Annotated in this window: 223 protein-coding genes, 3 tRNA genes and 2 pseudogenes (2 of these 228 cut by a window edge); 73 read left to right on the forward strand and 155 right to left on the reverse strand. The window is 68.7% G+C overall.

Annotated features, from left to right (window positions below):
* From QFZ21_RS06335 to QFZ21_RS06350, 4 genes are all read right to left on the reverse strand, one after another.
* Window positions 1-420, reverse strand: partial view of a ketose-bisphosphate aldolase gene (locus tag QFZ21_RS06335; RefSeq protein ID WP_307375596.1) — the 5' portion only. The gene continues 444 nt to the left of window position 1, outside the view; only the first 420 of its 864 coding nucleotides appear in the window; it begins with the start codon at window positions 418-420; its stop codon lies beyond the left edge, outside the window.
* Between the two features lie 46 nt (window positions 421-466).
* A complete protein-coding gene (locus tag QFZ21_RS06340) occupies window positions 467-1312 on the reverse strand; it encodes a carbohydrate ABC transporter permease (protein ID WP_307375599.1) in 846 nt (281 codons plus the stop codon).
* A 2-nt stretch (window positions 1313-1314) separates the two neighbouring features.
* A complete protein-coding gene (locus tag QFZ21_RS06345; protein WP_307375601.1) occupies window positions 1315-2238 on the reverse strand; it encodes a carbohydrate ABC transporter permease in 924 nt (307 codons plus the stop codon).
* Window positions 2239-2318: 80 nt separating this feature from the next.
* A complete protein-coding gene (locus tag QFZ21_RS06350; protein ID WP_307375603.1) occupies window positions 2319-3614 on the reverse strand; it encodes a sugar ABC transporter substrate-binding protein in 1296 nt (431 codons plus the stop codon).
* A gap of 230 nt (window positions 3615-3844) precedes the next feature.
* Between QFZ21_RS06350 and QFZ21_RS06355 the strand changes: the two genes are divergently transcribed.
* Complete coding sequence (locus tag QFZ21_RS06355) at window positions 3845-4648, forward strand: DeoR/GlpR family DNA-binding transcription regulator (protein WP_307375605.1); 804 nt, start codon at window positions 3845-3847, stop codon at window positions 4646-4648.
* A gap of 82 nt (window positions 4649-4730) precedes the next feature.
* On the opposite strand, the gene QFZ21_RS06360 is transcribed toward QFZ21_RS06355, so the two are convergent.
* The 14 genes from QFZ21_RS06360 to QFZ21_RS06425 all read right to left on the reverse strand — a co-directional run bounded on the left by QFZ21_RS06360 (window position 4731) and on the right by QFZ21_RS06425 (window position 21019).
* Complete coding sequence (locus QFZ21_RS06360; RefSeq protein ID WP_307375607.1) at window positions 4731-9356, reverse strand: ExeM/NucH family extracellular endonuclease; 4626 nt, start codon at window positions 9354-9356, stop codon at window positions 4731-4733.
* A gap of 240 nt (window positions 9357-9596) precedes the next feature.
* A complete protein-coding gene (locus QFZ21_RS06365; RefSeq protein ID WP_307381242.1) occupies window positions 9597-10355 on the reverse strand; it encodes an SURF1 family protein in 759 nt (252 codons plus the stop codon).
* Window positions 10356-10413: 58 nt separating this feature from the next.
* On the reverse strand, window positions 10414-11529 hold the full coding sequence (locus tag QFZ21_RS06370) for a GuaB3 family IMP dehydrogenase-related protein (RefSeq protein ID WP_307381246.1): 1116 nt from the start codon (window positions 11527-11529) through the stop codon (window positions 10414-10416).
* Window positions 11530-11596: 67 nt separating this feature from the next.
* On the reverse strand, window positions 11597-13285 hold the full coding sequence (locus tag QFZ21_RS06375) for an ABC-F family ATP-binding cassette domain-containing protein (RefSeq protein WP_307375608.1): 1689 nt from the start codon (window positions 13283-13285) through the stop codon (window positions 11597-11599).
* Between the two features lie 74 nt (window positions 13286-13359).
* Window positions 13360-13725 (reverse strand): type II toxin-antitoxin system VapC family toxin, encoded by a 366-nt coding sequence (locus QFZ21_RS06380; RefSeq protein ID WP_307375610.1) that lies wholly within the window; start codon window positions 13723-13725, stop codon window positions 13360-13362.
* Window positions 13722-13970 (reverse strand): AbrB/MazE/SpoVT family DNA-binding domain-containing protein, encoded by a 249-nt coding sequence (locus QFZ21_RS06385; protein WP_307375611.1) that lies wholly within the window; start codon window positions 13968-13970, stop codon window positions 13722-13724. The genes QFZ21_RS06380 and QFZ21_RS06385 overlap by 4 nt, the downstream gene beginning before the upstream one ends.
* A 64-nt stretch (window positions 13971-14034) precedes the next feature.
* Window positions 14035-15825 (reverse strand): ATP-binding protein, encoded by a 1791-nt coding sequence (locus QFZ21_RS06390; protein WP_307375613.1) that lies wholly within the window; start codon window positions 15823-15825, stop codon window positions 14035-14037.
* On the reverse strand, window positions 15822-16169 hold the full coding sequence (locus QFZ21_RS06395) for a response regulator (protein WP_307375615.1): 348 nt from the start codon (window positions 16167-16169) through the stop codon (window positions 15822-15824). The genes QFZ21_RS06390 and QFZ21_RS06395 overlap by 4 nt, the downstream gene beginning before the upstream one ends.
* Entirely contained in the window at window positions 16166-16309 is a 144-nt protein-coding gene (locus QFZ21_RS06400; RefSeq protein WP_307375617.1) for a hypothetical protein, read from the reverse strand. The genes QFZ21_RS06395 and QFZ21_RS06400 overlap by 4 nt, the downstream gene beginning before the upstream one ends.
* On the reverse strand, window positions 16306-17793 hold the full coding sequence (locus QFZ21_RS06405; protein WP_307375619.1) for a glycosyltransferase: 1488 nt from the start codon (window positions 17791-17793) through the stop codon (window positions 16306-16308). Before QFZ21_RS06405 ends, QFZ21_RS06400 begins: the two co-directional genes overlap by 4 nt.
* On the reverse strand, window positions 17793-18506 hold the full coding sequence (locus QFZ21_RS06410; protein WP_307375621.1) for a PHP domain-containing protein: 714 nt from the start codon (window positions 18504-18506) through the stop codon (window positions 17793-17795). The genes QFZ21_RS06405 and QFZ21_RS06410 overlap by 1 nt, the downstream gene beginning before the upstream one ends.
* Window positions 18503-19492 (reverse strand): ATP-grasp domain-containing protein, encoded by a 990-nt coding sequence (locus tag QFZ21_RS06415; RefSeq protein ID WP_307375622.1) that lies wholly within the window; start codon window positions 19490-19492, stop codon window positions 18503-18505. Before QFZ21_RS06415 ends, QFZ21_RS06410 begins: the two co-directional genes overlap by 4 nt.
* Window positions 19492-20535: a response regulator gene (locus QFZ21_RS06420; RefSeq protein WP_307375624.1), complete on the reverse strand. Its 1044-nt coding sequence runs from the start codon at window positions 20533-20535 to the stop codon at window positions 19492-19494. The genes QFZ21_RS06415 and QFZ21_RS06420 overlap by 1 nt, the downstream gene beginning before the upstream one ends.
* Before the next feature lie 169 nt (window positions 20536-20704).
* The gene (locus QFZ21_RS06425) at window positions 20705-21019 is read right to left on the reverse strand and encodes a DUF2277 domain-containing protein (RefSeq protein WP_307375626.1); all 315 of its coding nucleotides are present in this window, start codon (window positions 21017-21019) and stop codon (window positions 20705-20707) included.
* 142 nt (window positions 21020-21161) lie between these two features.
* Between QFZ21_RS06425 and QFZ21_RS06430 the strand changes: the two genes are divergently transcribed.
* Window positions 21162-21578, forward strand: coding sequence for a DUF4190 domain-containing protein (locus tag QFZ21_RS06430; protein WP_307375629.1), 417 nt, complete (start codon window positions 21162-21164; stop codon window positions 21576-21578).
* Window positions 21579-21647: 69 nt separating this feature from the next.
* On the opposite strand, the gene guaB is transcribed toward QFZ21_RS06430, so the two are convergent.
* The gene (gene guaB / locus QFZ21_RS06435) at window positions 21648-23150 is read right to left on the reverse strand and encodes an IMP dehydrogenase (protein WP_307375632.1); all 1503 of its coding nucleotides are present in this window, start codon (window positions 23148-23150) and stop codon (window positions 21648-21650) included.
* Between the two features lie 314 nt (window positions 23151-23464).
* Here guaB and QFZ21_RS06440 point away from each other — a divergent pair, with 314 nt between their 5' ends.
* The 4 genes from QFZ21_RS06440 to QFZ21_RS06455 are packed head-to-tail and all read left to right on the forward strand — an operon-like array spanning window position 23465 to window position 27478.
* Entirely contained in the window at window positions 23465-24751 is a 1287-nt protein-coding gene (locus tag QFZ21_RS06440; RefSeq protein WP_307381247.1) for a branched-chain amino acid ABC transporter permease, read from the forward strand.
* A 3-nt stretch (window positions 24752-24754) separates the two neighbouring features.
* Entirely contained in the window at window positions 24755-25732 is a 978-nt protein-coding gene (locus QFZ21_RS06445) for a branched-chain amino acid ABC transporter permease (protein WP_307375635.1), read from the forward strand.
* On the forward strand, window positions 25722-26714 hold the full coding sequence (locus tag QFZ21_RS06450; RefSeq protein ID WP_307375638.1) for an ABC transporter ATP-binding protein: 993 nt from the start codon (window positions 25722-25724) through the stop codon (window positions 26712-26714). The genes QFZ21_RS06445 and QFZ21_RS06450 overlap by 11 nt, the downstream gene beginning before the upstream one ends.
* A complete protein-coding gene (locus QFZ21_RS06455) occupies window positions 26711-27478 on the forward strand; it encodes an ABC transporter ATP-binding protein (RefSeq protein WP_307375640.1) in 768 nt (255 codons plus the stop codon). Before QFZ21_RS06450 ends, QFZ21_RS06455 begins: the two co-directional genes overlap by 4 nt.
* A 129-nt stretch (window positions 27479-27607) precedes the next feature.
* On the opposite strand, the gene QFZ21_RS06460 is transcribed toward QFZ21_RS06455, so the two are convergent.
* The 3 genes from QFZ21_RS06460 to groES all read right to left on the reverse strand — a co-directional run bounded on the left by QFZ21_RS06460 (window position 27608) and on the right by groES (window position 30425).
* The gene (locus tag QFZ21_RS06460; RefSeq protein WP_307375643.1) at window positions 27608-28864 is read right to left on the reverse strand and encodes an ABC transporter substrate-binding protein; all 1257 of its coding nucleotides are present in this window, start codon (window positions 28862-28864) and stop codon (window positions 27608-27610) included.
* 144 nt (window positions 28865-29008) lie between these two features.
* The gene (gene rarD / locus QFZ21_RS06465) at window positions 29009-29944 is read right to left on the reverse strand and encodes an EamA family transporter RarD (protein ID WP_307375646.1); all 936 of its coding nucleotides are present in this window, start codon (window positions 29942-29944) and stop codon (window positions 29009-29011) included.
* 184 nt (window positions 29945-30128) lie between these two features.
* Window positions 30129-30425: a co-chaperone GroES gene (gene groES / locus QFZ21_RS06470; RefSeq protein ID WP_046012430.1), complete on the reverse strand. Its 297-nt coding sequence runs from the start codon at window positions 30423-30425 to the stop codon at window positions 30129-30131.
* A 165-nt stretch (window positions 30426-30590) separates the two neighbouring features.
* Here groES and QFZ21_RS06475 point away from each other — a divergent pair, with 165 nt between their 5' ends.
* Entirely contained in the window at window positions 30591-31793 is a 1203-nt protein-coding gene (locus QFZ21_RS06475; RefSeq protein WP_373426041.1) for an SAM-dependent methyltransferase, read from the forward strand.
* 25 nt (window positions 31794-31818) lie between these two features.
* Here the strand turns inward: QFZ21_RS06475 and QFZ21_RS06480 are convergent, their stop codons facing one another.
* The 14 genes from QFZ21_RS06480 to coaA all read right to left on the reverse strand — a co-directional run bounded on the left by QFZ21_RS06480 (window position 31819) and on the right by coaA (window position 45612).
* The gene (locus QFZ21_RS06480; RefSeq protein ID WP_307375653.1) at window positions 31819-33030 is read right to left on the reverse strand and encodes a hypothetical protein; all 1212 of its coding nucleotides are present in this window, start codon (window positions 33028-33030) and stop codon (window positions 31819-31821) included.
* Entirely contained in the window at window positions 32996-34135 is a 1140-nt protein-coding gene (locus QFZ21_RS06485; RefSeq protein ID WP_307375656.1) for a hypothetical protein, read from the reverse strand. The genes QFZ21_RS06480 and QFZ21_RS06485 overlap by 35 nt, the downstream gene beginning before the upstream one ends.
* A gap of 4 nt (window positions 34136-34139) precedes the next feature.
* Window positions 34140-34628, reverse strand: a complete 489-nt coding sequence (locus tag QFZ21_RS06490; protein ID WP_307375659.1) for a hypothetical protein — start codon at window positions 34626-34628, stop codon at window positions 34140-34142.
* Entirely contained in the window at window positions 34625-35704 is a 1080-nt protein-coding gene (gene tsaD, locus QFZ21_RS06495; RefSeq protein WP_307375662.1) for a tRNA (adenosine(37)-N6)-threonylcarbamoyltransferase complex transferase subunit TsaD, read from the reverse strand. The genes QFZ21_RS06490 and tsaD overlap by 4 nt, the downstream gene beginning before the upstream one ends.
* Window positions 35701-36189 carry a ribosomal protein S18-alanine N-acetyltransferase gene (rimI, locus tag QFZ21_RS06500; RefSeq protein WP_307375665.1) on the reverse strand — a complete coding sequence of 163 codons (489 nt, stop codon included), beginning with the start codon at window positions 36187-36189 and terminating at the stop codon, window positions 35701-35703. The genes tsaD and rimI overlap by 4 nt, the downstream gene beginning before the upstream one ends.
* Window positions 36186-36803, reverse strand: a complete 618-nt coding sequence (gene tsaB, locus QFZ21_RS06505) for a tRNA (adenosine(37)-N6)-threonylcarbamoyltransferase complex dimerization subunit type 1 TsaB (RefSeq protein ID WP_307375668.1) — start codon at window positions 36801-36803, stop codon at window positions 36186-36188. The genes rimI and tsaB overlap by 4 nt, the downstream gene beginning before the upstream one ends.
* Window positions 36800-37999, reverse strand: coding sequence for a hypothetical protein (locus QFZ21_RS06510; protein WP_307375671.1), 1200 nt, complete (start codon window positions 37997-37999; stop codon window positions 36800-36802). The genes tsaB and QFZ21_RS06510 overlap by 4 nt, the downstream gene beginning before the upstream one ends.
* Complete coding sequence (locus QFZ21_RS06515) at window positions 37996-39588, reverse strand: cell wall metabolism sensor histidine kinase WalK (protein WP_307375674.1); 1593 nt, start codon at window positions 39586-39588, stop codon at window positions 37996-37998. Before QFZ21_RS06515 ends, QFZ21_RS06510 begins: the two co-directional genes overlap by 4 nt.
* A 209-nt stretch (window positions 39589-39797) precedes the next feature.
* Complete coding sequence (locus QFZ21_RS06520; RefSeq protein WP_307375676.1) at window positions 39798-40598, reverse strand: response regulator transcription factor; 801 nt, start codon at window positions 40596-40598, stop codon at window positions 39798-39800.
* On the reverse strand, window positions 40595-41077 hold the full coding sequence (tsaE, locus tag QFZ21_RS06525; RefSeq protein ID WP_307375680.1) for a tRNA (adenosine(37)-N6)-threonylcarbamoyltransferase complex ATPase subunit type 1 TsaE: 483 nt from the start codon (window positions 41075-41077) through the stop codon (window positions 40595-40597). The genes QFZ21_RS06520 and tsaE overlap by 4 nt, the downstream gene beginning before the upstream one ends.
* Window positions 41074-42180 carry an alanine racemase gene (gene alr / locus QFZ21_RS06530; protein ID WP_307375683.1) on the reverse strand — a complete coding sequence of 369 codons (1107 nt, stop codon included), beginning with the start codon at window positions 42178-42180 and terminating at the stop codon, window positions 41074-41076. Before alr ends, tsaE begins: the two co-directional genes overlap by 4 nt.
* A complete protein-coding gene (locus tag QFZ21_RS06535) occupies window positions 42177-42536 on the reverse strand; it encodes a holo-ACP synthase (RefSeq protein ID WP_307375686.1) in 360 nt (119 codons plus the stop codon). The genes alr and QFZ21_RS06535 overlap by 4 nt, the downstream gene beginning before the upstream one ends.
* 105 nt (window positions 42537-42641) lie before the next feature.
* The gene (gene glmS, locus QFZ21_RS06540; RefSeq protein WP_307375689.1) at window positions 42642-44489 is read right to left on the reverse strand and encodes a glutamine--fructose-6-phosphate transaminase (isomerizing); all 1848 of its coding nucleotides are present in this window, start codon (window positions 44487-44489) and stop codon (window positions 42642-42644) included.
* 178 nt (window positions 44490-44667) lie between these two features.
* Window positions 44668-45612, reverse strand: coding sequence for a type I pantothenate kinase (coaA, locus tag QFZ21_RS06545; protein WP_307375693.1), 945 nt, complete (start codon window positions 45610-45612; stop codon window positions 44668-44670).
* Between the two features lie 36 nt (window positions 45613-45648).
* Between coaA and QFZ21_RS06550 the strand changes: the two genes are divergently transcribed.
* The 4 genes from QFZ21_RS06550 to QFZ21_RS06565 all read left to right on the forward strand — a co-directional run bounded on the left by QFZ21_RS06550 (window position 45649) and on the right by QFZ21_RS06565 (window position 49426).
* Window positions 45649-46593 carry a Ppx/GppA phosphatase family protein gene (locus QFZ21_RS06550; protein WP_307375695.1) on the forward strand — a complete coding sequence of 315 codons (945 nt, stop codon included), beginning with the start codon at window positions 45649-45651 and terminating at the stop codon, window positions 46591-46593.
* A gap of 35 nt (window positions 46594-46628) precedes the next feature.
* A complete protein-coding gene (locus QFZ21_RS06555) occupies window positions 46629-47120 on the forward strand; it encodes a VanZ family protein (RefSeq protein ID WP_307375697.1) in 492 nt (163 codons plus the stop codon).
* A complete protein-coding gene (locus QFZ21_RS06560) occupies window positions 47101-47874 on the forward strand; it encodes a low molecular weight phosphatase family protein (protein ID WP_307375700.1) in 774 nt (257 codons plus the stop codon). The genes QFZ21_RS06555 and QFZ21_RS06560 overlap by 20 nt, the downstream gene beginning before the upstream one ends.
* A 94-nt stretch (window positions 47875-47968) precedes the next feature.
* Entirely contained in the window at window positions 47969-49426 is a 1458-nt protein-coding gene (locus tag QFZ21_RS06565; RefSeq protein ID WP_307375703.1) for a polysaccharide biosynthesis tyrosine autokinase, read from the forward strand.
* On the opposite strand, the gene QFZ21_RS06570 is transcribed toward QFZ21_RS06565, so the two are convergent.
* Window positions 49417-50502: a PqqD family peptide modification chaperone gene (locus QFZ21_RS06570; RefSeq protein WP_307375706.1), complete on the reverse strand. Its 1086-nt coding sequence runs from the start codon at window positions 50500-50502 to the stop codon at window positions 49417-49419. The genes QFZ21_RS06565 and QFZ21_RS06570 overlap by 10 nt on opposite strands.
* Before the next feature lie 204 nt (window positions 50503-50706).
* Here QFZ21_RS06570 and QFZ21_RS06575 point away from each other — a divergent pair, with 204 nt between their 5' ends.
* The 3 genes from QFZ21_RS06575 to QFZ21_RS06585 all read left to right on the forward strand — a co-directional run bounded on the left by QFZ21_RS06575 (window position 50707) and on the right by QFZ21_RS06585 (window position 53391).
* Window positions 50707-51609, forward strand: coding sequence for a helix-turn-helix domain-containing protein (locus QFZ21_RS06575; protein WP_307375709.1), 903 nt, complete (start codon window positions 50707-50709; stop codon window positions 51607-51609).
* Between the two features lie 190 nt (window positions 51610-51799).
* A complete protein-coding gene (locus tag QFZ21_RS06580) occupies window positions 51800-52309 on the forward strand; it encodes a hypothetical protein (protein WP_307375711.1) in 510 nt (169 codons plus the stop codon).
* Between the two features lie 89 nt (window positions 52310-52398).
* A complete protein-coding gene (locus tag QFZ21_RS06585) occupies window positions 52399-53391 on the forward strand; it encodes a MauE/DoxX family redox-associated membrane protein (RefSeq protein ID WP_307375712.1) in 993 nt (330 codons plus the stop codon).
* 1 nt (window position 53392) lies between these two features.
* On the opposite strand, the gene QFZ21_RS06590 is transcribed toward QFZ21_RS06585, so the two are convergent.
* Window positions 53393-54463 (reverse strand): acyltransferase family protein, encoded by a 1071-nt coding sequence (locus tag QFZ21_RS06590; RefSeq protein ID WP_307375714.1) that lies wholly within the window; start codon window positions 54461-54463, stop codon window positions 53393-53395.
* Window positions 54464-54512: 49 nt separating this feature from the next.
* Here QFZ21_RS06590 and lepB point away from each other — a divergent pair, with 49 nt between their 5' ends.
* Window positions 54513-55190: a signal peptidase I gene (lepB, locus tag QFZ21_RS06595; RefSeq protein WP_307375717.1), complete on the forward strand. Its 678-nt coding sequence runs from the start codon at window positions 54513-54515 to the stop codon at window positions 55188-55190.
* A gap of 34 nt (window positions 55191-55224) precedes the next feature.
* Here the strand turns inward: lepB and QFZ21_RS06600 are convergent, their stop codons facing one another.
* The 15 genes from QFZ21_RS06600 to QFZ21_RS06670 all read right to left on the reverse strand — a co-directional run bounded on the left by QFZ21_RS06600 (window position 55225) and on the right by QFZ21_RS06670 (window position 74181).
* The gene (locus QFZ21_RS06600; RefSeq protein WP_307375719.1) at window positions 55225-57081 is read right to left on the reverse strand and encodes a DUF4012 domain-containing protein; all 1857 of its coding nucleotides are present in this window, start codon (window positions 57079-57081) and stop codon (window positions 55225-55227) included.
* A gap of 350 nt (window positions 57082-57431) precedes the next feature.
* Window positions 57432-58370, reverse strand: coding sequence for an O-antigen ligase (locus tag QFZ21_RS06605; protein ID WP_307375721.1), 939 nt, complete (start codon window positions 58368-58370; stop codon window positions 57432-57434).
* Between the two features lie 163 nt (window positions 58371-58533).
* The gene (locus QFZ21_RS06610; RefSeq protein WP_307375723.1) at window positions 58534-60543 is read right to left on the reverse strand and encodes an acyltransferase family protein; all 2010 of its coding nucleotides are present in this window, start codon (window positions 60541-60543) and stop codon (window positions 58534-58536) included.
* A 17-nt stretch (window positions 60544-60560) separates the two neighbouring features.
* Window positions 60561-61841, reverse strand: coding sequence for a lipopolysaccharide biosynthesis protein (locus tag QFZ21_RS06615; protein ID WP_307375725.1), 1281 nt, complete (start codon window positions 61839-61841; stop codon window positions 60561-60563).
* Between the two features lie 4 nt (window positions 61842-61845).
* Window positions 61846-62988, reverse strand: coding sequence for a hypothetical protein (locus QFZ21_RS06620; RefSeq protein ID WP_307375728.1), 1143 nt, complete (start codon window positions 62986-62988; stop codon window positions 61846-61848).
* Window positions 62985-64181, reverse strand: a complete 1197-nt coding sequence (locus QFZ21_RS06625) for a glycosyltransferase (RefSeq protein ID WP_307375730.1) — start codon at window positions 64179-64181, stop codon at window positions 62985-62987. The genes QFZ21_RS06620 and QFZ21_RS06625 overlap by 4 nt, the downstream gene beginning before the upstream one ends.
* Window positions 64174-65280, reverse strand: a complete 1107-nt coding sequence (gene wecB / locus QFZ21_RS06630) for a non-hydrolyzing UDP-N-acetylglucosamine 2-epimerase (protein WP_307375733.1) — start codon at window positions 65278-65280, stop codon at window positions 64174-64176. Before wecB ends, QFZ21_RS06625 begins: the two co-directional genes overlap by 8 nt.
* A 22-nt stretch (window positions 65281-65302) precedes the next feature.
* Complete coding sequence (locus QFZ21_RS06635) at window positions 65303-66397, reverse strand: NAD-dependent epimerase/dehydratase family protein (protein WP_307375736.1); 1095 nt, start codon at window positions 66395-66397, stop codon at window positions 65303-65305.
* Window positions 66394-67446: a polysaccharide biosynthesis protein gene (locus QFZ21_RS06640; RefSeq protein ID WP_307375739.1), complete on the reverse strand. Its 1053-nt coding sequence runs from the start codon at window positions 67444-67446 to the stop codon at window positions 66394-66396. The genes QFZ21_RS06635 and QFZ21_RS06640 overlap by 4 nt, the downstream gene beginning before the upstream one ends.
* On the reverse strand, window positions 67443-68666 hold the full coding sequence (locus QFZ21_RS06645) for a glycosyltransferase family 4 protein (protein WP_307375740.1): 1224 nt from the start codon (window positions 68664-68666) through the stop codon (window positions 67443-67445). The genes QFZ21_RS06640 and QFZ21_RS06645 overlap by 4 nt, the downstream gene beginning before the upstream one ends.
* Entirely contained in the window at window positions 68663-69322 is a 660-nt protein-coding gene (locus QFZ21_RS06650) for a NeuD/PglB/VioB family sugar acetyltransferase (RefSeq protein ID WP_307375742.1), read from the reverse strand. The genes QFZ21_RS06645 and QFZ21_RS06650 overlap by 4 nt, the downstream gene beginning before the upstream one ends.
* Window positions 69315-69935: a sugar transferase gene (locus QFZ21_RS06655; protein ID WP_307375744.1), complete on the reverse strand. Its 621-nt coding sequence runs from the start codon at window positions 69933-69935 to the stop codon at window positions 69315-69317. Before QFZ21_RS06655 ends, QFZ21_RS06650 begins: the two co-directional genes overlap by 8 nt.
* Window positions 69932-71062 carry a DegT/DnrJ/EryC1/StrS aminotransferase family protein gene (locus QFZ21_RS06660; RefSeq protein WP_307375746.1) on the reverse strand — a complete coding sequence of 377 codons (1131 nt, stop codon included), beginning with the start codon at window positions 71060-71062 and terminating at the stop codon, window positions 69932-69934. Before QFZ21_RS06660 ends, QFZ21_RS06655 begins: the two co-directional genes overlap by 4 nt.
* A complete protein-coding gene (locus QFZ21_RS06665; RefSeq protein WP_307375749.1) occupies window positions 71059-72882 on the reverse strand; it encodes a nucleoside-diphosphate sugar epimerase/dehydratase in 1824 nt (607 codons plus the stop codon). Before QFZ21_RS06665 ends, QFZ21_RS06660 begins: the two co-directional genes overlap by 4 nt.
* A gap of 123 nt (window positions 72883-73005) precedes the next feature.
* Window positions 73006-74181: a hypothetical protein gene (locus QFZ21_RS06670; protein WP_307375752.1), complete on the reverse strand. Its 1176-nt coding sequence runs from the start codon at window positions 74179-74181 to the stop codon at window positions 73006-73008.
* A 72-nt stretch (window positions 74182-74253) separates the two neighbouring features.
* Here QFZ21_RS06670 and QFZ21_RS06675 point away from each other — a divergent pair, with 72 nt between their 5' ends.
* The 3 genes from QFZ21_RS06675 (at window position 74254) to QFZ21_RS06685 (ending at window position 78315) form a co-directional block, all read left to right on the forward strand.
* Window positions 74254-75618: a polysaccharide biosynthesis tyrosine autokinase gene (locus QFZ21_RS06675; protein WP_307375754.1), complete on the forward strand. Its 1365-nt coding sequence runs from the start codon at window positions 74254-74256 to the stop codon at window positions 75616-75618.
* 109 nt (window positions 75619-75727) lie between these two features.
* Window positions 75728-77146: a polysaccharide biosynthesis tyrosine autokinase gene (locus QFZ21_RS06680; protein WP_307375756.1), complete on the forward strand. Its 1419-nt coding sequence runs from the start codon at window positions 75728-75730 to the stop codon at window positions 77144-77146.
* 173 nt (window positions 77147-77319) lie between these two features.
* Window positions 77320-78315 carry a hypothetical protein gene (locus tag QFZ21_RS06685; protein WP_307375757.1) on the forward strand — a complete coding sequence of 332 codons (996 nt, stop codon included), beginning with the start codon at window positions 77320-77322 and terminating at the stop codon, window positions 78313-78315.
* A gap of 66 nt (window positions 78316-78381) precedes the next feature.
* On the opposite strand, the gene QFZ21_RS06690 is transcribed toward QFZ21_RS06685, so the two are convergent.
* Window positions 78382-78840, reverse strand: coding sequence for a GtrA family protein (locus QFZ21_RS06690; RefSeq protein ID WP_307375760.1), 459 nt, complete (start codon window positions 78838-78840; stop codon window positions 78382-78384).
* 55 nt (window positions 78841-78895) lie between these two features.
* On the opposite strand from QFZ21_RS06690, the gene QFZ21_RS06695 reads away from it, so the two are divergent.
* The gene (locus QFZ21_RS06695; RefSeq protein WP_307375762.1) at window positions 78896-79681 is read left to right on the forward strand and encodes a glycosyltransferase family 2 protein; all 786 of its coding nucleotides are present in this window, start codon (window positions 78896-78898) and stop codon (window positions 79679-79681) included.
* Window positions 79612-81129, forward strand: a complete 1518-nt coding sequence (locus QFZ21_RS06700; protein WP_307375765.1) for a hypothetical protein — start codon at window positions 79612-79614, stop codon at window positions 81127-81129. Before QFZ21_RS06695 ends, QFZ21_RS06700 begins: the two co-directional genes overlap by 70 nt.
* A 117-nt stretch (window positions 81130-81246) precedes the next feature.
* Here QFZ21_RS06700 and glmM read toward each other — a convergent pair whose 3' ends face one another.
* The 10 genes from glmM to QFZ21_RS06750 all read right to left on the reverse strand — a co-directional run bounded on the left by glmM (window position 81247) and on the right by QFZ21_RS06750 (window position 90386).
* The gene (glmM, locus tag QFZ21_RS06705; protein ID WP_307375768.1) at window positions 81247-82605 is read right to left on the reverse strand and encodes a phosphoglucosamine mutase; all 1359 of its coding nucleotides are present in this window, start codon (window positions 82603-82605) and stop codon (window positions 81247-81249) included.
* A 14-nt stretch (window positions 82606-82619) separates the two neighbouring features.
* Window positions 82620-83105 carry a 30S ribosomal protein S9 gene (rpsI, locus tag QFZ21_RS06710; protein ID WP_307375770.1) on the reverse strand — a complete coding sequence of 162 codons (486 nt, stop codon included), beginning with the start codon at window positions 83103-83105 and terminating at the stop codon, window positions 82620-82622.
* Between the two features lie 27 nt (window positions 83106-83132).
* Window positions 83133-83579, reverse strand: a complete 447-nt coding sequence (gene rplM / locus QFZ21_RS06715) for a 50S ribosomal protein L13 (RefSeq protein ID WP_307375774.1) — start codon at window positions 83577-83579, stop codon at window positions 83133-83135.
* Window positions 83580-83760: 181 nt separating this feature from the next.
* A complete protein-coding gene (locus QFZ21_RS06720; protein ID WP_307375777.1) occupies window positions 83761-84513 on the reverse strand; it encodes an MBL fold metallo-hydrolase in 753 nt (250 codons plus the stop codon).
* A 9-nt stretch (window positions 84514-84522) separates the two neighbouring features.
* A complete protein-coding gene (locus QFZ21_RS06725; RefSeq protein ID WP_307375780.1) occupies window positions 84523-85191 on the reverse strand; it encodes an endonuclease/exonuclease/phosphatase family protein in 669 nt (222 codons plus the stop codon).
* 42 nt (window positions 85192-85233) lie between these two features.
* Window positions 85234-86124, reverse strand: coding sequence for a hypothetical protein (locus tag QFZ21_RS06730; RefSeq protein WP_307375783.1), 891 nt, complete (start codon window positions 86122-86124; stop codon window positions 85234-85236).
* Window positions 86125-86193: 69 nt separating this feature from the next.
* A complete protein-coding gene (locus QFZ21_RS06735) occupies window positions 86194-87498 on the reverse strand; it encodes a hypothetical protein (protein ID WP_307375785.1) in 1305 nt (434 codons plus the stop codon).
* A gap of 2 nt (window positions 87499-87500) precedes the next feature.
* Window positions 87501-88349, reverse strand: coding sequence for a tRNA pseudouridine(38-40) synthase TruA (gene truA / locus QFZ21_RS06740; RefSeq protein WP_307375787.1), 849 nt, complete (start codon window positions 88347-88349; stop codon window positions 87501-87503).
* A gap of 30 nt (window positions 88350-88379) precedes the next feature.
* Entirely contained in the window at window positions 88380-89921 is a 1542-nt protein-coding gene (locus QFZ21_RS06745) for an APC family permease (RefSeq protein ID WP_307375789.1), read from the reverse strand.
* Between the two features lie 99 nt (window positions 89922-90020).
* Window positions 90021-90386, reverse strand: a complete 366-nt coding sequence (locus tag QFZ21_RS06750) for a helix-turn-helix domain-containing protein (protein ID WP_307375791.1) — start codon at window positions 90384-90386, stop codon at window positions 90021-90023.
* Window positions 90387-90479: 93 nt separating this feature from the next.
* On the opposite strand from QFZ21_RS06750, the pseudogene QFZ21_RS06755 reads away from it, so the two are divergent.
* Window positions 90480-91326, forward strand: a pseudogene (locus tag QFZ21_RS06755) (SDR family oxidoreductase).
* Between the two features lie 68 nt (window positions 91327-91394).
* Here QFZ21_RS06755 and QFZ21_RS06760 read toward each other — a convergent pair.
* The 10 genes from QFZ21_RS06760 to QFZ21_RS06805 form a co-directional block, all read right to left on the reverse strand.
* Entirely contained in the window at window positions 91395-91742 is a 348-nt protein-coding gene (locus tag QFZ21_RS06760; RefSeq protein WP_307375794.1) for a hypothetical protein, read from the reverse strand.
* Window positions 91739-92359, reverse strand: coding sequence for a hypothetical protein (locus QFZ21_RS06765; protein ID WP_307375799.1), 621 nt, complete (start codon window positions 92357-92359; stop codon window positions 91739-91741). The genes QFZ21_RS06760 and QFZ21_RS06765 overlap by 4 nt, the downstream gene beginning before the upstream one ends.
* Entirely contained in the window at window positions 92356-92922 is a 567-nt protein-coding gene (locus QFZ21_RS06770; RefSeq protein WP_307375802.1) for an RNA polymerase sigma factor, read from the reverse strand. The genes QFZ21_RS06765 and QFZ21_RS06770 overlap by 4 nt, the downstream gene beginning before the upstream one ends.
* 240 nt (window positions 92923-93162) lie before the next feature.
* Window positions 93163-93336 (reverse strand): CsbD family protein, encoded by a 174-nt coding sequence (locus QFZ21_RS06775; RefSeq protein WP_307375805.1) that lies wholly within the window; start codon window positions 93334-93336, stop codon window positions 93163-93165.
* A gap of 110 nt (window positions 93337-93446) precedes the next feature.
* Window positions 93447-94064: a hypothetical protein gene (locus QFZ21_RS06780; protein ID WP_307375808.1), complete on the reverse strand. Its 618-nt coding sequence runs from the start codon at window positions 94062-94064 to the stop codon at window positions 93447-93449.
* On the reverse strand, window positions 94061-94627 hold the full coding sequence (locus QFZ21_RS06785) for a DUF6286 domain-containing protein (protein WP_307375810.1): 567 nt from the start codon (window positions 94625-94627) through the stop codon (window positions 94061-94063). The genes QFZ21_RS06780 and QFZ21_RS06785 overlap by 4 nt, the downstream gene beginning before the upstream one ends.
* Window positions 94624-94971: a hypothetical protein gene (locus QFZ21_RS06790; RefSeq protein ID WP_307375813.1), complete on the reverse strand. Its 348-nt coding sequence runs from the start codon at window positions 94969-94971 to the stop codon at window positions 94624-94626. Before QFZ21_RS06790 ends, QFZ21_RS06785 begins: the two co-directional genes overlap by 4 nt.
* A complete protein-coding gene (locus QFZ21_RS06795) occupies window positions 94968-95159 on the reverse strand; it encodes a DUF2273 domain-containing protein (protein ID WP_307375818.1) in 192 nt (63 codons plus the stop codon). Before QFZ21_RS06795 ends, QFZ21_RS06790 begins: the two co-directional genes overlap by 4 nt.
* Window positions 95156-95611 carry an Asp23/Gls24 family envelope stress response protein gene (locus QFZ21_RS06800; RefSeq protein WP_307375820.1) on the reverse strand — a complete coding sequence of 152 codons (456 nt, stop codon included), beginning with the start codon at window positions 95609-95611 and terminating at the stop codon, window positions 95156-95158. The genes QFZ21_RS06795 and QFZ21_RS06800 overlap by 4 nt, the downstream gene beginning before the upstream one ends.
* 186 nt (window positions 95612-95797) lie before the next feature.
* Window positions 95798-95959 (reverse strand): hypothetical protein, encoded by a 162-nt coding sequence (locus QFZ21_RS06805; RefSeq protein WP_307375823.1) that lies wholly within the window; start codon window positions 95957-95959, stop codon window positions 95798-95800.
* Between the two features lie 161 nt (window positions 95960-96120).
* Between QFZ21_RS06805 and QFZ21_RS06810 the strand changes: the two genes are divergently transcribed.
* A complete protein-coding gene (locus QFZ21_RS06810) occupies window positions 96121-96417 on the forward strand; it encodes a hypothetical protein (protein ID WP_307375825.1) in 297 nt (98 codons plus the stop codon).
* Window positions 96418-96442: 25 nt separating this feature from the next.
* On the opposite strand, the gene QFZ21_RS06815 is transcribed toward QFZ21_RS06810, so the two are convergent.
* Together QFZ21_RS06815 and QFZ21_RS06820 are read right to left on the reverse strand one after the other, a co-directional pair.
* The gene (locus QFZ21_RS06815) at window positions 96443-96715 is read right to left on the reverse strand and encodes a hypothetical protein (RefSeq protein ID WP_307375828.1); all 273 of its coding nucleotides are present in this window, start codon (window positions 96713-96715) and stop codon (window positions 96443-96445) included.
* Between the two features lie 99 nt (window positions 96716-96814).
* Window positions 96815-97852, reverse strand: coding sequence for a zinc-binding alcohol dehydrogenase family protein (locus QFZ21_RS06820; protein ID WP_307375831.1), 1038 nt, complete (start codon window positions 97850-97852; stop codon window positions 96815-96817).
* A 71-nt stretch (window positions 97853-97923) separates the two neighbouring features.
* On the opposite strand from QFZ21_RS06820, the gene QFZ21_RS06825 reads away from it, so the two are divergent.
* The 4 genes from QFZ21_RS06825 to QFZ21_RS06840 all read left to right on the forward strand — a co-directional run bounded on the left by QFZ21_RS06825 (window position 97924) and on the right by QFZ21_RS06840 (window position 99412).
* Window positions 97924-98289 carry a helix-turn-helix domain-containing protein gene (locus QFZ21_RS06825; protein WP_307375833.1) on the forward strand — a complete coding sequence of 122 codons (366 nt, stop codon included), beginning with the start codon at window positions 97924-97926 and terminating at the stop codon, window positions 98287-98289.
* Entirely contained in the window at window positions 98289-98714 is a 426-nt protein-coding gene (locus tag QFZ21_RS06830) for a GNAT family acetyltransferase (RefSeq protein ID WP_307375837.1), read from the forward strand. The genes QFZ21_RS06825 and QFZ21_RS06830 overlap by 1 nt, the downstream gene beginning before the upstream one ends.
* A 141-nt stretch (window positions 98715-98855) precedes the next feature.
* Window positions 98856-99089, forward strand: a complete 234-nt coding sequence (locus QFZ21_RS06835; protein WP_307375840.1) for a hypothetical protein — start codon at window positions 98856-98858, stop codon at window positions 99087-99089.
* Between the two features lie 23 nt (window positions 99090-99112).
* Window positions 99113-99412 (forward strand): hypothetical protein, encoded by a 300-nt coding sequence (locus QFZ21_RS06840; protein WP_307375841.1) that lies wholly within the window; start codon window positions 99113-99115, stop codon window positions 99410-99412.
* Window positions 99413-99464: 52 nt separating this feature from the next.
* On the opposite strand, the gene QFZ21_RS06845 is transcribed toward QFZ21_RS06840, so the two are convergent.
* Window positions 99465-99695: a hypothetical protein gene (locus QFZ21_RS06845; RefSeq protein ID WP_307375845.1), complete on the reverse strand. Its 231-nt coding sequence runs from the start codon at window positions 99693-99695 to the stop codon at window positions 99465-99467.
* A gap of 91 nt (window positions 99696-99786) precedes the next feature.
* On the opposite strand from QFZ21_RS06845, the gene QFZ21_RS06850 reads away from it, so the two are divergent.
* Window positions 99787-100323 (forward strand): hypothetical protein, encoded by a 537-nt coding sequence (locus QFZ21_RS06850; RefSeq protein WP_307375848.1) that lies wholly within the window; start codon window positions 99787-99789, stop codon window positions 100321-100323.
* A gap of 215 nt (window positions 100324-100538) precedes the next feature.
* Here the strand turns inward: QFZ21_RS06850 and QFZ21_RS06855 are convergent.
* The 8 genes from QFZ21_RS06855 to QFZ21_RS06890 all read right to left on the reverse strand — a co-directional run bounded on the left by QFZ21_RS06855 (window position 100539) and on the right by QFZ21_RS06890 (window position 106417).
* Window positions 100539-100612: transfer RNA gene (locus tag QFZ21_RS06855), tRNA-Met, on the reverse strand.
* A 36-nt stretch (window positions 100613-100648) separates the two neighbouring features.
* Window positions 100649-100720, reverse strand: a tRNA-Thr gene (locus tag QFZ21_RS06860).
* 69 nt (window positions 100721-100789) lie between these two features.
* Window positions 100790-101998 (reverse strand): M23 family metallopeptidase, encoded by a 1209-nt coding sequence (locus QFZ21_RS06865; protein WP_307375851.1) that lies wholly within the window; start codon window positions 101996-101998, stop codon window positions 100790-100792.
* 226 nt (window positions 101999-102224) lie between these two features.
* A complete protein-coding gene (locus QFZ21_RS06870) occupies window positions 102225-103019 on the reverse strand; it encodes an inositol monophosphatase family protein (RefSeq protein WP_307375854.1) in 795 nt (264 codons plus the stop codon).
* Window positions 103016-104053, reverse strand: coding sequence for a hypothetical protein (locus QFZ21_RS06875; RefSeq protein ID WP_307375856.1), 1038 nt, complete (start codon window positions 104051-104053; stop codon window positions 103016-103018). Before QFZ21_RS06875 ends, QFZ21_RS06870 begins: the two co-directional genes overlap by 4 nt.
* A 116-nt stretch (window positions 104054-104169) precedes the next feature.
* Complete coding sequence (locus QFZ21_RS06880) at window positions 104170-104973, reverse strand: enoyl-CoA hydratase/isomerase family protein (protein ID WP_307375859.1); 804 nt, start codon at window positions 104971-104973, stop codon at window positions 104170-104172.
* A 46-nt stretch (window positions 104974-105019) separates the two neighbouring features.
* A complete protein-coding gene (locus QFZ21_RS06885; protein WP_307375861.1) occupies window positions 105020-105511 on the reverse strand; it encodes an FBP domain-containing protein in 492 nt (163 codons plus the stop codon).
* A 9-nt stretch (window positions 105512-105520) separates the two neighbouring features.
* Window positions 105521-106417: a bile acid:sodium symporter family protein gene (locus QFZ21_RS06890; protein ID WP_307375863.1), complete on the reverse strand. Its 897-nt coding sequence runs from the start codon at window positions 106415-106417 to the stop codon at window positions 105521-105523.
* An 88-nt stretch (window positions 106418-106505) separates the two neighbouring features.
* Here QFZ21_RS06890 and QFZ21_RS06895 point away from each other — a divergent pair, with 88 nt between their 5' ends.
* A complete protein-coding gene (locus tag QFZ21_RS06895) occupies window positions 106506-106730 on the forward strand; it encodes a hypothetical protein (RefSeq protein WP_307375865.1) in 225 nt (74 codons plus the stop codon).
* A 93-nt stretch (window positions 106731-106823) separates the two neighbouring features.
* On the opposite strand, the gene QFZ21_RS06900 is transcribed toward QFZ21_RS06895, so the two are convergent.
* Together QFZ21_RS06900 and QFZ21_RS06905 are read right to left on the reverse strand one after the other, a co-directional pair.
* A tRNA-Tyr gene (locus QFZ21_RS06900) sits at window positions 106824-106908 on the reverse strand.
* A gap of 86 nt (window positions 106909-106994) precedes the next feature.
* Window positions 106995-107936 (reverse strand): PfkB family carbohydrate kinase, encoded by a 942-nt coding sequence (locus QFZ21_RS06905; protein ID WP_307375869.1) that lies wholly within the window; start codon window positions 107934-107936, stop codon window positions 106995-106997.
* 84 nt (window positions 107937-108020) lie between these two features.
* Between QFZ21_RS06905 and QFZ21_RS06910 the strand changes: the two genes are divergently transcribed.
* Window positions 108021-108623, forward strand: coding sequence for a hypothetical protein (locus QFZ21_RS06910; protein WP_307375871.1), 603 nt, complete (start codon window positions 108021-108023; stop codon window positions 108621-108623).
* 175 nt (window positions 108624-108798) lie between these two features.
* Here QFZ21_RS06910 and rpoC read toward each other — a convergent pair whose 3' ends face one another.
* The 6 genes from rpoC to QFZ21_RS06940 all read right to left on the reverse strand — a co-directional run bounded on the left by rpoC (window position 108799) and on the right by QFZ21_RS06940 (window position 121977).
* Window positions 108799-112674: a DNA-directed RNA polymerase subunit beta' gene (gene rpoC / locus QFZ21_RS06915; protein WP_307375873.1), complete on the reverse strand. Its 3876-nt coding sequence runs from the start codon at window positions 112672-112674 to the stop codon at window positions 108799-108801.
* An 86-nt stretch (window positions 112675-112760) separates the two neighbouring features.
* Window positions 112761-116264, reverse strand: coding sequence for a DNA-directed RNA polymerase subunit beta (locus QFZ21_RS06920; RefSeq protein WP_307375875.1), 3504 nt, complete (start codon window positions 116262-116264; stop codon window positions 112761-112763).
* A 233-nt stretch (window positions 116265-116497) separates the two neighbouring features.
* Complete coding sequence (locus tag QFZ21_RS06925; RefSeq protein ID WP_307375878.1) at window positions 116498-118216, reverse strand: ABC transporter ATP-binding protein; 1719 nt, start codon at window positions 118214-118216, stop codon at window positions 116498-116500.
* Window positions 118213-119178, reverse strand: coding sequence for an ABC transporter permease (locus QFZ21_RS06930; protein ID WP_307375881.1), 966 nt, complete (start codon window positions 119176-119178; stop codon window positions 118213-118215). The genes QFZ21_RS06925 and QFZ21_RS06930 overlap by 4 nt, the downstream gene beginning before the upstream one ends.
* 34 nt (window positions 119179-119212) lie before the next feature.
* A complete protein-coding gene (locus QFZ21_RS06935; protein ID WP_307375884.1) occupies window positions 119213-120217 on the reverse strand; it encodes an ABC transporter permease in 1005 nt (334 codons plus the stop codon).
* A gap of 86 nt (window positions 120218-120303) precedes the next feature.
* Complete coding sequence (locus QFZ21_RS06940; protein WP_307375886.1) at window positions 120304-121977, reverse strand: ABC transporter substrate-binding protein; 1674 nt, start codon at window positions 121975-121977, stop codon at window positions 120304-120306.
* Window positions 121978-122202: 225 nt separating this feature from the next.
* On the opposite strand from QFZ21_RS06940, the gene QFZ21_RS06945 reads away from it, so the two are divergent.
* The 4 genes from QFZ21_RS06945 to QFZ21_RS06960 all read left to right on the forward strand — a co-directional run bounded on the left by QFZ21_RS06945 (window position 122203) and on the right by QFZ21_RS06960 (window position 125607).
* Window positions 122203-123450 carry an LCP family protein gene (locus tag QFZ21_RS06945; RefSeq protein WP_307375888.1) on the forward strand — a complete coding sequence of 416 codons (1248 nt, stop codon included), beginning with the start codon at window positions 122203-122205 and terminating at the stop codon, window positions 123448-123450.
* A gap of 32 nt (window positions 123451-123482) precedes the next feature.
* A complete protein-coding gene (locus QFZ21_RS06950; protein WP_307375891.1) occupies window positions 123483-124343 on the forward strand; it encodes a spermidine synthase in 861 nt (286 codons plus the stop codon).
* A 202-nt stretch (window positions 124344-124545) separates the two neighbouring features.
* A complete protein-coding gene (locus tag QFZ21_RS06955) occupies window positions 124546-125073 on the forward strand; it encodes a hypothetical protein (protein WP_307375894.1) in 528 nt (175 codons plus the stop codon).
* 45 nt (window positions 125074-125118) lie between these two features.
* Window positions 125119-125607: a SprT-like domain-containing protein gene (locus QFZ21_RS06960; protein ID WP_307375897.1), complete on the forward strand. Its 489-nt coding sequence runs from the start codon at window positions 125119-125121 to the stop codon at window positions 125605-125607.
* 7 nt (window positions 125608-125614) lie between these two features.
* Here the strand turns inward: QFZ21_RS06960 and QFZ21_RS06965 are convergent, their stop codons facing one another.
* The 12 genes from QFZ21_RS06965 to QFZ21_RS07020 form a co-directional block, all read right to left on the reverse strand.
* On the reverse strand, window positions 125615-126043 hold the full coding sequence (locus tag QFZ21_RS06965; protein ID WP_307375899.1) for a DUF3054 domain-containing protein: 429 nt from the start codon (window positions 126041-126043) through the stop codon (window positions 125615-125617).
* Window positions 126044-126174: 131 nt separating this feature from the next.
* Window positions 126175-126837 carry a 2-phosphosulfolactate phosphatase gene (locus tag QFZ21_RS06970; protein WP_307375902.1) on the reverse strand — a complete coding sequence of 221 codons (663 nt, stop codon included), beginning with the start codon at window positions 126835-126837 and terminating at the stop codon, window positions 126175-126177.
* Between the two features lie 14 nt (window positions 126838-126851).
* Window positions 126852-128312: an FtsX-like permease family protein gene (locus tag QFZ21_RS06975; RefSeq protein ID WP_307375905.1), complete on the reverse strand. Its 1461-nt coding sequence runs from the start codon at window positions 128310-128312 to the stop codon at window positions 126852-126854.
* Window positions 128309-129070 (reverse strand): ABC transporter ATP-binding protein, encoded by a 762-nt coding sequence (locus tag QFZ21_RS06980; RefSeq protein ID WP_307375907.1) that lies wholly within the window; start codon window positions 129068-129070, stop codon window positions 128309-128311. The genes QFZ21_RS06975 and QFZ21_RS06980 overlap by 4 nt, the downstream gene beginning before the upstream one ends.
* Before the next feature lie 172 nt (window positions 129071-129242).
* Window positions 129243-129878, reverse strand: a complete 636-nt coding sequence (locus tag QFZ21_RS06985) for a response regulator transcription factor (RefSeq protein WP_307375909.1) — start codon at window positions 129876-129878, stop codon at window positions 129243-129245.
* A 28-nt stretch (window positions 129879-129906) separates the two neighbouring features.
* Complete coding sequence (locus tag QFZ21_RS06990; RefSeq protein WP_307375913.1) at window positions 129907-131103, reverse strand: sensor histidine kinase; 1197 nt, start codon at window positions 131101-131103, stop codon at window positions 129907-129909.
* 58 nt (window positions 131104-131161) lie between these two features.
* Window positions 131162-131953, reverse strand: coding sequence for a class I SAM-dependent methyltransferase (locus tag QFZ21_RS06995; RefSeq protein ID WP_307375916.1), 792 nt, complete (start codon window positions 131951-131953; stop codon window positions 131162-131164).
* Window positions 131954-131958: 5 nt separating this feature from the next.
* On the reverse strand, window positions 131959-133041 hold the full coding sequence (locus tag QFZ21_RS07000; RefSeq protein ID WP_307375919.1) for a hypothetical protein: 1083 nt from the start codon (window positions 133039-133041) through the stop codon (window positions 131959-131961).
* A gap of 37 nt (window positions 133042-133078) precedes the next feature.
* Window positions 133079-134239: an AMP-binding protein gene (locus tag QFZ21_RS07005; RefSeq protein ID WP_307375923.1), complete on the reverse strand. Its 1161-nt coding sequence runs from the start codon at window positions 134237-134239 to the stop codon at window positions 133079-133081.
* Window positions 134240-134257: 18 nt separating this feature from the next.
* Window positions 134258-135169 (reverse strand): 1,4-dihydroxy-2-naphthoyl-CoA synthase, encoded by a 912-nt coding sequence (locus tag QFZ21_RS07010; protein WP_307375924.1) that lies wholly within the window; start codon window positions 135167-135169, stop codon window positions 134258-134260.
* An 84-nt stretch (window positions 135170-135253) separates the two neighbouring features.
* The gene (locus QFZ21_RS07015) at window positions 135254-136246 is read right to left on the reverse strand and encodes a permease prefix domain 1-containing protein (protein WP_307375929.1); all 993 of its coding nucleotides are present in this window, start codon (window positions 136244-136246) and stop codon (window positions 135254-135256) included.
* A gap of 1 nt (window position 136247) precedes the next feature.
* Window positions 136248-136580, reverse strand: a complete 333-nt coding sequence (locus tag QFZ21_RS07020; RefSeq protein ID WP_282214350.1) for a PadR family transcriptional regulator — start codon at window positions 136578-136580, stop codon at window positions 136248-136250.
* A gap of 146 nt (window positions 136581-136726) precedes the next feature.
* Between QFZ21_RS07020 and QFZ21_RS07025 the strand changes: the two genes are divergently transcribed.
* The gene (locus QFZ21_RS07025; RefSeq protein ID WP_307375933.1) at window positions 136727-137746 is read left to right on the forward strand and encodes a GNAT family N-acetyltransferase; all 1020 of its coding nucleotides are present in this window, start codon (window positions 136727-136729) and stop codon (window positions 137744-137746) included.
* A gap of 35 nt (window positions 137747-137781) precedes the next feature.
* Here the strand turns inward: QFZ21_RS07025 and QFZ21_RS07030 are convergent, their stop codons facing one another.
* Complete coding sequence (locus QFZ21_RS07030) at window positions 137782-137997, reverse strand: hypothetical protein (protein ID WP_307375936.1); 216 nt, start codon at window positions 137995-137997, stop codon at window positions 137782-137784.
* Between the two features lie 176 nt (window positions 137998-138173).
* Here QFZ21_RS07030 and QFZ21_RS07035 point away from each other — a divergent pair, with 176 nt between their 5' ends.
* The gene (locus tag QFZ21_RS07035) at window positions 138174-139151 is read left to right on the forward strand and encodes an o-succinylbenzoate synthase (RefSeq protein WP_307375940.1); all 978 of its coding nucleotides are present in this window, start codon (window positions 138174-138176) and stop codon (window positions 139149-139151) included.
* Window positions 139152-139174: 23 nt separating this feature from the next.
* On the opposite strand, the gene QFZ21_RS07040 is transcribed toward QFZ21_RS07035, so the two are convergent.
* On the reverse strand, window positions 139175-139798 hold the full coding sequence (locus QFZ21_RS07040; RefSeq protein WP_307375941.1) for a TetR/AcrR family transcriptional regulator: 624 nt from the start codon (window positions 139796-139798) through the stop codon (window positions 139175-139177).
* A 136-nt stretch (window positions 139799-139934) separates the two neighbouring features.
* On the opposite strand from QFZ21_RS07040, the gene QFZ21_RS07045 reads away from it, so the two are divergent.
* The 4 genes from QFZ21_RS07045 to QFZ21_RS07060 all read left to right on the forward strand — a co-directional run bounded on the left by QFZ21_RS07045 (window position 139935) and on the right by QFZ21_RS07060 (window position 146378).
* A complete protein-coding gene (locus QFZ21_RS07045) occupies window positions 139935-142757 on the forward strand; it encodes an efflux RND transporter permease subunit (RefSeq protein WP_307375944.1) in 2823 nt (940 codons plus the stop codon).
* Window positions 142754-144736, forward strand: a complete 1983-nt coding sequence (locus QFZ21_RS07050; RefSeq protein ID WP_307375947.1) for a YhgE/Pip domain-containing protein — start codon at window positions 142754-142756, stop codon at window positions 144734-144736. The genes QFZ21_RS07045 and QFZ21_RS07050 overlap by 4 nt, the downstream gene beginning before the upstream one ends.
* A gap of 118 nt (window positions 144737-144854) precedes the next feature.
* Window positions 144855-145445, forward strand: coding sequence for a 2'-5' RNA ligase family protein (locus QFZ21_RS07055; protein WP_307375950.1), 591 nt, complete (start codon window positions 144855-144857; stop codon window positions 145443-145445).
* 66 nt (window positions 145446-145511) lie between these two features.
* A complete protein-coding gene (locus QFZ21_RS07060; RefSeq protein WP_307375953.1) occupies window positions 145512-146378 on the forward strand; it encodes an alpha/beta fold hydrolase in 867 nt (288 codons plus the stop codon).
* Window positions 146379-146394: 16 nt separating this feature from the next.
* On the opposite strand, the gene ccsB is transcribed toward QFZ21_RS07060, so the two are convergent.
* The 6 genes from ccsB to QFZ21_RS07090 all read right to left on the reverse strand — a co-directional run bounded on the left by ccsB (window position 146395) and on the right by QFZ21_RS07090 (window position 151819).
* Entirely contained in the window at window positions 146395-147372 is a 978-nt protein-coding gene (gene ccsB / locus QFZ21_RS07065; RefSeq protein WP_307375957.1) for a c-type cytochrome biogenesis protein CcsB, read from the reverse strand.
* A 5-nt stretch (window positions 147373-147377) separates the two neighbouring features.
* Complete coding sequence (locus QFZ21_RS07070; RefSeq protein ID WP_307375959.1) at window positions 147378-149192, reverse strand: cytochrome c biogenesis protein ResB; 1815 nt, start codon at window positions 149190-149192, stop codon at window positions 147378-147380.
* A 16-nt stretch (window positions 149193-149208) separates the two neighbouring features.
* Window positions 149209-150012, reverse strand: a complete 804-nt coding sequence (locus QFZ21_RS07075) for a cytochrome c biogenesis CcdA family protein (protein WP_307375961.1) — start codon at window positions 150010-150012, stop codon at window positions 149209-149211.
* A gap of 16 nt (window positions 150013-150028) precedes the next feature.
* On the reverse strand, window positions 150029-150694 hold the full coding sequence (locus tag QFZ21_RS07080) for a TlpA family protein disulfide reductase (protein ID WP_373426003.1): 666 nt from the start codon (window positions 150692-150694) through the stop codon (window positions 150029-150031).
* Between the two features lie 119 nt (window positions 150695-150813).
* On the reverse strand, window positions 150814-151443 hold the full coding sequence (locus QFZ21_RS07085; protein ID WP_307375963.1) for a histidine phosphatase family protein: 630 nt from the start codon (window positions 151441-151443) through the stop codon (window positions 150814-150816).
* A gap of 1 nt (window position 151444) precedes the next feature.
* A complete protein-coding gene (locus QFZ21_RS07090; protein WP_307375965.1) occupies window positions 151445-151819 on the reverse strand; it encodes a DUF5684 domain-containing protein in 375 nt (124 codons plus the stop codon).
* A 131-nt stretch (window positions 151820-151950) separates the two neighbouring features.
* Between QFZ21_RS07090 and aspS the strand changes: the two genes are divergently transcribed.
* The gene (aspS, locus tag QFZ21_RS07095; protein WP_307375969.1) at window positions 151951-153732 is read left to right on the forward strand and encodes an aspartate--tRNA ligase; all 1782 of its coding nucleotides are present in this window, start codon (window positions 151951-151953) and stop codon (window positions 153730-153732) included.
* A 151-nt stretch (window positions 153733-153883) separates the two neighbouring features.
* Here the strand turns inward: aspS and QFZ21_RS07100 are convergent, their stop codons facing one another.
* On the reverse strand, window positions 153884-154711 hold the full coding sequence (locus QFZ21_RS07100) for a TSUP family transporter (RefSeq protein ID WP_307375974.1): 828 nt from the start codon (window positions 154709-154711) through the stop codon (window positions 153884-153886).
* Between the two features lie 25 nt (window positions 154712-154736).
* On the opposite strand from QFZ21_RS07100, the gene QFZ21_RS07105 reads away from it, so the two are divergent.
* From QFZ21_RS07105 to QFZ21_RS07130, 6 genes are all read left to right on the forward strand, one after another.
* A complete protein-coding gene (locus QFZ21_RS07105; RefSeq protein WP_307375975.1) occupies window positions 154737-155252 on the forward strand; it encodes a GNAT family N-acetyltransferase in 516 nt (171 codons plus the stop codon).
* A gap of 124 nt (window positions 155253-155376) precedes the next feature.
* Window positions 155377-156525, forward strand: a complete 1149-nt coding sequence (locus QFZ21_RS07110; protein ID WP_307375977.1) for an ABC transporter substrate-binding protein — start codon at window positions 155377-155379, stop codon at window positions 156523-156525.
* Window positions 156522-157472 carry an ABC transporter permease subunit gene (locus QFZ21_RS07115; protein WP_307375979.1) on the forward strand — a complete coding sequence of 317 codons (951 nt, stop codon included), beginning with the start codon at window positions 156522-156524 and terminating at the stop codon, window positions 157470-157472. Before QFZ21_RS07110 ends, QFZ21_RS07115 begins: the two co-directional genes overlap by 4 nt.
* The gene (locus tag QFZ21_RS07120) at window positions 157469-158263 is read left to right on the forward strand and encodes an ABC transporter permease (protein ID WP_307375981.1); all 795 of its coding nucleotides are present in this window, start codon (window positions 157469-157471) and stop codon (window positions 158261-158263) included. Before QFZ21_RS07115 ends, QFZ21_RS07120 begins: the two co-directional genes overlap by 4 nt.
* Window positions 158260-159351 carry an ABC transporter ATP-binding protein gene (locus tag QFZ21_RS07125; protein ID WP_307375984.1) on the forward strand — a complete coding sequence of 364 codons (1092 nt, stop codon included), beginning with the start codon at window positions 158260-158262 and terminating at the stop codon, window positions 159349-159351. Before QFZ21_RS07120 ends, QFZ21_RS07125 begins: the two co-directional genes overlap by 4 nt.
* A gap of 159 nt (window positions 159352-159510) precedes the next feature.
* Window positions 159511-159687, forward strand: a complete 177-nt coding sequence (locus tag QFZ21_RS07130) for a DUF1508 domain-containing protein (RefSeq protein ID WP_307375987.1) — start codon at window positions 159511-159513, stop codon at window positions 159685-159687.
* 76 nt (window positions 159688-159763) lie between these two features.
* Here QFZ21_RS07130 and QFZ21_RS07135 read toward each other — a convergent pair whose 3' ends face one another.
* Genes QFZ21_RS07135 through QFZ21_RS07145 form a run of 3 tightly spaced genes read right to left on the reverse strand, consistent with a single transcriptional unit; the run spans window position 159764 to window position 162166 of the window.
* Entirely contained in the window at window positions 159764-160519 is a 756-nt protein-coding gene (locus QFZ21_RS07135; RefSeq protein WP_307375989.1) for an amino acid ABC transporter ATP-binding protein, read from the reverse strand.
* Complete coding sequence (locus QFZ21_RS07140) at window positions 160516-161313, reverse strand: amino acid ABC transporter permease (RefSeq protein ID WP_307375992.1); 798 nt, start codon at window positions 161311-161313, stop codon at window positions 160516-160518. The genes QFZ21_RS07135 and QFZ21_RS07140 overlap by 4 nt, the downstream gene beginning before the upstream one ends.
* A gap of 34 nt (window positions 161314-161347) precedes the next feature.
* Window positions 161348-162166 (reverse strand): basic amino acid ABC transporter substrate-binding protein, encoded by an 819-nt coding sequence (locus tag QFZ21_RS07145; RefSeq protein ID WP_307375994.1) that lies wholly within the window; start codon window positions 162164-162166, stop codon window positions 161348-161350.
* Window positions 162167-162414: 248 nt separating this feature from the next.
* On the opposite strand from QFZ21_RS07145, the gene QFZ21_RS07150 reads away from it, so the two are divergent.
* The 3 genes from QFZ21_RS07150 to QFZ21_RS07160 are packed head-to-tail and all read left to right on the forward strand — an operon-like array spanning window position 162415 to window position 168324.
* The gene (locus QFZ21_RS07150) at window positions 162415-163083 is read left to right on the forward strand and encodes a hypothetical protein (RefSeq protein ID WP_307375998.1); all 669 of its coding nucleotides are present in this window, start codon (window positions 162415-162417) and stop codon (window positions 163081-163083) included.
* Window positions 163073-167008: a Pls/PosA family non-ribosomal peptide synthetase gene (locus QFZ21_RS07155; RefSeq protein WP_307376001.1), complete on the forward strand. Its 3936-nt coding sequence runs from the start codon at window positions 163073-163075 to the stop codon at window positions 167006-167008. Before QFZ21_RS07150 ends, QFZ21_RS07155 begins: the two co-directional genes overlap by 11 nt.
* On the forward strand, window positions 167005-168324 hold the full coding sequence (locus QFZ21_RS07160) for a M1 family metallopeptidase (RefSeq protein ID WP_307376004.1): 1320 nt from the start codon (window positions 167005-167007) through the stop codon (window positions 168322-168324). The genes QFZ21_RS07155 and QFZ21_RS07160 overlap by 4 nt, the downstream gene beginning before the upstream one ends.
* Here QFZ21_RS07160 and QFZ21_RS07165 read toward each other — a convergent pair.
* From QFZ21_RS07165 to QFZ21_RS07200, 8 genes are all read right to left on the reverse strand, one after another.
* Complete coding sequence (locus QFZ21_RS07165) at window positions 168305-168928, reverse strand: 4'-phosphopantetheinyl transferase superfamily protein (RefSeq protein ID WP_307376007.1); 624 nt, start codon at window positions 168926-168928, stop codon at window positions 168305-168307. The two genes, QFZ21_RS07160 and QFZ21_RS07165, sit on opposite strands and share 20 nt — an antisense overlap.
* Before the next feature lie 33 nt (window positions 168929-168961).
* Window positions 168962-169261 carry a Dabb family protein gene (locus QFZ21_RS07170; protein ID WP_307376010.1) on the reverse strand — a complete coding sequence of 100 codons (300 nt, stop codon included), beginning with the start codon at window positions 169259-169261 and terminating at the stop codon, window positions 168962-168964.
* Window positions 169258-169521 (reverse strand): glutaredoxin family protein, encoded by a 264-nt coding sequence (locus QFZ21_RS07175; RefSeq protein WP_307376014.1) that lies wholly within the window; start codon window positions 169519-169521, stop codon window positions 169258-169260. Before QFZ21_RS07175 ends, QFZ21_RS07170 begins: the two co-directional genes overlap by 4 nt.
* Window positions 169518-169820: a rhodanese-like domain-containing protein gene (locus QFZ21_RS07180; RefSeq protein WP_307376016.1), complete on the reverse strand. Its 303-nt coding sequence runs from the start codon at window positions 169818-169820 to the stop codon at window positions 169518-169520. Before QFZ21_RS07180 ends, QFZ21_RS07175 begins: the two co-directional genes overlap by 4 nt.
* Window positions 169821-169900: 80 nt before the next feature.
* On the reverse strand, window positions 169901-169999 hold the full coding sequence (locus QFZ21_RS07185; RefSeq protein ID WP_003792170.1) for a 30S ribosomal protein bS22: 99 nt from the start codon (window positions 169997-169999) through the stop codon (window positions 169901-169903).
* Window positions 170000-170115: 116 nt separating this feature from the next.
* Window positions 170116-170601 (reverse strand): hypothetical protein, encoded by a 486-nt coding sequence (locus tag QFZ21_RS07190; protein WP_307376019.1) that lies wholly within the window; start codon window positions 170599-170601, stop codon window positions 170116-170118.
* A 16-nt stretch (window positions 170602-170617) separates the two neighbouring features.
* Window positions 170618-170809 carry a helix-turn-helix domain-containing protein gene (locus tag QFZ21_RS07195; RefSeq protein ID WP_046013605.1) on the reverse strand — a complete coding sequence of 64 codons (192 nt, stop codon included), beginning with the start codon at window positions 170807-170809 and terminating at the stop codon, window positions 170618-170620.
* Between the two features lie 128 nt (window positions 170810-170937).
* The gene (locus QFZ21_RS07200) at window positions 170938-171870 is read right to left on the reverse strand and encodes a TetR/AcrR family transcriptional regulator (RefSeq protein WP_307376022.1); all 933 of its coding nucleotides are present in this window, start codon (window positions 171868-171870) and stop codon (window positions 170938-170940) included.
* A 101-nt stretch (window positions 171871-171971) separates the two neighbouring features.
* Here QFZ21_RS07200 and QFZ21_RS07205 point away from each other — a divergent pair, with 101 nt between their 5' ends.
* Together QFZ21_RS07205 and QFZ21_RS07210 are read left to right on the forward strand one after the other, a co-directional pair.
* Window positions 171972-172871, forward strand: coding sequence for an ATP-binding cassette domain-containing protein (locus QFZ21_RS07205; protein WP_307376025.1), 900 nt, complete (start codon window positions 171972-171974; stop codon window positions 172869-172871).
* Complete coding sequence (locus QFZ21_RS07210; protein WP_307376027.1) at window positions 172868-173695, forward strand: ABC transporter permease; 828 nt, start codon at window positions 172868-172870, stop codon at window positions 173693-173695. The genes QFZ21_RS07205 and QFZ21_RS07210 overlap by 4 nt, the downstream gene beginning before the upstream one ends.
* Before the next feature lie 164 nt (window positions 173696-173859).
* Here QFZ21_RS07210 and QFZ21_RS07215 read toward each other — a convergent pair whose 3' ends face one another.
* Window positions 173860-174627 carry a DUF2071 domain-containing protein gene (locus QFZ21_RS07215; RefSeq protein WP_307376030.1) on the reverse strand — a complete coding sequence of 256 codons (768 nt, stop codon included), beginning with the start codon at window positions 174625-174627 and terminating at the stop codon, window positions 173860-173862.
* A 64-nt stretch (window positions 174628-174691) separates the two neighbouring features.
* The gene (locus tag QFZ21_RS07220; protein WP_307376033.1) at window positions 174692-175108 is read right to left on the reverse strand and encodes a helix-turn-helix transcriptional regulator; all 417 of its coding nucleotides are present in this window, start codon (window positions 175106-175108) and stop codon (window positions 174692-174694) included.
* A 104-nt stretch (window positions 175109-175212) separates the two neighbouring features.
* Between QFZ21_RS07220 and QFZ21_RS07225 the strand changes: the two genes are divergently transcribed.
* Both QFZ21_RS07225 and QFZ21_RS07230 read left to right on the forward strand, forming a co-directional pair.
* Window positions 175213-176643 (forward strand): TrkH family potassium uptake protein, encoded by a 1431-nt coding sequence (locus QFZ21_RS07225; protein WP_307376036.1) that lies wholly within the window; start codon window positions 175213-175215, stop codon window positions 176641-176643.
* The gene (locus QFZ21_RS07230) at window positions 176636-177307 is read left to right on the forward strand and encodes a TrkA family potassium uptake protein (protein WP_046013607.1); all 672 of its coding nucleotides are present in this window, start codon (window positions 176636-176638) and stop codon (window positions 177305-177307) included. The genes QFZ21_RS07225 and QFZ21_RS07230 overlap by 8 nt, the downstream gene beginning before the upstream one ends.
* 25 nt (window positions 177308-177332) lie before the next feature.
* On the opposite strand, the gene QFZ21_RS07235 is transcribed toward QFZ21_RS07230, so the two are convergent.
* Together QFZ21_RS07235 and proC are read right to left on the reverse strand one after the other, a co-directional pair.
* Window positions 177333-177620, reverse strand: a complete 288-nt coding sequence (locus QFZ21_RS07235; RefSeq protein ID WP_307376040.1) for a DUF1905 domain-containing protein — start codon at window positions 177618-177620, stop codon at window positions 177333-177335.
* A gap of 3 nt (window positions 177621-177623) precedes the next feature.
* Window positions 177624-178463 (reverse strand): pyrroline-5-carboxylate reductase, encoded by an 840-nt coding sequence (gene proC / locus QFZ21_RS07240; RefSeq protein WP_307376043.1) that lies wholly within the window; start codon window positions 178461-178463, stop codon window positions 177624-177626.
* Between the two features lie 59 nt (window positions 178464-178522).
* Here proC and QFZ21_RS07245 point away from each other — a divergent pair, with 59 nt between their 5' ends.
* Window positions 178523-179494 carry a cation diffusion facilitator family transporter gene (locus QFZ21_RS07245; protein ID WP_307376045.1) on the forward strand — a complete coding sequence of 324 codons (972 nt, stop codon included), beginning with the start codon at window positions 178523-178525 and terminating at the stop codon, window positions 179492-179494.
* A 12-nt stretch (window positions 179495-179506) separates the two neighbouring features.
* Here QFZ21_RS07245 and tadA read toward each other — a convergent pair whose 3' ends face one another.
* Window positions 179507-179962 carry a tRNA adenosine(34) deaminase TadA gene (gene tadA / locus QFZ21_RS07250; RefSeq protein WP_307376048.1) on the reverse strand — a complete coding sequence of 152 codons (456 nt, stop codon included), beginning with the start codon at window positions 179960-179962 and terminating at the stop codon, window positions 179507-179509.
* 81 nt (window positions 179963-180043) lie between these two features.
* On the opposite strand from tadA, the gene upp reads away from it, so the two are divergent.
* Window positions 180044-180676 (forward strand): uracil phosphoribosyltransferase, encoded by a 633-nt coding sequence (upp, locus tag QFZ21_RS07255; RefSeq protein WP_307376051.1) that lies wholly within the window; start codon window positions 180044-180046, stop codon window positions 180674-180676.
* A gap of 44 nt (window positions 180677-180720) precedes the next feature.
* Here the strand turns inward: upp and QFZ21_RS07260 are convergent, their stop codons facing one another.
* The 3 genes from QFZ21_RS07260 to nadE form a co-directional block, all read right to left on the reverse strand.
* Complete coding sequence (locus QFZ21_RS07260) at window positions 180721-181497, reverse strand: hypothetical protein (protein ID WP_307376054.1); 777 nt, start codon at window positions 181495-181497, stop codon at window positions 180721-180723.
* Complete coding sequence (locus QFZ21_RS07265) at window positions 181494-184964, reverse strand: bifunctional RecB family nuclease/DEAD/DEAH box helicase (protein ID WP_307376058.1); 3471 nt, start codon at window positions 184962-184964, stop codon at window positions 181494-181496. The genes QFZ21_RS07260 and QFZ21_RS07265 overlap by 4 nt, the downstream gene beginning before the upstream one ends.
* 77 nt (window positions 184965-185041) lie before the next feature.
* Window positions 185042-185860: an ammonia-dependent NAD(+) synthetase gene (gene nadE / locus QFZ21_RS07270; protein ID WP_307376060.1), complete on the reverse strand. Its 819-nt coding sequence runs from the start codon at window positions 185858-185860 to the stop codon at window positions 185042-185044.
* 111 nt (window positions 185861-185971) lie between these two features.
* Between nadE and QFZ21_RS07275 the strand changes: the two genes are divergently transcribed.
* Window positions 185972-186529: a nucleoside phosphorylase gene (locus QFZ21_RS07275; protein WP_307376062.1), complete on the forward strand. Its 558-nt coding sequence runs from the start codon at window positions 185972-185974 to the stop codon at window positions 186527-186529.
* 3 nt (window positions 186530-186532) lie between these two features.
* Here QFZ21_RS07275 and QFZ21_RS07280 read toward each other — a convergent pair whose 3' ends face one another.
* From QFZ21_RS07280 to QFZ21_RS07295, 4 genes are all read right to left on the reverse strand, one after another.
* Entirely contained in the window at window positions 186533-189556 is a 3024-nt protein-coding gene (locus tag QFZ21_RS07280) for an SMC family ATPase (protein WP_307376064.1), read from the reverse strand.
* Window positions 189557-190726, reverse strand: a complete 1170-nt coding sequence (locus QFZ21_RS07285; protein WP_307376067.1) for an exonuclease SbcCD subunit D — start codon at window positions 190724-190726, stop codon at window positions 189557-189559.
* 258 nt (window positions 190727-190984) lie between these two features.
* Window positions 190985-191452: a DIP1984 family protein gene (locus tag QFZ21_RS07290; RefSeq protein ID WP_307376070.1), complete on the reverse strand. Its 468-nt coding sequence runs from the start codon at window positions 191450-191452 to the stop codon at window positions 190985-190987.
* A 51-nt stretch (window positions 191453-191503) separates the two neighbouring features.
* Window positions 191504-191812: a GNAT family N-acetyltransferase gene (locus QFZ21_RS07295; RefSeq protein WP_307376072.1), complete on the reverse strand. Its 309-nt coding sequence runs from the start codon at window positions 191810-191812 to the stop codon at window positions 191504-191506.
* Between the two features lie 329 nt (window positions 191813-192141).
* On the opposite strand from QFZ21_RS07295, the gene QFZ21_RS07300 reads away from it, so the two are divergent.
* The 6 genes from QFZ21_RS07300 to QFZ21_RS07325 all read left to right on the forward strand — a co-directional run bounded on the left by QFZ21_RS07300 (window position 192142) and on the right by QFZ21_RS07325 (window position 196571).
* On the forward strand, window positions 192142-192858 hold the full coding sequence (locus QFZ21_RS07300; RefSeq protein ID WP_307376074.1) for a winged helix-turn-helix domain-containing protein: 717 nt from the start codon (window positions 192142-192144) through the stop codon (window positions 192856-192858).
* Window positions 192859-193016: 158 nt separating this feature from the next.
* On the forward strand, window positions 193017-193973 hold the full coding sequence (locus tag QFZ21_RS07305; protein WP_307376076.1) for a DNA-3-methyladenine glycosylase: 957 nt from the start codon (window positions 193017-193019) through the stop codon (window positions 193971-193973).
* Window positions 193974-193995: 22 nt separating this feature from the next.
* Complete coding sequence (locus QFZ21_RS07310; RefSeq protein WP_307376078.1) at window positions 193996-194193, forward strand: hypothetical protein; 198 nt, start codon at window positions 193996-193998, stop codon at window positions 194191-194193.
* A gap of 58 nt (window positions 194194-194251) precedes the next feature.
* On the forward strand, window positions 194252-194656 hold the full coding sequence (locus QFZ21_RS07315; RefSeq protein WP_307376080.1) for a VOC family protein: 405 nt from the start codon (window positions 194252-194254) through the stop codon (window positions 194654-194656).
* 269 nt (window positions 194657-194925) lie between these two features.
* The gene (locus QFZ21_RS07320; protein ID WP_307376083.1) at window positions 194926-196095 is read left to right on the forward strand and encodes an RtcB family protein; all 1170 of its coding nucleotides are present in this window, start codon (window positions 194926-194928) and stop codon (window positions 196093-196095) included.
* Between the two features lie 77 nt (window positions 196096-196172).
* Entirely contained in the window at window positions 196173-196571 is a 399-nt protein-coding gene (locus tag QFZ21_RS07325) for an MmcQ/YjbR family DNA-binding protein (RefSeq protein WP_307376085.1), read from the forward strand.
* A gap of 2 nt (window positions 196572-196573) precedes the next feature.
* On the opposite strand, the gene QFZ21_RS07330 is transcribed toward QFZ21_RS07325, so the two are convergent.
* Genes QFZ21_RS07330 through sigJ form a run of 3 tightly spaced genes read right to left on the reverse strand, consistent with a single transcriptional unit; the run spans window position 196574 to window position 200353 of the window.
* A complete protein-coding gene (locus QFZ21_RS07330) occupies window positions 196574-198049 on the reverse strand; it encodes an MFS transporter (protein ID WP_307376087.1) in 1476 nt (491 codons plus the stop codon).
* On the reverse strand, window positions 198046-199455 hold the full coding sequence (locus tag QFZ21_RS07335; RefSeq protein ID WP_373426004.1) for a M20/M25/M40 family metallo-hydrolase: 1410 nt from the start codon (window positions 199453-199455) through the stop codon (window positions 198046-198048). Before QFZ21_RS07335 ends, QFZ21_RS07330 begins: the two co-directional genes overlap by 4 nt.
* Window positions 199456-199471: 16 nt before the next feature.
* The gene (gene sigJ, locus QFZ21_RS07340) at window positions 199472-200353 is read right to left on the reverse strand and encodes an RNA polymerase sigma factor SigJ (protein ID WP_307376092.1); all 882 of its coding nucleotides are present in this window, start codon (window positions 200351-200353) and stop codon (window positions 199472-199474) included.
* A 137-nt stretch (window positions 200354-200490) separates the two neighbouring features.
* Here sigJ and QFZ21_RS07345 point away from each other — a divergent pair, with 137 nt between their 5' ends.
* The 4 genes from QFZ21_RS07345 to QFZ21_RS07360 all read left to right on the forward strand — a co-directional run bounded on the left by QFZ21_RS07345 (window position 200491) and on the right by QFZ21_RS07360 (window position 203184).
* A complete protein-coding gene (locus QFZ21_RS07345) occupies window positions 200491-201231 on the forward strand; it encodes an SDR family oxidoreductase (RefSeq protein WP_307376094.1) in 741 nt (246 codons plus the stop codon).
* Window positions 201232-201242: 11 nt separating this feature from the next.
* Complete coding sequence (locus QFZ21_RS07350; RefSeq protein WP_373426005.1) at window positions 201243-202265, forward strand: FUSC family protein; 1023 nt, start codon at window positions 201243-201245, stop codon at window positions 202263-202265.
* Between the two features lie 148 nt (window positions 202266-202413).
* Window positions 202414-202680: a thioredoxin family protein gene (locus tag QFZ21_RS07355; RefSeq protein ID WP_307376098.1), complete on the forward strand. Its 267-nt coding sequence runs from the start codon at window positions 202414-202416 to the stop codon at window positions 202678-202680.
* Between the two features lie 93 nt (window positions 202681-202773).
* Window positions 202774-203184, forward strand: a complete 411-nt coding sequence (locus QFZ21_RS07360; protein ID WP_307376102.1) for a VOC family protein — start codon at window positions 202774-202776, stop codon at window positions 203182-203184.
* Window positions 203185-203216: 32 nt separating this feature from the next.
* Here QFZ21_RS07360 and thrC read toward each other — a convergent pair whose 3' ends face one another.
* The 8 genes and pseudogenes from thrC to QFZ21_RS07395 all read right to left on the reverse strand — a co-directional run bounded on the left by thrC (window position 203217) and on the right by QFZ21_RS07395 (window position 209911).
* Complete coding sequence (gene thrC, locus QFZ21_RS07365; RefSeq protein WP_307376104.1) at window positions 203217-204620, reverse strand: threonine synthase; 1404 nt, start codon at window positions 204618-204620, stop codon at window positions 203217-203219.
* 90 nt (window positions 204621-204710) lie between these two features.
* A complete protein-coding gene (locus tag QFZ21_RS21040; protein WP_373426042.1) occupies window positions 204711-204998 on the reverse strand; it encodes a methylated-DNA--[protein]-cysteine S-methyltransferase in 288 nt (95 codons plus the stop codon).
* A gap of 15 nt (window positions 204999-205013) precedes the next feature.
* Window positions 205014-205193: pseudogene (locus tag QFZ21_RS21045) on the reverse strand (methylated-DNA--[protein]-cysteine S-methyltransferase); the annotation flags it as partial.
* A gap of 50 nt (window positions 205194-205243) precedes the next feature.
* Window positions 205244-206356 carry a hypothetical protein gene (locus QFZ21_RS07375; protein ID WP_307376110.1) on the reverse strand — a complete coding sequence of 371 codons (1113 nt, stop codon included), beginning with the start codon at window positions 206354-206356 and terminating at the stop codon, window positions 205244-205246.
* Window positions 206331-206933 (reverse strand): RNA polymerase sigma factor, encoded by a 603-nt coding sequence (locus QFZ21_RS07380; protein WP_307376113.1) that lies wholly within the window; start codon window positions 206931-206933, stop codon window positions 206331-206333. Before QFZ21_RS07380 ends, QFZ21_RS07375 begins: the two co-directional genes overlap by 26 nt.
* Before the next feature lie 174 nt (window positions 206934-207107).
* The gene (gene erm / locus QFZ21_RS07385; RefSeq protein ID WP_307376115.1) at window positions 207108-207866 is read right to left on the reverse strand and encodes a 23S ribosomal RNA methyltransferase Erm; all 759 of its coding nucleotides are present in this window, start codon (window positions 207864-207866) and stop codon (window positions 207108-207110) included.
* A 243-nt stretch (window positions 207867-208109) separates the two neighbouring features.
* Window positions 208110-208712 (reverse strand): response regulator transcription factor, encoded by a 603-nt coding sequence (locus QFZ21_RS07390; protein ID WP_307376118.1) that lies wholly within the window; start codon window positions 208710-208712, stop codon window positions 208110-208112.
* Entirely contained in the window at window positions 208709-209911 is a 1203-nt protein-coding gene (locus QFZ21_RS07395; protein WP_307376121.1) for a sensor histidine kinase, read from the reverse strand. The genes QFZ21_RS07390 and QFZ21_RS07395 overlap by 4 nt, the downstream gene beginning before the upstream one ends.
* Before the next feature lie 112 nt (window positions 209912-210023).
* Here QFZ21_RS07395 and QFZ21_RS07400 point away from each other — a divergent pair, with 112 nt between their 5' ends.
* The 5 genes from QFZ21_RS07400 to QFZ21_RS07420 all read left to right on the forward strand — a co-directional run bounded on the left by QFZ21_RS07400 (window position 210024) and on the right by QFZ21_RS07420 (window position 214549).
* Window positions 210024-210572: a small multidrug efflux protein gene (locus tag QFZ21_RS07400; RefSeq protein ID WP_307376123.1), complete on the forward strand. Its 549-nt coding sequence runs from the start codon at window positions 210024-210026 to the stop codon at window positions 210570-210572.
* Window positions 210573-210903: 331 nt separating this feature from the next.
* On the forward strand, window positions 210904-212565 hold the full coding sequence (locus QFZ21_RS07405) for a sigma-70 family RNA polymerase sigma factor (RefSeq protein ID WP_307376126.1): 1662 nt from the start codon (window positions 210904-210906) through the stop codon (window positions 212563-212565).
* Between the two features lie 47 nt (window positions 212566-212612).
* Window positions 212613-212948 (forward strand): helix-turn-helix transcriptional regulator, encoded by a 336-nt coding sequence (locus QFZ21_RS07410; protein ID WP_307376128.1) that lies wholly within the window; start codon window positions 212613-212615, stop codon window positions 212946-212948.
* The gene (locus tag QFZ21_RS07415) at window positions 212918-213616 is read left to right on the forward strand and encodes a cation diffusion facilitator family transporter (RefSeq protein WP_373426006.1); all 699 of its coding nucleotides are present in this window, start codon (window positions 212918-212920) and stop codon (window positions 213614-213616) included. Before QFZ21_RS07410 ends, QFZ21_RS07415 begins: the two co-directional genes overlap by 31 nt.
* A gap of 27 nt (window positions 213617-213643) precedes the next feature.
* Complete coding sequence (locus tag QFZ21_RS07420) at window positions 213644-214549, forward strand: SDR family NAD(P)-dependent oxidoreductase (protein WP_307376130.1); 906 nt, start codon at window positions 213644-213646, stop codon at window positions 214547-214549.
* Between the two features lie 113 nt (window positions 214550-214662).
* Here QFZ21_RS07420 and QFZ21_RS07425 read toward each other — a convergent pair whose 3' ends face one another.
* The 4 genes from QFZ21_RS07425 to QFZ21_RS07440 all read right to left on the reverse strand — a co-directional run bounded on the left by QFZ21_RS07425 (window position 214663) and on the right by QFZ21_RS07440 (window position 219906).
* Window positions 214663-215682: a TerC family protein gene (locus QFZ21_RS07425; protein WP_307376133.1), complete on the reverse strand. Its 1020-nt coding sequence runs from the start codon at window positions 215680-215682 to the stop codon at window positions 214663-214665.
* 235 nt (window positions 215683-215917) lie between these two features.
* Entirely contained in the window at window positions 215918-217963 is a 2046-nt protein-coding gene (locus QFZ21_RS07430; RefSeq protein ID WP_307376136.1) for an alkaline phosphatase family protein, read from the reverse strand.
* A gap of 176 nt (window positions 217964-218139) precedes the next feature.
* Entirely contained in the window at window positions 218140-218547 is a 408-nt protein-coding gene (locus tag QFZ21_RS07435) for an arsenate reductase ArsC (protein WP_307376139.1), read from the reverse strand.
* A 57-nt stretch (window positions 218548-218604) separates the two neighbouring features.
* Window positions 218605-219906: an FAD-dependent oxidoreductase gene (locus tag QFZ21_RS07440; protein ID WP_307376142.1), complete on the reverse strand. Its 1302-nt coding sequence runs from the start codon at window positions 219904-219906 to the stop codon at window positions 218605-218607.
* 83 nt (window positions 219907-219989) lie between these two features.
* Between QFZ21_RS07440 and QFZ21_RS07445 the strand changes: the two genes are divergently transcribed.
* The gene (locus QFZ21_RS07445) at window positions 219990-220331 is read left to right on the forward strand and encodes a helix-turn-helix transcriptional regulator (protein ID WP_307376146.1); all 342 of its coding nucleotides are present in this window, start codon (window positions 219990-219992) and stop codon (window positions 220329-220331) included.
* Between the two features lie 72 nt (window positions 220332-220403).
* Here the strand turns inward: QFZ21_RS07445 and QFZ21_RS07450 are convergent, their stop codons facing one another.
* Window positions 220404-221072: a methyltransferase domain-containing protein gene (locus tag QFZ21_RS07450; protein ID WP_307376150.1), complete on the reverse strand. Its 669-nt coding sequence runs from the start codon at window positions 221070-221072 to the stop codon at window positions 220404-220406.
* A gap of 37 nt (window positions 221073-221109) precedes the next feature.
* Here QFZ21_RS07450 and QFZ21_RS07455 point away from each other — a divergent pair, with 37 nt between their 5' ends.
* A complete protein-coding gene (locus tag QFZ21_RS07455; RefSeq protein WP_307376153.1) occupies window positions 221110-222597 on the forward strand; it encodes an NAD(P)/FAD-dependent oxidoreductase in 1488 nt (495 codons plus the stop codon).
* A gap of 19 nt (window positions 222598-222616) precedes the next feature.
* Here the strand turns inward: QFZ21_RS07455 and QFZ21_RS07460 are convergent, their stop codons facing one another.
* Window positions 222617-223258 carry a CDP-alcohol phosphatidyltransferase family protein gene (locus QFZ21_RS07460; protein WP_307376156.1) on the reverse strand — a complete coding sequence of 214 codons (642 nt, stop codon included), beginning with the start codon at window positions 223256-223258 and terminating at the stop codon, window positions 222617-222619.
* Window positions 223251-223302: the end of a TVP38/TMEM64 family protein gene (locus QFZ21_RS07465; protein ID WP_307376159.1), read on the reverse strand. The gene runs 668 nt beyond the window's last position; only the last 52 of its 720 coding nucleotides appear in the window; the start codon falls outside the window, past its right edge; its stop codon occupies window positions 223251-223253. Before QFZ21_RS07465 ends, QFZ21_RS07460 begins: the two co-directional genes overlap by 8 nt.

The following is a 223302-nucleotide window of genomic DNA, read 5'->3' on the forward strand; positions in this document are numbered from 1 at the left end:
GTCGTTGGCGCCGATGGTGCCGAGCTCGCCCTCGACCTGGATGCCCACCGCGTGCGCCGCCTCGACGACCTTGCGGGTCAGCGCGACGTTCTCGTCGAACGGCAGCAGCGACGCGTCGATCATCACCGACGTGAAACCGGCCTGGAACGCGGTGATCATCTGTTCGTACGTGCCGCCGTGGTCCCAGTGGATCGCGACGGGCACACTGGCGCGGTGTGCACGGGAGTGCATCGCAGGGATCAGATCGGTCGTGATGTGCGAGACCTCGTCGGGGTGGATCGCGATGATGACCGGAGCGTTCAGTTCCTCGCTGATGTCGATGATGCCGGTGAACATCGCCCAATCGCTGATGTTGAACGCCGGGATCGCGAAGTTGTTCTCGTTTGCGACGTCGAGGATGGATTTGCCGGTGTAGAGCACGTGTTTCTCCTGTTTCGTGATGGTCGAGGGTCCGGTCGGACGATGGTCAGCTCTTCACGGAGCCGGCGGTGAGCCCGCTGATGAAGTAGCGCTGGAAGATGAGGAAGAGGATCAGCACCGGGATCGACCCGAGCACGCTCATCGCCATGATCTGGTTCCACTCGTACGAGTGCTGGCCCATGAGGAGCTGGATGCCGATCGGCACGGTGCGCATGTCGATGGTGCGGGTCAGGGTCAGCGCGAACAGGTACTCGTTCCACGCGATCATGAACGTGTAGATGCCGACCGAGACGATGCCGGGCACGGAGATCGGCACGAGGATGCGCCACAGCGCGGTCATGGAGCCGGCGCCGTCGACCCGCACGGCCTCGTCGAGCTCCTTCGGCAGAGTGTTGAAATACCCGGTCATCATGATGATCGCGTAGGGCAGCGTGAACACCATGTAGGTGAGGATGAGCCCGGCGTAGGAGTTGTACAGCCCGAGGGCGACCATGAGCCCGAAGTACGGGATCAGCAGCGTGATGGGCGGGACGGCCTGCACGCTCACGATCACCACGTTGAGCACGCGCTTGCCGCGGAACTCGAACCGGCTGAACGCGTACGCCGCCTGGATCGCCACGATCAGCGTCAGCACGGTCACCGCGCCGGCCACGATGTAGCTGTTCAAGAAGAACCGCATCGTCTCGGGGTTGGTGAAGATCGCGATGTAGGCGTCGAACGAGAACGTGTCCGTGACCAGCCGCGGCGGCAGCTCGAAGATCTGCGTGTTGGACTTGAAGGAGCTGGACAGCATCCACAGCACCGGCCCCGCGGCGAAGACCGCGCCGATGAGGAGGCCGATGGTCAGGCCGGTCGTCGCGACCCGGCGCTTGCCCTTGACGGTGAGAGCCATGGTCAGTCCCTCGCTTTCTGGTGACGGACGTAGAACACGGCCAGGATCATCGACATCAGCAGCACGAGCACCGCAGAGGTCGCGGCGAGCGAGAAGTCGTACTTGGCGAAAGCCAGCTTGTAGGTGAAGGTGCTGAGCACCTCGGTGACGTCGATGGGTCCGCCGCCGGTGGTCATCCAGATGAGGGCGAACTGCTGCGAGGTCCAGATGAGGTCGAGCAGCACGAGGCTCACGATGATCGGACGCAGCTGCGGGATGGTGACGTTCCAGAAGCGCTGCAGGGCGCTCGCACCGTCGACGGTCGCCGCCTCGTTCAGCTCGTGGGGAATGCCCTGGAGTCCGGCGAGCAGGCTGACCATGAAGAACGGGTATCCGGCCCAGATGTTGATGAACGTGATCGTGCCGAGCGCGAGCTGCGGCGAGGCCAGCCACTCGATGTCGGTGTTGAGCAGGAAGTTGATGACTCCGTTCGGGGCGAGCAGCATGCGCCAGAGGACGGCGATCACGGCCACGGTGAACAGCCACGGAAGAACGTAGAGGGCGCGGAAGACCGCGCGGGCGGCGCCGTGGAGCAGTGTGCTGTTGAGCATCATGGCGAACCCGAGCCCCAGGATCAGGTGCGCGATCACACTGCCGATCGTGAAGACGAGGGTGTTGCCGGTGGCCTTCCAGAACCCCGGATCACCCAGGATCTCGACGAAGTTCGCGATGCCGACGAACTCGGGCGACTTGTTCAGGATGACATTGTCCTGGAACGAGTAGCCGATCACCATGACGATCGGCACGATCATCAGCACGAGCAGCAGGATGAGCGTCGGCGAGAGGAAGGCGTAGGACTCCGTGGTCTTGCGCAGCTGGCGGCGCCTGCGCGACAGCGGCGCTCCGGTGACGATCACCTCGGTGTCGTCGATCGTTCTGAGGCTCATGGGAACCGGTGCTCCTTGGTTGGTCGGGTGCCGCATCGCATCCGCGATGCGGCACCCCGTTCAGGTGGGAGGGCGGAGGGTCAGAACTCCGCCACCCAGGCCTCCTGCGCCTTCTTGAGCGCGTCGTCGATCGACTGCTGCCCGTCGAAGGCGGATTGCAGCTGCTCGCCGAGCTGGCGCATGAGCTCCTCCGCGACCGGCAGTCCGGTGAACTCGTTCGCCGGGTAGCCCGCCTGGTAGATCTCGAACGCCTTCTTGAACAGCTCGTCGTCGGCCACGAAGTCCGGCACCGACTTCGAGTTGCCGGGGAAGGCCTTGGCCATGGTCGACAGCTCGGAGTTGGTCTGCTCGCTCATCAGGAAGGAGACCAGCTTGAAGGCCGCTTCCTTGTGCTCGGAGTTCTCGGCCACGCCGATCCCCCACGAGGCGTAGGGAATGCCTCGTTCGCCCTCGTACCCGTCCTCGGCCGGGATCGCCGAGATCGAGAACTTCAAGTCGGGGTTGGTCTCGCGGATCAGGTTGATGTGCGCGAGCGAGTCGATCATCATGCCGGCGCGGCCGTTGGTGAACTCCTCGACCTTGTCCTGCTCCTTCATCGTGAAGGAACCGGAGGCGATGACGCCGTCGTCCCACAGGTCGCCGATGTAGTCGACGGCCGAGGTGACGTCGTCGTTCGTGAGGTCGGGCTTGCCGTCATCGAGCATTGTGCCGCCGGACGCCCAGGCCCATGACATGACGTCGTTCTGCACGCCGTTCGGCGTCTCGAGCGACAGCGGCAGGACCCAGCCGGACACGTCTCCGCCGAGGGCGGTGACCTTCGCCGCGGCATCCGCGAACTCCGAGCGGGTGGAGGGAGGGGCGTCGATGCCCGCCTGCGACAGGAGGTCGTCGTTCGTGAACATCGGGTAGACGAAGTTCACGACGGGGATCATGTAGGTGCTGCCGTCGACCTGGATCTGGCTGGCCAGCTCGCTGTCGTCGTAGTCGTTCTCCTTCATCAGCGCGGTCAGGTCCGCGATGACGCCCTGCGATGCGAAGTCGTTGACCCACGCGCCGTCGAGACCGACGACGTCGGGCATGGTGCCGGATGCGGCGCCGGCGAAGAGCTGCTCCTTGGTCGACGCGTACGGCCCGCTCACCAGCTTCACAGTGATGCCGGGGTTGTCGTCCTCGAACTGGTCGATGAGCGCGCGGAACTCGCCATCCGGCAGCTCCGGCTCCCACCACTGGGCGAACTCGATCGTCGCATCTCCGCCGTCGCCGCCGTCGCCGCCCGTGGCGGGTGCGCAGCCTGCCACGGCGAGGATGCTCACCGCCGCGGTCGCGGCACCGATGATGTTCCGGGTGCGCCTGCGCCCTCGTCCCACTGTGCTCATCACTTCTCCTCTTCGAGATCGTGCCGCATGACGCGCTTCAATGCTTGTTCATGCGGTTTTGAGCCATGTTATGCCGACATCTGCGGTTTCGTCAAGCAGTATTTCGGCCCACATCTGCTCTACTCCTCTATCAGGCCTGCCGGAAAAGCCGAAACGGCGGGCCTCGGCGATCTGCTGTTTTCTGCGGGACTATGCCGTGTTTGTGCAGCGAATGTGCTAAAGATAAGGTCATGGATGCTTCCGGAACGGCACGGCGCCGCCTCCCTGCGGGCAGGAAAGCCGATCTCGCCAGCTACGTCGAGCAGACGGGACAAGTCACCGTCAGCGACCTCGCCGAACATTTCGGAGTGTCCATCGACACGATCCGCCGCGACCTCGACCAACTCGATCGCGAGGGCGTGCTCGTACGCACGCACGGCGGCGCGGTGAGTTCCGCCAGTGGCCCGCTGAAGGATCGCGCGCTCGACGTGCGCATGCGCGTGCAGACCGAGGAGAAGGAGCGCATCGCCCGGATCGCCGCCGGACTGGTGGAGGACGGCTCCGTCATCATGCTCAACGCCGGCACCACGACCCTCGCGGTCGCGCGAGCGCTGCGGAACCATCACGACCTGACCATCGCCACGAACAACCTGCGGATACCCGGCGAACTCTCGCCGTCGGTCTTCCGCGACCTCTACGTGTTCGGCGGTGCGGTGCGCTCGATCACGCAGGCGACCACGGGACCGGTCACCTTCACGATGACGCCGGGAGGACCGGAGGTCGACATCCGCTGCGATCTGGCGCTCATCGCCGTCGGAGCGATCGACGAGGCCGGGTACTCGACATCGAACCTCGGAGATGCCGCGATGATGTCCGAGATGATCCAGCGCGCCGAGCGCACCGCGATCCTCGCGGACTCCACCAAGATCGGTCGGCGCTTCTTCGCGCAGATCGGCCGGCTCGACCGCGCGGACTACCTGATCACGGATGCTCCCCCGCCCCCGCTGATCGCCGCCGCCCTCGCGCAGGCCGACGTGCAGGTGCTCATTCCCTGATCCGGCGGCCACCTGCGTCCGCACGACGAAGGCCGCCGGGATCTCTCCCGACGGCCTTCGTCATGTCATCCGGCGAGTGGGATCACCACCACCCGTTCAGGAGGTCCCAGAGCCAGTCCAGGATGTCGCCGATGATGCCGCCGATGCCGCCGGCGCGGTTGACGGTCACCGTGGCCGTGGCCTCGTCACCGTCGGCCTGCGACACCGCGACCGTGTATTTGCCCGGCTGCGTCTTCTTCGGCACCGTGACTTTGGTGCTGAAGGAGCCGTCGTCGCCGACCTGGACCGTTCCGACCTCGACCGGCTGGCCCTTCTTCGGCCGCAGCTCCACCGTCACCGTCTCACCGGGCTGGTAGCCCTCACCGGTGATGGCGAGCTTCTTGCCCGCCGTCACCTTCGAGGAGCCGAGGTCGATCGTGCCGGCGAACTCTCCCTCACCGGCGATCGTGAAGGGCACCTGAACCGTCGTCCCCGTCCCGGCGACGGCGACGGTGAGCGACTGCTCCCCGAAGACGCCGGAGGGCACCGTGAACGTGAGGCTCGCGCGTCCGACCTCGTCCGTCGTGTCGACGACGGACGGATCGATCGCACCGGCGGCGAGCTGCGTGTCGCCCAGCGAGAGAGACACCTCACCCGGAGCCGGCTCGCCCGCGCTGAACGCGAGGGACGAGAGCGACACCGTCACCTGGTCGCCGGCGCTGTAGCCGTCGGCATCGGCCGGGCTGACCGCGACACCGACCGCGCGCTGCGCGTAGTCAGGGTTCGCGGTCTTGTTCTCGTCGAACCAGTCGACCATGGACTGCAGGTCGATCTTGCCGGTGTCGCGCTTGCCCGCCCCCTCCTTGAAGGTGAAGAAGTTGTCTCCACCCGCCGCGAGGAACGAGTTCGCCGCGACGTTGTAGTTCGCCGCAGGATCGATGGCCGTGCCGTTGAGGGTGATCGAGGTGATGCGCGAACCCTGTGCCGCCGTGGGGTCGTAGGTGTAGACCAGCCCCTCGGAGACGCCGAGCTTCAGGAACGGCCGCGCGGATCCCGCCGGCTGCCACTGCTCCTCGAGCACGCCCTTCAGCTGCGCACCCGTCAGGGTCAGCGTCACCAGCGTGTTGGCGAACGGCTGGACCGTCGCCGCCTCGCGATAGGTGACGTTGCCGTCGGGGTCGGATGCTCCACTCGAGGCGTAGGTGAGGTTCGCCCGCAGCCCGCCCGGGTTCATCAGCGCGATGTCGGCGCCCGTCGACCACTTCTGCACGTCGGCGACGAAGTTGCCGATGGTGGACTCGCCACCGCGGTTCTCCGTCTTGCCGTCGCTCTGACGCGCGCGGTTGAAGTCGGCCGCGATGTCGCCCACCTTCACGGCGCCCAGCACGTCGGCCTCGGCCTTCGCCTTGGCCACGATGTCGGCCACTGCGGGGACGGCCGGGTAGAGCGGCTTGCCCGCAGCGGTGAGGGGCTTGATCTCGTTGGTGATCGAGATCAGGTCCTTCGACTTCGCGTCGACCTGGATGTTCATCAGGCCGAGGTTCTCGCCGTACTGTCCGGCGGAGATCACCGGGCGCCCGTCGATGACGTGGTTGTACGCGAGGTGCGTGTGTGCCGAGACGATCGCGTTCACGTCGTCGTCCACGCCGTAGACGATCTCGCCGAGCGGGGACTCCGGAGTGATGCTGGCCACATCGACGCTCTCCGCGCCCTCGTGCACGAGGAGGATGACGACATCCGCCTCGCCGTTGGCCGCGTCGCCGTCGCGCAGGTCGTCGGCCACCGCGTTCACGGAGTCGACGATGCTGCGGACCTCGAGGTCCTTGATGCCCTCGGGCGAGACGAGCGAGTCGAGGTCTTCGGTGACGGCACCGACGAATCCGACCTTGACGCCGTCGAGCTCCTTCACCCAGGCCGGTGCGAGCGCGGGCTCTCCGGTCTCGGTGACGAACACGTTCGACGAGATGTACTCCCAGTCAGCGCGCTCCTGCACCCGGTCGCGCAGGTCTTCCCAGCCCTGATCGAACTCGTGGTTGCCCGCGGCGCTGACGTCGAGACCGGCGGCGTTCAGCGCGTCGATCGTCGGGTTGTCGTCGTTGATGAACGAGGTGAACGTCGAGGCGCCGATCAGGTCGCCGACGCCGGCGAAGATCGTGTTCGGGTTCTCCTCACGGAACTGCTGCACCGCGCCGGCGACGACCGCGGCACCCGCCGCAGCCCCATCTGCCTCGATGCGGCCGTGGAAGTCGTTCATCGTGACGACGTCGATGCTCACCGGCGGGATCTCCGAGGAGACGCCGACGATGATCGGGTCGTGGTCGCTGGAGCGGTAGGGGGTTCCCTCCTCGGTGGCGCCGTACGCGTAGCCGCGGTCGCTCCACTCCGGCGAGTTGATGCCCCACACGCCCGCGCCCGTGATGGACGCGGCCAGCGACGGCGACGCGATCACGTGGTCGAGCGAGCCCAGTTCGCCATCGAACGTGTAGGTGTACTGACCCGCCGCCTTGTCGGCGACCAGGTCGCTCCACCCCTTCGAGGTGAACACGTCGATCGGGTCTTCCTTGCCGTAGGCGTTGAAGTCGCCGATCAGCAGCATGTCGCCACTGCCGGCGGTCTCCTCGAGCTCGGCGGTGAAGGCCAGCAGGGAGTTCGCCTGCTTCACGCGGTCGGCGTTGAAGAAGCCCTGACCGTCGGCCGGCTCCGCGCCAGCGCCGTCCGGCGGCGACTTCGACTTGAAGTGGTTCGCGACCACGGTGACCACGCGTCCGTCGATGTCGAACGCCTGGGCGATCGGCTCACGGGCGTTGCCCCAGACGGTCTCATCCGTGACGGTCGCGCTGTCGCCCACCGGGGAGACGGCATCCTTCTTGTAGATGATCGCGTTGGTGATGTAGTCGGTCGTGGCGGCACTGTTCAGCGCCGCGGGCGTGGGCACGTAGTCCCACACCTCGCTGCCGGCATCCGCATTCAGCCCGGCGACGAGGTCCTTGAGAGCCGAGTCGACGGGCTTGCCCAGCTTGACCGAGTTCTCGATCTCCATGAGCGAGACGATCTCGGCATCCAGCCCATTGATCGCCGCGACGATCTTGGACTTCTGGATGGCGAACTGCGCGGCGTTCGCCGCACCGCGCGCATCCGAGTTCTCGGACTTCAGCGTCGTGAAGTAGTTGTAGACGTTGAACGACGCGACCTGGGCGTCGCCGCCGACCTCGGGGGCCGATTCGGTGCGCGGGTTGGTCGCCTCGAAGCCGACCTTGAGGTCTGCCGACGAGGAGTCGTCGATCGGAACGGTCGGCTGCAGCCGCCAGTCGTCGAAGCCCCACTGCAGCACATATCCGTTGTCGCCGAAGTCGACGGTGTCGCCGTTGCGAACGACCGCGTCCTCCGTGAAGTACGGCTGGTCGCCGGGGTGACCGCTGTTGGTGACCTGGATGGACCAGCCGTCGTCGAGCAGCACCCGGTTCGCCCGGTTCGCCGCAGCGATCGCCGCGGCGGCTTCTCCCGGACGCGTGGTCTCGGTGCTCTTGACGTTGAGCTCTGCCCCGGCGTTCAGCCACAGCGTGCCGAAGTTGAAGAGCTGGTGGCTGGAGGCGAGACGGTAGGTGCCTTCGGGCGCGACGTACATGTTCTCGTACTGCTCGCGGGCGGCGCCGACGACCGTGTCTGCGAGCGGCGTGACCGCGGGAACACCCGCTCCTGCCGCGAGCACCTCGACGTCGGCCACGGTGCCCGGGTTGATCTGCGTCTGACCGAAGTACTCGCTGACCGTGCCGGTCACCGAGACGAGGTCGCCGATCTGGAGCGACGGTGCGAGCGCGTTCAGGAAGACGAACACGCCGTCGGATGCTCCGGGCGTGGCATCCGCTGCCCCGCCCGAGCCCTGCGCCTGGACGACGATGCCCTTGTAGCCGCCGGTGCGGTAGTCGGCGGTGACGACACCCTCGACCTGCACGGTCTCGCCGTTGAGCGGCGACACGTCGGTCGTGCCCTGCACCTCGGCGATCGTCGCGGGCGTGGGGTCCGTGACAGGACCCGGGTCGGTCCCACCCGAGTTCTGCGGGGTGATGGTCGCCGACAGCGTGAAGTCCGCGCGGTTGTCGTCGGTGTCGATGCCGTCGGTGCGGTTCAGCGACTTGACGTCGGTGTTGCCGGTCGGCGGAGTCGCCGCAGACGTCTCGAAGGTGTTCGAGGTGCCGTAGCCCAGCAGGTCGATCACGCCGTCGACGCCCGCGACCGAGCCGGGCGTGAGGGTGACCGCGGCGGTGCCGTCGACGAGAGCGAGCGTGCCGTTGGTGCCGCTCGGCGTCAGGGTGCTGACGGCATCGGCGGCGGGCAGCTCGGCGCCGTTCGCGCCGTTGCTGTTGCCCTGCACGAGGTAGTGGCCGCCGGCGGGGATGACACCGGTGAGCGGTGCCACGCCGTTCGCGGCGCCGGTGCCGGTCGCCGAGCGGTACTGGAGCGACATGCCGTCGAGGGTGATGGGAGCCGAGGTCGGGTTGTACAGCTCGACGAACTTGTTCTTGAAGGCCGCTCCGGCGCTTCCTCCGGAGAGGTACGCCTCGTTGATCACCACCCCGTCTCCTGCGGGATCGGCGAACGCGGGCACGGCGGTCAGCGAGCCGAAGCCCAGGGCTGCCACACAGGTCACGGCGAGAGCGCCGACGCGCCCCCTGTTTCTACGGTGCGAGACGGGAGCCATGCGGTTCCCGTCGTCTGGAGCGGACATCATCGGTGCTGTCTCCTCGGTCGGTCGTGCGACATCTCTCATGAATCTGTCACGGCGCGCACCGGGGTCTCCCAGCCCGCACACATGTTGCGAGCATACGAAGCGGTTCGGACATCCTCAATGGAGTTTCCCGATTGGACACCGATCGCTCACCGGATGGCCGCAGCGACCCCCGACGAAGGTCCATATACCGGCATCTCGGCGCGCAGGTGCGCACCCGGTTCCGCGCAGATGCGCGTGTGATCAGGCCGTTTCCGCGGCGCGTGCGTCTTCGAACTCCTCGACCTCGCGCTCCCAGGCATCCTTCGCGAGGCGGTACCAGAGATAGAAAGCGAAGCCGGCGAAGATCGCCCACTCGACCGCGTAGAAGATGTTCAGCCAGTTGACCGGCGACTGCTCGTCGGGGGCAGGAGACGAGATGTCGGCCAGCCCGGCGGTGGCGGCGATGGACGCCAGGTACGGGCGGTAGACATCGAGCTTCTCGGTGTCGTGCCAGCGGCTGAGGAGCGCCGCGGTCGACATGCGGTCCAGCCGCTCGGGCTCGCTGCGCGGCGGGACGCCCGGCCCCTCGTCGGAGATGATGCGACCGCTGATCACGACCTCGGCGCCGTCGGCCTGCGCGTCGAGCTCTGCGACGGCTGCATCCGCCGTCTCGCGGTCGGGGGCCCAGCCGATCGCGACCGCGATGGAGGTGCGATCCGCCACACGCAGTTGCCCGGTGACCCAGTACCCTTCGACGTCGTCGTTGAATCTGCTGGAGACGACCACGAAGTCCCCGGCGACCCAGGTTCCGGACGTCTCGACACGCTGACCGACCAGCGGCTCCGGGAGGTACTCCCCCGGCGCCACGACGTCGGTCAGCGGCTGCACCTGCTCGGTCGCGCCCGGCTCCGGCGGATCGGTCTCGATCGCCCGCTCCAGCTGCCACTGCCCCAGCCACGCGAAGACCCCGGCGACGACGAGGCACAGCAGCAGCATCCCGATCCACCGTCCCCGGAGCATGACCTCACGGAGGGTCGGCGGGAACTGCGCGGGAATCGACACGGTGCGGCGCGGAGCCTCAGGCCTCGTACGGTGCGAGCACGACCTCGACCCGCTGGAACTCCTTGAGGTCGGAGTAGCCGGTGGTCGCCATCGACTTGCGCAGCGCGCCGATGAGGTTGGCAGTGCCGTCGGCGACGGGTGCGGGACCGTACAGGATCTCCTCGAGCGTGCCGATGCCGCCCACCTCGACACGGTGGCCGCGCGGCAGCTTCGGGTGGACCGCCTCGGGTCCCCAGTGGAAGCCGCGACCCGGGGCGTCGGTGGCGCGGGCGAGCGCGACCCCGAGCATGACGGCGTCCGCCCCCATCGCGAGCGCCTTGACGATGTCACCGGACGTGCCGACGCCGCCATCGGCGATCACGTGCACGTAGCGGCCGCCGGACTCGTCGAGGTAGTCGCGACGCGCAGCCGCGACGTCGGAGACCGCGGTCGCCATGGGCGCGTGGATGCCGAGCGTCGCACGGGTCGTCGACGCCGCTCCCCCGCCGAACCCGACGAGGACTCCAGCAGCGCCGGTGCGCATGAGGTGCAGCGCGGCAGTGTAGGTGGCCGCACCGCCCACGATGACGGGGACGTCGAGGTCGTAGATGAACTTCTTGAGGTTCAGGGGCTCCGCCACGCTGGAGACGTGCTCGGCCGACACCGTGGTGCCGCGAATCACGAACAGGTCGACGCCGGCAGCGGCGACGGTGTCGTAGTGCTCCTGCGTGCGCTGCGGGGTGAGGGATCCGGCCACCGTCACGCCGGCGTCACGGATCTCGGCGAGGCGGCGGGTGATCAGCTCGGGCTTGATCGGCTCGGCATAGAGCTGCTGCATGCGGACCGTCGCCTCGGCGTCGTCGAGTCCCGCGATCTCCGCCAGCAGCGGCTCCGGGTCTTCATAGCGCGTCCACACGCCTTCGAGGTCGAGCACGCCGAGACCGCCCAGCTGTCCGAGCATGATCGCCGTCTGCGGGCTCACGACCGAGTCCATCGGCGCCCCCAGCACGGGGATGTCGAAGCCGAAGGCGTCGATCGTCCATGCGGTCGAGACATCCTCGGGGTTGCGCGTGCGCCGTGACGGCACCACCGCGATGTCGTCGAACGTGTACGCGCGGCGTGCGCGCTTTCCTCGGCCGAGCTCGATCTCCATGGTCACCCGACCAGCCTACCCGGCGCTCGGTGAAGACCGTTGCGGAGCCGTCCGGGCTTCCGGCGACTCAGCGAGCACGCGCCACCCGCCGCTCGTCCCATACCGGCTCGTCGGACTCGTAGACCTCGCCGTCGGAGCCGAAAACGAGGAACCGGTCGAACGATCGGGCGAACCAGCGGTCGTGGGTGACCGCGAGGACCGTCCCCTCGAAACGGGCGAGGGCCTCCTCGAGGGCCTCCGCCGACTCGATGTCGAGGTTGTCGGTCGGCTCGTCGAGCAGCAGCAGCGTCGCCCCGGAGAGTTCGAGCAGCAACACCTGGAATCGCGCCTGCTGCCCACCCGACAGCGACTCGAACGTCTGCTGCGCCTGACGCACGAGGCCGTAGCGATCGAGCGCTGAACTCGCGGCATCCCGCGGCATCCCGGCGCGCCGATCGTCACCCCGGTGCAGGATCTCGAGCAGAGTGCGCCCGACGAACTCCGGATGCGCGTGCGTCTGCGCGAAGAGCCCGGGCACGACGCGCGCACCCAGCGTGGCCGTTCCCGCGTGCGCCACCTCGGCGAGCTGTTCGCCGGTCGAGGTGACGTGCCCCCGCGTCGCGTCGGGGTCGCTGCCGCCGCGCGCCAGCAGCCTCAGGAAGTGCGACTTGCCGGAGCCGTTGGACCCCAGCACCGCGACACGGTCGCCGTACCAGACCTCCGCGTCGAAGGGCTTCATGAGCCCCGTGAGCTCGAGGCGCTGCGCGACGACAGCCCGTTTGCCCGTGCGGGAGCCCCGCAGACGCATGTCGAAGTCCTGTGCGGGCGGACGCTCTTCCGGCGGCCCGGCCTCCTCGAACTTGCGCAGGCGCGTCTGCGCCGCCTGGTAGCGCGAGGCGAAGCCGTCGTTCGCGGACGCCTTGACCTTGAGGGTCGCGACCAAGGTGCGCAGCTTCTCGTGCTGCTCGTCCCACCGCCGGCGCAACTCGTCGAGCCGGTCCATCCGGTCGGTGCGGGCCTGGTGGTAGGTCGCGAAGCCGCCGCCGTGCACCCAGGTCGTGGCTCCGGCGGCACCGGGTTCGACCGTGATCAGCCGGTCGACGGCGCGTGCGAGCAGCTCCCGATCGTGCGACACGAGGAGCACGGTCTTGGGCGTCTGCCGTAACTGCTCTTCGAGCCAGCGCTTGGTCGGAACGTCGAGGTAGTTGTCCGGCTCGTCGAGCAGCAGCACCTCGTCCGGTCCCCGGAGCAGCGCCTCGAGTGCCAGGCGCTTCTGCTCGCCGCCCGAGAGTGTCGTGAGTTCGCGGTACCGCGCCCGCTCGAACGGCACGCCGAGCGCCGCCACCGTGCACTGGTCCCACACGGTCTCGTGCTCGTAGCCGCCGGCATCCGCATATTCCGCGAGCGCGGACGCGTAGGCCATCTGCGTATCGTGCGCGTCGTCGGCGATGAGGGCGTTCTCCGCGGCCTCGAGCGCTTCCGCCGCGATCCGGATGCGCAGTGGGGCGACGCGGACCAGCAGCTCGTGCACGGTCTGCCCCGGTTCGCCGTGACCGACGAACTGGTCCATGACGCCGAGGCCGCCGTCGATGGTCACCACGCCGTCGTCGGCGGGCTGATCACCCCGGATGATCCGCAGCAGCGTCGTCTTGCCGGCGCCGTTCGGCCCGATCAGCGCACTGGTCGATCCTGCGCCGACCCGGAACGTCGCCTCGTCGAGAAGCGGTCTGCCGTCGGGGAGCGTCAGCGAGACTCCCGAGACATCGATGTAGCCCATGGTGCGTGGCCGTCCTTCCGCCCGCACAGCGAGCCGACCAGGCTATCAGGCCCGGCGCTGCGCAACCGAATCGGTCACGGACGCAGCTGCACGATGTGCTCGGACTCGCCCCACGCCCGATCAGCCGTGAGCACCGTCGCCTCGATGCGCTGTGCCAAGGCCAGGCACAGCCGATCGCCGAGCGAGAGACCGCTGCCCCGACGCCACATCGCTGCCGCCGTCTCGGCGTCTTCCCGCGACAACGGTTCGATCGACAGGTCGTAGCTGAGGAGCAGACCCGATGCGACGCCCCAGTCGGCGCCGGCCGCCTGGACCTTCTGCGCGACCTCCGACCAGTTCGCCGTTCCGACGATGGCTCCGTCCAACTCCTCCTCGACTCGGTCGGCGCCGGCCTCACCCTGCAGGAAGGCGAGCAGCGCGGAGGCATCGAGGACGATCACGCGGCGGTGTCCTCGGCCTCCGCCGCGGCGCGACGTTCGGCGAGGAGCGCCGCGAGCGCATCGCTTCCGTCAAGTTGCGCCCGGACCAGAGCCTTGGCCTGCTCGCGCGTGACCAGTATGACTCCGCCGTCGGTCTCGATCATGAGCAGCCGAACCCCTTGGTCCCAGTGCTGCCGCGATCGGAGTTCAGCGGGAACGACGAGACGACCCCGATCCCCCATCGGCGCTACGAAAGTGGTATCCATGAATCAACGGTACCACTGAGGGTAAACGAGTGGGCATCCGCGGATCGTGAGAGCCCCCTGGATCTCACTCGGCGCGACTCAGCGTCTGCAGCACCTCGGTCCGCGGAGCAGACGGCAGGACGAACCGGAACTCGGTGCCCACTCCCTCCTCGCTGCTCACGTCCATCGTGCCGCCGTGGGCGAGGACGATCGCGCGGGTGATGGTCAGCCCCAGACCGACGCCGGGCACGGCGTTTCGGGTCGCCGTCGATGCGCGGAAGAACCGGGTGAACAGCATCTTCTGCTCGTCTTCCGGGATGCCGACGCCCGTGTCGCGCACCGACAGCTCCACGCCGCCGTCGACCGTCCGGAGCCGTGCGGTGACGTTCCCTCCGCGCGGTGTGAACTTGATCGCGTTGGAGAGGAGGTTGTCGAGTGCTTGACCCATCCGCCCGGCGTCGACGAGCAGGCCCAGCGGGGCTTCCGGAACCTCCGCGGTGAGGGTGATTCCCTCGCGCTGCGCGTGCGGTCCCGCCGATGCCACGGCGGAGCGCACCAGCTCGGCGAGGTCGGTGTCCGAGCGGTCCAGCGGGAACCGTCCCGACTCGACCTGGGCCGTGAAGAGCAGGTCGCCGACGAGGTTGAGCAGTCGCTGGGCGTTGCGCTCGATGATGCCGACGAACTCCTGCTGGTCCGCGGTGAGCGGCTGCCCCGGATCGTGCTGGAGCAGATCGAGGAACCCGATGATCGCGCTCAGCGGGGTCCGCAGCTCGTGCGAGATCATCCCGACGAACTCGTCCTTCATGCGTGCGACCTCGACGGCCTTGCTCTCGTCGGTGACCACCAGCAAGTACCCCTGCTGTCGTCCTGCGCCGTCCCGATACGGGCTGACGGTCACTCTGGCCGGCACCGAACTGCCGCCGGCCGTCACGACATCGACGTCGCGCTCGATGCTCTGATCGCCGTCGGCGCCGTCGAACAGGGCCCGAAGCCCCGGAGGGAGTTCGGACGGGTGATCGGCGCGCTGCTCGATCGTGCAGTCGCTCGCGAGCACGGTGAGGGAGGTCTCCGAGAAGATCCGGTCGACACGCACGTCCTGCGTCGCCTCGGCCGCCGTAAGTCCGAGCAGTCTTTCCGCTCCCGGATTCCAGGCCGTGACCACGCCCCGCAGGTCCGTCGCGATGACGGCCTGAGCGGTGATCGACGACCACAGGCCCTCGTACGACTCGACGAGTGAGCGGAACTGGTGCTCCTTCTCCCGCAGCTGCACGATCATCTTGACATTGTCGGCGAGCGTGGCCGTCCGCTCTGTCACCAGCTCCTCGGCCTGTTCGGCGCGCACGCGCTGCTGCCGCGAGAGCTCGTTGACGACGGCCGCCACGGCGGCGAACACGAGCGGCCCGACCACGCCGCGCAGCCAGTCGACGGAGCTGCTGGGCGGATCGGCGAAGTACGGCATGAGCAGCGCGAGCGAGGTCAGACCGCCGACCACGAAGACATAGCGGATGCCGGGGGCGGCGGCGATCCACACGGTCGGCAGCAGCACCAGAGAGGAGAAGAGCGAACCGGCCCCGCCGGTTCCGGCGCGGAAGAGGCCGAGACCGACGATGTCGATCATCGGGATGAGCAGCACGATCCAGCCGTCGTGCACCCGCCGAGCGCTCAGTACCCCGGCCTGCACGGTCGCCGCCAGGACGATCGCGATACCCAGGATCGCCGCGCCGAAGTGGGTGAACGGCAGATCGGCGTTGAGCCAGGTCAGCAGCCCGGCGACGACGGCCGCGATGAACGTCGGCGCCTGCTTGACCAGCGGGCTCGGGTTGTCGAAGACCTGGTACCAGCGGTTCTCGGCCCGATCCAGCGGCGTGGCCCTCATCGCGGCATCCTGTCGAGGATCGCGCGCAGGTCCGCGCCGGTGATCGGCTTCGGCAATGCGGCGTCGGCGGGCGGGTAGTCGGCGGCATCGAGGACAGAGCTGATGACGAGGAAGCATCCGGGAAAGCGCTCCTGGACGAGCCGCGCGCACTCCTGCCCGGAGATCCCGGGGAGCAGCAGGTCGATCACCGCGAGCACCGGTTCGATCTCGGCGAAGGCGGAGATCGCGGATTCCGCATCGGCCACGGCGAACACGTCGAAGCCGGCACGGTCGAGGTGGCGGCGGAGCAGCGCGACCTGATCGTCAGCGTCTTCGACGACGAGGGCCAGCGGCCTCCCGCTCATCGGAGGAGCAGCTCTCGCACGACCACGATCACGATCACGACGCCCAGGGCGAGGAGCGCCTGCGGCACGAGACGGCGTTCACGACGGGCATCCGCAGCGACCTCCTCCACCTCGGCTTCTTGCGAGGGTGCTTCGGTCATGAGTCGACCCGTCCGATCTTCTCGGTCTTGATCCACGAGGCGTCGGCGCGACGCCACTCCTTGAAGTACGAGTCCACGGTGATGGCGCAGAGCAGCGATCCGTAACCGCAGACGTAGAGCAGGAGCCCCGCGAAGAAGCGCCCGCCGGGGAGGGGCTCCACGGCGCGGGCGAGCCAGATGCCCAGCATCGAGATCGGCCCCCAGAGGTAGAAGACCACCGCCCAGAAGAATCTCGTCTCGTCCGTCAGCGGGAGCCCGAGCTGCGTCAGAGCGCCCTCGAACAGCCAGGGGAACAGCGCGAAGGCCATCAGGATCAGGGCCCCGAGTCCGGGGAACATGATCGCCTCCCGCCACGACTGCCGACCGATCCGCGGGTCGAGCTGAACCGCGTAGAGCATCGAGAACAGGTAGATGCAGGCGGCCGAGATCCACATGAAGCGGAACACGAACTCCGCGATGTCGCTGTGCAGCACCAGCAGCACGAGCATCGCCGCCGCCGCCAGGAGCATGAACGCGGGCAGCAGCAGGATCGTGAACCACGCGAGACCGAACGGGATGCTGCCGAGGTTGTGGTCGCGGCTCGGCCGGAACCACAGCTTGCGGTAGATCGCGGTGAGCTGCACGTTGCCGCGGGCCCAGCGCAGCCGCTGCTTCCAGAGACTGTCGACGGTGCGCGGCTCCTCGGCGAGCACCACCGCGTGCGGCTCGAAGACCATGCGCCGCCCCTTGAGCTGCCCCTCGAACGTCGTCATGGTGTCTTCCGCGAGGGTGCCGGTGGGGATCCGCCCGCCGATCGCCTCGAGGTTCGCGCGAGAGTGCAGCTGCGCCCCGCCGGCGAGACACGCGATGGCACCGCCGACGTTCTGGGTGCGCCGGGCGGAGAGCTGCCCGATCACGTACTCGATGGCGATGAAGCGCGTGAGGTAGTTGCGGTCCCGGCTGCCCTCGGCGATGTAGGCCGTGACGGCGCCGACCTTCTCGTCGGCGAGATGCCGGCTGAGCTTGCGCAGGGAGTCCCTGGCGAAGATCACGTCGGCATCCATGATGAGCACCGCCTCGGCCCACTCGTCCGCGAGGATCACGTCGAGGCCGTGGTTCAGAGTGTGCGCCTTGCCCTCGCCGCCCTTGTCGCGGCGGAGGTGCACGACGCGACCCGGATACGCGGCTGCCTTGGCCGTCACGATGTCGGGGGTGTCGTCGGTCGAGGCGTCGTCGACGACGAAGATCCGCAGCCGCTCGGCCGGGTACTCGAGCTGCAGCAGCCGCTCGATGGCCGGTCCGATCACGAGCCCCTCGTTCCACGCCGGGATCACGACGGCGATGTTCGGGTGGTACGGCGCCGCCTTCGGGTAGTGGTTGCGGAACGCGTGCACTGGGAGCATCAGGAACTGCAGACCGGTGTTGATCACCGGCAGCGTGCCGATGAAGACGCACAGCAGCAGGAAGATGACCAGTGCCGTCTCGAGCCAGGTGAGATCGGCCATCACGACGCCTCCCCCTCCTGAAGCAGCGCCGTCACCCGCGTGTACCGTCCGACGTCCGAGGCCAGGTGGCTGTCGGTCGATGCGACGATCCCCGCGCCCGCTCGGCGCAGCGCGGCAAGGGAGCGGATGCCGGGGCAGCCCCACTTCTCGTTCACCTCGACGAGCGTGTCGGTCGCCGCCGCCGCGCGCGCCCAGGTGTCGATGCGCTCGTCGCCGAGGTCGTCCTCGGACAGGCCGATCTTCGGGAGGATCGAGAAGCAGTGCGCGAGCTGGTTCCCGGGGTAGCGCTGCATCGACGCGATCAGCGCTTCGACCAGCTGGTCGAGGACGTCATCGTGCGCCCAGCCCTCGGCGATCCGCTCGCGCACCGCCGTCGGTCCGAGCGGGCCGTCGACCCCCGGAAACTGGTGATCGGCGATCAGGATCCGGTCGATGCCGGTGGGAAGAACGGGGATGTCCAGCGTGCCCGAGGAATCGAGGATCTTCGCCTCGACTCCGCTCAGCACGGTCAATCCATCCGGCACGACAAGCGCACGGACGGCGGCGAGGTACTCCGGAACCCAGGCGGTGCTGGTCCGCACATGATCGACGAGGCGCACGGTCGAGAGCCCGGCGGCCGCGGCTGCGGCGACGTTCTCCTCGAGGGTCGACACGGCATCGTCCGAGAACGTGGAGTGCACGTGGTGATCCCCGCGCAGAGCCGGATGGCTCACAGTTCCTCCTGATGCCCCGCGTGATCGGAGACGAGCAGATCCTCGACCTCCACGATCACGTCCTCCAGGAACCGCACCGAGGCGACCTCCCGGAACGGGACCGACGCGGGCAGCTCGCGACCCAGGAAGAGGTCGGCGACGAGCGAGGGGATGTCGACGCCCGCCGCGATCGTGAGCGGGAGCGCACCGGGGAATCGCGGATTGACCTCGAGCAGCACGGCGCGACCGGTGCGATCGCGGCGGAGCTGCACGTTCGCGACACCGACGAGCCCGATAGCCCGGGCGATCGCCGCCGCCGTGTCCTCGAGCTCGGGATCGCGGACGGTCTGCCCGGCGATGGCCACACCCGAGTCGACTCTGGCGCGCGTGCGCGGCACGGCAGCCACGACGTGGCCCGCGGCATCCGCGATGACGTCGACGGAGTACTCCTCGCCGGGCAGGAAATCCTGCACGATGAGTCCTTCGTCGGTCGGCAGCGCCTCGAGCGCCGCCCGATCGGGGACCATGCGGATGCCGCGACTGCCGGCGCCCTGCCGGGGCTTGGCGAAGACGGGGAACTCCCAGTCGACGGCTTCGGCGTCGGGTCCGGCGAGGACGGTGCGCGGGGTGCGGCCGGTGGCCGCGCAGCGCTCGGCGAGCGCCATCTTGTCGAGCGCGGTGTTCAGCGTGTCCGCAGAGGGCGCGGCCAGCACCGCGGGAGCCAGTTCTTCCCGGCGATCCGCGAGGGCGATGAGCTCGACGTCGACCGTCGAGATCACGAGATCCAGCGCGTCCTCTTCGACCATCCGGGCGATGGCGGGCACGAAGTCCTCGTCCCTGCCGGGCGGCACGAGGCGTCGCTGCGCCGGCGGGACCAGGTAGATGCCGCTCGCCCAGCCGTCCATGTCGGCGGCGAACACGGTCAGGTCGTCGCGGCCGAGCAGCGACCGGATCACGGCGACTCCGGCGGGGCCACCCGCACCGGTCACCAGCACTCGCTTCGTCATCAGCTCTCTCTTCTCGTGAGTTCGTGGGCGCCGACGAACTCCGCCGTCTCGCGCACCACCTCCAGCGGCTCCACGGCCATGCCGCCGCCGAAGCGGGACCAGTACCGTGCGGTGGCGGTGACGAAGCCGGGCTCGAGGTAGTCCCGGCTCGCCGTCTGCGAGCGGAAGCGCTCGAGGAGCTGAAGCTTCTGCTCGAGATATTGGTCGATGCGGACGAAGCGCGTGGGGCGGAAGTCGATCGTCGCCGAGGGGCTCTGGTAGCACGCGACGGTGCCGACTCGGCGCGTGGCCACGATCGTCGCCTCGCTCACGGCCCGGTGGTCCTGGTGCCGATCGTGACTCGAGTGGGTGTAGACGATGGTCGGCTCGATCTCGCGCACGACCTCCTCGATCAGACGAACGGTCGCACCGCCGCCGGAGATCTCGGTGTCCACGAGATCCTTGACGAACAGTCGTGCGCCGAGCATGTCGGCTGCCGCGAGCGATTCGCCCTGCCGGCTGTCGGCATCGCCGCCACGAGCTCCGCGAGACAGGGTGAGGATCGTGATCTCATCGCCGCCCTGCGCATGGGCCGCGAGCAGTCCCCCGACGCCGATCTCGACGTCGTCCGGATGTGCACCGATCGCCAGCACCCTTTCCTTCGGACGGCCCTCTTCACGACGGCGCCGGCCTTCTTCGACGAGCCGGGTGACGGCCTCGACCAGCTTCGCGTTGTCGAGCGGCTTGGTGAGGAACTCGTCGGCCTGCGCGCGCAACGCGGAGACGGCGTACTCGACCGAGACGTGCGCGGTCATCACGATCACCGGGACGCTCGGAACGGTGCGGCGCAACTCCGCGAGCAGCTCCAGCCCGCTGAGTCCGGGCATCTCGATGTCGGTGACGACGACGTCGGGTCGCATCGCGGCCACCCGCTCGATCGCGGCCTGGCCGTCCGAGGCGACTTCGACGATGCAGCCGGCTCGGCGCTCCAGCACCGTCTTCACGAGCAGCGCGACATCGGGATCGTCGTCGACGACCAGAACGCGAGGGGTCTCCTCAGCCATCAAGAGGCTCTCCTTGGGGATGTTCCCGGCCGATGGGGAGATCGGCGGCGCGGTCTCGGTGCCTTCATTCACCGAGGCCGCAGGGAAAGTCGAGCGGGGTATGTCGAGTCTGGCATAAGCGGGGGCGTGAGCCGCCACACCCAGGTGCGGCGATCCGCGCGCCGCGGTCCTACGACGAGGCGCGGGTCGCGCGCTTCTCCTGCTGGTAGACCCGGATCGCCTCGTAGCGCTCGGCCGAACGGGCCTGCCACTTGGCCGCCTCCGCCTGGCGGTTCTTCGGCGGAGCCGTCGTGACGAGGTCATCGAGCAGCTGGCGCGTCGACCGCGCGATCTCCGCGATCGCGCGGTCGAAGACGGCCTGATTCGCTCGGGAAGGCGCGTTGGTCCCCGAGATCTTGCGCACGAACTGCAGCGCGGCGTCGTGGCATTCCTCGTCGGTGGCGGCGGGCTCGAGGTTGTTCAGCGGGACGATGTTTCGACACATGACCGGCACGCTACGCCGGGCCGCCGCCGGACGGAAGAGGGCCGATGGGTGAACGGGATGGTGCGACCTCTCGGCGGCTCGCTACGCTCGGGCTACCAGCAGCCCCCGGCAGCATCCGCTGTCGCTGTGAACAGGAGACACGATGACCGATCCCCAGCCCCCCGATTCCCCGTACGCGCCTCCGCCCTCCACCGACGCCCCCTCGGGCGGCCCTGCGGCAAACCATCCCGCGCCATACACCTCCGCCGGACCTGCGTACCCGTCGGCGCCGCCCGCCCCTCCCGGACGCACACTGGCGATCGTCGGGCTCGTGCTCGCGTTCCTGGTGTCGCCCGTCGGCCTGATCCTCAGCATCGTCGCGGCCGTCAAGCTCGGCAAGGCCGGCGCGCCGAAGGGCATCGCCATCGCCGGCATCATCGTCGGAGCGATCGTCACCATCATCTGGACCATCGTGATCATCCTGCTCGTGACCGTCTTCGCGGGCCTCTTCGCGATGTGCGCGGAGCTCGGCGCCGGCGTCTGGGAGGTCGACGGCGTCACCTACCGCTGCGGTTCCTGACCGCGCTCCCGCAGAACGAAGAAGGGACCGGATGCCGCGGCATCCGGTCCCTTCTCTGCGAATCGCGAGCTACTTCTTGTAGTTCGGCGCCTCGACGACGATCTGCACGTCGTGCGGGTGCGACTCCTTCAGCCCCGCCGAGGTGATGCGCACGAACTTGCCGCGGGTCTTGAGCTCCTCAATCGTGCGCGCGCCGACGTAGAACATCGACTGCCGCAGACCGCCGACCAGCTGGTAGGCCACGGCGGAGAGCGGACCGCGGTACGGCACCTGGCCCTCGATGCCCTCGGGGATCAGCTTGTCGTCGCTGGGCACGTCGGCCTGGAAGTAGCGGTCCTTCGAGTACGACGTCTGCTTGCCCCGGGTCTGCATGGCGCCGAGCGACCCCATGCCCCGGTACTGCTTGAACTGCTTGCCGGACTGGAAGACGATCTCGCCCGGCGACTCGTCGGTACCGGCGAGGAGCGACCCGAGCATCACGGCATCAGCGCCGGCGACCAGCGCCTTGGCGATGTCTCCCGAGTACTGCAGACCGCCGTCGGCGATGACCGGCACGCCGGCGGGACGCGCGGCGAGCGAGGCCTCGTACACGGCCGTGACCTGCGGCACGCCGACACCCGCCACGACGCGCGTGGTGCAGATCGACCCGGGACCGACACCGACCTTGACGGCGTCCACACCCGCGTCGATCAGCGCTTGGGCGCCCTCACGGGTCGCGACGTTGCCGCCGATGATGTCGATGTGCTCGAACGACTCCTCAGCCTTGAGCCGGCGCACCAGGTCGATGACGCCCTGCGACTGACCGTTGGCGGTGTCGACGACCAGCACGTCGACTCCGGCGTCGCGCAGCGCCTCGGCACGCTCCCAGGCGTCGCCGAAGAAGCCGATGGCCGCGCCGACGCGCAAACGCCCCTGGTCGTCCTTGGTGGCGAGCGGGTACTTCTCGCTCTTGTCGAAGTCCTTGATGGTGATGAGCCCGGCGAGCTTGCCGTCGTCGTCGATGAGCGGCAGCTTCTCGACACGGTGCTTGGCGAAGAGGGCGATGACCTCACCGGCGGCGACGCCGACCGGCGCGGTGACCAGGTTCTCGACCGTCATCACGTCCTTCACGAACGTGGTCTGCCGCTCGAAGCCCGAGACGAAGCGCATGTCGCGGTTGGTGATGATGCCGACGAGCTTGCCCTCGTCGTCGACCACGGGAAGACCCGAGATGCGGTACTTCGCGCACAGCGCGTCGACCTCTTCGACGGTGGCGTCGGCCGTGGTCGTGATCGGGTCGGTGATCATGCCGGATTCGCTGCGCTTGACGCGGTCGACGTGCGCGGCCTGGTCGGCTATCGAGAGGTTGCGGTGCAGGATGCCGATGCCACCCTCGCGGGCCATCGCGATCGCCATGCGCGACTCGGTGACGGTGTCCATCGCGCTCGACAGCAGCGGAGTGGCGACCGAGATGCGCCGCGTGATGCGGGAAGACGTGTCCGCCTCACTCGGGATGACGTCGGTGTGCCCCGGGAGGAGCAGCACGTCATCGTACGTCAGTCCGACGAAGCCGAAGGGATCGTGCTGGTCCATGGAAGCTCCTCCTGCGCGAGTCGCGCGAATCCGAGTGCGAGTGGGGACGACGTCGGCCGCAGCGGGCCGGAAACCCGTATGAGGATTCTAAGCGAGTCGGGCCCGAGAACATTCCCCGAACGGCCCTCATTCCCCGCGTAGGGCCGCCGATGTAGGTGAATCCCGAAACGCGCACTACGCTCAAACTCGTCGTCCATCGCTGCGGTTCACACCCGATGCCGCAGCGCAGCACTCACAGTGGAGGTTGCGTGGGACCCACATCGATCGCCGTCCAGCGAAGGCACCCTTGGGTCGTCGCTCTCCTCGGCATTCTCATGGCGCTCACAGCGCTCGTCATCCTGCCTCCCTCATCGGCGTCGGCCGAGACGACGGACGACGGGCAGGAGGTCACGGACTTCTACTTCGCGGGCGTCGTCACATTCCAGGACGAGCCGGTCGAGGGCGTCGTGATGACCATCGACGGCAACGGCTTCGAGGCCGAGACCGAGACGGATGCCGAGGGCAAATGGCGCCTGTATGTGCCCGAGAAGGAGAAGTACACCCTCACGGTGGACGAGTCGACCCTTCCCGAGGGCGTCATCGTCGATGCCTCCCAGCTCCCCGAGGGTACGCAGCCCCTCGCCGGCACGACCGCGTCGTTCGAGCTCGAGTTCGGCCTCACCGGCACGAAGATCGTCAACTTCTTCCTGGGTGCGGGTGAGCGGATCACCGTCTCGTTCATCGACCAGCTGCTCTCGCGCATGGTCGGCGGGCTGAACTTCGGCCTCCTCCTGGGCCTCGCCTCCATGGGCGCCGCGCTCATCTACGGCACCACACGGCTGTCGAACTTCGCGCACGGCGAGATGGTGACGTGGGGCGCCGTGGTGACCCTGCTGTTCACCACCTTCTGGCAGCTGCCACTCTGGTTGGGCATCATCGCCGCAGTGATCGGCGGTGCGGCACTCGGCTGGGCGCTCGACGCCGGTATCTGGAAGCCGCTGCGTCGACGAGGGCTCGGCATCGTGCAGCTCATGATCGTCAGCATCGGCCTCTCGCTCGCACTCCGCTACGGCCTGCAGTACATCATCGGCGGCAACACGTATCAGCTTCCCGGCGCGAGTCCTGAGCCGATCAGGTTCGGACCGATCTCGCTGTCGTACATCGACCTGATCGGGATGGGCACGAGCATCATCGTGATCCTCGGGGTCGCCTTCTTCCTCACCAGGACCCGCACCGGCAAAGCGACTCGCGCGATCTCCGACAACCCGCAGCTCGCTGCGGCATCCGGCATCGACGTCGACAAGGTCGTCCGCACGGTCTGGATCCTCGCCGGCGTCCTCGCCGCGGTCTCCGGCATCCTCTGGGCATACTTCCGCCCGGGTGTGAAGTGGGACATGGGCATGCAGATGCTGCTGCTGATGTTCTGCGCGATCACGCTCGGCGGTCTCGGATCGGCGATCGGCGCCCTCATCGGATCGATCATCGTCGGCATGGCCGTCGAGGTGTCGACCCTGCTCGGAGTCCCCTCCGACCTCAAGTACGCCACGGCACTGGTCGCACTGATCGTGATCCTGCTGGTGCGACCCCAGGGCATCCTCGGCCGCAAGGAAAGGTTGGGCTGACGCATGGACTTCGGCAGCATCTTCGGCAACACCGCCTCCTACCTCTTCAGCCCGACGACGATCGCCTACGCCCTCGCGGCGACCGGCCTCGCCGTGCACTTCGGCTACACGGGTCTGCTCAACTTCGGCATGGCGGCCTTCATGGCGATCGGCAGCTACGGCTACGCGATCTCGATCCTCACCTTCGGGTTCCCCTGGTGGGCGGGCGTCCTCGTCGGCGTCCTGGGCGGCGCGGCGTTCGCGCTGATCCTCGGCATCCCGACCCTGCGTCTGCGCGCCGACTATCTCGCCATCGCGACCATCGCGACCGCGGAAGTGGTGCGCCTGCTCTTCGTCACCGAACTGTTCGGCGACGTGACGAACTCCGCCGGCGGCCTCTCCGGATACCACCAGAGCTTCCGCGACGCGAACCCGTTCCCCCCTGGCACCTACGGGTTCGGCCCGTGGACCTACAACGCGAACGATCTGTGGGTGCGCGTCTTCGGCCTGCTCGTGCTCGCGCTCTCGGTCCTGGTGGTCTGGGCGCTCATGCGCAGCCCCTGGGGCCGCGTGCTGAAGGGCATCCGCGAGGACGAGGACGCCGTGCGCTCGCTCGGCAAGAACGTCTTCGCGTACAAGATGCAGGCGCTCGTCGTCGGCGGCGTGATCGGTGCCCTCGGCGGCATCGTGTTCGTGCTCCCGTCGGCGGTCATCCCCGGCAGCTACTCCACGTCGCTCACGTTCTTCCTGTGGACGATCCTGCTCCTCGGCGGCGCGGCGACCGTCTTCGGTCCCACGCTCGGCGCCCTGCTGTTCTGGGTGGTGTTCGCCTTCCTCGGTGCGCTCCTCCCGGCGATGGCGAACGCCGGCTATCTGCCCATGACGGGCGCACAGGCCGACGTGGTGCGGTACATCCTCATCGGAGTCGTCCTGATGCTGATCGTCGTGTTCCGCCCTCAGGGCATCCTCGGAAACAAGAGGGAGATGACTTTTGTCCGGTGACAACGACGCGGTCGCATCCGCGAAGAGCACGCCCCGCGCCAAGACCACGGGTCTCACCACCGGTCCGTCCGCGCCCGGCGTCGCGAAGGTCGATCCGATCCTCGTGGTCGACGCCGTGCAGCGGCGCTTCGGCGGGCTCACGGCCGTCGACGTCGACCACCTCGAGATCCCGCGCGGCGCGATCACCGCGCTGATCGGCCCGAACGGGGCCGGCAAGACGACGCTGTTCAACCTGCTGTGTGGATTCGACAAGCCCAACAGCGGCACCTGGTCTTTCGACGGCACGAACCTCTCCGGCATCCCCTCCTTCAAGGTGGCACGGATGGGGCAGGTGCGCACGTTCCAGCTCACGAAGTCCCTGTCGCTGCTGACCGTGATCGAGAACATGAAGCTCGGTGCACCGGGCCAGCGCGGCGAGGGCTTCTGGGCCGGGCTCTTCCCGTTCCTGTGGCGCAAGCAGGATGCCGAGATCGAGCAGCGCGCCCACGAGCTGCTCACCCGCTTCAAGCTCGACGCGAAGGAGCAGGACTTCGCCGCGTCGCTCTCGGGCGGACAGCGCAAGCTCCTCGAGATGGCGCGGGCGCTGATGAGCAACCCGACGCTCGTGATGCTCGACGAGCCGATGGCCGGGGTCAACCCGGCCCTGACGCAGTCGCTGCTGGAGCACATCCTCGACCTCAAGGATCTGGGCATGACGGTGCTGTTCGTCGAGCACGACATGCACATGGTGCGCCACATCGCCGACTGGGTGGTCGTCATGGCCGAAGGCCGCGTCGTCGCCGAAGGCCCGCCGGACAAGGTCATGGAGGACCCCGCCGTCGTCGATGCCTACCTGGGCGCGCACCAGGACGTGGACCTGGGTGCCGTGACCGGTCGCCTCCCGGTGATCTCGGATGTCGACGCCGCGAAGTTCCGCGAGCAGGTCGAAGCCGAGGTCGAGGCCGAGGAGTCCGTCGAAGACGCTGAGGAGAAGAAGGCATGACCGATCCGACGCCGGTCCGGAACGAGATCAAGAACGACGACGTCATCGTCGAGCTGAAGGACGTGCACGCCGGATACCTGCCGGGCGTGAACATCCTCAACGGGGCGAACCTCATCGCGCACAAGGGCGAGCTGATCGGCATCATCGGCCCGAACGGCGCGGGCAAGTCCACGCTGCTCAAGGCCATCTTCGGCATGGTCAACATCCGCTCGGGCGACGTCACCGTCAACGGCGAGAGCATCCTCGGGCTCAAGGCCGACAAGCTCGTCAAGCGCGGTGTCGCCTTCGTGCCGCAGACCAACAACGTCTTCCCCTCGCTCACCATCGAGGAGAACCTGCAGATGGGGCTCTACCAGAACCCCAAGATCTACGCCGAGCGCCTGGAGTTCGTGAGCGGGATCTTCGGCGAGCTCGGCAAGCGGCTGAAGCAGCGCGCCGGATCGCTCTCCGGCGGTGAGCGGCAGATGGTCGCCATGTCGCGCGCGCTGATGATGGACCCCGCCGTGCTGCTGCTCGACGAGCCGTCGGCGGGTCTCTCCCCCGTGCGCCAGGACGATGCGTTCATCCGCGTCTCCGACATCAACAAGGCGGGTGTGACGACCATCATGGTCGAGCAGAACGCCCGCCGCTGCCTGCAGATCTGCGACCGCGGGTATGTGCTCGATCAGGGCAAGGACGCATACGAGGGCTCGGGACGCGATCTGCTCAACGATCCGAAGGTCATCGGCCTCTACCTCGGCACGCTCGGCACAGACGCCGCCTGAGCCGTTTCAGAAGGGGGATGCCGCGCGGCATCCCCCTTCTGCATGTCCGGCGCTGCGCGGCCGGTGCGGCAGTCAGGAGGCAGCAGAAAGGCCCCGGGCGATCGTCCGGGGCCTTTCTTGCTGCGTGTCTTACTTGAGGCGCGTCGTCACGTTGTCCGCGTCGAACTCGTAGACGCCGATCGCGGCGCCCTTCGGGTCGTTGTTCTCATCGAACGTGATCTCGCCGGAGAGGCCGTCGTAGTCGGCCTTGCCGCCGCCGTTGATGATCTCGGCGCACTCTTCGAACGTCTTGCACTTCTCGCCGTCGCCACTGCCGCCGGAGACCGCGCCCATCTGCTCGGCCATGTCGGCGCCCTCGACGGAGCCGGCCTGCAGAGCAGACAGCGCCATCAGGATGACGGCGTCGTATGCCTCAGCCGAGTAGGTCACGGCGTCGATGGGGTCGTTGCCCTCGGCGGTCCAGACCTCGTTGAGCTGGTCGAGGAAGTCCTGCGGCAGCTCAGCGCCGGCGCGGGTTCCCTTCGAGCCCTCGAGGCTGACCGAGACGTCGGCGCCCCAGTCCTTCAGGTTGCCGTCGACGAGGTACAGCGAACCGGTGTCGAGTCCGGCGTTGCCGAGCAGCGGTGCGATGGTCGCGAACTGGTCGTAGGAGACCACGGCCACGGCGTCGGGCTTGGCTGCAGCGATCGACTGCACCTGCGCGTTGAACTGACCGTCACCCTGGTTGTAGGAGACCGCCTCGACGACCTCGCCGCCGGTGCTCTCGAACGTGGCCTTGATGGCCTCGAACAGGCCCGTGCCGTAGGGGTCGTTCTGGTAGATGATGCCGAGGGTCTTGTGACCGTCTTCGGCGATCTGGTTGCCGAGCACCTCACCCTGAAGGTTGTCGCTCGGCGCCGTGCGGAAGTACAGCGGGTTGATGCCCGTGAAGTCCGGCGACGTGTTCGACGGCGACACCGTGAGGATGCCGGCGCCGGCGTTGCCGTCGAGGATCAGCTTGGTGACGCTCGAGGACGCGGCTCCGACCATGGCGGTGATGCCGGCGTTCTGCAGGTTGGTGATCGACGTCTCGTACGCCTTGTTGTCGAGGTCGCCCTCGTCGGCGGTGGTGAGGTCGATCGTGACACCGGCGTCGGCCTCGTTGATCTGGTTGACCGCGAGCTGGACGCCCGCTTCCATCGGCGCGCCGAGGAACGAGAGCGACCCGGTGGCGGGCAGCAGCGAACCGAGCTTGAGCGTCAGGTCGGCGGCCGGCTTGTCTCCCCCTCCTTCGGACGGGGTGGATTCCGGCGTGCCTGCGCAGCCGGCGAGGACGATGGCGGATGCGCTGAGCAGCGCGATCCCCGCGAAGACCTTCGCTGAGCGCGAACCCTTCAGTACGTTCATGATGCTCCCTTGCGTGACAGAACGTGGATTGTGACCACGGTCGAGTGCTCTAACACTATGGCGTGGCGTACGCGCTGAGAGGTCGCAAGTATCTCGGTGCGTTAACGATCCGGCACCGAGTTCCGCCCCGGGTGAGGCGCGGACTCAGACCGGCTCGGCCCGGTGGTCCCGTCGCCCTCGACGTGCGGCGAGGAGCAGGTCGACGACGAAGACGATGATCGCGATCCACACGATGATGAATCCGGCCCACCGTTCCGGAGGCATCGGCTCGTGCAGGACCGCGACCCCGATGATGAACTGCATCACGGGCGTGACGAACTGGAGCATGCCGATCACCGTGAGATTCACGCGGCGGGTGCCCGCGGCGAACAGCAGCAACGGGACGGCTGTGACCACGCCGGCGAGCGCGAGCATGACGGCGTGGCCCCAGCCGTTCGCTCCCATCGTGATCCCGGCCGGCGTCTGGGCCACGATGACCAGCTGTACCACCGCGATCGGGATCAGCCAGAACGACTCGAGGGTCAGGCCGCTGACCGCGTCGACCGCGGGGCCGATCTTCTTCTTGATGAGCCCGTAGAGGCCGAAGGACGCCGTGAGGGTCACCGCGATCCACGGGAACTCCTGGTACGCGACGACGATCACGACGACTGCGGCGGCCGCGATGGCGATCGCCGCCCACTGCAGACGACGGATGCGCTCCTTGAGCACGAAGACGCCGAGAAGCACCGTGGTGATCGGGTTGATGAAGTAGCCGAGGCTCGTCTCCACCACACGATCGGCGAGAGCGCCGATGACGAACACCTGCCAGTTGACGTAGATGAGGAGCCCGGCGAGGGCGGTCCACCCGAGCAGCCGCGGTTGTCGCACGATTACGCGGAAAGCCGCCCACCCGCGGGTGACCGTGAGCAGGAGCAGGCAGAAGACCAGCGAGAGCAGCACACGCCACGCGACGACCTCCCACGGCCCGGTGGGCACCAGGAGGAGGAAGTACAGCGGGAGGACTCCCCAGAGGAGGTACGCGGACCCGGCGTATGCGACTCCGGCTGTTCGGGCGGCGCGGGGCGTCGTGTCGGGGGTCACCGCACAACCCTATGCTGCTGCCCGCCTCGTCAGCGCCGCAGAGCGGCGTCCGGGCCGACGTTGGCAGGAAACCGATGGTGAGTGGCGGAGACGCAGAAGAGGCCCGGATGCCGTGGCATCCGGGCCTCTTCTGCGGAACCGAGGTCCCTGCCCTTCGACGGGCTCAGGAACCGGCTTCAGCTTCTCAGCGGACGACGACAGCCAGCACGTCGCGAGCCGACAGGACGAGGTACTCGTCTGCGCCGAACTTCACCTCGGTGCCGCCGTACTTGCTGTACAGGACGCGGTCGCCCACGGCGACGTCGATCGGGACGCGGTTGCCGTTGTCATCGATGCGACCGGGGCCGACGGCGATGACCTCGCCCTCCTGGGGCTTCTCCTTGGCGGTGTCGGGGATGACCAGGCCACTCGCGGTGGTCTGCTCGGCCTCGACCTGCTGGATGACGATGCGGTCTTCGAGCGGCTTGATGGAAACCGACACGGTCTACCTCTTCTTTCTTGACACTGACACGAAAGACTTGTTCGCACTCTCAACCCGAGAGTGCTAATCCAGTCTAAGCGCTCGGCTGGCACTCATGCAATGCGAGTGCCAACGCAGCGCGCCGCATGGTCCAGCCCGAGCGGTCATTAGGCTGGGGACGTGGAGATGTCCGAGCTGCAGGCCCTGCTCACCCCCGCCGGGCTCGAGCTGCTCGACGAGGTGGGGACGATCGAGTCGACCGCCGAGGTCGCCCGCGCCGTGTCGCGGCTGCGCGCCGCGGGGCACTCCCCCGATCTCGTCTCCGCCGTCGTCGGTCAGGCCCGGCTGCGCGCCAGAGCGGCCGCGAAGTTCGGACCTTTCGGCGCCCGGATGCTCTTCACCCGCGCGGGACTCGAGCAGGCGACGCGACTCGGTGTCGCGGCACGGCATGCGCAGCGGATCCGCAGCGCCGGATTCACGCACGTCTCCGATCTCGGCTGCGGGATCGGCGGAGACGCACTGGCCTTCGCCGGGTCGGGCCTGGACGTGCTCGCCGTCGACGCCGACGAGGTCACCGCGGCGATCGCCGCGTACAACCTGGCTCCGTTCGGCGACAGCGCCGTCGTGCGCCACGAGACGGCGGAGGCCGCCCTCGACGGCTCCCGGCCTGCGGCCGGAGCCGTGTGGATGGATCCGGCCCGCCGCACCGCCGGGCATAGCGAGACCCGTCGCGTCGCGGCCGACGACTACTCCCCGTCGCTGGAGTGGGTCTTCGACGTCGCCGCCCGCACGCCGACCGGCATCAAGCTCGGTCCCGCGCATGATCGAGACTCCCTCCCCGCCGATGCCGAGGCCCAGTGGGTGAGTGCCGACGGCAGCGTCGTCGAACTGGTGGTCTGGACCGGTTCGCTCGCACGACCGGGCGTACGGCGCTCCGCTCTGGTGATCCGCGGCGAGCGCTCGCACGAACTCACCGCAGATGCCGATTCCGTCGATGCCCCGGTGCGCGAGCTCGGAGCATTCCTGCACGAGCCGGACGGCGCCGTGATCCGTGCGCGTCTGATCGGAGACGTCGCGCGAAGCCTCGACGCCGGCATGCTCGACCAGCACATCGCGTATCTGACCTCGGATGCCGCGGTGACGAGCCCGTTCGTGCAGTCGTTCCGGGTGCGCGAGACGATGCCGGCGAATCCCAAGGCGATCAGTGCGGCGCTGAAGGCGAACGACATCGGGCGGCTGGAGATCAAGAAGCGCGGTGTCGACATCGACCCCGCGGCGTTCCGGAAGAAGCTGGTGCTGCGCGGCGACCAGGAGGCGACCCTGATCCTGGCCCGCATCGGCGATCAGCGCCGGGCTATCCTCGCCGATCGGGTGTCCGCCGCGGTGTGAGCGGCGAAGGCCGGCTGGGCAGCGGTCAGCCCTCGGGTTCGTTCGGGATCGTCACTTCGATCGGGTCTCCGTGCTCACCACCCAGCTCCATCCGCTCCCCCGGATTCAGGAAGGAGACCGACTGCGCGATGGTGAGGTACGGCGTCTGGTGGCGGGCGTTCTGGATTCGCAGGTTCCATGTCGTCGGCATCCCGTCGACCGTTCCGTCGATGTCGGTCGACACCCCCCGTCCTGCGGCGTCGAAGTCCGAGCTGCACGCCGTCCGCCCGTCGGCACCGTCGACGATCATGCAGTACTCGATGAAGTCGTCGCCTTCGGCGAAGCGGGTGCCCAGCCAGACCGGTTGGCTCTGGAAGTCGCCGACGACCAGCAGCCCGGCGTCGAACCCCTGCTCGACGAGCTCCCTCGCACGATCGCGCTCCGCCCCCTCGAACTGACTGATCATCGCGAGGTCGGAAGACCACCGCTGGATGGAGACCAGGGGCTCCCCCGTCGTCGACAGCATCATCGTCGCGTTCACGCTGGACCCCGGCGGCACCCCGGATTCGGCATCGCTTCCCGCGTTCGGCGGCACCATCACCGAGGCGGAGAGGCCGAAGGCCTTCGTGTCGTCGGCGTCCTGACACGCCTGAGACGAAGCCTGGGCGATGTCGATCACCAGGCATTCCTGTGCGCCGTCGCTCCGGGTCGCGAACCAGACGAGTGCATCCTCGTCCTGGCCGATCGCCCGCAGCGACCCTTCGTCGAACTTCCCGTCCGCGGAGAGCTCGAGACGTCGCTCCTGCTGCTGCGGGGTCAGCGAGACGATCTCCGGGCGCTGACCGAAGACCGCCCACCCCGCACCCACGCCGATCGCCAGCAGGAGAGCGGATGCCGCAGCGATCACCCACCACCGGCGACGGCGGGACACCCGGGGCGGGGCTTCCATGGTCCGAGCCTCAGAACCGGGCGTGATCTCCTCGATAATCGACGGTCTCGGCGCCTCGGGCTTCGCCGAAGGGCCTTGCTCAGATGCTCCGGCGTCCGCGACCCCCGGAACCGAGTCCACCGGGCCGCCATCGACGGCGGGCGAGGTCTCACGAGCAACGCCGGGCACCTCGCGCACCGCGGCTTCGAGTTCTCGCAGCCGCGCGGATTCGGCATCCGTCAGCCCGCCCTCGCGCCCGTACGCCTTCCGCTGCAGCGCGCGCAACTCGTCGCGGTCAGTCTCCCCCGGCACCGAGCTCACCTCGCTCACGCGTGATCACCAGGAACGTCGGACCGTAGTTCGGGGACAGCTCGAGGGTCGTCTTCCCGCCGTCGTCATCGACGTGCTCGAGCACCAGACTCGTCCCCTGCTCCTGCAGCAGCTGGCTGTCGTCGCAGCTCATCTCGATCGGATCGGAGGAGCCGTCGTAGATCAGGCACTGCCGGTTCGTGTCGAGCATCGTTCCGGTCCAGATCGGCACGTCGCCGTCGTAGCCGACCACCCAGATCGACCCCGGGTTCAGCCCTTCGTCGGCGAGGCGCTTCGCGATCAGCGTCTCCTCTTCGGTGGCATAGGTCATCATGCCGGCCTCGTCGTACTCATACGAGTTGACGACTACGGCGGGCTCGCCGGATGCGGTGATCATCAGCGAAGCACTCACCTCTCGCACCGGCTGTCCGGGTTCGCCCCCCTCGTCGATGACCAACGATCCCGCCATCCCCGCGTCGGTGACGGCGTCGGCGGGCTGACACGTCGGCGCGGTGGTCTCCCCGTCACCGAGGATGAGGCAGGTGAGCTTGCGCTCGCCCTTCGTCGCCGTCCAGACGACCACGCCCTCCTCGACGGCGACCGCGCGGATCGACCCGGCGTCGTACTTCCCTTCGACAAGGAGGGCGTTCTGCCACTCCTGCTGCTCCGGGGTCAGGGCGACGGCCGCGCCTGCCGGTCGGCCGAACAGCGCCCAGCCCGCGACCACCCCCACCGCGAGCAGGACCACCATCGCGAGGGCGACCGGCCGCCAGTGCGCCCGCACCAGGGTGAGATTCGTCGCCCCGGCGACAGGCTGGGCTGCGGCGTTGGTCGACGGCGGCTCCGCGAACACGCCACTACGGGCTCCCGAGCCCATCCACGGGCCCTGTTCTTCGAGAGGCTCAGCAAGCCAGGACTCGGCAGCCTCCGACACCGACGACTCGGAAGCCGCAGGAACTCCGGTCGCGACGGGCTCAGGCTCCCATGCAGCGGCGACCGGCCTCGCAGCGCGGTGCGTCTCGAGCTCGCGCAGCCGGGCGGCATCGGCCGCTGTCAGATCGGCCTCGCGCCCGTACGCGCGCTCCTGCAGTGCTCTCAGCTCGGCGACTTCCTCGGCGCTCAGCATCCGACTATCCGAGTCTCTCGAACTGCATGCCCGCCCAGACCAGCCAGCCCAGGCTGTAGACCGTCGCGCAGAGCCCGAGCACGAGCGCCCAGCGCGCGATCGCGCGGCTCTCGACCGGGCGTCGGAGCGACATGATCGCCGCGACGACCGCGACGATCGCCACCGGGATGCCCCAGCCGACGAAGAACGAGGCCCCGAGCGCGACGATCGCCGCGAGCAGAGCCCAGGGGGCGAGCCGGGTGTCGTCGACCGTGGCCGCGCCGGCCGTCGGCTCCCACTCGGTGTCGTCGGCGGCGTCGATGTCCGGGCCGCTCACCACCACGGGTTCGATGCCGACCGGCCCCGTCGGCAGCTTCGAGTACCCGTCTCGGCGAGCGCCGGGGATCCTGGCGGCTCCCGACGGCTGCTCGACCTCACCGCTCGGGCGTTCGATGCGCGTGGGCGGGATGGGGGCGGGCGCGGGGCGCTCGGGTGATCGCGGAACGTCCGTCATGCGGGCACCGCTTCCGCGATCTGGATCTCCGTGACGGGGAGGGTCGAATCCGCGCCGAACGCGAGCGTCGACGGCGGACGCCCGGAGGAGATCAGTTCTGCGGCGAGAGCCGCGATCATCGCTCCGTTGTCAGTGCACAGCGACAGCGGCGGAATGCGCACGGTCACGCCCGCTTCAGCGGCGCGTTCGAGCGCGACCTCCCGCAGACGCCGGTTCGCGATGACCCCGCCGCCCAACAGCAGTCGCGGAACCCCGAGGTCTGCGCACGCGGCGAGCGCCTTCGTCACGAGCACGTCGACCACGGCCTCGCGGAAGCTCGCGGCGACGTCGGCCACCGGCAACTCCGTCGCGCCGTCCGCTTGATCGGCCTCGAACCGCTCGACCCATCGCGCGACGGCCGTCTTCAGCCCTGAGAACGAGAAGTCGTAGCGGTGCTTCGCCAGGTCGGAGGTGCGGGAGAGCCCCCGGGGGAAGCGGATCGCGTGCGGGTCGCCGTCGCGCGCCGCCCGGTCGATCTCGGGGCCGCCGGGGTACGGCAGCGAGAGCAGTCGGGCGACCTTGTCGAAGGCCTCTCCCGCCGCGTCGTCCATGGTCTCGCCGAGCAGCTCGACGTCGGTCGTCAGGTCGCGCACGTGCAACAGCGACGTGTGCCCACCCGAGACCAGGAGCGCGATCGTCGGGTATTCGAGCGGAGCGGAGTCCGGGGTCAGGATGTCGGCGGCGATGTGGCCGACGAGGTGGTTCACGGCGTACAGCGGCTTTCCGAGCGAGACCGCGAGTCCCTTCGCCGCTCCGACCCCGACCATGAGCGCACCGGCGAGGCCGGGACCGCTGGTCACCGCGACCGCGTCGAGGTCGTCGAGTCCCACGCCCGCTTCGGCGAGAGCCGCGTCGATGGCCGGCTGAAGGGCCTCGAGGTGGGCGCGTGCAGCGACCTCGGGCACCACGCCCCCGAAGCGCGCGTGCTCGTCCATGCTGGACGCGATCGTGTTGGAGAGGAGGGTGCGTCCGCGGACGATGCCGATGCCGGTCTCGTCGCAGCTCGTCTCGATGCCGAGCACCAGGGGCTCACTCATGCGTTCGCCTCCTCCGGCTGCTCGGTCGACAGCGGATGCCGGCGCAGATCACGGCGCATCACGATCGCATCCACGTCGTCCGGCTGATAGTAGCGAGGGCGCCTGGCGATCTCCTCGAAGGCCTCGGCGAGGTACAGGCCTTCCGCGGTCGGGTTGTCGGCCCTGACCTCGAGGAAGACCTCCCGCGCCCCGCGTTGGACCGCCGCCGCGAGCAGCGCGCGCAGCAGCGCCCGGCCCCGCCCTGCGCCGCGGTGTGCGGCGTCGAGGGCGATGGTCTGGATGTCGGCATCCGCACTCCCCTGCAGAGCGCGTACACCGCCGTAGCCGACCACGACACCCTCGTGCTCGTCGACCAGGTAGCGGCCGTGCGGGCTGACCAGCTCGGATGCCATGGCCTCCGCGCTCCAGGCGTCGGTGGGGAACGAGCGGTTCTCGATGCCCATGATCGCGTCGAGATCGGCGGGTGTCGCCTCGCGGATGGTCATGACCCGACCTTCTTCGGCGCGCCCGGCACGGTCACGTCCGGGTGGCGCATATAGAGGGGCTCGTCGCCGGCGAGAACGCGGTCGGCCGCGAGCGCACGGGCGCCGACGCGCGCCAGATCGACGGCGGAGAGCGCGCCCACGTCGATGCGACGGATGCCGTCGAGGTGCGCTTCCGCGTCGACCGCCCGCACCAGGCGGGTGTCGGCGACGACGCGCGGGATGCCGTCGTCGTCGATTCCGTCGACCACGGTGATCGCGACCTCGCGGCGGCGGGCGTCGGTGACGACGGCGAACGGTCCGGTCTCGGTCTCCAGGGCGGTCAGTGCTGCTCCGAGATGGCTCGGCACCGGGACCACGGGAATGCCGCGTCCGAGCGCGAACGTGCGTGCCGCCGCGATGCCGATGCGCAGTCCGGTGAACGGCCCGGGCCCCATGCCCGCGACGACGTGCGTGATCTCACCCGGACCCGCCTCCCGGAGCACCTGCACGAGCAGATCGCCGATGACCTCGGCGTGACCGAGCGGGTCGATTGTCGACGCTTCGGCGCGGCGGGTGCCGTCGGCATCGATGAGGGCGACGGCAGTGCCCAGGGAGGTGTCGACGGCGAGGATCACCTCTCCAGGGTAGCCGGGCGCGCCGCGGATGCGGTCGTCGTCGCGGTGACCTCGGCGACCGGCGCATCGCGTGTGCCGGCTCGGTCCCAGCGGTCGCCGCCGGCCGCACGCGCCCGGACCGCTGCCTCCGCTGCAGCGGTCGCCAGAGCGTCGTAGTCGTAGCCGAGGACGGCGACGGAGGCCCAGCCGATGCTGGCGGATGATCGGATGCCGTCGGCCGGGGCGTCGCGCTGGATGACCGAGATGCGGGTCAGGATCTCGCGGATGTGGAACTGCACCGCCTCGTCGCTGCCGCGGATGAGGACGAGGGCCCGGCTGTCGTCGATCCGCACGGCATCCGCCGAGGCAGGGAGCGTCTCTTCGACGTCGGCGTGGAATCGATCGGCGATGAGGGCGAACGTCGAGCCGGTGGACGCCTCCCGCAGGTCGGCCGGGTCGTCCAGGCGCACATCGAGCACCGACCAGATCTGCTCGTTCTGCGCGTGCGCCTTCTCGAGACGGCGGCGGGCGCGCTGCGTTGCCCCGTCGACGTCGCTGGGAGCCGCGGCCTCGGCCCTGACCATGAGCACGATCGTGAAGGCCGCGCAGGTGCTGACCACGAGGGTGCCGACGGCGTTCATGCCGCGGAGGGCGCTCAGCTGCGCGTCAGTGCTGTCGCCGCCACTCAGCAGGGCGAACACGGCGCTCGCGACCGCGACGATGACCACGGCGCACGAGGCAAGCGCGAGCGGGAGCACGATGTCGAGGGAGGCGGGTCGGCGCCGGAGCAGCTCGTAGGCCACCAGAGCCGCGAAGACCCCGCTCCCGACGAAGACCGCGTGGAAGGCCGCCAGATACCAGGGCCCGCCGGCGGTGAGCACCAGCAGCACCGGCGCGACGAGCACGAACACGGCGACCGGCCACCACGTCACCCGCTGACGGTGGTGCAGGCGCAGGCCGAGCCAGACGAGGGGCTCGAAGCAGAGCAGCAGAGCGGATGCAGCGGCCCGCAGCACCGGCGCGTCCGTCAGGTGGCCGCCGAGCCAGAGGTAGGCGCCGAGCACGCCGAGCGAGAAGGCCGCACCCCACGCCACGGTCGCTCGACCGGGGCGGGCCAGGGTCGCGAGACCCAGGACCAGCGCGGCGAGCACGGTGACGACCGCCACCATGCTCGTGGTGATGTCGACCTGCACGGGCACGAGCGCGAGACCGTTCACGCGAGGACCTCCTTGACTCGCCGCTGCGGGAAGCGCAGGGTGACGATGGTGCCGGCACCCAGGGTGCTGTCGACGCTGATGCTGCCCTCGTGGGCTTCGACGATGTCGCGGGCGATGCCCATGCCGAGGCCGGTCCCGGCGACACCGGCGAGCACCGCCCGCTCGGTGCGGAAGTACGGCTCGAAGAGGCGGGGCAGTTCGTCGGCCGCGATCCCCGTCCCGGTGTCGCGGATCGAGAGCTCCGCCTGGCCATCCGGCGCCGAGCCGAGCTCTGCGGTGATGCGGCCCTCGGCCGGGGTGTACTTGACGGCGTTGCTCAGCAGATTGTCGATCACCTGGCGCAGCCGGAACGCGTCGCCGTAGATCACCATGCTCTCCGCTCCGCTGACCTCCAGCTCTTTCCTGCTGCTCGATATCAACGGTGCGAAGGAGGCGGCCGACGCCTCGACGACCTGACGGAGGTCGACGGGCTCGAAGGGCTCATCCGGCACATGCTTCGTCGACTCCAGGGTCGACGCCACGAGATCCTCCATCCGCTCACCGGCGTTGGCGATGACCTCGAGCTGCGCGGTGACGCGGGTCGGAAGATCGTCGCGCTCCAGCAGCAGATCGACGTGACCGATGATCGCCGTGAGCGGATTGCGCAGCTCATGCGAGACGATGGCGGCGAGCGTACGGCGCTCCTCGGCGGCGTCGAGCACCGTGGTCACGTCGTCGATGATGACGAGGGCGATGTGCTCGTCCTCGCTCGCCATCGTCTGCGTGCTCACCTGCAGCGCGCGCCACTGCCCGTTGCTGTCGAACAGCCAGACGCGCTCGTCGTCCAGCTTCTCGCCGGCCGCAGCCCGCGCCAGCGTCGTGAGGTCCGGCGGCACCGCGGCACCGCGTCGCTGGTCGTACTCGACGGCCGCCGACGGCACCGCGGCGCCGAAGCGATCACGCCCGTACAGCGCCCGATAGGCATCGTTCATCTGGAGGATGCGGCCGTCGCCGGCCACCACGACCAGCGCCACCCCCAGCGCGTCGATGATCTGCGTCACCCGCTGCTGGTTCGTCTGCGCGCGCTCGGCAGCCCGGTTCACCTGATCCGACCGGCGCTCGAGCAGTCTCCGCGCGGCGCGCGAGCGCTGCGACCCGACGCGGACGGTGACGCCGAGGAAGCTCAGGGTGATGATCACGGTCAGCACGCGCAGCAGCACCTCGGCCGGTTCGCCGGTGTGCTCGGCGAAAGCCACGAGGCAGGCGCTGATGAAGGCGACGCCGCCGAGCACCCACGGCATCGAGAAGTAGGTCGCCAGCCACGTGACGGGGAACACCCAGAGCAGACCGAGACGGAGGTCGGGGGCGCTCGTGGTGAGACCGACCGCGAGCGCGTCGAGCAGCGGCAGCGTGACGACCGCCGTCCGCGGAAGACGACGCCAGGGCACCGCGAGGGTGAGCAGCGTCGTGAACACCACGAGCGCGAGCCCGGCGATGAACAGCGGGATCGTGAGCGTCTGCGGCGTGAAGGCGGTGATCATGACGACGATCGCCACGATGCTCCCCGTGAACACCAGCTGCCATCGCCAGATCGACACGGTGCGGATCATGAAATGCCCGCCCTCCGGTGGATCCTCAGCTTTGTCGCAAGATTACTCAAAGATCGGGCCTTTGCGCTCTTCAGGTATGTCCGGCGTTCTAACATTCTGTGTGGGGGCCGACTCTGCGACTGGGGATTCGCAGGCGCTGGGGCCGCGCGAGTGGGGATTCGCAGGCGCTGAGGCCGCGGCTGGGGAGCCGCGGCCTCGACAGCAGCGCGTCAGGGATTGGGTTCCTCGGGCGTGAGCCGATAGCCCACCCCGCGCACCGTCTCGATGTATCGAGGCGCCGCTGCGCTGTCGCCGAGCTTGCGCCGCAGATTCGCGATGTGGGTCTCGATCGCCCGCTTGTCGGGCTCGCTGACATGACCGGTCCCGCCGGGCTCGATGCCGCGGAGCCCCAGGGCGAGTTCCGTCTTGCTGCACACCCGCCGCTTCGATGCGAGCAGGGTCGCGAGCAGCTCGAACTCGGTCGGCGTCAGATCAACCCTCTGCTGCGCGACCAGGACCACCCGGGTGTCGAGGTCGAGGCTCAGATCGAAGTGCACCCGTCCACGCCAGGTCGACACCGTGGCCGGCGCGCTCGACACGAGCGGGACCTCGGCGGTCCGCGGCAGCTGCGCCGCACCGTTGTCCACCTCACGGGGGCGCCGGAGCAGTGCCTCGATCCGGGCGCGCAGCTCACGCGGCCGGAAGGGCTTGACCAGATACTCGTCCGCCCCCGACGTGAGCCCGAGGACGACATCCGTCTCCTCCGCGAGGGCCGAGAGCATGATGATGAACGTCGAACTGATCCGGCGGATCCGGCGAGCCACCTCGAAGCCGTCGATCCCGGGAAGGTTGATGTCGAGGGTGGTGATCACAGGTCCGTTCGCCTCGACCGCGGCGAGGCCGTCTTCGCCGGAGCCCGCGAGCACCGTCCGGAATCCGGCCGCGTTGAATACCTCGTCGAGGAGGGATCGCACGCCCGAGTCGTCTTCGATGATCACGGCGACGAGCGATCCGGCCGTCCGCTCGCTCACGACGCGGTCTCGCGAGTGATCGTGACGATCCTCGGGGCGTCGGCGTCGAGCTCCGACGGATCGATGTCGTCTCCGCCCACCGGGCGCTCGATCTCGATGTCCCACCACGCATCCGCGAGTTCCTCGGCGAGGCCGCGCCCCCACTCGACGACGACCGCCGATCGGGCGAGATCCAGGTCGAGGTCGTCGAGTTCGTCGGCCGACCCCAGCCGGTACGCGTCGACGTGCACGAGCGGCGCCCGTCCCACCAGTGAGGGATGGGTCCGGGCGATCACGAAGGTCGGGCTCTGCACGGGACCGCGCACCCCGAGACCTTCGGCGAGCCCCCGGGTGAACGTCGTCTTCCCCGCGCCCAGCGGCCCGGTGAGGATGAGCAGGTCCCCGGCCGTGAGCTGCTCGCCGATGCGAAGACCGAGCTGCTCCATCGCCTCGGACGTCTCGACCTCTCGCCGCCCGAGGAAGGCCTGATCGACGCTCATGACGCCCTCCGCGGAACTCGAGGACCGATGCGGGTGACGATCTCGTAGTTGATCGTGCCCGCGGCATCCGCCCATTCCGCCGCCGAGGGGACGCCGAGTGTGGGGTCGCCGAACAGCACGACCTCGTCGCCGATCGAGACCGGGGTGTCGCCGACGTCGACCACGAACTGATCCATCGCGATCCGGCCCACGTTCAGGAAGCGGCGCCCGGCTATCGAGACGGGGAGCCTTCCCGACGCGCTGCGCGGCACGCCGTCGGCGTAACCGAAGGGGACGAGCACCAGCGTCGCGTCGCGGTCGGTCCGGTGGTCGTAGCCGTAGGACACACCGGTGCCGGCGGGAACACGACGGACCGCCGCGACGGCTCCGCGCAGCGTCATCGCGGGGCGGAGGCCCAGCTCAGCGGACGAGCGGTCATCGAAGGGCGACAACCCGTAGAGCCCGATGCCGACGCGCACCGCGTCGAGCCGCGTCTCCGGCAGGTCGATGGCGGCGGCGGTGGCCGCGAGGTGACGGATCTCGGGGCGGATGCCGACGGCCGCCGCAGCCGCAACACCCTCGCCGAACTTCGCGAGTGCGGCCCGGTCGTCCTCGACCGATGTGTTCGACAGGTGACTGAACAGGCCGACGACGCGGAGCCGCCCGATGCGCTCGAGCCGCGCTGTCTCCGCGAGCACACGCCCCCAGTCAGCCGGGGCGATGCCGTTACGGGACAGACCGGTCTCGAACTTCAGGTGCACACCGACGGGGCGGTCCACAGCTGCCGCGGCCGCCGCCGCCTCGAGCTGGTCGAAGGAGGAGATGCCGACCTCGATGTCGTGCGCGGCCGCTTGTTCGAACCGCTCGCCCGGCGCATGCAGCCAGGCGAGGATCGGCGCATGCACGCCTTGCCGGCGCAGCTCGAGCGCTTCAGGGATCTCGGCGACGCCGATCCTGGTCGCGCCGGCGGAGAGCGCGGCGACCGCGGCGGCCGCGGCACCGTGGCCGTAGCCGTTCGCCTTCACGACGGCGATCACCTCGACCCGGGTGAGTCGGCGGAAGTGGCGGACGTTGTCGGCGATGGCGTCGAGGTCGATGAGCGCTTCGCGGAACGGGGCGGTCACAGCGGTGCTCCTTCGGCGACGACGAAAGCCGCGGCGAGACCCGCGTCGTGGGTCAGGGTCAGGTGCAGGGTGAGGATGCCGCGGGCTTCGACCACCGCGGCGGTCGAGCCGGACAGCACGAAGTGCGGGCGACCCGAGGCTTCCGAGGCGACCTCGATCTCGGTCCAGTGCACATCGTCGGAGCCGCCGAGAGCCTTGATCAAGGCCTCTTTCGCCGCGTACCTGGCCGCCAGCGACGGCAGACGCAGCGTGCGCTCGGCCGGAGCGAAGAGCCGTTCGAGAAGCCGCGGGGTCCGCGTGATGGTCCGCTCGAACCGCGGGATGTCCACGAGGTCGATGCCGGTCCCGATGATCATCCGCTCAGCCTACCGAGCCAGGCGCGTAGGTTGAGCGATGCGTCTGCGCGTATCGAGTGTTCGGGAGCTCTCACGCCCTCTGCCCAAGAGAAGAAGGAGGTGGTCTTACTCGACCGTGACCGACTTCGCGAGGTTGCGCGGCTGGTCGACGTCGAGACCCTTGGCGGTGGCGAGCGCCATCGCGAAGATCTGCAGCGGCACCACGGCGAGCAGCGGCTCGAACATCGCGCCGGCGAGCGGGATGTGGATGACCTCGTCGGCGAAGGGCAGCACCGCGGCGTCGCCCTCTTCGGCGATCACGATGACCCGGGCGCCGCGAGCGCGGATCTCCTGGATGTTCGAGACGACCTTGGAGTGCACGAGCGCCGAGTGACGAGGCGACGGCACCAGCACGAACACCGGCTGACCCGGCTCGATGAGCGCGATCGGTCCGTGCTTGAGCTCACCCGCGGCGAAGCCTTCGGCGTGGATGTAGGAGATCTCCTTGAGCTTGAGCGCACCCTCGAGCGCGATCGGGTAGCCGACGTGACGGCCGAGGAAGAGCACCGAGCGGGTGTCGGCCATCCAGCCGGCGAGCTGCGTGACGTGCTCCTGCTCGCGCTCCAGGACGCTGGCGATCTTGTCGGGCAGCGACAGCAGCTCCTCGACGTCGGTCGACGCGTCCGCGACGGTACCCCGCACGCGACCCATGTGCAGGCCGAGCAGCAGCAGCGCGGTGATCTGCGCCGAGAACGCCTTGGTCGAGGCGACGGCGACCTCGGGGCCGGCATGGGTGTAGACGACGGCATCCGACTCGCGCGGGATGGTGGCGCCCTGCGTGTTGCAGACCGAGAGCGTGCGTGCGCCGCGCTCACGGGCGTACTTCACGGCCATGAGCGTGTCCATCGTCTCGCCCGACTGGCTGATCGAGACGACGAGGGTGTCGGCGCCGATCACCGGGTCGCGGTACCGGAACTCGTGCGCGAGCTCGACGTCGACCGCGACGCGCGCCCACTGCTCGATCGCGTACTTGCCGACGAGGGCCGCATAGGAAGCCGTGCCGCAGGCCGTGATGATGACGCGGTTGATGCCGATGAAGAGCTCGTCGAGACCGTCGAGCTCGGGGATGACGACCTGGCCGTCCTGGACGCGGCCGCGAATCGTGTTGGCCACGGCCTCGGGCTGCTCGGAGACCTCCTTGGCCATGAAGCTCGACCAGCCGCCCTTCTCGGCGGCGGCGGCATCCCACGACACGTCGAACGGCTCGGCCTCGACGGGCGCACCGAAGAAGTCGGTGACCGTGACGGCACCGGGCGTGATCGAGACGATCTGGTCCTGGCCGATCGAGAGTGCCTTGCGGGTGTACTCGATGAACGCGGCGACGTCGGATCCGAGGAAGTTCTCCCCCTCGCCGAGTCCGATCACGAGCGGCGAGTTGCGGCGGGCGCCGACGACGAGGCCCGGGTGGTCCTGGTGCATCGCGAGGAGCGTGAAGGCGCCTTCGAGGCGGTTCACGACGTTGCGGAACGCGAGCTGCAGGTCGCCGCCGTTGCCGGCGTACTCGCGACCGAGGAGGGCCGCGGCCACCTCGGTGTCGGTCTCGCTGCGGAACACGACGCCGTCGGCGAGGAGTTCGCCCCGCAGCGCGGAGAAGTTCTCGATGATGCCGTTGTGGATGACGGCGAGCTTGTCATCGTCGGCGAGGTGCGGGTGTGCGTTCACATCGGTCGGGCCGCCGTGGGTCGCCCAGCGCGTGTGCCCGATGCCGGTGGAGCCGTCGGGCAGCGGAGCGTCGGCGAGCGAGTCGCGCAGCATGGCGAGCTTGCCCGCCTTCTTGCGCATCCCGAGCGAGCCTTCGCCGTCGATGACGGCGACGCCCGCAGAGTCATACCCGCGGTACTCGAGGCGGGCGAGACCGGCGAGAAGGATGTCCTGGCTGGGGCGCGGGCCCACGTATCCGACGATTCCACACATGGTTCAAAGATAAGCGCGAACTTTTGCGAGTCGTCCGAACAATATGTCCTGGTGGTTCCCGTGGCACTTCTCGCGGGTTCAGCGGCCACGAACCCGCACGAAATGCCACGGGAGCAGAGGAGCGGATGCCCGGATCAGCAGAGCGGATGCCGGGAGCAGAGGGGCGGATGCCGAGACGTCAGAGCTTGCGGAGGAGGACGGATTCGACCGTATGGTCGACGCCCTTGTTCAGGACCAGCCTTGCGCGATGCTTGGTCGGCATCACGTTCTCGACGAGGTTCGGCATGTTGATCTCGTTCCAGTATCCGAGCGCCGTCGTGATCGCCTCCTCGTCGGTCAGATGCGCGAAGACGTTGAAGTAGGACGACGGATTGCTGAACGCCCCCTGGCGGAGCGCGAGGAACCGATCGACGTACCACTTCTCGATATGCGCGGTGTCGGCGTCGACGAAGATCGAGAAGTCGAACAGATCGCTGACTGCCACGTCGTTCGGCGCAGGCGGCGGCTGCAGCACGTTCAGCCCCTCCACGATGACGACGTCGGGACGGCGCACCACGACGTGCGCGTCGGGGACGATGTCGTAGCGCATGTGCGAGTAGAAGGGAGCGCGCACCTCGGGGGCGCCGCTCTTGACCTCGGTGAGGAACTCGAGGAGCGCGCGGCGATCGTACGACTCGGGGAAGCCCTTGCGCTCCATCAGCCCGCGGCGTTCGAGCTCGGCGTTGGGATAGAGGAACCCGTCGGTGGTCACCAGCTCCACCCGAGGCGTGCCCGGCCACCGGCTCATCAACTCGCGCAGCAGCCTGGCGATCGTCGACTTGCCGACCGCAACGGAGCCTGCGACGCCGACCACGAACGGGGTGGTGGTGTCGTCCTCCTGCAGGAACGACGAGGTCGCCGCCCCCAGGCGCTTGGTCGAGGTCGCGTAGAGGCTGAGCAGGCGGCTCAGCGGGAGGTACACCTCGCGCACCTCGGTCATGCTCAGCCGGTCGCCGATGCCGCGGACCTCGACGACCTCGGTCTCGCTGAGCGGCTGGTCCATGCCTGCGGCGAGTCGCGCCCACTCCGCGCGCCCGATCTCGCGGTACGGAGACAGCGGCGGCGTGGAGTCGACGATGGTCACCCGTCCATCGTATCGGGGCACGAGTAGTCTCTTCCCGTGCGCCTCGGAGTCCTCGACATCGGTTCCAACACCGTCCATATGCTCGCAGCCGACGTCCGCCCCGGCGGCCGGCCGCTCGCCAAGACGAGCGATCGGACGGTGCTGCGCCTCATGCGCTACCTCACCCCCGACGGCTCGATCTCCGAAGAGGGAGTCGTTGCCCTGGAATCGGCGGTCGCGCAGGCCCGCCGCGTCGCCGAGACCGAGAAGGTCGACGAGCTGCTCGCCACGGCCACGAGCGCGGTGCGCGACGCCCGCAACGGCGCCGAGGTGATCGAGCGCATCGAGACCGCGCTGGGACAGCCGCTGCAGGTGCTCGACGGCGAGACCGAGGCCGAGCTGACGTTCCTCGCCGTACGGCGCTGGTTCGGCTGGTCGGCCGGTCAGCTGCTGCTGCTCGACATCGGGGGCGGCTCGCTCGAGATCGCCGCCGGCGGGGAGGAGCTGCCGGACGCCGCAGCATCCGTCCCCCTGGGCGCCGGACGCATGACGGTGCAGTTCCTGCCGAACGATCCGCCGGGCGAGGACGACGTCGAACGGCTGCGCGCGCACGCCAAGAAGACCCTCTCCGGGGTGCTGCCGCGGTTCATCGGGCTCCCCCGGCCCGATCACGTGGTGGGCTCCTCGAAGGCGATCCGGTCGCTGGCCCGACTGGTCGGGTACCCGGCTCCCGGCTGGTCGGGAACCGACCGGATGCTGCTGCCGCGAGCCTCACTGGGGTCGTGGATCCCGCGGCTCGCGCGCCTGCCGGCATCCGCTCGTCAGGAGCTCCCCGGAATCACTCCGGACCGGACCTTCCAGATCGTCGCGGCAGCGGTCTCCCTGCACAGCGCCATGACCGCGCTCGACATCGACGAGCTCGAGGTCTCGCCCTGGGCTCTACGCGAGGGAGTGCTGCTGCGCTACATCGAGCAGCTCAACTGGAGCGGTGCGCGAAGCTGAGAGCCGCGGTCGGCAGGTCTGGCTAGCATGACGGCATGCCCCCCGCCCCCGCCGCCACCCGCACTCTGCTGCGGCCGGTGGTCGCGAAGGTGCTCCTCGCCGGGTACCTGCTGTTCGTCGGGTTCACGGTGTGGCTGCCAGCAGTCGTCTCGGCGAAGGTGACCGGCCTCGTCGGCCTCCTCGCGCGGTGGGTGGCTGCAGCGGGCATCGCCTCGTACCAGTCGAGCGCGGTGGTGCTGGAGTATCTGGCGAACGTCGCTCTCTTCGTCCCGATCGGAGCGCTGCTCCTGTTCGCGTGGCCGCGCCTGCGGCTGTGGCAGGTCGTGCTGATCGGGGCGCTCCTGAGCGGGTTGATCGAGACGGTCCAGGGGCTCATGCCCTCGAGGTACCCGACGATCTCCGACGTCATGGCCAACACCCTCGGCACGCTGATCGGCGGGGCGATCATCGCGGCCTTCCTGACCTGGTGGCGGCCTGCCGGCGGGCGTCGAGCCGTAGGCTGGTGGCGTGAACTCCCCCCGCGATGACGGACCTCCCCCCGGTGTGAGCCGCCGGGAGTGGCGCAAGATGCAGCAGTCCGCCGCCGAACCGGCCGCTCCCGCTGCCGAGCCGCCCCACGACACCCGGGATAGCGGTCACATCTCACTGCCCGACTTCCTCGGCGGCGACCCCAGCCCCGCCGCTCCCGCGGCCGCTCTGACGATCCTCACCGTGTGCACCGGGAACATCTGCCGCTCTCCTCTCGCCGAGGTCCTCCTGCGCGCCCGATTGGAGTCGCTCGGGGTCCGCGTGCACAGCGCGGGCACGCACGCCCTCGTCGGTCACGGCATGCCGGAGCCCGCCCTCGAGCTCGCTGCCCAGGCGGGTGCTGATCCGTCGACGGCGGCCGCGCATCTGGCCCGGTACCTGGTGGAGCCGCTTCTCGCTGACGCCGACCTGGTGCTCACCATGGCCCGTGAGCACCGCTCCCACGTGGTCAAGATGATGCCGAACAGGTTGCGGCGAACCTTCACGGTGCGGGAGTTCGCGCGACTCGCATCGACGCTGAGCACGGAAGCTGCCCGCGCGGCCGCCGACGCCGCCGGCGAGAATCCTCAGGACCGTTTCGCCGCGGTGCTGCGCGCGGTCGCCGAACAGCGCGGGCTGACCCAGGGCGTGGCCGAAGACGACGACGTGGTCGACCCGTACCGGCGCTCTCGCGAGACCTACGCCCGTTCCGCCGGCCAGCTGGTCCCCGCGCTCGACGAGGTCGAACGGATCGTCCGCGCCGCACTCACCTGAGCCGCGCCTGCCCACGTGTGAGGGGCGTTCACCGTATGCTCGTTGTCGTATCTGCATCCCGAGTTCCCCACGGGATGCATGAGGGGATAAAGAGTTGGAACTCAGAGACTACGTGCGCATCCTGCGCGCGCACTGGATCGTGATCATCGTCGCCACGATCGTCGGAGCCGCGGCCGCTTTCGGCTGGAGCAGCCTTCAGCCCCGCGTGTACGCCGCCGACACCACCGGGATCGTCACCGCGGTCGGCGGCGACGGAACGAGCGGCAGTGCGCTGGTGGGCAACCAGCTCGCCCAGAGCCGGGTGAAGTCGTACCTCAACCTCGGATCGTGGCGCGCCGTGGCGGAGCACGCGATCGAGGAGCTCGGCATCGACGCCTCCCCCGATGTGCTCGTGAATCGCGTCTCTGTGACGAACCCCGTCGACACGACCGCCCTGAAGGTGACCGCCACCGGTTCCACTCCTGAATCGGCGCAGGCGCTCGCCCAGGCGTGGCTCGACGGAATGGCCATCGAGATCGAGAAGCTCGAGGGCGGAACCGCCGAGACCCCGGCGGCCATCTCGCTGATGGTGGGCGACTCGGCCAGGCTTCCTTCCGCTCCGTCTTCGCCGAACACACGGCTCAACGTGATCATCGGCGCTCTCGCCGGGCTCGCCCTCGGGCTCGTATACGCCTTCGTGCGGCACACGTTCGACCGACGCGTGCGTCATCCTCGCGACATCGAGCGGGAGACCGGCGTCTCGGTGATCGGCACGCTGCCGCTCGAGAAGTCGATGGCCGACGAACGTCAGGTGATCGACTTCTCGCTGGAGTCGCAGCACGGCGTCTCTCACCACACCATCGAGGCGATGCGCGAGCTGCGCACGAACCTGCAGTTCATCGACGTGGACAACCCGCCACGGGTCATCGTGGTGACGAGTTCCGTGCCCGGCGACGGCAAGTCGACCGTGTCGGTGAACCTCGCGTCGAGTCTCGCCGCAGCCGGGCAGTGGGCGATCCTGATCGACTGCGACCTGCGTCGTCCGGTCATCGCCGACATCTTCGGCATGTCCCGCGATGTGGGACTCACCGATGTCCTCGCCGGCCGGGCCGACCTGCAGGACGTGGCTCACCGTCCGTCACGCGACGTTCCGCTGGCCGTCGTGGGCGCCGGGCGCATCCCGCCGAACCCGAGCGAGCTGCTCGGGTCGCACCGTATGCGCGATTTCCTCGCCGAGATCAGCAAGTCGGCGATCGTGATCCTCGACTCTCCGCCGGTGCTGCCGGTGACGGATGCCGCCGTCCTCGCCGCCGGCGCCGACGGTGTGCTGATCGTCGTCTCGTCGGGCAAGACCACCTTCGACATGCTGCAGCGCGCGATCGACAACATCACCCGCACCACGGGTCGCGTGCTCGGCGTCGTCCTGAACCGTGTGCCCCGCAAGGGCGCCGAATCCGCGTACTACGGCCGCGAGTACTACGGCGCCTACGAGCGGTACGCGCAGAAGGACGACGAGGGCGATTCCGAGGATGAGACGCCCGGCGTGCGCCGTCGGGGAGCCGCTCAGGTCTGAGGCGCGGCGGTCTGCAGGAGCCCGTCCTCGACGAGCTCCCGCACGGCGGCATCGACGAGCGAGCGGGCGTCTGCGCCTTCCGGCGCCCCGTGCTCGGCGATGACGGCAGAGGTCAGTTCGTCGAGCGTCCGTCCGTCGGCGGCCGACCAGAGGGCAGGGCCGATCCCGTCGAGCACGTGGATCCGTCCGCCGGTGAGCGTGCGCCTCAGCAGCACCGTGCGCCCGTCGCGCTCGAGCTCATCGACGACAGCTGAGCGGACGAAGGTGCCCTCTCGCGGCACGACGGTCTCGTCGAGGCGACGCGGTGCGACCGGACCGAGCGGTCGCGTCTCGGTGGCGAGCAGGTCGTCGATGAGCTCGTCGATCGCCACGACCTCGCGGTACCTGATCCGCACCGCGCCTCCGGTCGCGTCCAGGATCGCGGCGATCAGCTGCAGGGGCGCTTCTCCCTCGCCCAGATAGCTGGTCTGCGGTCCGAGCAGCTCGAGAGCCTCTGAGAACTCCAACTCGTCGATCTGCGGCTGCTCGGGGCCGTCCGGCGTGCGGTCGATCACGACGATCTTCGCGACGCGGAGTCCTTCCGGCAGCGGGCGGGGTCCGTGGATGCCGGAGAGGGCGACCTGATCTTTGTGTGCGGAGTGCTCCCGGATGATCGACAGCGGCTTGCGATACGGCACCACCCGACCTGTCGCGTCGATGCCGACGGTCTCGTCGCTGACGTAGGCGAGTCGTCGCGCCAAGTGGCGCGCAGCCGTGGTCTTGCCCGTTCCGGATGCGGCACTGAGCACGACGACCCGCCCACGGTCGTCCGCGAGTCCTGCGGCGTGCAGCATCCAGATCGGATCGTTGCGGCGGTGGGCGAGCGCCGCGACCGTGACGTCGGTCGACAGCCACGACAGCGCGGCATCGTCGTCGATGCCCTCGCGCACCGCGGTGACGGCATCCGCCTCCTGCGCTCCGTCGTACCGAGCATCCGCCCAGGCCTCGTACGCGCGACGCTGGAAGCGCTCATCTCGCGACGAGACGTCGACCTCGACGATGGCGCCGACCGCGCTGACGAGAAAGCGATCTGCCATGGTCTCAGCCTATCGAGCAACAGAAGTCTCGCCGGAGCGCGCGTAAACATCTGACACCAGACGAAATGCACGGCACGGGTTGCGCTCGACCGTCGACGACCGGGTAGCGTAGCCACCACGCAAGCGCGAGCGGGTGTCGATCTGAGGGGGTCGACGTCCGAGGACTTGTTCGGCGCGCTTTCGAAACACACAGAAGGGTGTGGCGTGGATCTCGGAATCGTGAGGGAGATCGGCCCGCAGGAGCTGATCGAGCATGGCTTCCGGGCCGTCGGCAACCGCCTCCCCGTGCGCGCCCGCGAGCGCACGCCCGGTGCCGTCACTCTCCTCTCGTCCCGCGGGACGTCCACGGAATTCAAGGTCGACACCGCTGCCGCTCGCCCCGACCAGGCGGTTTTCGCTTTCGTCGAAGCAGACCGGGTGTGGTCGAAGCTCGCCGACGAGCCGTGGGTCGAGATCGGCAGCGGCCTGGTGGTCGCGGCGAGCGGCATCACCCGCGGGTTGCGCTGGCAGGGCTCGTGGCACGCTGCGATCGCCTTCGTTCCGCGGGCGGCCATGGCGTCCTTCGTGCCCGCGCTGCCCACCGACGTGCAGGTGTTCCCGGAACGACGCCTGCTCGATCGCGCCATGCAGGACTTCATCGAGGGACTGCTGGATGCCGATGAGCAGGCCACCGCCATCGAGCGCTACGCGGTGGAGCAACTGGTCCTGGAGATGGGCGGAGCGATCCTCCTCGACCGCGTCGGGGCGGTGTCCGGGCACGGCTCTCCGCGCGCCGTGCTGCGCGATCGGGCGATCGCCGTGATCGCTCAGCAGTGCGGCGATCCGAGCCTCACACCGACCCAGGTGGCCCGCGAGGTGCAGTCGTCTCTGCGCCAGCTCCAGCTGGTCTTCGCCGAGGCCGAGAACAGCGTCGCCGGCGAGATCCGACGGCAGCGGGCGCGGCTCGCCCGATCGCTCCTGGTCGACAGCCGCTACGACGTGCTGAGCATCGAACAGATCGCGCAGCGCGCTGGCTTCCAGTCGCCGATGAGCCTGCGCCGGGCCCTCGACGAGGCCTACAGAACCACGCCTCGCGCGCTCCGGTCACAGCGCCGCGCAGCGGTCTGACAGCCGTTTTTCGCTCAGATCGCGCAGGTTAAGCGCACAATGCGCTGACTTCTTCCAATCGATGTTTTCGCCTTCCGTCGCGCCCATAACTTGAGTCTCGAAGAGGCTCCTGGGGGATGCAGACAACGTGTCGTCTCTTCACCGACACAAGCGGGAAACCGCATCTGCATCTATGAGGGAGGGCACTCACGTGACCGAAGAAATCACCAACAACAACAGCAAGGGCTTCTCGCGCCGCACCGTCGTCAAGGGCGCCGCATGGTCCGTCCCGGTCATCGCAGCAGCCGTCGCGACGCCGCTCGCCGCTGCATCGACCGTCGACCTGGGCGCCTTCGCGCTCAACGGATCCTGCGGCACGCTCGGCCTCCTCGGCCCCGGCTTCACTCTGACCGCCGGCCCGACCGAGCCGCTGCCCGTCGGCACCACCATCACGATCTCCGGTGGCGGCATCGCCAACATCGGCGTCTTCAGCGTCACCGGTGGCACGGCTGCGGTCAACGTCCTCTCGCCCACCAGCCGCTCGATCGTGCTGACCGCGGCTGTACCGGCCGGCGCGACGATCGCGGTCCGCACGACGCTGTCGATCTCGGTCGCCTTCACGCTCAACGCCGTGTCGTCGCTCCCCACCGGTTACACCGCCACCGGCGCGAAGACCGCGGGCAACGTCAACTCGACGCTGATCCTCTGCTCGGCCGGCTGATCGGCCGACGCAGGATCTGAGCATCCACAGCACAGAGCGGCCGGGCCCTTCGGGGTCCGGCCGCTCCGCTGATCCGGGAGGATGAGGTCATGAGCGCATTCGTGATCCCCCTGGCGGCGTTCCTCGCGGGGGTCTTCGCGGTGAGTGCGGTCGGCAAGCTCCGCTCCGCAGACCGCGGTCGCGCGGCGTTCAATGCGCTGCAGCTTCCGGTGCGTCATCCGGGTGCCGCCGCGATCGGCATCATCATGGTCGAGCTCGTCGTGGCGATCGGCCTGCTCACGACCTCCGGGTGGGTGTTCGTGGCCGCGGCGACAGCTGCCGTGCTGCTGACCGGCGGGCTCCTGCTCGTCGTCACCCGCGCGCACCGGCTCGGGGTGACCGATGACTGCGGATGCTTCGGCGACTGGCTCCCGTCGGCGATCGGCCCACGCTTGATCACGCGGAATGCCATCCTCCTGGCCGCGGCCCTGGGCGTCCTGATCCCCACGTTCTGGGTCCAGGCTGTCGCCGGAGTACCGATGGGCGTGCCGGTCGCGGTGACAGCTCTTGATTCGGCCGCAGTCGTCATCGGCGCGACGGCAGCGGCAGCGATGATCGGCCTCGCCGTCTGGTCCATCGTCCGATCGGCTGTCGGCGCCCCGGCCACGGCCGCCGCTCCCGCGCGGGGCATCGGCGCCGTCCTTCTTACGGACAGCGCCGAGATCATCGACGTCCTCGCACCCGGCGTACGCGCTCGACTCGTCTTCTTCGTGTCACCCGGCTGTCACGCGTGCGAGACGGCCCTTGCTGCGCTTCAGGTGGCCGAGGACGACGTGAGTGCCCTGGTCGACGTCTACGTCGTGCAGAGAGCCGTCTCCGGCGCGGCCGACGTCGAGTCGACGCACCCGCTCCCCCGCACCGCCCGGTTCGCCCTCGATGTGGGCGGGTCTCTCGCGAGCCACCTCGGCACCGGCCCTGGTACTCCGGTGGCCGCGCTCATCGGCACCGACGGCACTCAGGCCGGACCGCTCGCCATCGGGAGCGACGAGGTCGTGCAGCTCCTCGACAGCATCCTGGCGCTCGCCGAGACACCCTCGGCCTGAGTCAACCGGCTCGGCGCAGGGCCTTGGGCCGTCCGGTGATCCAGCCCATGACCCACTCGACCGGACCTGTGCCGATGAAACGCCACCACAGCCAGCCCACGAGGATCATGCCGGGCACGATGACCAGCCAGCCGGGGTAGAAGTTGTCGGCGGGGCGGCCGTAGGCGTTGTTCCAGAGTGCGATGAGTGCCACGTGCAGCAGATACAGAGACAGGGCGACCTGTCCGCAGGCGCGGAGCGGAACGAAGATCGCCGCCCAGAACCGCTCCGCGCGTTCACGGCGAACCGTCGCGGCGAGCACGACGCACACGTAGACGGCGAACACGAGGCCGAGATCCTTGAGGGTGTCGAGGTAGTCGCCCGATTGCACCGTGCCCAGCCGCTGCCCGATCCCCCAGGCGACGTAAGCGAGCGGCGCTGCCGCGGCCAGGGCCCACAGCAGCCGGTCCCGCTTCAGCCCGTGGCGGATGAGCAGGGCGCCGATCAGGAACATCGGCAACAGATTCACCACGCGGTACTGCGGACCGAGGAACATCCAGGTCATGACTTCCCGGACCGGAGCCGGAGCAGAGTAGACCCAGACCCAGGTGCGGGCGACGCTCAGAAGCGGCTGGCTCACGACGAGGAGCGCTGCCGCCACGGCGATCACGATCGGAGTGCGCGCCAGCAGGATCGGCGCCCCGAGGATGATCAGCACGCCGAGGTACGAGAGGATCACTGCGACCCACGAGCCCCAGGTGGCCATCCAGACGCCCAGCACGATGAGGAAGAGTCCGCGCAGCACCTGCTGCAGGAGAGTCGTGCCCACTCTCCCGCCGCGCCGCCAGACGAGCTCAGCCGACATGCCCATCACGAGCGCGAACAGGGGTGACGCGACCTCGCTGAACATCGAGGTGGCGAAATGCACGACCCACGGGGCATTCGGAACGAAGGATGCCGCGTGCGCGATCAGCATCGCGATGATCGCGAAGCCGCGGAGGATGTCGGGGATCAGAAGACGTTTCGGAGTGGAGGCGCGGAGGAGGCGTCGCTCCCCCGGCAGCACTGACGAGCTCTCGGGTTCTGGGGACATGACCTGACAGTATTGGGTGAACCCCCGTGCGCGCGACCTGGAGACCGACATGACGACTGCCGAAGCTCCTGCTCCGCGCCGCCGTCGATTCGGGGTCTGGATCAATGTCGCCTTGGCGTTGGCCCTGACGGCGATCATCGTCGCCTTCGTGGGTCAGCCGTCCTCCGGCTCGATGTCCCCGACGTTGGAGCCTGGCGACCGTCTCATCGTGAACCGGCTGGCGTTCGTCGGGTCAGACCCCGCCCCCGGAGACATCGTCGTCTTCCGGCCCGACGCCCACTGGGGCGAGAAGCCCGTGGCGGGCAACTGGCTGACGGGCGCACTGCAGTGGGTCGGCGAGAGCACCGGCATCCGCCCGCACGTCCTGGTGAAGAGAGTGATCGCCGGCCCCGGGCAGACGGTCGAATGCTGCGATGCCCAAGGAAGAGTGCTCGTCGACGGCGAACCCCTCGATGAGCCCTACGTCGTGAACGACCTCCCGTTCGTCGCGAGCGACCTGGACTGCGACTCGACGCCGATGTCGTCGCGGTGCTTCGCGACGGTGACGGTTCCCGAGGGCGCCTACCTGGTGCTCGGCGACAACAGGGCGAACTCGGCCGACTCCGTGTTCCCGTGCCGTGGCGTCGCGGACCCGGGCGAGGACTGCTGGCGGTGGATGCAGCGCGATTCGGTGTTCGGGAAGGCAGGGCCGATCCTCTGGCCGGTATCGCGCTGGGGCGGGCCGTAGGCGGCTGTCGTCAGCGCCTGGCCGATCGCATCGGTCAGCCGCAGCCGGGCGTCTCCAGCTTCACGGGTGTCTCCCTCACCATGGGCGTGGTCCAGACGTCGTAGGCGCCGTAGTCCGCCCCCATGGTGCCCTCGGCGCCCTTCATCTCGACCGTGATCGTCGCGGCGGTCTCAGGAGTCGTCACGACGCTGATCCGGACGGCGGAGCGGCCGAGGTGCGTTCCCTCCGTGACCAACGAGGAGCGCAGCGCTCCCTCGACGTTCCACGACGTGATCGTCGCACCGACAGGCGTGTAGACCACGACGTCGGTCGCGATGTCGCCCGGCCTGTAGTGCGGTCCGGTGATGAAGTACGGCAGGCCGGCGGCCTGCTCCGGGGTGATGTTGTTCGCGAAGGTGATCGTCTGACGGAACGTGGGAGGACCGGCAGCTGTGCACTGGTCGGTGCTCGCAACGACGTTGGCATCGGCGTAATAGTCGGTCTTCGCACCAGTGGTGTCGTTGAAATAGACACCGGCGATCGTCTGGTCGTCGTTCGTTGCCGGAAGCGTCCCAGAAAGCCTGGTGCCGGCCATCATCGCCTCGATGTCGGGGTTCGACGACCATATCTTCATCCGGCTCTCGTCGGTCGCCTGGCGGAACGCGTCGAACAGCGCGAGCGGGTTGTCGACGCCGGCCGTCAGCTTGGAGAAGATCTGCGCGGCCGCCGAGGCGAAGAAGAGGTCCTGAGCGGAGGCATCGACGATCTCGCCATCAACGATCTGACCGTAATTGAAATAGACCTCATTGAGGAGCAGCGAGACTGCGTTGTCGCTGGTGAGCGTCTCGCCGGTCGCCAGCGGGATCGGTCCTGTTGCCTTGAGCATGTAACTCAGTGCCACAGGATCGGTCGAGATCACGTCGTCGAAGGGAGGGAGACCCTCGTCTGCCCACCAGGCACGCATGATTTCGACTGTCGTCGGGAAGTCAGGGGTGGCGGTCATGTTCGGGATCCAGCGGCCGATGATGTCGGAGTACAGTCCCTCCGTCTCTGCATCGAGCGGAGCAATGCTCTCCGGGCGCGCATTGGCGAATTGGACGCTGGTCGCCTGGGTCGTCAGTTCGATGCGGCCATCCGTTGCGGTGACGAGCGCCAGCGCCGCCGGGTTGCCACCCGATGCGCGCAGCTCGGAGTTGCCCTGGAACATCAGCAGGTAGGTGCGGGGCGTGCCTTCCCCAAGAGCTGCGGGAAGGATCTTGAGGATGGGCGACAATGAGCCGAGGGTGTCGTCGACGCCCGACACTGCGTCGTCCAGGGTGGTCAGCGCGTCGGTGACCTGGGGCAGGAGGAAAGTGCGGTCCATATCCTCGATCCGAGCGCTCACCCCCGCGAACGTCACAGCACCGCCGGTGACGACCTTCTCAAGACCTCGGATCGCGGCGAGGTCGATCGCCCCGCCGACGGGGCGGAAGGCGGCGAGGTCGAGACTCGGCAAAGAGTCAACGGCGAAGTCGGCAACCTCGTCGATGCTCTCCGCCGCGGCTCGAACAGCGGCGAGATTCTGGCCGACGGCCGGGATCCATTCCGCGATCTGCCAGTCCAGTCCTTCGGTCTGGGACACGGCGCGTGCAGACAGCTCCTTGAGTGCGGCGGCGTCGGTCGCGGCTCCCTCCGCATCGCCCGCTATGACCTTCGCCGGCATCCCGCTGGCTATCGGGACCGCCGGAGTCAGTGAGTCGCGGACGCTCAGCGCCTTGGACGCGGCAACGGCCGAGAGCGCGACGACGGCGACCACGAGGAGGGCGAGCACGCCGATGACCATCCACACGACCCGTCGACGACGATGCGGGCGTTTTCGCTGAGCGCGGTCGTCGGCGCGCAAACTAGCGCGGGTCTGGTGCGAAGAGGACATCTCTCCTATTCAAGCGCAGTTTGCTGGGCGACACGTGAGTCAGGAGCGCCGGAGCCGTGCGGTCGGGCGCAAGCCACCGGGCGGACGCGGGGGCGCTGAGCCTTCAACAGGATGACCTCCCGGAGCCACCGGGACTGCCTCAGGAGCGACGGGCATACTGCCGGGTATCACGGCTCGCACCCCGAGGAAGAACCCGAGCGCCATGAGGAACCAGAACGTGCGAGCATTCAGGTCGCCCGAAACCGAGATCTGAACCACCTCGGCGACGAGAATCGCGAACACAAGAATGGCGACGGGCATCTCGCGCGATCGAGAGAGCAACTTGATGAGGTTCGCGACCACGATGATGATCAGAGCAATCCCGAACCACACGCGCCGAGCTCGGCGAATACCTCCAAGAACATGTTGTGCGGGTAGACGAACTGGCGAGGAGCGCCGGCGAATAGTGCCCAGTTACCGATGCCGACCCCCTCCGGGTATTGGCGGATGATCTCGGTGGTGAGCGACCAGAACAGGGATCGAGATGCGTCGTTGTCCCCGTCCTCGATCAGGGTGACGATGCGGCTACTCGCGAAGAACGGCAGCACGGTGACGGCCCAATAGGCTGCGCCTGCTCCGACGACGATTCCGACGATGCGTCGGATGCGATGACGGCGCGTGAATACGACGAGAGCGATAGCACCGATCCCGACGGCGAGGATGGGGCCTCGCGATCCTGTCGCGAAGATCCCCGCGATGAGCAGTGCCGCGATGCCGAGGAACACCCAGGTCCTGATGTCCTTCTGGAGGACGAGGAACAAGGCCATGACGAGACCGGTCGCCATCGCGCGTGCGAGCCAGATCGGGTTCGAGTCGAAACCGTCGGCTCGTCCGCCAGCGAAACCGAGGATCGTGATCACTGAGAGCAACCCGGTCGTGACGAGCCAGGTGCGGGCAAAGGTGTAGATGGAGCGTTCGTCTCGCAACACAGAAGCAGCGACTGCTGTGAGCAGTGTCGCAGTGAGCCATGTATCGAGCTTGATCTCACCGTAAGCAGTTGCGGTCGGAATGGCGATGGCATGCAAGAAGACGCCGAGGAAGAAGAAGGGGACGAGCAGGACCGGGTGCAGCTTCGGGAGACGGCGACCGACTTCGTAGAGCACGAGGATAAGCGCCAACGGCGACGCGATCGTGGCCACCCCGACTCCGCCGACTGTCGGAAAGAGGCCGCCGATGAGCAGGCCCACGAGAATGATGGATCGCGAGATGCGCCCGAACCTGTTAAGCGGAGGTACTGGTGCGAACTTCACCCTGGCGAACCTTTGATCGATGCCTGCGACTTGGAGTTAGTAAAGCGACTGGTGGGCGCACGCCTCGGCGAGAGCACGCCCAACTCGGTTCGATTCACCCTGCGAGTATCGCACGGCGCGCTTCGCAGTTCCGCGCTCCAGAGCAGCCGAGTGCGTGCTCGCACTAGCGCACCAGCGACGAGGTGAATCGAGCAGCGATCGCCGAACTGTACTGCGGACTGATATGCAGTCCGTCGCGATAGAGCCACATTCCATTCCGATAGGTCTCGCACATACCGTTGCGGCAGACCTCGGACGAGAGGTCAACGGCGCCAACCCCCGTGGCTTCTATCGCCTGGGTCTCAGCCGCGGTTATGTACTTCATCCGTGTCTGCACCTGCTCGGCCGAGATGGTCATCGAACACCCCGAAGGGTCGGTGAAGAGGTCGGCGTTCTGACACTCGACGGGGTGCCACCACTCGCGGGAGACTCCTGGGAAGTGCGGCATCGTCCGTACCAGTCGCACATCATGCCCTGCCGCTTCAAGCGACTCGATCCGAGCTGCCAAAGCTTCGGCCCACACCACCGCCTTGTCGACTTCAGTCGTCGCGACCTCTCCTCCTGCTCGGAACTCGATCCGGTCGTCGGTGACCATCTCGCTCGATGAGGCGATCACGACAGTACCGGCAGGTTGCGCCTCTATCCACTTCTCACCGTCATCCGCGTATACGCTGCACTCGGCGCCCTTTGCGGGGTCATCGAGGTCGACTCGTCCGACATCGAAGAAGGGGCATCCTCCCCACGTCGCGACCGTGAGCGGCCTGTCCAACTCATCGGCTGCGGAGATCAGGGCTTCCGTGAATTGCTGTGCGTTCGAGTCGCCCACGAGATAGATGGGCTTCCCCGCACCATCCCACGTGCAGGGTGCCAGATCCCGTTCAGAGACGGGCGTCGTCGACAAGCATTCGTTGTAACCGATGGGACGTTCCAAGAGCTGCGCCGACGCATCCGCGACGTTCTTGTTTCCCCAGTTCACGACAGCACCTCCACCCAGTCCGCCAGCGGCGACCAAAGCGACGGCGATGGCTGCTGCCGGGAGGCGCAGGCTCCGCCAGTTCCATGCATCCGCGCGCCCCCGGAACGGGGTCTCGATGTAGCGGAACGTGAGGTAGGAGAGCACGTAGGTGAGCACGAGGGCGCCCACGATCGCGATCATGCTTTCGGGCCAGAGGCGCCGAGCGAACACGAACAGCGGCCAGTGCCAGAGATAGAGCGAGTACGAAAGGTCGCCGAGGTGGACCAGAGGTCGGGTCGAGAGGAGCCGAGAGCCGCCATTCTTCTTCAAGCCGCCGTAGATGACCAGGGCGGCACCTGCCACCGGCACCAGCGCGGCGACACCCGGGAAAGCCATGCCGCTGTCGATGAACACCGCTCCTGCAAGGATCAGAGCCAACCCGATCCAGGTCGCCGCGGCATGCAGGCGCCTCCGCGCCAGCCACACCGCACCGCACGCGATGAGCGCACCGACCGCGAACTCCCACGCCCGCGTCGGCATCATGTAGAAGGCGAAGATCGGTGGATTCCTCACAGCCGGCAGCACCGCGGAGAACGACGTGACGGCCGAGAGCGCGAACGATACCGCGGCGACAACCACGAGCACCGCGGCTGCTGCCTTCGCATGGTTCTTCGTCATCTTCCACACGAGGAGCAGCACCAGCGGGAAGAACAGATAGAACTGCTCCTCCACGCCGAGCGACCAGGTGTGCAGGAATGGATTGGTCTGCACGTGCTCGCTGAAGTAGTCCGATGAGATGGTGTAGAGCGCGATGTTGCTGATTCCCACGGCCGCCGCCCCGCCGGTCACTGCGGCCTGCTGCTGCGTGCCCAGCGGTGAGAGGATGACTGCCCCGACCAAGGCCGTGACGGTGATGACTACGGCCGCCGCGGGAATGAGTCGATAGCCTCGACGGATGAAGAATCGGCCCAGCCGGATTCTGCCCTGGCTCTGGACCTCTCGCAGCAGCATCGCGGTAATCACGAAACCGGAGATGACGAAGAACACGTCGACGCCGATGAAGCCGCCTCGAAGGCCGAAATGGGCGTGCTCGATGATGACGAGCCCGACAGCAAGGGCACGCAACCCTTGAATGTCGCCCCGGTACCGTGGCTGCGCGGTCGCGCTCGATCTGTTCATGGTTCCTTCCGCGACCGTCAGGCCGCCGCTCGATCCGCGTCGCGACGCGTCGCCATCATGCCGATCACCCAGGTCACGACATAGACGGAGCTGAGTGCCAGCGAGAACAGCCACGCGGTAGTGATCAGGTCGATCGCGAACAACACCGCGGTGGCGACCACTCCGAGGACGAGCACCACGCGGAGCACGTCCAGGCCGAGATTCCATCCGCCGCGTTGCAGGACGATCAGCACCTTGCTCATCGGGCTCACGATCAGACGAGTAGCGATGATCGGCGACATCGCAACCATGAGCTCCCCGGCCGTCTCCCATCCTGATCCGAGGAACAGGGGAAGGATCGGCTTGACCAGGAACACGACTGCGACAACCGTGACGACGGCGACGAGCGCGAGGACCGCAGAAACCGACAAGTAGTACCGCGTCAGGCCGCCTCGGCTCTCACGGATCATCTCGGACATGTGCGCCTCGACAACCTGCCCGACAGCCGTGGCGACGAGGACGAGGGGCGCGGCGAGAATGCGATCAGCGAGAGCCCATTGCCCGGCATCCGCAACGGAGAACCACAGGCCCACGAAGATCACGGGGACGACGAGCCCGGCGGAGTTGAGCACAGCCGACGGCGCGAACAGCACCGGGAATCGCCAGTACTCCCTCATCAGCCGACGGACGTCCGCCAGGGAGAAGCGTTCGATCTCCGATCGCAGGCCGATGGCGAGGGGTGCGATTCCGGCCGCGCGTCCGATCGCATACCCGCCGATCAGGCCGACAGGACTTGGAGCGAAGAAGCCACCGGCGAGCTGCGCTCCCGCGGCCAGCACGGACTGGTAGATGCTGCGTCGGGCGACGGCGCCGTAGCGGTGCCCTCGCAGCGCGTACTGGCTGAGGAGAGTGAACGCCGCCGTGAGGAAAGTGATGCCGCCGACCCATACGGAGAACCAGGGCAGTGCGGACATGTTCGGCAACAGGCCGAACGCGAACAGCGCCTGGAGCAGCCCCACGGTCAGGGCACTCACGACGAGAGCGCTCAACAGGCCTGTGCCGAACAACGCCGAAGCGTCGCGTTTGGCGCGCGGCAGCATCAGAGCCGAGTCCAGTCGGAGGGCCGCAGCCGGCGCCGCGATCGAGACGACCGCGATCACGAGCGACAGGTAGCCGAAGTCCTCGTCCGAGTACAGACGGGTGAGGAACGGCGTGACGAGGAGCGTTATGCCCTGAGCCACGCCCGTGCCCAGGATGAGCGAGAGGGCCCCCTTCGCACCGCGCGAGCGGAGGCGGGCCCAGATCGACGTGATACCCATGCTTCTAGCTCCGGCTCTTGCGACGGAGCAGCTTCCAGCCCTGCACCACGCGACGCAGGCGGATCCGTCGCGTTGTCGACACCCCGTCCGACGACGGACCTGCGTGCAGACTCTCCGCCGTCGGCCAGAGGATCCGGAAGATGACACGCGGACGAGCCGCGGCCGGGATGAGCTTGAGAGCCTCGACGTACGCGCGGATCGGCGACGACGACAATCGCCAAGCCCAGTCCTTGGGCACCGGAAGCGTCGACTCATCCAGACGCCGGTCAGGGTACGCCTTGCGCAACGGCGCCAGGAGGGCGTACTCAGCGTGGGCGAGTCTCGCAGCGTCCGCCGCACCTCGTCCGCCTCTGGTCAGTGTGGCGGCGGCCGCATCGATCTGTGCGTGACTTGCAGATCGTCCCTGGAACGGGCGGACCTCGTGCAGCGCACTGATGACAGCGTGGAGGGCGCGACCGGGAGTACGCCCGCTGATACCCGCGAAGCTCCGATCCTCGGTCGTCTCCTTCACGAGGGCGAACGCGGCGGACGCCTCCATCGCCATCCCCGGGAACCACGAGTGCACGTCGATGGCGCTCCCCCATGCTCCAGCGCGAAGCGTCAGCGAATGCAGCACGTCGGTTCCCGAGAGCGGCGACAGCGCAGGGGTCCATCCCCACTCCTGCATCGCGCGAGCCAACCGCAGGTCCTCTCGAGGCTGCACCCAGCAGTCGACATCGCCGGAATGGGCACGCTCTCGCAGACCCTGCGCGTGCAGCGTCGGCCCCTTGATGAAGAGGATCTCGATGGAGTTCTGCGCGGCCACATGAGCGAGGAGCGCATAGACGAGCTCGTGCAACGGCGACAGCATCCACGGCGGATCCAGTCGAGTGATCCTGGACCGATGACCGGGATCCGCGCTCGCGAGTCCCATCGCCTCCATCTCGCCGATGGTGTCGCGTTCATCCTGCGTGAGCTGCGAGTCCGGAACGGTCCCGTCGACCAATCGCCGCCACAGAGCCTCCCCGACGCCGTGCAGCAGAAGCGGCTCACCAGGCACGAGCGGCGTCACCAGGACGCCGCCTTCGACCGCGGAACCGAAGTCGTGCTCCGACACGTCGAGTGCGCCGGCACATACCGCGACCCACGAAGCACCCGACTGGCTCATGGCGCCTTCGACAGAGCCTGTGCGACGGCCGCGAAATCCGCTTCCCAGGTCAGACTCGAATCTCCGAGGGCTCGGCACCTTTCACTGATCTCGGACAGATCCGCTTCGGCACGGATCCTGATGAGCGCATCGGCAATGCTCTCCGCGGTCACCTGGGTCAGCCAGCCGACCCGGTGCTCCGTCACGAAGAGACGGTTCTCCGGCAAGTCTCCCGCGAGCACCGGGCGTCCGGAGGACACGCATTCGAGAATCTTGTTCGAGAGGCCGTCATTGCCGGGATCATCCGGTTCGTAGAGGACGAGACCGACGTGGGAATCGAGGTAGGTGCGTGACACCTCGTCGCCCTGAATCGCGCCCGACCACGTGATCACGTCAGAGGCGCCGCGTTCCTCGGTCAGCGAATGCAGCTGCTGCAGATACTGGTCAGTTCCGGGGCCGACAATGCGCAATCGGACCCGAACATCCTTTTGCGCGCAGAGGGCCATCGCCTCGATCAGAATCTCGTAGGCCCGCCCCTCGAACACCGATCCGATGACGACGCAGCGAAGTTCGTCATCTCCGACCGGTGCGACATACGGAGCCCGCCACGATGAAAGCGGCACGTTCCGCAGCGGAAGCACCGTGCGGAAACCGACCGTGCGGAGATCATTCGCATCACTGGGCACGGCCACCGTCGCGATGGCGTCGCGCCGGGCGAGACTGCCGAGCGTGAGCGGCTCCAGTCTGCTGAAGATCGACGCGAGAGAATCTCGCGCGGCGATCGCGCCGGGGCGTTCAGCCACGTCCAACACCACTTGCGAACGGAAGCGTGCGCGGTGAACGAGCGCGATCGGAGCAAGTACCGGATTCGCGATCAATATCACGGCGGCGGGGGTCTTGGCCGCCACCCAGAACAGACGGATAAAGGCCGGCAGATACGAGACCAACAGGTTGAACAGCTTCGCAGCGATGCCCCCGCCTGGGCGACGCGGGCGCACCCGCACCTGATGCACGGCGATGCCGTCGGAATCGAAGACCCCTGCTTCGTCGACGCGACCGCCACGACCGGAACTCTGCAGAGCCAGGTATCGGACTCGGTAGGAGCGCGCCAACTCGCGCGCGGCCTTCCGCGGGCGAGTGGCATACCGGATGCCGGCGAGAGACACGATGAGAACCGTCTCCGGCCGGGCCTCAGCGCCGGAGCTCTCAGTCATGAAGACCCAATCGCGCCCGGTGGGAGTGTGCCGTCGACAGGATGAAGGCTGTCGCCCGCCACGCGGTGTTCGCAATCTCGTAGCCGGCCGGGAGAGAAGCCAGGTCGGCGGGGATGCTGAGGCGCGCGGCGACCGCGCGCAGCACGCTCTCCGGGGTGAGCCCGGTGGTGATGATGGCTCCGGCATCCAACGCCTCAGGCCGCTCGATGAAGTCGCGCACGGTCACGGCCGGGAACCCGAGCGTGCTCGATTCCTCGCTGATCGTGCCGCTGTCGGAGAGCACCAGCTTGGATTCCTGCTGCAGCTTGATGTAGTCGTGGAAGCCGAACGGCGGGTGGAAGGTGATGCCCTCGACAGCCGCGGCGTCGTCGAGAGCCTCGATGCGCTTACGGGTGCGCGGGTGGGTCGACACGAGGATCGGGATGCCGTACTCGCTGCGAAGCGCCTGCAACGATGCGATCGCGGACCGCAGACGCTTCGGGTTGTCGACGTTCTCCTCGCGGTGCAGGCTCACGAGGAAGTACTCCCCCGGCGTGAGGCCTGCCCGCTCGACGGCGTCACTCGCCTCGATCTGCTCGCGGTTCTGCTCGAGCACCTCGCGCATGGGCGAACCGGTGAGGAGGATCTTCGACGGATGGAGCCCCTCGGCGAGGAGGTTGCGCCGAGCATGCTCGGTGTAGACGAGGTTGTAGTCGGCGACGTGATCCACGAGGCGGCGGTTGGTCTCCTCCGGCACGTTCTCGTCGAAGGAGCGGTTGCCCGCCTCCATGTGGAACACCGGCACCTTCATCCGCTTGGCGATGACCGCGGAGATGCAGCTGTTCGTGTCACCGAGCACAAGGAACGCATCCGGCTTCTCCTCGCGGATGACCTCTTCGGTCTTCGTGAGGATGGACCCGAGGGCGGCGCCGAGCGATGAGGTGTCCGCGTTCATGAAGTGGTCCGGTCGGCGCAGACCCAGATCTTCGAAAAAGACCTCGTTGAGCTCGTAGTCGTAGTTTTGACCGGTGTGCACGAGCACCTGGTCGGTGTGCTCGTCGAGCAGCTTGATCGTCGCGGACAGGCGGATGATCTCCGGCCTGGTTCCGACGACCGTCATCACTTTGAGTCTGTCGACCATGTCACACTGCCTCGGCAATCGTGTCGGGGTTGGCTGGATCGAAGATGTCGTTGGTCCAGAAGGACGTGTACAGCAACTCTTCGCCGATGTTGGTGATGTTGTGCGACCACATCGTCGGCATGTCGACGGCACCGGGCGCGTCGCCGGAGACCTCGAACGACACGACCTCATCAGAGTACAGGCGGCGCAACGAGATGCGGGCTCGGCCCTGCAGCACCGTGAACCGCTCGATCTTGCGGCGGTGGAAGTGGTCGCCCCGGGTGACACCGGGCACGGTGGTCGAGAACGACGATTGCCCCGGGCCGCCGTGCGAGCGGATGATCTCGAAGAACGAACCCCGGGCGTCGGCGTGGCGCGTCAGATCGATCGGCGACTGCGCGGGGAACGTGTACGAGCGGTACGTATTGAAGAGGTCACGATCGAAGTTCTCGGACACATCGGGAATCTCGCCCCGACCGTACAGCTCGGCGAAGCCTTGCAACCGGGCGAGCAGTCCGGACACCGTCTCCTCCCGTTGCAGGCTCTCGAGTGCCGCGAGAGGCGCCGCTCCGCTGAGAATGTCGGCAGCATCCTGAGCGTGCAGCAGCGTGAGCTCCTTGTCGTTCTCGACGATGGGGCTCTCGCCGGCAGCGACCAGATGACTGAACGTCGCCGTGACCGCATTGTAGAAGGGGCGGCCGTGCTCGCCGAAGAGGTTCGGCAGACGCACATCGATGAACTCGGCGCCCACTTCGGATGCCGCCTGCGCGAGAATCTCGGCGGCCTTGGCCTTCGCCTCACCATAGACGGACCCGTTGGTTGCCTGCGTGGAGTTCGCGTACACGACGACCGGCGGAGGCGTCTCCGCTCCTCGCAGCGCGGACGCGAGCTGCTCGGCGAACCCGATGTTCCCTGCAGTGACTTCTTCATCCGACGCCCGATTGACTCCGGCGATATGGATGACGCGTGCGCTGCCGTCAATTGCAGCCGTGGCCGTCGCTGAGTCGAACTCCGCCCCGACGGCGATCGCCTCGACGCGAGTACCCGCCTCCTTCAGTGCCGCTCTCAAGTGCCAGCCAAGGAAGCCTCCGGCGCCGGTGACCGCGTACCCGCTCACGAGTCCGACACCGCCACCTCGGGAAGTCCGGCTGCGCGGAGCTCATCACGAACCTCGGGCAGGGTGAGCAGCAGCTCCTCGACCTCACGAACATTCATCTGCTGAACGGTATGAGAGTCGTAGTCCTCGAAGCGGTTCTGAGCGACGTCGCCCTCCTCGAAGTACACGCTGTAGTTGAGGTCACGGTTGTCCGCCACGACGCGGAAGTACTCCCCCATGTCGCGGGCGCGTGACAGCTCCTCGCGGGTCGCCAGAGCCTCGGAGAGCTTCTCCGCATGGCGGGTGCCGATGACCTCGACCTTCGAGCTGGACTGGAACAGGTTCAGGACGGCCTGCGCGAGCGTGCCCATCGAGGTGGCCTTAGCCTTGCGTACGAAGAGGTCACCCTGCGCCGCGTGCTGGAATGCGAATTCGACCAGATCGACCGAGTGCGCCAGCGACATCATGAAGCGGGTCATATCCGGGTTCGTGACGGTGATGTTCTTGCCCGCCTTGATCTGACGGATGAACAGCGGGATCACGGAGCCTCGCGAGTACATGACGTTGCCGTAGCGGACGCAGGACACGGTCGTGGCGGTGTTGGGGTTGTTCAGGCCGTGCGACTGCGCGACCTTCTCCATCAGCGCCTTGGACATCCCCATCGCGTTCACGGGGTAGACGGCTTTATCGGTGCTGAGTGCCACGACCGAACGCACACCGTTGCGGTCCGCCGCACGCACGACGTTCTCGCTGCCGTGCACGTTCGTGCGCACGGCCTCCATCGGGAAGAACTCGCAGGATGGCACCTGCTTGAGAGCGGCGGCGTGGAAGATGAAGTCCACGTCGCGCGTCGCCCGATCGACACTGTCGTAGTCGCGGACGTCTCCGACGTAGAAACGCAGGCGAGAGTCGGGGATCTCGTGCCGCATCAGATCCTGCTTCGCCTCGTCACGGCTGAAGATGCGGATCTCTGAGACGTCTCGCTCGAGGAGCTTCTTCGCGACCGTGTGCCCGAACGATCCGGTCCCGCCGGTCACCAGCACGCGTGCTCCGCCGTATGACTCGCTCATGATGCTCTACTCGTTTCCTTCGCGGCTGCCGAGAGCAGCTCTTCGATCCTGGAGATTCCCGACCCGCGGGAGAAATGGGTGTCGTACATCTCGCGACCGCGGCGCGCCATCGCCGATCGCTCGTCCGTGGACAGCTCCGCGGCCGCGCGGAAGGCGGCTTCGAGAGAGTCGACATCTTCCGCATCCGCCGTCACGCCCACGCCGCCGTCCTCGACGAGTCGTCGGACATCCCCCTGAACCGTCGTCACGACCGGCACGCCCGCCGAGAGCACTGCCTGGAACTTCGAGGGGATGGTGCCGCGGAAGACCGGCATGTTTTTGAGGGACACGAGTGCGTAGTCGGCACGCGCATAGATCTCCGGCATCCGCTCGCGAGCGACCGGGTCATGAAAGCGCACATTCTTCGCGTCGAGCTCGGCGACGAGCGTCTGGAGGTCGGCTTTCGCGACGCCGTCCCCGACGATGGTCAACACGACGCCGGCGTCAGCCGCGGCATGCGCCGCTCGCACCGCGGTTCCGAGGTCCTGCATATCCCCCACGTTGCCCGCGTAGACCACCTCCGCTCGCGGCGTCTCGGTCGCGGGGAGTTCGGACTTCACCGGCTCACCGGCATCCGCCCAGTTGTAGACGAGGTGGGCGCGGTGCTCCGGCACGCCGCGCGACACGAGTGTCGAGACCATGGTCGGCGCGATCCCGATCACAGCGGCAGCGCGCCGATAGGCACTCCGCAGCCAGGGACCGAGGGTTCCGGAGATGATGCGCTCCTTCGCACCGCCTGCCATCATCGACGATCCGACGATCGAGTCGGGCCAGAGGTCTTGAATGTGGAGCACGTACGGGCGCCCGCCGGTGGTGCGCCACAGCCACGGGCCGAATCCCGCCGTCATCTGCGTCGCGTACACGTAGACGACGTCGGCTCCCCGAGACAGCCGTCGCGCAGTCGCCGAACTGAGCGCGAACGAGAAGTAGTTGACCATGCGCTTGATCGCGCTCTGCGAGTGATCGGCGAACAGCGGCACTCGATGGATCGAGACCGGGCCATCGGCTTCGACCGAGCGCCAGCTCTGCCGATAACCGGGGAACACGGAGCCGGTCGGATAATTCGGGAATCCGGTCAGAACCTTGACCTGATGCCCCCGGGCCGCCAGGCCTTGCGCGAGATCAGCCGGGAGCGGCACGGCCTCCGGCGGATAGTACTGCGACACGATCAGTACTCTCATGCGGTCGATTCCCGCACCCGCGCAGGCACCCCGACGACAGTGGTCGCCGGTTCGACATCTTTCGTCACGCAGGCGGCAGCGCCCACCGTCGCACCGGCGCCGACCGTCAGCCCCTGGAGCACGACGGATCCTGCGCCGAGCAGCACGCCCTTCTCGACCACGACGTTCCCCGAGACGATCGCGCCGGGGTTGACAGAGACGTAGTCCGCGAGCGTCGCGTCATGCCCGATGATGCTCGCCGGGTTGAGGTGCACGTGGTCGCCGATGGTGACATTGGTCGAGACCTGCACGCCGGAGGTGATCACGACTCCGTCACCGATCCCGGCACGTGATCCGATCACCGCGCGCGGGTGGATGAGCGTCGTCGCCCGCAGCCCCGCAGCGGTGAATCGCTGAACGACCGCTTCCCGCACGGCGGGAGATCCGATCGCCACGACGAAGTGCTCGTCTCCCGCGGCGGCCGACAGCCACTCGTCATCCGTGCCGAGATAGACGATGCCGCGCTCGCCCAGCCGTCCGAGGTCGACCTGTCGCGGGCCGGAGTCGACGACGCCGAGCAGCTGCAGAGGCTCGCCGGCTGCGATCAGCGCCTCGACGACGTCGAGGGTCTCGCGTCCGAACCCGCCGGCCCCGATGACCACGATCCGTTCAGCCATGTGCCTCTCCGAACTTCGTCATCGTCGCGTGTCCTTCCGCCGAGATGCCCTCGCGCTTGACCACCGAACCGATGGTCGCGAGGACGATCCGCAGATCCAGACCGACGCTGCGCCGGTCGACGTAGCGGACGTCCTGTGCGAACTTATCCTCCCAGGAGATCGCGTTGCGCCCGGTGACCTGGGCGAGACCGGTGATGCCGGGGCGCACTTCATGGCGGCGCGCCTGCTCGGGCGTATAGCGCTCGAGATACTCGACCAGCAGCGGCCGCGGCCCGACCACGCTCATGTCGCCCCGAAGCACGTTCCACAGGCTCGGCAGTTCGTCGAGGCTCGTGGACCGGAGACGCACGCCGAAGGGCGTGAGCCGGTCGGCATCCGTCACCCATCCGCGCGACTCGTCGACAGAACGCATCGAGCGGAACTTGTACAGGGTGAAGATCCGACCGTCTCGGCCGGGTCGCTTCTGCGCGAACACCACGGGGCGGCCGAGCTTCACGGCCACGAGCACGGCGGTCGCGAGGATGACCGGCGAGAGCACGACGAGTGCGATCGCCGAAGCGATGACGTCGAGTGCACGCTTGACGACGTCGTACGGCCGGGTCCTGGCACTCATCGCTTCAGGAAGCCGCGGATGCCGGCGACGACACGCTCGCGCTGCGGGGGCGTGAGGGCCGACCCGCTGGGCAGTGTGAGTCCGCGCGCGAAGAGCGACTCCGATGCACCGGTCGTCTTGCGGCGCGCCCCCGCGAATACGGGCTGCGCGTGCATGGGCTTCCACAGCGGACGGCTCTCGATGCTGTCCTCGGCCAGGGCGGCGGCGAGCGCGGACGGTTCCCATCCGGTCGTCGCGGCGTCGACGAGGATCGACGTCAGCCAGACGTTGTCGGCCTCATCGCCCTCCGCTCCGAACACCTCGACGCCGTCGACCTCGGCGAAGAGCTGCTTGTACAGCTCGCGCATCTCGCGACGGCGGGCGATCATCGCGTCGAGCCGCACGAGCTGTGCGCGCCCGAGAGCGGCGAGCAGGTTGCTCATGCGGTAGTTGTAGCCGATGTCCGTGTGCTCGTAGTGCACGACCGGCTGCCGGGCCTGGGTGGCGAGATACCGCACGTGATGCGCGAAATCCCCGTCATCCGTGAGCAGCATCCCGCCCCCGGAGGTCGTCATGATCTTGTTGCCATTGAAGGAGACGACGGATGCGCGACCGAAGCTGCCAGCCGCTCGACCGTCGTGCGTGGCGCCGAGCGACTCTGCGGCATCCGACAGCACGGGCACATCGAACTCCTCGGCGATCGCGAGGATGGACGTATAGTCGACCGCCTTGCCGAGCAGATCCACCGGCACGATCGCCGAGACGCGCTCGCCGGCCGCCCGAAGCTCCGTCAGGGCCTCGCGCAGCAGCGCAGGGTCCATGTTCCCGGTCGCCGGGTCGGCGTCGATGAAGTACGGCTCGGCACCGGTGTACACGATCGCGTTGGCGGTCGCCGCGAAGGTCATGGTCGAGGTGAGCACGACGTCTCCCGGCTTCACGCCAAGCGTGAGCAGTCCGAGATGCAGCGCCGCGGTTCCCGAGCTGAGGGCCACGCCGTGCGCGACGCCGACCCGCTCGGCGAGCTCACGCTCGAAGGCGTCGACGTCGGGCCCGAGGGGGGCGATCCAGCCCGAGCGCATGGCTGCGACGACAGCCCGCTCCTCCGCCTCGCCGACATCGGGCGAGGACATGTAGATGCGCTCGCTCACGCCTCGGCCGCCTTCTCCAGGCGGATCGGTTCGATGACCACCGTGTCGTTGTTCCGCGGGGTCGCGAACATCCGCTGCATCCATCCGTCCTTGTCGAGTCGTTCGGGCGTGATCACATCCGCCTGGGTGTGCGACACCTTCGGGTGGAAGGGGCGCTCGAGGTGCTCGCGCGAGCCCACGAGCTCCTCGTGCAGCTTCTCGCCGTGCCGGAGCCCGGTGAACACGATCTCGATGTTCTTGCCCGACATCGCGACCATGCGCTTCGCGACCTCGAGGATCGAGACGGGTTCGCCCATGTCGAGGATGAGGACCTCTCCCGCACGACCGATGCCGCCGGCCTGGACGACCAGCTGGCACGCCTCGGGGATGGTCATGAAGTAACGGGTCGCGTCGGGATGCGTGACGGTGATCGGACGACCCTCGGCGATGAGCCGCTGGAAGGTGGGCAGCATCGAGCCGCGGCTTCCGATCACGTTGCCGAACCGCACCGAGAGGTAGCGCATCCCGGTCTCCGCGCCCGCCCAGGCGGTGAGCTTCTCGGCGACGCGCTTGGAGTGCCCGAGCACGCTCGTCGGGTTCGCGGCCTTGTCGGTCGAGATGTTGATGAAGGTCGACACGCCCACGCGACGTGACGCGTTGATCACGTTGAGCGAGCCGATGACGTTGGTCTTCCAGGCTTCGTCGGGGTACTGCTCGAGCATCGGGAGGTGTTTCAGCGCGGCGGCGTGGAACACCACCTCGGGTCGCCGCTCGTCGAAGATGCGGTCGAGGAGCTCGACGTCGCGGATGTCGGCGAGCACGACGTCGTTCGTGTCGAGCAGCCCGTGCCCCGAGGTGCCGAGCTGGGCGTCCTGCAGCCCCGTCTCGTCGCGGTCGAGCATGATCAGTTCTCGCGGACCGTACTTCGCGAGCTGGCGGCAGAGTTCCGAGCCGATCGATCCGCCGGCTCCGGTCACGAGCACCCGCCGACCGGTGATGTACCCGGCGATCAGCTCGACGTTGGTGTCGACCGGATGCCGGCCGATGAGGTCTTCGATGCTGATGTCGCGCACGTCGCTGAACGATTCCTCGCCCGACTTGAGCGTGATCATCGGGGGCGTCACGGCGACCCGGAGGCCCGCAGCCGCGGCGCGGTCGCTGATCTTCCGGAGCAGGGTGCTGTCGGCACTGCCGATCGCGATGATCGCGAGCTTCGCGCCGGTGCGCTGCGCCGCCGCCTCGAAGTCTCGCGTGGTCCCGACGACCGATACGCCGCGCAGCCGCAGGTGCCGCTTGGCGGGATCGTCGTCGAGCAGGCCGACCGCCCTGATCGGCGACGTCGGATCGGTCGTCAGGCTGGCGAGGAGCTTGTCGGCGATATACCCCGCACCGATGACGAGTGCCGGCTCCGCATCTTCTCCCGGCTTGCGGGCACGGTCGATCATCAGCCGCGCCATATAGCGCACGCCGAACATCAGCAGCAGCACGAACGGGAAGGCCAGCAGCAGCGTGCCTCGCGGGATGCCGATGACCGGACCGAGCGGGATGACCAGCAGCGACAGCGCGAACGCCTCGGCGACGACGACGAATCCGACCGCACGGACCTCGTCGAACGAGCCGTAGTGGAAGCGACCGCGATACAGCCCGGTCACGTACCCCGCGGCCATCTGGATCGCACCGGCGAGGAGCGCGAGCGCGGTCGTGGCGATCCAGCCGCGCGCGTCCATCATGAACTCGAAGCGGAGCGCGATGGCCAGCACGACCCCGAAGCTCCAGGCGAGTCCGTCGACGAGCGCGGCCAGCATGCGGCGACGCCGCTGCTTGACCGAAACCTCCGACACGATCGGAATATCCGCCGTCGACGTATCGGCGTATTCCTTTTTGCCACTCAAGATGGAAAGCCCCCTCAGACTTACTCACTCCCCTGGAGATATGTTCTCACAGGATTTCCGCAGGCCTGTGACCTAGGGACTTTCTTCGCCATCCGGAGGTGTCTGCTCTGGCGGTGTCTCCGTCGGAGGGTCCGTCGACTCCGTGGGCGGATCCGTTCCCTCGTCGGACGGCGGCGTCCCGCCGGACTCGTTCCCGGACCCCGGTTGTTCGCCGCCCTGATTCTGCTGACGATCGACCTCGAATCGCACCTGGTCCGCGGCCACCGCGACCAGGGCGTCCCGGTAGCGCTCCACCGCGGAGATCCCTGCCGGCGACCACAGGTTCGATGATCCGACGACGGCGGCCGCATCGGACAGGGCCGTGTGCAGGGCCTCGTCGGCGTCGGGGTATCGGGCGATCGCGGCCTCTGCCGCACCGGGGAACGACGCGCCGTACGCGGCCACAGCGAGTTCGGCGGGAGGCCGGAGCGCGTCGAGGCCGCTCCGCAGCGTCCGCAGCTCGACCGTGGCGGCATCCCCCGCGATCAGCTGTTCCTGCACGGCGTCGATCGCGCTCCCGACCTCCACGAGCGAATCCTCATCGAGCTCGGGGCGCACGTATTCCGCCGGCAGCTCGGGCACGGTGATCGCCGCGAGTCCCTTGGCGTAGGTGTCCAGTGCGGCGAGCGCGGTGGTCAGTGCCGCAGCATCCGTCACCTCGATCAACGCGCCCTCCTCCGACGATGCCGGGTCGGGTGCCGTGGATGTACTCACCAGAGCGGCCCGGAGGCCGGCGGCATCCGCGCCCTGGGATTCGACGTCGGCGAGGATGCGGTCCCGTGTGCTCACCAGCGACTGGTGCGCGTTCTGGATCGCGGCCTCGTCGGCCTCCAGCGCCTGCAGCGAACTCGCGGCGGGACTGGCGGTCGCCATCTGCACCGCACCCACCGTTCCCGCAGCCACGACGGAGACGACGGCCAGCACGCCGGCGGTCAACGCCAGCGCATCGACAGGCCGTCGGGCGCGTCGTCGCCTCGGCGGTGCGGCATCCGGCTCCGTGGCGATCGGGGCAGGCTGATCAGCCGCGGCGTCGACCATCCGGAGCAGCTCCCGGGCGTTCGCCAGCGGCCGCCGACCCGACGCGGCGCTCTCGCGCGGCGCGCCGATCATCTCGCCGAGACGCCGCACCGTGTGGTGGTCGTCCATCGGTGCCGTCCCGGAGTCCGCGGTGCGCGGACCATCCGGGAAGAGATCTCTCAGAGCCGTCATGTCGCCTTCGTGATATATCGGTATTCTCAAGAGACGATACCGCCGATCCGCCCCTTGAAACGCTGGAGCTCCATGGATTTCCCCGACTACGTGCGGGTGCTCCGTCGGCAAGTCGTGCTGATCGTCGCGGGCCTGCTCATCGGGCTGTCGACGGGCGCGCTCATCGCGATGTTCACCCCTCAGCGCTTCGAGGCGTCGGCCGAGGTGATGGTCACCGTCCAGGTCGCGGACGAAGCCACGACGTCCGAGCGGGCCATGGCAACCGGCTACGCCAACCAGGTCGTCGAGACCTACCGCACGATCGTCACCAGCTCGCTCGTCCTCGAGCCGGTCATCGAAGACCTCGACCTGCCGACGACGCCGGCAGGGCTCGCCTCACGCATCAACGCCTCGGTCGCCGCGAACAGCGCGATCATCACGATCGGAGTCGAGCACCGCAACCCCGGCCAGGCCGCGCGCATCGCGAACGCCGTCACCGAGAGCGTCACGATGACCATCGCCGAGACGCTGGAGAAGCGCGAGCAGGAGACCGCGTACTCGATTCGCATGGTCACCCTGCAGCCGGCGCAGGTCCCGACGGTCCCGGTCGCTCCGAACCTGCAGCTCTCACTCACGCTCGGCGCGGTCCTCGGCCTCGCGGCGGGCATCGGCGTCGCCCTACTGCGCGCGGCGCTCGACCAGCGGGTGCGGACCGCAGCGGACGTCGAATCCGCGGTCCCTGTGCCGGTGCTCGGACAGATTCCTCTTGACCCTGACACGGCATCGCGCCCGCTCGCCGTGGGCTTTGCACCCCAGAGTCGGCGAGCCGAGGCCTTCCGCTCGCTGCGCACCAACGTGCGGTTCCTCTTCACAGAAGGCCAGGGCGTCTTCGTCATCACGAGCTCCGGTCCCGGGGAGGGCAAGTCCACGACCGCGGCCAATCTCGCCCTGGCGTTCGCCGACGCCGGGCACCGTGTGGCACTCATCGACGCCGACCTCCGCCTCCCGCGCCTCGCCGAATACTTCGACATCGAGGGCAGCGTCGGCCTCAGCGATGTGCTGGTCGGCCGCGTCGAGCTGAACGCCGTCATCCAGCCCTGGGGGCGTCGGGCGCTCTTCGTGCTCCCCGCAGGAACCCTGCCACCCAACCCGGCCGAGCTTCTGGGCTCCCGCGCGATGGAAGAGCTCGTCGACGCACTCAGGGACGCGTTCGACGTCGTGATCATCGATGCGCCCCCGCTGCTGCTCGTCACGGATGCCGCCGTCATCGCCCGAGTCGCCACCGGAGCGATCCTCATCGCCGCCGCCGGATCGACTCACGCCAACCGTCTGGCAGACTCCGCGCGGAGCATCGAAGCCGTCGGCGCGCGCGTGCTCGGGACCGTCGTGACCAAAGCCGTCATGCGCGGAACCGACAAGTCCTCATACGACACCAGTCCTGCCTCTGCCCGCGCCTGAACCGGCTGGTCGGGAAAGCGCGCGCACCGCGCTGTGAAACAATGTCGAGAATCGACATGTGGCAGGTCCGATCGGGCGGTGCCGCACAGCAACAGGGGGAATCTGCCGCGTGGAACTTCGCGACTACGTACGTATCCTGCATCGCAACTGGATCCTCATCCTGGTTCTCCTCATCCTCGGCCTCGCCGGCGGAGCAGGGTACGCCGCGATGCAAGAGCCGAAGTACACGGCATCGACCCAGCTGTACGTGTCGGTGCGGACGGAGGGCGCCGCGACCGGCGACCTCGTCCAGGGCACGACCTTCGCGCGCCAGATGGTGACCAGCTACGTCGATGTCGTCGGAACCGCGCTCGTGCTCGGACCGGTGATCGAGGAGCTCGACCTGAAGGACAGCGTGGCGGGTCTCAGCGGCCGCGTCACCGCGACGACACCGCTCAACACCGTGCTGATCGACATCACGACCACCGACCGCGACCCGGACCAGGCCGCGGCGATCGCCAACGCCGTCGCCTCGAGCTTCCAGGACGCCGTCCAGAACACCCTCGAGCAGCCCGCGGCGGAGGGGGCTGTCAGCCCGGTGCGCATCAACGTCACCGAGCCGGCCGTCGCGCCGACCGCGCAGACCAGCCCCAACGTCCGCATGCTCATCGTGCTCGGTGGCATCCTCGGATTGGCTCTGGGCATCGCTGTCGCGGTGCTGCGCACCGTGCTCGACAACCGCATCCACACGCTCCACGACATCGAGGCGCTGACCGATCGTCCGGTCCTCGGTGGCATCGCCTACGACCCGGAGGCGTCGAAGCGTCCGCTGATCGTGCACGCCGACCCGCGCAGCCCGCGCTCCGAGTCGTTCCGCAGTCTGCGCACGAACCTGCAGTTCCTCAACGTCGATCAGGGACCGCGCATCTTCGTCGTCTCGAGCGCCGGGCCTGGCGAGGGCAAATCGACCACCACGGCGAACCTCGCCATCGCGCTGGCCGAGACCGGCGCACGGGTGGCGCTGGTCGACGGCGACCTGCGCCTCCCCCGCGTCGCCGACTACATGGGCATCGAGGGCAATGTCGGATTGACCGACGTGCTGATCGGCCGGGTCGACGTGGCGGATGCGCTCCAGAAATGGGGCGCCAACGACCTCTACGTGCTCCCCAGCGGCCAGGTGCCGCCCAATCCCAGTGAGCTCCTGGGATCCGCCGCGATGGACCAGGTGCTGAAGCCCCTCGGCGAGTACTTCGACTACGTCCTCATCGACGCTCCGCCCCTGCTGCTGGTGACGGATGCCGCGGTCGTGGGGAGCAAGACGCGTGGCGTGATCGTCGCTGCGGCATCCGGTAAGACCAAGAAGCAGGAGCTCGCCGGAGCCCTGCGCACGCTGGAGACCGCCGGCGTGAACCTGCTCGGTGTCGTCGTGACGATGCTGCCAACGAAGGGCCCGGACAGCTACGGCTACGGCGCCTACACGTACGGCGCGACGCACGAGGCCGATGGTGCGGCGAAGCGCCGGACGAAGCGCCGGCGCTCGAAGGCCTGAGACTTCCTCCGACTCCTCCTCCCCTGTTCGGCGACGTTCCTCGGTTCTGCGTCGCTCCCGTGGCAGTTGCTGCGGGTTCAACGCCGCCGAACCAGCACGAAGTGCCACGGGAGCAGCGTTTTGCCTGTGGATAGAGCAGACGAGGCGCCGGACAAGGCCGCAAAACTCGGGGAATGAACCCCGCTGGACAGTTGCCGTCCGAACTCGGAGCGAACTTCAGCATCGCGGAAGCACGAGAGGCAGGCGTCGCTCCCAGTCGTCTTCGCGCCAACGACCTCGTGACGCCTTTCCGCGGCGCGCGTCGCCGCCTCTTCGATACAACCGCATCGGATGCCGCGGCCGAGTCCGATGACCGGGATGGACCGCACGCGATCCGACGGGATCTTCTCCGAGCGGGAGCTCGCGACTATGCACCCCGGATGCATCCGGAGCACTTCTTCACCTCGGAGACCGCAGCCGCTCTGTGGGGCGGGCCCCTCCCTCTCCCGCGCTCACGGGAGCGAGAGCCGTCGGCACCCCCTCCCGTGCACGTCGGCGTCTTCGGAACCGGCTCTCTGCCGCGGATACCGGGCGTCGTCGGGCATCGCATGCGACCCGCCACCATCTCCGTCTGCGAACTCGGCGGCAGCCGCATCACCACCCCCGCGAGCACCTGGGCGAGTCTCGGCTCTCTGCCCCTGCATGACCTCGTCGCTCTCGGTGACTACTTCTGCCGCATCTGGCGAGTCGGATACGGGCGTCCCGATGCCGGCAGGTCGCCTCTGGCCACGGTCGACGAGCTTCGAGCCGCCACCGGATCGGGTCGCCGGGTCGGTGTGCGGCGGCTGCGCGAAGCCGTGGAACTCGTTCGGACGGATTCCTGGTCACCGCGGGAGTCGAAGGTTCGCTGCGTCCTCCTCGACGCGCGGCTCCCCGAACCGCGGCTCAACATCGACGTCTTCGACGAAGAGGGTCGCTTCCTCGCGTGCGTCGACTTGGCCTACCCGGACCTCAAAGTCGCGATCGAGTATCACGGCCTGCTGCACAGCGCGACGTATGCGCGTGATGTCGAGCGCATCGCTCGGCTGCGAGCCGCAGGGTGGATAGTCCTCGAGGTCACGGCGGAGCTCCTCGGTCGACCCGACGATCTGGTTGCCCGCGTCCGCGCTGCCATCCGTTCGCGCCGGTGACCGCTCCCGTGGCAGTTAGTGCGGGTTCCGAGCCTCTGAACCCGCAGCAACTGCCACGGGAGCGGGTCAGGCGGCCGGAGCCTCGGGCTTCGGGGAGACCCGGAAGACGATCCAGTGGTACAGCACGAAGCGGAGCATCACCACGATGACGATGCTGAGGAGGTTCACCACGTTGACGGCGACCGCTCCGGGCGTGCGACCGAGCAGCCCCGCGACGACTTCGACCCCCGCCCAGACGAGTGCCGCGCCGATCGCCGTGCAGACCGCGTTCGTCGCGAGGAACAGGGCGACCTCTGCGGTCCTCCCCCGACGGTCGCGGTGGCGGAACGTCCACTCCCGGTTCCCGATGTACGCGTTGACCAGAGCCACGAGCGACGCGACGATCTTCGCGCCGACGACATCCCAGCCCCACACGTAGACGAGGAGGTTGAAGACACCGACCTCGATGAGGGTGCTCAGGGCGCCGACGACGAGGAAGCGGCTGCCCACACCGGCGAGCCGGCGCAGTCGTGAGGGAGGATTCATGGCTCAACTAGGCTACTTGCAGAACCTCCCGCGCCCCGCCATCTCGAGGACCCCAGTGACTGTCTCCCATCTCGCCGTCGTCATGCCCGCCTTCAATGAAGACGAGGGCATCCGAGGGTTCATCGACGAGATCAGGAACTGCGTGGCACCTCTGGCCGACCGCGTCAGCTTCCACATCGCCGACGATCGGTCGACGGATGCGACGGCAGCGGCCTTCGACGGCGTCGAGGACGTGACCGTCGAGGTGCAGCCGACGAACCGCGGTCATGGCCCGACCGCCCTGGCCGCCTACCGCGCCGGTCTGGGTGCGAACCCCTCGGTGCTGGTGCACGTCGACGGCGATGGCCAGTTCTACGGCCGTGACTTCCCTCGCCTACTCGCCGCCCTCGCGCAGGCCGACGCCGACGTCGTCCACGGCGTCCGCGACGGGCGCTCCGATCCCTGGTACCGCAAGGCCCTGACCGCCGCCGTCGGCATCCTGATCGCCCTGGCCGCGGGGCGGCGCATCCCGGACGTCAACACACCGCTGCGCGCCTATCGTCCCGATGCACTGCGGGTGCTCGTCGACGCGGTCCCTGCGGATGCATCCGTGCCGCACGTGCACTTCTCCCTGGCCGAGGCGCGCGCGGGCTTCACTGTGCGGTACCTCCGGGTCGCGAGCATCCCGCGGCGCGGTGCGTCGACGACGGGGACCATGTGGGGTCGTGGCTCGGGCGTGAGCCTCCCTCCCAAGCGCCTCCGCCAGTTCGTGCGCGGTGCTCTGAGTGAGGCATGGGCGCTCTCGCTGCGTCCGTCGGCGCCGCTGCGCAGCATCCGTCGTCCGGAGCCCGCAGCGCGATGACCCGCACCCGGACGATCCTGTTCTGGGCGATCGCCGCCGCTCTCCTCGTGGGACACGTGATCGTCGCGTGGCACAGCCTCGTCGTCTGGCGGTTCTGGGAGGACGAGGCGTTCAACCTGACGGTTCCGCGGAACCTGCTCGCCGGGCTCGGTTACTCGAGCGACGGAGCCCTCTCCGGTTCGACCATCACACCCTTCGACCCCCGCATCTCGACGGGGCCGGTGGTGCTGCTCCCCGTCGCGCTCCTGCTCGCCACGGGCATCGATCCGGTCATGGCGGCACGCCTCATCCCCCTGGCCTACTGGGTGCTGCTGCTGGCCGGCCTCGTCGTGATCGGGCGGAGGATCGGCGGTCGCTGGGCGGCGCTGCTCGCCGCGGCCGTTCCGCTCGCATTCACCACCAGCGCGGGGTTCTCCCCCATCCAGGGTCCCGCCGATCTGCTGGGCGAGATCCCCGCGGCCGCGCTCATCGTCTGGGCGCTGATCGTGCTGCCCCGTCGGGCGTGGCTGGCCGGCCTCCTCGTCGGCCTCGCCGTCCAGGCCAAGCTCATCGCCCTGCTCGCCCTGCCCGCATTCGCGATCGCGCTGTGGGTCCTCTCCGACGGCACCGGCCGGGCGCGCTTCCGCGACCTTGTGCGTCGCTCCTGGTTGCCTCTCGTGCTCGTTGCCGCGCCGACGCTTCTGCTCGAGGTCGTCGCGCTCCTCTCTCTCGGTGTCCCCGGATACGTCCAACACGTGCGCTCACTCGGGGGCTTCCTGCTGAGCGGCGGGCAGGGTGACGCGGCGACCTCGGTGCTCCAGAAGCTGGGCACACTCGCGGATTCCTGGTCTCTTCCCGCGATCGTCGCGGTCATCGGTGCGGTCATCGCCCTCGGACTCGCCGCGGCAGGCGTGACCCGGCAGTGGCGCACCGCATCCCCCGAAGACCGAGTCGTGATCGCCTACGCGCTGGCCGCGTTCGTCGGAGCGCTCGCGTTCATCGGCTGGTGGGCGACCGCGTCACGTCTGCCCCTGTGGGTGCGCCACCCGGCCCCCGGGGTCTTCGCGTTCTTCCCGATCCTCGCCGCCGTCGCCGTCTGGGCGGTCGTGCGGATGCCGCGGCGCACCGTCCTGCGGGTCACGGGGGTCGTCGCGGCGTCGGTTCTGGCGCTCGTCGTCGGTGCCGGAGCCGTGCTGCACGTCGTGGCCGTGAGCACGGCCCAGACCTACACGCTGCAGCGTCAGCAGGATGAGATCGCGCCGATCGCCGCCTGGGTCGCGGAGAACGACGTCGAATGGTTGGCCGCATCGCCGTGGGGCTACGCGGTGGCGCCGATCGTGCTCAGCGGCGCGCACCTCGGCATGTTCGACGCACCCGCGATGGCGGACGTGCCTCGCCTCACGCGAGATGCGTGCACCACCGAGGTCCTCCTCGACGCCGGCGCCTACCGCGTCTGCGCTGCGCCCTGATCGGGTCGCGCGATTCGTGCGTGCGGATCGCGTGCGACCGCTGCCGCACAGAGAACGCCCCGCCCGAGGAGATCGGGCGGGGCGTTCTCGCTGTTCTTCGCGTGAGACGGCGATGAGTCAGAGCGCCAAGCGCTCCTGCACCACCGTGGCGAGGCGATCGGCGTAGGCGCGGACCGACTCGGCGTCGGCCGCTTCGACCATGACGCGCACGAGCGGCTCAGTGCCGGACTTGCGCAGCAGCACGCGTCCGGTGTCACCCAGTTCCGCCTCGACCTCGCGGACGGCCTGCTGCACGCCCTCGTCGTCGGCGACCCGATCCTTGTCGACGTCGCGCACGTTGATGAGCACCTGCGGATACACGGTCATCACCGAGGCGAGCTCGGCGATCGACCTCTTCTGACGTGCCATCTCGGCTGCCAGGTGGAGGCCGGTGAGCAGGCCGTCGCCCGTGGTGGCGAATTCGCTCATGATCACGTGACCGGACTGCTCGCCGCCCAGCGCATAGCCGCCGGCGTTCATGTCCTCGAGGACGTACCGGTCGCCCACGGCCGTCTGGCGCACCGTGATGCCGTGCTCGCGCATCGCGACGTGCAGACCGAGGTTGCTCATCACGGTCGCGACGAGGGTGTCGTCGGTGAGGTGACCGCGCTCCTTCATCGAGAGCGCGATGATCGCCATGATCTGGTCGCCGTCGATGTGGTTGCCCTCGGCGTCCACCGCGAGACAGCGGTCGGCGTCGCCGTCGTGGGCGATGCCGATGTCGGCGCCCAGACGCACGACCGCCTCGGCGAGGTTGTCGAGGTGCGTCGAGCCGACGCCGTCGTTGATGTTCCAGCCGTCGGGCTCCGCACCGATGACGGTCACCTCGGCGCCCGCATCGCGGAACGTCTCCGGGGAGACGCCGGATGCCGCGCCATGGGCGCAGTCGAGCACCACGTGGATGCCGTCGAGCCGGTTCGGGAGCGAGCCGAGGAGGTGCAGGACGTAGCGATCCTCCGCGTCGGAGAACCTCTCGATACGACCGACGCCGGCGCCGGTCGGACGCAGCTTCTCGCCCGCCATGGCCTCTTCGATGCGCTGTTCGACGACGTCGGGGAGCTTTCGCCCGCCGCGCGCGAAGATCTTGATGCCGTTGTCGGGCGCCGCATTGTGTGACGCGGAGATCATCACACCGAAGTCGGCGTCACGATCGGCGACGAGGAATGCGAGTGCCGGCGTCGGGATGACCCCGGCTTCGAGCACGTCGACCCCGGACGAGGCGAGTCCTGCGGAGACCGCGGCCGTGAGGAAGTGTCCCGAGACGCGGGGGTCACGGGCGACAACTGCGAGGAGTCGCTTGCCTTCGGCTTTGCGAGACTCCGCAGTACGGCCCTGGCCCAGGACGACAGCAGTCGCCTGGGCCAGGGTGAGCGCGAGGTCGGCGGTGAGGATGCCATTGGCAAGTCCTCGCACACCGTCCGTGCCAAAGATCGGCATCGGAGCAGTTGACCTTAACGCTTCGAGTACTGAGGCGCCTTACGGGCCTTCTTGAGTCCAGCCTTCTTGCGCTCCTTGACGCGAGCGTCGCGCGAGAGGAAGCCGGCCTTCTTCAGGGTCGGACGGTTGTTCTCCTCATCGATGCCGTTCAGCGAACGGGCGATGCCGAGGCGCAGCGCGCCGGCCTGACCCGAGGGGCCACCGCCGGAGATGCGGGCGATCACGTCGTACGAACCGGCGAGGTTCAGCACCGTGAACGGGTCGTTGATCAGCTGCTGGTGCAGCTTGTTCGGGAAGTAGTCCTCGATCGTACGGCCGTTGACCGTGATCGTGCCGGAGCCGGGGACGATGCGCACGCGGGCGATGGCCTGCTTGCGACGGCCGACTGCGGCGCCCGGGACGTTGAGCACGGGGCGGGGAGCCGCCTCGACTGCGTCGGTCTCGGGGGTCGAGGTCGAGAAGCTCTGGGGGTTTTCGGTGGTGTCCTGGATGTCAGCCACGAGTATGTCCTTAAGTCTTTACGGCGCTTACTGGGCGACCTGGTCGAGGGTGTACGGCACGGGCTGCTGAGCGGCGTGCGGGTGCTCGGCACCGACGTACACCTTGAGCTTCGTCAGCTGCTGACGGCCGAGGCTGTTCTTCGGGAGCATGCCACGGATGGCCTTCTCCACGGCGCGGACCGGGTTCTTCTCCATCAGCTCGGCGTAGGTGACCGACTTGAGGCCGCCCGGGAAACCGGAGTGGCGGTAAGCCAGCTTCTTCTGGAGCTTCTGACCGGTGAGCGCGACCTTGTCGGCGTTCACGATGATGACGAAGTCACCCGAGTCGATGTGGTTGGCGAAGGTCGGCTTGTGCTTGCCACGCAGGAGCGTGGCGGCGTGCGATGCCAGACGACCGAGAACGACGTCGGTGGCGTCGATGACGACCCAGCTGCGCTGGACCTCGCCGGCCTTGGGGGTGTAAGTGCGCGTCACGATAGTGCTGCTTTCTTATGTCGAACGGAGAAGTTCGTGAATCCCACTCCGGGGTGGTTCTTCCCAGGGGGAGGAACACGCCAGTGGAGGGCTCACGTTCGGATGATGCTCCGCCTCCGCAGTACAGGGACGGGCACCAAAGAGACAGCATACGCCACCCGACGCCCTTCCCCAAACCGGGTCACCCGATCGTGGTGCGCTCCCCCGCCGTGAGCACCCGGAGGCGATCGCTCCGGCCCGCGTACGCGAACATCCCGATCAGACGCTCCCGGGTCTCGGAGAAGTGGAACCAGCCCTCGGCGTGCACCGGCACGATGACGGCGTCCGACAGGACCTCGGCGGCTTCGAGGGCGGTCCGCGCGTTCAGCGTCAGGTCGGCGTCTCCGAAGCGACCCACGTTGGCAGCGCCGGCGAACAGCACGGCCACGTCGATCCGCGGGAAGCGCCCGGCGATCTCGCGGACGACGTCGACCGAGGCGTTGTCGCCCGACACGTACACCGTCGACTCCCCCTCCGCCTCGAGCACGAATCCGGTGACCGCCCCGGACAGCGCCTCCGCACCCTCCGGGCCATGCAGCGCAGGCACGGCCGTGATGGTCACCGCCCCGATCCGATGCTGCTGCCACGGTGCGAGGCCGGTGACCTGCGGGATTCGCGTCGCGGAGTCGGCTGTGCCGAGCACGAGCGGCACAACCGGCAGCAGCTCGCGTCCCGCGTGATCGAGGTTGTCGTCGTGCTGGTCGTGCGAGAGCAGCACGACGTCGATCGCACCGGGAGCGGATGCCGGCACCGCGGGCCCCGTGAACTTGTACAGCGTGATCGGTCCGGGATAGTCGCCCGGCTCGTCGAACGTCGGATCCGTGAGGAAGGAGAGCCCCGCGTAGGTGAGGTGCAGGGTCGGTCCGCCGACCAGGAGCGCGGAGATCTGAGTCATGTGCTGCCTTCAGTCGGCGTCGACGGTCACGAGGATGGGCCGGTGGTCGCTCGAGCCCTGCGGCAGCGTCGTGATCCCCTGGATCTCGAACCCCTTGGAGGTCGCGAAGTCGTAGTGCCCGCGGAAGACGCGGTACCGGGTGTACGTGTGATCGTCGCTCATCGTCAGCGAGTAGCCGTGATCCCGCACGGCCTGACCGAGGTTCTCCTTGAAGATCGGGTAGTTGTAATCCCCGACCATGAGCTGCGGGAGCCCCTCGCCGAGCGAGGCGAGCTCGTCGAGTGCCGCGCGGATCTGATGGCGTCGCAGCGAGTTCAGGGCTGTGAGCGGCGCGGCATGGAACGAGGCGACGATGAAGTCGCGGCCGTCGTCGATGTCGCGCAGCCGGGCTCCGAGCACCCGCTCGTGCGCCGGCTTGGCGATCCGGTCATGCAGCGACTTCTTGAGCCCCAGCATCCGGATGCCCTGCAGGTGATAGGCGCTCTGCCGGTAGTAGAGCGCGATTCCGAGCCGGTTGCCCTGGGTGGCATCGGCGAGGACCAGATCGCCGATCTCGGAGGGCAGCTCCACGACATCGCATTCCTGCAGGCAGAGGATGTCGGGATCGTGCGCGCTCACGAGCGCGGCGAGCTCACCGGCGGCCTTGTGCTTCTGGAGGTTGTACGAGATGACCTTCATGACCGTTCCACGCTACCGCTCGAGCCTGTGGTCTGGCTCCGATCACTCGTCGTATCCCCAGCGGATGCCGAGCACCCCCGGCCCGAATCCGTGCCGGGCGAGATGGACCGATCCGCTGCGTACCGACCGCATGGCCGAGACGTACTCGTCGTCGGTCTCGCAGTACTCCTCGCACCAGCTGGGCAGCGCGTCGGGGTGGAAGCGCACCCAGATGAGGGTCTCCCGCGCCGCGCGGGTGGTCCCGTGCCAGGCCGACTGCCGTCGCGGGTACCCGGGAGGGAACGTCTCGGTGAACTGGAAGAGGGTGGTCGCCCCCGTGGTGATCGGCTCGTCGAGAGCGATCACCACACCCGAGAGCAGCCGACCGGGATGCAGATACTCGCGCACGACGCGTCCGCCGATGACGTCCGAGATGACGGAGAGCGCGTCCGTCTCCATAGGGGCGATGTCGATCAGGGGTATCTCCGCGAGGGATCCGCGCGTCGCCTGCACCAGGCACCTCATCACGATGCTCTCCACGGCGCCGTCCCGGCCGACCTCGACGGTGAGTTGGGTCGAGAGGTCGCGCAGCGCGTCCTGCTCCACCGACCCGAGCGCGGCCAGGGTCTCGGCGGTCTCCCGGTTCTCGCGCTCCTCGTCGAACGGCAGCCGCGGTGGAGACATCGGTCCGAGGCGCGCGGAGGGTCCGAGCAGCGAGCTCAGGTGCCCGCGATGAAGGCCGAGCCGATCCTCGATGCCCTCGACGACGCTCAGAGACTGCGCGCCCTCCGGCTGTCTGGCGCCGGAACGCCAATAGCTGAGGGTCGCCATCGACACGGGATTTCCGTCGTCGACGAGGAGGGTCTGCAATCGAGACAGGGTGATCCCGCGCTCCGCGATGGCGGCGCGGAGCGCTCCGGCGAACGCACCGCGCTGGTCGAATCGCTGTTCCATCGCCTCACCCCCGTGGTGCCCGACCGTACCGATGCGATCAGCATATTGGTCAGATCGGTCGGGTGGGAGTCAACGGCGACGCATCCTGCGGGGGCGCTTTCCCCTCTTGGCGCTGTCCGCTGTCGGGTCTCCCTTCGCCGGGCTGTCGAGGTCTCCGGGGAATGCTCTGTCACGGATCGCCTGACGTTCGCGGCGGCTGCGCCCGGCATCCGTCCAGCCCAGAAGCAGAGCGACGACGATGAGGCCGACGGCCGCGATCAGCGCCGCATCCGCGTCGAAGAGATCGGCGTCGGCCCAGACGACGCCGGTGGCGATGACGATCACGCTCGCCGCCACCGCGCTCAGGCCGTACTGGAGCCGGACCATCGCCCTGGTTCCCGAGACGAGGGGCGTGAGCAGGACCGGGGAGATCCGTCGCGGCGCATCGGACGAGAGCCACCGGACGAGCGCGACTTCGCGCACGGCCTGCAGCACGACACCGCCGATCCAGGCGATCACGGCGATCGCGGCGCACGCGGCGAGCGCGATGCCGCTGGCGAGGCTGAGCACGTCGATCCCGTTCTCGATCGGCTCGTCCCAGTAGACCGGGTCGCAGGTGCGGCACTGCTGACGCATGTAGACCGAGAGCATGAAGGCGCCGAGGGCGACGAACGTCGCCGTCGTGAGAACAGCGGCCACCTTGGCGAGGGTGCGTGCGGTCGGCACCGTGAGCCAAGCCGGGGGCGCGACCCGCACCGCCGCGTCGCGACGACGGGCATCCGCCGCATTCGCCTCCGGCACGAGACGCTGCCACCGCGCGTTCAGCTGTCCCAGGCGCGACGAGGTCGATCTCACACCTCGGCGCCCGGCGATCCGCAACAGCCACCCCGCCAGTGCGATCGCGCCCATCACGGCCAGAGCGATCCAGCTGACGGCGTCTTCACGCAGGTCTTCCGTGAAGAGCAGGCCGATCGCGAAGATCACTCCGAGCCCCACCAGAACCCAGAAGATGGTCGTTCCCGTGGTCTGCAGCAGTGCGAACGGCGACTTCGCCAGGCTGAGGCGGAGGCGCCGCTGCGGCACGCCGTCGGGATTCTCCCTGGCGGATGCTTCAGCGGCATGGAACGCGGCAAGACGTTCGGCCGTGGCGATCAGTGGCACGCCGATGCCGAGGACCGCTCCGGCCAGCAGGATGACGCCCATGCTCGCGCGGAACACCGGGTCGAGATCGATCTGCTCGTATTGCGACGAGAGCGCCTCCTCCCCCACGATCCCCATCACGAGGATGCCGGCGAAAGCGTAGAGGGTGCCGACGATGAGGCCGATGCAGGTGTCGACGCAGGCCCGCCAGAACGACCACGCCGGAGACGTGACCTCGACGAAGGATGCCGACATGATCAGTCGCTCGCCACGTCGCGGCGGGCGCGCGTCTGCTCCGCGCGTGCCGACAGGAGCTCATCGGCCGGGTAGCCGACCTCGGTGAGCGTGAGGCCCCGGGCGGCGAGCACCTTGAACTCGCTCGTGCGCGTCAGGGCGTCGCGGAGGATCGCGAGGTCTCCGATGTCGAGGCGCCCCTCCCCCACCGCGACGCAGCCGCCGACGAGTGCTCTCACCATGCTGTGGCAGAAGGCGTCGGCCTTGACCTCGGCCACGAGCACGCCCTCCGCATCCCGCGACCAGCGGTAGTCGAGGAGCGTGCGGATCGTCGTCGCCTCTTCGCGCGGCTTGCAGTAGGCCGCGAAGTCATGCAGCCCGATGAGGGTCTGCGCGGCGGCATCCATCGCCTGCTCGTCCAGACGCCCGCGGATGCTGGTGGTGTCGAGGCGCCGCAGCGGATCGAACCCCGCCTGCTGGTCGGCGAGGCGGTAGCGGTAGCGGCGCCACACCGCGGAGAACCGGGCGTCGAATCCCTCCGGCGCGATCGACGATCGGGTGACCGTCGCGTCGGAGTAGGCGCCGAGCACCCCGCGCATGCGTCCGGCGATCGAGCCGGCGGGGTCTTGTGCTGCGCGACCATGGCGCGCCTCGATGCGACCCCACTGCGTCTCGTCGAGGTCGACGTGCGCCACCTGGCCGGTCGCGTGCACCCCGGCATCCGTCCGTCCGGCGACGACGAACTGCACGTCGGAGCCGACGATCCGCGCGAGCGCCGCCTCGAGAGTGCCCTGCACCGTGCGGAGAGTCGGCTGCTTCGCCCATCCGCGGAAATGGGTGCCGTCGTAGGCGATGTCGAGCCGGATTCGCACGAAGCCAGCCTAGGACAAGCCCGTCGGCGCTCAGATGCCCCCGTCGATGGAGCGGATCGTGACACTCGGCTCGTCCGGCACCATCACCTCGGTGTCGCGGTTGAGGCTCTCGCCGCGGAAGAACCGCTTCGACCGCGGGAAAAGGAACCAGGCGAACATCAGCACGAGCCCGAAGGCCAATGAGCCGATGCCGATCACGAACGTGCCGCCGATGCCGAGGAGCTCGGTGTAGCCGTAGTCGATCTGCCACATGTCGATCGCGGACTGCACGAAGGCGTAGGTGAGCATGAGCGCGCCGAGGAGCGGGAACAGCCCCTTGAAGAAGAAGTCGCGGGCGGAGCTGGTCAGATCCTTGCGGAAGAACCAGACGCAGGCGAACCCGGTGATGGCGTAGTAGAAGGCGATCGCGAGGCCGAGCGAGAGGATCGAGTCCTGCAGGATGTCGTCGCTGATCAGGGTCATGCCGATGTAGTACGCGGTGGCCACCACACCCATCACGATCGTGGAGAACGAGGGCGTCTTGTAGACCGGATGCACATCCTTGAACTTCGCCGGAAGAGCCCGGTAGACGCCCATAGCGAGGGTGCCGCGGGCGGTCGGGAGGATCGTGGTCTGCGTCGACGAGACCGCCGAGATGATGACGGCGACCACGAGCACCCACCCGAACGGGCCGAGCAGCCCGTCTTTGATCGCCAGGAAGAAGTCATCGGCGTTGGCCTCGTTTCCGAGCCCGGTGCCCGTCTCCCCCAGCCCCGCGTACATCATGGCCGCGATCGTGACGCCGACGTAGGTGAAGAGCAGGATGACGGTGGTCAGCAGCGCGGCGCGACCGGGGATGCGCTTCGGGTCCTTGGTCTCCTCGTTCAGGGCGAGGCAGGTGTCCCAGCCCCAGTAGATGAAGAGCGCGAGCAGGATGGCCTCGATGAATCCCGAGTAGTCGGCGAAGGCGAAGGGGTTCAGCCACTCGAGGTCGAACGGCGTCGGGTTCGGGGCGGTGCCGGAGAAGAACTGCCACAGCGCCGTCACGACGAAGATCGCGAGGGCGAGGTACTGGATGCCGAGCAGGATGTTCTGGATGCGCTCGCCGATCTCGACGCCGCGCCAGCTGACCCAGGTCATCGAGGCGATGAAGAGCACGGCGACGAGGACGACGCGCCAGTCGTTGTTCTCGAGATCCTGCCCGATCAGCGACCAGAAGTAGACGGAGGCGATCTGGGCGAGGTTCGCGAGCACCACCATGCCGGCGACCGTCACTCCCCAGCCGCCCATCCAGCCCACCCACGGGCCGAACGCCTTGGTGCCCCAGGTGAAGGTCGTACCGCAGTCGGGCACCGCGTTGTTCAACTCGCGATAGGCGAAGGCGATGAGCAGCATCGGCACGAACGCGATGATGAACGCGATCGGCGCCTGGGCACCGACCGCGAGCACCACGAATCCGAGCGTCGCCACGAGGGAGTACACGGGGGCGGTCGAGGCCAGACCGATGACGGTCGATCCCCAGAGTCCCAGTGTGCCTGCAGCCAGACCCTTGCCGTCGGGTCGTTCCAGATGAATCGGCGTCGTTGCGGCCATGTCAGAACAGTAGGGCCGCTGCGGTTCTCGCGTCAATCCTTTTCTTCGGGCGACGGATTCCGCGGTCTTAGCGCTGTTTGGACGATGGAATCCGCAGAGTCAGTCCCGACCGAGCATCCCGTCGGCGTGGTCGGCGACCCACTCCATGAGGGGCAGCATCCGCTCCATCAGATCGCGACCCAGCGGGGTCAGGCTGTATTCGACGTGCGGAGGCACGGTCGGCAACGATTCGCGATGCACCAGACCGTCGTCGGCGAGAGTGCGCAGTGTGGAGGCGAGCATCTTCTCGCTGATCCCGTCGACCGCGCGCCGCAGTTCGCCCCAGCGGTGCGTGCCATCCGAGAGAGATGACAGCACGAGCACACCCCACTTGCTCATGATGTGGTCGAGCACGACCCGTGTCCCGCACCCCTGATCGAAGACAGAGGGGATCGACTCCTTGATCTGCGCAAAACTCACCGACATGTAGGTACCTTACTTCAAAGTGGGTACCCGACGGGCGGAATGTATCGAACCGGCGTCGGGGTTGTCAGTGGAGTCACCCACGAAAGGACTCTCATGACCATCCTCGTCACCGGCGCCACCGGCAACCTCGGCCGTCTCATCATCGCCAGCCTCCTCGAGCGCGGAGCCGATCCGCAGTCGATCGTCGCCGGCGCCCGCGATGTCGCGAAGGCCGCCGACCTCGGCGTGCGCGTCGCGCATCTCGACTACACGCAGCCCGCCACGGTCGCCGCCGCGCTCGACGGAGTCGACTCGGTGGTCCTGGTCTCGGGTTCCGAGGTGGGGCAGCGCGTCGCGCAGCACCAGGCCGTGATCGACGCCGCGAAGGCTGCGGGCGTCTCGAAGTTCGTCTACACGAGCGCGCCGAAGGCCACCACGAGCGACCTCGTCCTCGCGCCCGAGCACAAGGCGACGGAAGAGCTCATCGCCGCAGCCGGTCTTCCCGCCGTGATCCTCCGCAACAACTGGTACACCGAGAACTATGCGGCCGACCTCTCCCGTGCGGCCGAGACCGGCGTGGTCTCGGCCGGCCGTCGGTGACGGGCGCATCGCCTCTGCCAGCCGCAAGGACTTCGCGGAGGCCGTCGCCGCCGTGCTGCTCGAGGACGGGCACATCGGCGAGACGTACGAGCTCGGCGGAGACGTGGCCTGGAACTACGACGATCTCGCTGCGGCGATCTCCGAGGTGGTCGGACGGCCGGTCCGGTACGAGTGCCAGACCGCCGACGAGCAGCGTGCCGCGCTCGAGAGCGCCGGACTCGACGCGGGCACCGTCGGCTTCGTCGTGGCCCTCGACGAGGGCATCCGCAACGGCGCGCTCGCCGAGACCGACGGCACGCTGGCGCGGCTCATCGGCCGGCCGACGACGCCGCTCGTGGAAGGGCTCCGGGTGATCGCCTGAGCGTCCCCGTCCCCACGGATGCGCCCCGCCTCCTCCGACCGAGGAGGCGGGGCGCATCCGTTCGCCGCTCAGGAAGCCTCGGGCGGCTGCACGTACACGACGTTGAGAGTGATGCTGTCGCGCGTCAGGCCGCCCGCGTGGAGCAGGCCGTCGACCGCCTCGTGGACCGCCCGGAGGATCGCGGCCGCTCCCGAGCGGAAGTCGATCCCGATGGATGCCTCCACCGCGACCCCGCGCTCTCCGGAGATCACGGTCACGATCGGCTGGCTGTCGTTGCGGACCCGCAGCACCTCCGCACCGGTTCGCACCAGGTTCGAGATCAGGGAGCCGGAACGGTACACGCTGTGCACGCCCGGCGTCTCCCGCACCGTCTTCTCCACCGCGGCGGCGAGATCCGCACGAGCTTCCGTCGTCATCGGTCCTGCTTCGTCCACGACGACACCTCCTGGATGTCTCTGATCGCGATGTCGATCGCGACGATGTTCAGCTCGGTGTGACTGCGCAGCCGCACGCCGACCTCTTCGCGAAGCCTCTCGGCGGCCAGGACGATCGGCTCTCCGAGCAGGGCGTTCGCTTCGATCTCTATCCGGATCGGCGCCCCGGGATCGGTGACGTCGCCTTCGAGCCGGCAGCGGCCGACGAGCAGCCCCGGCACCGTGTTCTCCGCCGAGCGGATCAGCCCGCGGACCGCGCCCTCGGTGATCGCCAGGTCGATAGTCGCCTCCGGCGACTCGAACGGGATCCGGCGGCCGGCGCGTGCGTCGAGCGCGATGCCGCTGAGGATGCGGTCGACCCAGCCCGGATCGACCTCCGGCGATGCGGCAGCGTCTGCGGCGATGAGTTCGGCGCCCAGACCGTGCAGCCGATCGAGTGCATCGAGCGCGAGCTGACAGCCCGGCGATTCGTCGATCGACCTGTTGGCTGGCTGTCGGCCGGCGTCGAGGTAGTCGGTCAGCTCGTCGAGGGTGTGCCCGTCGAGGTCCGTCGGTTCGAGGCCGAGTCGGCGAAGGTCAGCGCGTTCGTCGTCGGTCATCGCCACTCCTCCATCCGTACGATCATGTATTTCCGTGCACGCGCAAGCAGTCCTCGCGCGGTGGTCAGGGGAATGTCCAGCTCCTCGGCGATCTCCTCGTACGAGTAGCCGCCGATCTCGCGCAGCACCCAGCATTCGCGCTGCGCGTCGGGCAGTTCACGGAGAGCGGCCCCCAGTGCGGCGACCTCCGCTCGCACCTCGACGACGGCGGACGGCGAGGCGTGCAGCGGCGCCGGCCGGTCGATCAGGTCGATGTCGACGGCGGGGCGCAGGGCGCGGATGCGGTCGACGGCCTTCCGGCTCACGATCCGCATCAGCCAACTCTTCACCTTCGCCGGGTCCTCGAGTTCGCTGAACCGCTGCCAGGCGGTCACGAAGGACTCCTGCACGATGTCGTCGACGTCGGCCGATGCGTTCAGCATCCGCTGCGTGTACGCGCGCATCATCGGCGTGTACCTCCGCACCAGCACCGCGAACGCCTCGACGTCTCCGTCCATCGCCCGGCCGGCGACGATGCGGTCGTCGGCGTCTTCGAGCATCCTGCGAAAACGCTCGTCTGCCATATGCCCCACTCCTCGCTCAGCTCCCCTGGGAGATTCGGAACGGACGCCGCATCGGATCGGATCGGATCACTCCGCACCCAGCTTCCTCCTGCGACGTTCGGACCACTCCACATGCTGTGCATTCCTCACTCCTCAGAGCTTCGATCGGCACGTAGGCCGTGGGAGAACGACACGCGTGCGTCGCGTCTCCGATACGAAGCCGGCGAGGGGAGGAACCCGAGAGCCCCTCCCCTGACGCCGTCACTTCTTGAAGGCGTCCTTGACGTCCTCGACACCGTCGCGGACGTTGCCCTTGACCTGGTCGGCCTTGCCCTCGGCGACGAGCTCGTCGTTGTTGGTGACGTTACCCACCGCTTCCTTGGCCTTGCCGGCGATCTTCTCTGCAGCGGCCTTGATCTTGTCCTCAGCGCCCATGGCGTCTCCTCTTCCTCATATCGATCTCGACTCTCGGGACCGAATCCTCGCGCGGATGCTTCCGCGCGCAAATTCTGTTTCATCCGGCAGTTCCGCTCGGCCTCAGCTTGTCACTGCACTCTCGCCCTGGACTGGAACGCGTCGCGCCAACGCCGGTCCGAGAGGTGCAGCATCACCGGGACGCGACTGCCCAGCAGGGCGTCCCAGTCGCTGATCGCGGCCTCTGCCGCGGACACGACGTTCGCGAGCGAGGCTCCGGGACGGACGATGACCGCGAGTTCGATCGCGCGGGTCTTCTTCACCCGGTAGGCGCTGGCTCGGGCCGAGAGCACATCGGGCCGGTCGAGCAGCGGGCCGGTGAGCACGGCGTCGGCGACGCTCGCGTCGACCGTCGTCCGCCCGTCTTCGGCATCGATCCACAGCACGCTCTTCGTGCGCCCGCGGCCTCGCGTGCAGACGAAGACCAGGAGCAGCACGGTGAGCACGACCACGACGGCCGCAGCGATGAGCAGGAGAACGGGCACCGCGCCGATCCCGCCCAGGTCGACACTCCATCCGGCTGCCGTGACCCAGGCGTCGGATACCGCCGCGACAGGCTCCCGGAACCAGACCGGCGGATCGCCGGCCGCAAAGAGCCCGGATGCGAGTGTGGCGGCACCGGCGGTCAGCAGGATCACCCCGGCGAGGAACAGCAGTACGCGGTTGGTCACACGGTTCGTGGCGTTCATGCGATGACTCCTTCGGCGGTGACGACGATGCGCGGCGTCGCGGCGAAGCCGATGCTCGACACCGTCTCGCTCAGGGCGGACTCAGCGGCAGCGCGATCGATCGCCCTACCACTCGTCGGGGTGATCCGCACGGTCGCGATCCGGCGTCCGACGGTCACGGATGCCTGCCCGCGGGTGATCCCGGTGCGCCGTGCGACCGCGTCGGCGATCGAGTCGGCGATCACACCGTCGTCGACGAGCAGGGCGGTGCGCTCCGTCGTGCGAGCGCGGCGGGGGCGCCGTCCCGGCGTCACGGCGAGAACGATCAGCACGAGAGCGAGGATCACGAGCACGATGCCGGCGGTGATGGCCGCGGGCTGCGTCCGGGCGAACTCCGCCGTGCCTGCGAACCAGGCGGTGGCCGTCTCGCGGAACAACGGATCGACGAGCCACCAGATCCCCCCGGCGATCAGCGCGATGAGTAGGACGAGGAAGACGGACGCGACGACCACGGCCGGGAGGGTCCGCGGCGCGTGGGTCTCGCGACGGAGCACGCGACGATACGTCGCCTTTTCGTTCGTCATCTGACCCTCTTCTCTGTGATTCGGCGGACGCCGGCGTAACGGACGTCGACCATTCCCACCGACCTGCCGGCAAGCTCCTTCATGCCGTCGACGACGCCGCGACGGAGCTCCTCGCCCCGTTCGACGATCGTCGCTCCCGACGCTCCGGTGATCGCCACGGGTACCGTGACCGACACGCGCAGCGCTCCCCGCTCATCGGCGAGGTTCACCGAGACATCGCGCACCGAGACCCGGGCGGTGTCGCTCGCGATGCCGCTGGCGAGTCGCTGCAGCGCTCGGCTGGTGAAGGTCGTCGTCCCTCGGACTTCGACCGGCACCGCCTCGTCTGCAAGGTCGATCGTCATGATGACGAGCGCCGGCCCCGGAAGACGTCGGCGAGCGCACGCACGTCGAGTCGACCGTCGATGATGCGTCCGACCGCGGCGCCGATCAGCATGGCCACCGCGACGAGCACGAAGGCCCAGAAGCCGAACGCGATCCAGGTGAGTGCGAGCACTGCCGCGACACCCGCGCCGATCACCGAGGCGTTCACAGGACTCGCGCCTCAGGGGCAGCGGCCGTGTCGTCCTCGGACGGGATGTGCACGTCGTTGACCGTGACGTTGACCTCGGCGACGTCCATGCCGACCAGCTCGACCATTGCGCGGTGGATCGCCGCACGCACGTCGTCCGCCACCTTCTGAAGCGATACCGGGTAGGCGGCGACGATGGTCACGTCGACGGCGACCTGGGTCTCGCCGACCTCGACGGAGATCCCCTGGGTGAGGTCGCTGGTGTTGAGCGCATCGCGGATCGCGCCGACCATGCGGGCGGCTCCTCCGCCGAGTGCGTACACCCCGCTGACCTCACGGGCCGCGATGCCTGCGATCTTCGCGACGACGCCGTCTTCGATCGTCGTCCTCCCGGTCGCGGTGTCCGTCGTGATCGTCTGCTGCGGTGCGACGACCTGCGTCTTGGCCTGGGTGCCGCCGGTCACATTCGCCATCATGAACTCCTTCATCTGTATGCCGCGTCCGATCGGGACCCGGGTCGCACTTCAGCGACACCACTAGGACGGATGCCGGCGCCAGAACGTCACGAATTCGTCGAAGAATCTTTTCGGCGGGCGCTCGGCGACGCGCGAAGGCCCGCATCCTTCGCGGGATGCGGGCCCTTCGCGGTCGGTTGTCGACTACGGGAGGTCGGAGACCTCCACGGAGTCGTCGTCCTCGTCGTTCTTGGCCTCGGGGAGGTCGTCGGGCTCCGGATCGTGATCATTGGTCACGATGTCGGCATCCACTCCGGTGGCGTCGACCTCGCGGTTGGGGTCAGGGGCGGCCTGGGGGTCTGACATTCTCGTCTCCGATCGTCATGCGGGCAGGACAATCAGTCTCCGTCGTCGACGACGGAGCAGACGATCCCCTTGACATCCGCCGAGGACGCCGCCGCTGTCAAGGGGCTACTTCCGGTGCGGCGAGTGCCGCATCCTGCATGCTGGGGACAGTCAGGAGAATCATGGAGCAGGCTTCAGGCCCACGGTTCACCCTCGTACGGGTGGGCGCGACCGACTGGGCTGTGCACGATTCGCATTATGCGAACGGCGATCACCGCCGCGTCGTGTGTCGGATCTACGAAGATGCTCCCACCGACGTCGAGGTGCTGTGGCTGCGAGACCTGCCGCTGGCGCTGCGCTATTCGTCCGTGCAGGACGTGGTCGAGGCAGTCCAGCGCTTCCAGGACGCGTCTCGCGCGACGCGCCCCATCCCCATCCCGCATCTTCCGCCGCCGACGGATCCGCGCGACCGGCGCTGAGGTTCGGCCGCTGAGACCCGGCCGCTCAGTACTCCCACTCGGGGATCATGAACTCGGACAGGGCGAGAGGCGGATCGGTCGCCGACTCGACTTCGACGCCGATCATGACGTGCGTCGTCGTGGATATCAGTGCGCTCAGCGACATCGCGTCCGTCTGGAAATGGACGAAGGTGCCCGGGGATTGGGCTGCCTCCTCGATCCGGTCCATCAGTTCGACGAGATCCTGTCCCGGTGCCAGCAGGAAGTCGCGACCGTCGATCTCGACGTGGGTTCTGGTGTGCTCCAGTACGTGGATCATGAGGCGACGGTACGCCTCGACGGCCGCTCCACGCAGGGGCTTGCGCTCGGGCACAAGATGACCACCGGATCGGGAGCGGCCGTCGGGTCGGCGTCAGGATTACGGCTTCGTCTTCTCCGGCCAGTCGGTGACGACGACCTTGCCGATGGTCCTCGACTCCTCGACGATCTCGTGCGCGCGCCGCATCGTCGCGGCATCGAGTGGGGTCAGGTGAGTCGTCATGGTCGTGCGGATGACGCCGTCGTCCACGAGCTCGGCGACCTGCTCGAGAAGCTCGTGCTGGTAGGCGTCGGCCGGGTCGGTCACCGGACGTGTGAACATGAGCTCCCAGTGCCAGGTGACGCTCTTGCCCTTCAGCGCGTCGATGCTGCCGCCGGTCTCGTCGATCGAGACGACCTCGCCGCGCGGGCGGATGACGTCGGCGATCGCCTTCACGTTGCCGGGCGTGAAGGAGGTGAAGACGTAGTCGACACCGCCGGGTGCGAGAGCGGCGACCTCACCGGCGAAGTCACGACCCACGACGTGGTCGGCGCCCATCTGCTGCACCCACTCCATCGACTCCGGCCGCGAGGCCACCGCGATGACGGTCAGCTTCGTGAGCGCCTTGGCGAACTGGATGATCAGGGAGCCGACGCCACCCGCCGCGCCGATCACGAGGAGGGTGCCCTCGCTGCGGTCGTCGAGGCGGAGCTTGTCGAACAGTGCTTCCCACGCGGTGATCGCCGTCAGGGGCAGGGCGGCGGCCTCGGCCGTGGAGAGCGACGAGGGTGCGTGGCCGACGATGTTCTCGTTGACGAGGTGGTAGCGGCTGTTGGTGCCGGGGCGGTCGATCTGTCCGGCGTAGTAGACCCGGTCCCCGACCGAGAATCGACTCGCCTGGTCGCCGACACCCACGACGACGCCGACCGCGTCGTAGCCGACGATGCGGTGGTCGCCCGAGGTCGGCGAGCCGGCGCGCACCTTCACGTCGACCGGGTTGATGGAGACTCCCTCCACCTCGACCAGGAGGTCGCGACCCGACGGGGTGGGCACCGGGAGAGTGATGTCGGAGAGCGACTCCGCGTCCGAGACGGGACGTCGGCCGCGAGCGCCGATCGCGGGCATGCGGGCAGGAAGGGAGGAAGTGTCGTTGGCCATGTCGGTCACGCTATCCGAACACCCCTAGTTACCCGCAAGCGCCCCAAGTATCCGAGAGATACCATGGACGGATGCTGACCGACACCGCCTGCCGCATCGACACCCCGCACGACGTCTACGACGCGCAATGTCCCTGCCGTGGGGTACTCGATCTGCTTGCCGACAAGTGGAGCGCTCTCGCGATCGGCGCCCTCAGCGAAGGACCGCAGCGGTTCGGGGTGCTGAAGACCCGCTTGGAAGGGATCAGCCCCAAGGTGCTCACCGCGACGCTGCGGCGCCTGGAGACGCGCGCGCTGCTGGAGCGCACGGTCTACGCCGAGGTTCCCGCGCGGGTGGAGTACTCGCTCACCGAGCTCGGCGTCGATGCCGAGAAGCCGCTGCGCGCACTGCGGGACTGGGTCGAGGCGAACATCGAGCGCTTTCCGCCGGTCGACTGATGGCCGTGGAGATCCGCCCGCTCACGGATGTCGACGTCGAGCCCGTGGTCGCGCTCTGGGAGGAGACCGGCCTGACCCGGCCGTGGAACGACCCCCGTGAGGACATCCGTCGCGCTCGCGCCGTCTGGCCCGAGCTGCTTCTCGTCGCGACCGACCAAGACGCTCTGGTCGGGACCGTCATGGCCGGATACGACGGCCACCGCGGCTGGCTCTACTACTTGGCGACCTCGCCGGAGCGACGCGGCGAGGGAGTCGGGCGGCGGCTCGTCGAAGAAGCGGAGTCACGGCTCCTGGCGCTGGGCTGCCCGAAGGTGATGCTCATGGTCCGCGCGGGGAATGACGCGGTGCTCGAGTTCTACGACGGAATCGACTACACGCGCGAGAGCACCCTGCTCACCGGGAAGCGCCTGATCCCGGACGGGTAGAACCCCGGGGCCGGTGCTACATTCGGCCCATGGTCGTGGAGAAGACGCGCCCGAGCCGCTTGTCGCCGAGCGCCCTCGGTCGGAGGGGCTGGCGGTGGCCCTGTGGGTGCTCATCCCACTCATCCTCTTCGCGGCGTACTGGTGGCAGCTCTTCGAATAAGGAAGCCCACGTTCTGGCGTCCGCTCGTCGGCGTCGCCCTCGTGGTCGCGGCGGCGCTCGTCACCAGCATCCTGTTCCAAGTGGGCCTGGCCCCCATGCACGAGCGCAACGATCGCACCGCGCTGGGCGAGGCTTCCGCTGAGACGGCTCAGGTGGGCGATCCGCTGGGCGATATCAGCCTCGCGATGTCCGTCGAGCGGCGGATGCTGTTCTGACCGCGTTCGGGTTGAATCGAGACATGGATGATGCCGGGATCGAAGTTCGCTCGGGAGCAAAAGACGTGGGCACCGAGGCGAGCCGCGCGAAGCGCTTGCGCGCCTCCCTACGACTGATCTCTGCCGTAGCCATCATCGGCATCGTCGCCGCTGCGGTCTGGTTCGTCTTCGCCGCCGTCGCCGAGTCGGGAGGTCAGCTGGCTGCCGCCAGCACCACCGCCGCAGGCTTGGGCGCCGGCTGGTCTGCCGCATTCGCCGCCGTCAAGACGCAGCTGAAGTCGATCGATGCGGTACCCGACCCCGGGGCGGCCAGCCACGCGTGACCCTCTGGCTGGTGATCGCGAACCGTGGCTCTGGCGCCCGAGCGGGACATCTCTAAACGACGTCGTCTTGGGGAAGTCGGCTCTCTCGCATGCGTGCGATCAGATCGCGCGAGCCGCTGACCAGCAGCACGACACCGAGCAGCACCAGCACCCCGGCGAACACGAACTGCCACCATTCCTGAGCCGACAGTGCCGAGGACACGCTGAAGATCAGCGCCGCGATGCCGAGGAGCAGCTTGCCCCAAGCGAGACTGACGGACGTGTTCTCTTCTGAAGCCGGCATGACACGAGCCTATCCACGCTGCCTCTGGCCACAGAAAAACCTCGGCGAACCGGGGTCTTGATCTGTCCGACCCCGTGTCTACGGTTGACTCGTGACCTTCCGCCCAGACGACCGCGTCTATGTCGACGAGTCCAAGGCGCGCGGCTACTACGTTGTCGCGACCGCAATCGCGATCGGAGACTTGCGCGGGTCCGAGCGAGCTCTCCGTGACCTTCTCAAGCCAGGCCAGCGGCGTATCCACTTCAAGAGCGAGAGCGACAGCCGTCGACGGCAGATCCTCTCGAGCATGTGCGCGCTCGATGTGCGTGTCTCCGTCTGGATTGCGAAACGGAGACCGGACAAAGAGGCTCGACCGCTGTCTCTTGGCGCACTCGTCGCGGAGGCCGTCAAGAGCGGTGCCGCACTACTGATCATCGAACGAGACGAGTCTCTTGAGCGCGCCGACCGTCGGCTGATCGCCGACGTGCTCCGCCGCGCCGGATCATCAGAAATGCAGTATCGACACGTCGCGCCTCATGAGCATCCGCTTCTCTGGGTGAGCGACGCTGTCGCCTGGTGTTACTCGAACGGTGGCGACTGGATCCGCCGCATCGACACGATCGTCGAATCGCGGGTCACCCAGCTCTAGAAACACGTGAGCCTGGCTCGTCTACCGTCCGGAAGACTGCCAGGCTCCGAGGGCTACTGCCCGCCGTTCATTCATTCTAACGCGCGGCACTGACAGGGGGCCAGCTATCATCTGCCTCGGAGCTGGACCGAAACGGGCAGTACGGCTGCCCTGTCGGCTACACCGCAACTCTCCTGGGATACAGAAAAACCCCGGCGAACCGGGGTCTTGATCTGTAGCAGGAGCGGGGCTTGAACCCGCGACCTCACGATTATGAGTCGTGCGCTCTAACCAGCTGAGCTACCCTGCCGCGAGGCATCCGTCCGCGTGTGAGAAGAATGCTGCGAGCCCCGAGTCAGGATTGAACTGACGACCCCTTCCTTACCATGGAAGTGCTCTGCCACTGAGCTATCGGGGCGTGCTGCCCCTCTCGGGGCAACCACACGAGAATACCATCACAGTGGCGTCCTCATGAAATCAAGGCCGGTCAGTACTCGTACCGACCCGCGTTCTCGCGGAGCCACGGCAGCGGATCGATCGTCGACCCGTTGACGATGAGCTCGAAGTGCATGTGAGCGCCGTACGAGCGTCCGGTGTTTCCGGTCTTGCCGACCATGTCGCCGACCTTCACGGTGTCGCCGGCCTTCACCTGCAATGAGCCGTACTGCATGTGCGAGTAGTGGCTCGTGATGACCGAACCGTCGATGACGTGGTCGATGTAGACGGTCACGCCGTACGCGCCGCCCTGCTCGGTCGCGATCCGCACGGTACCGTCGGCGATCGCCTGAACGGGCGCGCCGTTACCGGGCACGAAGTCGATGCCCTCGTGCAGCCGACCGCTACGCATGCCGTAGCCGTAGCTCATGCCCACACCGACCAGGAACGGCCACTGAATGGCGGCGTCGGGGTCGTTCGTGAAGATCTCGCTGGAGTAGTTGATGCCCTGCTCGGCCGCGACCTGCACGAGCGAGACGGTGCTGAAGTCGTCGGCGCGGGCCAACGACTCGCTCTCGACACCCGCGGGAGCGACGAACGCCTGGATCTCATCGTCGGCCGTACCGGCCTTGGCCGCTTCGGATGCTGTGACGAGCGACGTCGCCGCCAGGGGCGACCCCTGAACAGCAGCGACGGCCTCGGCGGGCAGAGTCATGGAGACCGCCAGAAGCCCGGCGAGGCTCATCACGCCGACGGTCGCGCCGGCGGTGAGGATCTTGCGAACGTTGCGCGGGCGACGCGGCGGAACATGACCACCGGCTGCGGCGGGCTCGGCTGCCGGAGCGGGCTCGGCGACAGGCTCTTCAGAGGCGGATGCCGCCGGCACAGGGCCGGTGGCCCGGAAGGCGCGTGATGCGCGGTCGAAGGCGTCAGCATCGGCGTGGGGAAGCGATTCCTCAGCCGGCTCTGCGGCGGCCTCGGGCTCTTCGTCCTGAACGGCTGTCGTAGGCTCTTCGTTCTGCTCGGCGGCCGGCTCGTGCTCGATGGCCTCGACCGGCTCGGAGATCTCGATGAGCTCTTCGACCTTGTCTGTGACGATCGATACGTCGGCGTCGGAGACGACGGCGACATCGTCCGACGCATCGATGAGCGGGACGACGGGCGCCTCCGGGATCGGGGCGTCGATGGTGGTGCGCTGGCGTGCGGCGCGACGGGAAAGGGGGGCGACGGCGGCGAGGGCGATAACGGATTCGACCGCCAAGACGGACTCCGTCGTTCCCGCCGCGGGGGCCTCAGAGGCCGCAGTGCGGAGTCGGCTGGACCGGCGCGTGGGCGCAGAGGCAGCCTGGGAATTCTCGAAGGGCAAAAATCTAATCTCTCGGTCGTGCGTCAGCTCGGGGGCGCAAACTTCAACTCTCGCCTTCGGGTGGCGAAAGTAACGATCGCATAAACCCTACCGGCATCCGCCTGGGAAAGCCATGAGTCGGTCAGCGATTCTCGCTGAGGAGGGCGCGGAGGCGGGCGTGCACATCCTGCCCTCCGGCGATCAGCATCGGTCGCGCCGAGTCGACGTCGAGTCGCGAGACCACTCCCCCCGCCTCGCTCACGAGCAGCGCCCCCGCCGCGAAGTCCCACGGCTTGAGCCCGCGCTCGTAGTAGCCGTCGAGTCGCCCGGCCGCGACGTAGGCGAGATCGAGCGCAGCGGATCCCGAGCGACGCAGGTCGCGCGCCATCGGCATGACGTGGCGCACGGTCGCGAGGTCGCCGTCGTGCGTTGCGGGGTCGTAGCCGAATCCGGTGGCGAGCAGCGCGCCGGCTGGCGTCTCGGTCGTGACGGCGAGCCTCTCCTCCCCCGACCACGCCCCGTGCCCCTGAGCCGCAGCGAAGATCTCGCCCAGAGCCGGGGCGTTCACCACTCCGGCGAGCGCCTCCCACGACTGCGGATCCGGTGTCCCTCGCACGGCAGCGATGCTCACGTTGTACGCGGGCATGCCGTAGGCGTAGTTCACGGTGCCGTCGATCGGATCGACGACCCAGGTGATGCCGCTGACTCCGGACTCGGCTTCCGACTCTTCGCCGAGAAAACCATCGTCCGGTCGGACCGCAGCGATACGAGCACGGATCAGCGCCTCGACCTCGCGGTCGGCATCCGTCACGATGTCGGCCAGCGTCGATTTGGTGGCGGCGAGGTGCACGCCCTCACGGCGTCGCCGGTGCGCGAGTTCACCCGCTTCGCGGGCGATCTCGGTCGCGAGGTCCTTCAGTTCGAGAGCGAGGCTCACGGAGCAGGATGGTGCGGCGCGGGCGGGGGCGGCGGGAAGGCCGGCTGGTCGCTCGACGGCGGCGACTGCGGTGGCTCGGCGACCGGCGCCTGCGGAGCTGGAGGGACCTGCGCGGCCGGGGGCGCCTGCGGAACCTGCGGCACCTCGGGCTGTGCGGGCGGCGCGAACGGCTGCGCGTACTGCGGCGCCGCGGGCTCAGGAGCGACCGGGAACGGAACCGGCGCCTGCGGAAGTGCCTGCTGCTGCTGTGGCTGCGGCGTCGCGCTCGGGTACCCCGTGTAGTAGGCATTCCAGTCGGGGCTGCCGTCGGGCAGCACCGGCAGGGGCGTGATGCCGTCGGCGTAGCTCGGCCAGGCCGGGGCGGCAGAGACGGGGTGAGCCGCCTGCGCCGGCTTCTTCGGCGCGAAGAGAGCGTTCAGCAACGGAACCAGAGTGGTGCCGACAGCCGCGAGGATCGTCAGCGCGACGACGATGCGCCAGTACAGCTCGCCGTAGTCGAAGGTGTGCGGGAACGCGAGGAAGAAGACGAGCAGGCCGACGAGGGCGCCGAGGAAGACGAGGGTCGCGATGTAGATGATGCGCGTGAACGTGGTCACGTGACGCTGCGCGGCGGGCGTGAAGAGACGCACGTGCAGGAGCGCGAGCTGCAGGATGCCGATCACCAGCAGCAGCTGGAAGAAGCGCTCCGCACCCGTGAAGTAGTCGTCGTCTTCAGGAAGCCAGATCTTGACGGCACCGACGAGGAGGGCGACGATCCAGGTCACCATGCTCGCGAGGGCGAGCCAATCCGGGCGGTTCGGGGCAAGCCCCGCCTCGAGGATCGCGATGCCCGCGAACGCGGCCAGCAGGAGGATCGTCAGGAATGCGCGGCCAATGAGGCCGTCCTGGTCTCCGATCAGCACCCAGATGACGCAGACGAGAGCGGCGGCGATCAGCGCGCCGATGGCGATCCAGATCGCACCTCTGATGAGCAGCGACAGATTCTTCTTCTCACCCTGTGTCGATTGCTGCGGGGTGATGTCCGGTTGAGACATGGCCATCCTCTCGTTGAGCGGCGTTGCCCTCATCCTGCCACGCGAGGACCCGCTTGCCACGGTGCGACCGCGCACTGTTCACACAGTGGCACGAAGTTGCGTCCGTGCAGAGGTGGTCAGCCGGCCTTCTTCACGGATGCCGCCGCGAAGGCGGCGACCCGCGCCTGAGCATCCGAAGTCTGCAGCGCCGCACCGATCGAGCGTGCCTCCTCGCTCAGCTGCTCGACGAAGGAGCGCTCCGGCTGCGAGCGCACCAGATGCTTCGCCTGGCCGTAGGCGTCGGCGGCTCCCGCCAGCCAGAAGCGGGCGATCTCCTCGCCCCTGGCACGCACGAGCTCGGCCTCAGCTGCGGCATCCGGCCCTTCCACCGCTTCGGCGACGAGTCCCCACTCCACCGCCTCCTGCGCCGTGAGCAGCCGATCCTGCAGCACGAGCTGCAGTGCCCGGCGCTGTCCGACGGCGCGGGCGAGCTGCGCCGAGACCGAGAGGTCGGGGGTGAGCCCGATGTTCGCGTAGAGGCTGCCGAGCCGTGAGCGCGAGCCCACGACGGCGTAGTCGCTGCAGAGCAGGATGCCGAGTCCGCCGCCGGCCGTCGTGCCGTGTGCCGCCGCGACGACGGGTACGGAGGACTCGGTGAGCGAGCGGATGCCGGAGTTGATGACCTCGGCGAGCGCGGTGATGTCCGCACCCGACGACGAGCCCATGGTCGTGGCCATGTCGATCACGTCACCGCCCGCGCAGAACGCGGGTCCCGCCGCATCGATCAGGATCGCCTTCACATCCGCCCGTGAGGTGGCCTCGGCTGTCGCATCCCTCCAGGCGTGGGCGAGGTCGGCGTTGAACGCGTTCAGGCGGGCCGGGCGGTTCAGCGTGAGCCGAGCCATCCCCTCTTCGACGGCGAACAGGATGGCATCGCTCATGGCTTCTCCTTCGAGCATGGGACGGGTGGGTTCAGCGTAACCGCGATCAGGCGTACTCCCAGACGCGGGAGATGAAGGCCTCCATGCGTCGGCGCGTGCCATCGAGACGGAAGTCGACCTGACCTGGCGAACGCACCTCGTTCGGGGCGAGCGGATGCGCCAGGCGCACGTTCTCGTGACACGAGAGGTCGGCGCAGATATAAGTGCCGAACGAGTCGCCGCGCCTGCCCGCCTCACCCGCACGTCGGGCCGAGAGCAGAGCGACCTGGTTGCCCGGCTGCATCGTGTGGCAGATGTTGCACATGCCCGAGCGTCCGCGCGCCGGCTCGGACGCACGCAGCACGACCCCTGCCACGCCACCCTCGTGTTGGATCAGCACGTACCCGCGCTTCGCCGCACTCGGATCGCGCCAGGCGAAGAAATCGAGGTAGTCCCAGTCGACCAGCATGAAGTCGTGCGGCATCTCCATGGTGCGCAGCTCGTCGTCATCCGCGTTGACGAACGAGGCCCTGACCTCGGATTCGGTGAGCGCTCGCATCGTTCCAGTCTAGGAACCATCGCGCACGGTCGAGGCCGCGTCCGGGTTCTGGGCGGCGACCCGATCGCGGATCAGGAAGCCGAACCCGAACGCGATGAAGAACATCAGCACGCCGTAGACGGCAGCCGGAAGGCTCAGCTCGACGGAGCCGAGGACCGACTGCGCGATGACGATCGCGAGCGTGGCGTTGTGGATGCCGATCTCGAACGACGTCGCGATCGACTGGCGCTTCCCGACGCGGAGCCAGCGAGGAACGAGGAATCCGATCGACAGGCTGATCACGCAGAACAGGATCGTGATCAGCGCGAGCTGGCTGAAGTTGGCGACCAGGAGCGCCCAGTTCGATGCCACGGCTCCCGCAATCACGACGATCAGGATGATCACCGAGGCGATCCGCACCGGCTTGTCCATGCCATCGGCGAAGGTCGGCCAGAACCGGCGCACGATCATGCCGAGCGCGACCGGGAGGAGGACGATCGCGAACACCTCGAGCGCCTTCGACCACTGCAGTCCGAGGGTGTCGTCGAACGGCTGGAAGTAGGCGATCGCGAAGTTCGTGATGAGCGGGAGCGTGATCACGGCGATCACCGAGTTCACCGCGGTCAGAGAGATGTTGAGCGCGATGTCACCGCGGAACAGGTGGCTGTAGAGGTTGGCTGTCGTGCCGCCGGGCGACGCGGCGAGCATCATCATGCCGACTGCGAGGATCGGCGGCAGCTGGAAAGCGAGCACCAGCCCGAAGCAGATCGCCGGCAGCAGCACGAGCTGGCAGAGCAGCGCGATGATCACCGCCTTGGGCTGCTTCAACACCCGCGCGAAGTCGGCGAGAGTGAGGCTGAGTCCGAGTCCCAGCATGATGATTCCGAGAGCGACGGGCAATCCGATGGTGGTCAACGCTGATCCCATGGCACTCAGTGTGGCGGATGCGGGGGCGCGGTGTCACGGAACCCGGCGGATGCTCGGGCCTGCCACCTGGTCGAGATATCGTGACAGCATGACCCGATCCGAGCCCCGACCGCTTCTCGGGCTGCTCGGCGCACTGATGTTCTGGGGTGGCCTCAGCTTCACCCTTCTCTTCGCCGGAGTGTTCGTCTGGTTGCTCGTGACCGGTTCGCAGCCCTCGTGGGTGCTCCTCGGCGTCACGGCCGCGTTCTGCCTCGTGGGGCTGTGGCTGGTGAGAGTGAGCGGGGTACCGCTCAGCGAGGCCATGCAGCTCTGAAGGGCGGCTGACCACCGGGAGTTCTCCTCGGCGTCTGCGACGGGAAACCCGGCCGAAGAAGAAAGCCCTCGGGCGACCGAGGGCTTCTCTGTGTGGTGGCGAGTGAGGGATTCGAACCCCCGAATGCGATGCAGTCTGATTTACAGTCAGATCCCTTTGGCCGCTTGGGTAACTCGCCAGAGCGCACCCGTCCAACTTGGACAGCCAACCGGGGGCACGAGAGATAATCATACCTGCCCGAGGCGGGCACATGAAATCGGCGGATCAGCTGCCGAAGACGCCCCGGTCGGCCTCGGCAAGCGACTCGGGGGTGCGCAGCAGACCGCCCTCCGCGCGGCACGTCGCCGCCGCGATGTCCATGGCCCGTTCGAGCAGCGCGTGCCAGTCGTCGAGAGCCTCCGGGGTCCGCTCGACCAGGCCCGCAGCGACCGCGGCGAGCGTGGCATCGCCGGCCCCGACCGTGTCGACGATGCGTCCGGGCAGTTCGGAGATCGGGGCGGTCGTGGTTCCGGCATCCGTCTCGAGGGTCGCCCCCGCCGATCCTGACGTCGCGAGCACGGCGCGCACGCCGAGGCCGCGGAGCCGGGCGCGGAGGGCGTCGAGGTCGCCGTCATAGAGGATGGCCGCGTCATCGGCTCCGACCTTCACGATGTCGGCACCGGCGGCGAGCCGCTCGAACCCGCGAACGAACTCGTCCTTGTCACTCATCATCCCGGTGCGCGGGTTGGGATCGATCGCCAGCCGTGCGTCGCCGAGGGCGGCCGTAAGCGCATCGACCTCGGCCGGCACATCGAACGGGAAGCAGCTGATCGCCACGAGATCGGATGCCGCGATCGCCGCGCGCGCCTCGTCGGAGTAGCGGATGCTGCGCTGCCGGGCCGCCTGGTTGAAGACGTACTGCGGCTCACCGTTCGCCGCACGGTGCACGACCGCACGGGAGGAGCCGTGCGGCGCCGCGCTCGCGATGAGTTCCACCCCGTGGTCGGCGAGATACTCCTGGATATGCGCACCGGCTTCGTCGTCGCCGACCATCGCGAGGAGAGTGGTGCGGATGCCGAGCCGGCGCAGCCCCACAGCGACGTTCAGCGCCGCCCCGCCCACGAGCTCACGCACACCGGAGTCGTCACGGATCTCGTCGATCAGGGCGTCGCCGATCACGACGGCGGAACCGGCGGGAGAACCGGCGGTGGAGGTCTCGAAGCTCATCCGCCGACCCTATCGCGCGACGGCACGACATCATCTGCGCACGCGCTCCCGGCCGAGGCGACGGAACCGCGCTACGGTGTGCCCATGAACGCGCGATCCATCGCCGCGGCCGCGGCCCTGCTGCTCCTGGTGACTCTCACGGCGTGCACACCGGCATCCGAGGGTTCAGGGGATGCGAGCGGCTCCCCGAAGCCCTCTGCATCCTCCGATGAAGAGCCCGGCGGCTCGGCGTCGCCAGAGCCCTCCCCCAGCGCCACGCCGACCACCCAGGCGATCGCACTGCCGACCGACTGCCGGGCGATCCTCTCCGATGCGGTGCTCGCGCAGCTCGAAGGAATCCCGCTGAACGATGCCGCGTTCGGTCCCTCCGGCGTCGGCGATGACGGCATGCTCACCTGCATCTGGGCGGATCCTGGCGCCGACACCACCGGCCTCACCACCACGATCTCGGGCATGAGCCGCGGCCCCGCGCTCGACATGCTCAACGCACTCGCCGACGACGAGGGGTTCTCGTGCTTCACGCCCGACGGCGGAACGCGCTGCGAGAAGACCTGGCCGAACAAGACCTACCCGGTCACCGACGGTCGCACGCTGTTCTGGAAGGACGACGTGCTGATCGACACGCGCTACTCGAACCTCGCACCCGACGGCTACACGTCGAGCATCGTCGAGCACCTCTTCGGCTAGTGGCGCAGCGCCGCGTCGGGAGGAGAACGCCCCGAGAGGAGGACGCTCCGCGCCGGATCCTCCTCCTGTCGCAGAGATCTCAGCCCGACGCCGCGGGCCCGGCCCGGCGGAGACCCCCACACACACGAAGAAGGCCCCGGGGTGAACCCCGGGGCCTTCTCAGTCACTCAGTACGTCAGTTGTACGTACCGGGCGTGATGTCGTCCGTCGAGAACGCGTCGAAGTCGACGTAACCGAAGTCGCCGTCGGCGTACGCACCGTCGGATGCGAAGATCCGGTTCGGGTAGCGCTCGCTCTTGGCTTCTTCCGTCGCCTCGACCGTGACGTCGCGGTACTTCGAGAGTCCCGTTCCGGCGGGGATGAGCTTTCCGATGATGACGTTCTCCTTGAGACCGACGAGCGGGTCGCGCTTGCCCTGCATCGCAGCCTCGGTGAGCACGCGGGTCGTCTCCTGGAAGGAGGCGGCCGACAGCCACGACTCGGTCGCGAGCGACGCCTTCGTGATACCCATCAGCTCCGAACGGCCCGACGCGGGGCGCTTGCCCTCTGCCACGGCTTCGCGGTTGATTGCCTGGTAGCGCTTGAGGTCGACCATCTCACCCGGGAGCAGGGTCGTGTCGGCGTGATCGACGACGGTGACCTTGCGGAGCATCTGACGGACGATGACCTCGATGTGCTTGTCGTGGATCGGCACACCCTGCGAGCGGTACACGCCCTGGACGCCGCCGACGAGGTAACGCTGCACCTCGCGGGCTCCCATGACGCGCATGATCTCCTTCGGGTCGAGCGTGCCCACCAGGATCGGCTGACCGACCGTGACGTGCTGCCCGTCCTCGACGAGAAGCGTCGCACGCTTCAGCACCGGGTAGATCACTGCCTCGTCGCCGCTGTCCGGCGTGAGGATGACCTTCTTGCCCTTGTCGGACTCGTCGATCGTGATACGACCGTCGGCCTCGGCGATCGGGGACGCACCCTTGGGGGTACGAGCCTCGAAGAGCTCCTGCACACGGGGAAGACCCTGCGTGATGTCATCCGCCGATGCCGAACCACCCGTGTGGAAGGTACGCATCGTCAGCTGGGTACCGGGCTCACCGATCGACTGGGCCGCGATGATGCCGACGGCCTCGCCGATGTCGACGGTCTTACCCGTCGCCAGCGAACGGCCGTAGCACTGCGCGCAGACACCGACGGCGGAGTCGCAGGTCAGGACCGAGCGCACCTTGATGCTCTCGACACCCAGGCCGACGAGCTTGTCGATGAGCACGTCACCCACGTCGTCATGCGCCGAGGCGAGGATCTCGCCCGACTCGCTGACCACGTCGGATGCCAGGGTACGAGCGAACACCGAGTTCTCGACGTTCGCGTCGCGCACCAGCTCGCCCTGCGAGTTCGGAGCAGCGATGGGGAGCTCGAGGCCCTTCGACGTGCCGCAGTCCTCTTCGCGGATGATGACGTCCTGCGAGACATCCACCAGACGACGGGTCAGGTAACCCGAGTCGGCGGTACGCAGAGCGGTGTCGGCCAGACCCTTACGGGTACCGTGCGTCGCGATGAAGTACTCCGCCACCGACAGACCCTCGCGGTACGAGGAGATGATCGGACGCGGGATGATCTCACCCTTGGGGTTGTTCACCAGACCACGCATACCGGCGATGTTCCGGATCTGCAGCCAGTTACCACGGGCGCCGGACGAGACCATGCGGTTGATGGTGTTGTCCTCCGGGAAGTTCGCCCGCATCGCGGTCTGAACCTCGTCGGTCGCCTCGGTCCAGATCTTGATGAGTTCCTGACGACGCTCGGTGTCGGTCGTAAGGCCCTTCTCGTACTGGGACTGGACCTTCGCGGCCTGCTTCTCGTAGCCGGCGACGATCTCGGCCTTGTTCGGCGGGGTGAGGATGTCGCTCAGGGCGACGGTCACACCGGAGCGCGTGGCCCAGTAGAAACCGGCGTCCTTGATGCGGTCGAGCGATGCAGCCGTCTCGACCTTGGGGTACTCCTCGGCCAGCTTGTTGACGATCTGCGACAGCTTGTTCTTGTCAGCCTGCTCGCGGACGAACGGGTAGCCCTTCGGCAGCGTGTCGTTGAAGATCGCCTGACCCAGCGAAGCGTCGACGAGACCGTGGCGCTCGTAGCCCTCGGGAGCGTCGCCCTCGAGGAACGTCAGACCCGGGATGCGGATGCGGACCTTGGCCTGCAGGTCGAGGGTGCCCTCGTCCTTCGCCAGGATCGCCTCGCCGACCGAACCGAATGCACGACCCTCACCGGCTGCGCCCTCCTTGACCGTGGTCAGGTGGTGCAGACCGATGATCATGTCCTGCGAAGGCAGGGTGACCGGGCGGCCGTCGGAGGGCTTCAGGATGTTGTTCGACGCGAGCATCAGCACGCGGGCCTCGGCCTGAGCCTCGACCGACAGCGGCAGGTGCACAGCCATCTGGTCACCGTCGAAGTCGGCGTTGAACGCCGCGCAGACGAGCGGGTGCAGCTGGATGGCCTTGCCCTCGACGAGCTGAGGCTCGAAGGCCTGGATGCCGAGACGGTGCAGCGTGGGCGCACGGTTGAGCAGCACCGGACGCTCGCGGATGATCTCCTCGAGCACGTCCCAGACCTCGGGACGGGTGCGCTCCACGGCGCGCTTGGCGGCCTTGATGTTCTGCGAGTGACCGAGGTCGATCAGGCGCTTGATGACGAACGGCTTGAAGAGCTCCAGAGCCATCTGCTTGGGCAGACCGCACTGGTGCAGCTTCAGCTGCGGTCCGACGATGATCACCGAACGGCCCGAGTAGTCGACGCGCTTGCCGAGCAGGTTCTGACGGAAACGACCCTGCTTGCCCTTGAGCATGTCGCTGAGCGACTTCAGGGCGCGGTTTCCGGTACCGGTGACGGGACGACCACGGCGACCGTTGTCGAACAGGGCGTCGACGGCCTCCTGCAGCATCCGCTTCTCGTTGTTGACGATGATCTCGGGGGCGCCGAGATCGATCAGACGACGGAGACGGTTGTTGCGGTTGATCACACGACGGTAGAGGTCGTTGAGGTCGGAGGTCGCGAAGCGGCCACCGTCGAGCTGCACCATCGGGCGCAGCTCCGGCGGGATCACCGGGACGACGTCGAGGACCATGGCGGCCGGGCTCATGCCGGTCTCCAGGAACGAGTTGACGACCTTCAGGCGCTTGATCGCACGGATCTTGCGCTGACCCTTGCCCTCGGAGATCTGCAGGTGCAGGTTCTCCGCCTCGGCGGCGAGGTCGAACGCCGCGAGGCGACGCTGGATCGACTCGGCGCCCATGTAGGCCTCGAAGTACTGACCGAAACGGTCCTGCAGCTCGTGGAAGACGTCGTCCTCCGGGCGCAGGGCACCGACCTCGAGCGTGCGGAAGTCCTCCCACACGCGCTCGAGCTTGGCGATCTGTTCGTCGGCACCCTTGCGGATGAGCGACATCTCCTTCTCGGCGGCGTCCTTGACCTTCTTCTTCGCGTCGGCCTTGGCACCCTCGGCCTCGAGAGCAGCGAGCTCCTCCTCGAGACGAGCCAGGCGCTCGGCGATCTTCGCGTCGCGGCGGTCACCGAGCGTCTTCAGCTCGAGACGGATGTTGTTCTCCTGCGTGCCCAGGTCGCGGTGACGGGCATCCTCGTCGACCGAGATGACCATGTAGGCGGCGAAGTAGATGACCTTCTCGAGGTCCTTCGGCGCCATGTCGAGCAGGTAGCCGAGACGCGAGGGCACACCCTTGAAGTACCAGATGTGGGTGACCGGAGCGGCGAGCTCGATGTGGCCCATGCGCTCACGACGGACGGAGCTCTTGGTGACCTCCACGCCGCAGCGCTCGCAGACGATGCCCTTGAAGCGGACGCGCTTGTACTTGCCGCACGCGCACTCCCAGTCGCGGGACGGCCCGAAGATCTGCTCTCCGAAGAGACCGTCCTTCTCGGGCTTCAGGGTGCGGTAGTTGATGGTTTCGGGCTTCTTGACCTCACCGTACGACCACGCGCGGATGTGGTCCGCGGTGGCGAGGCCGATGCGAAGCTCATCGAAAGTGTTTGACTCGAGCACTGATTCTCCTGTGTCGGAATTCTTTTTGAGAAGTCTGGCTTCGACAGGCTCAGCCACCCAGTTGGGTCCCTGAGCCTGTCGAAGGGTTAGATCTCGTCGATCGAGGCGGCCTCGAAGCGGCTGGAGATGTTGATCCCGAGCTCCTCCGCTGCGCGGAAGGCCTCGTCGTCGGTGTCGCGGAGGTTGACCAGCGTGCCGTCGGCCGAGAGGACCTCGACGTTCAGGCAGAGCGACTGCATCTCCTTCATGAGCACCTTGAAGGACTCGGGGATGCCGGGCTCCTGGATGTTCTCGCCCTTGACGATCGCCTCGTACACCTTGACGCGGCCGAGGATGTCGTCGGACTTGATCGTGAGGAGCTCCTGGAGCGCGTATGCGGCGCCGTAGGCCTCGAGGGCCCACACCTCCATCTCACCGAAGCGCTGTCCACCGAACTGCGCCTTACCACCGAGCGGCTGCTGGGTGATCATCGAGTACGGACCCGTGGAACGTGCGTGGATCTTGTCGTCGACCAGGTGGTGCAGCTTCAGGATGTACATGTAGCCCACCGAGACCGGTGCCGGGAACGGCTCGCCGGAGCGGCCGTCGAACAGCAGGGCCTTTCCGCTCGAACCGATCAGGCGGTCGCCGTCGCGAGTGGGGATGGTCGCGTCGAGGAGACCGGCGATCTCCTCCTCGCTCGCACCGTCGAACACCGGGGTGGCGACCTTCGTGCCGGGCGCTGCCTCGAAGGCCTCTTCCGGCAGACGAGCAGCCCACTCGGGAGTGCCCTCGACCTTCCAGCCCTGCTTCGCGATCCACCCGAGGTGGGTCTCGAGGACCTGGCCGAAGTTCATTCGACCCGGGATGCCGAGCGGGTTCAGCACGATGTCGACCGGAGTTCCGTCCGCGAGGAACGGCATGTCCTCGATCGGGAGGATCTTCGCGATGACACCCTTGTTGCCGTGACGACCGGCGAGCTTGTCGCCCTCGGTGATCTTGCGCTTCTGGGCGATGTAGACCACGACGCGGCGGTTGACGCCGGAGCCGAGCTCGTCGTCGCCGTCCTCGGCGTTGAACTCCTTGACCGCGATGATCGTACCCTGCTCGCCGTGAGGCACCTTCAGGGACGTGTCGCGGACCTCGCGGCTCTTCTCGTTGAAGATCGCGCGGAGCAGACGCTCCTCGGCCGACAGCTCGGTCTCGCCCTTCGGCGTGACCTTGCCGACGAGGATGTCGCCGGGGCGGACCTCGGCACCGATGCGGATGATGCCGCGCTCGTCGAGGTCCTTCAGCAGCTCAGGGCTGACGTTGGGGAGATCACGGGTGATCTCCTCCTTGCCGAGCTTCGTGTCGCGGGCGTCGACCTCGTATTCCTCGATGTGGATCGAGGAGAGGGTGTCGTCCTTCACGAGGTCCTGGCTGAGGATGATCGCGTCCTCGAAGTTGTAGCCTTCCCACGTCATGAACGCGACGAGGAGGTTCTTTCCGAGGGCCAGCTCACCGTTCTCGGTGGCGGGACCGTCGGCGATGACCTCGCCGACCTCGACCCGCTCGCCGGCGTTGACGACGACCTTCTGGTTGTAGGACGTGCCCTGGTTCGAGCGGTCGAACTTGCGCAGGTGGTATTCCTGCGTTCCCCCCTCGTCGAGCATGACCACGACGCGGTCGGCGGAGACTTCGGAGACGACACCGGCCTTGTCGGCGGTGAGCACGTCACCGGCGTCGATGGCCGTGTAGCCCTCCATACCGGTTCCGACGAGCGGCGAGTCGCTGCGGAGCAGCGGCACAGCCTGACGCTGCATGTTGGCACCCATGAGGGCGCGCTGTGCGTCGTCGTGCTCGAGGAACGGCACGAGCGAGGTCGCGACCGACACCATCTGGCGCGGCGAGACATCGATGTAGCCGATGTCCTCCGGGAGGAACATGTCGACCTCGCCGCTGCCGCCCTTGGGGCGGGCCAGGACGTGGCTCTCGATGAAGCGACCCTTGGCATCGAGCGGGGCGTTGGCCTGCGCGATATTGAAGTCGACCTCTTCCGACGCCGTGAGGTAGTCGATCTGGTCGGTGACGACGCCGCCGGTGACCTTGCGGTACGGGGTCTCGATGAAGCCGAACGAGTTGATGCGCGCGAACGTCGCGAGAGCACCGATCAGACCGATGTTCGGGCCTTCCGGGGTCTCGATCGGGCACATGCGGCCGTAGTGCGACGGGTGGACGTCACGGACCTCGACGCCGGCGCGGTCACGGGACAGACCACCCGGGCCCAGCGCGGAGAGACGACGCTTGTTCGTCAGACCGGCGAGCGGGTTGTTCTGGTCCATGAACTGCGACAGCTGCGACGTTCCGAAGAACTCCTTGATCGCGGCGACGACGGGGCGCACGTTGATCAGGGTCTGCGGCGTGATCGCCTCGATGTCCTGCGTGGTCATGCGCTCGCGGACGACGCGCTCCATGCGGGACAGACCGGTGCGGACCTGGTTCTGGATCAGCTCGCCGACCGCGCGGATGCGACGGTTGCCGAAGTTGTCGATGTCGTCGGTCGCGAGACGGATCTCGGCCTTCTTGCCCGAGCGGATGCCGGTGAAGGTCTCCTCGGTGCCTGCGTGCAGACGCACGAGGTACTTGATCGTGGCGACGATGTCCTCGACGGTCAGCACCGACGAGGTCAGCGGCTGGTCGAGGCCCAGCTTGTGGTTGATCTTGTAGCGACCCACCTTCGCCAGGTCGTAGCGCTTCGGGTTGAAGTAGAAGTTGTCCAGCAGCGCGCGGGCGGCCTCGGCGGCGACCTGCTCGCCCGGACGGAGCTTGCGGTAGATGTCGCGGAGGGCATCTTCCTTCGTGACGATGGTGTCCTTCGCGAGCGTCTCCTCGATCGAGGTGTAGCCGGCGAACTCGGCGAGGATCTCCTCGCTCGTCATGCCCAGGGCCTTCAGGAAGACCGTGACCGACTGCTTGCGCTTACGGTCGACGCGCACGCCGACCTGGTCGCGCTTGTCGATCTCGAACTCGAGCCAGGCACCACGGCTCGGGATGACGCGCGCCGAGACGATGTCCTTGTCGGACGTCTTGTCGGGCGTCTTGTCGAAGTACACACCGGGCGAACGCACCAGCTGCGAGACGACGACGCGCTCGGAGCCGTTGATGATGAACGTTCCCTTGTCGGTCTGCAAGGGGAAGTCGCCCATGAAGACCGTCTGGGTCTTGATCTCACCGGTGAGGTGGTTCATGAACTCGGCCTCGACGTACAGCGGAGCGGCGTACGTCTTGCCGCGCTCCTTGCACTCGTCGATGGAGTACTTCTCCGGCTCGAGGTACGGGTTCGTGAACGACAGCTGCATCGTCTCGCCGAGGTCCTCGATGGGTGAGATCTCCTCGAAGATCTCGCCGAGGCCCGAGTTCTCGTTGACGTCGGTGCGACCGGCCTTCTTGGCTTCGGCAACGCGCGCCTTCCAGGCGTCGTTGCCGACGAGCCAACCGAAGGATTCGGTCTGCAGAGCCAGAAGGTCAGGGACCGTCAGGGTGTCGGAGATCTTGGCGAACGAAAGACGGGATGCTCCGCGTCCGTTCTTGGTGGTGGTGGATGTGGATGCGTTGCGAGCAGCAGCCAAGGGAATAACCTCCGTGAGCCCCGCAGGGCTTCTCGATTCCTTTGTCGTCAGGTGGAGTGTGCGCTCAAAGACTCAACGAATGCCGACCACCATATGAGGGCAGGGAGAAGCGAGCGCAACTACCAACTATACGTGCGATTCTGCAACATGGCAAGCTCAGTCCTTGACCAATCTCGGATGCTGCGGTAAAAGCGTCCAGCCACCGGGCCGGAGATGCATCCGGCCCGGTGATCTCAGGACGCGATGTTCAGCTCGTTACCGGGGATCGACGCCAGCAGACGCCGCGTGTAGGGGTCGCGCGGATTCGTGAAGATCTCCTCGGACGACGCCGCCTCGACGAGCTTGCCGTCCTTCATCACGCAGACGTAGTCGCTGATCAGCCGCACCACCGCGAGATCGTGCGAGATGAAGAGGTAGCTCAAGCCGTACTCGCGCTGCAGGTCGCCGAGCAGCTTCAGGATCTGGTCCTGCACCAGCACGTCGAGCGCCGAGACCGGCTCATCGCAGACGATCAGGTCGGGTGAGAGCGCGAGCGCGCGGGCGATCGCGATGCGCTGCCGCTGACCGCCGGACAGCTCCGACGGATACCGGCGCAGCATCGACTGCGGCAGGGCCACGTCGTCGAGCAACTGCCGCACGCGCTTGCGCCGATCCGCGCTGCTCCCCCGCTTGTAGAAGTCCAGCGGCTCCTGGATCAGCCGCTCGATCGTGAACATCGGGTTCAGGCTCGAATACGGATCCTGGAAGATCGGCTGCACCCGCTGGCGGAAGTTCTTCGTCTCCGCCCGGTCGAGCTTCGAGATGTCCTTGCCCTCGTAGCGGATCAGGCCGCTCGTGGGCTCGATCACCTTCAGCAGCATGCGCGCGGTCGTGGTCTTGCCCGAGCCGGACTCCCCCACGATCGCGACCGTCTCACCGCGCGGGATCGCCAGCGACACGTCGTCGACCGCGAGGAAGTCCTCGCCGCGACCCCGTACCGGGTAGACCTTGGTGAGGTTCTCGAACTCGACGATGTAGTCCTGGGGCTTCTCCGGCGCAGCATCCGCCTCGGCATCCGGCGCAGCATCCGCCCGCTCCTCGGTGTGGAACGCCTCGGGGCGCAGACGCGCTGCCGCCACCGACGGCGCCGCCGCGACGAGAGACTGCGTGTAGGGATGCTGCGGCGACTCGAGGATCTGCCGTGCCGACCCCTGCTCGACGACCTTCCCGCGGTGCATGACGACGACCCGCTCGGCACGCTCGGCGGCGAGGCCGAGGTCGTGGGTGATGAGCAGCACCGCGGTGCCGAGCTCGCGGGTCATCGCTCCGATCTGATCGAGGATCGTCTGCTGCACCGTGACGTCGAGCGCGCTAGTCGGCTCGTCGGCGATCAGCAGCCGCGGCTTGCACGCCAGGCCGATCGCGATGAGCGCGCGCTGCCGCATGCCACCGGAGAACTCGTGCGGATACTGCTTGGAACGACGCTCCGGATCGGGCAGCCCCGCCGCGGTCAGCGCCTCGACGACCTTCGACTGCACGTTCTGGCGAGTGGCGAGACCGTGCGCGAGCAGCGTCTCCGCCACCTGGGTGCCGATCTTGGCCACCGGGTTCAGGTTCGACATCGGGTCCTGAGGGACGAGGCCGATGTCCCGCCCGCGGATCGTGCGCAGCTCGTGCTCGGGGGCGCGGGAGATCTCCTTGCCATCGAGACGGATGCTGCCCGAGGCGATCTTGCCGCCGCCGGCCAGCAGCCCGATGATGGCCATCGCGGTGGTGGACTTGCCGGAACCCGACTCCCCCACGATCGCGACGGTCTCGCCGGGGTTGATCTCCAGGTCGACGCCCTCCACGGCATGGACGACGCCGTCCATGGTCGCGAAGTCCACGGCGAGGCCCTGGACGGACAGCAGCGGAGCGGCCGACATCTGATTCTCCTTCGTGGCGCGCTCTGCGCCCTCGTTCCGCGCGTTCATCGTGCCCTCGTCCGTGGATCCATGGCCTCACGCAGCGCCTCACCCAGCAGGGTGAAGCCGAGTGCGGTGATCGCGATGCAGATACCGGGAAGAAAGGCCAGCCACGGCGCGATCGCGAGCTCCGCCTGCGCGTAGGTGAGCATGCGGCCCCACTCCGCGGTCTCGGGGCGACCGCCGCCGAGGCCGAGGAACGACAGCGCTGCGGCGTCGATGACCGCGGTCGCGAGCGTCAGGGTGCCCTGCACGATCACCGGACCGATGGAGTTCGGCAGCACGTGCGACATCGTGATCTGGCCGCGGCCGAGCCCGAGGGTCTGCGCGGACAGCACGTAGTCGCTCGATCGCTGCTGCAGCATCGACGCCCGAAGAAGACGGGAGAAGATCGGCACCTGGGATGCTCCGATCGCGATCATGACCGCGAACGGCGTCTGACCGAGGATTGCCGCGATGGAGACGGCGAGCAGCAGGTTCGGCACCGACAGGATGATGTCGACGACCCGCATGATGACGGTGTCGACCCATCCGCCGAAGGTACCGGCGAGCAGACCGAGCACCATGCCGCCGACCAGCCCCATCGCCGTCGAGATCACACCGACGAGTAGAGAGGCCTGCGCACCCCAGATGAGCTTGGACAGCACGTCGCCGCCGAAGCGGTCGAGCCCGAGCGGGAACTCCGGCAGCTCACCAGGACCTGGGATGTGCGTCGGGGTGACGAACTTCGCACCGGGGAGCGCGGTCTCCGGGTAAGGCGCCAGCAGCGGTGCGAGCGCGGAGACGAGCAGGAAGGCGAGGACGATGACGGCGCCGATCCATGCCGTCGGATTGCGGCGGAGCCTGCGGAACACGTCGCGCCAGAAGCCGCCGGGTCCGTCGTTCAGATTGGCCTGAGCGATGGCGACGGTGTCGATGCTGCCGCCGCTCTCCGCCGACGGGCCCTGGGCGGGTGGGAGTGCGATGCTCATGACACGACCTCCTTATGAGAGGGGGAGAGGGACATCACTGGACCCTCACTCTCGGATCGATGAAGCTGTAGGACACGTCGACCGCCAGGTTGATCAAGGCGTACGCGATCGCGATGAAGATGATGAATCCCTGGAGCACCGGGAAGTCCCGGGTGAAGATCGCCCTCGCCAGGAACGAACCGATGCCGGGGAACGCGAACACCGTCTCGGTGAGGACCGCTCCGGAGATGAGCAGACCGGTCTGCAGACCGATCGTGGTGATGACCGGGAGCATGGCGTTGCGCAGGATGAAGCGGCTGCGCAGCGTGGACGAGCCGACGCCCTTGGCGCGACCGGTGCGCACGTAGTCCGCGTTCTGCACCTCGAGGACGCTGGCCCTCGTGATGCGCACGATGATCGCGAGCGGGATGGTGCCGAGAGCGAGCGCCGGCAGGATGAGATGCAGGATCGCGTCCCACGAGGCGTCGAACTCCCCCGTGATGATGCCGTCCCACACGTAGAAGCCGGTGGGATGCGTCGCGTCTATTCGGGGGTTCTGCCGGCCGTCCGAGGGCAGCCAGCCCAGCTGCACCGCGAAGATGTACTTCAGGATGAAGGCCAGGAAGAAGACCGGGATGGTGATGCCGACCAGGCTCAGCACGACGGACGCGTGGTCGGTGAACTTGCCGTGGCGGCGGGCGGCCCAGTAGCCGAGCGGGATGCCGACGCCGATCGCGAAGATCAGCGCCATGACGCTCAGTTCGAGCGTGGCCGGAAAGCGGCGGAAGAACTCCTCCACCACGGGCCTGTTCGTCTGGATCGATGCTCCGAAGTCGCCCTGGAGCAGGCGGCCGATCCAGATGAAGTACTGCTCGAGGAGCGGCCGGTCGAAGCCGTACAGCTCGTTGACTCTGGCGATGGCATCCGGGGTCGCCTTCTCACCGAGAAGGGCGACGGCGGGTCCGCCGGGAAGAGCCCTGACCCAGGCGAACAGCAGGATGCTGAGGCCGAGCAGGGTGGGGATGAGGAACAGCAGTCGCCTGCCGATGGTGCGCAGCAAAGAGATCTCCGATGATCGGAAGGTACGCCGTGTTCCGGTTCTCGCGATGTACGAGAACCGGAACACGGCTCCTCAGATGGTCAGACCTACTTGGTGAGGACGATGTCCGTGAAGACCTCGTCGTTCACCGGGCTTGCCGGGTAGCTCTCCACGCGCGGGTCGAACGCGAGGGTCGGCGCCGGGTGCGCGAGCGGGACACCGGGGATGAACTGCGCGACATCCTCGTTGATCTCCTCGTACAGCGGGGTCTGCTCCTCGAGGCTCGAGACACCGCGCGCCTCGGCCAGCTTCTGGAACAGCTCCGGGTTGTCGAAGCCCCACTCGGAGCCCTTCTGACCGAAGAACACGCCGACGAAGTTGTCGGTGTCGTTGTAGTCACCGGTCCAGCCGAGCAGGTGGATGCCGTGGTCCGAGGTGCCGGTGGTGCGGTCGAGGTACTCGACCCACTCCTCCGAGACCGGGGTGGTCTCCACGCCGACCTCCGAGAGCTGCGAGGACAGCACCGTGAAGATCTGCTCGGGGTCCGGCATGTACGGACGCGAGACGTTGACCGGGTAGTTGAAGTCGAGCTTCAGCGGGTTCGCCTCGTCGTAGCCTGCCTCGGCGAGCAGTTCCTTCGCCTTCTCGGGGTCGTAGTCGTAGGTGGTGACGTCGGGGTTGTACCCGTTGACGACCTCCGGGACGAACTCGATCGCCTTCTTCGTGCCCTCGGGCAGGACCTGGGTGATCAGCGCATCCTTGTCGATCGCGTAGGAGAGCGCCTCACGGACCTTCGGGTCCTGCAGCTCCGGCACGGCCTGGTTGAACGCGAGGTACAGGATCGTGAACGGCGGGCGCGACACCATGGTGAAGCCGTCGTCCTCGAGTGCCTTGGTGTCGGCCGGACCGACGAGGTCGTAGCCGTCGATCGAGCCGGACTCGAGCGCCTGGCGGCGAGCGGTCGGGTCGTCGATGGTGCGGAAGATGATCTCGTCGACCTGTCCCTTGTCGCCCCAATAGTCGTCGTACGCCTTGAGCGTGACCTGCTCGCCCGGTGCCCACTCGTCGAACTGGTAGGGGCCGGTGCCGACCGGGTGACCCATCGCGTACTCGGACAGTTGCGGAGCCTCGGCGGAGCCGCCGACCTCATCCGCGCCGAACTCCTCCAGCGCCGACGGGCTCTGCATCCCGAAGGACGGCAGCGACAGCGAGGGGATGAAACCGGCGAAGGGCTTGTTCAGCTCGATGGTGACCTTCGAGTCGCCGTCGGCGGTGCAGGACTTGTAGACCGCGTCCACGGCGTTCGAGGCGTAGCCCTTGAAGAGCTTGTTGTAGTAGTAGCCGAAGGCCTCGGACGCGGCCAGGCCCGTCCAGTTGAACCAGCGGTCGAAGTTGAAGCAGACGGCCTCGGCGTTGAACGGCGTGCCGTCGTGGAAGGTGACACCCTCCTTGAGGGTGAAGGTGTGCGACATGCCGTCCTCCGCCGACTCCCAGCTCTCGGCGAGCAGCGGAGCGGGGTCTGCGGTGCCGGGCTCGGTGCCGACGAGGCCCTCGAACATCTGACGCGAGACGCGGAACGTCTCGCCGTCCTGAGCGAAGGCCGGGTCGAGGCTCGCCGGATCGGAGGAAGCAGCGAAGACGAACGTGCCGTCGACGTCACCAGCGGGTTCGTCTCCGTTGTCGCCGCGGTCGCTGGCGACGCATCCCGCCAGGGCGAGAGCAGCGATCGTTGCTCCGGTGATGGCGATGATCCCCCGCCGTCGTGTGACTGTGTGGTGCATTCTGTGACCTTCCCTGTAGGGCGCTTCTGTGCACGTCCCGGAGCCTCTTCGCTCCGGACACGGTGATTCCTTGACGCTACCCAGTGAATTCTCAGATACCAAACAACCGCATGTTTCGATCCGGTATCGACCGCTTGCGGTGCGGGAGGCCTCGGCGTGGGCGAGATCGGCTCCTCCGGGGAGGCGCACGGCTTCCTCTCCGTCGCCATGGGTAGGCTCCCGAGCATGGTTCGCAGTCAGAAGCGCGGTGGGCGCGACACGGTCGCCCGGCACGCCACCCTCCCCACGCCGAGCGCCGGGAAGACGTTCCTGAAGTTCTTCGGCATCTCGCTCGGGGTGATCCTCGTCTCCGCCGTCGCGGTCGGCGCGTTCGTCGTGACCGACCTCTTCAACCGGGTCGGTGACGATGCGGAGGTGCTCGAGGGGTCGTCCGAGGTCCAGCCTCCGACGGTCGGCGCCTTCCCCGCGGATCAGGCGTTCAGCATCATGGTCGTCGGCACGGACGAGTGCGGCGAGATCACGACGCAGCTTCTCGGCCCGCGCTGCTCCGAGGCCGATGGAGGGGTGCTCAACGACGTGAACCTCCTCATCCATGTCTCCGCCGAGCCCCGCAACGTGACCGTGGTCTCCCTCCCCCGCGACCTCGGCGTCCCGGTGCCGGAGTGCACGCGGAAGGACGGATCCGTCGCGTCCTCGATGTCGAAGCAGCCCATCAATTCGATCTTCGACCACGCCGGACTCTCGTGCGTCGTGAAGACCGTGAGTGTGCTCGGTGACATCCCGATCGACTTCGCCGCCAAGATCAGCTTCGACGGGGTGATGGAGATCACCGATGCGATCGGCGGTGTCGAGGTCTGCATCGGCGGCGAGGGTATCCGCGACCCCAAGACGGACATCGACTGGGCCGCAGGCCCTCGCACGATCTCCGGCTACGACGCCCTGAAGTTCATCCGCACGCGCAACGGCGTCGGCGACGGCAGTGACCTGGCGCGCATCTCCAACCAGCAGCAGTACATGTCGCGGCTGGCGAAGAAGATCCTGAGCGAGGAGACGCTGACCGACGTGCCGAAGGTGCTCCGGCTCGCGAACGCGGTCGCCGACAACATCGTGCCGAGCGAGTCGCTGAGCGACCCGCTCCGGCTGGCCCAGCTCGCGCTCGCGCTGAACGACGTGCCGTTCAGCGACTTCGTGTTCGTGCAGTACCCCAACGTCGGCGACCCCGAGAACTCGAACAAGGTCGTGCCGAACGAGCAGGCGGCCGAGGCGCTGTGGGCTGCGATGAAGTCCGGGCAGCCGCTCCAGCTGACCGGCGATGTCACGACCCACGAGGGTGTCGAACTGGTGACGCCGGCTCCTGAAGCGACGCCGGACCCCACGTCCACGGAGACCTCGGCGCCCCGATCGACGCTGCCGCCGGAGATCTCCGGGCAGACCGCCGAACAGGAGACCTGCGCCAACGGCAGGCAGAACTGACCGCGTCCGACTGAGCGCGTAGGCTCGAGCGCATGGGCCGGACGCGATCGCGAGACACCGAGCATCCGCAGGCCCGGCTCGACCACGGCGGCATCGCCCGGATCGTGCCGTCCGAGTTCACCAGCGGCTTCGAGCTCATCGTCGACGACACCCCGCAGTCGCACGTCGACCTCGACGACCCGACGCACCTGCACTTCGAGTACATCGTGCGCATGGGTGCCGTCATCGACCAGCTTCCCGAGGGTCCGCTGACCGCCGTGCACCTGGGGGCGGGGGCCCTCACCATCCCCCGCTACATCGACGCCACCCGTCCGGGGTCGCGCCAGCAGGTCATCGAACTCGAGGCTCCGCTCGCGCAGCTCGTCCGCGAGCATCTCCCCTTGCCGAAGAGCGCGGGTATCCGCATCCGGATCGGCGATGCGCGCGAGGGCGTGTCCCGCCTGCCCGCCGCCCTGCACGCACAGTGCGATCTCGTCGTGTCGGACGTGTACTCGGGCGCGCAGACGCCTGCGCACCTGACCAGCATCGAGTTCTACCGCGAGCTGTCGGCCCTCCTCGCCCCGAGAGGCGTGCTGCTGGTCAACGTCGCCGACGGGCCGGGCTTGGCGTTCGCGCGGCGGCAGGCGGCCACGATCGCCGAGGTGCTGCCCGAGATCGGCATCCTCGCCGACACGCAGGTACTCAAGGGCCGCCGCTTCGGCAACCTCGTGATCGCCGCATCCGCCGCTCCCCTGCCGACCGAATGGCTGCCGCGCATGCTCGCCGCCGGTCCGCATCCCGCGAAGATCGCCCAGGGTGCGGAGGTGCAGGCCTTCGTGCAGGGTGCCCGGATCGTGACGGATGCCGACGCCGTGGCGTCGCCCCGACCCAACGCCTCGCTCTTCCTCCGCTGACCTGGCGCACTGCGTCGTCACGCTCTGCGGACGCTGTCACGATCAGCGGATGCTTTCGCGCGAAGCATCCGCTGATCGTGAACTGCTCCGCAGATCGTTCCCGAGAGGACTTCGGGAACGGATGCCGACGCGCAAGGCGCGCCGCCCGGACGAGGTCGTACCCGGCAGGCAGACTGGACGGGGACGCCGCGGAAGGAGAGCAATGAGTTTGATCCAGGGATACGACCAGGAGACCCTCCGTGAGCGTGTCGATGTCGCCGAGTGCGCCGCGCGTCTTGCAGAGATCGAGTCGCAGCGCAGCCTTCCCGCGCTCCTCGAGCGCGTGTGGCTGCTCAAGGTGCTCGATCGCCTCGACGAGGCCCTCGTGCTGGCCGACGAGACCGTGCGACAGGCACGCATGGCGGGCACGCGCAAAGACGTGCTGAGGGCACGGGTGCTGCACGCCACGATCCTGCAGTACCGCGGCTCGTACGCCGCCGCGGAGCAGGAGCTGGCGACGTGCGCCGACGAGGCCGAGGGGCAGCGGTGGGTCTCGATCGCGGCGTTCGCGCACCACCATCACGGCAAGAACGCCTATGACGCGGGCGACTTCGAGACGGCCAGGGAGAGCTTCAAGCGCTCCCTATTCCTGCGGCGCGAATCGGGTGCCGAGGACAAGGACCTCGAGACCGCCCTGCTCGCGATCGAGGCGGCCGAGCGTCGGCGTTCCACGCAGCTCGTCGCGGGCTGAGCACGCCTGACCCGCGATGTCGGCGGGATGGCCTAGCCTGATCGCATGGCGGAACTTGACCGTGTGCGCATCTGGGGCGAGGCACTGATCAGGATGCATCTCGATGACAGCTGGTCCTTCGACTTCGACCATGCGAAGCGCCGTGCCGGACTCTGCGACTACACGAAGAAGCGCATCACCGTGTCGCGATATCTCGCGGCGCGGTTCGACGATGACGAGATCCATCAGGTGCTGCTGCACGAGGTGGCGCACGCGATGGCCGGGCACACGGCGGCCCACGGTGCGGCGTGGAAGCGCGTCGCGCGCGACATCGGCTACGTCGGCGGCACCACGCATCGGGGTGAGACCGCGGTCGAACTCGCACCGTGGGTCGGCCGCTGCCCCGCCGGGCACGTGACGTATCGGCACCGTCGTCCGACGCGAGCCACATCCTGTGCACGATGCTCGCGCACGTTCGATCAACGGCACGTGTTCGCCTGGACGCGACGCGAGATCACGACCGACACCCGGCTCGCCGCGCAGATGTCGCGCTGAGAGGTTCTCAGTCCGAGCGGGGATCCGCGTCGTCGGAGGCTTCGACTGCATCCGGGTCACCGGCTGTGCTCCCGGACGCGGCGCGTCGCCGACGCAGCAGGGCGGCCAGTGCCCGCCATCCGAGGAGGAAGACGCCGAGGACGAGCGTCGCGACGATGATGAACGGCAGCTCCGCGGTGTCGCCGCTGAGCACGCGCACGAGCAGGCCGGCCGCCACGGTAACGACCCACACCACCGCGCCCCACGCGAGCGACCACGGTCGCCGCGGTCGGCCCGGAAGCAGGGCGGCGAGAAGGTGGCCGAGGAGCAGTCCGACCAGGAACGGCCATGCGGTGAGCAGGAATCCCGCGGGATCCTCGTCGTGCGACGCGCGGCCGATCGCGGCGAAGACGAGCACGAACAGGGCGTCGACGATGACAGCGGGAAGGTACCTCATGCCACGACCCTACGTCGCGGGCGCAGCCCCCGCGCACACCCCGCGGCTGAGGAGGAGAACTCCGTGAGGGGCGGATGCCGGCGCCGAGCTCGTCCTCCCATCCCGGCGGAGTCCGCCCGACGACCGGGGCCTCAGACGAACCGGGTGAACCGACCGCTGCTCAGGACCGGAACAGCGTCGACGGCGTCGAGCACCGCGGCATCCGTCGTCGAGGACGGCACCACGCCGGATGCCGCCATGCGCGCAGTCGACGGCACACCGATCTCGAGCTCGCGTGCCGAACCGCTCGCGGTGAGCAGGTGCCGCATCGCACGCCGCAGGGCGCGGAAGCCCTCGGCGGCGACCGCGGCGTCGGGCGCGGTGTGGTCGATACCCAGGTCGGTGAGCGCCGCCACGATCGCGCCGGCCCCGAGCTGATCCTCGACCGCAAACCGCAGACCACCCGCGGGATCGACCTCGCCCGCCGCGATGATCGCGACCGAGGTGCGGGCCTGCCGCCGTTCCTGCACGGTCTGCACGGCGCGGGCCACGGCCGAGGCGTTGCGGATGCCGCCGACGAACACGGTCTCCGCGGCGTCCGCCGCAGCCGATGCCACCGCCGCACCATTGCTCGACCACTCGACCGCGTCGGCCAGCTCGATCTCGGCGCCCGCGGCGACAGCATCCGCCATGGTCGAGGAGAACCGCAGCACGTCGACGACCACGACGATGTCGGCGGGGGCCAGCCGGGCGAGGCCCGCGGTCCCCCAGTCGAGGCGGACCTGGTACGTGGACTGATCGAACGGCGACGGCATCCGTCCAGCCTAAATCAGCCGGCGGCGAGGGCCTCGACCGGAGCCACCCGCGTCGCCAGTCGAGTCGGGGTCGCGGCGGCGACCAGGGTGAGCACAGCCGTGGCCACCACGATGATCGCGATCGGGATCCACGGGATCTGCGGCGCCACGAGCCCGGCGGGGGTGAAGTCGGGCAGCGTCGGGACCGAGCCGAGCAGCGACTGCGCGGCGATCCAGCCGTAGACGACACCCAGCACGAGCCCGGTCAGAGTCGCCGCCACCGTGATGTGCGTGGCCTCGAGCAGCACCATGCGCCGCACCTGGCGGTTCGACAGACCGATCGAGCGCAGCAGCCCGAGCTCGCGGCGCCGCTGGACGACACCGATCGTGAGCAGATTGACCAGGCCGACCGCGGCGATCACCGCGGAGACCGCGACGAGCACCATCATGATCGCGGCGAACGCGTCGAACGGAGCGAAGAACTCCTCCGGGATCTCACCGGTCACCTGGCTCATCATCAGGCGCTTGGCCGATTCGAGCGCGACGGCGAACATCGTCACCAGGGTGACGCCCATGACCACCCCGATCGCCATCCGCGAGGAGCGCTCCGGGTACCGCAGCGCGTTCTCGGCGGCGAGTCGGGCGGTCGCGCTCGACCCGAACAACCGACCCACCAGGCGCAGCACCGGAGGCATGAACATGACCGATCCGAGTGCCAGGCCGGTGAACGACAGCAGTCCGCCGAAGAACGCGATGACCACGCCGAGCGGCGTCATGAGCCCGATGATCACGCCGCCGGCGAGCAGGACCGCACCGGTGATCAGCAGGATCCAGGAGCCGACGTGCCGACTCGGCTTGCCGGAGACCTCGTCGTGCGTCCGCTCGACCGAACCGCCGAGTGCCTGCAGCGGCGTCACCGACAGCACGCGACGCGACCCCGCCCAGGCGGCGGCCCAGGTCGTGAGGGCGACGCCGATGGCCGGCAGCGCGATGAACGGCTGCGCGAGAGAGAAGCCGATCGGATCGTTGGCGATCAATTGGGTGCCCACCTGCACGCCCACAGCCGAGATGAGAAGCCCCACGATCAGGCCGATCGCAGCCCCGAGCACCCCGACGATCATGCCCTGTCTGCCGACCTCGGCCCGCTGGGATCTCGCGGTCGCGCCGATCAGGCGCATCAGGGCGATCTGCCTCGTGCGACCGGCGATGATGGTGGCGAAGGTGTTGGCCGTGACGATGGCTGCGACGTACATCGCGACCGCAGTCAGCAGCACCGAGAGCAGCGCGACCACGAACGCCAGCGTCTCGCTGTCGCCGATGAACGGGTCGGCCTGCAGCACCGCTTCGATGTACGCGGTGACCTCGACGAGGATCACGCCGAAGGCGGCGGACAGTCCGGCGACGAGGATGCTGGCGCCCATGCCCCGGTCGCGGAGCCAGGCGAAGCGCGGTCCGGTCGCCCTCGTCTCGGGGACGACCGTCGCGACCGCGGTCATGCCGCCACCTCGGCGGCGAGCATGTACGCGGAGATCTGCTCGGCAGTCTGGCGCGGGTGATCGGCGACGATGCGTCCGTCGCCGAGGTAGAGCACGCGGTCGGCGTGGCTCGCCGCGATGGCGTCGTGCGTGACCATGGCGATGGACTGGCCGTGCTCGCGGCTGGCGGTGGCCAGCAGCTGCAGCACCTCTCGGCCCGTCTTGGAGTCGAGGTTGCCGGTGGGCTCGTCGGCGAAGACGAGGTCGGGCGCGGTGGCGAGTGCGCGGGCGATGGCCACGCGCTGCTGCTGTCCTCCGGAGAGCTGGTGCGGGCGGTGGTTCAGGCGCGAGCCGAGGCCCAGCGTCTCGATCAGACCGTCGATGCGCGCCCGCTCGATCGCACTGGGGCGACGGCCGTCGAGCTCGAACGGCAGCATGATGTTGCCCAGCGCATCGAGGGTCGGCACCAGGTTGAACGCCTGGAAGATGAAGCCGACGCGGCGCCGACGGAGGATCGTGAGGTCGAGGTCGCCGAGCCCGGTGATGTCGGTGTCGCCGATCCAGGCGCGTCCTTCGGTCGGGCTGTCGAGTCCGGCCATGATGTGCATGAGCGTGGACTTGCCCGAGCCGGAGGGCCCCATGATGGCGGTGAACTGTCCACGGCGGATGCCGACGCTGACGTCGTCGAGTGCGCGGACGGTCCCTTCACCCGAGCCGTAGGTCTTCTTCAGGTGCTGGACGCGGGCGGCGAGCCCGAGGTCGGTGGTCGTGATCTCCATGCTTTCACGCTATTTCCGGCACCAGTGTCGCCGCGTCGCCCGGAGGAGGCATCCGTCGTACATCGCAAGGATGATCCCGCTCCTCCCGTCGACCCGCTCCTTTATGTGCGAGCCGCCCCTCTATGCACGGACGCAACGGGGCGGCCCGTACCGAAAGGGGCGGCTCGCGCAGTCAGGCGAGGCCGTGCTCGAACGCGAAAACGACCAGCTGCACCCGGTCGCGCAGTGCGAGCTTCGTGAGGATGCGACTGATGTGGGTCTTCACGGTGGCTTCGCTCAGGTACTCGCGCCCGGCGATCTCGGCGTTCGACAGCCCGCGGGCGGCGAGCGCGAAGATCTCCCGCTCGCGATCGGTGAGGTCGGCGTACTGCGGCGGCACTGGCTTGGGCGCCTCGGCGAAGTGCTCGAACAGGTCGCGGGTGGCGGATGCCGCGATCACGCTGGATCCGGCGTGCACGGTGCGGATCGCGGCGAGCAGGAACTCCGGATCGGCATCTTTGAGGAGGAAGCCGCTCGCCCCCTGCCGGATCGCGCGGGCCGCGGCCTCGTCGAGGTCGAAGGTGGTGAGCATGACGATGCGCGGAGGATCCGGTCGGGTGAGGATCTCGGCGGTCGCCGTGAGGCCGTCCATCACCGGCATCCGGATGTCCATCAGCACCACGTCGGGGCGGCTGGTGCGCACGACCTCGAGCGCCTCCTGCCCGTTGCCGGCTTCGCCGACCACTTCGAGGTCCGGTTGCGAGGCGACCAGCATGCGGATGCCGGCCCGGAACAGCGCCTGATCGTCGACGAGGACGACTCTGATCATGCGTGCTCTCCCTGGTCCTGCGATTGCGTCACTGTCCGAGCCCGAGATCAGCCGAGGCGGCGATCGGGAGCGAGCCGCTCACGACGAACTGCGCGCCCCGACGCTCGGCTTGCAGACTACCGCCGACGAGCTGGGCACGCTCGCGCATGCCGATGAGGCCGTGTCCGCCCCCGGCGGCCGGCGCGTCGCCGACGACCGTGTTGCGCACCTCGATGTCGACCCGGTCGGGCAGCCAGCTGAGATGCACGTGCACCGTGCCGTCGCCGTGCCGGATCGCATTGGTGAGCGCCTCCTGGAGGATGCGGTACACCGCCAGCTGGATCGCGCCCGGCGGCTCCCCCGGCGGCATCGGGTCCACCGTGACGAGCGGCTCGACACCCGCCTGGCGCACCTGCGCGAAGAGCGCCTCGAGGTCGGCGAGGGTCGGTTGCGGGCCGTCGCCCTGACGGTGGCGGAGCTGGGTGAGCAGCATCCGCACGTCGCTCAACGCGCCCCGCGCGGTCTGGGCGATCGTGCCGAGCGCCTCCGTGGCCATCTCGGGCTTCGTGGCCGCGACGTAGCGGGCTCCGTCTGCCTGGGCGATCACGACGGCGAGGGAGTGGGCGACGATGTCGTGCATGTCCCGCGCGATGCGCACGCGCTCCTGCTCCTCCGCAGCGACCGACTCCGCCTGCAGCTGTGCCGAGCGGGTACGCCGCGACCGCAGCACGACCCGCCAGAGAAGACCGCACACCCACGCGAAGCCCAGGGCGAGGACCGAGACTATGAGGAGCAGCACGCCGCCGGTGAGCTGGTCCCAGCCACTGCCGGAGCCGAACGCGACGCCGCTCACCAGCACCATGTACGCCGCGGCGATCAGACCGCCGACCAGCGTCGAGGCGAAGCCGAGCCAGAGTACGCGCTGCGTTCCCCAGGCCGCCGTCGCGTAGAGCACGAGCAGGATCGCCAGGTCGATCGGAAGCGGACCGAACCCCGCCAGCATCTGCACCAGCGCACCCGCCCACGCGGCGCCGAGCGCCAGCCCCGGAGCCAGTCGGCCGATCGCCACACCGCCGAACATGAGGATGCCCGCGACGACCACCGCGCCGACGCTCGTCCCCTGGATGACGGTTCCGCCGGTGGTGGGACCGTAGAACACGACGGACGTCGGTGTCAGGAGGAGGAAGAGCAGCGCCGCCCCGATGATGTCGAGGATCAGCGCCGTGCGAGAGAGCGGGCGGATCACTCCCCCACGCTACGCGAGCGCCTCGCGACCGGCATCCGTCTGGAGATGTATCCCGCGCTTAGACCCGGCAGAGGATCTCGCCGTGCGGCACGACGAACCAGCCGTCGCCGTCATCGGCCCAGCGCTTCCAGGCGTCGCTGATGTCCTGGAGGTCGGCCGGAGTCGCCATCCCGCTGTCGACGAGCTGACGCGTCAGCGCGGACTCGAGGATGCGGTCGGCCCACATCCCACCCCACCACGCACGCTCGGCGGGCGTTGCGTAGCACCAGGTGGATGCCGTCGCCGTGACGTCCTCGAAGCCCGCAGCGCGCGCCCAGGACAGCAGCCGCCTCCCGGCATCCGGCTCACCTCCGTTGGCCCGGGCCGCACGGCGGTACAGATCGAGCCAGCGGTCGAGCTCGGGCAGCACCGGGAACCACAGGAAGCCTGCGTAGTCGGCGTCGCGGGCGGCGACGATGCCTCCGGGCGCGGTGACTCGCCGCATCTCGCGGAGGGCCTGCACGGGATCGGCGACGTGCTGCAGCACCTGGTGCGCGTGCACCACGTCGAAGGACTCGTCGGAGAAGGTGAGCGCATGCACGTCCTCGACCGAGAAGTCGAGGTTCGTGACGCCGCGCGCGGCGGCGAGATCGCGCGACAGGGACAGGACGTCGTCATCGATCTCGGTGGCCGTGACGTGGGCGACGACTCCGGCGAAATCGAGGGTGATCGTTCCGGGGCCGGCGCCGATGTCGAGAAGACGCGTCGTGTCTGTGAGATGCGGGCGCAGGTAGGCGGCGGAGTTCGCGATGTCGCGCACGTTGTGCGACCGGAGGACGGACTCGTGGTGTCCGTGCGTGTAGGAAGCCATGCGCCTCAGTCTGGCAGCAGCGCCGTGATCCTCGCCGCCACGTCGGCCACTGTTGCGCCGGACGTGTCGACGAGAAGCTCGCCTTCGCGCAGCGGCCATCGGCGCTGGCGTGAGCCCTGCATGACCACGTCCTCGATCATCGACGAGGATGCCCCGATGAGGTCGTCGCCGGCCAGCGATGCGCCGTCGGCCGCGGCACGACGGTGCGCGCGCTCGCGACGTGCCGTCTCGTCGGCGTCGAGTCGGAAGAAACGCACGTCCGCCTCGGGGAACGCCGCACGAACGTCGTCCGGACCGATCTCGAGCGGCGCGACCGCGACCAGCGTCCGCGCACCGATGGCCGCGAAGGTCCGCTGCAGCGTACTCGTGTTCTGCAGCCCGACCGTGCGGTCGATGTTCCAGGCGAAAGCCAGCTGGGCGACGTCGATGAAGCCCGTGCGTCGCTGCTCGCGCCAGAGGCCGCTCGCGACCTCCCAGCCGACTCGCGAGGATCCGGCGCACCGCGGGCCGGTGACCCAGATCACGCGCTCGGTCGTGTCGGATGCCGGGGGTGCCAGCTCCGGCGCAGGCACCGCCATCCCCGTCGCCCCGCCGTCGAGCACCGCCGCCCAGCGGTCGAGCACCGCACGCTCGGTCGCCTCGACCGTGCACCCATCGGTCTCGAGCATCGACCACGCGGGGTGGGCAGCTTCCGTCTCCCGCGTACCGATAGCGAGCACGTCGTCGACCTGCTCCTGGGCCCAGCGGCGAGGCGCCAGGCGTGTCCGTCTCGTCGCCTCCGAAGCCCGCAGCCAGAGGGAGACCGTCGGATGACCGTTGCCCGGCGGCGGCTCGGCGGGATCGGCGACGCCGGAGACGACGAGTCGCTCGATGCCCGCCTCGTCGAGCCGCGCGATGAGGCGCACGAGAGCGGTCTCCTTGAGTGCCCAGCGGTCGGGGTCGTCGGCCGGAGCGGGATAGCACATGCCCAACTGATCGATATCGAGGTAGCCGACGGGCGCACCCGTCCCCGCCGACTTGCGGGCCGCTGCCCATGCGACGGTGCTCTTCCCGACGCCGGGCACCCCCGCCAACCGCAGCACGTCCATGCGCCTCAGTCTGGCAGGCCCGCCTCGATCACCGCCCTCACTGCAGTCCTGCGACCGCCCGCCGGATCGCCTCGCGGTCGGGCTTCCCTGACACGAGCGTCTGCAGCTCGTCGACCAGGATGAGCCGCGCGGGTCTCGCCGGGGCGCCGATCTCCTCGGCGACGGCGTCGCGCGCGTGCTCGAGCTGCTCGGCCTCGCTGCGCCGGAGCGCCTCGCCTCTGGCGGCGACGATGACCGATGCCTCGCCCCAGCGCGCATCCTCGACACCGACGACGACGGCACCCGCGAGTCCGGGGATGCGACGCACGATCTTCTCCACACGATCGAGCGAGATGTTGATGCCACCCGACACGATGACGTTGTCGGCACGGCCGTGCACCCGCACGACGTCGTTCTCCACGATGCCCAGATCGCCGGTGCGATACCAGCGGATGCCGTGCTCATCGCGCACGAACATGCGCGCGGTCAGGGCGTCGTCACCGAGATACCCCTCCGCGAGCATCGGGCCCGCGATGCGGAGCTCGCCGTCGACGACGCGGACGCCGGTGGTGTCGAGCGGTACGCCGTCGTACACGCATCCACCGCTCGTCTCGGTCGAGCCGTAGGTGCGCACGAGCCGCACGCCGAGATCGGCCGCCTGCTCGCGCAGCGGCTCCGGTAGCGACTGGCCGCCCACGAGGATCGCACGGTAGGCCTGCAGCGCTGCGCGCACCGCGGTCTCGTCGGCGGCATCGAGCAGCGTCGCGATCTGGGCGGGGACGAGAGAGGTGAACAGCTCGGGGATGCCGGTGGTGGAGCCGGCCGCAGGACGCAGCATCGCCAGCGTCGCCTCGGCGAACGACCGCGGCGAGAACCGACCGTCGATGGTCGCCGGCTCCGTGCCCGCCAGGATCGAGCGGACCAGCACTTGGAGCCCCGCCACATAGCCCGCGGGCAGCGCGAGCAGCCAGCGGCCGCTGCCGATGCGGGCGGCGGTCGCCTCCGCGCTCGCCCGCAATGCGTCCGCACTCAGGGCGACCCGTTTGGGGATGCCGCTCGACCCCGACGTTGCGATGACCACCGCGATGCCGTCGGGCACCTCATCGGGGCTCCCCGCGAGCATCCCGAATCCCACGGCCGGTCCGGCCTCGAGCGCGCGCTGCAGAACGGGCCGCAGCAGGGTCGGATCTTCCGCATCCGTCGGGATCAGAACGGTCATGTGCGCATCGCCCCGGCCTCAGTAGTGCCAGGGGAACGACGACCAGTCCGGGTCGCGCTTCTCGAGGAACGAGTCGCGACCCTCGACGGCCTCGTCGGTGCCGTAGGCCAGACGCGTCGCCTCACCGGCGAACACCTGCTGGCCGACCAGCCCGTCGTCGACGGCGTTGAAGGCGAACTTCAGCATGCGGATCGCCGTCGGCGACTTGGTCAGCACGGTGCGCGCCATCTTCAGCGCCTCGCGCTCGAGGTCGGCGTGCGGGACGACCCGGTTGACGGCTCCGGCCTCGTAGGCGCGCTGCGCGGAGTACTCCTCGGCGAGGAAGAACACCTCGCGGGCGAACTTCTGCCCGGTCTGCCGAGCCATGTACGCGGAGCCGTATCCGGCGTCGAAGCTGCCGACGTCGGCATCCGTCTGCTTGAAACGCGCCTCCTCAGCCGAAGCGATCGTCAGGTCGCACACGACGTGCAGCGAGTGCCCTCCGCCGGCCGCCCACCCGGGGACGACCGCGATGACGACCTTCGGCATGAAGCGGATCAGGCGTTGTACCTCGAGGATGTGCAGCCGGCCGCCGCGCGCGGCATCCTGCACCACCGTCTCGGATTCGGAGTACTTGTACCCGTCGCGTCCGCGGATGCGCTGATCGCCGCCGGAGCAGAACGCCCAGCCGCCGTCCTTCGGGCTCGGCCCGTTCCCGGTGAGCAGCACCGCACCGATCCTCGAGTCCTGGCGGGCGATGTCGAGCGCTCGGTACAGCTCGTCGACGGTGTGCGGACGGAAGGCGTTCCGCACCTCCGGCCGGTTGAACGCGATGCGGGCGACACCGCCGTCGTGGGTGACATGCGCGGTGATGTCGGTGTAGTCCTCGGCACCGGGCGCGAGCACCCATTCGGCCGGGTCGAACAGATCGGAGACGGATGCGGTGGTCACGGCATCCACCCTATTCCCCGGCCTCCGAGAACGACGGAGCGCCGCCTCCCGAGGGAGACGGCGCTCTTTTTCGTGCGGATGCTGTCAGGCGCGGCGAGCGCGGGCGGTCTTCACCCATCCGTCGATGATGTCCCAGACGACGATCCCGGCGGTGACCACGGCGAACACGGTCGTGACGACCCGGAACACGCCGCCCTGCTCGGCCGCTCCGGCGTTCGCCATAGCGAGCTCCTCGCCGTGCTCGGTCGCCAGGTAGTTCAGGAACTCCGGGTTGACCAGCTGTCCCGTGATGAGGAGGTACAGCGCGGGGACCGCGAACGCGACGGCCAGCACGGTGTTGACCACGGCAAGCGGGACGGTCCAGCGGCCCACCCGGTAGACCGCGATCGCGAGCGCCAGCTCGGCCATCATGAGCACGAGCAGCGCGGTCATCCCCCACGGCCACAGCTCCGGGTTCAGGATCGGCAGCGCCTCGCCGTCCGCCCGGACGAAGCCGCGCAGCGCGTCCCACAGAATCGCGGCGGCGGCGAGAGCGAGGAAGATGACCGAGCCGATCATCTCCGACCAGCCGGCGCGGGTCTCGTAGTGCTCCGGAAGCTGGTCGACCGTCCACTGCGCCTCCGGGACCGGCACCGTCCGCTCCAGGATGGCGAAGACCAGCACGGTCCAGAAGCCCAGGTTGACGATCACCTGGATGATGACCACGACGATCGCACCGATGGTCTCGCCGATCGTGGCGAACTCGAGGATCTTCGCGATCGCGACACCGAATGCTGCGCACGCGGGGACGATCCACAGCAGCAGCTTGAACAGTCGCCACCAGACGAGGAAGTAGCGCGGTCCGATGAGGTGGAGCGGGCGATCCGCGTAGTCGGCGGCCAGGGCCCCCGGGTCGCCGAGCTCGGTGAGGACGGCGCGCTCGGCCGAGTCGCGAGGTTCGCCCTGATCGGTGCGGGCTTCGACCGCATCGGCGATCGACGCCTCGAGCTCGGCGCGCACGTCGGCCTGCGAGGTCGCGGGCAGGCTGCGGATCGTGGCGCTGATGTACTTCTCGGTGAGAGTGGTCGTCGTAGGCATGTCAGTTCTCCTCGGAGGTGAGGGACGCGATCGCGGTCGTCAGGGATCGCCATTCGTCGGTGAGGGTGTCGGCGAGCCGGATCCCGGCTTCCGAGGTGCGATAGAACTTGCGGGGCCTGGCCTCGTCGGTGTTCCACTCGCTCGTGAGGTACTCCTGCTTCTCCAACCGGCGGAGCAGGGGGTACAGCGTGTTCGCGTCGGTGGCGAAGCCGCGGCGCTCGAGCTCCTCGAGCAGCCCGTAGCCGTAGCCCGCCGAGCGCAGCAGCTGCAGGCAGGCGAGCACGATGGTGCCGCGCCGCAGCTCCTGCAGGTGCGTGTCGAGGGTTTCGTTCATGGCTCACACGTTACTGTGCGTCACACAGCATTGTCAATCACACGTTTATGTAGCCGCCAATTCCCGTTGCTCCCGTGGCATTTTCTGCGGCTTCAGCGGCCACGAAGCCGCAGAAAGTGCCACGGGAGCGCACCTAGGGTGGACGGATGAGCGTGCAGATCGAACCCGTCGACCCGGCGGACGACGAGAGCGTCGATGCGTGGTGGGATGCCTATGCGGCCGCCGAGCGCGCGGACCGCGGCGACGACACCCCGGTCTGGACCCGCGAAGAGACGCGCAGCGCACTGCAGCATCCTTCCGCCGTCGTGGACCGCCGCATCTTCCTTCTGCGGGAGGGATCAGAGGTCGTCGGCTCGGCCGGTCTGGGGCTTCCGCTCAAGGACAACACGCACGTCGCCCATCTCTCGATCAGCGTGCCGCCGGAACATCGCCGGCGCGGTGTGGGCTCGGCAGCCCTGTCGTACCTCGAAGCCGAGGCCGCGGCATCCGGGCGTCGCGTCGTGCAGAGCACCGCGGCCTGGCCTCACGCCCTCGGCTCCGACGGAGCGGGCTCACCCGGGCGGGAGTTCGCGCGACGCCACGGATACGACCTCGCACTGGGCGACGTGCAGAACCGCCTCGACCTTCCGCTCGACCCCGCGCTGATCGATCGACTCGAATCCGAGCTCGCCACGGCCGTCGGTGGATACCGGATCCACAGCTGGGTCGGGCCCGTGCCGGAGGACGTCGTGGAGGGGTGGGCCGCCCTCGACGCATCCGTCGACACCGAGGCTCCCAGCGGCGACCTCGACATCGAGCCGGCGAAGCCCGACGTGGCGAGCATCCGCGAGAACGAAGACCTCATCACCCGTCAGAGGCGCGTCTCCTTCGGCACGCTGGCGTCGACGCCCGAGGGGGAAGCAGCCGCCTTCACTCAGCTCGTCGTCTCCGGCGACGACGGGAACGCCTATCAATGGGGAACGCTCGTGCGGCGGGCAGACCGCGGACACCGGCTCGGCACGGCCGTGAAGCTCGCCAATCTCCGGATGCTGCAGCGCGAGAGCCCGCAGACGCGCACGGTGCTCACCTATAACGCCGAGTCCAACACGCAGATGCTGGCCGTCAACACCCTCCTCGGCTTCCGCCCGAGCGAGCGCATGGGGGAATTGCAGAAGCGGCTGGAATGAGGTGAGCGCGCGGAAGACGCGCGCTCACCCCGTGATCACATGATGTTCCAGAACGGGTTCCAGTCCGGCCGGTCGGTGTACCAGCTGTTCCCCCGGTTGTCGCTGCAGGAGTAGTAGTCCTCCCCGGTCGTGCGCGAACAGCCCCAGACGTTGCTGAAGTCGGCATCGGCCGATGCAGCCGACGCACCTCCGATGACGAACGCGGCGCTGACACCGGCGACGGCGGCGATCTTGAGCAGTTTCTTCTTCATGGCGAACCTTCTCTCTGGCTTCTGGATGCCGACACCCCACGGGTCGACGCCGTCAGCGTAGAAGCCCCGATAGCCGCGCGAAAGAGACGCGAGCAGTATGCCGGAATGGGATCATCGCTCCGCCGACACGACCCGGCCCTCGGTGGTGAGCGACAGCGCCGGGGCACAATGGGCATATGCTCCCCCCGCTCGCAGACCTCATCGCCTCCGCCCGAGTCGTCTCCCTCCCGATGCACACCCGCTTCCGCGGCGTCGACACCCGAGAGGCCCTGCTCTTCGAGGGGCCGGAGGGATGGGCGGAGTTCTCCCCGTTCGTCGAGTACGAGGATGCCGAGGCGTCGACCTGGCTGGCGGCGGCCATCGACTTCGCCTGGCGGAGGCAGCCCGATGCCCTGCGCGACCGCATCCACGTCAACGCCACGATCCCTGCGGTCGACGCCTCGCAGGTGGCCGACCTGATGGCGCGTTTCGCCGGATGCCGAACCGCCAAGGTGAAGGTGGCCGAGCCCGGTCAGACTCTCGCGGATGATGTGGCGCGGGTGCGCGCCGTGCGCGAGGCGATGGGCCCCGAGGGCCGCATCCGCATCGATGCGAACGGGGTGTGGAACGTCGATGAGGCCGAGCACGCCCTGCACGCGCTCAACGAGTTCGATCTCGAGTACGTCGAGCAGCCGTGCGCGACCGTGCCGGAGCTCGCCGACCTGCGAAAGCGCGTGAAGTACATGGGCATCCCGGTGGCCGCGGATGAGAGCGTACGCAAATCGTCCGACCCGCTCGCCGTGGCACGCGCCCGCGCCGCCGACATCCTCGTGATCAAGGCGCAGCCGCTGGGCGGAGTGACCCACGCGCTGCAGATCGTGACGGCGGCCGGCCTCCCCGTGGTCGTCTCGAGCGCGCTCGACACCGCGATCGGCCTGTCGCAGGGCGCCGCCCTCGCGGCAGCACTCCCCCACCTCGACTACGACTGCGGACTCGGCACCTCATCGCTGTTCCTTGATGACGTCGCCGAGCTGCGGCCCGTCGACGGGTCGATCCCCGTCGGGCGGGTGACGCCGGATGCCGCGGCTCTCACCCATCTCGCCGCCTCCGACGACCGCCGCGACTGGTGGCTCGAGCGGCTCGAGCGCTGCCACGCGGTGCTCGCGTCAGCCTGAGCGCCGCGCCCGGCCCTCTCGAACTACTCGGCGACGAGCAACTGCACCAGTCGCCCGAGTTCGTCGCTGCCTGAGCGGCGGAGCCCCGCGTCGTCCTGGCCGGCCATGGCGCCACGAACCGTCATGCCCTCCCAGACGATCATGAGCATGAGCGCCGCCTCCTCCGCAGGCAGGTGCAGCTTCAAGACGCCGACAGCGGCGATGTCCTCGATGATCTGCGCGATGCTCGCGACCATCTCCCGCTCCTGCGCCAGGTAGGCGATGCCGAACTGCGGGTCGCGGAGCGCGCGGATGCGGATCTCGCTCATCAGCATCACTCCGAGGCGGTCATCGCTCCCGAGCTCCATCACCCTCTGCACGAGATCGATCGGATCGCAGCCGGGCGAGAGCGCGCCCTCCGCGGTCATCTCCGAGACCTGGGTCCGGACCGCATTCACCCGCTCCTCGGCGACACTGGCCGAGAGCATGAGGAAGAGCTCGTCCTTGGACTCGAAGTTGGAGTAGAACGCCCCCCGGGTGAATCCGGCGCGCTCGCACACGGCCTCGACGGATGCACCGTCCAGTCCGACTTCGGCGAAGACCTGTGCCGCCGCCTCGAGAAGACGCGCTCGCGTGTTCTCGCGACTGCGGGTCGCGGGTGTCGTCATCGAGAAACCTCCTGGCCCTTCACTCTCGCACGATTCACACCCGGCACACAGGCTCCGGCGCGCGGGTCACTTTACGATACATCTATGTATTGAATACACCTGTGTATCCAATCGGCATCACTTCTCGGAGGAACGCGTGTCCACTCTCCTGTCTTCGCTCGGTCGCTGGTCGTATCGGCATCCGTGGCGCGTCCTCATGTCCTGGCTCCTCGCCCTCGGCATCGCCGGGGCGGGCGCGCTCGTGCTGGGAGCGGGCACCGACAACTCGTTCTCCATCCCCGGCACTGAGTCGCAGGCAGGCCTCGAGCAGCTCTCCCGCTCCTTCCCGCAGGTCAGCGGCACCAGCGCCCAGATCATCGTCGTCGCCGCCGACGGCGACAAGGTCACCGACGATCCCTATCGGGACGACATCGAGCAGGCCGTCGACGACCTGGGAGACCTCGACGGCGTGCTCGCCGCGAACTCGCCCTACGACGAGATGGTCAGCGGCATGATCAACGACGACGAGACGGCCGCGATCGTGCGTCTGCAGTTCGACGGCGAATCGACCGACGTCTCGGACGAGACCAAGGATGCTCTCCGCGCCGCATCCGATGATCTCGCGGCCGAGCTCCCCGACGGCGCACAGACGGCTCTCGGCGGCGATCTGTTCGCCACGTCCATCCCGGGTCTGACGCTCACCGAAGCCGTCGGCCTGCTCATCGCCCTGCTCGTGCTGATCGTGACGTTCCGCTCCTTCGTGGTCGCCGGCCTCCCGCTCCTCACCGCCGTCCTCGGCGTCGGCATCTCGATGGCCGGCATCTTCGCCGCCACCGCGTTCGCCACCGTCTCGTCGACCACTCCCCTCCTCGCCCTCATGCTGGGGCTCGCGGTCGGCATCGACTACGCGCTGTTCATCATGGCGAGACACCAGGATCAGGTGCGCGAAGGAGTCGATCCGGAGGAATCCGCCGCGCGCGCCGTCGGCACCGCGGGATCCGCCGTCGTCTTCGCCGGGGTCACCGTCCTGATCGCGCTCATCGGCCTCGGCTTCGCCGGCATCCCGTTCCTCACCACGATGGGCATCGCGGCATCCGTCGCCGTCGCCATCGCCGTCGCGATCGCTGTGACCCTCACTCCCGCCATGCTCGGCTTCATGAAGGGCAGGGTCGCCGGCCGTCCGCCGCGCGCCCGCACCAAGAAGACCTCCTCCTCGTCCGAGAACGGCGGCGAGCGCGAACGCGCGAAGCCGACCAAGGAACGTGTGAAGGGCAGCGCCCGCTGGGTGAACGGCGTGACGAAGCATCCGATCCTGGTGTCGCTCGCCGTGGTCCTCGGTCTCGGCATCGTCGCCGTCCCGGCGCTCAGCCTCAACCTCGCCCTCCCGAACGCCGGGGTGCTCCCGAAGGACTCCGAGGCGCGACAGAGCTACGATCTCGTCGGCGAGGAGTTCGGTCCCGGATTCAACGGACCGATGATCCTCACCGGCACGATCGTCACCTCCACCGATCCGCTCACGCTGATGGAAGACCTGGGCGACGCCGTCGCCGACGTCCCCGGCGTGAAGGAGGTCGCCCTCGCGACCCCCAACGAGACCGCCGACACCGGCATCGTGCAGATCATCCCCGAGACCGCGCCCGACGATCCCGCGACGGCGGATCTCGTCCGCGAACTGCGGTCGCACCACGACGAGTGGCTCGATGAGTTCGGCATCGACCTCAAGGTCACCGGCTTCACCGCAGTCGGCATCGACATCTCCGATCAGTTGGGCAACGCGCTGCTGCCGTTCGGCATCTTCGTGATCGGGCTCTCGCTGATCCTCCTCACGATCGTGTTCCGCTCGCTGTGGGTGCCGATCACCGCCGCACTGGGCTATCTGCTCTCCATCGTCGCGGCGTTCGGCGTCGTCGGCGCGGTCTTCGAATGGGGCTGGTTCGCCGACCTGCTGCACGTCGCGAAGGTCGGTCCGATCATCAGCTTCATGCCGATCATCCTGATGGGCGTGCTCTTCGGCCTCGCGATGGACTACCAGGTGTTCCTCGTCTCCCGCATGCGGGAGGACTTCGTGCACGACCCCGCCCTTCGTCAGGCTCAGGGACCGGGGGGTGTCGATCGGGCGACCCGACGCGCGGCCGCCCTGCGCGCCGTGCGCAGCGGTTTCAGCGGCTCGGCGAAAGTCGTCACCGCGGCCGGTCTGATCATGTTCGCCGTCTTCGTCGCGTTCGTCCCCGAGGGCGATTCTTCGCTCAAGCCGATCGCGCTCGGCCTCGCCGCGGGCATCGCGATCGACGCCTTCCTGGTGCGGATGACGCTGATCCCCGCGCTCATGGCGATCCTCGGCGAGCGCGCGTGGGAGATCCCGCGCTGGCTCGAGAAGATCCTCCCCCACGTCGACATCGAGGGCGAGGCCGTCGAACGCGAGCGCCACCTGGCGTCGTGGCCCGGCGACGATTCGGTCGTCGCGGCGGACGGCCTCGAGATCAGCGCCGACGCCCCGGTCATCGAGAGCCTGTCTCTGCGGCTCGCGGCCGGTGAGGCTGTCGTCGCGAACGGCGGTGACTCCCGCTCTCGTCGTGCGCTGGCGCTCACCATCGCCGGACGCATCGCCCCGACCGACGGTCGCCTCCGCGTCGCAGGTCATCTCCTGCCGGGCCGCGCAGCCTGGGTGCGATCGCACGTCGGGTGCGTGCTCGTCGACGACGCGGATGCCGCCCTCGGCGACCTCGCCGAAGCCCTGCGCGGCACATCCGAAGTCGTCGTGATCGACGGACTCGACCGCCTCAGCGGCGGACAGCGCGATCAGGCCACGGCCATGCTGCGCGATGCTGCGGCGAGCCGACCGCTCGCCGTGTTCGCCACGGCATCCGATGCCGACGCTGCCCGCAGCATCCTCGCGGAGGCCGGCTGGCCCACCGCCGAGACCCTCGACACGCGCGCTCCGCGCCGTACCGCCACCGAATCCTCCGAGGTGACCGCATGACCCTCCCCATCGAGCGCGCACGCTCCCGCAAGCCCATCACGTGGCTGACGATCCTCGGCATCCTGCTGCTGCCGGCCGCCGTGGGCGGCATCCTGGTCGCGGCACTGCAGAACCCCACCGAGCGCCTGGATTCCATGACCGCGGCGATCGTCAACCTCGACGAGCCGGTCACCATCGACGACCAGGTCACACCCCTCGGCCGTCAGCTCGCCTCAGGTCTCGTGGAGGGTTCGGATGAACTCGACTCGAACCTCACCTGGGTGATCTCCAACGAGGAGGATGCTGCGGACGGACTGGCCGACGGCTCGTACCAGGCGGTCATCACCATCCCCGAGGACTTCTCCGCGGCGGCCACCTCCGCCGGGCAGGCGATCTCCGACGGCGGCGGCGCCGCAGCGGACAAGGCCGAGAAAGCCATGATCACCGTGACGACGCCGGACGACGGCCTCGTCGCCGACGACCTCATCACCGGCCAGATCGCCGATGTCGCCGCGTCGACGATGGGCACCATGCTCACCGAGGCGACGACGGAGAACGTGCTCGTCGGCTTCACGACCATCGGCGACCAGATCGGCGACGCGGCCGACGGCGCCGTGAAGCTCGCCCAGGGCGCTCGGGATGCCGCCGACGGCGCGGCCGAGATCCCCGACGGAGCCACGCAGCTGGCATCGGGCGCAGGAGAACTCAGCACCGGTGCGTCGTCGCTCGCCTCCGGCCTCGACACCATCTCCACGAAGACGCGCGAGGCCGCGACCGGGGCCGGACAGATCGGCGCCGGGCTCTCGGGCGGGGCGGCCGAACTGCAGAAGAACGTCGGCGGCATCAGTCAGCTCGTCGGTGCCATCCAGGCGGGATCGGCCTCTGCGAAGAGCGCCGCGGCGCAGTCGGCGGCACTCGCCGACGACCTCGGAGCCATGGCCGCTGCGTGCGTTCCCGCGACGAACGGCCAGGCCATGTGCGACCAGCTCGCCGCCGCTGCCGCAGACGCCGGCGTCACCGCGAAGTCGGCCGGCACAGCATCCGGAACGCTCAACAACCCCCAGGTCGCACCGGGCGTTGCCGCGATCCCGGGGACCTTCCGCACCCTCGCGTCGAGCATGTCGCAGGCCGGAGCGGGCGCCACGCAGCTCGCCGGCGGCCTGAACCAGCTCGCGAGCGAGGGCATCGACCAGTCGGCTGCCGGAGCCCGTTCGCTCGCCACCGGTGCGAGCCAGCTCTCCGACGGTGCGACCGAGCTCGCGACCGGCACGACCGAGCTCGCGACCGGTCTGGACACCCTGGCCACCGGCACCGGAGATCTCGCGGGTGGGCTGCGCACAGCATCCGATTCGCTGCCCTCGTTCAGCGACGAGGAGTCGACGTCCCTCGCCTCGGTGATCGCCGACCCGGTGTCGACGAACTCGTCGACGAACACCATCTTCGGGCCGACCGCCATCCCGCTGCTCGCTGCCGTGGTCCTGTGGTTCGGGGCACTGGCGTCGTTCATCGTGATGCGCGCGCACACCGCCCGCACGCTCACGTCTCGGCGTTCCTCCGCGGCTCTGACGCTGCGGGCCTTCGCGCCGGCCGCGCTGATCGGTGCAGGGCAGGGTCTGCTGGTCTCGCTGGTCGTGCAGTTCATCGCCAGCTACGACGCCGCCGCGTGGTGGGCGTTCGCCGGGACCGCCGTCCTCGCGGGCATCGCCTTCGCCGCGGTGAACCAGGCTCTCGTCGCACTGTTGGGCGGAGTCGGACGCTGGGTCGCCGCGCTCATCGGCGTGCTGGCCGTCGCGACCGGACTCATCTCGACCGTGCCCGACTGGCTCGCGAGCCTCGGAGCCGCGCTTCCGACAGCTCCCGCGTTCGCTGGACTGATCGCGGGCAACGGCTCGGCGGTCGCCTCGCTGGTGGTCTGGGGTGTGCTCTCACTCGTCGCGACGACGCTCGCCGTGACGATGCGTCGCACGACGTCGGCGAAGGCGGTCCTCGCCACGGCGTGACCCGGCCTCGCCGGTCACGACTTCGGAGACGGCACCGGACACGCCGTGCGGCGCCCCTTGGCCCGCGGCGTGTCCGAGCCGCCATCCGAAGTCGTGCACGACGGCATAGGCTCACGACATGCGCCGCCCGATCATGGACACCCCCGACCAGCTCGCTTCGCTCGAGGGGCAGCAGTACCTCGTCCTGCGGCCGGTCGTCGGAGTCTCCTCCCTCTACCGCGAGGTGCAGGATGCTGCACTCGCGCGCCTCGGCGCCGACACACGGCATCCGCACACCGAGCACGTCACGCTCCGCGGCTTCGACGAACCGGAGCGTCGGACCGAGTTGGCCGCGGTGATCCGCGGGTGGGCGGCAGAGCAGCATCCGATCGACGTGACGGCGGAGGCCATCGACGCGTTCCCGACGCCCTGGCAGATCCTGATCGTGCGGCTGGCCCGCACCGGGAGCCTCATCTCCGCGTACACGAGTCTCACGACGGCTCTCCAGCAGACCGACTTCCGCCGCCTCGACGAGCGCGGGGTCGAGGACTGGACCTTCCACCTGTCGGTCGTCTACGGCAAGGGACTCGACGCCGCCGCCTGGCAGGAGTTCGCGGAGGCCTCCGTCAGCGAGCTCCCCTGGCAGCCGAGCGAGACCATCGCGGAGGCCGAGTTCGTCTGGTACGAGGATGGCGCCGAGCACGCCGAGGTCATCCCTCTCGGCGCCTAGCCTCTGGCGCTCCACCCGTCGCGCCCCTAGCATCCCAGTGAGATCGTTCCCCGGAGGAGGCCGCCCATGACGCAGCACACACTCGAGCTCGCAGAGGTCGACCTGGTCTACGACGTGCACGGCCCTCTGCCGACCGCCGACGGCCGGCCGCCGCTGGTCATGGTCGGACAGCCGATGGACGCGAGCGGCTTCCAGGCTCAGGTCGCGCTCTTCCCCGACCGCACCGTCGTGACCTACGACCCGCGGGGTCTGGGCCGGAGCACCCGCAAGGACGGCTCCGTCACGAACGAACCGGAGACCCAGGCCGAAGACCTCCACGCCCTCATCGAGGCGCTCGGCGCGGGCCCCGTCGACATGCTCGCGAGCAGCGGGGGCGCGGTGAGCGCGCTCGCCCTCGTCACGGCGCATCCGCATGACGTCGCGACCCTCGTCGCCCATGAGCCGCCCATCGACAGCGTCCTTCCGGATGCCGAGGCCGTGCACCGCGCGCGGATCGCTTACACCCGGGTGTACGAGGAGAAGGGATGGGGCGCGGGCATGGCGGCGTTCATCGCGATGACCGCATGGGAAGGCCAGGTCACCGACGAGTACCTCGCGCAACCGGCGCCCGACCCCGCCGCGTTCGGCATGCCGACCGAGGATGACGGCTCTCGGGGCGACCCGCTCCTGTCCGACGTCTCCTGGGCGGTCTGCCTCTACGAGCCGGACATCGAGGCTCTGCAGGCCTCGCCGACCCGTATCGTCGTCGCCGTGGGCGAGGAGTCGATCAAGGTCTACACCGGTCGGACCTCGATCGCCCTGGCCGAGAAGCTCGGGCAGGAGCCGACGGTCTTCCCCAGCCACCATGGCGGCTTCATGGGCGGAGAGTTCGGCTACGCCGGCCAGCCCGAGGCCTTCGCCGCGAAACTCCGCGAGGTGCTGGACCGGACCTGAGGCGGCCTGCTCCGGATCAGTTCAGGCCGGAGTAGGCGTGCAGGCCCTTGAAGAAGACGTTCACGATCGTGAAGTTGAACATCACGGCCGAGAAGCCGACGATCGCGAGCCAGGCCGACGGGTTTCCGCGCCAGCCGCGGGTCGCGCGAGCGTGGATGTACCCGGCGTAGATGACCCAGATCACGAAGGTCCAGGTCTCCTTGACGTCGAAGCCCCAGAAGCGGCTCCACGCGTAGTACGCCCAGATCGAGCCGGCGATGAGGGTGAACGTCCAAAGGATGAACCCGATGATCGTGAAGCGGTAGGCCAGGCTCTCGAGCCGCTCAGCGCCCGGGAAGGTGCGGAGGAACCCGGGGCCGGTCTTCTCGGCGGACTCGCCGATCAGACGCTCGCGCCGCGACTGCATCAGCTGGATGACCGACAGCGCGAAGGCGAGCGCGAAGAACGCCGTGGCGAGAGATGCGACGAAGACGTGGATCACGAGCCACACGCTCTTGAGCGGGTCCATCAGCGGCGAGACGATGACGTAGAAGTTGGTTGCCGCGAGTCCGAGCAGCACCACCACCAGGCCGGTGATGAACGTGCCGAGGAAGCGCAGGTCGATGCGGCTGAGGACGATCAGGAACACCGCCACGATCAGCAGTGTGCCCATCATGGCGAACTCGTACAGGTTGGCCCACGGCACACGACCGGCCGCGATGCCGCGGGTCACGACGGCCGCGAGGTGGAAGACGAACGCGAGCACCGTGAGCGACGTGCCGATCCGCGCCATGAGGAAGCGCTGCGGAGGCGCGTCGACGCCACCTGCCGGGCCCGAAGCGCTGCGCGCCGAGCCGCCGCCCGCTCCGACGAGCGCCGGCTCGCGCACGGTCTGCGCGTCGGCGGTCGCCTGCGAACGCCGCGCGAGGTCGAAGGCGTAGGCCACGAAGGCCGCCGCGTAGACCGCGATCGCCGTCCACAGCAGGACCGGCGAGATCACGTTGAGCTCGAGCATGGTGTTCAGTCTACTTTCGGGGTGTCGGATGACGGGTCGGATGCTTCGGCGTCGGCATCCGCATCGGAGTGGGTGTCTGTGTCGGCGCTGTCGTCGGCCGCGCGGGCCGTCGTGCCGCCCGCCGCATCGAGCAGTCGCGCGTGACCGGTGACGAGATCGTCGAGGGCTCCGGCGAGGGTCGGGTCCTCGCCGCGAGCGAGGGCCGCGTACTCGAGCGAGACGGCGCCATCCGCGGCCGTGGCCTTCACCCACACGCGACGACGGGGCACGAAGAGCGCGAGCATCAGGCCGCCGAGGGCGAGCAGCGCGAAGCCGAGCACCCAAGGACCGGAGTCGTCCCGGTGGATCTGCAGCGAGGCGAAGCGCTTGACCGACTGCGAGGCGTCGGTCGCTCCCGCCGGCGACTCGTCGTCGAACGTCACGGTGCCCAGCCCGTTCGGCAGTTCGGCGGTCTGGCCCGGGGTCAGCTCGATCGACTCGACGTCGGTGGTGCGCCCGGTGAGCTTGGTCATGCCGGTCGTGTCGAGCACATAGACGCTGCGGGGAACACCCTCGTTGATGCCGAGGTCGCCGGTGTACACGTCGAGCGTGAGAGTCGGGTTGGTGAGGTCGCCGTACGCGGAGAAGAACGCCCCGCTGTCGAGGATGCCGGTGGTCGGGTAGAAGAAGCCGACCAGGCCGACCTGCTCCGCGAGTCCGTCGGCGATCTTGAGGACGCCGAGCGAGGTCATGTTGTTGTCCTGCGGCAGGAACGGCGTGCTGTTCTTGAACACGACCTTCCCGTCGGGGTCGCGCACGGTGACGGTCGGTGCGTAGCCGTTGCCGAGCAGGAAGACGTCGTCGTCGGCGACGGGAAGAGGCTCGTTCACCTTGACGGCGCCGGTGCTCTCGGTGCCGCCCTGCTGGGTCGTGACGTTGGCGGAGAAGTTCGCGGCCTGCCCGGAACCCGGCTCGCCGAACGGCACGTAGGTCACGTCGAACGAGTCGAGGCGCATCGAGTAAGGAGCGAGGGCGTCGTCGCCGACGAAGCGTCCGCGGTTCATCGAGTCGTAGTCCACCAGGGTGTTCGCGAACGTCTCGCCCTCGACCAGCACCCGCTGCCCGGTGTACGAGAACCCGCCGCCGATGCCGACGGTGACCAGCACCCCGACGAGCGCCAGGTGGAAGAGCAGGTTGCCGGTCTCTCGCCAGTACCCGCGCTCGGCCGAGACCGAGAACGTCGTGCCGCGGTCGTACCGCTCGACGCGGTACCCGAGCGCCTTCAACTGCTTGGTCGCGACGTCGATGGATTCGGATGCCGCGGCTCCGGCATCCGCCTTCGCTGCATCGTTCCCTGAGCCTGACCCTTCGGCCCCTGAGCCTGACGAAGGGTCCCGCACGACAGTCCGGTAGTCCTCGAGCCGCTGCAACCGAGCGGGAGTCCGCGGCGGAAGAGCACGCAGCGCTTTGGCGTGGTGCCGGATGCGCGGGATCACGCAGCCGACGAGCGAGGCGAACAGCAGCAGGTAGATCGCCGAGAACCACGGCGACAGATAGACGTCGAACAGCTTCAGCGCGTCGAGCACCGGGAAGAGGTCGGGGTTGTCGCGCTCCCACTGGGTGACGCCGTTGGGGTCGGCCATCCGCTGCGGGAAGATCGAGCCCGGGATCGCGGCGATCGCGAGGACGAGCAGCAGGACCAGCGCCGTGCGCATCGAGGTCAGCTGCCGCCAGCCCCAGCGGAGCCAGCCGACGAGGCCGAGGCGCGGCTGCGTGATCGTGTCATCGCCGTCGACATGGTCGGACGGGCGGAGCGGATCGCTGGTGGTGTCGCTGTTCACGGCATCCTTGAGATTCTCAGAGCGGGAGGAGGACACTGCCCATCACCGCCGTCAGTCGGGACATGATGTCGGTCCAGAGGCCGGTCACCATCAGGATGCCGAGCACGACGAGCAGCACGCCGCCGATGATATTCACGACACGGATGTGCCGGCGGAGGAACCCGATCGTCTTCGTCGCCCAGCCGAAGCCGAGCGCGACGAGCAGGAACGGGATGCCGAGGCCGAGGGAGTAGGCGAGGCCGAGGAAGCTCGCGCGCACCGGGTCGCCGGCGTTGAACGAGAGGGCGACGATGGCCGTGAGGGTCGGTCCCATGCAGGGCGCCCAGCCGATGCCGAGGGCGATGCCGAGCAGGGGGGCGCCGATCACGCCGTACTTCCAGTCGACGTGGAAGCGCAGCTCGCGCTGCGCGAACCCGAAGAGTCCGAGGAAGACGAGGCCCATCAGGATGATCACGACCCCGAGGATGCGCGTGATGAGGTCGCCCCACTGCAGGAGGAAGACGCCGACCGTGCCGCTGAGAGCGGTGATCGCGACGAACACGATGCTGAACCCGAGGATGAACAGCAGCACGCCGACGACCAGCCGGCCACGCGTGGCGGTGGCCGTTTCGGTAGCCGAGCGAGCGGGGCCCGAGTCGGTTGCTGAGCGAGCGGAGCGAGACGAAGTGGCGCGCGGCTGCACCGCTCCCCCGAGGAACCCGAGGTACCCCGGCACCAGCGGCAGCACGCACGGCGACAGGAACGACACCAGCCCCGCGAGCATGGCGACGGGGATCGAGAGCCAGAGGGCTCCGGACTCGATGATGTCGCCGGGGTTCACGGTGTCCTCGCGGCGGTCATGAGGACTCCGCGAGCGCGTCCTTGACGAGCGTGGAGAGGATCGAGGTGCCGTCGATCGGGCCGATGATGCGCGCGGCGACGCGGCCCTGCTTGTCGAGCACGAGCGTGGTCGGCGTGGCGGCGATCGGGGTTACCTCGGCGAAGGCGAGCTTCGCCTCGGCCGTGTCGACATCGATCAGGCTGGGGTACGTGACGCCGTATTCCTCGGCGAAGGCGACGGCGGTGTCGGCCTGGTCGCGGGTGTTGACCCCCACGAACGAGACGCCCTCGCCTTCGTACTCCTCCCAGACGCCCTGCAGGGCGGCGGCCTCCACCCGGCAGGGCGCGCAGCCGGCGTACCAGAAGTTGACGACGGTGACCTGGCCCGCGAGGTCGGCGCTGTCGAGCTTGTCGCCGGTCTCGCTGACGCCGCCGAAGTCCACCGGTTCGCCGCGGTCGGCCTCGGGGATCTCGACGATCGCACCGTCGGCCGCGACGTAGCCCGTGTTCTCTCCGCTGAGGAACGACTCGCTCACCGGATCGGGAGCGCAGGCGCTGAGGCCGATGGCGACCACCGCGGCGAGGGCGGCTCGGATCGCACGACGGGGAAGCCGGCTGCGAGAGTGGCGGTCGCTGCGGATCGACCCTTCGACAGACTCGGGGACCCAATTCGCGGAAGGCACGATTCCCAGTTTACGGGCGGGTTCCTATGCGTGCGCCGGGCGCCCGCGAGGTTTCGAATCGCGCAAGGAGGGGTCTGCGCCGCCGAAAACGCCCCATTCGCGCGATTCGAAAGCCGGCCTCAGACAGCGCCCACGTCGACCGCGCCGCTGGTCGCCGCAGGCTCTGCGTACGCGACCTCGCGCCAGACATCGCCGACGCGCTCGAACGAGGTCACGCTCGACAGCGCGCAGCGCCGGGTGCGCGGGTCGTGCCGCAGCGGCAGGCCCGCGACCCGAAGATGGGTGATCCAGATCGGCGCCTGGTGCGACACCATCACAACGTCCCCCTGGTCGGCCGCGTTCCAGGCCTCGTCCATGATGCCCAGCATCCGCTCGGCGATCGAGGCGTACGGCTCTCCCCAGCTCGGGGTCGCCGGCTGGCGTAGATGCCACCAGTTGAACGGGTTCAGCAGGGAGCGCCGCATCTGCGTGCCCTCGAACACGTTCGTCGGCTCGATGATCCGCACGTCGATCTCGGGCACGAGGTCGAAGTTCTCGGCGAACGGTTCGGCGGACTCCTGTGCACGCTCCAACGGCGAGGAGTACAGCGAGACGATCGGCCGATCGAGGGCCGCGACGTGATCCGCCGCAGCCCTCGCCATGCCTCGTCCCGCCTTGCTCAGGTGGTAGTCCGGAAGCCGCCCGTACAGGACGCGCCGCGGATTGTGCACCTCACCGTGGCGCACCAGGTGCAGGCGGGATGCCGGCATCTCAGGCCTTGGTGTAGCGCGCGTCCCCGAAGCCGAGGATCAGGTACCCGATGTACGGGAAGACGAACAGCAGGAAGAAGGAGAACAGACCGCCCTTGCCGAAACGCTCACCGAGCTTGATGGCGACGATGATGCCGAAGACGATGTTCACGATCGGAATCAGGTACAGCAGCGCGAACCAGCCCGACATGCCGGCGATCTTGACGAGGAACACGACGTTCACGATCGGGATGATCGCGAGGATGCCGGGGTGCCCGGCCTTCGTGAAGACCTTCCAGAGGCCGATGACGACGAGCACGTAGAACACGAGCGCGATCAGTCCGCTGGTGCCGGAGAAGATCTGAGCGTAGAGATCGGCGATGCCGTTGGAGTCCATGGATGGGCCCTTTCTGTCGTGGTGATCATACTGACGATCGATGTCGTGCCGGGGGAACGACGCCGGGAGCCTTCCGCCGTCCCCCGTAGAATGGGCGGGTTCACCATTTCCCAGATCAGAAGGAATCCTCCGTGCTTCGCACCCACTCGGCAGGCTCATTGCGAGCCGAGCACATCGGTCAGACCGTCACCCTCGCGGGGTGGGTCGATCGCCGTCGTGATCACGGAGGAGTCGCTTTCATCGATCTGCGGGATGCGTCGGGCATCGCCCAGGTCGTGATCCGCGACGAGGAGATCGCCCACCCGCTGCGCAACGAGTTCGTGCTCCAGGTCACGGGTGAGGTGTCGCGACGCCCCGAGGGCAACGCGAACCCCAACCTGCCGACCGGCGACATCGAGCTCATCGCGACCGACGTCGAGGTGTTGAACGAGTCGGCTCCGCTGCCGTTCCAGGTGTCGACCGCCGTTGCCGACACCGAGACCGTGGGAGAAGAGGCACGCCTCAAGTACCGCTACCTCGACCTGCGTCGTCCGGCGCAGGCCTCGAACCTGCGCCTGCGCTCGAACGTCTACAAGGCGATCCGCGACGTGCTGCACGGCGAGGACTTCACCGAGGTCGAGACCCCGACGCTCACGCGCTCGACGCCCGAGGGTGCCCGCGACTTCCTGGTGCCTGCTCGCCTCAGCCCCGGCAGCTGGTACGCGTTGCCGCAGTCGCCGCAGCTGTTCAAGCAGCTGCTGATGGTCGGCGGCGTCGAGAAGTACTTCCAGATCGCGCGCTGCTATCGCGACGAGGACTTCCGCGCCGACCGCCAGCCGGAGTTCACGCAGCTCGACATCGAGATGAGCTTCGTCGACCAGGAAGACGTCATCGCGCTGATGGAGTCGCTCGTCGTCGCGATGTGGAAGACGATCGGCGTCGAGGTCTCGACCCCGCTGCCCCGCCTGACCTACGCCGACGCCATGGCGAAGTACGGCTCCGACAAGCCCGACCTGCGTTTCGGTCTCGAGCTCGTCGAGGCGACCGAGTACTTCGCCGAGACGCCGTTCCGCGTCTTCCAGGCCGAGTATGTCGGTGCGGTGCGGATGCCGGGTGGCGCGAGCCAGCCGCGCAAGCAGCTCGACGCCTGGCAGGACTGGGCCAAGCAGCGCGGAGCCCGCGGTCTCGCGTACGTCCTGTTCAACGAGGACGGCTCGCTCGGCGGCCCCGCCGCGAAGAACCTGTCCGAGGCCGAGCAGGCGGGCCTCGCGGCCTTCGTCGGCGCCGAGCCGGGTGACTGCGTCTTCTTCGCCGCCGGTTCGACCAAGGAGAGCCGCGCGCTCCTCGGCGCCGCCCGCGTCGAGATCGGTCGCCGTCTCGGCTACCTGAACCCCGACGAGTTCGCGTTCACGTGGGTCGTCGACGCGCCGATGTTCGAGCCTGCGGCGGATGCCGTCGCATCCGGTGACGTGGCCGTCGGCGCCGGGGCCTGGACGGCCGTGCACCATGCGTTCACCGGCCCCAAGCCGGAGTTCGCCGACACGTTCGACACCGACCCCGCGTCGGCCCTCGCCTACGCGTACGACATCGTCTGCAACGGCTCCGAGCTCGGCGGCGGATCGATCCGCATCCACCGCGAAGACGTGCAGAAGCGCGTGTTCGAGGTCATGGGCATCAGCGACGAGCAGGCCGACGAGCAGTTCGGCTTCCTGCTCGACGCGTTCAAGTTCGGCGCCCCGCCGCACGGCGGGATCGCGCTCGGCATGGACCGCGTGCTGCAGCACCTGTCGAAGACCGAGTCGATCCGCGAGGTCATCGCGTTCCCGAAGTCGGGCAACGGTTACGACCCGCTGACCGCGGCTCCCGCGCCGATCACGCCCGCACAGCGCGCCGAGGCCGGCGTCGACTTCGAGCCCGAGGACGACGAGGCCTGAGCCGACCGACGAGACCCCGTGCTTTCCGCAGCACGGGGTCTTGTCGTGTGCGGTCGCGAGAAATCCGGGCGCCTCGCAAGGCTTCGTGCGCTCCGAAAGGACGGATGCCGGGAATGCGGCCTTGCGAACCGCGCAATGCCGTCCGGAGCGCTCAGCCCAGCAGCGCGAGCGCCGGCGCGATGTTCTCGTTCCACACGTCGAATCCGAGCTTGCCGACGAGCCCGATCACGACGACGAGGAACACGTTGCGGATGAAGCCCGTCCCGCGCGCGATCGCCATCCGCGACCCGAGGTAGCTGCCGGCGATGTTCGCCACCGCGAGGATGCCGCCGAGCAGCCACAGCACCGACCCGTGCGGGATGAACAGCAGCAGCGCCCCGAGGTTCGTGGCGAAGTTCACGATCTTGGCCTTGGCGCTCGCCTGCAGGAAGTCGTAGCCGAGCAGCGCGACCAAGCTGATCACCAGGAACGTGCCCGTGCCGGGTCCGATCATGCCGTCGTAGAAGCCGATCGCGAGACCCGCCGCGCCGGCCATGATGTGGTGCTTGCGCCCCTGGAAGCGCAGCTGCGTGGCAGCACCCATCTTCGGACGGAACGCCGTGAACAGGGCGACGGCCAGCAGTGCGACCACGATGATCGGTTTGAAAGCGGCCGGCGGGAGGATAGTGGCGACCGCTGCGCCGCCGAACGAACCGGCGAGCGCGATGCCCGCCATCGGCAGCGCTGTGCGGATGTCGGGTTTCGCGCGTCGATAGTAGGTGACGCTGCTCGTCGCCGTGCCGAAGACCGATGCGAACTTGTTGGTCGCGAGGGCCTGGATGGGCGTCATCCCGGGGATCAGCAGCAGCGCGGGCAGCTGGAGCAGTCCGCCGCCGCCGACGACGGCATCCATCCAGCCCGCGGAGAAAGCCGCCACGACGATCAGGATCAGCATGCCCCACGTGAGCTGCTCGAGCCCGAGGAGCGCGCCGATGTCCATCCCTCCAGGATGTCAGACTGGGGCCATGCTCGACGCCCTCCCCCTGCCCCACGTCCTCGAGTCGCGCATCGGCGATGCGACCCTGCGCCGCGCGACGCCGGAGGACGCGGATGCCGTCATCGCGCTCCTCGCGGACGACCCGGTCAGTGCGGCACGTGGTGACGTGGCATCCGAAGAAGACCGCCCCGCGTACGTCGCGGGGCTGCGGGAGATCCTCGCCGATCCGTCGAACGACCTGCTGGTCGCCGAACGCGACGGTGTGATCGTCGGCACGCTGCAGCTGACGTCGATCCCCGGCATGGCCCGTCGGGGCGCGCGTCGCCTGCTCGTCGAGGCCGTGCGGGTCCGCAGCGACCTGCGCTCCTCCGGCATCGGCTCGGGGATCATGCGCTGGGTGTCCGACTCCGCCGCCCCCGCGCTCGGCGCCGCGATGGTGCAGCTCACGTCGGATGCGAGCCGCATCGATGCGCACCGCTTCTACGAGCACCTCGGCTACGTCGGGTCGCACAAGGGCTTCAAGTACGCCGTGCCGCAGGACTGACCACCGTTTCCGCCACGCGCCGGACATCGGTCGTTCACCCGCACCGCTCCGACCGGTAACTCCGCGCCCATAGCCTCCTCTCGCAACCCGTACCGGCGCTCGCCGGTCACCCGAGAGGACATTCATGGCTCGCTACACCCGCCGCGCGCGCTTCGGCGCCGGCATCGCTCTGGCCGCCACGGCCGCACTCGCCCTGTCCGGCTGCGCCACCGCTGCCGACGCCGCCCCCGAGGGCGGCTCTGACGTCGACGCCTCGGCCGCGACGTCGGTCACCGACTTCGGCACGTTCGCCGATCTCGAGGCCGCAGCCAAGGCCGAGGGCCAGCTCAACGTCATCGCGCTCCCCCGCGACTGGGCCAACTACGGCGAGATCCTCGACCTGTTCGCCGAGAAGTACCCGGAGATCACGATCAACGAGGCCTCCCCCGATGTCTCGAGCGCCGAGGAGATCCAGGCCGCCGAGACCAACCAGGGCCTCGACACGGCACCCGACGTGTTCGACCTCGGCCTGACGGTCGCGCTGCAGAACACCGACACCTTCGCTCCGTACCAGGTGCAGACCTGGGACGACATCCCCGATGAACTCAAGGAGCCGACGGGTCTCTTCGTCGGCGACTACGGCGGGTACATGTCGATCGGCTACGACTCCTCGAAGTTCGATGCCCCCGAGTCGCTCGACGACCTGCTGGGCGCCGACTACAAGGGCGCCGTCGCCATCAACGGCGACCCGACGCAGGCCGGCGCGGCGTTCGCCGCCGTGGGTCTCGCGACGGTCCAGTCCGACGGCACGCTCGACGACTTCCAGCCCGGCATCGACTTCTTCTCGGAGCTGCAGAAGGCCGGCAACCTGCTCAAGGTCGACGTGACCACCGCCACCGTGACGAGCGGCGAGACCCCGGTCGTCTTCGACTGGGATTACCTGAACGCCGCGCACGCGCAGGGCGACGATGGCAACAAGGACTGGAAGGTCGTCGTGCTCGACGGCACCGGTTACGCCGGCTACTACAACCAGGCCATCAACAAGGACGCCCCGAACCCCGCAGCCGCGCGCCTGTGGCAGGAGTTCCTCTACAGCGACGAGGTGCAGAACCTGTGGCTGAAGGGTGGCGCGCGCCCGGCCCGCATGCAGGCGATGACGGATGCCGGCACGATCGACGCCGACCTCGCAGCAGCCCTCCCCGAGGTGCCCGCCGAGACCGTCGTCCCCACCGAGGAGCAGTCCACGAACGCCGGCACCCTGCTCGGCGAGAAGTGGGCGACGGCCGTCCAGTGACGACACTGACCGTCGCGGGGGCGGATGCTGCGGCATCCGCCCCCGTTCCCCCTCAGGAGAGCGGCGCCGGGTCCTCGCAGCACGCGGGGGCCCGGCAGTCCGCTCCCTCGTGGGCCTGGCTGGGGCTCGTGCCGTTCGCCGCCTACGTGATCCTGTTCCTCGCGGTGCCGACGGTCCTGGCCGTCGGCTCCGGGTTCTTCACCGAGGATGGCGCCTTCACCTGGACGAACGTGTCGGCGCTCGGCGACCCGCTCGTCCTGACCACGTTCGCCAACTCGGCCGGTCTCTCGTTGCTGACGGCCGTCGTGGGAGCCGTCGTCGGCGCCCTCGTCTGCTACGCGCTCCTCGGCATGAATCCGGAGGGTGCGATCCGTTCGACGGTGGATGCCGCGGCCGGAGTCCTCGCGCAGTTCGGCGGCGTCATGCTCGCCTTCGTGTTCATCTCGGCCATCGGCATCCAGGGCGTCATCACCGTCTTCCTCAGGGACTCGTTCGGGATGAACATCTACGAGAACGGCACCTGGCTCTACGAGCTCCCCGGTCTCGTGCTGCCTTACATCTACTTCCAGATCCCGCTGATGGTGATCACGTTCATGCCGGCCCTCGCGGCGCTCAAGCCGCAGTGGTCCGAGGCGAATCTCACGCTCGGCGGCACGCGCGCGAGCTTCTGGCTGCGCATCGGAATCCCTGTGCTCGCCCCCTCGTTCCTGGCAAGTCTGCTGCTGCTCTTCGCGAACTCGTTCTCGTCCTACGCGACCGCTGCGGCGCTCGCCAGCCAGGGATCGCAGATCGTGCCGCTGCAGATCCGCACCGCGCTCACCAGCGAGACGGTGCTCGGCCGGGAGAACCTCGCCGGGGCCCTCGCCCTCGGAATGATCGTCGTCGTCGGAGTCGTCATGGGCCTGTACTCCCTCATCCAGCGCCGAGCAGCGAGGTGGCAGTCATGAACCGTCTCGGACCGTCGCTCACCACCCGGTGGGTCATCGGCATCGTGGTCGGCGCGTTCTTCGCGATCCCTCTGCTGTCGACCCTGCTCTTCACGCTGCGCGACCCGGCCGGAGGGCTCTCGCTCGCCCGTTGGATCGATCTGTTCGACCCGGCGTCGGCCGCGGCGATCAAGCCGATCATGACCGGCCTCGGCAACTCGCTGATCCTGGCCCTGGTGACCGTCGTGATCGTGCTCCTCCTGCTCGCGCCGACGATGATCCTGCTGAACCTGCGCTTCCCGAAGCTGAGGCCGGTGTTCGAGTTCGCCGTGCTGCTGCCGATCTCGATCCCCGCGATCGTGCTCGTCGTCGGTCTCGCGCCGATCTACCTGCAGATCGGGCGCGCGCTCGGCACCGGCACCTGGACGCTCGCGTTCGCCTACGGCATCACCGTGCTGCCCTTCGCCTTCCGGTCCATCCAGGCCTCGATCGACGCGGCCGACCTCAAGACGCTCTCCGAAGCCGCGCGCTCCCTCGGTGCGAGCTGGCCGACGGTGGTGCTGACCGTGCTCGCCCCGAACCTGCGACAGGGTCTCCTCTCGGCATCCCTCATCTCGATCGCCGTCGTGCTGGGCGAGTTCACGATCGCCTCGCTGCTGAACCGTCAGGTGTTCCAGACCGCCATGGTGGTCGCGAACAAACAGGATCCCTACGCTCCGGCGATCTTCACCCTCCTCGCGCTGCTGTTCGTCTTCCTCCTGCTCCTCGCCATCGGCCGCCTCGCACGCGGCCCCCGAAAGGCCCGCTCATGACGCTCGACCACAGTCTTCCGGCCACCGCCGACAACGTGCTGCTCGCCGAGGCGGGCGAAGGCACCCGCGTCGAACTGCGCGGCATCGTCAAGAGCTACGCCGGCACCCGCGTGCTGCACGGCGTCGACCTCGACATCGCACCCGGCGAGTTCGTCTCCCTGCTCGGCCCCTCGGGCTGCGGCAAGACCACGCTGCTACGTGTGCTCGCGGGGCTCGAGGGTGCCGACGAAGGCGCCGTGCTCCTGGGCAGCGGCGATGTCTCGCGCGTGCCGACGAACAAGCGCGACATCGGCATGGTGTTCCAGTCGTACTCGCTGTTCCCGCACCTGAACGTGAGCGACAACACCGCCTTCGGGCTGCGACGGCGGGGAACAGGGAAGGCGGATGCCGCGCGGCGCTCGCTCGACGCCCTGGCCCTCGTCGGTCTGGCCGACTTCGCCGACCGGTACCCGCACCAGCTCTCGGGCGGTCAGCAGCAGCGCGTCGCGCTCGCTCGTGCGCTCGTCACCGAGCCCAAGGTGCTGCTGCTCGACGAGCCGCTGTCGGCCCTCGACGCGAAGGTGCGCGTGCAGCTGCGCGACGAGATCCGACGCATCCAGCTGCGCCTCGGCATCACCACGGTGTTCGTGACGCACGACCAGGAGGAGGCGCTGGCCGTCTCGGACCGGATCGCGGTCATGAGCTCCGGACGCATCGAGCAGATCGGTTCGCCGGAGCAGCTGTACACGACCCCGTCGTCGGCCGGAGTCGCCGCGTTCGTCGGGCTCTCCAGCGTGGTGTCGGGCGTGGCCGAGGGCGATCACGTGATGGTGTGGGGGCAGGCCCTGCCGCTGCAGACCCCCGCCGACGGGCCTGTCGACGTGTACCTCCGGCCTGAGAACGTGTACTTCGCGTCGGAGGCGGATGCTGCGACCGACGCGCTCGTCGAGGAGAGCACGTTCCTCGGCAGCATGCGACGGACGCTGGTGCGCACGGAGTCCGGCGAGCTCGTGCGGGTGCAGCACGCCCCCGGCATCCGCCCCGCCTTCGGCGACCGCGTGCGCATCGCCGTCCGTCCGGAGCCCGTGGCCGTGCACCCGCGCGGCTGATATACCTTTCGAATCGCGCAACTGGGGCCTATCGGGGCCGAATAAGCCCCAGTTGCGCGATTCGAAGAGCAGGACGGGCGCTCTTCCCTCGGCAGGACTGGGAGGGATAGCGTGAGGCCGAGCGGTCGACCCCCCGACCCGTCAGAGAGAGGACGCCTCATGGCAGGCACGTTCGAGCTGTACACCGACAAGTCCGGCGAGTACCGGTTCACCCTGAAGGCGAGCAACGGAGAGCCCATCGCCAGCGGCGAGGGATACTCCTCGAAGTCCGCCGCTCTCGCCGGCATCGAATCGGTCCGCCGCAACGCCGCGGATGCCGAGGTCGTCGAGCGCTGAACCCGACACTCCGCAGAATCACCGAGACCCCCTGAGGCATCGCTGCATCAGGGGGTCTCGTCGTGAAATCGCAGTGCTACAGCACGCGGGACAGGAAGTCCTTCGTGCGCTGGTGCTGCGGGTTGCCGATCACTTCGCGGGGGTCGCCCTCTTCGACGATGACTCCGCCGTCCATGAAGATCAGGCGCGAGCCGACCTCACGGGCGAAGCCCATCTCGTGCGTGACCACGAGCATCGTCATACCCTCGTCGGCAAGCGACCGCATGACCTGCAGCACCTCGCCCACGAGCTCGGGGTCGAGCGCCGACGTCGGCTCGTCGAACAGCATCATGTCGGGGTTCATGCACAGCGCCCGGGCGATCGCCACGCGCTGCTGCTGCCCGCCGGAGAGGTGACCGGGGTAGGCATCCGCCTTCTCCGCCAGGCCGACGCGCGCCAACATCTCAAGCGCCACCTTCTGCGCCTCATCCTTCGAACGCTTCTTCACCCGCTGCTGCGCGATCATGAGGTTGCCCATCACATCGAGGTGCGGGAACAGGTTGAAGCTCTGGAACACCATGCCGATGCGCGTGCGCACGCGATCGATGTCGACGTCGGGATCGGTGATGTCGATCCCCTCGATCAGGACCTTGCCGCCGGTCGGCTCCTCGAGCAGGTTGACCGAGCGCAGCAGCGTCGACTTGCCCGAGCCCGAGGGACCGATCACGCAGACGACCTCCCCGGCGGTGACGGTGAGGTCGATGCCCTTGAGTACCTTGTTGTCACCGAAGCTCTTCTCGAGCCCCTGCAGGTCGATCGCCGGGGCGTGCACATCAATCAGGTCGGTGATCATCGCTGCCTTGCCATCCGTCGTTCCAGGTACGCACTGAAGCGCGTGAGAGGGATCGTCACGATCAGGTACAGGATCGCCGCCATGATCAGCGGCGTCGCGTTCGTGTTCTGCGTCGCCGCGTCACGGGCGAAGTTCGTCAGCTCCTTCGACCAGATGAACGTTCCCGCGACGAAGAGCAGCGAGGTGTCCTTCAGCAGCAGCACGAACTCGTTCGTGAGCGGCGGGATGATGATGCGGAAGCCCTGCGGCACGATGATCCAGAACGTCGTCTTCATGGGCGACATGCCGAGCGATCGGGCCGCCTCCGTCTGGCCCTTCGGAACAGCCTGGATGCCGGCACGGATGGTCTCCGCCATGTAGGCCGAGGCCACCAGGATGAGACCGATCAGCCCGAGCACGACCGGTCCGCCGAGGTCGCGGCCCGAGACCCCGGACGCGATCGGCAGGATGAACGCCACGCCGAAGATCGTGAGGATCGCGGGAAGTCCGCGGAACAGTTCGATCCACGCGGTGGCGATCCACCGGAACGGACCGATGCTGGAGAGCTTCAGCAGGGCGAGGATGATGCCGAGCAGGAGCCCCGCCGCGAAGGCCACGGCGGTGAACCAGATGGTGTTGACGAGAGCGGTCGTAATGATCCCGGGGAACATCTTGACCGCGACCTCAGGATTGAAGAACAGCGGTCCGATCTTCGCCCAGTTGGTCGTGACCGCCGCCCAGACGACGATCGCGATCAGCACCGCGTAGACGATGTACCGATAGAGCTTCTGCTTGGTGGTTCGCCTCAACGCCATCGTCAAGGTCCCTTCGATCCTCGCCCGCCCCGCGTCACTTGACCCCGAGGTAGGTGTCGTAGATCTTCTGGTACTCGCCGTTGTCCTGGAGCTTCTTCAGCGCGCCGTTGACCGCGTCGAGAAGCTCATCCTTCTCGCCCTTCGCGAAGGCGAAGCCGTACTGCTCGTCGGTGTTGTACGTCTCGACGATCTTGTAGGCGGAGTCATCCTGCTCGTGCACGTAGTTCACCGGCTGGTCCTGCAGGATCGCATCGATCAGGCCCGACTGCATGGCCGGCCACAGCTCACCGTCGGAGGGGTACTGCACGATCTGCGCGCCCTTCGCGTTCTCGGTCGCGTAGCTCTCGCCCGTCGTGCCCTGCTGCACACCGACGTTCTTGCCGTCCAGGTCGTCGATCGACTTGATGTCGGAATCGGCGCTCACCAGCAGCGACTGCAGCGAGTCGACGTAGGGGTCGGAGAAGTCGATGTTCGCCTTGCGCTCGTCGGTGATCGTCATCGCCGAAGCGCCGACATCACACGTGCCCGCGGCGAGCGTCGTTCCGGACTGGAGTGCGTCGAATCCGACATCCTGCACGGAGATCTTGAGGTCGAGCTCCTTCGCGATCGCGGTGAGCAGATCGATGTCGAAGCCGATGTACTCTCCGTTGTCGCCCTCGAACTCGAAGGGTGCGTAAGGGATGTCGGAGCAGACGGTCAGCGTGCCCGCCTCGACAAGGCCGTACTCGTCACCCGCTGCCGGCTCTCCGCCGCCTTCGGAACCGTTGCCTCCCGCGCCGGTGGCGCATCCGGTGAGGACGAGGGTGGCGGTGGCCGCGAGGGCGAGACCGGCGACGAGGGTGCGACGTTGCATGTCGGCTCCTATGAGACGAGGGCACGGGCGCCCACGGACAGGTAGGAGATCATCTAAACATGCGGTCCGCCGCGCCGAGGAACGCCAGAGACCTCGGCGGATCACGTTTGTGTTGCAAGTGTGACCGATTGTGACGCACTCCGCCGTCGCCGCGGCGACGGCTGCGGTACCAACTGTTCACTTTGGGTGACTATCCTCTGTGCCCACAGACATGAGCGATGGCGCTCCGGATGCAGGGAGAACAGATCATGGCAAAGAAGACCACCGCGCAGCGCACCGCAGAAGCCGCCGTCGATGCGGCCAAGGATGCGGCGAAGGACGCGAAGAAGCTGATCAAGGCGCTGCCGAAGAAGGCAGCCAAGAAGCTCAAGCCGCTCGTCGAAGACGCCAAGGATGCCTCGAAGGTGTCGAAGAAGAAGCTCGCCGACAAGCCGAAGAAGGTCACGAAGTCCGCGACCGCGGCGACCGCGCGCCTGCAGGATGCCGCGGCGCGACTGCACGCCAAGCAGAAGGCCGATGAGAAGGCAGAGCAGAAGAAGGCCGACAAGAAGGCAGCGGACAAGAAGGCGGCCAAGAAGTCCGCAGAGAAGCCGAGCGCCGACGCAACCGCATCGAAGGAAGTGGTGAAGGCCCCCGCCACCGCTGTCCCCGCGATCCCGACTCCGACTGTGGAGCCCGGCTCCCCCGCGGTGAAGACTCCGACCGTGAAGCCGACCCGCCGCGTCAAGACCCCGGTGATCACGGCGCCGACCGTCGAGGTGACCACGGTCGCGTCGCACGCCAACACCGCGCCTCTGCCCACCGGAGACCTGTCCGGGCTCACCCTCATCGAGTTGCGGGCACGCGCCCGCGCAGAGGGTCGTGCGGGATACTCGCGCCTCTCGAAGGCCGCTCTGATCGACCTCCTTGCCCGCTGACGTGCAGGCGGCGCTGGACCGCACCGCGGAGGCGACGGCGCCGCGCACGCTCATCGACATCCTCCGCGAGACGACGGCTCAGCACCCGGAGGCATCCGCGATCGAGGATGCCGACGGGGCACTGAGCTACTCCGAACTGCTGGCGCGCGTCTGGCGCACCGCGGCGCTGCTGCGCGAGCACGGCGTGGGCCGGGGAGACCGCGTCGGCATCCGGATGGCCTCGGGGCGACGCGAGCTCTACATCGCGATCCTCGGCGCCATGGCGGCCGGTGCGGCGTACGTCCCGGTCGACGCCGACGACCCGGAGGAGCGCGCCGAGCTCGTGTTCGGCGAAGCCCGCGTCGTCGGCACCATCACCGGTACCGGCGCGTACCACCCCGCCGCCACGGCACCCGCGGCCGAGCTCTTCGACGGCGAGAACCCGCACCCGAGCACGGCGGCCGTTCCGGTCATCACGCCGCCGACCGTCGACGACGACGCCTGGATCATCTTCACCTCCGGCTCGACCGGTGTGCCCAAGGGCGTCGCGGTGTCGCATCGCTCCGCCGCGGCGTTCGTCGACGCCGAGGCCCGGCTGTTCCTGCAGGATTCCCCACTCGGCCCCGGCGACCGCGTGCTGGCGGGGCTGTCCGTCGCCTTCGACGCGTCGTGCGAGGAGATGTGGCTCGCCTGGGGTCACGGCGCGTGCCTCGTCCCCGCGCCGCGCGCCCTGGTGCGCTCGGGCGAGGATCTCGGGCCCTGGCTGCTCGGGCACGGCATCACGGTCGTGTCGACGGTCCCGACGCTCGCCGCGCTCTGGCCGCAGGACGCGATCGAGAACGTGCGTCTGCTGATCTTCGGCGGCGAAGCCTGCCCGCCCGAGCTGGTCGCCCGGCTCGCCTCCGACGGCCGCGAGGTCTGGAACACCTACGGCCCGACCGAGGCCACCGTCGTCGCCTGCGCCTCCCTGATGGAGGCCGCAGGCCCGGTGCGGATCGGACTGCCCCTCGACGGCTGGTCGCTGGCCGTCGTCGATGCCTCCGGCGAGCGCGTTGCCGAGGGCGAGACCGGCGAGCTCATCATCGGCGGCGTCGGCCTGGCACGTTATCTCGACCCCGCGAAGGACACCGAGAAGTACGCCCCGATGCCCACCCTCGGCTGGGACCGGGCCTACCGTTCCGGCGACCTCGTGCGGTTCGAATCCGAGGGACTGCTGTTCCAAGGTCGCGCTGACGATCAGGTGAAGATCGGCGGCCGGCGCATCGAGCTCGGCGAGGTCGAAGCCGCGCTGCAGGCGCTCACGGCGGTGTCGGCGGCGACCGTCGTCGTGCAGAAGACCGAGAGCGGGATGCCGCTGCTGGTCGGCTACGTCGTGCCCGACGAGGGATTCGACCGCCAGACCGCCCGCGCAGAACTCTCCGAGACGCTGCCCGCTCCGCTCATCCCGCTGCTCGCGATCATCGACGACCTCCCGGTGCGCACCTCCGGCAAGGTCGACAAAGCGGCGCTTCCGTGGCCGCTCGAATCCGGGGATGGCGGAGACTCGTCACTCTCCGGCACCTCGGCCTGGCTCGCCGAGCAGTGGTTCGCCGTGCTCGGCATCCGTCCGACCGATGAGGATGCCGACTTCTTCCAGCTCGGTGGCGGATCGCTTGCGGCGGCCCAACTCGTCTCGCGGCTGCGCACGCGCGCGCCCGAGTTCACGATGACCGACGTGTACGACCTGCCCCGACTGCGCCAGATGGCGGATGCCGTCGAGGACGAGACCGACGCCGAGGCGGAGCAGGGCGACCGGGCCTTCAGCCGGCAGACGCCGACACCGCGCCGCATGCAGTGGGTGCAGACACTCGCCGGGTTTCCGCTCTTCGTGTTCACCGGCATCCGCTGGCTGCTCTTCCTGCTCACCGCCAGCTGGCTGCTGCGCCTCTCCCCCGGTTTCGAGTTCCTGCCCGACGTCTCGGGCTGGGTCGTGCTCACCGGGCTGGTGATCTTCGCCACCCCGCTCGGCAAGATGGCGATCGCGGCGGCCGCTGCACGGCTGCTGTTGGCGGGCGTCCGGCCGGGCGACTATCCGCGCGGCGGCGGCGTGCACCTGCGGCTCTGGCTCGCCGAGCAGATCGCGCAGCAGGTGGATCCGGTCGGTCTCGCCGGCGCCCCCTGGGTCGTGTACTACGCCCGCGCGCTCGGCGCCCGCATCCACCGGGACGTCGACCTGCACACCGTGCCGCCGATCACCGGCATGCTCGACATCGGCGCCGGTGCCTCGATCGAACCCGAGGTCGACCTGACCGGGTATTGGATCGACGGCGACACGGTGCGCATCGGCAGCATCCGGATCGGCGCCGATGCGATGATCGGCGCGCGCAGCACCCTCGCCCCCGGCACGAAGATCGGCCGCGGCGCGGAGGTCGCCCCGGGGTCCGCGGTGTTCGGGAGGGTTCGCGCCGGCCAGCGCTGGGCCGGGTCTCCCGCGGCCCGCACCGGCGGGGTCTCCACGCCGTTCGCCACCACGCGCCCCCCGAGCAAGCGGCGCTGGCTGTGGGCCTTCGCCGCATCCTCCGCTGCCCTCGGCATCCTGCCCCTCGTGGCATTCGCCGCCGGTGCCGTCGTTCTCTCCGCGGGCATGCGCGGCGCGGACTCGCTGCTCGATGCGATCCCCGGCGCCCTCGCGATGCTCGTGCCGGCCGTCCTGGTCACCGGCGCCGTCTTCGCCCTGCTGGTCCTGCTCCTCGTGCGACTGCTCGGAATCGGGCTGATCGAGGGCGTCTTCCCGGTGCGCTCGCGCGTCGCCTGGCAGGCCTGGACGACCGAACGCCTGCTCGACTCGGCTCGCACGTTCCTGTTCCCGCTGTACTCCAGCGGCTTCACGCCGCTGTGGCTGCGGGCGCTGGGAGCGGAGGTCGGCCGCGACGTCGAGGCATCGACCGTGCTGCTGATCCCGAAGCTCACGACCATCGCCGACGGGGCCTTCCTCGCCGACGACACCATGGTCGCCACCTACGAACTGCAGGGTGGGTGGATGCGGCTCGCGAAGGCGCGCATCGGCAAGCGGGCCTTCCTCGGCAACTCCGGCCTGGCCGCCGGAGGGCACAACGTCCCGAAGGATGGGCTGGTCGCCGTGCTGTCGGTGGCACCGCTGAAGGCGAAGGCCGGGTCGTCCTGGCTGGGCTCGCCGGCGACGCGTCTCCGCCGCGTGGTGAACGACTCCGACCTCGAGCGCACATATCGGCCGCGCACCGGGCTGCGCTACGCCCGCGCACTCTGGGAGATCTGCCGGGTCATCCCGGTGTTCGTGACCTGTGCGATCGGACTGGCCGTGATGCTGTCGCTCGCCGTACTCATCGAGGCCGTGGGGCTGCCCTGGGCCGTCGCCCTCTCCCCCGCGGTGATGCTGATCGCCGGCGCGTTCGCGGCGCTGATCACGACCGCCGCGAAATGGCTCATCGTCGGCCCGATCCGGCCCGGCGAGCACCCGCTCTGGTCGAGCTTCGTGTGGCGCACCGAGGTGTCGGACACGTTCACCGAGATGGTCGCGGCGCCCTGGTTCGCCAACTCCGCATCGGGCACTCCCGCCCTCGCGATCTGGCTGCGCACGCTCGGCGCGAAGATCGGCCGCGGGGTCTGGACCGACAGCTATTGGCTGCCCGAACCCGACCTCGTCACCCTCGGGGACGGCGCGACGGTGAACCGCGGATGTGTGGTTCAGACGCATCTGTTCCATGATCGAGTGATGAGCATCGATTCCGTCACCCTCGAGAACGGTGCGACCCTGGGGCCGCACAGCGTGATCCTGCCCGCCGCCACGATCGGAGCGGACGCCACGGTCGGGCCCGCCTCTCTCGTCATGCGCGGCGAGTTCGTCCCCGTGGGCAGCCGGTGGAGCGGCAACCCGATCGGGCCCTGGCGTGCGGTGAAGGTGCGGTCGTACCAGGCATCCGACGCATGACCGTCGACCCGTACACCCCGCACAGCGGAGACCGCCGCTACGGGGTGCTCCACTACGACCTGTCGCTCGACTACCGGGTCACGACGAATCGACTGGCGGGCACGGCGGTGCTCCGCGTGCGGATGAACGAACCGGCGAAGCACGTGTCCCTCGACCTCGTCGGACTCAAGGCGACCAAGGTGCGCGTCGCCGGGGATCGAGGAGCGACGTTCCGGCAGGACACCCGACGCCTCAAGGTGCTCTTCGGCGCGGAGCGCGCGGCCGGTGACGAGCTCACGATCACGGTGGAGTACTCCGGGGCCCCGGCTCCGCGCCGCACGCGCTGGGGCCTCATCGGCTGGGAGGAGCTGGAGGACGGCGCGCTCGTCGCCTCGCAGCCGACCGGCGCACCCACCTGGTTCCCGTGCAACGACCTGCCCGGAGACCGGGCGACCTATCGGCTGGAGTTCACGACCGACCCGGGGTACACCGTGGTCAGTGGAGGCGCGGCGACGCGCTCCCTGCAGCGCGGGCGCACACGTTGGACCTTCCAGCAGCCGCTGCCGACGGCGACGTACCTGATGACGGTCCAGATCGGCCAGTACGCCGACGAGCATGTCGCTCTCGGCGAGACCCCCGGCCGGCTCTACTACCCCCGGGCGCTCGCTGCCCGTGTGCAGGCCGACTTCGCGCCACTCGGCGAGATGATGCGCGTGTTCGTCGACGCGTTCGGCCCCTACCCCCAGGAGTCGTACAAGGTGGTCATCACGCCGGACGACCTGGAGATCCCTCTCGAGGCACAGGGGATGGCCATCTTCGGTGCGAATCATGTCGACGGCGCGCGCGGCGAGGAGCGGCTGATCGCCCACGAGCTGGCTCATCAGTGGTTCGGGAACAGCGTCGGCGTCGCCCGCTGGCAGGACATCTGGCTGAACGAGGGGTTCGCCTGCTACGCCGAATGGGTGTGGTCGGAGGCCTCCGGCGGCCCGACGGCCCACGCGCTGGCGCTGTCGCATCACGCACGACTCGCAGCCCTCCCCCACGATCTGTTGCTCTCCGACCCCGGCCCGGTGGACATGTTCGACGACCGCGTCTACAAGCGCGGAGCGCTGGCCCTGCATGCACTGCGGCTGACGGTCGGCTCCGACCGGTTCTTCTCCTTCGCGCGCGAGTGGTCGGCCCGGTTCGCGGGGCTCTCGGTCACGTCCGACGACTTCCTCGGCTTCGTCGACGAGCTCGTCGGCGGAGATGCTCGCGACCTCATGCGCGGATGGCTCGACGAGCTGCCGCTCCCGGCGCTCCCGCCGGCGCCATCCGTCAACCGCGCGCGGCGCTGAGGGTGTAGCCGGTCGGGCCGGGCAGAGTCGCCACCTGCAGTGGCGAGGCTCTGCCCGGGAGCATCGCCGTCCACTCCGCGGGTTCGACTGCCGCCGGTTCCGGTCGCAGCCGGACGTCGCCGGGGTCGATCACGATGCCGCGCCCGTCGGCTTTGACCGCCGCTTCGATGCGGGTCCAGCCGGCGAGGTCGGGAGCGGATGCCGCGGAGAACAGCGGCGCCAGTTCGGCGACCCGGAGCGCGGCGGTGTCGTGCTCGACGTCGACTCCCAGCGGCTCCCGCCCCTGCGCCGCCGCGACGACCACCAGGTCTTCGGCATGGCTCACACTCAGCACGAATCCCGGCGTCCGGGGCGCGGCATGATGCTCCCCGCAGCGCGCGCAGACGCTGTCGAGCGGCACGTAGGGCCCGCCGCCCAGTCGGAGAACAAGCTCGCGGATGAGTGCACGGCCGGCGAGGAACCCTGCGGCCCGAGCCCCGGTCAACTCACGGAATCGCGCGAGCTGCCCCTGACCCATCGCGGCGAGATCCTCCGTACTCAGCTCCGGGACGTCGGATGCGCGCGCCCAGACGACTGTCGCTCCGCGCCACGTGACCTCGTCCATGTCCCGGTGCCCGATCTCGTGGGACGAAGCCGCTCAGACCTCGAAGTCGACGGCGACGCGGGACTCGACGACGGAGCGGACGTACGCGACGACCTCTTCGTGCGCCGGGTGCACCTGGTACTCCTCGAGCGCGGCGAGGGAGGCGAAGTCGGCGACGAGTGTCACATCCCAGTTCGCGCCCGGATACGCCATGTTGGCGCCCGCCGAGATCGAGAGCAGCTGCGGGACGACCCCGTCGAGCGCATTCAGGCGACGAGCCACCTCGGCGGCCTGCGCTGCTCGGTCGGCCGCGTCCTCGGCGGCGAGCTTCCAGCTCACGACATGACGGATCATCGGACGGCCTCCTCGAGGGCGACGCGCAGCCGGTCGGGCGAGACCCGCCAGTGCGCATGGAGTTCGCCGTCGATGAGGATGACCGGGATCTTTTCCCACCACAGCTCGTACAGTGCGGGGTCGTCCTTGATGGACGCCTCGACGATCTCGATCTGCTCCGCGGCGGCGTCCGGAAGCTCCGCGACGACCGCGTCGATCACCTCGGAGGCGACGTCGCAGAGGTGGCAGTCGGGCTTCCCGATCAGCGTCAGCGTGGTCACGCCGACGGCACCTCCACCGCGCGCCCCTGGGCGATCCACTCGCCGGTGCCGCCCTCGACGTTCGTCGCGTCGTAGCCGCGCGCCTCGAGCGCCTCGACGACGCGCGCCGACCGTCCGCCGGCCTGGCAGATCACGTCGAACGATTCGGCCGGGAGTTCCTCGAGGCGATTGCCGATCTCGGACATCGGGATGTTGACCGCACCCGGGACGTGCCCGGCCGCGAACTCATCGGTCTCGCGCACGTCGATGAGCGGCGTGCCGGAGCGCTCGGCGAGTTCGGTGACGGTGATCGACTTCATGACATCCTCTCGACGGTGCAGAGACTGCGGGCAGAGACACGAAGCGCCCGTCCGAAGACAGGCGCTCGGTGTCTGGCCGCTTACTTCTTGTTGCGGCGCTGGTGGCGAGTCTTACGAAGCAGCTTGCGGTGCTTCTTCTTCGCCATGCGCTTGCGGCGCTTCTTGATGACAGAACCCACGGAAACCTCACTAAGTCAGCGGCTGGGCGTCGCGCAAAATCGGACACCCGGGTACGGGCACGGAAAAAAATGCCTCGGGTCAGTCTAGCAAACCCGCGCGACTGCTCGGTGCCGTGTCACTCCTCGACGTTCTCCGTCACCAGGAATCGCCAGACGAGCGCGTGACCGAGTGCGACCAGACCGATCAGCAGCAGCGCCTCCACCTGGATGCCGGTGAGCCCGAGCGGCGCGACGAGCTGCGGTGCGACGCCGATCACGGCGACTGCCCCGTAGATCAGGACGGCGCCGACCTGGATCCATCTGACCGCGGTCGAGGTGCCGCCGGTGCGGGCCTGAGCGACCAGTCGCACCATCGACACCGCGCCGACGATCGCGATCACGACGAACGACAGCCGCCACAGGATCGGGCTCTCGGTGCCGCCGACCTGGGCGAACAGGCCCATCAGCGCCGGGAGGAGGAACGAGAGGTAGATGCCGCCGATGGTGCGGCGCATGGCCGGGTTCGCGGTCCAGTCACGGCGCGCGCGGACGACGTTCCACCACAGGCCGGTGAGCGTGAAGCAGGTCGTGGAGAACAGAGCGTAGAACGTGCCGACATCCACGGAGTCCTCCTCGCGGCTAGCCGACGTCGGCGATGGGTCGCTGCAGGGCGTCGGCGACGGCCGACTCGGGCACGCGGTAGCTGCGGCCGAAGCGGATGGCCGGCAGTTCGCCGGCGTGGACGAGCCGGTACACGGTCATCTTCGACACGCGCATGAGCTCAGCGACCTCGGCCACCGTAAGGAACCGGACGTCAGGTACTTCGGGCATCCCACGTACCCCTTTCTCGATGAGCACACTCTATGGGGTAGCTGGGACGCGTGTAAACCCATGTGGCTGCTGTGATCAATGGGGCTCACCCCGGCGAGCGCAGACGGCTCGATCGCCCGGTTCCTCGTTCAGCCAGTTTTCTTTGCCTTCGCCAAACGCTCACGGGCTTCACGCAGCGTCTGGCGCTCGGCGCGGCGGGCCGCGCGCAGCGCCTTCTCGGCCTCCCTCACGGTCTTCTGCGCTTCGCGGAGGCGCCGGTCGCCGGCGAGCTCGACCGGGTCGAGGTCCGTCCATTCCGCGGCGTCGGCGTGCGGCGCCTGCCGGTCGAGACCGGCGATGTAGGCCGTCACGCCGTCGAGCACGCGATCGACCCCGAACCGGAACGGATCAGCCGCGGAGAGGAACACGTCCTCGTCGATCGCGCGGCGGAGGGCGGGAAACTCGTCAGTGGTGATCACGCGGTCGTAGAGCGTGGCCTCCCGCACGGCGACCTCGGCGGGCGTGAGTCCGGTGCCACGAGACTGCTCGGTGTAGCCCGCCTGCACGATCCCGCACCACCGCGCATCGCCGGTGACGGCCAGCGCGACGGCGATCCGCTCCTCCGCCGAGAGCGGCGTGCTCTCCAGGGCGGCGAGGGCGGCATCGAGCCAGGCCGAGCTGTTCGGAGTGATCGGGGAACCGGTGATCGGCAGCGACAGCATCCAGGGATGCCGCAGATAGAGCAGCACCTGCTCCTCGTAGAGCGCGATGAGGCGCTCGCGCCACCCCTCCGCCTCGAGGTGACTCTCCGGCGGGAGACCGGTCGCCTGCTCCTGCATCAGCAGCAGCAGGTCGTCCTTCGCGCTCACGTAGCGGTAGAGCGACATCGGCGTGAATCCGAGCTTGGCTGCCACGGCAGCCATCGACACGGCACCGATACCCTCGGCATCCGCCAGCTCGACGGCCGCGTCGACGATCTTCTCGACGCTCATCTCGCGTTTCGGTCCGCGCTGCGGATCAGCCGCCACGCCCCAGGCAAGCGCGATCCCTCGCGGCAACTCCGGCGGTTCGGTGTCAGTCATGCGCCCATCCTAGTTCTGTTTATTTGATAAACAGTGTGTTACCGTCATACGCAGTTGCGTTGCACGTACACAGTTTTCGGTATACACAGAAAGGTTCACTGATGGAGTCAGCCATCGAGGCCAGAGGCCTCCGCAAGTCCTTCCAGGGCAGGACCGTCGTCGACGACCTCGACTTCACCGTCGCCCGCGGCGAGGTCTTCGCCCTGCTCGGTCCCAACGGTTCGGGTAAGACCACGACGATCAACATCCTCACCACGCTGTCGACGGCGGATGCCGGCTCCGCGACGGTGGCGGGCTGGGACGTACTCGCGCAGCGCACCGAGGTACAGCGACGGATCAGCCTCACCGGCCAGTCCGCCGCGGTCGACGACGCCCTCACCGCCACCGAGAACGTGATCATGTTCGCTCGCCTCGCCGGGCTCGACCGCGCTGCAGCTCAGCGTCGAGCGATCGATCTGATCGCGCAGTTCGACCTGACCGACGCCGCCGCACGTCTGGTCCGAAAGCTCTCCGGCGGCATGCGCCGACGGCTCGACCTCGCACTCAGCTTCGTCGTGACGCCCGAGGTGCTGTTCCTCGACGAGCCGACGACCGGCCTCGACACCCGGAGTCGACGCGACCTCTGGGATATCATCCGCGCACTTGCGGGCGCCGGCACCACAGTCTTCCTCACCACGCAGTACCTGGAGGAGGCCGACCAGCTCGCCGATCGGATCGCCGTGCTCCACGACGGCAGGATCGCGGCCCTCGGCACTCCCGCCGAGCTGAAGTCCCGCATCGGGGGCGACACGGTCGAGATCCATGACGGAAACGGCGACCTCCGACGATCGATACCGACCGACGGGTCCGTCGCCGACCTCCGTCGCGCGCTGGATCTCCTCGACCGGGAGGGCGAGGACGGCGTCGTCTCGCTGCGCCGCCCCACGCTCGACGACGTGTTCCTCGCCGTCACTGCGGGCTCAGGCCCGTGGTCCGCCACCCCTCTGAAGGAGCTCGCATGAACATCTCCGCGATCGCGCCCCGCGCCGCGGCATCCGCCCCCGCTCTCCCCCGCCCTCGTCCGCGGCTGCGCGGCTTCACCGCCGAATCGGTGTTCGTCGTCCGAAGCCTGCGCCACTCCCTCCGCGACGGCGAATCGCTCCTGACGGCGATCATGCTGCCGGTGATGCTCATGCTCATGTTCACGTGGGTGTTCGGTGGCGCGATCGATCCTTCCGGCGCCTATGTCGACTACGTGGTGCCCGGTATCATCCTCACCTGCGCCGGTTTCGGGGCATCGTCGACCGCGGTGTACGTCGCCAACGACATGCGCACCGGCATCATCGACCGGTTCCGCACCATGCCCCTCCGGGCGGGCGCGGTGCTGACGGGACACGTGGTCGCCAGCGTGCTGCGGAACCTCCTGGCGACGGCGATCGTGATCGGCGTCGGCATCCTGGTGGGGTTCCGGCCGAGCGCCTCGCTGCTCGAATGGATCGCGATGGCCGGGGTGATCGCGCTGTACATCCTCGCCATCACCTACCTGTTCGCCACCATCGGTCTCGCGGCCGGCAGCCCCGAAGGAGCCAATGGCTACGGCTTCGTCCTGCTGTTCCTGCCGTACCTCTCCAGTGCTTTCGTGCCGGTCGCGAGCATGCCGGCGTGGTTGCAGCCCGTCGCCGCGAACCAGCCCATCACGCCGATCGTCGAGACGATCCGCGGACTGCTGACGGATGCTCCGCTGCAGGGTGAGCCCTGGTGGGCCATCGGCTGGTGCCTCGCGATCCTCCTGATCGCGGTGGCCTGGGGAGCGTGGTTGTTCCGTCGCAAGTCGGCTCGCCGCTGACACCGGGCGCCATCCGCTCCGGAACGAGTCTCAGCCAAGACATAGGCATCCCCCGCTTCGCGTTCAGTCTGGAATGCCAATATTCCGGATAGGACTTGTGCCGGCACCGCCGAGTCCACGCGAGCTGGGGCTCGCGGATCGCCCCTGATGACAAGCCCCTGTCGTCAGGGGCGAGGCATGTCCGGACGCCGCCAGGCCACCGGGATGTCGCGCATCACCAGCGCGCTGTCGATGACGGCCGCACCGCGCGGAAGCCCTTCGAAGAACGACGACGACACGTCGTTCACTCGCGCGGCCTCCACGGCCCATCTCGTCGACACGAGCTCCAAGCCCTCGACGCCCCGAGCGCCGCGACGCGGTGACCAGCCGACCGCCCCCACACGATAGAAGTCGGATGCGTCATCGACGGAGGCGAACAGCGAACTGTCCCAGCCGTCGGTCAGCTCCACGTCGGCGGCGACTCGAGCGTCCGGGGCGCTCATCCGCACGCGGAAGCGCCCGCCGCCCTCGTCGACGTCGAACCGGGCCCGTCGATGCACACCCGGGAAGAAGCGTCCGCCGCCGACGACGGGAACGAGTTCCGAACTGTGCCGCTCCGTGATGTAGACGCCGGCGCGGGTGACGTCGCCCTCGTCCCACTCGACGGCGAACCTGTGCGCGGCGTTCTCCGTGGACAGGCCGATTCGCGGCCGTACCCACCCCGGCCGCAGCTCGGTCAGGGCGATCATGCACACACCGGCCACGGCGCTGCCATCGACGAGCTGCGGCCGGAACGGGGCAGGCACCACCTCTCGCGCCACGCGCGCGTCGACCCGATAGGTGAGCAGGAGGCGGCGACGGATGCGACCGCGGATGGAGGTCAGTCCGGACGCGCGCAGCCCCGGCGCGCTGCGTTCGACCGTCGGAGGGGAATCGCTCGAGGTTGTGCTCATACCCCGACCATAGCTGATTAGCTAAATGGCTACAAGCCTAAACGCCCCTGCTTGTCGGCGGAGTTCAACCGCCGAAGCGCTTGAACGCATTGGCGACGACGTGCTTCGCGGAAGCCGCAGCCCGACCGACGACCTCGGCGGCATGGACCGCGCCGTCGTTCAGCGGGACGGACGGGTAGGCGATGTCCGGAGCATCGTCGCCGTACGCGTCGACCAGGAACGGGACCAGCCAGTCGTCCACGTCCTCGAGCGGCTTGACCGAGAGGCTGTAGAAGCGGCGCTGGCCGTCTTCGCGCACCGAGACCAGCTCGGCGTCGCGCAGGACCTTGAGGTGCTTCGACACCGTGGGCTGACTGATGCCCAGGTCGGCGACGATGTGACTCACGCTGGTGCCCGCCTCGCCTTCGGCCGTGCGTCGCAGCAGGAGCTGGAGGATGTCGCGCCTCGTACCGTCTGCGATCACGTCGAAGATGTCCGTCATGTGATCAGGGTAGTGGTCCCCGGCACGGAGTACCATGACGAAGGCTCGGCGAAAGGCGCCGTGCGACCGCGGTGAGCGGCAGGGGCACGACGAAGGGGGACGCGATGTCGGGCATCGCTTCGGCGTCGTCCCCACGCGAACGCCTGGAAGGCATCGCCGGCTGGGTCAAGCACATCGTCACCTCCTCACCCTCCCGCTTCGCGATCGTGATCTTCGCGATGCTGATCCTGGTCTTCACCGTTCTGCTGTCGCTGCCGATCTCCTCGGCGAGCGGAACCGTCACGCCGCTGAACGACGCCCTCTTCACGGCCGTGTCGACGATCTGCGTCACCGGCCTCGCCACCGTCGACATGGCGAACTACTGGTCGCCGTTCGGCCACGTCATCGTCTTCCTGGGCGTCAACATCGGCGCGCTCGGCGTGCTCACCCTCGCCTCCCTGATGGGGATGCTCATCTCGCGGCGGCTCGGCCTGCGCGCGAAGCTGATGGCCGCCGGCGACACCAACCCGCTGCGCGCCCACGGCGGCGTCGTGAACGAGAGCCAGACGGTGCGGCTGGGCGAGGTCGGCCAGCTGCTCACCACCGTCGCGGTGTCGGCGCTGATCATCGAGGCGTCGCTGGCCGCCCTGCTCTACCCGGCCCTGGTGATGGCGAAGGTCGACCCCATCGCCGCGCTGTGGGAAGCGCCGTACTTCGCCGCGATGGCCTTCACCAACACCGGCTTCGCCCCGAACGACGGCGGCGTCGCGGTCTTCGCCGACGACTACATCGTGCTCACGCTGCTCATGATCGGCGTGTTCCTCGGAAGCATCGGCTTCCCGGTGATCTACACGCTCGCCAAGCACGTCTGGCACGTGAAGAAGTGGTCGCTGCACACCAAGCTCACCCTCGTCACCACGGTGCTGCTCTTCGTGCTCGGCGCCGTCGTCTTCCTCGTGCTGGAATACGCCAACCCGAAGACATTCGGGTCAATGGATGCCGCGGACACGACGTTCCAAGCGTTCTTCCTGTCGGCGATGACCAGATCCGGCGGATTCAACGTCATCGAGATGGACGACCTCAACGGCTCGTCTCTGCTCGCCGCCAGCATGCTGATGTTCGTCGGCGGCGGCTCGGCATCGACCGCCGGAGGCATCAAGGTGACCACGCTGGCCGTGCTGGCGATCGCCGTCTGGTCGGAGGCCAAGGGACGCCAGTCCGTCGAGGTGTTCGGCCGCCGCATCCCCAGCGACGTGCAGCGCGTCGCACTCAGCGTCGTCGCCTGGGGTGCCACGATCGTGGCGCTGTCGACGATCATCATCGCGCAGATCACCAAGGACGACATCAGTCATGTGCTGTTCGACGTCATCTCGGCGTTCGGCACCGTCGGCCTGTCGACCGGCCTCACAGCAGAGCTGCCGGATTCCGCCTCGTACGTCATGGCCGCGACCATCTTCATGGGCCGCGTTGGTACAGTGACTCTCGCCGCGGCAGTCGCCGCGACATCGCGATCGCAGTATTACTCGCTGCCCGTGGAAAGGCCGATCGTTGGTTGAAGTCCTCCGGGGCGACGCTCCCGTCCTCGTCATCGGTCTCGGTCGCTTCGGTGCCGCGTGCGCCGGGGAGCTCGACCGCCTCGACCGCGAGGTGCTCGCGATCGACGACAACCTCGAGCTCGTGCAGAAGTGGTCCGACCGCGTCACGCACACCGTGCAGGCGGATGCGAAGAACATCGACGCGCTGCGGCAGATCGGTGCCGGTGACTTCCAGGTCGCCGTCGTCGCCGTCGGCTCCTCGATCGAGGCATCCGTGCTGATCACCGCCAACCTCGTCGACCTCAAGGTGCCGCAGATCTGGGCGAAAGCCGTCTCGCAGTCGCACGGCAAGATCCTCGCCCGCGTCGGCGCGAACCACGTCATCTACCCCGAGCGGGAAGCCGGCGAGCGCGTCGCGCACCTCGTGAGCGGACGGATGCTGGACTTCATCCGCTTCGACGACGACTTCGTGCTGGCCAAGATGTACCCGCCGAAGTTCATCCGCGGCGTCGGGCTGAACGAGTCGGGCGTGCGCTCGAAGTACAAGGTCACCGTCGTGGGCGTGAAGAGCCCCGGCAAGCCGTTCCGCTATGCGGAGGCGGCGACGATCGTCACGAACCACGACCTCATCATCGTGTCGGGCACCAACAGCGACATCGAGCGTTTCGCCGCTCTCGACCGCTGAGCAGGCTTCCGGTCCTGGGCGCCGCTCAGGCGTCGATGTCGAGGGTGATCCGGACGACGTCGTCGACGCCGACGCCCTCGCGGTCCTGCAGGATCTTCTTGATCGGCACGATGTAGCCGCCGTCCTTCGGCCAGAGCGCGGTCGTCACCGTGGTCTCACCGATCGTGACGGATGCCGGGATCATCCCCCACCCGTAGGTGACCACCGAGGAGACCTCGTGGATCATCTCGCTCTCCGTTGGCGGAACGGTGACGAAGTGGAACGGCGCGGGCCCGCGCCAGTACCAGATCTCGCCTTCGAGGTGCAGCCGCATCGGTCAGCCTCCGGCGGCGAGTTCCTTGGAGCGGGCGAGGGCGGCTGCCGCGCCATCGGCGAAGATGCGATCGAGGTGCGCGTCCTGCAGCACCGCGATCGCGCGCTCGGTCGTGCCCTTCGGGCTCGTGACTCGACGACGGAGCTCGGCCGGGTCCTCGCCCGACGCCTCGAGCAGAGCGGTCGCGCCGATGAAGGTCTGCTCAGCCATGAGGCGCGCATCGGCCTCGCCGAAACCCAAGCCGACCGCGGCCTTCGTGAACTCTTCGACGAGCAGGTACACGTAGGCGGGTCCGGAGCCCGAGATCGTGCCGAGCGCATCGATCTGCGACTCCGGGACCTCGATGACCACGCCGACGGTCTCGAAGAGGCGACGCACGAGCGCCACGTCCTCCTCGCTGGCACCGGGGCCGGCAGCGAGACCGGTGACGCCCTTGCGCACAGTCGACGGCGTGTTCGGCATCGAGCGGATGACGTGCGCGTCGGCGCCGAGCACGTCGGCGAACGTCTGCAGTGTGACGCCGGCCGCCAGGCTGACGACGATCGTGCCGTCGGCGAGATGCGGGCGGATCTCGTGGAGGAGGTCGGGCACCATCGCGGGCTTGACCCCGACGAGCACGATCCGCGCCCCGGAGACGGCGTCGGCGTTGCCGTTCGGGTGCTCCGACAGCGCGATGCTGGTCACGCCGTCGAGGTCGGCGAGGGCGTCGGCCTTCTCCGCTGATCGGTTCGTCGCGGTGATCCCTCCCCCGACGTGGATGCCGGATGCGAGCACTCCGCGGAGGATGGCACCGCCCATGGAACCGGCACCGAGGAAAGCGAGGGAAGGAAGCGAATCGGCCATGTCGTCATCCTACGGCGGGCGCTCCGGCATCCGTCGGCACGCAGTTCTAGACTCGTGACATGAGTGCATCCGGAGGCAACAAGGCCATCGTCGCGGCGTTCCTGGCGAACCTCGGCATCGCGATCGCGAAGTTCATCGCGTGGGCGCTCTCGGGCTCCGCGTCGATGTTGGCCGAGGCCATCCACTCGGTCGCCGACTCCGGCAACCAGCTGCTGCTCATGCTCGGCGGACGCAAGGCCCGGCGCGAGGCCGACCGGTCCCACCCCTTCGGCTACGGACGCGAGCGTTACGTGTACGCGTTCGTCGTCTCGATCATCCTGTTCTCCGTCGGCGGTCTGTTCGCGATCTACGAGGGAATCGAGAAGCTGACCAACCCGCATGAGCTCGACAAGACCTGGTGGTGGCTGCCGCTGGTCGTGCTGGTCATCGCGATCGGACTGGAGTCGTTCTCGCTGCGAACGGCCGTGCGCGAGAGCAACGTCGTGCGCGAGAAGGGGCAGTCGTGGGTGTCGTTCGTGCGACGGTCGAAGGCTCCGGAGCTGCCCGTCGTGCTGCTGGAAGACGTCGGCGCTCTGACCGGACTCACGTTCGCGCTGCTCGGCGTCGGTCTCACCCTCATCACCGGCAACCCGGTCTTCGACGCTCTCGGCACCGTGATGATCGGTGTGCTGCTCGTGCTGATCGCGATCGTGCTGGGCATCGAGACGAAGAGCCTGCTGGTCGGCGAGGGCGCGACGCAGGCGGACCACGACCGCATCGTCGACGCGATCAACGCGGGTGACGAGATCGAGAAGATCATCCACATGAAGACGCTCTACCTGGGCCCCGACGAGCTGATGGTGGCCGCGAAGATCGCGCTCAGGGCCGACAAGCCGCTGCGCGAGGCCGCCGACGACATCGACGCGATCGAAGCGCGGATCCGCGAGGCCGTGCCCGTGGCACGAGTGGTCTACATCGAACCCGACGTGTACCGCCCCGCGATCGACCCGGAGCCGTCGACCGACGTCTTCGTACTGAAGTCGTCGGACTGAGGTGCTTAAGGGTCAGCGGCGCGGCTCGAAGAACTCGCGGAGCAGTGCGGTGGCGGCATCCGCCTCGATCCCGCCCACGACCTCTGCGCGGTAGGGCAGCCGGCGGTCTCGCAGCACGTCGTACATGGATCCCGCCGCTCCCGCCTTCTCATCCCACGCGCCGAAGACCACGCGGCTGATCCGTGCCTGCAGGATCGCGCCTGCGCACATGATGCACGGCTCCAGCGTCACGACGAGCGTGTGGCCCTGGAGATTCCACGAGCCGGCGGATGCCGCTGCTGCCCGCAATGCGTCGATCTCGGCGTGCCCGGTGGGGTCGTGCGTCGTCTCACGATGGTTGCGGCCTTCGGCGACGATCCGGCCGTCGGCATCGAGGACCACGGCGCCGACCGGGATCTCGGACGCGGCCCCCGCTTCGGCCGCCAGCGTCAGCGCGCGCTGCATGGCGAGTTCGTCGGCAGCGGTCATGCGTCGAGCCTACGACAGCACCGCGGGGCGCCCGGCGAGGACGATGTCGTGAGAGGACGTGCTGCGCATTAGCCTGTAGGCATGCGTGTTCACGTCGCCGACCACCCTCTCATCACCCACAAGCTCTCGGTGCTGCGCGACTTGCGCACCCCATCGCCGGTCTTCCGCCAGCTCACCGAGGAACTCGTGACGCTGCTCGCCTACGAGGCGACCCGCAATGTGAAGGTCAGCCCGATCGAGATCACCACTCCGGTGACGAAGACGATGGGGGTGAAGATCTCCGAGCCTCGCCCGATCGTGGTGCCGATCCTCCGCGCCGGCCTGGGCATGCTCGAGGGTCTCGTCAAGCTGCTGCCGACCGCAGAGGTCGGTTTCCTCGGCATGGTCCGCGATGAGACGACCTTCGAGCCGACGACGTACGCCGAGCGCCTTCCCGATGACCTCAGCGACCGCCAGTGCTTCGCGATCGACCCGATGCTCGCCACGGGCGGATCGCTCGCTGCTGCCATCCAGTTTCTGTTCGACCGCGGAGCCAAGGACGTGACCGCGATCTGCCTGCTCGGTACTCCGGAGGGTGTCGCGGCGATCGAGGCGATGGCGGGCGACCGCGACGTCACGCTGGTGCTCGGAGCGCTCGATGAGCGACTCAACGAGAAGGGCTACATCGTGCCCGGACTCGGTGACGCGGGCGATCGGCTCTACGGCACCGTCTGACCGCCGCGCTGTCTCGGAGCGAACGCCTCGGAGCGAACGCCTCGTCACCCGAGCTGCAGGCGGTAGGCGCGCTCATCGCCGAAGTGCCGGAATCCGCTGCGGCGCAGGATCGGCGCGGATGTGGACACCCGCCCTTTCACGAGTGCTGTCGTCGCGCCGAGCTCGGCGCTGAGGCGCAGCCTCTCGGCGAGGACCGCGCGGTAGGCGCCGCGACCTCGCGCCGCCGCCAGCGTGCCCGCGCCCCAGAGACGCGCGAATCCGTCGACGATCGTGCAGCCGCCGACGCTCACCGCTCTGCCGTCGAGACGGGCGAGAACGCGCACGTGCTCCCCCGCAGCGAGTCCCGCTGAGACCTCTTCGTGTTCGACGCGGAGTCCTTCGTCGTCGAGCGCCACCTGTTCCCAGACCGGCACGTTGATCGCGTCGACCTCGCGCACCTGGTCAAGCGTCCGCACGACTTCCGCGGTCGCGGCGGAGGGCACGTCGACCGCGAGTTCGTCGATCGCTCGGGCGAACACCGCGACCGTGTCGATGTGTTCGGCGCCGCGACGCTGCATCTGCGCCTCGAGGTCGGGGGCATCGGAGGGGTTCGTCCAGAAAGTGAGCCGGTCCTCGCCCCATCCGCGGGTGCGTTCGATCGCGTGATCGACCACGGTCGCGGCATCCGCCGTCGAGCTCACCTGGGAGGCGCGCACCCCGCCACCGAGCTGGGAGGGATATCGCACCAGCAGCAGGTGCTCGTTCGTCTGCTCGCTGCCGCGCGGGAACCACGCCCAGGCGGCAGCCGCTCGAAGGATGTCGTCTGTCGTGTGCGTGGTCACTGCGCGGCCCCCACGAGCCGGGCGAACGCGCTGAGCCGGGCGACGCCCTCGGGTGTGTACGGAAGATCGTCGAGCAGCGCCGGCGAATGGATCAGGTAGGCGACGGCCTGGGCACGGGAGATGGCCACGTTGAGGCGGTTCTGCAGCAGCAGGAACTCCGGTCCACGCGGGGCGTCGCGCCCGCTGGATGCGGCGAGCGAGGTGATCGAGACGACGGCCTCCTTGCCCTGGAAATTGTCGACGGTGCCGACCGGGACGTCAGGGAAGCCGCCATCGGCCAGGGCATCGAGGACCAGTTGGCGCTGCGCGTTGTACGGCGTGACGACGATGATGTCGGACTGCACGAGCGGCCGGGTCGACGCATCGGGGTCGTTGTCGGTGAAGGTCCGCCCGACGAGATCGCGGACCAGACGCACCACCTCGGCCGCTTCTTCGGGCGACTGGGTCGCATTGCCACGGTGCCGGAGGGGCAGCACGTGCAGCCCGGGTTCGATGCCCTCGATCGATCGCCGTTCGGTGCCGGGGGCTGAGGCGAGTTGCCCCGCGTAGGCCAGCTTCGACACCGGGGCTGCGACGAGCGGGTGCATACGCCAGGACCTCGCGAGAAAGTACCCGTATTCGGGGCGGACGACCGGGTCGCCGTCCATGACCCACCCGAGCGCCGACGTGTCGACCGGTTCGGGATGGGCGCCCTGGCTGACCTGCGGCAGCTGCTGGGGGTCGCCGAGCAGAAGCAGCCGCTTCGCGCCCGCCGCGACGGCGATCGTCGAGGCGAGCGAGAACTGCCCTGCCTCGTCGATCACGAGCAGGTCGAGGCCGCCCCGGTCGACGCGCTGGACGTTGCTGAAGTCCCACGCCGTGCCGCCGACCACGACGCCCTCGTCGGCGTGCTCGGCGAGGAACGAAGCCATGCCGCTCTTCGGGATCGCCGTGTAGGGGATATCCGCCTCGCTGTCCTTCGGCGCTTTCCCGACCTGCGAGGGCGAGACCCCGTCGGCGACGACTCGGCCGAGCAGCGTCTCGATGATGGCGTGCGACTGCGCGACCACGCCCACCTTGAAGCCGTGTTCGTTCACGAGACGGGCGATCGCCTGCGAGCCGGTGTAGGTCTTGCCCGTCCCCGGCGGGCCCTGCACGGCCAGGTAGCTGCGATCGAGGTCGAGGACGCCGCGCACGATCGCCTCGATGACGTCGTCGCCCGCCGCCGGAATCGATGCTCCCGACGTGGTGCGCGGGGGGATACGCCGAAGGATGTCGGTGGCGGGGTCTGCCGGGAAGTCAGGAGCGGCCGCATGCACGGCATCCGCCCACTCGTCGATGGCACCCTGCAGAGACACGACGCGGGGAGGTGCGGCCGGTGTGAGCGCCACGGGAAGCTCATCCCAGGTCTGCCCCTGCACCGCCGATTCGGTCACGAGGTAGCCGTCGTCGAGCACCTCGGTCACCGTGACCGTATGCGGGACGTGCACCGCCCGCGACGGGACCTCGGTGTCGAACGGAGCGGGCACCTCATAGAGCGCGAACGGCTGCGAGCCGACACCGAGCGTGGTGCCCGGCGATACCTCGCCCCGGATCTCGATGTCGCGCGACATCACCCGACGCCCCTCACCGATGCTCCACTCCCGGCCGACGGTCGACGACGTGCGGTCGATGCGCACGACATCGCGCGTGCCGTCCCACATGGTCACGGGCTCGCGCAGCCGCTGGAAGTGCGACACCCAGAAGCTCTTCGCCTCGCGGGGGAAGTAGTCGATGGCGGCCGCGGCCAACCGGTGCACCTGCCCGTCCCCACCTGTCTCGGCGGCGCGCTCCGCGTCGGCGAGCAGAGCCACCGAACGAGGCGACGGCTCGTAGATGACCTCGTCGATCTCGTCGGGCGGGGCCGGCGTCACGCCCCGCTGACGGGCGATGTCGATCAGCCAGTTGCGCAGTCGACGGGTGGAGACGCAGTCGTAGCGGTTGTAGTCGGCGAGGTCCACCAGCACGGCATCGGCCTCGGCCTGCTCCCCCGCAGCAGCCAGCTCTCGCGCGGCGACGTACTGGACGATCGAGTCATCGCCCTTCTGCACATCGCTCGTACGCACATCGTCGCCCATGTAGAGCGGCTCGAGCTTCTTGATCGAGTAGGAGCGCGAGCCGACCCGTACCGTCCGCAGCACCAGCGGGTAGAGGTCGACGAAGACCCCCTCGCGCAGCAGCCGATCGATCTCGCCCTCGCGCACGCCGTGCCGCGCCGCCATCGCCACCAGATGCGAGGTCTCGTACGGGGCGTAGTGGTAGATGTGCATGCCGGGGTGCGCGGCCCGTCGCACCTTCACGAAGTCGAGGAAGTCCTCCAGCGCCCGACGCTCGTCGGCGAAGGTATGCGCCCACAGGGCCGAGTACTGATCGGTGTTGTCGACCCAGCCGAACAGGTAGTCGATGCCCCAGTGCGCCTCGCCGTCGGCGGCGGGTTCGGTGTACAGCGGATCGCCCTCGAAGTCGAAGAAGATGTCGCCGTGGCTGGGGACCGGAAGCGTATGAATGGCGGGCGCGTAGTGGACGTCGTAGGTGGGCGTTCCCTCTGCATCGGCCCTGACCTGCAGTCGCGCCTGGGCACGCAGCGTCTCGAAGGTGTCGACGTTCATGCCGACGGGCGGCTCGGCCGCCGTCGTCAGCGCATCGATCGTCTCGATCCCGGCTGCCCGCAATCGAGCGCGCTGCACGGGACGCATCCGGGCGATCATCAGCAGATCGCGGTGGTCGAGGACCTGCTCCTCGCACGTGGCGCATCGACCGCACGCGACGATCTGGAGGTCGCCGCGATCGTCGCCCCACGCGAGGGCAGTGCCGGTCGCGCCATCGGCGATCCGCCGGTCGGCGATGAGGGCGCGCAGCCGAGCCCGACGCACCTGGAAGAGCGGGAGCAGGTCGTCGACGGCGTGCGTGCTGAGCGAGCTGTCGCCGAGGATCAGGTCGACCTCGTCGGAGCGCGGGATGCCGAGCCGGTCGAGCTGATCGACATATGCCGCCAGCTGCATGAGGGCGGTGACCCGCGCCTTGCGCGCCAGTTTGGAGTCCTGCACGCGCCAGCGACCATCCACGTCCTTGCGCAGGAAGTCGGCGAATCCGACGAACTCGTCGGTCGCGAAGGCGGCCTGGAAGACCACGAGAGCGTCGGACCTGAGCGCCTCGACCGTCTCATCGGTCGCCGCCCGGAGGGCCTCAGCGTCCACCGACGAGACCTTCTCGATCCGATGCACGTTCTCGTCGCCGAGTTCTTCCACGTACCGGGCGAGCACGTTGCGCTCGTGCACATCGCCGAGTAGCGCCGCGCGCTTCAGCGTGGCGTCTTCGGGCTCTTCGACGGCGGGGACACGACCCAGCTTCGCGTCGATCGCCCGACACCAGGCGAATTCGCACTCGGCGGCCGCCTTGAGATCGCTGGCGCTCCAGATGACGCGCTGTGCCTCGGTGTCGATCCGCACGATGCTCCCGTTCTGTCGGATGCTTCGACACTATCCGCGGCATCCGACACGGCACGAACCGCGCAGGCTTCTCTACGTCAGCGCCACCAGGTGTCGTCGGGGGTCACCGGCAGGTGCCGCTTGTGCTGCGTGGCGAGGTACTTGGCCTCGATCCGCCCCGCGACTTCCGGGTCGACGTGGCGCCCCTCGAGGAAGTCGTCGATCTGCTCGTAGGTGAGGCCGAGCTCGTCCTCGTCGGCGCGTCCGGGCTGGCCGTCGAGGAGGTCGGCGGTCGGCACCTTGAACGCGAGCCGGTCGGGAGCATCCAGGAACCGCAGCAGGGATCGACCCTGGCGCTTGGACAGACCGGACAGCGGGAGGATGTCGGCTGCTCCATCGCCGAACTTCGTGTAGAAGCCGGTCACGGCCTCGGCTGCATGATCGGTGCCGATCACCAGGAGCCCGTCGTGGCCGGCCAGCGCATACTGTGTGACCATCCGCACGCGGGCCTTGATGTTCCCGCGGTTGAAATCGCTGATATCGCTGGTGACGGCGAACTCGATGTCCTCCTCGACCCCGTCGACGCCGTTCTGGATGTTCACCTCGACCGAGGCATCCGGTGCGATGAACTCCAGCGCCGCCTCTGCATCCGCGGCGTCGGCCTGCACGCGGTACGGCAGGCGCACCGCGAGGAACTTCGCCTCGCCGCCCTCGGCGCGCACCCGCTCGACCGCGAGTTGCGCGAGGCGCCCGGCGAGGGTCGAGTCCTGCCCGCCGGAGATGCCGAGGACGAAGCCTCTCGCTCCGGTGGTGCGCAGGTAGTCGACGAGGAAGCGGACGCGCCGCTCCACCTCGGCTTCGGGGTCGATCTCGGGCTTGACTCCGAGGTCTTCGGAGATCTGCTGCTGCAGGGTCATGGAGGTCCTCCGGTCTTCTCCCCATCAGTATGCTCCCCCAGTGTTACATCGGAATGACGTGCCGGGCGCGGAGCGGGACGTGCGGCCGGCGGGCGATGGGACAATGGAGGAGTGAGACTCCTCGTCGCCGCGATGGCATCCGAACTCGAAGCGTTCCCCGACGACCTGCACGGTTTCGATCAGCTCGTCACCGGCGAGGGCAAGATGCAGGCGACCCACGCGCTGACCCGCGCGCTCGCGGCGAAGGAGTACGAGGAGGTCGTCGTGGTCGGCACAGCCGGGGGGATCGACCCCGCGCTCGAAGCCGTGGTGCACGAGATCGGAAGCGCGCTGCAGCACGACGTCTTCGATCTCGACGGCGTGGCCGGGCAGCACGTGTCGTTGCCCGCACGCGTGTCGACGGGTCGCGACGGCGTGCTGATCGCAACGGGCGACAGCTTCGTCGGCGATGCGGGCATCACCGCGGTCATCCGTCCCTCTGGCGCGGGCCTGGTCGACATGGAGACCTACGCGTACATCTGGGTCGCGCAGCAGTTCGGGGTGCCTGTCCGCGCGTTCCGCGCCATCTCCGACCGCGCCGAAGCGGGAGCGCTGGTCGATTTCCGGGCCGCGATCGCGCGGTGCAGTGTGATGCTGCGTGAGAAGATCCGCGAGCAGTACGGCGTCTGACCGTCAGCGTGTCTCGATGATGCTCGGCCCGTTCGGCGTGGCCCGCACCGTGAGCTGAGCGGGGATCTGCTCCTGCATGGCCTCGACGTGGCTGATCACGCCGACCGTTCGTCCGCCCTGCCGCAGTTCGTCGAGCGTCCGCATCGCGACATCGAGGGTGTCGCCGTCGAGGGAACCGAAACCCTCATCGATGAAGAGCGTGTCGAGGCGGATGCCGCCGGCCCGGGCCGTGACCACCTCAGCGAGACCGAGCGCGAGGGCGAGCGAGGTGAGGAACGTCTCGCCACCGGAGAGCGACTGCGGCGGGCGAGCCTGCCCGGTGAAGGCGTCTGAGACCACGATGCCGAGCCCGGATGCTGCGCCCCGGGCAGCCAGCGCGTCGGAGTGCTGCAGCTGGTAGCGGCCGGTGGACATGTCGTACAGCCGTCGATTGGCCGCCTCGACGATCTCCTCCAGCTCTGCCGCGAGCACGAATGTCTCCAGCGTCATCTTGCGGGTGTTGGCTCCGCGGCCGGCGATCGTGTCGGCGAGGTTCTGCAACACCTCGAACTCCGCGGCGTCCTCTCCGGTGCGCGCGTGCTCGGCGGCCGCAGATCGAAGGAGATCGTCGAGACGCTCCGCCGTACCGGATGCACGGCTCGCCTCGTCGACAGCGCGCGTCCATGCGGCACGGGCGGAGGCGGCGGCATCTTCGGCCGGAGTCAGATCGATCGGCTCCTCCGGCAGAGTGCGCAGCTCGAGGTCGAACAGGATCGACCTCTCCTTCTCGCGCTGCACCGCATGCTGGGAGATGCGCAGCTCGAGGGCCTCCTGGATCGCGGCAGTCCGGAGTGCGCGTTCGGCGGCCGAGACGTCGGCGAAGCTGGATGCCGCGAGCGCCGACTCCTGCTCCTCCTGCGCCTCGGCGAGAGCGCGGGACCTGCGTGCCCGCTCGGCGGTCGCGGCGGCCAAGGCCCGAGCGGCAGCGACCTTCGCCGACGCGTCGGCCTGGCGCTCGGCGACGGTGGCGAATGGTCCTCGGGCTTCGGCGATCAGCGCGCGGGCCTCGGCGATCCGCTGGTCGAGCACGACGAGCTGCTCGCGGGCCGCGGCGAGGGTCGCTGCGGCATCCGCGCGTTCCCGCTCGAGCCGCTCGCCGCGGCCGACGATCTCCTGCAGCTGCGCCTCCACCGACTTCACCCGGTCTGCGGCGGCGAGGCTCTGCGTGTGCAGGTCGGCGGCGGCGGCTCGTTCTGTCTCCGTCTGCTCGACGCTGCGCCCGTCGGCTCTGGAGTCTGCAGCGGCGAGCTCGGCCCGTAGCGCCGACGCGGTGGCGGCGGCGGTGTGCTCCTCGCCGGCCGCGCGGTCGCGGGCGGCCTCGGCGGCGGCGAGGTCGTCGGCCGAGACGGGGTCGGCGTGGGTGGCCGGTGCCGGATGCTCGTGGGCTCCGCACACCGGACACGGCTGGTCGTCGACGAGACCGGAGGCGAGTTCTCCCGCCATGCCGTCGAAGCGGCGCTGCCGCAGTGTCGCCAGAGTGGTCTGCGCCGCGGCATGGACCGCCGTCGTGGCGGCAAGGTGCTGCTCGGCGAGCTGCTGCTCCGCGCGCAGTCGTTGGGCATCGTGGGCGGCGGCGGCGCGTGCATCGGCGTTGTCGCGAGCGGCGCGGAGATCCGTCTCGCGGTCGGCGAGGCGCCGCGCGACGTCGCGCTCGGCCGTCAGCGCATCGGTCTGTTCGGGCAGCGCGGCACGATCGGCCGCTCCCGCCTCCACGCGTGCGGCGGCCGTCTGAACGGCCGCTTCCGCTGCGCGCAGCTCGGACGCGAGCACCGGTTCCTGCTGTTCGAGCTCGCGCGCACGGTCCCACGCGCCGCTCTCCCTGGTGCGCTCGACGGCCCAGGCCTCGAGGTCGTCCACGCTCGTGACCTCGAACAGCGCCCACGCGGCACGGGCGGTCTCCTCCGACTCGTTCGCCGCCTCGAGAGCCGTCCTCGCCCGGGCGACGGCGGCGATGACGGTGCGCAACCCTTCGGCAGACCGGGCGTCGGCGAGCTCGGCACGAGCCGCCGCGACCGTGGGCTCCTCGTCGTCGAGGCGCGCGAGCGCCACGCGGGCCCGGTCGCGTTCGGCCTGATCACGCCGCTCTTCCCGCCGTAGCGCGAGCAGCGCGTCGGCATCGGTCGAGTGCTTCTCCGCCTCGGCGCGCTCGGATGCGCGACGCTCCGCACGGTAGTCGGCGCGTGCCTTCGCCCGTGTCAGCTCCTCGAGGCGCTGCGTGGTCGTCGCCGCGGCACCCGGCACGGTCGGTACGTCTCCGCGGTCGCCGGGTGCGGCGTCCATCGATCCGACCGCGTCGGCGGAGTCACCCCAGAGCTCGGCGCTCGTGACGAGCCGCTCGGCTTCCTCGACTCGGGCGGCGACGGTCGCGAGCCGGGCGCCCAGGGCGTGTTCGGCCGCCCTGCGCCGCTCGTCGAACCGCGCCTGCACATCTTCGAACCGCTGGGTGCCGAACAGCCGGCGCAGCAGCGTCTGGCGATCCTTGCTGCCGGCGAGCAGGAACTCGGAGAACCGGTTCTGGGCGAGCAGGATGACCTGCAGGAACTGCTCCCTGCTCAGCTGCAGGATCTCATCGAGCTCGTTCGCCACGTCGACCGCGCGCGCCGCGCGGCCGATCCAGCCGGCATCCGTCCACTCGTCGAGCGCGACACCCTGGGCCTGCTTGGTCATGCCGCCGCCGCGCTTGGCCGGACGCATGTACTCCGGCGAACGCGTCACCCGGAATCGACCGGCCGAGGCGCTGAACTCGACGACAACCTCCGAGATGTCGTCCGGCTCGCAGTGGTCGCTGCGCAGCCGCTTCTCGCCGCCGTCGTACCGCGGCACGCCGCCGTAGAGACCGAAGCAGACGGCGTCGAGGATGCTGGACTTGCCCGCGCCTGTGCGACCGGCGATCAGGAAGATGCCGTCGTCGGCGAACGCGTCGAAGTCGACCGTCTGGCGCGACCGGAACGGGCCGAACCCCTCGACCTCCAGGCGGTGGAGACGCATCTAGACGAGCGCTTCCGCGCGCACCCGATCGTCGAGCACCGCGCGGATCAGCTCGGTCTCGGTCTCGGTCGCCCCGCGGCCCGCCCGCACGTGCTCGAGGAAGGCCTCGATGCGCTCGGTGTCTGTGACCGCGGCGCGCAGTCGCTGCGAGTACGACCGCTCCCGCTCTTCCGGCGCGGCGACCGGCTGGTGCTGGACCATCGCGCAGAACGGGAAGCTCTCGCGCAGCCGCCGCATCGGCTCGGGCTGTGGTGTCGCATCGGTGTAGATCGCGCACACCCAGTCTTCGGCGTGGGCGGCGATGTTGGCCGCGGCGAGGATCTCGTCGAGCGGACCGGTGAGGGTGACCAGCCGACGCGGCACCGGGAGCTCGAGCCATTCGACCGATGCGAGCCCCTGAGCGTCGAGCTCGACCAGCCACGATCCGCGAGGTTTATGCTGCTCGCCGAAGCTGTAGTGCAGCGGCGCTCCGGCGTACCGCACACCATCGCTGAGCTGCTGCCGCCCGTGGATGTGGCCGAGCGCCACGTAGTCGGGGCCGTCGAACACATCCAGCGGCACGACGTCGAGGCCGCCCTGCCGTACTTCTCGCTCGAGCCCCACCGTCGCGTCGACACCCTGGGCGAAGCAGTGCGCGATGGCGACGGAGCGCCCGGGGTTCGCGCTCATACCGGCGCGGACGAGGTCCATGGCGTGCGCCATCGTCTGCGCCTGAGTGCGCAGCTGCCGACCCTCGGAGTCGCCCTCCGGCCAGTGCTGCCGCACGATCGCCGGCTCGAGGTACGGGATCCCGAAGAACTGCACCGGACCGTGCTCATCGCTGAGAGTGACCGGCACCCCGACCGCGAGCGGATCGGTCAGGACGTGGATGCCCTCACGCAGAAGCCGGGCCTGGAAGCCGAGCCGAGCCGCCGAGTCATGGTTGCCGCTCGTCACGATGACGCGCGCCCCGGTCTCATGCAGCGCCACGAGCGCATCGCCGAGCAGTGTGTAGGCCGGGCCCGACGGCGTCGCCGAGTCGAACACGTCTCCCGCCACGATCACGACGTCGACGGAATTCTGTCGCACCTGCTCGGTGAGCGCTCCGAGCACCTCGGACAGCGCGTCCATGGTCGAGTGACCGTGGAACGTGCGACCGATGTGCCAGTCGGAGGTGTGCAGGATTCGCATACTCACACGCTACGAACCACCTCCGACATTCCGTCTCAGGCGTGCCGCAGACGGGAGGAGTAGAGCGGAAGGTCCCCTGACCCACCCTCGTCGCGACGATCGGCACGCGGTGATGCAGGGTGCGTTGTGCCCTGTCACCTGTGCGGCGTGCGGGGCTGCGCGATGCGATCCGGGCTGCCCTCCGCCCTCCAGGTGTGCCGGGAATTGCCCCTCCCGGCGGGGGTTGTGCCCGCTTCGTCGTGACTACCGACTTCCGCTCTACTCCTCCAGCTCGTTCGTCCAGTTCGCCTGCTGGATCCGGTTGTCGAGTTCGCGCAGCTCCTGCGCGACCGTGTCGGCCCTGGTGCGCAGCTCTGCGACCGGAAGGGCGGAGATCTTCCGAAGCTCCGATCTCATCTGGCGCTGGAAGTGATCGTTCGATCCGGATGCCGCGGCCGCGGCATCCGTCAGCAGGGAGTGCTGCAGCCGCAGCACGTCCCGCGTGGCGAGGGCATCGGTCATGGTGCCGTCGGCGCCGAGATCGAGCCGCGAGTTCGTGGCATTGATGCGGCGGATCAGGTCCCGCAGTTGCGCCAGCGCCGCATCCGCTTCGACGAGGAGAGCGGCGGCGTCCTCGGCCGGCTCCTCCCCCTCCTGGAAGCGCGCGTTCGACGTGACGCGGGCGCGCAGCTGCTCGATCCGGCGCTGCAGATCTGCCCGTGCGGTGAGGGCTTCGGCGAGTCTCATGCCTTCATCCTTCCAAATCCGACGCGTAACAGAGCGAAACACTCAGCGAGGTCATCGCGAACGCAGCAGCGAGGCGTGCTCCGGGTTCGCCGCGAACCACTCGGCGACGTACCAGCAGACCGCGTCGACCTTGCGATCCCCGCGCGCCTCGATGTCGGCGACGGCCCCCTCGACGACCTTTCCCGCGTAGCCGTGGCCCCGGAAAGTCGGGACTGTGAAGGCCCTCGTCAGCGCGACCGTGTGTCCGTCGTCTCGATAGTCGAGCACGCTCACGAGCCGTCCGTCACGGGTGAGCGTGTAGCGGGATTCATCCTTCTCATCGGTCAGGATGAACCCGCCGACAGTGCTCGAGATCGTCATTCGAGCAACGTTACGCCCGCTTCTGCGCAGAGGGTGCGTTTTGACACGAGGCGACACGATCGGACATAATCCCCCCATGACCACCAACGCAAGCCCTTTGTCCGCCCAGGAGGCGAACAGGACTGCCGGGATGATGATGCCCGGTCGCGTTGGCATGTGTTGCCGAATGTGTCGCTGAACGAACAGCCACCCCGCCTGACTCGAACTTCTCGCCATCTGCGAGGCCAGAGTCACCGAGCATCCACCCTTGCTCGCTTCCCGGCTCCGCCGGTCATTCACGCAACGCATCAGAGCCTCTCTCCGGCTCACGTCCTGAGGACCACATCATCATGTCGAACATCGCACTTCTCGAGCGTCCCGCCGCCACCGCCCAGGCCCGCACCGTCCGCCCGCAGGCCGACGCCGACGCCCCGCTGACCGCCGTGGCCGCCGACCTCCCCGCCGTCCGCTCCCCCCGCGGCTTCGCCCTCTACGTCGGACTCGACGAGATCAAGGCCGCCGAGGCCGGCGTCAGCCTTCCGCTTCTCGTCGACGCGCTGCGCCGCACGCTCGCCGAACTCGCCCCGGGCGCCGAGACCCACGCGACCGTCGCCCTCGCCCCGCACGGATCCGGTGGCCGCGACCTCGACGTCGTCCGCCTCGCACTGCAGGAGCCTGGCGCCATCGCCCGCACCAAGGCCGCCGCCGAGGAGGACACCGTCGAGGAGGAGACCGGAGTCACGGTCGACATCTCCCGCAAGCGCGTGCTCATCGACGGCGAGTCCGCCGCGTTCACCTACAAGGAGTTCGAACTCCTCCAGTACCTCGTGCTCCGTGAGGGCCGCACGATCGAGCGCTCCGAGCTGGTCTCGGCGCTGTGGCAGGCGCAGGACGACGAGACCCCCGGCGAGCGCACCATCGACGTGCACGTGCGCCGTCTGCGTGCCAAGCTCGGCCGGTACGAGGACATCGTCCGCACGGTCCGCGGCATCGGCTACCGCTTCGACCGGCACGCCGACGTCGTCATCCGCTACGGTCACGGCACGCCCTCGCCCGACCGCTTCTGATCCTCCGCGGCGCCGCCACCGGTGAACAACTCCGCAAGGATTTCACCGGACGGCCGATCGACCGCCGAAATCGACCGGATCGCGGTGTTCTGGAGGAGTTGTTCACGCCGAATCTGTCCGCCGGAGGCAGTGTCAGTCGTGCCGCGTAGGGTGGTCGCATGACTCTGACAGCGGATGCCGCAGCGGCCGACGCCGCCTCGGACACCCCGTTGGAGACGGAGTACCGCCCTCCGCACGAACTCGACCTGATCCGCACCATCGGCATGCTGCGCCGCGGCGGCACGGACCCGACGACCATCATCGACGGCCCGGTGATCTGGCGCGCTGTCCGCACCCCCCTCGGCCCCGCCACGCTCGCGCTGAGGTCGGCCGGCGGACGGGTCACGGCCACGGCGTGGGGGCCCGGCGCGGCGCTCGCGCTCGACCGGGTGCCCGACCTGTGCGGCGCGCGCGACGACCCCGCCGACTTCGACGCGTCGCGGCATCCGCTCATCGCCGAGGTCGCCCGCCGCAATCCCGGGCTGCGCCTCACCCGCACCGACGAGGTGTTCGACGCCCTCGCCTGCGCGATCCTCGAGCAGAAGGTCACCAGCATGCAGGCCTTCGGCGCCTGGCGATTCCTGGTGTCGCGGTACGGCGAGCGCTCCCCCGGCCCGACCCCGCGCCCGATGTTCGCGGCTCCCGCGGCCTCGGTCTGGCGGACGATCCCCTCGTGGTCGTACCACCGTGCCGCCGTCGAGCCGCCACAGTCGAAGACCATCGTGCGATCGGCCGAGCGTGGCGACCGCATCGAGCGTGCGGTCCTCGCCGCAGCCGACGGTGCGCACCGCGAACGGATCCTGACGAGCCTGCCCGGAGTGGGCCCGTGGACCTCGGCCGAGACCCGCATCCGCGCCCTCGGCGACCCAGACGCGGTGAGCGTCGGCGACTATCACCTGGCCCATGAGGTCGGCTTCGTGCTGACCGGCACACGCACCGACGACGACGGCATGCTCGAACTCCTCGCCCCCTGGGCCGGGCAGCGTCAGCGCGTCATCCGAATGATCTTCGCCAGCGGCATACGGGAGCCGCGACGCGGTCCGCGCCTGGCGCCCGAGAACCACCGCGACCGCTGACGCGTCCCCCTAGGCTGAGAGCATGTCCCGCACCATGCTCCGCGTTTCCGTCACGGCCGGTCTGCTGATCCTCGGCGTCGTCATCGGACTGATCTTCCAGAACATCTGGCTGGGTCTGCTGCTGGCCGCGATCGTGTGGCTCGGCTGGTTCCTCGGCTACGAATCGCGCCGCGGCAACAACGCGGGCGTCAACGACGAGGACCACGGCATCGAGCTCTGAGCCGCACCGCTCGGCGCTGATCTTGCGATCCCGCCGGAGGCCGGGCGAGACTGGGGGCATGGCTCTCCTCGATCACCTGGGCATCACCGTCGCCGACCTCGAGCGGGGACGTGCGCAGTTCCATCCGGTCCTCACGGCGCTCGGCTATCAGAGCGGCGGTGAGGACGACCACTCGATCTCGTGGAACAACGGCGACGAGACCGAGATGATCCTCTACGTGTGGGACGAGGAGTCCGACCCGCACCGGCACGGCCGCGTCGGATGGCAGCATCTCGCGTGGGCGGTGGAGTCCCGCGATGAGGTGGACCGCCTCCATGCGATCGCTCTGGAGGCCGGCTGGACGGCCGTGCGCGAGCCGAAGGAGTACCCGCGCTACTCCGACCGCTACTACGCCTCGTTCGTCGAGGACGACGACGGCATCCGCATCGAGTTCATGTACAACCCGCCGGGCGATCCGGCTTGACTCCCGGGCGTGTCGCGCTCTAGTCTCGGAAAGCTGTGCCGACCGGCGCAGCACGCCAGCCGAGGAGACGACCGGATGACCGCCCTGCGGAATCAGCCCTTCGCCGCGGTCGACGCGCTTCAGCAGAAGCACGACGACCGCAACGAGTCGTACCCTCCGGCGCGCGCCGTGTGACAGCATCCGCTCTCGCAAGCCCCGCACCGTCAGGTCCGGGGCTTTCTTCTTGACTCCCCGACCTGTGGCTGGACATCCACACAAGGAAAGGAATCATGGAGAGGCTCTCCGCACGGCTGCTGTCGTGGGCATCGCTGATCGACGAGAAGACACTCGCTCAGGCGCACACCACGGCCCGCATGCCGTTCATCCACCCGCACCTGGCGCTGATGCCGGATGCGCACCTCGGCAAGGGGGCGACGGTCGGCTCGGTCATCCCGACGCTCGGGGCGATCATCCCCGCCGCCGTCGGTGTCGACATCGGCTGCGGCATGATCGCCGTCCGCACCCAGTTCACGAAGGGCGACCTCGACGGTCGTGACCTCGCCGAACTCCGGGAGCAGATCGAGCGCGCCATCCCGCTGTCGGCCGGACGTTACAACAACAAGGTCGTCGCGACGGCTGAGCCGCGTATCGCGGAGCTCGAGGCACTGGCCGAGAAGAACGAGTTCGACCCGGAGCAGTACGCGAAGAACTGGCGCCTGCAGCTGGGCACGCTCGGCTCGGGCAACCATTTCATCGAGGTGTCGGTCGACGAGCTCGACCGGATCTGGCTGTTCCTGCACTCGGGCTCGAGGGGTGTCGGCAACAAGATCGCCGGCCACCACATCTCCGTCGCTCAGCGGCTGGCGAAGCGGTGGTGGATCGAGCTTCCCGACCCCGACCTGGCCTACCTGGTCGAGGGGACGCCGGAATTCACCCGGTACATCCGGGAGCTGCGGTGGGCCCAGCACTTCGCCCTACTCAACCGGGAGGAGATGATGGATCGCGTCGTGCGGCAGGTGTCGGAGTTCCTCGGAACCGCGGTGGACGAGCAGGAGCGGATCAACTGCCACCACAACTTCACCGAGTCCGAGAAGCACTACGGCAAGCAGGTCTGGGTGTCGCGCAAGGGCGCGATCCAGGCGGATGCCGGTCGCCCCGGGCTCATCCCCGGCTCGATGGGAACCGCGTCCTACGTGGTGGAGGGGCTCGGCGACCCGCAGTCGTTGAACTCGTCGCCGCACGGTGCCGGCCGGGAGTACTCGCGCTCGGCGGCCCGGAAGACGTTCACGCACGAGCAGCTGCGGGAGGCGATGACAGGCATCGAGTTCCGTGACACGAGCGCCTTCATCGACGAGATCCCGCAGGCGTACAAGCCGATCGACCAGGTGATGGCGGATGCCGCGAGCCTGGTCGCCATCCGGCACACGCTGCGGCAGCTCGTCAACGTGAAGGGCGACTGAGAGAGGGGCCGGGTGGAGCAGTCTCCACCCGGCCCCTGCTACGGCAGAGTGGAGGAACCCAGGATGAAGGAGAACACATGAACGGCGAGGAACTGCAGGAGTGCGCTCGGGCGCGGGTCGAGGAGCTTCCCGGTGCCGTTCTGGAATATCCCTTCGGACCCGAATGGGAGGTGTTCAAGGTGCGGGGCAAGGTGTTCCTGTTGATGATGGATGTCGGCGGTGATCCGAGGGTGACCCTGAAGGCCGACCCGGAGGACAGCAAAGCGCTGCGAGAGCAGTTCGACGCCATCACTCCCGGCTATCACATGAACAAGAAGCACTGGATCACGGTGAACCCCTCCGCGGACCTGGACCCCGAGCTCATCGAGGACCTGGTCACCGATTCGTATCTGCTCGTCGTATCGAACCTTCCGCGGGCGACACGGCCGGTCGACCCTGCCACCTTCGGGCAGGGCGACCGACGCGGTGACGGCTGACCTCAGGCCACCGGCGCCACGTCGGTGGTGCCCGCCGTCTCGACGGAACGGTCGGTGAAGGCGGCCTTCGGGACGAACACCAGCAGCACGGCCGCGGCGAGCGCGGTCACACCGCAGACCACCCACACTGTGAAGTATCCGGCGAGGGATCCGGCCGTGCCCTCAGCCGCACCGGCCGCCGTGCTCGCGACTCCGTTGAGCAGCGCGATGCCGAACACGCACGAGGCGATCGCGCCACCGACGGTCTTCACCGAGTTCGTGAGGCCGGTCGCGACGCCGGTCTGCGACGCGGGAGCTGCGGATGCCGCCGCCGCGGGCAGCGCGGCCACCAGAGCGCCCGAGCCGAGGCCCACCACGACCATGTTCGTGATGACCTGCGCGTACTCGTGGTGGAACGGCAGGAAGAGGAGGAAGCCGATGCCGACGAGAACCGACGCGCCCATCAGCGTCACCCTCGGTGACAGACGACGCGCGACCGTCGGGAACAGCAGAGCACCGGTGATCATCGCGATCAGGTAGACGCCGATGATCAACGACGTCGCGAATCCGGTCGTGCCGAGTCCGTAGCCGTAGGCCGTCGGGTCGGTGCGGGCGAAGGTCGACAGCGGGGCCTGGGCGCCGAGCACGCTGACACCGAAGAGGCCGGCGGTGAGGAACACCGGACCGAGGGCCGGCGAGCGGAACATGCGCACGTCGATCAGCGGGTCGTCGCAGCGCAGCTCCCAGAGTACGAACGGGATCACGAGGAGGAGCCCGGCGACCACGACCGCCCAGGACCAGGGGTTGGTCAGGCCGCCCTCGAGCCGGAGCAGGCTGAGCCCGCCGGTGAAGCAGACGAGGGCGAGGGAGATGAGGACGAGACCGACGGTATCGAAGATGCCGCCGGTGGGATCCGGCGACTCCTTCACGCCGAACAGGATCACGAAGAAGCAGATCACGATGAGGACGGCCGGGACGAGCAGCACGACCGTCAAGGGCAGCACGTCGATCAGCGCACCGCCGACCAGAGCGCCGATGATCGCGCCACCTTCGAGCGCGGCGACCAGGAGTCCCGCGGCCTTGGCCGTGATCGAGGAGCGGCCCTCCATCCGCCGCGAGCGCGACCAGATCAGGGCGATCTCCAGCGGCAGCCACACGACGTAGAAGCCCATCAGCGCCCACGCCGCGAGGAAGATGCCGAACGAGTCGGTGAACGGCAGCACGAGCGCGGCCGCGGCGGTGAGCGCCGTGGAGATCAGCAGCATCCGCTTGTGCCCGATCATGTCGCCGAGCTTCGCGAACGCCGGCACCACGAGTGCAGACAGCATCAGCTGCGCACCCTCCAGCCAGTTCACGTCCGCGTCGTGGATGCCGAGGTGCCGGGCGATGTCGCTGAGCATGGGCGTGTAGTAGCCCTGCAGCACCCCGCTCGTGAACTCGACGAAGGCCAGGAAGCCGACGACGACGGCGAGGGTGCCGAGTGTCCGGGTGCGCGTCATGCGGGATCCTTTTCGGGTTCGGTTCCTGAGTGAGAGGCGGAGCGACGAGACACAGGGCCCGGCAGCCGCTCGAGGAGGGCCCGATGGAACCGCTCTCCGCGTTCCAACGACGCGATCTCGACGCTCTCATCGACCCCGTGGATCGAGGCGCGCTGCGCGTTCGACATGTCCAGTGGAGCGAAGCGGTACACCGCGGGGGCGAAACGATGGAAGTGCCGCGAGTCGGTCGCTGCCATCATCACGTAGGGCACGGCGAGCACCCCCGGATGCGAGACCTCGAGCGCCTCGGCGAGTAGCGCGAACTGCGCGTTGTCGGTCGGCGACTCAGGCGACGGCTCACTCGCTTCGAGCACCTCGACGGTGACGAGCGGGTCGCGAATGCGGCGACGCACGCGCAAGGCGGTCTGCTGGGTCGTCTCCCCCAGGGCGATGCGCAGATTCACGGTGGCGGTGGCCTGCGACGGCAGCACGTTCGCGGCGGTGCCGCCGGACTGCATGGTCGGCGCGACCGTCGTGCGCACGAGCGCCGCAGGTTCGCCACCGAGGGCTGCGAAGACCCGGGCCGTGAGCAACGGTGCGGAGCCGAGAAGTCGCAGCACATGCCGCGCCGGCCCCGGCGTCTGCAGCGCCAGCTGCGACAGCATCCGGAGAATCGCCTTCGACGCGTGCGGGCGGAAAGTGGTGGGACCGAGCCGACCGACCGCCCTCGCGATGCGGCGGACCGCGGTGACCGACGGCGGCGCCGAGGCGTGACCGCCGTCTCCCCGGGCGGACAGCTTCACCGTCATCACGCCCTTCTCCCCCACGCCGATCATCGCCGCGCGACCCGGCACGAAAGGCAGCGGTGCCTCGACCACGGCACCGCCCTCATCGACGACGAGCCAAGGCACGATGCCGCGCTCGCGCAGCACGCGGGCGATCTCCTCCGCGGCTCGACCATATGTCTCCTCGTTGCCGCCGAAAGAGAGATAGACGTCGCGTGCGGGAACGAAACCGTCGGCGAGGAGGTTCTCGACCGCTTCCAGCACGACGATCAGCGGCCCCTTGTCGTCGAGTGCGCCGCGCCCGTAGACCGAGCCGTCGGCGACCACTCCCGCGAACGGCGGATGAGTCCAGTCGTCGCTCTCATCGACCGGGACGACGTCGTAGTGGGCCATCAGCACGACGGGACCATCGGATGCCGCATCGCGACCCACCCAGTGAAACAGCAGCCCGAAATCCGTGTGACGCTCGAGCCGCAACCGCTCGTGCGTGAGCGGGTACAGCTCGGCGAGCAACGCGACGAACTCCTCGAACGGAGCGGGTCCTCGCTCGTCGAGCTCGGCGGACACGGTGGGGATCCGGATCATCCGGGCGAGCCGGTCGGCGATGCCGGGGCGCACGGTCGCTGTGGTCACAGTCGCCATCGTAGCGAGCGGGCGGTCAGTGCCACTGGGTGAGCTTGTCCGGGTTGCGGACGACCAGGATCTCGGTGATGCGATCGCCTTCGACGATGAGCGAGAAGAGGGAGTCGGCGCGGCCCTCGCGCGTCGACAGCAGCGCGATGCCGTCGGTCGTCGCGGTGGTCGTGAGCACGGCGTGCGGATTGAGGCGCGGCAGCCCGAGCAGGAATCGCGAGACCCGGTCGGCCCCGAACACGGGTCGGAGCGCCGCCGACATCTTGCCCCCGCCGTCGGAACGCAGCACGACATCGGGATCGAGCAGCGCGACGAGCTGATCGAGGTCGCCGGTCGTCGACGCGGCGAGGAACGCCCGCGCCACCGCGTCGTGCTGCTGCTTCGATGCGAGTCCCGCCCGACGTTCCCGCACGCGCCGTCGTGCCTGGGAGGCGAGCTGGCGGACGGCATCCTGACTGCGGCCGACCGTCTCGGCGATCTCCGCGAACGGCACACCGAACACGTCGTGCAGCACGAAGGACACCCGCTCGGCAGGGGTGAGCGATTCGAGCACGACGAGCAGTGCCATGCTGACCGACTCGTCGAGCGTGACGCGATCGAGCGGGTCGAGATGGGCCGATGCCACGAGCGGAGAACTGTGCGGAACCGGCTCGGGAAGCCACGGACCGACATAGCTCTCACGGCGCTTGCGGGCGGATCCCAGCACATCCAGACAGATGCGCCCGGCGACCCTGGTCAGCCAGGCGGCCGGATTGAGGATCTCCGCGCGCGCGTCGTCGGAGAGGCGGTACCAGCGCACATACGTCTCCTGCACGGCGTCCTCCGCATCCGCCACGGTTCCGAGCATCCGGTACGCGAGGGCGAGGAGGTTTCGGCGTTCGGCCTCCAGGGCATCGATCTCTTCCATCGCCTCCTATCCTGTCCCTGTCCGGGCCGGTGCGTCGACAGACTTCTTTCGGCGCGCGCCTCACATCTCGCGGTGCCCTGTCGTCGAAGAGGTGTGAGTCGCACAGAAGGAGGAGCACGCATGAGGATCGCTGTCGCATGAGGATCGCTGTCGCAGGAGGAACCGGAGTCGTCGGTCGGCACACCGTGGAGGCGGTGCACGATGCGGGCCACGAGGCGATCGTGATCAGCCGATCGCGCGGAGTCGACCTGGTGACAGGGGAAGGGCTGGATGCTGCGCTGCAGGGCGTCGACGCGGTGATCGACGTGGCGAGCGTCAACACCCTGAAGGCGGCAGCCGCGATCGAGTTCTTCACCGCGGCGACGGGCAACCTCGTCTCGGCGGCGGCGGATGCCGGAGCCTCCCACGTGGTGCTGCTGTCGATCGTCGGGATCGATCGCATCCCCTATGACTACTACGCGGGCAAGGTCGCGCAGGAGAAAGTCGTCGAGGCATCGCGTGTGCCGTGGACCATCCTGCGTGCCACGCAGTTCCACGAGTTCGCGGCGCAGATGTTCGACCGCGCGAAGGTGGGCCCGTTGCACATCGCGCCGAACGCCCGGACGCAGCCGGTGGCCGCTCGCGAGGTCGCCGAGCGGCTGGTGACCCTCGCGACCGGACGACCTCAGGGTCGGGTGCGCGATCTCGCCGGACCGCGCGAGGAGCAGCTCGCCGAGATGATCCGGGCCTTCGCCCGCCACGAGGGATATCGCGGGTGGATACCGGCGCTGAACGTGCCGGGTCCGCAGATGGCGGGCATGCGCGCGGGGGACGCACTGCCCGGGCAGGATGCCGATCTCGGTCGCCAGACGTTCGCCGATTGGCTCGCCGCTCGCTGACGCGGAGGACAATGGAGAGGGTGAGCCTGTTCTCCTTCGCCCCGTCCCGCGGACCGCGGTGGCCCCTGGCGACGCAGGCGGCGCTCGGCATCGCCGTGCCGATCGCGGTGATGACGCTCCTCGGCGACGCGTCGCCCGGGTACATCGCGGCATCCGGTGCATTCACCGTGCTCTTCGCCGGCTCCGCTCCCGCCGTCGACCGGGCCCGCGTGCTTCCGTTGGTTGCCGCGGGGCTCCTGCTCGCAGCGGTGCTCGGGGTGCTGGCATCCGGGAACGACTGGCTGCTCAGCATCGGCGTCGTGGTGGTGGCCGTGGCGAGTGCGGCTCTCGCGTTCGGGTTCCGGCTGGGGCCGCCGGGGCCCCTCTTCTTCATCCTCGTCTTCGGGCTCTCCGCGCACGTCGTCGGCGCAGCATCCGTTCCTCCGCTGGTCTATCTCGCCGCGCTCGCGGCGGGGTGCCTGTTCTCCTACCTGGTGGCGCTCGCGCCACTGCTGCTCCCGCGCATCCGGGCGATTCCGCGGCGTCCGCTGCGCGAACTGCTCCCCGGGCCGGCCTTGACCCTGGATTCGCGCCTTCTGCTGCTCCGGGTCGCCATCGTCGCGGTGATCGGCGTGCTGCTCGGCATCGTGATCGATCCGGAGCGCACGTACTGGATCGTGGGATCCGGGGTCGCGGTGATCGGCGTCGCCGCCGCGCGGAGGGCCGCGTTCGAGCGTGGCCTGCACCGGATGCTGGGCACGGTCGTCGGGGCGGGCGTGTACATCCTGCTCGCGGTGCTGCATCCCGCCGGCTTGTGGCTCGCACTTCTGCTCGGTGTGCTGCAGTTCTCGATCGAGCTCGTCGTGGTGCGCCACTACGCGCTCGCGCTGGCCTTCATCACTCCCCTCGTGCTTCTGCTCACGGGAGCCGCGACCGGCAGCATCGGCTCGCTCGACGTCGCTCTGGAACGGATCATCGACACCGTCGTCGGCGCGGCGCTCGGCGCGGCCTCCGGCCTGCTGCACGCGCGAGCCACCCCCCGCGAGCGCGAATGACCGCTCCCGTGGCAGTTGCTGCGGGTTCCGGACGCGCGAACCCGCAGCAAGTGCCACGGGAGCAGGGGGGTGCGGCGGCGCGACGGGAACATCGGATGCCGGTGGGCGGTTGTAACCACGGAACCTGCGACAGCCCGAGGAGGCAATCTTGCATCTGACTCTCGTCTCCTCGTCGTTCTGCGGTGCCTGCGCGCGGACCCGCTCCGTGCTCTCCGACGCCGCTCGGTTCCTGCCGGACGCGACGGTCACCGAGATCGACGTCGCCCATGAGCCGGATGCTGCGGAAGCCCTCGACATCCGCTTCACCCCGACCGTCATCATCCGCGATGACTCGGGCGCGGAGGTCTTCCGGGCCGAGGGCGTGCCGACCGTCCCTCAGGTGCTGACCGCAGCGGTCAAGGCACTGCCCGCCTGACGAGAAGCCCTTGCGCGGCCACCGTCCTCGGCGGAGACTGGCGTGCATCGATGCCGGGCCGGGACTCGTCCCGCGAACACGGGAGTGCCGTCCATGCCAGATCTCAATCCGTACCTGTCGTTCCGCACCGAGGCGCGGCAGGCGCTCGAGTTCTACCAGAGCGTCCTCGGCGGTGACCTCGACATCAACGTCTTCGGAGACTTCCCCGACATGGTGCAGGATCCCAGCCAGCACGATCTCGTGATGCACGGGCAGCTCAACACCCCGGACGGCCTGGTCCTGATGGCATCGGACACCCCGCTGGGAATGACCTACGAGAAGCCGCAGGGCATCTCGGTGTCGCTCAGCGGCAACACCCAGGAGGTCACCCAGGCCGTGTGGGACAAGCTGTCCGACGGTGCGACGATCACGATGCCGCTCGATGTGCCGCCGTGGGGTGGAACCTTCGGCATGCTCGTCGACCGCTTCGGCATCGCCTGGATGCTGCACGGCGATCCGGAGTGAGCACCACCGGAGGGAGCTGAGGTCAGCCGTGATCAGTGGAGCGCGTTCTCCTCGATGAACGCGCGGAGAGCGTGCTCGTCGTCGGCCATCTCCGTCACGTGCTGCGGCGCATCCAGCATCTCGCGCAGCTCAGGCGCGTACGCGAGCTCGATGCCGATCGCCTCGTGGATCGTCTCGGCGAACTTCTCGGGCTTCGCGGTCTCGAGCACGAGCATCGGAACGCCGGGCTCCAGGTATTCGCGTGCGATCCGCACACCGTCGGCCGTGTGCGGATCGATGATCTCGCCCGTCGACTCGTAGACCGAACGGATCGTCGCCAGCCGATCCTCGTGGGTCGAGGTGCCGCTCACGATGCCGAACTCGTCGACGAAGCGCTCCACCTCGGCGGAGAAGTCGAAGAAGCCCTGCTCGGCGAGGTCGTGCCAGGCGGCGACCACACGGGAGGCGTCGCGCCCGACCAGCTCGAAGATGAAGCGCTCGAGATTCGACGCCTTGGAGATGTCCATCGACGGGCTGGAGGTCGCCAGCGTGTCCGCAGCACTCCGCGGTCGGTAGATGCCGGTGCGGAAGAACTCGTCGAGCACGTTGTTCTCGTTGGCTGCGAGCACGAGCCGACGGATCGGCAGACCCATCTGCTTGGCGTAGAACCCGGAGAGGATGTTGCCGAAGTTGCCCGACGGCACGGTGAAGGAGAGCTCGGTCCAGCCCCCGGCATCCGTCGCTCGCAGCCACGCCCAGAAGTAGTAGACGACCTGCGCCGTGATGCGCGCGAGGTTGATCGAGTTCACCGCGCCGAGGTGCTGGGCGCGCTTGAAGACGAGGTCTCCGGCGAGGTGCTTCACCAGGTTCTGGCAGTCGTCGAAGACGCCCTCGACCGCGATGTTGTGCACGTTCGCGTCGTCGAGCGAGAACATCTGCGCGCGCTGGAAGGCGCTCATGCGACCCTGCGGCGACAGCATGAACACCGCGACGCGCTCCTTGCCGCGGAGCGCATGCTCAGCGGCGGAACCGGTGTCGCCCGAGGTGGCGCCGAGGATGTTGAGCACGGAGTCCCGGCGCTCCAGCGTGTACTCCAGCGCCTGCCCGAGGAACTGCATGGCCATGTCCTTGAACGCCAGCGTCGGCCCCTCGGAGAGTCCGACCAGCGTGATCTCGCCGTCGATGGCGCGCAGCGGCACGACGCCGTCGGGGAAGTCCTCATAGGCGTCGGCGGTCATCCGGGCGAGGTCTTCGCGCGGGATGTCGGTCGCGAACAGGCCGAGCACCTCGGTGGCGAGCTGCGGGTAGGTCAGCGCCCGCCAGCGCTCGAGCGTCTCGCCGTCGACCGCCGGCATCTCGTCGGGGACGGCGAGTCCGCCATCCGGTGCGAGCCCCTCCAGCAGCGTCTCACTGAACGACTGCGGCTGCATGCCGCCGCGGGTGGAGATGAACGGCACGTTGGCTCCTCGGATCGGGACTCGGCCCCTCCATTCTCGCAGGCTGCGATGGTCGGAGATGACGGGATGACGGATGCCGCCGCGCAACGCTCAGAACAGCGACGTCGGCAGTGACCCCTCGTGTTCGAGCAGCCAGCGCTTGGTCTCGAGTCCACGCCCGGCGTCGCCGCCGGAGTATCCGCCGAGGCCGTCGCCGGCGACGACCCGGTGGCAGGGAACGATCAGAGGCACGGGATTCGCGCCCATGATCGACCCGATGCCCCGTGCCGGGACGTCGGTCCCGCTCCGCGCCGCGAGCCCACCGTAGGTGATCGTCTCACCGTGCCGGACCGACTCATGGAGGGCCGTGAGCACGGCGCGGGTCGCCGCCGTCTGCACGCCGAGGTCGATCGGGAGATCGAAGAGCTTCAGCTCCCCCGCGAAGTAGGCGCGCAGCTGATCGATCGCCTCGGCGAGCAGGGCGTCGGGCTCTGCGTCAATGCCCTCCGGGACCGGTGCGCGCCACCCGACGCGGGTGATCGCCGCGCCGTCGCTGACGACGCCGACCACTCCCACCGGGGTGTCGAGCGTGGCGAAAGCGACCATGAGCCGAGGCTACTCCCGCCCGCCGACGTGCGGACCCGTCAGGGCTGCGGGGCTTCGTCGACCACGGTCACCTCGATGGTCCAGCTCGCCCAGGGCAGTCCCGCGGGCATCAGCGTGGTCGACCGATGCGGGTAGGACTCGCGGATGCCGACGATGCGGCCGGTGGCGGTGTCGATGTCAATCTCCGCCAACTGCTGGTCGCCGAAGCCGTTCGGTTCGTCCAGCTCGGTCCGCAGCTCCAGGGTCGTCACCGTTCCTACCGTCTTCCCCACGTCCACGCCGCCGAGCAGACCGAGCACACGCAGAGAGGCGGCGCGCAGATCCGCCGGCATGAGGTCCGTGCTCAGGTATCGACCGATCGCCGAGAAGACGTACGAATCGTCCTCGGATGTCTGGAGGTGATCCCGGTACCAGGCGAGCAGCTGAGCGGGGTCGCGCGGCATCTCGTCGTACGATTCGCGGAACGAATCGAAGTACCTGTCGTCACTGTCCGTGTTCGGGTCCCACTCCTGCAGACCGGCCGGCATCCGTTCGATTCCGCCGGGGTCCGCATCCCGTTCGGGATACGCCTCCACCATGCGCTCGTATGCGGGAAGCGTCTCCGGATCGCCGAACACGTCGACGACCTCGTTCGGGACTCGATCGTCGAGGATCCAATCCTGCGTCCGGTCGCCGGGGACGTACAGGTCGCGAATGCCGCGGGCGTGGACGGCCCCCTCCGACGTCGGCAGATCCGATGAGTTGAACCCCGCCACCGCGGCATCCGAGAGGGCGGGATCGGCATCGGCATCCCAGAGCGAGACCAGTTCATACGTCTCCCGCACGCGAAGGTACTGCCCCGGCGCGAGCACCGGGTCGGTGCTCTCGATCACGATCTCGGCGGTGCCGTCGAGCACCGCCACGGCAGCGGCGGACGCCGTCTGCGGGGCGAGGGGGGCGACGGTACCGGTGATCACAACGGCCACCGCGACTGCCGCAGCGGCAGCCGTGCCCAGCGCCGCGGACCCTCCCCATACCCAGCCACGGCGTGCGCGCCGTCGGGGCGCGTCGGCCATTGCGGAGACGAGCTTCGTCCTCGACCGCTCGATCCTCCCGGGCGCTGCCTCATCCGGCGTGCTGTCGATCTCACGCACGAGCTCCAAGATGTCCATCTTCGATCTCCTTTCCGATCCAGGTGAGTCGGGTCAGCTGCGACCCCGGCGGGGCCAGTTTGCGCCGCACACGGTTGAGGCGCGACCAGACGGTGCCGACCGGCACGCCGAGCGCCTGCGCGACCTCCTCGTGCCCCAGTCCGCCCCACGCGTGGAGCAGCAGAGTCTCCCGATCGCGGGCGGACAGCGCGGCTATCCGGGGCGCCAGCTCGCGGATGGCGGCGGCCGCGTCCATGCGTGTGCCGGCCTCGTCGATTCCCCCGCCACTGGACCGTTCGTCGGCGCCCGCGGATGCCGTCACCGCGCGCCAGTGCTTGGCTTCGGTCGCCCGGTGCCTCGCGGCCACCCGAGAAGCGATCCCGAGCAGCCACGGCCGCGCGGACTCCCAGGCGTGATCGAACGCCGTCCGGCGGCGGAAGGCGACCAGGAACGTCTCGCTCAAGGCATCCTCCGCCGCATCCGCCCCGAGCCGTCGCCGGAGGAAGGCCTCGACCGACACGGCATGCCGGTCGAACACCTCGGCGAAAGCCTGAGGGCTCTGTGCCGAGCGGCGGATGATGTCGCTGTCTGTGCTCACACTGGGTATTCTTCGATCCCGCCGATCACCTTCACGTTTTTCTGACCACGATGGGGAGATCACCCGGTTGTCCGGGGATGGCAGCCGGTCTCTACTTCGTCGGCCATCGTCTCGTTATACCGGATTCACCACCGGGCACGGAGCATCCGGCGTGCCGCCCCTCGCTCAGCCCGTTCACCCGACATCGTGCCAGAGCCCCGCCCAGTGGGTGGGTGTCAGGTCGCGCGGAAGGCGCTCCCGCGACGCCCCGACGGCTCTCAAAGCATCTCGAGCCCGCGGTCTCGTGACACGGGCCGCCGAGCTGACGATGGCATCGAGCGAGGATCCGCGGGCGGTGAACATCGTCCGGACGAACCCTTCATACGCGCGACGTTCGCCGACCGGCACGAGCGGCGAGCCGCGCCGCGAGATCGACAGCAGTCCTCCGTCGACGCTCGGCTGCGGCGAGAAGCCCCACGACGGCACCCGACCCTGCAGCTCGAACTCGAACCACGGGGCCGACTGCGCGGTCATCATCGTGCTGCCGCCGACACCGGCGCGCTTGCGGGCGACCTCCCACTGAGTGAGCAGCACTGCGTGCCGCCAGGTGCCGGTGGAGAGGAGTCGGCGCAGGATCGGCGTCGTCAGGTGGAAGGGGATGTTGCCGACCACGACATCCGCGTCGAGCGGGTGTCGCAGGGCATCCGCGCACTCGACGCGCACGCCGGGCAGGCGCCCGCGCAGTCGGCGCACGCGGTGCTCATCGATGTCGATGGCTGCGAGCGGACGCCCGAGATCCGCGAGCGACCGCGTCAGAGCGCCGTCGCCGGCCCCGAGTTCGAGGATCGACCCCGAGGTGTCGCGGACGAGAGCGGTGATGCGGCCGAGCGTCGGTCGGTGGGTGAGGAAGTTCTGGCCGAGTTCGTGTCGGCCGCCATGAAGAGAACGAGGCATGAGTGCGCTCCAGAAAGAAGAATCGGAGCACCTCGGACGAGGGAGGACGCGAAGAAGCGTCAGTGAGGATCGCCCGTCCCGAGGTGCGATGACATCTCGATGGACGGCGCGCAGATGCGTGCGAGAAGCGAGCGCGCCGTCAGGCGCGGCGGTCGCGGAACACGAGGGTGCGCCCCATCACGGGCGCGAAGAATATTGTTCCCATGGCTGACAGCCTAGCGAGGCCATGGCCGGTGACTCCCGTCAGATCCAGCCGCGCTCTTCCGCGATCAGCACGGCCTGCTGACGTGTGCCGACATGCAGCTTGCCGAGGATCACCGAGATGTGGTTGCGCACAGTCCCCGGCGCGAGGGCGAGTGCGCGGGCGATCTGCCCCGTGGTCTCGCCGCGTCGACCGGCGCGCAGCACATCGAGTTCGCGATCGGTCAACGGCGAGCGCTCGTCGCTGAGGGCATCGGCGGCGATCTCCGGGTCGACGTAGCGCGCACCGGCGGCGACCCGTCTGATGACGGCGGCCACCTCGTCGGCGCCGCGGGACTTGGGCAGGAAACCGGCGACCCCCGACGCGAGTGCCCGGCGGAGCACGCCGGGTCGGGCATGACGGGTGACGACGACGCAGCGGGTGGAGATCGCGCGGTTCAGCCGCTCGGCGACCTGCACCCCGTCGAGTCCCGGCATCTCGAGGTCCAGCAGGCACACGTCGGGTTGCAGACGCAGCGCCTCGGCGACGGCCTGCTCGCCGTCCTCGCACTCGGCGACCACATCGATGTCGTCCTCCAGGCGCAGGAGCGCGGCGAGGGCGGAACGGATCATCACCTCGTCGTCGGCGAGCAGCACCCGGATCATCGGTTCGCCTCGGCATCCGACGGCACGGTCACCACGACCACGAACTCCTCGCCCTCTGCATGCACGGCGAGCGTGCCATGCACCTCGTCGATCCGACGACGGATGCCGTCCAACCCGGAGCCGTCCTCTCCCGGCTCGGCGCCGGGCACCGCGTCGTTGGCGATCTCGTAGCGCCAGGCATCCGTCGTGCGGGTCAGGGCGAGGCGCGCATGGCGGCCCCCGCCGTGACGCAGCACATTGGTCGTCGTCTCGCGGATGACCGGACCGAGAGCGGATGCCGGGGCGGCAGCCGCACCCGCATCGATGAGCGCCTCCACCTCCAACCCGGCGGCGCGGAGCAGGTCACGGGCGTTGGCGAGCTCGTCGCTCAGCGGCACGGAGCGATAGCGGGTCGCGAGGTCCCGAGTGCCCTGACGAGCCTCGTCGACGCTCACTCGGGCGGCGCGGAGCTGCTCCATGCCGGCATCCGGATCTCTCGGCAGGAGCCTTTCGGCCAGTTCCAGCTGCAGCGCGATGACCTGGAGGTGATGCCCCTGCAGGTCATGCACGTCGGTCGCGACGCGCAGTCGCTCCTGCGTCGCCGCGAGCCGTGCTTCCGACGCGCGGGCGCGATCGAGGGTCACCATCACGTCCCAGAACCACAGCGAGCTGACGGTCATGGACGGCAGCAGGGCACCCATCACCACAGGCACCAGCCAGGGCGTCCCCGCACCCGGAATACTCGCGGATGAATCGACGAAAGCGAGCAATGCCAAGAGCACGGTCGCGGCGATGACCACCCGGAAACGCACCCCGCGCGACCAGTTCAGCAGCACCAGCGACTGCACGAGAGGCATCACGGCCAGCTGCCAGCTGCCGGTCAGCGGCCCGGCGACCGCGCCGAACGCCGCAGCGACGAGCAGAGGGAAGGCGAGTCTCCTCCAAGGAACTCCCGGTCCTGCATCGATGCGGTGGCGATAATCGAGCAGCAGCAGGAACGTCGAAGCGCACCAGAGCAGTCCCCCGACCGCCATGAAGAGCACAAGAGCCCCGCGCGTGTCGGTGGCCGCGACCGTGAGCACCCAGAAGCTCATGACCATGAGCTCGATGAACAGGACCGCGGACGCCGTGTACCACCAGGTGGCGTTGACTCCACGGGTCAGGTACAGGGCTCCCGCGTACGGTTCCTCGGGGGCGACGGGCTCGGTGCTGCTGCTCACGCTCAACACCATACGGGTGTGACAGATGTCACGGTCGCGGCGGGCGATCCACCCGGCAAGCGATGACGGGCCGGCACTGTCACCCGCGGGGCGGAGGCGATGGACTGTCGTCATGAACCTCATCGAGATCTTCCAGAACTGGGTCGCCCAGGTGCCCGACCTCGTGCAGCCGCTCATCGTCGCCCTCGCCGGCGCGATCCCCTTCATCGAAGGAGAGGGCGCGGCGAGCATCGGGATCATCGGCGGCATCCACCCCGTCATCGCCGCCATCGCCGCCATCGTCGGCAACTTCGTGTGCGTCGCCGTGCTGGTGCTCGCGAGCTCCGGGGCGCGCAAGGCCATCGTGAACCGCTCGCGGGTCGGCGAGCCTGCCCTCACCGGAACGGATGGAGGACCCGTGCCGGATGCCCCGGTCGAGGCTCCCCAGACAGACCGCAAGGCCGCACGCCGAGAGAAGTTCCAGCGGGCGTTCGAGCGCTACGGCGTTCCGGGCGTGAGCCTGCTCGGCCCGCTCCTGCTGCCGACGCATTTCACCGCGACGATGCTGGCCGCCGCGGGTATCGGCAAGGCGCGCGTGCTGTTCTGGCAGGCGCTCGCCATCATCGGCTGGACCACCATCGTGGCCGTGATCGTCGGGAGCGCGGTCTCCGCGATCAGCTGACCACGTACGATCCATCGCTCGAGGCGCCGAATCGTGTTTCAGTGGACCGATCCGACGAACTCGCGTCATCATCCGATGGGGTCGACGTCTTGCATATGACGGAAGTCCGAGCCTTTGGGGATATCGGCTCGCTTCGACGTCGGGCCGCCCACCCCTCACACAGAGCGGCCCGCGGATGGGGTCCTCCCCGGACCCCATCCGCATCCCCAGCCCCCATCCGCCTTCGTCACCCGGTGCGTCGTAATGATGCCGGATCAGGCTCCTTCACCGTTGTATCGTCTCAATCCCGACCACTCGCGACGTGGACGTCGTAGCAAGAAGACGAGGCATCATGGCCAACTCCGGTGAACACACGGGCGGTGACTCCGACGCCCACCTGCTCCGGCTCAGCCGCGAGGGTGACCGCCGTGCCTTCTCCGAACTCTGGCGACGGCACGCTCCGACGGCCGTGGCCTACGCGCGAAGCCTCGGCGCCGCGCCGCCCGACCCCGAAGACGTCGTCTCGGACGCGTTCGTCCGCATCCTCCAGCTGCTGCGCACGGGGAAGGGACCCGAAGAGAGGTTCCGGCCGTACCTGCTGACGACCGTGCGCAACACCTGGCTGACGGCCTCTCGGCGCGCGCCCGCCACCGTTCCGCTGGATGCTGCGGAAGACCCGCCGTCGCGCATCGGCACGGTCGACATCGAGGCGATGGTGAACTCCGCGGCGCTCTCCGAGGCGTTCTGCGCCCTCCCCGAGCGGTGGCAGCACGCGCTGTGGCTCAGCGAGGTCGAACAGCTGCCGCCGCGGGAGATCGCCGAGGTGCTCGGCCTGCGGCCGAACGCGGTGGCAGCCCTGACGTACCGCGCGAGGGATGGACTCCGGAAGGCTTGGATCGGCGCGCATCTCCGCCGGGCTCCGGCGGGCTCCGACCACGTGCGAGTGATCGAGCTGCTCGGCTCGCACGTGCAGGGCGACCTGGGCCCGCGTCCGCAGAAGTTCGTCGACGAGCACCTCGCATCGTGCGGCGAGTGCCGTGCCGCCGAGAGCGAAGCGCGGCACCTGGCACGCGCCATCACTCTGGGACCGCTGCTGGTCGGCGGAGCCGGGCTCGTCATCGCGCCGACCTTCTTCCCCGTCCAACAGGCCGCGGCGACGGTTCTCACGGACACGGCGAACGCCTCGGGGTTGCTCGGGACGCCTGCCGCCCTGCAGCCGGCGGTCGCGGCGGTCGGGCACGCCGCGCCAGTGCTCTGGCCCGTCGCGGCGTCGGTCGCCATCGCGCTCGCGGTGGGCGGTGCCCTGTTCACGCGCACGCCCACCGAGCCGGACGCGACCGTGGTCGCGCCCGCCATCGGAGTGTCTCCGCCAGCGGCCTCCCCCGAGACGTCTGCGCCGACCCCGGCGCCGCCCGCGCCGACACTGCCTGCTCCGGAGACCCTGCCCACTCCTGAGCCGTTTCCCGCTCCTGAGCCGGCTCCCGCACCTGATCCGCCCCAGGAGCTCAGCCCGCCGGTCAGCGATCCGCCGGTCGGCGATCTGCCGGTCGATGGTCCACCGGTCGATGGTCCGCCCGTCGTATCGCCGCCCGCGGACGATCGTGCGGCGATTCAGCCCCCCGATGCAGACAGCGACGTGACCACCGCGCCCGCCGACGGGGTCGAGGAGATTCCCGGGGTTCTCCCGTACTCCGCCCTCCCCGCCACGACGGTTCCGGTCACCGTGGACGCACTCCCTCCGGCTCCCCTGATCGACCTCTCCGTCTTCCTCGGATCGTCCTACGGCATCGATCGAAACGCGACGGTCTCGATCACGGGACCCTCCTGCGCGACACTCATGATCGTGATCGGTGACCAGGATGCCGGGCTCACGGTGCAGCTCGACGCTCAGGGCCTCTGGTCGGGACGTCTCCCCCTCCCCTCTGCGGGCGAGCGCTACGCCCTGTCGGTCTACCGCACGTCCCCGGACGGCGCCGTCGCCGACCTCGCCGCACGGCGCCAGGTCTGGCCCTGAGAATATACAGAATTTCCTGAATTCAGCATCCGCTGTACTGTGGATTCGTGCCCACCGCTTCCGCTTCCCTCACCCACACCGCCGCCGTCGCGCGCCTCGGACATGCGCTCTCCGACGCGACGCGGGCCGGGGTCCTGCTCGCGCTCCGCGGAGCCCCGCGCTACCCGGCCGAGCTCGCCGACGCCTTAGGCGTATCCCGGCAGGTGATGTCGAACCACCTGGCCTGCCTCCGGGGATGCGGACTCGTCGAGAGCGTTCCCGACGGTCGCCGCAGCAGCTATCGCCTCGCCGACCCCCACCTGGCGCCGGCCCTCGACGAGCTGATGCGCGTCACGCTCCTGGTGGAACCGGGATGCTGCGACGGCGACAGCTGCACCTGCTGATGACGACGACGCTCTCCAACCCTCGGCGCGCGACGCTGCACCGTCGCATCCGCCTGATCGTCGCCCTCACGATCGGCTACAACCTGATCGAGGCCGCCGTCGCGATCACCGCCGGCTCGCTCGCCTCTTCCGCAGCCCTGGTCGGCTTCGGACTCGATTCCACGATCGAGGTGCTCTCCGCCGCAGCAGTGGCGTGGCAGTTCACCCGCCGCGATCCCGAGCGCTGGGAGAAGCCGACCCTGCGCGTCATCGCGGTCGCCTTCTTCGCACTCGCCCTGTACGTCGCGGCGACGTCGGTCCTCGCACTGGTCACCGCCGAGCGTCCGGAGCACAGCACCATCGGCATCGTCTTGACCGCCGTCAGCGTCGTCATCATGCCGTTCCTGTCTTACGCAGAACGCCGCGCCGGCCGCGAGCTGGGTTCGGCGACGGCGGTCGCCGACTCGATGCAGACGCTCATCTGCACCTACCTGTCGGCGGCTGTACTGGTCGGACTCCTCGCCAACTCCCTGCTCGGGTGGTGGTGGGCCGACGCCGTCGCAGGACTCGTCATCGCCGCATTCGCCGTCCGCGAAGGTGTCGAAGCGTGGAAGGGCGATGCGTGCGCCACCTCGGTGGGGATGATCCTGGAAGACGATCACGACGATCAGGACGCCCCGCACGACTGACGCACACGCTGCCCGTAGGTTGGGGGGATGGATGCTCCCGCGTCACAGCACCACGACCTCGCCGGCCGCACGATTCTCATCACGGGCGCCAACGCCGGAATAGGCTACTGGTGCGCCGAGCGACTGGCCGCTCGTGGAGCGCGTGTACTGCTCGGTTGCCGTTCGGCCGAGCGCGCGCAGACCGCCGTCGACGCGATCCTGGGCCGCGTTCCCGGAGCGGTCCTGCGCGTCATCCCCCTCGATCTCGGCTCGCTGGAGAGCATCGCCGGCGGTGCCGCAGCCATCGACGAGCGCCTCGACGCGGTGATCTGCAACGCCGGGGTGAAGACCGCACGGCCCGAGGCACGGACCGCCGATGGCCTCGACCTCATGATGGGGACCAACTTCCTCGGCCACTTCGCCCTCGTCGGCCAGGTCGAGCCGCTGCTCGCCGACGACGGCCGCGTCGTGGCGGTCGGATCGCTCGCCCACCGCTTCGCCCAGCTCGACCCCGCACGGCTTTCCGCCCCCTGGCGCGGCTCTGCGCTTCGCCAGTACGGTCGCTCCAAGGCCGCGCTGATGGCGTTCGCCTTCGAGCTCGACCGCCGCTGGGCGGGCTCTGCGCGGTCGGCCGTGTGCGCGCATCCGGGCTACGCCGTCGATCCGCTCACCGCGCAGCGTGAAGGCCTGATCACGACGCCGGGGCCGGTGCGAGCCCTCGCCGCGCTCGCTCGTCCCGTCGTGCAGGGTAAAGACGACGGAGCCGCCCCCGTGATCCATGCGGCGACCTCGGCCGATGTCGTGAGCGGCGACTACTGGGGGCCGGGCGGACTGCTCGAGTTCCGCGGAGCCCCGAAGCGGGTGACGGCATCCGACGAGGTGCGGTCGGCGCGCACCGGGGTCCCTCTCTGGTCGGCGGCGGAGGCCCTGACCGGCACGCGCTTCCCGACCTGACGTCGCGATGTCCGACTCCGGCCGACGCTTCACGGAGTATCCGACGCTTCACGGAGCATCCCACCGGGAAGCCTCCGCGAAGCGTCATCTCCTCCGCGAACCGTCGGGCCCGGTCAGGAGAGTTCCTTCTGCTCCTCGCCGACCGGCGCCGCGGTGGTCCCGACGGACCCACGGTCGCCGCGCGTCTTGAGCAGGCTCGCGACCGTCGCGACGGTGATCGTGGCGCCGATGAACAGCAGCGAGAACCAGATCGGGATCTCGGGCGCCCACAGCATCGGCTCACCACCGTTGAGGAACGGCAGCTCGTTCACGTGGAGCGCGTGCAGCACGAGCTTCACGCCGATGAACGCGAGGATCACCGCGAGGCCCTGAGCGAGGTAGACGAGCCGCTCGAGGAGTCCGCCGATGAGGAAGTACAGCTGGCGCAACCCCATGAGTGCGAAGGCGTTCGCGGTGAACACGATGTAGGCCTCGTCGGTGAGACCGTAGATCGCGGGGATCGAATCGACCGCGAAGACGAGGTCGATGAACCCGATCGCGATGATCGTCAGCAGCATCGGGGTGACGAAGCGCGTGCCACCCTTGCGCACGGTGAGCTTGTCCTCGTGGTACTCGTTCGTCACCGGGAGGTGCCGGCGGACGAACGTCATGAAGCGGCCGTTCGCGGGGTCGCTCTCGTGGCTGCTGAACGCCTGCCGGTAGGCGAGGAAGAGCAGCAGCGCGCCGAACAGGTAGAAGATCCAGGAGAAGTTCTCGATGAGCGTGGCGCCGACCGCGATGAAGATGCCGCGCAGGATCAGCGCGATCACGATGCCGATCATCAGCACCTTCTGCTGGTAGATCTTCGGCACCGCGAAGCCGGTCATCACGATGAGGAACACGAAGAGGTTGTCGATCGACAGCGCCTTCTCGGTCAGGTATCCGGCGAAGTACTCGCCGCCGAACGTCCAGCCGGAGAAGACGCCGATGCCGACGCCGAACAGCACGGCGAGGCCGATGTAGAACGCCGACCAGCGGGCGGATTCGGCGATCGAGGGCTCATGCGGCTTCCGCACGTGAGCGAAGAACTCGTAGACGAAGAACGCGATCGTGACCGCGATGGTGATGACCCAGATCAGGGGGGTGATTTCCAACAGGGACTCCAGACTCGGGGTGCAAAAGCACCGCCAAAGTCTTCTCCATTCCTGAGATCAGGAACCGGTGGGCCGGGATGCGACGTGCATCCGTAGTGACGACCCGACCGTGTCGGAGTACTCCCCTTGGGATCTCCAGGCTACAAGGGGCATCGGCCCGTTCCTGTGGATCACCCGACAGCCTCGTGAGAGCCGCCGCGGGCGCGTCGCGTACGACGCACCCGCGGCAGTGGCGTCAGTTCAGGGTGAACGTGACTGTCTTCGTGTTGCCGGCCACGTCCTGCACGACCAGCGTGTTCTGCCCGCGCACCGCACCGAAGGTGCCCGGCTTGAGGTAGTTCACGTCGGACCAGGTGTTGTCGGAGAGGTCCTTGACGACTCCGTTGACGGCGACCTGCGAGACCTTTCCGGCGTCGTAGAGCTTGAAACTCACGACGTCGTACGCCCCACCCGACCCGGCCGTGAACGCGGCACCCTCCTTGACCGTCGCGGTCGGCGCCGTGGCATCGATCGTGAATGCGAAGGATCCCGTCCGCGCGATGTTGCCCGCGAGGTCTTCGGCGTTGTACTTCACGGTGTACGCGCCGTCCGCCAGGGTCTGGGTGGACTCGTGCACACCGCTCTTCGCACCGTTCATCGCGGTCTGCGTGCTCTTGACGAGCGTGCCGTCCTTATAGATGTTCGCGACGATGCGCTTCAGGCCCCTGTCGTCGGTCGCTTCGACACGCAGCTTGACCGAAGGCGTAGGGCCCGCGGTCGTCGGCGCGGCGAGGGTCGCGACCGGCTTCGTCGTGTCGGCCGGAGCCGCCGCCTGCTCCAGAGCGACCTGGTCGACCACCCAGAAGGCGCTGTTCGTGCCGGTGTAGTGGAATCGGAACTGGGCGCTGCGCGCACCGGCGGGCACCTCGAAGGAGAGGCGCTCTGCGGCGTTGGTGTTCGCGGAGTAGGCCTTCAGCGACCTCGGCTGGCCGCCGTCGAAGCTGACCAGCACCTCGGCCGACTGGGGGCCGTCGATCACGTAGTTGGTCGCGTAGGCCAGGCTCGCCGTGCTCGCCCCGGTGAGCGGGTAGGCCGGGCTGACGAGCGTCGAGTCGAACGACCCCGCCGCGTGCGACTTGTCATCCCACTCGTCGGAGTCGGCCACGGCGAACACATCCCGCGCACGCACGGACGTCTCGCGACGCTGTCCGAGCTCGACGTTGGTCCAGAACTCATCGGTGGCGAACGACCAGCCGGACCATTCCTTCACCCCACCCGCGGGCATGCGGGAGTTGTCGATGCTCCACCCCTCGGGTGCCGCGTGCGTCCAGCCCTTGACGTCGGCACCGGGGCGCGTCTCATCGGCGCGGGTCTGCAGGGTGGGCCGCAGCGCATCGAACGCGTCGGAAGTGAGGACGGATGCCGCGGCGCCGTCGAGCTTCCACGCCGGGTCGGCCGCGATGCCGACCGCGGAGAGCACGGTCGGGGCGACGTCCGAGATCTTGACGTCGTGCCGCACACCGGGCTCGATGCCGGGGCCCGCCGCGATCACGAACACCTCGCGCTCCGCCGGGCTGCTGCCGCCGTGTCCGCCGGTCGGGGTGTGTCCGTGGTCGGCGGTCACGACCACCAGCCAGTCCTCGTCGGCAGGACGGGCGTCGACGGCGGCGAGGATCTGCCCGAGTTCGGCATCCGCCTTCGCCAGAGCGCGGCCGTAGGCGGCGCCGTTCGTCCCCACGCTGTGTCCGGCTCCGTCGACCTCATCGAGGTGCACGAACACGTCGTCGGCACCGTTCGCGATGGTCTCGACGGCCTTCGCCGTCGTGCCGACGTCGTTTCCGCCCTGCACGCGGGAGTCCACTGCGGAGCCGAACACCGTGGTCGCAATGGGCGACCATGTGGCGACGACGGCTGTGGAGCGGTCGGGCTGCGCGGCCTCGATGCGCGTCAGGTAGTCGGGGAAGGCGTCGAACTTCGGCGCCGTGAAGTTGTTGTCGAGCACGTTGTGCTTGTCGGGCCAGACGCCGGTCGCGATGGTCGACCAGCCGGGGCCGGAGATGGTTCCGGCCATCGGCGACGCGTACAGGTTGCTCGACGACACCATGCCGCGCGCCATGAGGGCATCGAGGTTCGGCATGTCGGCGTCGTCGAGGAAGTCGAACGACGCGCCGTCGATGCCGACCACGAGGGTCTTCACGGGCTGGGCGGCGTCGACGGCGGCGGCGGGGACGGCCGCGAGCGGGGACAGGAGGCATGCGGCTGCGGTCGTCACGACGACCGCTCGCTTGCGATACAAGGGCATTTCATCTCCGAGATGGGGGTCATGGCATGGGGAGGTCCATGCCATGAGCCAGTCTCGAACCGCTGCGCACCGGCGCGCGTGGTTCTCGCGAAGATGTCAATACAAGTTGGGGCATCGTTCACCGCCGGTCGCCGATGTAGGTATCCAACTTCATGAACGGATACCCGGGAAGAACCTCAGACGAGTTCGCTCACCAGCTTTTCGATGCGGGCGCGAATGTCGTCGCGGATGGGTCGCACCGCGTCGATGCCCTGCCCGGCCGGGTCGTCGAGCACCCAGTCCTCGTAGCGTTTACCGGGGAAGAACGGGCAGGCGTCGCCGCATCCCATCGTGATGACGACGTCGGATGCCTGTACGGCCTCGGTCGTGAGCACCTTCGGCTGCTCGGCGGTGATGTCGATGCCGAGCTCGGCCATGGCCTCGACGGCGACGGGATTGATCGCGTCGGCCGGCATGGATCCCGCCGAGCGGACCTCGATGCGATCGCCGGCGAGGTCGCGCAGGAACCCCGCCGCCATCTGCGAGCGCCCGGCGTTGTGCACGCACACGAACAGGACGGAGGGGGTGGGTGCTGCGCCGGTCATGGTGACTCCTGTCGTCGTCTCTATATTGACACTCATCGATATGTGATCGCTGCGGGATCAGCCGACCGCGACCGGACGGGCGCCGATCTCGAGCACGGCGGGCGTCGCGCAGCATCCGCCCTCCCCTGCGTCGAAGCCGCCCGAACCGCCGCAGACGCCGGTGTCGGGAAGGACCAGCTCGTTGCGCGCGGCCGCTTCGTGGTCGCCGACGAGATGCGCCGCGACGCTCCGTACCTGCTCGAAGCCGGTCAGGGCGAGGAAGGTCGGCGCGCGGCCGTACGACTTCGCACCGACGATGAACAGCCCTTGCTCGGGCTGCGCGAGCTGGCGCGCACCGGTCGCCGACACCGAGCCGCACGAGTGGATGTTCGGGTCGATCTCTGCGGCGATACCCGCGACGGCCTCGAGCGATACGTCGAGATCGACGCGCAGTTCCCGGAGCATGCCGGTGTCCGGCCGGAATCCGGTGAGAGCGAACACCTGGGCGACGCCCGCGACCTCCCGCCCGTCTTCCGCGACGACGGCCAGCCGCTCGTCCTGCTGACGGAATTCCGCGACGCGGAACCCCGTTATGACGTCGACCAGTCCGTTCTCCACGACCTTCTGCACTCGAGAGCCGAGCGCTGCCCGCTCCGGGAGCTCGTCGCCCGAGCCGCCGCCGAAGACGTTCGCGGCACTGCCGCGGCGCAGGAGCCAGGTCACCCGGGTGCCGGGTGCGCGGCGCGCGAGCTCGCTCAGACGAAGGACCGCGTGCGTCGCCGAATGCCCGCCACCGACGACGACGACGTGGGCGCCGGCGTACTCGGACACGTCGCCGGGGATGCGGTAGGAGACGCGGGGAGCGGATGCTGCCTCGCCCACCGCCGGGTATCCGTCGGCGCCCGCGGGGTTCGGAAGACCCCACGTGCCGCTCGCATCGATGACCGCGCTCGCGGGGATCCTGCCCTCCTCACCGGTGGCGCTCTGCGTGTGCACCACGAACGGCTGGCTCCTGCGCCCGCCGTCGACGACCTTGTCGCGGCCCTGGCGTGCGACTCCGGTGACGGTCACGCCGTAGCGGACCCGCTCACCCAGGGCTTCGGCGAGCGGTGCCAGATATCCGTCGACCCATTCGGCGCCGGTCGGATAGCCGCGCTCCGGGGCCATCCAACCCGTCGCCTTGAGCAGGCGACCGGATGCCGTGTCGACGAGCTCGGGCCATGCGGAGAAGAGGCGGACGTGCCCCCACTCCGAGACAGCCGCACCCGCTCGGTCTCCGCGCTCGAGCACGAGGATCTCCTGTCCCCGCTCGGTCAGATGGGCCGCGGCGGCGAGCCCCTGGGGACCCGCTCCGATGACGACGACAGGATGCTCGAGCACGATCTCTCCTCAAATCGAAAGTCTTCAATACGAGAAGCGTGACTCACCTATCGAAGGATGTCAATACGTGAGAGGATGCCTTCGTGAGCCTGCCACTGACCATCGAATCGACCGCCTGCTGCGTCCCCCGCGTCACGACTTCGGTCTCGGTCGAGGACGCCGAGCGCGCTGCCCGGGTGTTCAAGGCGCTCGGCGATCCGACGCGGGTACGGCTCCTGTCCCTGATCGCTGCGGGCGAGGGCGGCGAGGCCTGCATCTGCGACCTCACCGAGCCGGTCGGCCTGTCGCAGGGCACGGTCTCCCACCACATGAAGCTGCTCGCTGAAGCGGGGCTCGTGACCCGCGAACAGCGTGGCAAGTGGGCGTACTTCGCCCTCAACGCCGCGGCACTGGATGCCGCCGCCGACGCGCTGCGGATGACCTGACGCTTCTCCGCTCCCGTGGCAGTTGATGCGGCCATTCCACGCGGGAACCCGCAACAGCTGCCACGGGAGCGTTCACTTTCGGAGCGTGGCGGCGACGGCGACGATGTGCCCGCCCTTGCGCTCGGTGCGTTGGATCGTGGACGGGGAGGCAGCGGCGTCGAGCAGGCGCCAGGGGTGTGCCGAGATGTCGGCACCACCCGCAGCACACGCCAGTCGGGCCAGCGGCGCCAACACGCGCCAGAACCCGTGCGGCGGCTGCATGTCGACGACGCACGCACGCGCCCCGGTGCGGAGCGTCGCGAGCGCACGACGCCACGCCTCGTTCCGGGGGCCGATCACGCTGAGGGAGTATGTCGCCAGGAGTGCATCGGCGCCCGTCGATCCCGCGCCCCGCACATCGGCGATGGCAGCGGCCACCTGCTCCGGCCGAAGATGGGCGGCATCCACACGGAGAAGCCGGATGTGTTCTCCCCACCCCTCGCGATCCACCCGCCGCTGAGCCATTGCGAGCATGTCGGGGCTGCGGTCGATCCCGATCACGAGCCCCTCGGGGCCGACCGCCTCGACGAGGGCCGGAAAGTTCAGTCCGGTCCCGCAGCCCAGATCGAGCACGACGTCGCCGCGGCGGACCCCGAGCAGCGCGATCCCCGCCTGGCGGCCCGCGCGGTACACCCACCGCTCGCCGGAGAGCAGGTCGTACCAGCGCGCACCGACGCCGTACCGTCGCAGCATCGTCGCCATCGGCCCTCCCGTTCCGCGTCCACTCTAGGCTTCAGGCATGAGCACACTGCACCGCGCACCCGCGCGTTCCCTCTCCGCGACGGAAGCCGCCCGACGCACCTGGGATCTCGTCGTGATCGGAGCCGGAAGCGCCGGACTGGTGGGCTCGCGCACGGCCGCCGCTCTCGGCGCCCGCGTCCTGCTCGTCGAGGCCGGACGCTTCGGCGGAGAGTGCCTGCACACCGGATGCGTGCCCTCGAAAGCGCTCATCGCGGCCGCCGCGACCGCGCACGAGATTCGTCGGGGTGCCGAGCTCGGTGTCCACGCCGAGGGGATGCGCGTCGACTTCTCCGCGGTGATGGCGCACGTCCGCGCGGCGATCCGCACCATCGAGCCGGTCGACTCACCGGAGGCGCTCCATCGCGACGGTGTGCACACCCTTGTCGGCCGGGCGCGCTTCGACGGACCCCGGTCGCTCGAGGTCGACGGTTCTCGCATCGGCTTCCGAGACGCACTCCTCGCCACCGGCAGTGCGCCGGTCCTCGATTCTGCCCCGGGCGCAGCATCCGTCGACGTGCTCACCAACGACACCTTCTGGGACCTGGAGGAGTTGCCCTCGACCCTGCTCGTGCAGGGTGGCGGAGCCATCGGATGCGAGATCGCCCAGGCGATGGCTCGATTGGGCAGCGCGGTGACGCTCGTCCACCGCGGGAATCGGCTGCTGCCGAAGGAGGATGCCGCGGCGAGCGCGATCGTTCTCGACGCGCTTCGCGCCGGCGGCGTCATCGTGCACCTCGACGCCACGGTCACCGCATTCACTTCGGACGGGACCGATGATGCGCCCTCCGCATCCGGCACCGCCCGACTGAGCAACGGGACCGAGGTGCTGTTCGACCGCGTGCTCGCAGCTCTCGGTCGGCACGTCGAGACCGACGGTCTGGGACTCGAGACCGCGGGAGTCGACCTGGATGAGAAGGGCGCCGTCGCGGTCGATGCCGCCCTGGCCACGTCGAACCCGCGGATCCGCGCAGCGGGCGACGTGACGCCGCTTCCTCGGTTCACCCACACCGCCGGGATGTACGGCAGCGTCGCGGCGACGAACGCGGTGCTCGGGCTCTCTCGCAAGATCGACGAGGTGGTTCCCCGCGTGACCTTCACCTCACCGGAGGTGGGCGCCGTCGGTGTCGCGCCCGCGGATGCCGCTGCTCGGGGCATGCGCGTCATCACGCAGCAGCATGCACACGTCGACCGCGCGATCGCGGACGGGCACACCGACGGGTACACGAGCATCGTCGTCGATCGCCGGGGGCGGGTGGCGGGAGCAGTGATCGTGGGGCCGCGAGCCGGCGAGTCCCTGGCCGAGTACACGACGGCGGTGAAGACCCGCATGAACGTGCGCACGCTCGCGACGACCATCCACGCCTATCCGACGTATTCGGATGCCGGGTGGAACGCCGTCGTGAAAGAGGCGCAGCGCGGGCTGCGCGGCGGGGCTGTCGGGCTCGCGATCCGGCTGCTCACGCGGATGCACGCTCGCCGAGCCTGACGCGAGCCGGTGCGCCTGCTCAGCGCAGGCTGCGGTAGCCGACGACGATGCGCTGCACGGCGCTGACCGCGACGAAGAGCGTCCAGACGAGCGCGATCTGCCAGGCCCAGAACGGCAGGATCAGCCACAGCGCATGCACGACGATCGTCTCCGTGCCCTCGGCGATGCGACCGAGGAACGACAGCGACCGCCCATCGTCGAGCGTGCGCCCGGTGCGTTCGGCGATCGAGGAGAACGCGAGGAACGCGGTCCCGTTCACGTAGTAGACGAAGAGCACGAGAAGGAAGGGCCACCACGGGGCATCGAACTGCGCGGTCGCACCGACGGCCACCCCGACCACCGTGGCGCCGTACACGACGAAGTCGGCCACGATGTCGAGGAAGCCACCTGCCTCCGAGGCATCCGACTCGCTTCCCTGTGATGCGGCCAACCGACGCCGTCGCCGCGCGAGGGTGCCGTCGAGTCCGTCGGCGATGCGCGAGATCAGCCACAACGCGAGCGCGACCCACCACAGCTGCAGGCCAGCGGTGACAGCGGAGGCGACCCCGAGCACGAGCCCGAGCACCGTCAGCCGATCGGGTGTGATGCCGGGGCGGTCGAGCACCGCCGCCGTCGCCTCGAGCGGGCGGGCGAGGACGGCCCGGAGAGAGCGGTCAAGCATCGTCGTCGCCCTCGACGTCCTGCGCGTTAGCAGAACGAACGCCG

Source organism: Microbacterium sp. W4I20, assembly GCF_030816505.1.
Lineage (GTDB): Bacteria > Actinomycetota > Actinomycetes > Actinomycetales > Microbacteriaceae > Microbacterium.

What these genes read in the sequence shown, in the direction of transcription:
- QFZ21_RS06340 (WP_307375599.1), bottom strand. Translation starts at nt 1,312, where the DNA reads ATGGCTCTCACCGTCAAGGGCAAGCGCCGGGTCGCGACGACCGGCCTG.
- QFZ21_RS06345 (WP_307375601.1), bottom strand. Translation starts at nt 2,238, where the DNA reads ATGAGCCTCAGAACGATCGACGACACCGAGGTGATCGTCACCGGAGCG.
- QFZ21_RS06350 (WP_307375603.1), bottom strand. Translation starts at nt 3,614, where the DNA reads ATGAGCACAGTGGGACGAGGGCGCAGGCGCACCCGGAACATCATCGGT.
- QFZ21_RS06355 (WP_307375605.1), top strand. Translation starts at nt 3,845, where the DNA reads ATGGATGCTTCCGGAACGGCACGGCGCCGCCTCCCTGCGGGCAGGAAA.
- QFZ21_RS06360 (WP_307375607.1), bottom strand. Translation starts at nt 9,356, where the DNA reads ATGATGTCCGCTCCAGACGACGGGAACCGCATGGCTCCCGTCTCGCAC.
- QFZ21_RS06365 (WP_307381242.1), bottom strand. Translation starts at nt 10,355, where the DNA reads ATGCTCCGGGGACGGTGGATCGGGATGCTGCTGCTGTGCCTCGTCGTC.
- QFZ21_RS06370 (WP_307381246.1), bottom strand. Translation starts at nt 11,529, where the DNA reads ATGGAGATCGAGCTCGGCCGAGGAAAGCGCGCACGCCGCGCGTACACG.
- QFZ21_RS06375 (WP_307375608.1), bottom strand. Translation starts at nt 13,285, where the DNA reads ATGGGCTACATCGATGTCTCGGGAGTCTCGCTGACGCTCCCCGACGGC.
- QFZ21_RS06385 (WP_307375611.1), bottom strand. Translation starts at nt 13,970, where the DNA reads ATGGATACCACTTTCGTAGCGCCGATGGGGGATCGGGGTCGTCTCGTC.
- QFZ21_RS06390 (WP_307375613.1), bottom strand. Translation starts at nt 15,825, where the DNA reads ATGAGGGCCACGCCGCTGGATCGGGCCGAGAACCGCTGGTACCAGGTC.
- QFZ21_RS06395 (WP_307375615.1), bottom strand. Translation starts at nt 16,169, where the DNA reads ATGAGCGGGAGGCCGCTGGCCCTCGTCGTCGAAGACGCTGACGATCAG.
- QFZ21_RS06400 (WP_307375617.1), bottom strand. Translation starts at nt 16,309, where the DNA reads ATGACCGAAGCACCCTCGCAAGAAGCCGAGGTGGAGGAGGTCGCTGCG.
- QFZ21_RS06405 (WP_307375619.1), bottom strand. Translation starts at nt 17,793, where the DNA reads ATGGCCGATCTCACCTGGCTCGAGACGGCACTGGTCATCTTCCTGCTG.
- QFZ21_RS06415 (WP_307375622.1), bottom strand. Translation starts at nt 19,492, where the DNA reads ATGACGAAGCGAGTGCTGGTGACCGGTGCGGGTGGCCCCGCCGGAGTC.
- QFZ21_RS06420 (WP_307375624.1), bottom strand. Translation starts at nt 20,535, where the DNA reads ATGGCTGAGGAGACCCCTCGCGTTCTGGTCGTCGACGACGATCCCGAT.
- QFZ21_RS06425 (WP_307375626.1), bottom strand. Translation starts at nt 21,019, where the DNA reads ATGTGTCGAAACATCGTCCCGCTGAACAACCTCGAGCCCGCCGCCACC.
- QFZ21_RS06430 (WP_307375629.1), top strand. Translation starts at nt 21,162, where the DNA reads ATGACCGATCCCCAGCCCCCCGATTCCCCGTACGCGCCTCCGCCCTCC.
- guaB (WP_307375632.1), bottom strand. Translation starts at nt 23,150, where the DNA reads ATGGACCAGCACGATCCCTTCGGCTTCGTCGGACTGACGTACGATGAC.
- QFZ21_RS06440 (WP_307381247.1), top strand. Translation starts at nt 23,465, where the DNA reads ATGGCGCTCACAGCGCTCGTCATCCTGCCTCCCTCATCGGCGTCGGCC.
- QFZ21_RS06445 (WP_307375635.1), top strand. Translation starts at nt 24,755, where the DNA reads ATGGACTTCGGCAGCATCTTCGGCAACACCGCCTCCTACCTCTTCAGC.
- QFZ21_RS06455 (WP_307375640.1), top strand. Translation starts at nt 26,711, where the DNA reads ATGACCGATCCGACGCCGGTCCGGAACGAGATCAAGAACGACGACGTC.
- QFZ21_RS06460 (WP_307375643.1), bottom strand. Translation starts at nt 28,864, where the DNA reads ATGAACGTACTGAAGGGTTCGCGCTCAGCGAAGGTCTTCGCGGGGATC.
- QFZ21_RS06475 (WP_373426041.1), top strand. Translation starts at nt 30,591, where the DNA reads ATGTCCGAGCTGCAGGCCCTGCTCACCCCCGCCGGGCTCGAGCTGCTC.
- QFZ21_RS06485 (WP_307375656.1), bottom strand. Translation starts at nt 34,135, where the DNA reads ATGCTGAGCGCCGAGGAAGTCGCCGAGCTGAGAGCACTGCAGGAGCGC.
- QFZ21_RS06490 (WP_307375659.1), bottom strand. Translation starts at nt 34,628, where the DNA reads ATGACGGACGTTCCGCGATCACCCGAGCGCCCCGCGCCCGCCCCCATC.
- tsaD (WP_307375662.1), bottom strand. Translation starts at nt 35,704, where the DNA reads ATGAGTGAGCCCCTGGTGCTCGGCATCGAGACGAGCTGCGACGAGACC.
- rimI (WP_307375665.1), bottom strand. Translation starts at nt 36,189, where the DNA reads ATGACCATCCGCGAGGCGACACCCGCCGATCTCGACGCGATCATGGGC.
- QFZ21_RS06515 (WP_307375674.1), bottom strand. Translation starts at nt 39,588, where the DNA reads ATGATCCGCACCGTGTCGATCTGGCGATGGCAGCTGGTGTTCACGGGG.
- tsaE (WP_307375680.1), bottom strand. Translation starts at nt 41,077, where the DNA reads ATGAGCGTCGATCAGGCCTTCCTCGGGCGGCGAGAGGTCGAGACGTCC.
- QFZ21_RS06535 (WP_307375686.1), bottom strand. Translation starts at nt 42,536, where the DNA reads ATGATCATCGGGACCGGCATCGACCTCGTGGACATCCCGCGGTTCGAG.
- glmS (WP_307375689.1), bottom strand. Translation starts at nt 44,489, where the DNA reads ATGTGTGGAATCGTCGGATACGTGGGCCCGCGCCCCAGCCAGGACATC.
- QFZ21_RS06555 (WP_307375697.1), top strand. Translation starts at nt 46,629, where the DNA reads ATGCCCCCCGCCCCCGCCGCCACCCGCACTCTGCTGCGGCCGGTGGTC.
- QFZ21_RS06570 (WP_307375706.1), bottom strand. Translation starts at nt 50,502, where the DNA reads ATGGCAGATCGCTTTCTCGTCAGCGCGGTCGGCGCCATCGTCGAGGTC.
- QFZ21_RS06585 (WP_307375712.1), top strand. Translation starts at nt 52,399, where the DNA reads ATGAGCGCATTCGTGATCCCCCTGGCGGCGTTCCTCGCGGGGGTCTTC.
- QFZ21_RS06590 (WP_307375714.1), bottom strand. Translation starts at nt 54,463, where the DNA reads ATGTCCCCAGAACCCGAGAGCTCGTCAGTGCTGCCGGGGGAGCGACGC.
- lepB (WP_307375717.1), top strand. Translation starts at nt 54,513, where the DNA reads ATGACGACTGCCGAAGCTCCTGCTCCGCGCCGCCGTCGATTCGGGGTC.
- QFZ21_RS06600 (WP_307375719.1), bottom strand. Translation starts at nt 57,081, where the DNA reads ATGTCCTCTTCGCACCAGACCCGCGCTAGTTTGCGCGCCGACGACCGC.
- QFZ21_RS06610 (WP_307375723.1), bottom strand. Translation starts at nt 60,543, where the DNA reads ATGAACAGATCGAGCGCGACCGCGCAGCCACGGTACCGGGGCGACATT.
- QFZ21_RS06615 (WP_307375725.1), bottom strand. Translation starts at nt 61,841, where the DNA reads ATGGGTATCACGTCGATCTGGGCCCGCCTCCGCTCGCGCGGTGCGAAG.
- QFZ21_RS06620 (WP_307375728.1), bottom strand. Translation starts at nt 62,988, where the DNA reads ATGAGCCAGTCGGGTGCTTCGTGGGTCGCGGTATGTGCCGGCGCACTC.
- QFZ21_RS06625 (WP_307375730.1), bottom strand. Translation starts at nt 64,181, where the DNA reads ATGACTGAGAGCTCCGGCGCTGAGGCCCGGCCGGAGACGGTTCTCATC.
- wecB (WP_307375733.1), bottom strand. Translation starts at nt 65,280, where the DNA reads ATGACGGTCGTCGGAACCAGGCCGGAGATCATCCGCCTGTCCGCGACG.
- QFZ21_RS06640 (WP_307375739.1), bottom strand. Translation starts at nt 67,446, where the DNA reads ATGAGCGAGTCATACGGCGGAGCACGCGTGCTGGTGACCGGCGGGACC.
- QFZ21_RS06645 (WP_307375740.1), bottom strand. Translation starts at nt 68,666, where the DNA reads ATGAGAGTACTGATCGTGTCGCAGTACTATCCGCCGGAGGCCGTGCCG.
- QFZ21_RS06650 (WP_307375742.1), bottom strand. Translation starts at nt 69,322, where the DNA reads ATGGCTGAACGGATCGTGGTCATCGGGGCCGGCGGGTTCGGACGCGAG.
- QFZ21_RS06655 (WP_307375744.1), bottom strand. Translation starts at nt 69,935, where the DNA reads ATGAGTGCCAGGACCCGGCCGTACGACGTCGTCAAGCGTGCACTCGAC.
- QFZ21_RS06670 (WP_307375752.1), bottom strand. Translation starts at nt 74,181, where the DNA reads ATGACGGCTCTGAGAGATCTCTTCCCGGATGGTCCGCGCACCGCGGAC.
- QFZ21_RS06675 (WP_307375754.1), top strand. Translation starts at nt 74,254, where the DNA reads ATGGATTTCCCCGACTACGTGCGGGTGCTCCGTCGGCAAGTCGTGCTG.
- QFZ21_RS06685 (WP_307375757.1), top strand. Translation starts at nt 77,320, where the DNA reads ATGAACCCCGCTGGACAGTTGCCGTCCGAACTCGGAGCGAACTTCAGC.
- QFZ21_RS06690 (WP_307375760.1), bottom strand. Translation starts at nt 78,840, where the DNA reads ATGAATCCTCCCTCACGACTGCGCCGGCTCGCCGGTGTGGGCAGCCGC.
- QFZ21_RS06700 (WP_307375765.1), top strand. Translation starts at nt 79,612, where the DNA reads ATGGGCGCTCTCGCTGCGTCCGTCGGCGCCGCTGCGCAGCATCCGTCG.
- glmM (WP_307375768.1), bottom strand. Translation starts at nt 82,605, where the DNA reads ATGCCGATCTTTGGCACGGACGGTGTGCGAGGACTTGCCAATGGCATC.
- QFZ21_RS06720 (WP_307375777.1), bottom strand. Translation starts at nt 84,513, where the DNA reads ATGACTCAGATCTCCGCGCTCCTGGTCGGCGGACCGACCCTGCACCTC.
- QFZ21_RS06725 (WP_307375780.1), bottom strand. Translation starts at nt 85,191, where the DNA reads ATGAAGGTCATCTCGTACAACCTCCAGAAGCACAAGGCCGCCGGTGAG.
- QFZ21_RS06730 (WP_307375783.1), bottom strand. Translation starts at nt 86,124, where the DNA reads ATGGAACAGCGATTCGACCAGCGCGGTGCGTTCGCCGGAGCGCTCCGC.
- QFZ21_RS06735 (WP_307375785.1), bottom strand. Translation starts at nt 87,498, where the DNA reads ATGTCGGCATCCTTCGTCGAGGTCACGTCTCCGGCGTGGTCGTTCTGG.
- QFZ21_RS06745 (WP_307375789.1), bottom strand. Translation starts at nt 89,921, where the DNA reads ATGGCCGCAACGACGCCGATTCATCTGGAACGACCCGACGGCAAGGGT.
- QFZ21_RS06750 (WP_307375791.1), bottom strand. Translation starts at nt 90,386, where the DNA reads ATGTCGGTGAGTTTTGCGCAGATCAAGGAGTCGATCCCCTCTGTCTTC.
- QFZ21_RS06760 (WP_307375794.1), bottom strand. Translation starts at nt 91,742, where the DNA reads ATGACGACGGAAGCTCGTGCGGATCTCGCCGCCGCGGTGGAGAAGACG.
- QFZ21_RS06765 (WP_307375799.1), bottom strand. Translation starts at nt 92,359, where the DNA reads ATGACCGACGACGAACGCGCTGACCTTCGCCGACTCGGCCTCGAACCG.
- QFZ21_RS06770 (WP_307375802.1), bottom strand. Translation starts at nt 92,922, where the DNA reads ATGGCAGACGAGCGTTTTCGCAGGATGCTCGAAGACGCCGACGACCGC.
- QFZ21_RS06775 (WP_307375805.1), bottom strand. Translation starts at nt 93,336, where the DNA reads ATGGGCGCTGAGGACAAGATCAAGGCCGCTGCAGAGAAGATCGCCGGC.
- QFZ21_RS06780 (WP_307375808.1), bottom strand. Translation starts at nt 94,064, where the DNA reads ATGAACGCCACGAACCGTGTGACCAACCGCGTACTGCTGTTCCTCGCC.
- QFZ21_RS06785 (WP_307375810.1), bottom strand. Translation starts at nt 94,627, where the DNA reads ATGACGAACGAAAAGGCGACGTATCGTCGCGTGCTCCGTCGCGAGACC.
- QFZ21_RS06790 (WP_307375813.1), bottom strand. Translation starts at nt 94,971, where the DNA reads ATGACGATCGACCTTGCAGACGAGGCGGTGCCGGTCGAAGTCCGAGGG.
- QFZ21_RS06800 (WP_307375820.1), bottom strand. Translation starts at nt 95,611, where the DNA reads ATGGCGAATGTGACCGGCGGCACCCAGGCCAAGACGCAGGTCGTCGCA.
- QFZ21_RS06805 (WP_307375823.1), bottom strand. Translation starts at nt 95,959, where the DNA reads ATGTCAGACCCCCAGGCCGCCCCTGACCCCAACCGCGAGGTCGACGCC.
- QFZ21_RS06810 (WP_307375825.1), top strand. Translation starts at nt 96,121, where the DNA reads ATGGAGCAGGCTTCAGGCCCACGGTTCACCCTCGTACGGGTGGGCGCG.
- QFZ21_RS06815 (WP_307375828.1), bottom strand. Translation starts at nt 96,715, where the DNA reads ATGATCCACGTACTGGAGCACACCAGAACCCACGTCGAGATCGACGGT.
- QFZ21_RS06820 (WP_307375831.1), bottom strand. Translation starts at nt 97,852, where the DNA reads ATGGCCAACGACACTTCCTCCCTTCCTGCCCGCATGCCCGCGATCGGC.
- QFZ21_RS06825 (WP_307375833.1), top strand. Translation starts at nt 97,924, where the DNA reads ATGCTGACCGACACCGCCTGCCGCATCGACACCCCGCACGACGTCTAC.
- QFZ21_RS06830 (WP_307375837.1), top strand. Translation starts at nt 98,289, where the DNA reads ATGGCCGTGGAGATCCGCCCGCTCACGGATGTCGACGTCGAGCCCGTG.
- QFZ21_RS06840 (WP_307375841.1), top strand. Translation starts at nt 99,113, where the DNA reads ATGGATGATGCCGGGATCGAAGTTCGCTCGGGAGCAAAAGACGTGGGC.
- QFZ21_RS06845 (WP_307375845.1), bottom strand. Translation starts at nt 99,695, where the DNA reads ATGCCGGCTTCAGAAGAGAACACGTCCGTCAGTCTCGCTTGGGGCAAG.
- QFZ21_RS06875 (WP_307375856.1), bottom strand. Translation starts at nt 104,053, where the DNA reads ATGTCTCAACCGGACATCACCCCGCAGCAATCGACACAGGGTGAGAAG.
- QFZ21_RS06880 (WP_307375859.1), bottom strand. Translation starts at nt 104,973, where the DNA reads ATGAGCGATGCCATCCTGTTCGCCGTCGAAGAGGGGATGGCTCGGCTC.
- QFZ21_RS06885 (WP_307375861.1), bottom strand. Translation starts at nt 105,511, where the DNA reads ATGCGAGCGCTCACCGAATCCGAGGTCAGGGCCTCGTTCGTCAACGCG.
- QFZ21_RS06890 (WP_307375863.1), bottom strand. Translation starts at nt 106,417, where the DNA reads ATGGGATCAGCGTTGACCACCATCGGATTGCCCGTCGCTCTCGGAATC.
- QFZ21_RS06895 (WP_307375865.1), top strand. Translation starts at nt 106,506, where the DNA reads ATGACCCGATCCGAGCCCCGACCGCTTCTCGGGCTGCTCGGCGCACTG.
- QFZ21_RS06905 (WP_307375869.1), bottom strand. Translation starts at nt 107,936, where the DNA reads ATGAGCTTCGAGACCTCCACCGCCGGTTCTCCCGCCGGTTCCGCCGTC.
- QFZ21_RS06910 (WP_307375871.1), top strand. Translation starts at nt 108,021, where the DNA reads ATGAACGCGCGATCCATCGCCGCGGCCGCGGCCCTGCTGCTCCTGGTG.
- QFZ21_RS06925 (WP_307375878.1), bottom strand. Translation starts at nt 118,216, where the DNA reads ATGAACGCGCGGAACGAGGGCGCAGAGCGCGCCACGAAGGAGAATCAG.
- QFZ21_RS06930 (WP_307375881.1), bottom strand. Translation starts at nt 119,178, where the DNA reads ATGAGCATCGCACTCCCACCCGCCCAGGGCCCGTCGGCGGAGAGCGGC.
- QFZ21_RS06940 (WP_307375886.1), bottom strand. Translation starts at nt 121,977, where the DNA reads ATGCACCACACAGTCACACGACGGCGGGGGATCATCGCCATCACCGGA.
- QFZ21_RS06945 (WP_307375888.1), top strand. Translation starts at nt 122,203, where the DNA reads ATGGTTCGCAGTCAGAAGCGCGGTGGGCGCGACACGGTCGCCCGGCAC.
- QFZ21_RS06950 (WP_307375891.1), top strand. Translation starts at nt 123,483, where the DNA reads ATGGGCCGGACGCGATCGCGAGACACCGAGCATCCGCAGGCCCGGCTC.
- QFZ21_RS06955 (WP_307375894.1), top strand. Translation starts at nt 124,546, where the DNA reads ATGAGTTTGATCCAGGGATACGACCAGGAGACCCTCCGTGAGCGTGTC.
- QFZ21_RS06960 (WP_307375897.1), top strand. Translation starts at nt 125,119, where the DNA reads ATGGCGGAACTTGACCGTGTGCGCATCTGGGGCGAGGCACTGATCAGG.
- QFZ21_RS06965 (WP_307375899.1), bottom strand. Translation starts at nt 126,043, where the DNA reads ATGAGGTACCTTCCCGCTGTCATCGTCGACGCCCTGTTCGTGCTCGTC.
- QFZ21_RS06970 (WP_307375902.1), bottom strand. Translation starts at nt 126,837, where the DNA reads ATGCCGTCGCCGTTCGATCAGTCCACGTACCAGGTCCGCCTCGACTGG.
- QFZ21_RS06975 (WP_307375905.1), bottom strand. Translation starts at nt 128,312, where the DNA reads ATGACCGCGGTCGCGACGGTCGTCCCCGAGACGAGGGCGACCGGACCG.
- QFZ21_RS06980 (WP_307375907.1), bottom strand. Translation starts at nt 129,070, where the DNA reads ATGGAGATCACGACCACCGACCTCGGGCTCGCCGCCCGCGTCCAGCAC.
- QFZ21_RS06985 (WP_307375909.1), bottom strand. Translation starts at nt 129,878, where the DNA reads ATGATCAGAGTCGTCCTCGTCGACGATCAGGCGCTGTTCCGGGCCGGC.
- QFZ21_RS06995 (WP_307375916.1), bottom strand. Translation starts at nt 131,953, where the DNA reads ATGGCTTCCTACACGCACGGACACCACGAGTCCGTCCTCCGGTCGCAC.
- QFZ21_RS07000 (WP_307375919.1), bottom strand. Translation starts at nt 133,041, where the DNA reads ATGGACGTGCTGCGGTTGGCGGGGGTGCCCGGCGTCGGGAAGAGCACC.
- QFZ21_RS07005 (WP_307375923.1), bottom strand. Translation starts at nt 134,239, where the DNA reads ATGACCGTTCTGATCCCGACGGATGCGGAAGATCCGACCCTGCTGCGG.
- QFZ21_RS07015 (WP_307375929.1), bottom strand. Translation starts at nt 136,246, where the DNA reads ATGCCTACGACGACCACTCTCACCGAGAAGTACATCAGCGCCACGATC.
- QFZ21_RS07020 (WP_282214350.1), bottom strand. Translation starts at nt 136,580, where the DNA reads ATGAACGAAACCCTCGACACGCACCTGCAGGAGCTGCGGCGCGGCACC.
- QFZ21_RS07025 (WP_307375933.1), top strand. Translation starts at nt 136,727, where the DNA reads ATGAGCGTGCAGATCGAACCCGTCGACCCGGCGGACGACGAGAGCGTC.
- QFZ21_RS07030 (WP_307375936.1), bottom strand. Translation starts at nt 137,997, where the DNA reads ATGAAGAAGAAACTGCTCAAGATCGCCGCCGTCGCCGGTGTCAGCGCC.
- QFZ21_RS07035 (WP_307375940.1), top strand. Translation starts at nt 138,174, where the DNA reads ATGCTCCCCCCGCTCGCAGACCTCATCGCCTCCGCCCGAGTCGTCTCC.
- QFZ21_RS07040 (WP_307375941.1), bottom strand. Translation starts at nt 139,798, where the DNA reads ATGACGACACCCGCGACCCGCAGTCGCGAGAACACGCGAGCGCGTCTT.
- QFZ21_RS07050 (WP_307375947.1), top strand. Translation starts at nt 142,754, where the DNA reads ATGACCCTCCCCATCGAGCGCGCACGCTCCCGCAAGCCCATCACGTGG.
- QFZ21_RS07055 (WP_307375950.1), top strand. Translation starts at nt 144,855, where the DNA reads ATGCGCCGCCCGATCATGGACACCCCCGACCAGCTCGCTTCGCTCGAG.
- QFZ21_RS07060 (WP_307375953.1), top strand. Translation starts at nt 145,512, where the DNA reads ATGACGCAGCACACACTCGAGCTCGCAGAGGTCGACCTGGTCTACGAC.
- ccsB (WP_307375957.1), bottom strand. Translation starts at nt 147,372, where the DNA reads ATGCTCGAGCTCAACGTGATCTCGCCGGTCCTGCTGTGGACGGCGATC.
- QFZ21_RS07085 (WP_307375963.1), bottom strand. Translation starts at nt 151,443, where the DNA reads ATGCCGGCATCCCGCCTGCACCTGGTGCGCCACGGTGAGGTGCACAAT.
- QFZ21_RS07090 (WP_307375965.1), bottom strand. Translation starts at nt 151,819, where the DNA reads ATGGACTCCAACGGCATCGCCGATCTCTACGCTCAGATCTTCTCCGGC.
- QFZ21_RS07100 (WP_307375974.1), bottom strand. Translation starts at nt 154,711, where the DNA reads ATGGACATCGGCGCGCTCCTCGGGCTCGAGCAGCTCACGTGGGGCATG.
- QFZ21_RS07105 (WP_307375975.1), top strand. Translation starts at nt 154,737, where the DNA reads ATGCTCGACGCCCTCCCCCTGCCCCACGTCCTCGAGTCGCGCATCGGC.
- QFZ21_RS07110 (WP_307375977.1), top strand. Translation starts at nt 155,377, where the DNA reads ATGGCTCGCTACACCCGCCGCGCGCGCTTCGGCGCCGGCATCGCTCTG.
- QFZ21_RS07120 (WP_307375981.1), top strand. Translation starts at nt 157,469, where the DNA reads ATGAACCGTCTCGGACCGTCGCTCACCACCCGGTGGGTCATCGGCATC.
- QFZ21_RS07125 (WP_307375984.1), top strand. Translation starts at nt 158,260, where the DNA reads ATGACGCTCGACCACAGTCTTCCGGCCACCGCCGACAACGTGCTGCTC.
- QFZ21_RS07130 (WP_307375987.1), top strand. Translation starts at nt 159,511, where the DNA reads ATGGCAGGCACGTTCGAGCTGTACACCGACAAGTCCGGCGAGTACCGG.
- QFZ21_RS07135 (WP_307375989.1), bottom strand. Translation starts at nt 160,519, where the DNA reads ATGATCACCGACCTGATTGATGTGCACGCCCCGGCGATCGACCTGCAG.
- QFZ21_RS07140 (WP_307375992.1), bottom strand. Translation starts at nt 161,313, where the DNA reads ATGGCGTTGAGGCGAACCACCAAGCAGAAGCTCTATCGGTACATCGTC.
- QFZ21_RS07145 (WP_307375994.1), bottom strand. Translation starts at nt 162,166, where the DNA reads ATGCAACGTCGCACCCTCGTCGCCGGTCTCGCCCTCGCGGCCACCGCC.
- QFZ21_RS07150 (WP_307375998.1), top strand. Translation starts at nt 162,415, where the DNA reads ATGGCAAAGAAGACCACCGCGCAGCGCACCGCAGAAGCCGCCGTCGAT.
- QFZ21_RS07160 (WP_307376004.1), top strand. Translation starts at nt 167,005, where the DNA reads ATGACCGTCGACCCGTACACCCCGCACAGCGGAGACCGCCGCTACGGG.
- QFZ21_RS07165 (WP_307376007.1), bottom strand. Translation starts at nt 168,928, where the DNA reads ATGGACGAGGTCACGTGGCGCGGAGCGACAGTCGTCTGGGCGCGCGCA.
- QFZ21_RS07170 (WP_307376010.1), bottom strand. Translation starts at nt 169,261, where the DNA reads ATGATCCGTCATGTCGTGAGCTGGAAGCTCGCCGCCGAGGACGCGGCC.
- QFZ21_RS07180 (WP_307376016.1), bottom strand. Translation starts at nt 169,820, where the DNA reads ATGAAGTCGATCACCGTCACCGAACTCGCCGAGCGCTCCGGCACGCCG.
- QFZ21_RS07195 (WP_046013605.1), bottom strand. Translation starts at nt 170,809, where the DNA reads ATGCCCGAAGTACCTGACGTCCGGTTCCTTACGGTGGCCGAGGTCGCT.
- QFZ21_RS07200 (WP_307376022.1), bottom strand. Translation starts at nt 171,870, where the DNA reads ATGACTGACACCGAACCGCCGGAGTTGCCGCGAGGGATCGCGCTTGCC.
- QFZ21_RS07205 (WP_307376025.1), top strand. Translation starts at nt 171,972, where the DNA reads ATGGAGTCAGCCATCGAGGCCAGAGGCCTCCGCAAGTCCTTCCAGGGC.
- QFZ21_RS07210 (WP_307376027.1), top strand. Translation starts at nt 172,868, where the DNA reads ATGAACATCTCCGCGATCGCGCCCCGCGCCGCGGCATCCGCCCCCGCT.
- QFZ21_RS07215 (WP_307376030.1), bottom strand. Translation starts at nt 174,627, where the DNA reads ATGAGCACAACCTCGAGCGATTCCCCTCCGACGGTCGAACGCAGCGCG.
- QFZ21_RS07220 (WP_307376033.1), bottom strand. Translation starts at nt 175,108, where the DNA reads ATGACGGACATCTTCGACGTGATCGCAGACGGTACGAGGCGCGACATC.
- QFZ21_RS07225 (WP_307376036.1), top strand. Translation starts at nt 175,213, where the DNA reads ATGTCGGGCATCGCTTCGGCGTCGTCCCCACGCGAACGCCTGGAAGGC.
- QFZ21_RS07235 (WP_307376040.1), bottom strand. Translation starts at nt 177,620, where the DNA reads ATGCGGCTGCACCTCGAAGGCGAGATCTGGTACTGGCGCGGGCCCGCG.
- proC (WP_307376043.1), bottom strand. Translation starts at nt 178,463, where the DNA reads ATGGCCGATTCGCTTCCTTCCCTCGCTTTCCTCGGTGCCGGTTCCATG.
- QFZ21_RS07245 (WP_307376045.1), top strand. Translation starts at nt 178,523, where the DNA reads ATGAGTGCATCCGGAGGCAACAAGGCCATCGTCGCGGCGTTCCTGGCG.
- tadA (WP_307376048.1), bottom strand. Translation starts at nt 179,962, where the DNA reads ATGACCGCTGCCGACGAACTCGCCATGCAGCGCGCGCTGACGCTGGCG.
- upp (WP_307376051.1), top strand. Translation starts at nt 180,044, where the DNA reads ATGCGTGTTCACGTCGCCGACCACCCTCTCATCACCCACAAGCTCTCG.
- nadE (WP_307376060.1), bottom strand. Translation starts at nt 185,860, where the DNA reads ATGACCCTGCAGCAGCAGATCTCCGAAGACCTCGGAGTCAAGCCCGAG.
- QFZ21_RS07280 (WP_307376064.1), bottom strand. Translation starts at nt 189,556, where the DNA reads ATGCGTCTCCACCGCCTGGAGGTCGAGGGGTTCGGCCCGTTCCGGTCG.
- QFZ21_RS07285 (WP_307376067.1), bottom strand. Translation starts at nt 190,726, where the DNA reads ATGCGAATCCTGCACACCTCCGACTGGCACATCGGTCGCACGTTCCAC.
- QFZ21_RS07290 (WP_307376070.1), bottom strand. Translation starts at nt 191,452, where the DNA reads ATGAGACTCGCCGAAGCCCTCACCGCACGGGCAGATCTGCAGCGCCGG.
- QFZ21_RS07295 (WP_307376072.1), bottom strand. Translation starts at nt 191,812, where the DNA reads ATGACGATCTCGAGCACTGTCGGCGGGTTCATCCTGACCGATGAGAAG.
- QFZ21_RS07300 (WP_307376074.1), top strand. Translation starts at nt 192,142, where the DNA reads ATGTCGAACATCGCACTTCTCGAGCGTCCCGCCGCCACCGCCCAGGCC.
- QFZ21_RS07305 (WP_307376076.1), top strand. Translation starts at nt 193,017, where the DNA reads ATGACTCTGACAGCGGATGCCGCAGCGGCCGACGCCGCCTCGGACACC.
- QFZ21_RS07310 (WP_307376078.1), top strand. Translation starts at nt 193,996, where the DNA reads ATGTCCCGCACCATGCTCCGCGTTTCCGTCACGGCCGGTCTGCTGATC.
- QFZ21_RS07315 (WP_307376080.1), top strand. Translation starts at nt 194,252, where the DNA reads ATGGCTCTCCTCGATCACCTGGGCATCACCGTCGCCGACCTCGAGCGG.
- QFZ21_RS07320 (WP_307376083.1), top strand. Translation starts at nt 194,926, where the DNA reads ATGGAGAGGCTCTCCGCACGGCTGCTGTCGTGGGCATCGCTGATCGAC.
- QFZ21_RS07325 (WP_307376085.1), top strand. Translation starts at nt 196,173, where the DNA reads ATGAACGGCGAGGAACTGCAGGAGTGCGCTCGGGCGCGGGTCGAGGAG.
- QFZ21_RS07330 (WP_307376087.1), bottom strand. Translation starts at nt 198,049, where the DNA reads ATGACGCGCACCCGGACACTCGGCACCCTCGCCGTCGTCGTCGGCTTC.
- QFZ21_RS07335 (WP_373426004.1), bottom strand. Translation starts at nt 199,455, where the DNA reads ATGGCGACTGTGACCACAGCGACCGTGCGCCCCGGCATCGCCGACCGG.
- sigJ (WP_307376092.1), bottom strand. Translation starts at nt 200,353, where the DNA reads ATGGAAGAGATCGATGCCCTGGAGGCCGAACGCCGAAACCTCCTCGCC.
- QFZ21_RS07345 (WP_307376094.1), top strand. Translation starts at nt 200,491, where the DNA reads ATGAGGATCGCTGTCGCAGGAGGAACCGGAGTCGTCGGTCGGCACACC.
- QFZ21_RS07350 (WP_373426005.1), top strand. Translation starts at nt 201,243, where the DNA reads ATGGAGAGGGTGAGCCTGTTCTCCTTCGCCCCGTCCCGCGGACCGCGG.
- QFZ21_RS07360 (WP_307376102.1), top strand. Translation starts at nt 202,774, where the DNA reads ATGCCAGATCTCAATCCGTACCTGTCGTTCCGCACCGAGGCGCGGCAG.
- QFZ21_RS07375 (WP_307376110.1), bottom strand. Translation starts at nt 206,356, where the DNA reads ATGGACATCTTGGAGCTCGTGCGTGAGATCGACAGCACGCCGGATGAG.
- erm (WP_307376115.1), bottom strand. Translation starts at nt 207,866, where the DNA reads ATGCCTCGTTCTCTTCATGGCGGCCGACACGAACTCGGCCAGAACTTC.
- QFZ21_RS07390 (WP_307376118.1), bottom strand. Translation starts at nt 208,712, where the DNA reads ATGATCCGGGTGCTGCTCGCCGACGACGAGGTGATGATCCGTTCCGCC.
- QFZ21_RS07400 (WP_307376123.1), top strand. Translation starts at nt 210,024, where the DNA reads ATGAACCTCATCGAGATCTTCCAGAACTGGGTCGCCCAGGTGCCCGAC.
- QFZ21_RS07405 (WP_307376126.1), top strand. Translation starts at nt 210,904, where the DNA reads ATGGCCAACTCCGGTGAACACACGGGCGGTGACTCCGACGCCCACCTG.
- QFZ21_RS07415 (WP_373426006.1), top strand. Translation starts at nt 212,918, where the DNA reads ATGCTGCGACGGCGACAGCTGCACCTGCTGATGACGACGACGCTCTCC.
- QFZ21_RS07420 (WP_307376130.1), top strand. Translation starts at nt 213,644, where the DNA reads ATGGATGCTCCCGCGTCACAGCACCACGACCTCGCCGGCCGCACGATT.
- QFZ21_RS07430 (WP_307376136.1), bottom strand. Translation starts at nt 217,963, where the DNA reads ATGCCCTTGTATCGCAAGCGAGCGGTCGTCGTGACGACCGCAGCCGCA.
- QFZ21_RS07435 (WP_307376139.1), bottom strand. Translation starts at nt 218,547, where the DNA reads ATGACCGGCGCAGCACCCACCCCCTCCGTCCTGTTCGTGTGCGTGCAC.
- QFZ21_RS07450 (WP_307376150.1), bottom strand. Translation starts at nt 221,072, where the DNA reads ATGGCGACGATGCTGCGACGGTACGGCGTCGGTGCGCGCTGGTACGAC.
- QFZ21_RS07455 (WP_307376153.1), top strand. Translation starts at nt 221,110, where the DNA reads ATGAGCACACTGCACCGCGCACCCGCGCGTTCCCTCTCCGCGACGGAA.
- QFZ21_RS07460 (WP_307376156.1), bottom strand. Translation starts at nt 223,258, where the DNA reads ATGCTTGACCGCTCTCTCCGGGCCGTCCTCGCCCGCCCGCTCGAGGCG.